This is a genomic window from Pseudarthrobacter sp. W1I19 (assembly GCF_030817835.1).
Classification (GTDB): Bacteria; Actinomycetota; Actinomycetes; order Actinomycetales; family Micrococcaceae; genus Arthrobacter.
Genome location: NZ_JAUSZR010000001.1, coordinates 686,758 through 915,731 on the forward strand (window position 1 = coordinate 686,758; position 228,974 = coordinate 915,731).

Genomic DNA, 228,974 nt, shown 5'->3' on the forward strand with positions numbered 1-228,974 from the left:
CCGGGTACCCGAGAACGCCGTGGAGCAGTACCTCAAGGGTGCTGTGGTGGACGGCCACACCGAAACCGCCTGAGGCGTTACGTCGCAAACCTCCGTTTCGGCCGGTCGGAGCCATTCCGGTCAGAAGCCGCTCCGGATAGGCGGTACCCTGTTAAGGAACGTTTTACGTCATTGTAAGAATCTGTCAGTTGTTCAGTTCGTAGCTCTGTCCACGAACATTCTCCATCAGACAGGTACTGCATCTAGTTTGTAAGGAACTTTCGTGGGTTCAGTTATTAAGAAGCGTCGCAAGCGTATGGCCAAGAAGAAGCACCGCAAGCTGCTTCGCAAGACTCGTCACCAGCGCCGTAACAAGAAGTAGAGATACTTCGAACTGCGTGGAAATGCCCGCCGCCTTCCGAGGTGGCGGGCATTTCTGTTTCCCCGGCCCAACCAGGTCGCACCAAGTGTCGTTATGGGGGCCGAAAACGTCACTTGTTGCTACCTAGATGCGTGGCCCGCGGATCTGGGCGAAGCCTTTCCAGAGTCCGTAGACGGCGCCGCACAACGTGGCGGCCTTGAGCCCCAGGGTTGCTGCGCGCCGGCCTGCGCGGAAATCGTAAACCGGCCAGTTGTGGTCGCGGGCGTGGCGGCGCAGGCGGGTGTCCGGGTTGATGGCCACCGGATGGCCCACGAGGGTCAGCAAGGGGATGTCATTGTAGGAGTCGCTGTAGGCCCAGCAACGCTTCAGGTCCAGTTCCTCGGCATCGGCGAGCTCCTGGACTGCCATGGCCTTGGCGGAGCCGTGCAGGATGTCTCCCACCAGCCGTCCGGTGTACATGCCTTCCGACACTTCACCCACGGTGCCCAGCGCTCCGGTGAGTCCCAGCCGGGTGGAGATCACGGTGGCCACCTCGATTGGGGTGGCCGTTACCAGCCACACACGCCGCCCCACCCGCAGGTGCTGCTCGGCGAGGGCCTTGGCGCCGGGCCAGATCCTGGAGACGATCATCTCGTCGTAGACTTCCTCGCCCAGCGCCTTGATGTCATCCACCGTGATGCCCGCGGCCAGGGTGAGGGCGGAATCGCGGACCGCGTGGACGTCGTCCATGTTTTCGCCGCGGGCCACGAACTTGAACTGTTTCCAGGCGAAGCCGGCTGCCTGGGTAAGGGTGAAGGCCCCGCGCTGGTGCATCTTCCGGGCCACGTGAAACAGGCTGGCACCGCGCATAAGGGTGTTGTCCACATCGAAGAACGCCGCCTCGCCGGGCTGCGGCGCAGCAACCGGCTTGGTGACTACGGCGACGTACTTCTCCTCGGGCATGGTGTCGAGTCTAGTCAATCGACTGGCAGGACTGCGTCGGCGTCGCCGGGCACCATGAACGGGACTACGGTTAAGCCATGGCTACACCCCGCGTCGTCCTGATCACCAAAGCTGACTGCCACCTTTGCGAGGAAGCGCGCGACGCCGTGGGGCGGGTCACTGCCTCATTGGGCCTTGCGTGGACCGAGGAGTTGGTGGACAACCAGCCGGAACTGCGGGAGCGCTACGCCGAGGAGATCCCGGTGGTGCTGGTGGACGGTGTGCAGCGCGACTTCTGGAAGATCGACGAGATCCGGCTGGAACGCGTGCTGCAGCGGGCCATGGCGCAGTAGGGGAGCCGGAACCCATGTTGGCGCTTGCAGCGTTGCCGTCTGCTTTGTTTCCCCCTGCTTTGTTGGCTCCGGCGGGAGGGCTCTAGAGTGGAGTCACAACGCGATGCGAGGGAGGGGCTGGTGGCTTCGCTGGATTCAACCCCCCAGGCTGTCCCGGATCTTCCGGACACCACGGGCACGCCGGCCAAACAGATTCCGCCCGCCGCGGTGGCCCGGCTGACGCTTTATTTGCGCGCCCTGAATACCCTGCTGGCCGAGGGAGTGGAGCGGGTCTCCTCTGAGTCCCTCGCCGAAGCCTCCGGCGTCAGCTCCGCGACGTTGCGCAAGGACCTGTCCCACGTGGGCTCCTACGGCACCCGCGGCGTGGGCTACGAAGTCCAGTACCTGAGCCGGCACATCGCGGCCGCCCTGGGGCTGACCCACGACTGGAAGGTCGCAATCGTTGGCGCCGGCAACCTCGGCAAGGCCCTGGCCCGGTACGGCGGCTTCGAATCCCGCGGTTTCGACGTCGTGGCTATTTTCGACGCCGACCAGATGGTGGTGGGCAACGAAGTGGGCTGGCTCCGGGTCAGCGACGTGGCGGACATGGAAACCGTCCTGCACCGGACGGGGGCCAACATGGTGGTGCTGGCGCTGCCGGCCGCGGTGGCGCAGGACGTCTGCGACCGGGTGGTGGCGGCCGGGGTGCACAGCATCCTGAGCTTCGCCCCCGTGATGCTCCAGGTGCCGGAAGGGGTTAATCTGCGCAAGGTGGACATGGCCACCGAACTGCAGATCCTTGCCTACCACGCACAACGGGCGCAGGCCCCGGGGCAGACTGCCTGATTTCTCCGGCAGTTCCGGGACCCACGCCCGCAGGTGTGGAAAAGGTACTTGGTTTACCGGCCGTAGGGGTTGCCCATGCCGCCGCCGTACGGGTTTGCGAACGGCTGCTGCTTGCGGAAATACGGAGCAGATGCCGGCAGGTACAGAAGGACGATGGCGGCGATCCCCAGGAGGGTTCCAAGGGTACCGATCGACGGCGGGCCGAACAGGCCGAAGATGGACAGGGCAGCGAAGACGGTGCCCAGGATGCGGGCCCAGTTCTTGCCCTTCCGGACAAAGAAGGCCACCAACAGGTAAAGCGCGAGGCCGAGGATGGCGAAAACCACCAAGGTGCCGGCGATGACGCCCTTGATGTCCTCGTAGGTGACACCGGCTCCGGTGCCCTCCACCTGCTGTTCGAAGGTCTGGCGGAACAGCGGGTCATCCAACTGGGTGAGGCCGGTGAGCATCGAGATGACGAAAATCGCGGCGGAGGCAATCAGCAGCCAGAACGAAATGTTGACCAGCTGCGGAACGCCGTTGCTGCCCGTGGGCTGCGGCTGCTCGGACGGGTACTGGGCGTATGGGGACTGGCCGTAGGGCTGCTGACCGTACGGCTGCTGCTGTCCGTAGGCCGGCGCCTGCGGCGGGTTCTGGCCGTACTGGGGGGCGTTTTGCCCATACTGCGGCGCGTTCTGCCCGTATTGCGGTGCGCCGGACTGGCCGTATTGCGGCGCGTTCTGCCCGTACTGCGGCGGGTTCTGTCCGGACTGCTGGCCGTACTGGGGAGCGTTTTCACCGTAGCGCGGCTGCTGGTTGCCCTGCTCGGGGTCGTTGGGCACGGGAGGCGGGACGGGAGGATTACTCATGAGCTGTCCTTCTGCATGTCGGGATCCAGGTGGGCTGCCGGGTTTCGGTCCTGCGCCCTACCCCCAGCATGGCTTAAGTCCACCGTACCCCCGGAGCGGCCGCTTGGGAGTCATTCGAAGGAGGTATTCCTGCCGCCGACGGAGCCAAACCAGGCCCGTGAATTCGGCAGCCACATCAGCGCTGTTGCCATGAGGCTGACCAGGAAGGCTATCCAGTTGCCGTCCTGGCCCATGCCTGTCATCGAGTTCAGTGCGGCCAGGGCCAGGGTGATCCCCGTGAGGACCGTCAGGGCCAGCCGCCCCCACTTCCGGCCCGCTTTCATCTTGATGGCGAAGGCCGCCTGCGCAACGCCCACTGCAGCGGCCAGCAGCATCAGCGTGAGGACGCCTGCGGCGGCGGCAGGGGCAGCGGCAAAGAGCACCAGGGAAGCCAGCATTCCCAGCAGTCCGCCCAGGAAGCCCAGGATGCCGCCAACGAACCAGATCCAGAAGGAGACCTTGATTTCCGTGGGGCGGCCGGCCACCGAGAACAGTGTGGACATACCACCCCGCTGTGCGCTGGAGGAGTTGCTCATGGCGTTCACTGTAGCCCCGCCCGGGGTTAAAAGACGGAACCCCGGCCCTGGCTCGAGGAGCCGGTGCCGGGGTTCCAGCGGGATCTGTGACTAGGCTGCGGGAGCGATGAAGGCGAGTTCGAGGTTGATGGCAACCTTGTCGCTGACCAGCACGCCGCCGGTCTCAAGGACCGCGTTCCAGGTCAGGCCGAAGTCCTTGCGGCTGATGGTGGTTTCAGCGGAGACGCCGGCGCGGGTGTTGCCGAACGGGTCGACGGCCACGCCGTTGAACTCGGTCTCGAGGGTGACGGGGCGGGTGACACCCTTGATAGTAAGGTCGCCGGTCAGCTCGTAGCTGTTGCCCTTGGCCACGAGGCCGTTGGAGACGAAGGAGATTTCAGGGAACTTCTCCACGTCGAAGAAGTCTTCGCCCTTGACGTGGCCGTCGCGGTTGGCATCTCCGGAATCGAAGCTGGCGGTGTTGATGGTGGCGCTGATCTTGGCGTCGGCAACGTCACCGGGGAGGTCCAGGGTGGCGGCAGCTTCCGTGAACTGGCCGCGGACCTTGCTGATGCCTGCGTGGCGGACGGTGAAGCCGATCTCGCTGTGGGAGTTGTCGAGGGTCCAGGTGCCGGTGGTGATGTCTGCGGGAAGTGCCATGATGATGCTCCTTAATGGGTGATGCCTGTTTGTCGGGTGTACGTGTTGAAGCTTCATCTGTTGAAGTCTCAACTAACTGCTGCATCTACTATAAACATGCATTTGCATCTTTTGTTCCCGCTCGCGGAACATTTCTTCATAAACTTCAGTTCTACTCTTTGTAGAAAGAACGGGTAGAAGATTTCGGATCGCACGCCATCTTTGAGAAACTGGTAAACATGCCCCAAGCCACTGTCCATCTGCTCCGCCATGGCGAGGTACACAATCCCGACGGCGTCCTGTATGGCAGGCTGCCCGAATTCCACCTCTCCGGGCTGGGGCAGGAGATGGCGCGCATGCTTGCGGAGCATTTCCGGCAGCGTGCTGCCGGCGGTGCCCGCATCACTTACCTGGCCGCCTCGCCGCTGGACCGCGCGCAGGAAACTGCCCGGCCGACGTCGGAAGCGCTGCAGCTGCAGATCCACACAGACGAGCGGATCATCGAAGCGGAGAACTACTTCGAGGGCATGAAGGTCACCAAGGCAGAACTCCGCCGGCCCAAGCACTGGCCGCGGCTGGTCAATCCCCTGCGGCCGTCCTGGGGCGAGCCGTATAAGCAGCAGGCAGCGCGGGTCATGGCCGCCGTGCAGGAGGCGCGCCTGCGCGCCATCGAACTGGCCAACGGCGACTACGGAACAGACGGGCCCGAGGCCATCATGGTCAGCCACCAGCTCCCCATCTGGGCCACCCGGCTCAGCGCCGAAGGCAAGCCCCTGTGGCATGATCCGCGCAAGCGCGAGTGCACCCTGACCTCCATCACGTCGCTGGTGTTCGACGACGACGGCGCACTTGTGCGCGTCTCGTACAGCGAACCTGCGGCATCCCTTCTTCCCGGTGCAGCCAGCACCCCTGGAGCCTAGTAGTGACTGACAGCATCAATAGGGCCGTGCCGTCGGCCTCCCGCCGCAGCGTCCTCGCCGCCGGCGGCCTTGCCCTGACCGCCCTCACCCTGGGCCTCTCGGCCTGTGCCCAGCAGGACGCCCTCGCCGAGCAGGCCCGGGCGGGGGACAACAAGAACTACGTGGCCGGCGACGGTTCCGTCACGGAGTTCGCCGCGGCGGACCGCAAATCCCCCGTGCAGGTCAACGGGACATTGTTCGACGGGACCACCGTGGTGCCGGCAGACTTCCAGGGCAAGGTAACGGTCCTGAACTTCTGGTTCGCTGCCTGTGCCCCGTGCCGGGTGGAAGCCCCCATCCTCGAAGAGCTTCACCAGGAGTTCAAGCCCCAGGGTGTGCAGTTCTTCGGCGTCAACCTGCGGGACGAAAAGCCCACCGCTGAAGCCTTCGAAAAGTCCTTCAACCTGACCTACCCCAGCTTCGATGACAAGGACGGCGGAGTCCTGCTGGCCGTCTCCGGCCTGGTTCCCCCGGGAGCAGTCCCCACCACGCTGGTCCTGGACAAACAAGGGCGTGTGGCTTCCCGCGTCCTGGGTGAAATCCAAAAGGGCACACTGAAGACCCTCATCGCTGCCGCCGTGGCCGGGTAACCATGAACAGCCCCTTTGCCGAAGCCATCCTCAGCGGCTCGCTCCTCCTTGCCATCCCGGTGGCGCTGCTGGCCGGCCTGGTCTCCTTCCTTTCCCCGTGCGTCCTGCCGCTGGTGCCCGGCTACCTGGGCTACGTCACGGGGTTGTCCGGGGTGGACCTGGAAAAGCAGAAGCGTGGCCGGATGCTGGCGGGCATCGGGCTGTTCGTGCTGGGATTCTCCGTGATCTTCGTCCTCCTGGGCGGTGCGTTCGGTCAGTTGGGCACCCTTATTACCGGCTCGCAGAACGCCTGGATCACCCAACTCCTTGGCATCCTGGTGATTGTCATGGGTGTGGTGTTTATGGGCGGCTTCAGTTGGCTGCAGCGGGACGCCAAAATCCACGCCAAGCCACCGGCCGGGCTGTGGGGCGCGCCGCTGCTGGGCCTGACGTTCGGGCTGGGCTGGGCTCCATGCATTGGACCCACCTACTCAGCCGTCCAGCTGTTGAGCCTGTCCGGCGGTTCGTCCGCCGCGAAGGGCGCCTTCCTGGCCTTCGTCTACAGCCTGGGGCTGGGCATCCCGTTCCTGCTGATCGCCCTGGCGCTGCGCCGGGGCATGGGAGTGATGGCCTTCTTCCGCAAGCACCGGCTGGCCATCCAGCGCACCGGGGGCGGCATCCTGGTGCTCCTGGGACTCCTGATGGCCAGTGGCGTCTGGGGTACCTGGGTGACCGGGCTGCAGTACTGGTTCCAAACTGATGTGAAGTTGCCGATCTGATGAGCGAGCGTGTGAACGTAAAGAAGAAGTCCTCCACTCTGGCCGGCGGCAAGGAGCGTGGCGCCAAGGTCGCTGAGGCCAAGGCTGACGCCGCGTTGCCGGCGTTGGGACCGGTGGGGATGCTTCGCTGGGCGTGGACCCAGCTGACCAGCATGCGCACAGCGCTGTTCCTGCTGCTGCTCCTCGCCGTCGCGGCGGTCCCGGGCTCCCTTTTCCCGCAGCGGCCGGCGAACCCTTCAGTTGTAACCCAGTACATCAAGGACAATCCGGACTACGGCAAGCTGCTGGACACCCTTCAGCTGTACGACGTCTACTCCTCGGCCTGGTTTTCGGCCATCTACCTGCTCCTGTTCATCTCCCTGATCGGCTGCGTAGTGCCGCGCGCCATCGCCCACTACAAGGCCATGCGCTCCCAGCCGCCGCGCACGCCCAAGCGGCTGTCGCGCCTTCCTGAGTACGGCACCCTGGTCATTCCGGCCGACGCCGGGATCCCGGCGTCGGAGGCCATCACCAGTGCCGCCGGGGTGTTGAAGAAGCGCGGCTACCGTGTGGAGGTCCGGGACGCCGGCGGTGAACGCCCCTCCCTGGGCGCCGAGCGCGGCTTCGCGAAAGAGGTGGGGAACCTGGTGTTCCACACCTCGCTGATCGGCGTGCTGGTGTCCGTGGCCATCGGCGGACTGTTCGGCTACAGCGGCCAGCGCATCCTCGTGGAGGGCGATACGTTTGTAAACACCCTGGTGGGCTACGACCAGTTCACTCCGGGCACCAATTTCCAGTCCAGCCAGCTCCAGCCCTATTCCCTGCAGCTGGACAAGTTCGACATCACTTTTGACCGCGAGTCACGGGGCAAGATCGGCCAGCCCATCGACTTCTCCGCAGCCGTGACCACCAAGGAAAACCCGGACGCCCCGGCGCAGCAGGAAATCCTGAAGGTCAACGATCCCATCACGCTGGGCGGCACCAGCATTTACCTCACCGGCAACGGCTACGCCCCCGTGGTGACCGTCAGGGACGGCCAGGGAAACGTTGCCATGCAGGGCCCGGTAGTGGGCAAGCTGCAGGGGGACAACTACTACTCCTCCGTGGTGATCAAGGTCCCGGACGCGAAGCCTGACCAGTTGGGATTCCAGGGCTTCTTCCTGCCCACGGCGTTCGTTTCGAATGAAGGCGTTTCCTACAGCGGAGACCCCGGACTGTTCAACCCCCAGTTGACGCTGAACTCCTTTTACGGTGACCTTGGCCTGGACGACGGCGCCCCGCAGAACGTCTTCGAAATCGACGTCAGGAATCTCACCCCGCTGAACGCCCGGAACCTGGACGCCGGCGGCATCACGCTGACCCCGGGGAAAAGCTTTACGCTCCCGGACGGCAAGGGCACCATCAGCTTTGACGGCGTGAAGCGCTACATCGGCGTGGACATCCACCACAACCCCGGCCAGCTTTACGCGCTGATCTTCGCGCTCCTGGCGGTGGCCGGGCTGATCCTGTCCCTGTACGTCAACCGCCGCCGCGTCTGGATCCGCACCGGCACCCACGAAGACGGCCGCACCATGGTGGAATACGGGCTCCTGGCCCGCGGCGAAGACCACCGGCTCGCGGGTGAAGCGGATGCGGTGCGGAAGCTGCTCTCCGCGGAATGGCGGATCGCCGCAGACGCTGACCCCGCCGGATCACAGCAAACTCCCAGCAGCAGCCCCCATAATGGCGCTGGCGCTGCCACAACTTCAGCTCCACGCACCCCAGCCGGCCCCTCCGGGCCCGAAAAGGACCAGTAATGCCGTTCGGAATCAACGAAACCATGGGCCAGTACAGCGAGCTTTTTATGCTGCTGGCGGCCGGCACGTACACGGTGGCCTTTATCGCTTTCGCATGGGATCTTGCCAAGAGCAGCAAGGCCCTGCGCGCGATCGACCTCAAAGCTGCGCAGGCTGAAGAGTCCGCCAAGGTGCCGGTTGCCGCAGGCGCGGGAGTCCGCAGCGAGTCCCACTTGGCCGGACCGGCGGGCAGGGCCGAACGGCCGTCGTCGGCCACTGCCCGGCCAGCCGGAACAGGAGGCGGGGGAGTTATCACTGCCGACGGCGACATGCGGTACGCCGCCGAACGCCGCGCCCCCGCGCGGGTGGCCGTAGCCCTGACCATCCTGGGCGCAGTGATCCACGGCGCCGGCGTGCTGACGCGCGCCCTTGGCGCCGGACGCGTCCCGTGGGGCAACATGTACGAATTCCTCACCACCGGCGCCTTCGTGGCCATCGCCGTATTCCTGCTCGTGCTGATCCGCCGCGACCTGCGCTTCCTCGGCACGTTCGTGGTGGGCCTGGGCATCATCATGCTGGTGGCTGCTTCTGTGGCGTACTGGACCCCGGTGGGCCACCTGGTTCCCGCCCTGCAGAGCTACTGGCTGATCATCCACGTGTCCATCGCAGTGCTTTCCTCCGCGCTGTTCACCCTGACGTTCGCCATGTCCGCCCTGCAGCTGGTCCAGTCCCACCGGCAAAAAACCGTTGCCGCCGGCGGCGCGGACAAGCTCGGCTTTATGCGCCTGGTACCGTCCGCGCTGAGCCTGGAAAACCTGTCCTACCGGATCAACGCCATTGCCTTCATCGGCTGGACGTTCACCCTGATGTTCGGTGCCATCTGGGCGGAAAAGGCGTGGGGCAGGTTCTGGGGCTGGGACACCAAGGAAGTCTGGACCTTTGTGATCTGGGTGGTCTACGCAGGCTACCTCCACGCCCGCGCAACCCGCGGCTGGACCGGAACACGTGCCGCCTGGCTTTCGATCGTTGGCTACCTGTGCGTGATTTTCAACTTCACCATCGTGAACCAGTTCTTCAACGGGCTCCACTCATACTCCGGGCTCTGAACAGGGATTTCGTCCCGATTCCGGGGGAACTGGCGGAAAATAACCAATCGGTGTAGCAATAGGGGTGTTCGCGGTCCGGCCGTGATGCTACCTTGGTGACGTTCGCCCGTGATGAAGCTTGCAGGCGAAACACCAGTTTTTCCTGAGGTACCCATGAGCTATGTTCTCGCGATTGATGTGGGGACCAGTTTCACTGCTGCCGCCGTTGCGCGCTTTGGCCAAGGTACTTCCCCTGCCGCGGAGTGCCTGCCACTGGGACTTCGCGGGGCAGCCGTGCCATCAGTGGTGTACTACCCGGAGGAAGGTCCCCTTCTGGTGGGGGAGGCCGCAGAACGCCGCGGCCTCGATTTCCCCGGGCAGGTGGTGAGGGAATTCAAGCGCCGCGTGGGCGATGCAGTCCCCATTTCCGTGGGCGGACTGTCCCTGCCGCCGGAGGACGTTTTTGCCACCATGGCACGCTGGGTGGTGGACCGGGCCGTAGAGCGCGAGGGCGCGCCGCCGTCTGAGGTTATCGTTACCCATCCTGCCGCCTGGGGCACCCACCGGACCTCCATGATCCTGGCCGCCATGGCCGCCAAAGGTCTGGACAACATCACGCTCGTCACCGAACCGGTTGCGGCGGCGCTGTATTACGCCTCCCAGGTCCGCGTGGAGGTGGGCAGCATCATCGCTGTCTACGATCTTGGCGGCGGAACCTTTGACACTGCTGTCCTGCGCAAAGCCGGCACCAACAAGTTCCGGCTGGTGGGGCGCCCGGAGGGCATCGAAAACCTGGGCGGTGCCGACTTCGATGCCGAGGTCTTCCGGTACGTCGCAAAGCACACCGGCAACGTCCTCTCCAGGCTCAACCCCGCGGACCCTGGAGTGCGTGGCGCGTTGGGCAGGTTGCGGCGCGAGTGCGTGGAAGCCAAAGAAGCGCTCTCCTCGGACAGCGAGGCCACCATTTCGGTGCTCCTTCCCGGCTTCCAGCAGCAGATCCGCCTGGTGCGATCGGAATTTGAAGCGCTGATAGAGGAACCGGTCCGCGATACTGTCGAGGCGCTGGAGCAGTCGCTGGCCCAGCTGGAGCTGGAACCGGCGGCTCTTTCTGCCGTGCTGCTGATTGGCGGTTCATCACGGATCCCGCTCGTGGCGCAGCTGATTTCGGAACAGCTGGGCCGGCCCATCGCCGTCGATGCCGATCCCAAGTCCTCCATCTGCCTCGGCGCGGCGCTGTCAGCTGTGCTGGCACGCGCGGAGACTGAGTCCCGGGCAGCCGTGGCGGCGGTGCCCGCGGGAGCTGCGGGCACCGCCGTCGGACTCACTCCTGGCAGCAGCGCGCACGTTGCCAGCCGCCATGCCAGCTGGTCCCGCAAGGGTACGACGGCGAGTGGTGCAGTTGCGGGCGTGGTGGTTGCTCCTGCCCACGCGCACGGCGGCGCCCACGCGCCGAAGCCCACAGTGCGGCTGACGGCCATCGCCGCCGCCGCGGCGCTGGTCTCGGTCCTTACTGCCACGACGGCCCAGAGCCCGGCGGGATTTACTGACCTCACCGCCATGTTTGTGCCGAAAGCAGGCGCTGCCCCTGGACCGGATCCGACTGCCGACAGTGCCGGCGGGACAGGAGGCGGAAGCGGGCCAGTTGCCGCGGCAGCCGTACTCCCGGCAGCCGGTGTTGGAGCCGGCATGAACAGTGAAGCGGTGCCTTACGGCGGGCCGGGCCTTGACGTGGAAGCTTCGCCCACCAGCCGGCCGTTGTGGGGGGCGGCAGCGGAAAACATCCCGGCCGCCGTAGCCGGGGTTGACGTTGCGACCAGCGGACCGGCAGGTCCCGCCGCAGCCGATCCTGGTGCCGGGACACCGGACGCCCCTGCCGCACCACCTGTAGCCATTGACCCCGTCACCGGCGAGCCGGTGCCTACGGATCCATTAACGGGTGAGCCGGTGGCGACGGATCCCGTAACGGGTGAGCCGGTGCCGACGCCTGAACCCACAATCATTGATCCGGATCCCAGCACTTCAGGTCCGCCGTCGCCCACTGAATCCACGGGCACTCCGCCGTTACCGACGGAAGCGGCAGGCACTCCGCCGCCTGAAACCACGGGTGCTCCGCCGCCACCGACTGGAACGACCGGCGCGCCGCCTGAAACCACGGGCGCTCCGCCGCCACCGACGACGGATGCTCCGGCGCCGCCTGCTCCCGTCATCGGGCCAGCTGAGACGGAGCCCGTTATGCCCATCAGCACAGGACCGGGGGTCTAGCATGGCCGGGAACGAGGTGCGCCTGGCAGATCATGGTTTCCTGCCGGCGGAGCTGAACCACAGCCAACCGCCGCACGTCGCGGAGCAGATGGCCGGGCAGCTCAAGGGCACGAACGCGGCGGTCCGCGAACTCCTCCTGGCACTGTCTGTTGGCTTTGCATTGCCCGGTCCGCTGCCTGCCGACCTGCAGCGGAAAATCGAGGGCGGCGATGTGGAAAGCCTGGACGCCCTGGTTGAGCGGGCAGAATCAGCCGGTCTGCTGACGCCGGACGGAACAGTAGTAGGGCCGGCACAGCATGCCCTGTTGACAGTTGCCCCCACAACCAGGGTGCATGCGCTCCAACGAGAGCTGGTGTCCGCCTACTCTGAGCACGGCCAGCCGCTGGGAGACCTGGCCCGCGAACTGGCTCGCGGCGGGCTCGCCGATCCCCGGGTTGCGGCCGAGCTGGAACACGCAGGTGACAAGGCGCTGGAACAGGATCCGGGTCTGGCCGCCCAACTGTATGACGAGGCACTGCTGGCGGGAGCGGACGAGCTGGGCACCGCCGCACGGCGTGCCCAGGCAGCCGTGGGCAACGGGGACCTGGACACCGCCACCCGGATTATCGATACGCTCCTGGTGTCCACTGATCCACCGGACGTCCGCCGTGGTGTGGATGTGGCAGCAGCAGTGTGGGCCCAGCGCGGCATGCTGGCCCGGGGCGGGGACGCGTACAGCTGGTTGGGCGCTTCGAGAGCAGGCACGTCTGCACCGCTTGCTGCCGTCACCATGATCGGCAGTGGCAACGTCCGGGGCGCCAAGTCACTCTTCCGGGCAGATGCTCCACCGGCCGCTCCCACCTTGCTGGCAGTGGCCCTCGCGGAAACGGGCAAGGGCATCATGGAGTCGCTGGCAGTCGAGCCGCACCGGGCCCTCCCCGTGCTGATCCATGCCTCGGACATGCTCAACGGTTCAGGGGCGGCGCTTCCCCTCCCGGACACTCCAGCGGCCTTGGCCGCGCTGCTCGCCCTGCACACCGGAGAACCCCATCTGGCAGAGACAGTTTGCGCGTCAGCTGTGGCGGCGGGCCAGGGCGGAAACGCGGCCAAGCCCAGGCTCTTCCTGCTTCAGGCGTGGTCGGCCATGCAGCAGGACAGGCTTGAGGACGCCCGGCTTGCCATCAATGAGGCCTCGAAAGCCAACCATTGGCCGCTGGTCCCCCGGGATGAGTTCATGTGTGCGGCCCTGGAAGTGGGGATCGCGCGGCGCAATGGTGAAATTCCGCAACTCGTCATGGCCTGGGAGCGGGCGCATGAAGCCATGCTGCATATCTCGGTGGACCTGTACAGCCTCCTGCCGTGGGGTGAACTGATGATAGCTGCCGCCCGGCTCCGCGAAACCCACCGGGTGGCACACTACCTGGACGAGGCGAACCAGTTGCTGGGGCACTTGGGCGATCCGCCCCTGTGGGCAGTGCCCTTCCACTGGGCAGCCGTCCAGGCAGCGCTGCTCAGTGACAGCCCGGCAGACCTGGCTCCCCATGCAACGGCCCTGGCGCGGGCCGCGGGCCACAGCCACCTTGCAGCGGTCTTTGCCGCGGCCGGCAAAGCTTGGGTGACAGTCCTGGCGCGAAAGATCCGTCCCGCGGACGTTGAAGCTGCGGCGAGGGCCCTGGGCAGGGTGGGAATGCCCTGGGAAGGCGCACGACTGGCCGGACATGCGGCGGCGCGTGCCGAGGAACGCAAGGACATGGTGCGGCTGCTGTCCTGTGCCCGGGACCTTCACCCGCAGCCAACTGAGGCAGGGAACGGGAAGTCCAGGGTACCGGAGTCCCGCGATGTTCCCGCCACGGGCACCAACGGGACGAATCCGGACGGCTCGGGCCTGAGTGACCGGGAAAAGGAAGTGGCCAGGCTGGTGCTTGAGGGCAAGACGTACCGGGAAATCGGGGAGGCAATCTACATCTCTCCACGGACTGCCGAACACCACATTGCCCGTATGCGGCGCCGCTTGGGCGCCGAAAACCGGTCAGACCTGATGACAAGGCTGCGCCTGGCACTGGATTCCGAAGATCGCCCAAAGGACTGAATCCCTCAGGCCCCTAAACCCCTAACCGGAGGCGCTTCAGTTTCCCAGAGGGAGGACATCGGGTAGGGGGGAAGGGCCCGATGCCCGGTCGCGGAGGGACCCGTACGTTTGATGCAAGCCCGGTTGGGACTACGGGGCGCTCCGGCAATTTTCGAGAAGATGAGGACAACCACATGACACTCGCAAACGATCTCGTCCAGTTCCTGATGCACCTCTTCGGCGACCGCCAGGCGGCCCAGGACTTCCTGGACGATCCGGAACGCGCCCTTGAAGCCCACGGACTGGGGGGTGTCTGCTCGGCGGATGTTGACGCAGCGATGCCGGTTGTCCTGGACTACGCACCCGTTACGGTCAATGCTGCCCGTTTTGACCGTGACTACAACACGGGCGGCAACAGTGCCACCACGAGCCACAACGGCGGCGGAACCAGCTACACCCCGCCTCCGGCCGGCGGCGGGCATAGTGGCGGGGACCAAGAGCACGAGGACCATGCACACGCTATCCAGCAGCTCCATCATGTAGTGAACAACTACTCCTACACCTCTACGGTGGACGACCGGGACATCATCACCGACTTGTCCGTCAACCAGAATGTCTGGGCCGACGGCGACGTGGAGCAGTGGTTCGACAATGATTCCGTGGTTGCCTCCGGTGACCGGGCCATTGCGGCCGGCGACGACGCCGATGTTGACGATTCCAACAACATCGAGGATTCCTACTCCACGGACAACTCCGAGGATCATTCGACGGACAACTCCATCCACGCCGGCCGCGATGCCAGCGTGGGCAATACGGATACGGACATCTACGAGTCCTTCAATACGGACGTTGACATTGATGCCGACCTGGACAACGTCGGGAACACCGACATCCGCGAGGACAGCTCGACGAACATCGATGTCAGGGATTCCGGCAACGACAACTCCCTGCATGACGTTGGAAACACGGACGTTGATTTCGACAACGTGGGCAACACCACCGACAACTCGGATCACCGCGTAGATGTAGACCTGGAGGACGTCGGCAACAGCGACAGCTCGTCGAATACCACTATCTCGGACAACGTGGTTGTCGCCGGGAACGAGGTCACCAAGGTGGAGGACAACGTAGTTATCGCCGACAACACCGTGGACTACACCAATACCGAGGTTGAGGTTGGCGACGTTGACGCCGACTTCACCACCATCGACGAATCGGTCATCGTGGCAGAGAATGACCTTGACGTCACTACCGCAGTGGCCGCGGATGACGTGATCATCGAGGACTGACCTGAGGCAAAGGACACGCTATGGCAGAAGCCGGACCGGCGAAACCGTCAACACCTGCGACGACTGTGCAACTCGCCGGGCTGGTTAGGCAAGGCCTCGAACTGACAGGGACCGGAGACCGGCTGGACCTGCGCAAACGCCTCGACCAGACCTTGAGGAGGCTGGAGGACCCCAGCATCCGCGTTATCGTCGTGGGCGAGTTCAAGCAAGGCAAAAGCAAACTCATCAACGCGCTGGTGAACGCTCCGGCGTGCCCGGTCGCTGATGACATCGCCACGTCCGTCCCCACCGTGGTCCAGTACGGCGACACCGCCTCCGCGGCCATCCTGGTTCCCAAGGCCGGATCCGATGCCACCGACGAAGCCAATATTGAACGGCGCCCTGTTCCCATTGCAGACCTGCCGTCCTATGTTTCCGAGCGCGGCAACCCCGGGAACAGCAAAAAACTCGTGGCGGGCGAGGTGTATTTGCCCCGCAAACTCCTCACGGGCGGGCTCACTGTCATTGACTCCCCGGGTGTGGGCGGGCTGAACTCCTCGCATACCCTGACCACCCTCACTGCGCTTCCCACGGCTGATGCCATGCTGCTTGTCTCCGATGCCTCCCAGGAGTACACAGAACCGGAACTGCGCTTCCTTCGCCAGGCCATGCGGATCACCCCCAATGTTGTGGGTGTCCTGTCCAAGACGGACCTTTACCCCGACTGGCGGCGCGTGGAGGAGATCGACCGCGGCCACCTTGCCCGGGTGGCGCCGGACATTCCCCTGTTCAGCGTCTCCTCCGACCTCCGCCTTGAAGCCTCCCGCCTGCAGGATGCCGAATTGAACGTGGAGTCCGGCTTCCCCGGGCTGATCGCGCACCTGCGCACCGAAATCGTGGGCAAGGCACAACGGCTCCAGCGCCGTTCCGTGAGCCAGGACCTGCTGTCCGTCACCGAGCACCTCCGGCTGTCCCTGCAGGCCGAGCTTGCAGCCTTCGAAAACCCGGGAAAAACACCGGAGATGATTGCCGGCCTCGAAGTGGCCAGGGCGGAAGCCGATGAGCTGCGCAAGCGGTCCGCCCGGTGGCAGATCACGCTCAGCGACGGCATCAGCGACCTGATCGCGGATATGGAATATGACCTCCGGGACCGCCTGCGCCGGATTCAGCGTGAAGCCGAGGCGGCCATCGACCTGGGTGATCCCGGACCCACCTGGAGCCAGTTCTCCCAGTGGCTCGAAGAGTGCGCCGCAGCCGCCATCTCGGACACGTTCGTATGGACCAGCGAGCGCGCCCAGTGGCTGGCCGCCCAGGTTGCGGAGCATTTCGCTGCCGACGAAGTGACCCTGCCAGTACTGCACGTCTCGGACAGCGGCGACGCCCTGGATCCGGTAGACGATATGCCGACGCTGGACAGTGGAAGGGTCAACCCCCTGCAAAAGGTGCTGATCGGCATGCGCGGGTCCTACGGCGGTGTGCTGATGTTCGGCCTGCTGACGGGCATCTTCGGCATGGCCCTCATCAACCCCCTGTCCGTGGGCGCCGGGCTGCTGCTGGGGCGCAAAGCATACCGGGAGGACAAGGAAGCCAGGCTGAAGCGGCGCCAGGCCGAGGCCAAAGCCCTGGTACGCCGCCAACTGGACGACGTCACCTTCCAGGTGGGCAAACAGCTCAAGGACCGGCTGCGGCTGGTCCAGCGCTCCATCCGGGATCATTTCACCAACATCGCAGACGAGCACCACCGCTCCCTGGGGGATTCAGTGGCCGCAGCCCAAAAGGCCGCCACCACTTATGCCCTGGAAAAGGAAGTGCGCATCCGCGAAATCAAAGCGGAGCTGAAGAAGGTCGATGCCCTGGCGCGCGCCGCCGAGGCTGTGGCCGCCGAAGTGGCTGCCGACACAGCGCGGGGCAACTCCGTTACCTTGAATCCCCGATCTCCCGCCGCAGCCGGCGCACCGGGGACGTCACCAGCTGTGGCAGGGGCGGGATGACCGCCTCCACCATCGCTGGTGCCGCGGACCTTGTCCGGGAAGCGTTGAATGCCTACCGGGAAGACCCCGCTGCTGTGGCAGTACTGCAGGGTTATGCCAGGAGACTGGAAGAACCCCTGCGCATTGCGGTTGCCGGCATGGTGAAGGCAGGGAAGTCCACCCTCCTGAACGCCATCCTCGGCGAAGAGATAGCGCCCACGGACACCGCAGAGTGCACCCGCATTGTGACCTGGTACCGCTACGGCCGCACACCCCGGATCACCCTTTACCCGGCGACGGGCGAACCGCGCAGCCTTCCCGTCAAGCGCGTTGACGGCCGGCTGGTGTTTGTCCTCGGTGACGCCACGGCGGACGACGTCGACCGGCTGGAAGTGGAGTGGCCGTCACCGGCCCTGCAGGACATGACCCTGATCGACACCCCGGGCATAGCCTCCCTCTCCACCGATGTGGCCGCACGGTCCACCAGCTTCCTTGCCCCGGAGGACACTCCATCGGAGGCGGACGCGATCATCTACCTGATGCGGCACATGCATGCATCCGACCTAAGGTTCCTTGAGTCTTTCAAGGACGCCGAGGCGGGGAGGTCCGGTACTGTCAACGCCCTCGCGGTGCTCTCCAGGGCGGATGAGGTGGGTGCGGGGAGGATCGATTCCCTCCTCTCCGCTGCGGATATCGCCGAGCGGTATCGCCGGGACCACAACCTGCAGAAACTGGTGTTGGGGGTGGTCCCGGTGGCCGGACTCCTGGCACAAGGCGCCCGCACCATGCGCCAGCCCGACTTTGAGGCGCTGCGGCTCCTGGCCGGAATGGAACGGGCACCCCGGGAAAAGCTCCTGTTGTCCGCGGACCGGTTCCTGCGCGTTGCGGGGCCCGAAGGGCTGACGACGGCGGCCCGCGCCTCGCTGCTCGAGAGGTACGGCCTGTTCGGCATCCGGCTCGCGGCAGTCCTCATCCGCAACGGGTTTACTGATCCCACGCCGCTGGCGCATGAACTGGCCCGGCGAAGCGGGCTGCATCCGCTGCTGGAGCTGCTGGGGCGCCAGTTCCAGGCCCGCGCCGAGGCCCTCAAGGCCAGAACAACCCTGGTAGGGGTGGAAGCTCTGATGCGCACCTCACCCCGTGAGGGCACAGGCCAGCTGGCAGCCGCACTTGAACGGCTGCAGGTCAATGCCCACGAGTTCCGTGAGCTCCGGCTGCTGGCAACCCTTCGAACCACGGGCACACCGCTGCCCCCTGAGCTGGCCGCCCAAGCGGAGGGCCTGATCGGGGGCCGGGGTGCAGCCTCCCACGCCAGGCTGGGACTGGGCTCCGATGCCGGCCCGGACCAGCTGGCTTCAGCGGCGCGGCGTTGCCTGGACCAGTGGCGGGCCGTGGCCGAAAACCCGTTGACCGATCGCTCGGCCCTCGACCTGTGCAGGGTGGTCATCCGCAGCTGCGAAGGCATCCTGGCTGAATGTGGCGGGATGGTGGCACAGTCCGCCTAGCGGCTCTTTACCGCCGCCCGGAATTCAGCCAGGCATTGACGGAGGGCATCAGTAAGAACACCAGCCCAACAACCGCCAGCAGGAGATCAAGGCCCCAGAGCAGCACCACATAGCTGCCCGCATCGCCGTCGGGCACCAGGAACGCAGCCGCCACGAGCAGGACAAGGACATGTCCGGCCAGCAGGAGGAGCAGCGCCCATCTGCCCCAGCCATGCCGGCCCATCACCACGCCCAGCATGGCGGCCTCAAGCAGGATCACCAGGAGGACAGCCCCGAGGCTGCCCCAGAAGACGATGCCTGTCGCCGTGGTGACAGCTTCCGGGTCCCCGCCCGGCGCCATCCCCTCCACCACGGGTTTCAGCCGTTGCAGATTGGATTCGCGGGTCATAAAGGATCCGATGAGGACGGCTAACCCCGCAGCGAAGCTGAACAGCCACAGTGTGCGGGCGGTCCGGACGTTCCGCGGCGCCACCGGGATGGCCGCAATGGGGGCGGGAGCGGTCCAGGACAACCCGGGCCTGGGTGGAGGGGCAGGGGGACCTGGGGGCGAAGGCGGAACTGCCGCCCCTTCGGGCAGGGTCCGGGGCCTGTCTTCCCCCACAGGATCCTGAGCCATCGGCCCCTACTTCAGCCCGTCCGCGTCGTGTTCGTCGGTTTCGTGCTTGTCCTTGCCGCCGGTAGTGCCGTTGCCTTGGTTTTTCGCCTTGGCATCCAGTTCCTCCTTGAGCTTCTTCAGGCGCTCCGCTTCCGCCTGGTTGCGCCGGCGGGATTCGAGGTTGCGGAGGAAGTCCGGATCATCGTCCGGAGCGGTGGGATGGCGCTGGCTCTGCTGGGGGGAGGTGCCGCGTGGCCGGCCGATCAGGAGCCAGAGAATGGCGCCGATGACGGGCAGGACGATCATGACCACAATCCAGGCCGGTTTGGAGATCCCCCGGGTGAGGCGTCCATCAGTGCGGATCACGTCCACGAGGCCATACACAAAGATGACGAGGACTGCCACGGCCAAAGCCACACGGAGGAGCATGCCATTAAGTCTATCGTCAGGAGGCGCGGGGGCCTTCGGCGGGAGGCGGCTAAACTTGAATAGTGGCCTTTTTGAAATATTCCCTGATCCGCCTGGCTCTCTTCGCGCCCCTGTTCGTGGTGTTTATGCTCCTGCAGCTCGGCGTGCTGATGTCCGTCATCTGCGCGGCACTGATCGCCTTCGCCGTGAGCTACCTGTTCTTCCAGAAGCAGCGTGATGCTGCAGCAGCGGCACTCCACCAGCGTTTCTCAGGCAAGGCCAAGCCGCTCCGCTCAGCGAATGAAGTGCAGGACGCCAACGCCGAGGACGCCCTCCTCGACGCCAACCCGGAGATCGCCATCAGCAACGACGCCAAGGATCGCAAAAAGTCCTAGGGCTTTCGGCAACCAGCCCGTCCGGCAGCCAGCCCCGCCGGCCAACTGTATGGCCGCGGCCTAGAACCCGTGGCTGAGCACCAGGCCCAGTGCGAACAGCACGCTGTAGCCGAGGTTGATCAGCCCGGTCTGCTTCAGCACGGGGATCAGGCTTTTGCGCTTGCGGCCGTTGATCATCAGCCATGCCGGCATCAGGCAAGCCGGAATCAGCAGCAGCACGATCAGCATCCACGGCCGCCCGGGCGCCAGGATCACTACCAGCATGATGGCCACGGCGAGCATCAGGACGTAGCTCTCCCGGGCATGTTTGTCACCCAACCGCACGGCGAGGGTCTTCTTGCCCGCCTGCATATCGGTGGGGATGTCCCGGACGTTGTTGGCCATCAGCAGCGCCGTGGCGATCAGCCCGGTGCCGATCGCACCGATGATGGCCGGGAGGTTGATCTGCCCGGCCTGGGTGTAGGTGGTGCCCAGGGTGGCCACCAGCCCGAAGAACACAAACACGAACACGTCGCCCAGGCCCATGTAGCCGTACGGGTTTTTGCCGCCGGTGTAGCCCCAGGCTGCCATAACGCAGCCCAGCCCCACCAGGATCAGCCACCAGCTCTGGGTGATCACCACCAGGACCAGCCCGAAGACCATGGCGGCAGCAAACGTACCGAATGCGGCATATTTGACGTGCTCGGGTTTGGCGGCGCCCGAACCAACAAGGCGGAGCGGGCCCACCCGGTCGTCGTCGGTGCCGCGGATCCCGTCCGAGTAGTCGTTGGCAAAGTTCACGCCCACCTGGAGCAGGAGTGCCACGAGGGCGGCAAGGATCGCGTTGAACAGGAGGAATGAATCCATCTCGTAGGCGGCGGCGGAGCCGATCAGCACCGGCGCAATCGCAGCGGGCAGCGTCCGGAGTCGGGCGCCTTGGATCCATTGTGCGGCTGTGGCCACGGTCAGTACCTCGCGTTGGTTTGGGGAAGGCGGCAGGGTGGGGCCCCTGCCCGGTGGTGCAGGTCTACTTTACTTTCCCTGGTGCAGGGCGTTCAGTTCGGCGGCCATGGCCAGCCGGTCGGGCTTGCCGTTCGGCAGCATCAACAGCGAGGAGGCAGCGAGCACGGTTTTGGGCGCAAGGATGCCCAGCGTCCGGTGCCACTCCTGTTCGAGGGCGGCGGCGTGGTCCCGGCTTGGCGCGTACCCGTCGCCTTTAGCCGGCCCGGCATCCAGCCCGGGACCTTCGCCGGCCAGTGCCACATATGCTGCCACCGCCTGGCCCCATTCAGCGGACGGGACGCCGGCCACAAAAGCCGCGGCGACGCCGTCGGACTTTTCCAGCTCTTCCTGCACGTGCGCGGCGGAAACCTTGATGCCGCCGGTGATGATGACGTCGTCGGCCCGGCCCAGGACGGTGAGCCGGCCGTCGTCGTCGATGCTGCCGAGGTCGCTGGTGCGGTACCAGCGCACGCCGTCCTCCTCGAAGAACGTGGCGCTGGCCTCGTCCGGCGCCTCGAGGTAGCCCGCCGCGATGGTGTCGCCGCCCAGCAGGATGCGGCCGTCGGCCTCAACGCGGACGGATACCCCCTCCAGCGGGAAGCCGTTGTAGACGCAGCCGCCCGAGGACTCGGCGGAGCCGTAGGTGGTGACCACACGGACGCCGGCGTTCTTGGCGGCCGCCAGCAGCGAAGCGGGTGCGGGGGCACCGCCCAGCAGGATGGCGTTAAAGCGCCGGAGCACCGCCAGGGTGTCCGGGGACGGCGCGTCGAGGAGCCGCTGCAGCTGGGTGGGGACCAGCGAGGTGAACCGGATTTTGTCCGTCAGCTCCAGGGCGGCAGCCGTGAAGGCTTCAGGCGTAAAGCCGCCGGACACGTCCATCACCCACGGACGGGTGCCGGCGAAAAGCGATCGGACCAGGACCTGGATGCCCGCAACGTACTGGACGGGAAGCGCCAGGAGCCACTGGCCCTCACCCTTGAGCGCCAGGGCGGTGGCCATGGAGGACGCGGCCAGGGATTCCACCGTCAGGACGGTGGCTTTCGGTGTGCCAGTGGATCCGGAGGTGCGGACCACGGCCACGGCGTCGTCGCAGCCGGGAGTTTCCACATGGCCCACTACCAGCCGCCCGTCCTGGTCGACGGAAAGTTCGACGGCGGGGCCCTCGCCGTGGAGGGCAGCGGCCAGGGCCTTCAATGCCGGTTCGATGTTGGGGGCGCCGCTTGGTGCGGTGTTCCCTTGGGCGCCTGTGGGTTCGGTGCTCATTGCCGGTCCTGCCTTAGAAGTAGTGCGGGAAGCCGGACCAGTCGGGGTCGCGTTTTTGCAGGAACGCCTCCTTGCCCTCCACCGCCTCGTCCGTCATGTAGGCCAGCCGGGTGGCTTCGCCGGCGAACACCTGCTGGCCGGCCAGGCCGTCATCGGCAAGATTGAAGGCGAACTTAAGCATCCGGATGGCCTGCGGTGACTGCCGGGCGATATCGGCCGCGTACTCCAGGGCAACCTCTTCGAGGCGCCCGTGGTCCACGGCCTCGTTCACGGCGCCCATCCGAACCATGTCTTCTGCGGAATGTTCACGGGCAAGGAAAAAGATTTCGCGGGCGGCCTTCTGTCCGATCTGGCGCGCCAGCAGGGCTGAGCCGTAGCCGGCGTCGAAGCTGCCTACGGTGGCATCCGTCTGCTTGAACTTTCCGTGCTGGCGGGAGGCGATAGTGAGGTCCGCCACCACGTGCAGCGAGTGCCCGCCGCCGGCTGCCCAGCCGTTGACGACGGCGATGACCACCTTGGGCATGGTCCGCATCAGCCGCTGGACTTCCAGGATGTGCAGCCGGCCGGCGCGGGCGGGGTCGATGCTCTCCTGTGTCTCGCCGTCGGCATACTTATAGCCATCCCGGCCCCGGATCCGCTGGTCGCCTCCGGAGCAGAAGGAGTGGCCGCCGTCCTTGGGGGAGGGGCCGTTGCCGGTGAGCAGGACGGCGGCGACGTCGGGGGACATCCTCGCATGGTCCATAGCCCGGTACAGCTCATCAACGGTGCCGGGCCGGAAGGCGTTGCGGACCTCGGGCCGGTTGAAGGCGATCCGGACCGTGGGCAGGTCACGCACCCAGCCGCCGTCGGAATCCCTTTCCACCTGCCGGTGGTAGGTCATGTCCTGGAAGTCGTCAAAGCCGGACACCACGCGCCAGCGGGTTGGATCGAAGACGTCGGACACCGAGGCGGGGATTTGGTTGCTCACCGTCCAAGTCTAGTAATCGGGGTCAGCTGATGCAGAACTCGTTCCCCTCGGGATCCGCCATGGTGTGCCAGAAATGCGGGCCCTCATTGGCTGTCCAGAGGAATGTTGCGCCGCGGGACTCGAGCTCCCGGCGCACTTCGTCCTTGTCCCGGCCGGCGAGGTTGAGGTCCCAGTGCACACGGTTTTTGACGGTCTTGCCCTCCGGCGCCGTCTGGAAGAGAATCCGCCGCTGCGGTGTTTTCGCTTCCAGCTCCTCGGGCGGCCGGATGGCGCAGCCGGTGGCCCATACGAGCTTGCCGTTGCGGGTTGTTGTCTGGTCCTCGGTGGCGTAGCCCTGCTCAATCATGGACCGGATAAAGCCCTCGTCCTGGGGCTCCACCGCCCACTCGAGGGATTCCGCCCACCATTGGGCCAACTGGTGGGGATCGCGGCAGTCAACAACAATCTGGATATTCAGTCCCATGCCACCAAAGCTACGTGGACCGGGGCTGTTGCGACAGATTCGGACAGCAGGTGGGGTTACTTTCTGGCCAAAAAAGGGGCTTATGGGGCCGTGTCTGACCCCGCGTTGCTGTCAGGCCTGGACCTGCTGGAGCTGTTCGTAGACTTCGGGCGGGATGGCGTAGATGAACACCACGGCCAGCAGGTTCTTGGCGGCGTGGACGAAGTAGGAGAACATCAGGTTCTTCCCCGTCCAGACGTACACGAATACCAGCGTGGCGCCCATGGCCAAATACGGCAGCAGTACAGTCAGTGTCAGTGCTTCCCGGCCCACAACATGAAGGGCAGCAAACAGGAACACGGACAGGACGCAACACATCCAGATGTTGATCCGCCGGCTCAGCTTGCCGATCAGCAGGTGGCGGAAAATGTATTCCTCCACGAACGGACCCACCACCACCAGCAGCGGAACCATCAGCCACGCCGGGACCTGCTGCATCAGTGCCTGCAGGCCTGCCTGGTTCTCGGACGTCGCCACACTGCCGCTGGCCGCCACGGCAATGGCCGAGAGGATCATCATGGCGATCACAGCGGCAGGCACCATCAGGAGTGTGAACCACGGCCGGGTTGCCAGGACACGGAGGTCCCGGGCCACCACGCGGCGTGCGGCCAGGAGCGCGAGAATTCCCACCGAGGCATAAAACAGCAGGTTCATGGCGTAGGACGCGGCGGCGGGCGTGGGCGCCAGCTGCCGGAGGACGGGCCCCACCAGTTCACCGGCCACTGCGAAGAACCCGGCAATAGCCACGTACAGGCCCACCGCGGTGAAGTCGAGGGGCGAAAACCGGTACAGCTGTGGCTGCGGAGCGGGTGGTCGGCTGTGAATGGTGGCCATGGTTTCAGCCTATCCCCACCCAACTGACTGGCAGGTAACGCAGTCAAAACCGCGAATGGGGACGCTAAATGCGAGCTACTTGGGTGCGGACGGGAAAGCAGGGGTGGTGTGCGCATTGCCGCGGGAATCATGCGTCCCCTAGAATGTTCGGTATGCCTAAACTTTTGTTTCGGTGCGCCAAAGTAGCCGCCCGAACCTCCGCCCTCCGGCAGGTGCGTTTCCGGGCCGCCGCGGCAGCCGCCGTCGTGCTTTCCCTCCTGCTGGCAGCCTGCTCGGGAGGGGCATCCGGAACAGACGGCGGCAGCAGGAAAGTGGTGCTGACCACCTTCACGGTGCTGGCCGACGTCGCCAAGAACGTTGCCGGGGACAAGCTCACCGTCGAATCGATCACCAAAGCCGGCGCCGAGATCCACGGTTACGAACCCACCCCCGGCGACATCCGAAAAGCCTCCAAGGCGGACCTCATCCTGGACAACGGACTGAACCTGGAGGCCTGGTTCGCCCAGTTCGTGGAAGGCCTGGACGTGCCGCATGCGGTGGTCAGTGACGGTGTGGAGGTGGTGTCCATCAGCGAGGACTCCTACCAGGGCAAGCCGAACCCGCACGCCTGGATGTCGCCCATGAACGTGCAGATCTATGTGGACAACATGGTGAAGTCCTTCAGCGGCCTGGACCCTGAGAATGCCGAAGTCTTCAAGGCCAACGGGGACGCCTACAAGGCCAAGCTGCAGGCCGTGCAGGACCAGATGGTCACGAGCCTGTCCGGTCTCCCGGAGAACCAGCGCGCCCTCGTCACCTGCGAAGGCGCGTTCTCCTACCTGGCCCGCGACGCCGGGCTCAAAGAGGTGTACATCTGGGCCGTCAACGCCGAACAGCAGGCCACGCCGCAGCAGATCACCCGCGCCATCGAATACGTCAAGGCCAACAAAGTCCCAGCGGTTTTCTGCGAGTCCACCGTCTCCGATGCACCGATGCAGCAGGTGGTGGGAGCCACAGGCGCCAAGTTCGGCGGCACCCTCTACGTGGACTCCCTCTCAGAGGCGGACGGGCCGGTGCCCACCTACCTTGACCTCATCCGGCACGACGCCGGCCTCATCACCAAAGCCCTCGCCGGAGCCACTGGAGGAGCTGCATCATGACCGCGCAGGCCATCCTGGTTGAAAACGTCACCGTCCACTACGGCGAGGTCCTGGCGCTGGACTCGGCGTCCGTGGCCCTGGAGCCCGCCCGGATCTGCGGACTGGTGGGCATGAACGGCTCGGGCAAATCGACGCTGTTCAAGGTGATTATGGGAATGATCAAGCCCGACGCCGGCACTGTACGGATCAACGGAGAGCCACCTTCCAAGGCGCGCAGGCAGGGCGGCATCGGTTATGTGCCGCAGAGCGAGGACGTCGACTGGCAGTTCCCGCTGTCCGTCCGGGACGTGGTGATGATGGGCCGCTACGGCCACCAGGGCTTCACCCGCCGTGCCTCCAAAGCGGACCGCGCCGCCGTCGACGAAGCCCTGGACCGGGTGGAACTGGGGCAGTACGCCGGGCGCCAGATCGGCCAGCTCTCCGGCGGCCAGAAGAAGCGCGCCTTCGTGGCCCGCGGGATCGCCCAGGGCGCCACCACCATGCTGCTGGATGAGCCCTTCGCCGGTGTGGACAAGCGGTCCGAGGCCACCATCACCCGGCTCCTGCGCGAGCTCGCCTCCGACGGCTGCACCATCCTGGTGTCCACCCACGATCTGCATGCCCTGCCGCAGTTGTGCGACGAGGCCATCCTCCTGATGCACAAAGTCCTGATGCACGGCCCGCCTGAAGTGGTGCTGCAGCCTGAGAACCTGGCCATGGCGTTCGGCCTGGACGTGCTGGACCGGGAACTGCCGGCCCACAAGAGGGGGAACCAATGATGGAGTTGTTCCTCGAACCGCTGGGCTACGACTTTATGGTCCGGGCGCTGCTCACCACCGCACTGGCCGCAGTGGTCTGCGCCGTGCTGAGCTGCTGGCTGGTGCTGATCGGCTGGTCCCTGATGGGGGACGCCGTCTCCCACGCAGTTCTGCCCGGAGTGGTGCTGGCCTACATCGTCGGCGCCCCGTTTGCGCTGGGGGCACTCGTGTTTGCCCTCGTCGCCGTCACCCTGATCGGGGTGGTCCGGAACACCAGCCGGGTGAAGGAGGACGCGGCGATCGGGATCGTGTTCTCGTCGCTGTTCGCGCTGGGCTTGGTGCTGATTTCGGTGACACCCAGCCAGACCGACCTCAACCACATCATCTTCGGCAACCTCCTCGGCGTCAGCGTCCCGGACCTCATCCAGGTTCTTGTGCTGGGCGTGGTGGCCTTTGCAATCCTGATCCTCAAACGGCGGGACCTCACCCTGTACGCGTTCGACCCCATCCACGCGCACGCCATCGGGCTGTCGCCCAAACGGCTGGGCGCACTGCTGCTCGGCCTGCTTGCGCTGACCTCCGTGGTGGCACTGCAGACGGTGGGCGTGGTGCTGGTGGTGGCCATGCTCATCATCCCCGGTGCCACGGCTTACCTGTTGACGGACCGCTTTTCGCGCATGCTGGTCATCGCGCCCGTGATCTCCGCCGTCTGCTCCCTGGCCGGCATCTACATCAGCTACTACCTGGACACCGCGTCCGGCGCCATGGTGGTGCTGACGCAGGGAGTGGTTTTCGCCGTCGTCTACCTCTTCAGCCCGCGGCAGGGCCTGATTGGTACGCGGTTGGCCAAGGCCCGCCGCAGGAAAGCGGCGGCGCTCGCCGTCTAAGCCAGCCACCTATCGGCGGACGACGGCGGCACCTGGCCAGGTGCCGCCGTCGTCCGCTGGGTGCGGGGGGCAGCAGCTTGACTCCCGCTTGACTCAGTAAGCGCAGGCAGGCAGGCTGGAGCGATGAAGTCCTGACAACAGCCCGGCCGTGCCGGACTGTTCCCCCAAAATCCAAGGCCGTTGGCCGAGCGCCCGATGTTCCGGGCCCGCTCCCGCGGCCGCACTTCGGAACTTTGCGAGGACTTCCCTTGACTGAACACCTGAACCTTTCCGGCGTTTCCCACGGCTACGGCGACCGCCTGCTGCTGGACGACATCAACCTGGCCATCACCGCGCGCGAGCACGTGGCGGTGGTGGGCGAAAACGGCGCCGGCAAATCCACCCTCCTGAGGATCCTGGCCGGGCATGAGCAGCCGCAGGAGGGCACCCTCACCACCAGCGGCCGGGTCGGTTACCTCGCCCAGACCCATGGGCTGCCGGAGTCATTCACCGTGGGCGGAGCCATCGACGCGTCGCTCGCTTCCCTCCGCGCTCTGGAAGCGGAGCTGGACCGGCTCGAGGCCGGGCTGGCCGACGCCGCAGACCACGACCTGGAAACCTACGGGAGGCTGCAGACCGAATACCAGCTCCGGGAAGGCTACGCCGCCGAATCACGGGTGGAAGCTGCGCTGGACCGGCTGGGCCTGGGCGGCTTGGACCGGAACCGGACACTCGGATCGTTGTCCGGCGGCGAGCAGGAACGCGTGGCGCTGGCCTGCGTCCTGGCCGACCCCGCGGACGTCCTGCTCCTGGACGAACCCACCAACCATCTCGATGCCCGGGGCGTGGCATGGCTCGAGGAACGGCTGGCAGCGCACCGCGGCATCGTGGTGGTTGTTTCGCACGACAGGATGCTGCTCCGCAAGGTGGCCACCACGATCATCGAAGTCGACGCCGAGCGCCGTACCGTGACCCGCTACGGCAACGGTTATGACGGTTACCTCCGGGAGAAGGCCGCCGAACGCCAACGCTGGGTTCAGCAGTACCACGGCTGGCTGGACGCGATGGCAGCCGAGAAGCTCCAGGCGGAAACGCGGGCGGGGAACATGGGATACGGCCGCAAGCGCGACGGCGACAAAATGGCCTTCGGCTTCAAAACGGGCACCTGGGAACGGGCCGCGAGCAGCCAGGTCCGCAATGCCCGGGAGCGGTTGCGGCGGCTCGAAGCCAGCCCGGTGGAGCAGCCGCCGGTGCCGTTGCGGCTCGCGCCGCCGGAATCCCTGGGTGCCGGGGTCCTTACTCCGGACAGTACCGATGGCCCCGTTTTGTCTGTCCGCGGCGTCAGCGTCCCGGGAAGACTCCATGCCACCGATTTCGCCGCCGGTGCCGGCGAGAAGGTCCTGATCGTCGGGCCGAACGGTGCCGGCAAGTCCACGCTGCTGTCCGTGCTCGCCGGAACCTTGGCGCCCGCGGGTGGGAGTGTCAGCCGGCCCGAGCGGGTGGGCTACCTGCAGCAGGAACTCGAACTTCCGCCGCGTCCGTCGCTCCGGCTGCTGCCCGCGTTCGCGGCGGGCCTGGGCGGCAACATCGACGAACATGCCGAAGCCCTGCTCGGACTGGGACTGTTCCGCACCAGTGAGTTCCACGTTCCTGTCGGCAGCCTCTCGGCCGGCCAGCAGCGCAGGCTTGCCCTCGCCCGGCTGCTGCTTGGCGGCTACGGCACCCTGATTGTGGACGAACCCACCAACCACCTGGCGCCGGTCCTGGTGGAACAGCTGGAGGAGGCGCTTGCAGGGTTCACTGGAACCGTGGTGATGGTCAGCCACGACCGCGCCCTCCGCAAATGGTTCGCAGCATGCCAGCAAGCGGCCGGGGAAGGCAACGGCGGGAGCATCACCGGGCGCTGGATCCGCTACTCGATGGACCGGGGCGTGCTCGCGCGCGCGTGAACCTCGCAGGCCCCGAAAAACGGTGAGTTTTGCGTTAAAGGATCGTTACCGGGGAACCGGCAGGGGGAAACATGGGCGGCGCAGGATGGGCTGTAACAGTTGTTGCCGGCCGAAAGGGAATGCCCATGCTGACCAAGAACCTTTTCCTCCAAGGCATCTTTCCCTTCCAGGGCGCCGGCATGGAAAAGCCGGTGCCCATCCACAGCGAGCTCTTGCACTACGTCCCGGACGGGGTCATTAACCAGACGTTGTACTTCCGCGGAGGTAACTCAAGCTCCGAACTGATCACCGTTGTCCTGCTGCGCAACGGCGTGCCCATGCGGTACTTTCCCATTGGCGCCAAGAGCGACGTCCATGTGCCGCTGCGGGTGGTGGAGGACATCGAGGGCGGGTCCGCCGTCGAGCTTTACATTGCGGCCCCGGACGGCGTCAGCGGGTCCGTGGTGATCGACCTGGGGATGGTGGAGCACTGATGACCAGCCTGCTGGAGACTCCACGCACCCGGTCATCCGGGCAGGTTCCCGCAAGCCAGGGCACACGCCGGCGGCTGGTGGTGATCGGCAACGGCATGGCCGGAGCCCGGGCTGTGGAGGAAATCCTGGCCCGCGGCGGTGCCGCCCAGTTCAGCATCACGATGTTCGGCGATGAGCCCTACGGAAACTACAACCGGATCATGCTCAGCCACGTCCTCTCCGGCGAGGAAAGTGACGCCGACATCTTCCTCAATTCCCTGTCCTGGTACCAGGACAACGGCATCACGCTGCACGCCGGCGTGAGGGTGGACAGGATCGACCGGTTCACGAAACACGCCTTCTCCAGCGACGGCAGGGTGACACCCTACGACACGCTGATCATCGCCACCGGGAGCCACTCGCACATGCCGCCGATGGACGGGCTTTACACCCCGGGCGGGTCGGTCAAGCAGGGCGTGTTCGGGTTCCGCACCATCGATGACACCCGCAAGATGGTGGCGTATGCCCAGCATGATCACCACCGGCGGGCGGTGGTGATAGGCGGTGGACTTCTGGGGCTTGAAGCAGCCTACGGGTTGCGGAGTCACGGCATTGAGGTTGACGTGGTCCATTCCGCCGGTCACCTCATGAGCGCGCAGATGGGGCCCGACGGCGGTGCAGTGCTCCGCCGCAGCGTCGAGGCCCTGGGCATTGGGGTACTCACCGGCAGCCGCACCACGGCGGTGCTGGGCAGCGACAGTGTCACCGCTGTCAGTCTCCGCGACGGCACCGTGATTGCGTGCGACATGGTGGTGGTGGCCACAGGAATCCGCCCGAACGTGGACTTCGCTGTCCTGAGCGGCCTGCCCGTGGAACGGGCGATTGTGGTGGATGACCGTCTGCGGGTGCAGGACGAGGATGACATTTACGCGGTGGGGGAGTGCGTCCAGCACCGGGGAGAGGTGTACGGGCTCGTGGCGCCGCTCTGGGAGCAGGCAGTTGTGCTGGCCAACCAGGTAACAGGGACGGACACCTCAGCCCTTTACCTGGGTTCGCGCACCGCCACCAAACTGAAGGTGGCCGGCGTCGAGGTTGCCTCCATGGGCCTGCACGGGCCGGAACTCGACACCGACGAGCACATTGTCTTCTCCGAACCGAGCCGGGGCGTCTTCAAATCCATTGTGGTGCGGGACAACAAGATGGTGGGCGCCACCCTCCTTGGCGACAGCCGGAAGGTGGCCTACCTCACCCAAGCGTACGACCGCGGGCTGCCCCTGCCCGAGGAACGGATCGGGCTGATGTTCGACCTTGGGACACCTGAGGGGGACACCGGAGTTGCCGATCTCAGCGACGACGCGCAGGTGTGCAACTGCAACGGCGTCAGCAAAAAGACACTGGTGGACGCCGTGCAGGGCGGCTGCTCAAGCGTTGCCGGAGCCATGGAAGCAACCCGCGCCGGCAAGGGCTGCGGCTCGTGCAAGCTGCTGGTGCGGCAGGTGGTGGAATGGGCTGCGGACGGAGCCGTGGTCGAGGACCCGGCGGCCACCTACTACGTCCCCGCCATTCCGCTGGACAAGGCGGCGCTGATGGCGGAAATCCGGAAGCGCGGGCTGCGGTCGGTCTCCGCCGTGTTCCAGGCCCTCGCGCCCGGCGGCGAGGATGCGAAGTCCAAGATGGGGCTGGCCTCGCTGCTAAAGATGATGCTGGCTGACCGGTACATTGACGAACGCGACGCCCGGTTCATCAACGACCGCGTGCACGCCAATATCCAGCGCGACGGCACCTTCTCGGTGGTGCCGCAGATGAAAGGCGGCGTGACGACCGTCCAGCAGTTGCGCCGCATCGCCGACGTCGCCGAAAAACACAACGTCCCGCTGATTAAGCTCACCGGCGGGCAGCGGATCGACCTGCTGGGGATCCGCAAGGAGGACCTGCCCCAGGTGTGGGCGGACCTGGACATGCCTTCGGGTTACGCATACGGCAAGAGCTTCCGCACCGTGAAGACCTGTGTGGGCAAGGACTTCTGCCGCTACGGAACAGGGGATTCCACCAGGCTTGGCGTCGAGATCGAATCGCGTTTCCAGGGGATCGAGGCGCCGGCCAAGCTGAAACTTGCAGTGTCCGGGTGCCCCCGGAACTGTGCGGAGTCACTGGTGAAGGACGTAGGCGTGGTGGCCGTGGAAGGCGGCCGGTGGGAGATCTATGTGGGTGGCGCTGCCGGTGCCCACATCCGCAAGGGCGATCTCCTTGCCACAGTTGATGATCCCGAAGAGGTCAAGATTCTCGCCGGCAGGTTCATGCAGTACTACCGGGAACGCGCCAACTGGCTGGAACGGACGTACTCGTTCGTCCCGCGGGTGGGCATTGAACACCTGCGGAACGTGATTGTGGCCGACTCGGAGGGCATCGCGGCGCAGTTGGACGCCGCGATGCAGGACTCGGTGGACAGCTACGAGGACCCCTGGACGGAACGCACGGACCCGATGACGCCGGGGCAGTTCCGCACCTCGCTGCCGCTGACTGTGCTCCCACAGGTACCCGTCCGATGAGCGCCGGGGCTATGGCTGACGGAAAGGCGTATGTGCTGGGCCCGGTGGAGCAGATTCCGCCGGGCGAGGGCAGGGCCTTTGCAGTGGACGGCGGGCAGGTGGCCGTATTCCGGCTCCGTGACGGCTCGCTCCGGGCGCTCCCTGCCGTCTGCCCGCACAAGGGCGGCCCGCTGGCCGACGGCACCATTGACCTCAACGTGGTGGTGTGTCCGCTGCACCAGCACGCATTCGACCTGGCCACAGGCTGTTCCCTGACCGGCGCGGACAACCTTCGCCCTTACGTGGTCTCCACCGACGGGCAGCAGAATCTGGTCCTGCAGATGCCGGTGTAGCGCGCGTCACGTAGCACCCCTGAGCGTCTTGTAAGATAGACGAGCCGCTCGAAGCTTCGGCGCCACGAGAGATTCCGATCACATTCGGTTGCCCAACGGGCATTTCCCCGAATTTTGTGAGGGGAATCATTTGTGTCCCGGATGCGGCCAACCCCCAACCCACAAGGAACCGTTGTGCCTCAAAGTACCCCCACCGATCTCCAGAACCCCACGGCACCATCCACCGCCGTCGACCCCACCCTCAGCGCCGAGGGCTACAGCAAAACGCTGGGCAGGCGCCACGTCACCATGATCGCCATGGGCGGCGCCATCGGCGTCGGCCTGTTCATGGGTGCCGGCGGGCGCCTCGCCTCCACCGGCCCGGCCCTGATTTTCTCCTACGCCATCGCCGGCGTCATCGCCTACCTGCTCATGCGGGCACTCGGCGAACTCATCATGTACCGCCAGACCTCCGGCTCCTTCGTCAGCTACGCCGGCGAGATGTTCGGCAAAAAGGGCGCCTACCTCTCCGGTTGGATGTACTTCATCAACTGGGGAATGACCGGCATCGCAGAACTGATCGCCATCGGCCTGTACTTCCAGTTCTTCTTCCCCAACGTTCCGGTGGAAGCCTCCGCCATCGCCGCGCTGGCGCTCCTGGTGGCAGTGAACCTGCTCAGCGTCAAGGCGTTTGGTGAGTTCGAATTCTGGGCCTCCTGCCTCAAGGTGGGCGCCATCCTGATCTTCCTGGCCGTGGGCACGTACATGGTGGTCACCAACGCCCAGGTGGGTGACGGCCACGCCTCGGTGGCGAACCTCTTCGCCGCTGAGGGCGGCATGTTCCCCAAGGGCGCGCTGGTGATGGTCCTGGTCCTCAACGCCGTGATCTTCGCCTACAACGGCATCGAACTGGTGGGCATCACCGCCGGCGAGATGCAGAACCCGGAACGCGAAGTGCCCAAGGCGATCCGCGCCGTCGTACTCCGCATTGTGGTGTTCTACGTCGGCTCCGTCACCCTGCTTGCCATGCTGCTGCCCTCGGACCAGTACGTGGCCGGGACCTCGCCGTTCGTCACAGTCTTCGGCCAGATGGGCCTGGGTTGGGTGGGCGACGTAATGAACATGATCGTGATCACCGCGGCCCTGTCCTCCTGCAACTCGGGCCTGTACTCGATCGGCCGCGTGTTCCGCACCATGGCCAACAACGGCCACGCTCCGCAGTGGCTCACCAAGATGTCCAAGCGCCACGTCCCGTACGCGGCCATCCTTGCCATCGCAGCCTTCTACCTGGTGGGCATCCTGCTGAACATCTGGCTGGGCGGCTCCTACGCGTTCGACCTGGCGCTCAACTCGGCCTCCATCGGCGTGATCTTCTGCTGGGGCTCCATCTTCGCCAGCCAGATTGTGCTGCGCCACCGCAAGGGTGTTACGTCCAGCCTGCCGATGCCCGGTTCGCCGTGGACCAGCTGGGCCGGCCTGGTTGGCCTGCTCGCCATCACGGTGCTGATCGGCTTCGACACCATGACCAGCAAGAGCGGCGAGGTCTTCTACCTGGGCCTCTGGACACTGGCCACCATCCCGTTCTTTGCGGTGGTCCTGTGGCTGGGCTGGCAGAAGGTCAAGAACAACCAGCCCAAGAGCGAGCTGTACAGCTAGGGCTTTATTCGGCAGGCCGGTGAGCCTGTCAAAACCGCGACGGCGGGTCACCCTCCCGGGGGTGGCCCGCCGTCGTCGTTTCTCGGCCCATTCCGCGGCCCGAGGATCTGAATCGCCGGAATGGTGCCGGGTAGCCGGAATGCTTCAGCGTCCAGGCATTGTACCGGCGATCCGGACGCTGTCGCGGTGGGAGAGGGCTGTGAGGATCCGGTTCTTGAACTCGTGCTCCCGGAAGAGATCCTTCCATTCCACCCGAACGAACAGCCACCCGTCTTCAGTGAGTGCCTTCTCCCGGCGCCGCTCCTGGAACAGGACCTCGGCGGTGGGTGCGTAGTCGAAGTACTTGACCTTTCCGTCGAACTCGAGAGCCACTTTTTTGTCCCTCCATGCGAAATCAAGACGGTGCCAGCCCAGACGGCTCCTGACCTCGACCTGTGCCTCGGGCATGGGCAGCTTCAGGCGTGCAAGGAGTTCCCGGGTCAGCGTTTCTCCGGCCGATTCGGCGCTGGCTTCCGCGTGGGCAAGTACGAGCCGGAGGTTTCTTACTCCGCTGTGGCCTGACAGATTATCGGCCATGGCATTCATAAGATCGAAGTTGGCACCAAGCCGGAGTGCCTGGTCGGCGAGTACCAGCGCTTGGCGGTAATCAAGCATCATGCAGCAGTCCACGACAGTTCGCTCAAGGGCCGTCACCCTAAGTCTTCCGATCGTTGTTACTTCCGAGTCGGTGTAGGGCCGGCTGTGGCCCCGGACATCTTTCCCGAGCCGCTCGCCGGACGGCCGCACCCGAAGCAGGATGTGGATCAGGTCATCCACGTTCCATAGGAAGAGCTTGTGCAAGCGTGCCGCGGAGGTGTGGCTGTAGACGAAGTTTCCCGTTGAGGTGGTCAGTGTCCCGTGGGCGTGGGCATGGATCAACTGCACGCTGCGAACTGCAGCGGACTGCTTCTCCCACAAGGAGGCGCGGATGTAGCAGCCGTACCTCAGTCGGACAAGGCTTCCGCAACCGACCAGACGCCGGATGGCCCTCGAATTGAGCCCGCTGGCATGCAGTTGGCCAGTCCGCCACAGGTTTCCTGCGGTGGGCAGCTGTGGCAAAGATGCGGGGAGCTGTGTCATTCACCCAGCTTCAGGTGCCTGCGCCGTCCGGGGCCAGGGCCGGCGTCGTTATGTGGAAAAGTCCCACAATCGCTGGAATGGTGCCGGGTAGCCGGAACCTTGCAGCGTCCCGGCACCGTTTCAGCGATTACGACGGCGGGCGGTGGAGACAGTGGTGCCGTACGCGCTGCCGGGGCAGACTGGGCTTGTGAGTGAACCGTGGGTGCTGCATGTGGACCTTGACCAGTTCATCGCGGCCGTCGAGGTGCTGCGCCGGCCCGAGCTTGCGGGCAAACCGTTGATTGTTGGCGGCCGCGGCGATCCCACCGAGCGCGCGGTAGTATCCACGGCCTCGTACGAGGCCAGGGTGTATGGGGTGGGCTCGGGGATGCCGCTGCGCGTTGCCGCCCGGAAAGTGCCCGACGCCGTTATCCTGCCGGTGGACCATGAGGCCTACCTGGAAGCATCGGACAACGTTATGGCGGTGCTGCGCTCACAACCCGGCGCCACGGTCCAGGTGCTTGGCTGGGATGAAGCGTTTGTGGGGGTGCAGGCGGAGGATCCCGAGGCCTTTGCCCGGGAGATGCAGCGTGCCGTCCTTGAAAGGACCCGGCTGCACTGCAGCGTGGGCATCGGCGACACCCTGGTCCGGGCCAAAGTGGCGACGACGTTCGGCAAGCCTGCAGGCGTCTTCCGGCTTACCGGCGAGAACTGGCTTGAGGTTATGGGGAGCCGGCCCACCATCGAGCTGTGGGGCGTGGGAACGAAGGTGTCGCGCCGCCTTGCCACGCTCGGCATCAAGACCGTCGCCCAGCTTGCGGGGTCCAACCCCGATGACCTGGTCCCCGAGTTCGGGCCGAAGATGGGCCCTTGGTATGCGCAGCTTGGGCGGGGCGATGGTTCGCGGACGGTGGATGACACCCCCTGGGTGGCGCGCGGGCACAGCCGGGAAACCACGTTCCAGCGGGACCTCACGGAAGCCGGGCAGATAGATGAGGCCGTCAGGGAGCTGGCGGCGCATGTGCTGGAAGACGTCGCAGCCGAGGGGCGCCCTGTGGTGGGTCTGACGCTCAAGGTTCGGTACGCCCCGTTCATCACGAAGACGTATGCCCGGAAGATTCCCGAGACATCAGATCCTGCAGAAGTACTCGCCCGGGCCCTCGACCTTATGGCCAAGATCGAGCCGGAACGTCCCATCCGGCTGCTCGGGTTGCGGGCCGAAATGACCATGCCCGAAGACTCCCGGCAAGGGCATACCCCTACCCGCAGCGGATGGTGATGGTTCCGCCGGATGGCTCCGCCGGGGATCAACACCCGGACAAACAGAACGGCGGCGGATCCCTAGGGATCCGCCGCCGTTTCGCTCTGTTACAGCCGGCCCGGTAGAGCCGGACTGCCGCAGGAAGAGGCTAGTCGCGCTTGAACTCGTCCTTGACGCTTTCGCCGACCTTCTTGGCGTCAGCCTTGACCTGATCGGTCTGGCCTTCAGCCTTCAGACGGTCATTGTCGGTGGCATTGCCCGTTGCTTCCTTGGCCTTGCCGCCGAGGTCTTCTGCTGCGTTACTGATCTTGTCTCCGAGGCCCATGGTGGTGGCCTCCTTTCGTTTCCATTGATCAAACAGTGCCTTTTCACCCTAACACGAAGCTTGCTTACTATTTCAAGCCTTCCGTTTTCCGGGCGGTGGGGGCGCCTGTTGATTGTCTGAGCCCGCGGCTAGGCTCGGAACATGGACCACAGCATGAGCCTCACCCAGCACATTCAGGCGCCACCGGAAAGAGTTTGGTCCGTTATTACGGACATCCCCGGCTCGGCGGCCACCCTTTCCGGGGTTGATTCCGTCCAGCTCCTCACCGACGGTCCATACGGCGAGGGGACGCGCTGGAAGGAGACCCGGAAGATGTTCGGCAAGGCTGAAACGGTGGAGATGTGGGTGGCCGAAGCCGAGCCGGGCCGAAGCACCACCGTCAAAGCCGAGCAGGGCGGTGCAGACTACACCACCCGGTTCAGCCTGTCCCCGCGTGACGGCGGTACGGACCTCACCCTCACGTTCGGCGCCGAGGTCATCAAGCCCACCGCTGCCAGCAAAATCATGATGCTGCTGTTCGGCAGGATGGGCATGGCCGCCACCCGGAAAGCCCTCACCAAGGACCTGACGGAGATCGCGGCCAAAGCGGAATCGCTTTCCTAGTGGCGGCCCCATCCGGTAGGAGCGGGGCCGCTAAAGCGGGCGCTTCAAAAGTTACCGCCCCCAGGCTCTCGCCTGTTGTGTTGGCGGACCTCACCGAGGATCCCGCGCAGGGATTCCGGCGCGGTGCGAGGCACGACGGCGGCCGGTACAGTCGTGTGGAGGCCGACGGCCTGGAGCTGGGCGGGACGGATTTTGCGGAGTGCGAGTTCCAGGGCGTCTCCTTCAACGACACCCAACTCCGCGGTTCCTCCTTTCGCGACTGCATCCTCGGCGAGTTGTACGCGCCCGTCTTTAGGGCAGCCCGGACCACCTGGCGGGACGTTGAACTGCGGAACCCGCGGCTGGGATCGGCGGAACTGTACGAGAGCGGCTGGCAGTCAGTCCGGATCGACGGCGGCAAACTGGACTTCCTCAACCTGCGGGGCGCCAAGCTTACGGACGTGCTGATCACCGACTGCATCATCAATGAACTGGACCTCGGGTCGGCAGCGGGTACCCGGGTGGCGTTGAAGAACTGCACCATCGGTTCCCTGGACCTCAGCGGGGCAAGGCTCAAGGACTTCGATCTCCGCGGCACCGAATTCCGGAGCATCAGCGGGCTCGGCAGCCTGGCCGGCGTGGTGATAGATGACTACCAGCTGGGCCTGTTGGCGCCCCTGCTCGCGGCGCATCTGGGCGTCACGGTCATCTAATCCTGGAGTTTTTGTCCAGGTATGCAGACTTCAGGGCGGGCAGGCCTGCATATGTGGACAGAACTCGGAAGGTACGCAACGGATGCACGCCCGTGTACTATTTACAGAACGAACGGTCGGTAAGTGGGGGTGCTGCCGGTCGCAGATGACAGTGCTGTTTATCGCGTGAAGGGTGTTTCCATGGCTGCAACCGCAGGTCCGCAGGCTTTCCTTGTTGGCGGGGTCCGAACGCCGGTGGGCAAATACGGCGGCGCGCTGTCGTCCGTCCGCCCCGATGACCTTGCGGCCCTGGTAGTCCGGGAAGCCGTGAACCGGGCGGGGCTGGATCCTGACACTATCGACGAAGTGATCCTGGGCAACGCCAACGGGGCCGGGGAGGAAAACCGGAACGTTGCGCGGATGGCCACCTTGCTCGCAGGGCTGCCCCTCCACATCGCCGGCATTACCGTGAACAGGCTCTGCTCCTCGGGCCTGAGCGCCATCATCCAGGCAAGCCACATGATCAAGGCCGGCGCCGCGGACATTGTGATCGCCGGCGGTGTTGAGTCCATGAGCCGGGCTCCATGGGTCCAGGAGAAGCCCACCGCAGCCTTCGCCAAGCCAGGCCAGATCTTCGACACCTCCATCGGCTGGCGTTTCACCAATCCCCGGTTCCACAAGGGTGAGCTGTCCCGTGACGGCAAAATGACCTATTCCATGCCGGAAACCGCAGAGGAAGTGGCCCGCGTGGACAGCATTTCGCGCGAGGACGCCGACGCCTTCGCCGTCCGCTCGCACCAGCGTGCCCTGGACGCCATCGCTGCCGGCCGCTTCAAGGACGAGATCGTCCCGGTCACCGTGAAGACCCGTAAGTCCGAGCATGTCGTGGACACGGATGAAGGTCCCCGTGCGGATACCACCATGGAAGTCCTTGCAGGGCTGAAACCGGTGACTCACGGCGGCACCGTGGTCACGGCCGGCAACTCCTCGTCGCTGAACGACGGCGCCTCCGCGATCATCGTCGCCTCGGAGGCAGCCATCGAGCGGCTGGGACTGACGCCACGGGCGCGGATCATCGACGGCGCCTCGGCCGGCTGCGAGCCGGAAATCATGGGCATTGGCCCCGTGCCCGCCACGCAGAAGATCCTGAAGCGGACCGGCCTCAGCGTAGGTGACCTTGACGCCGTCGAACTTAACGAAGCCTTTGCCACGCAGTCCCTGGCGTGCATTCGCCGCCTGGGCCTGGACCCGGACATTGTGAACCTCGACGGCGGTGCCATCGCTTTGGGACACCCGCTGGGTTCCAGCGGGGCCAGGATCGCCATCACGCTGCTGGGGCGGATGGAGCGGGAGGATGCCAGGGTGGGACTGGCCACGATGTGCATTGGTGTGGGCCAGGGTACGGCGATGCTGCTGGAGAAGGTCTGATGGCGGCCGCTGTGGACCTGGCGGCGGAGAAGTTCCATGCGCTGCTGGTGGAGGAGCGCACCGACCGTGTGGTGGTGCTCCTCAACCGGCCCGAGGTGCGGAACGCCATTGACCAGCAGATGGTGGATGAACTCCATGTGGTCTGCACGGCCCTGGAGCAGAACCCGAAGGTGCTGATCATCGCGGGGGTGGACGGTGTGTTTGCCTCCGGGGCGGACATTGCCCAGCTGCGGGAGCGGCGCCGGGATGATGCTCTGCAGGGGATCAACTCGACCATATTCGTCCGGATCGCCAAGCTGCCCATGCCTGTTATTGCAGCACTCGACGGGTACTGCCTGGGCGGCGGGGCGGAGCTCGCCTACGCCGCTGACTTCCGGATCGGAACGGCCAACGTCCGGATCGGTAATCCCGAAACGGGGCTGGGTATTCTTGCCGCCGCCGGTGCGAGCTGGCGGCTCAAGGAATTGGTGGGGGAGCCCGTTGCCAAGCAGATCCTCCTTGCCGGGCGGGTGCTTGGCGCTGACGAAGCCCTGGCAGTGAACCTCATTACCGGGATCCACGAGCCCGAAGTACTGCTGGACGCAGCCCATGACCTGGCGGACCGGATTGGCCGGCAGGACCCCTTGGCCGTGCGGATCACCAAGTCCGTTTTCCATGCCCCCGCAGAGGCGCACCCGCTCATTGACCAGCTGGCCCAGGGAATCCTTTTTGAGTCCGAGGCCAAGTTCGACCGGATGCAGAAGTTCCTCGACAGGAACGCTGAAAAGAAGGCCGCCAAGACAACCGATACCGGGACCCGGGAGAAGAATTCATGAGCACACCACAGCTTTCCCCTGGCCTGCCGTCGCGGGTGGGTGTCCTGGGCGGGGGCCGCATGGGTGCCGGCATCGCCCACGCTTTCCTGGTCAAGGGCGCCGACGTGCTGGTCGTTGAGCGCGATGAGCCATCGGCAGAGGCCGCGCGGGAACGGGTTGAGTCTGCCGCGGCCAAGAGCATCGAGCGTGGGGCCGTGGACGTGAACTTGGACGAACTGGTGTCCCGGCTGACTGTGGGTGTGGATTACGACGCCTTCAAGGACCAGCAACTGGTGGTCGAGGCGGTGCCGGAGGACTGGGACCTGAAAGTCACGGCGCTGCGCGGCATCGAGGAGCGGCTGGCCGCCGACGCGTACCTGGCGTCCAACACCTCGTCCTTGTCCGTGGACGGCCTGGCCGGGGAACTTAAGCGGCCCGAAAACTTTCTGGGCCTGCACTTCTTCAACCCCGTTCCGGCGTCCACACTCATCGAGGTGGTGCTCGGCAAGCGCACGTCTGCCGGACTCGCTGCCGCGGCGAAAGGGTGGGTGGAGGCACTCGGCAAGACCGCCGTCGTCGTTAATGACGCGCCCGGCTTCGCCTCCTCAAGGCTGGGCGTGGCCATCGCTCTTGAGGCGATGCGAATGGTGGAGGAGGGCGTGGCGTCGGCGGAGGACATTGACGCAGCCATGGTCCTTGGCTACAAGCACCCCACCGGGCCGTTGAAAACAACGGACATCGTGGGGCTGGACGTCCGGCTGGGCATTGCGGAATACCTCCACTCCACACTGGGGGAGCGCTTCGCGCCGCCGCAGATCCTCAAGGACAAAGTGGCACGGGGCGAACTGGGGCGCAAAACCGGGAAGGGCTTTTTCGACTGGCCCAGCTAGGGCCGTGGGCTAGTCAAAAAACCCGACGATGTAGCCCACGAAGTAGAGCAGTGCCAGCAGGACCACCACCGCGATCGCAGCGATCACGACGACCTGTGTGCCCTTCTTCGTGCCGTGCTCGTCATGGCCCTGCGTGGTGCTTGTGGAGGCTTCTCCGGGCGGCGTCTCGCCCGGAGGTACGCCGCCTCCCGGCTCCAGGCCAGTCAGCTTGTCCTCTTCCGGGTCCGGATTCTGTCCTGACACGTCTTCTCCCTCGTTCGCTGGCCGGGGTCCGTTCCCCCGCGTAATGGGCTGTGGAGGTTGGACCTTAGGCTGGTGCAGTGACTTTCCTAGAACCCCTTACCCTGACCGGACGGTTTGTAACCCTGGAGCCTCTCGCCGAGGAGCATCACGACGGACTGGTCGAGGCGGCCAGGGACGGTGAGCTGTGGCGGCTCTGGTACACCTCGGTTCCGGCTCCTGAGGAGATGGCGGCGGAAATTGACCGGCGGCTCGCCCTCCAGGAGCAGGGCTCCATGGTGCCGTTCACCACCAGGCTGATCGATCAGGCCGCTGGAGGCCCGGGCAGGATCATCGGCATGACCACGTACATGAATCTCGACGCCGGGACTCCCCGCGTGGAGATCGGCTCCACGTGGAATGCCGCTTCCCTGCAGGGGACCGGGACGAATCCGGACTCGAAGCTGCTGCTCCTGCGCCACGCGTTTGAGGTGCTGGGCTGCCCCGCCGTGGAGTTCCGGACGCACTGGCTCAACCACCAGTCGCGGGAGGCCATCGCGCGGCTCGGCGCGAAACAGGACGGCGTGCTCCGCAACCACTCAAGGACCCGCGACGGGATCCTCCGCGACACCGTGGTGTTCTCCATCCTCGAACACGAATGGCCGATGGTCCGCGCCGGGCTCGAATACCGGCTGGCCCGGCGCGGGTAGGGGCTTACCGGACAAGTTGTCCCGGTTTAATGGCTGCCAGAAGGGCCGACGCATAAGCGCGGTGCCCCGCAGGGTTTGGGTGGAAGTTTCGGGGGTCGAAAACCAAACTTCCATCCGGGGCCAGTGACGGTGCGATGAAGAATATCCAAGGGTTGTCGGAATTGACTGCATGACCTTTGAAGCGATTGGTGACATCCACAAATACCGCTCCCGTTCCGGAGTCCTTTACCGCAGTCTCAACGGAGTCGTTCAAGGCATCCACAGCGGTGTTGATGGCGTTGAGAACTACAGGGTCAACTTGTGCGAACGGAATCGTCGGATCGAACAGCCTGGGATATCCGAGGACAACGATTTCAGCGTTCGGGGCGGCAGTACGAATGCGTTGCAGCGCGGCGTTCAGCTCCGTTTGCATGTCCGCGAAAAAAGTTGCCGAGGCTTGTACGGCCGCAAGACATGCCTGGGGTGCCTGCGTCAGACATGTCACCAGGACGCCAGTGACTCCCACATCATTGGCCCCCGCTGTGATGCTGACCAGTTCGGTGTCTTCGGTTAAGACATGGGAAACCAGCAGATAATCAATTTGCTGCTCAATGCTGGGGATGCGGGTGTCGTGGGGGATGTCGCTGTTCTGCGTCAGTAGTGCGCCATGACAGGCGGCGTTGAAGGCGAGGTTCACCCGCCTTGTTTCACCGACCGCATCAACATAACCCGCGGGGGTCTGGATACAAGGAGCCAACGTCGGAAACGTGCCCGCACCAGTTCCAGCAGTGTAGGAATCGCCAAGTGCCACATAATCGATCTCGGGCGGCGGGGCGGCGTCAGCGGGGACGGCTGTCAAGCCCACCGCCATTGCCACGGTGGCGAGGAAAGCTGCGAAAGCCGAGTGCCGCCGTCGTACAGCTCTGTTTTCCATGGGGTTCTCCTTTGAACGGCGGGAGGTGGGCAGCTACCACCGTACGCCTGCCCGTGCCGCCCGTCACCGGCCACGAGTACTCATATTTGTTCCACAATCCCCGCAACGTGACGTGCACCCTACCTAACCCCTGTGGTTAGCTGTCCGGATGAAGAGAGCGGACGGGTCCATGGGCTGGGATGGTGCTGTCAATGCGTGGCATGTCGCGGGCGGTGTTTACCGTATGGGGCGGCGCGAATGGCTGACGGCGGCGGGCTGGCGGCAGGCGTACGACGGCGGCATCCGCACTGTGATCGACCTCCGTAACGCTGCGGAGGCGCGGCGCAGGGAAACCGATCCCCCGATGCCCGAGTCCGCCTGGTCCGGTATCACAGTGGTTTCGGCACCCACGGAAGAACCTGGCGATCCCCGCTTCACGCAACTCGCCGGCCCGTACCTCAACGACCCCGCCTACTACGCGGACAACGCCCGGATCTTCCCCGAAAAGCTGGCGGGCGTCTTCAAGGCCCTCGCTGCTGCATCCGCCCGTGGCGACGTGGTGCTGCACTGCGCCGCCGGGCGGGACCGCAGCGGTATGGTGGCGGCCATGGTGCAGGATCTGGCGGGGGACTCCGACCAGGACATCGCCGAAGGCTACCGGCGGGCAGCCCGCGGCATCAATGAGCGCTACCGCACGCACGGCCCGCCCCACGACCGCGAGCGCTATGTTGAGGAACACGAGCTGGCTCCCTTGCTGGAGCAGCGCGGCGACGCCGTGGTTGAGTTCGTGCGGGGCCTCGACACCCGCAACTTCCTGCTGCGCAATGGACTCACCTCCGCCGATCTTGACGCCGTTCTGTCCCTCTGCGGAGCGGGGGTATCGCGATGAACAGGGACCACCTGAACGTGAACAAACTGCGCCGTGCCCTCTCCCTAAGTGCCGTTACTGGCCTGCTCGCTGCCTCCGCCTACGCGGCTGTTCCCGCCTGGGCGGCGGGCGACGACAAGGCAAGTGGGGCCACCAGTCCGGCCGCAAGCTCCGCAGCAGGCCCGGCCACGGAGACCCCGACGCCCGCCGCTTCCGGCGGCATTTCCGCAGCCGGCCTCGCGGATGCGGTCCAGCGCGACCTCGGCGTCACCCCGGAACAGTTCGACGCGGCGGGGGAGCTGGGTGTTCAGGCAGAGGCCGCCGCCGTGAAGCTCCGCGCCGTCCCTGGCTACACGGGGATCCGGGTGAAAGACTCCAGGATCATCGTGACGGGCTCCGGAGACGAACTGCAGGCAGCCGTACACGGGCTCGCCGCCGCCGCTCCGGGCCTTCCTCTGGAATTGGAACTGGAAGCGGCAGTTACGCCTGAACCAGCAGCGTCCGCATCCCCGGCGCCCGGGTACGAACTTGCCGCCAACACCGAGCAGCTTTTCCAGGCCTACGTGCGCGACGTCGGTATCACGGGCCTGCAGGCGGTAGCCAGCACCGGCTCCAAGTTTGTCATCAGGACCGGGGGCGTGAATGCGCCGGAATCGGCAGGCACCGCGGCGCCGGCCGCTACGGGTTCAGCGGCGACGGAAACGGGCACCGGGAAGATGTCGCCGTCGGAATTCGTGTCCAGGTACGCAAATGTGGAACTGGCGCCGGGAGCCCCCTTGAAGCCGGAGGCCGACGTCCTGGGTGGGGTGGGCTATGCAGCGGACAGCGGATGGATTTGTTCGACAGGTTTCTCCGCATTCAACCCGGCTGGCCTGCCTGCCGTCCTGACCGCTGGGCACTGTGGCGAGGACGGCGCGTCCAAAACCGCTGACTTGTTGTTCCAGGGAGCGCGGGCAGGGTTCCTGGGCAACTTCGAGTTCAGCCAATTCGGCGGACCGGGCAACACCCCCGTGCTGCAGCCCAATAACGCCACAGACCCAGGGAACGTGGGAACGGACCTCTCGGTTATAGGTGCCCTACGCGCAGACCTGGACCCGCTGCCCGCAGTTACCACGTGGGGCGACCAGACTGCCCCTGGACCGGACGTCAAAATCATCGGCGCGGCTGCCCCGGTGATCGGCATGGACGTGTGCCGTTCCGGCTGGCGGACCGGATGGTCGTGCGGCACCATCAGCGAGGTTGGGATTTACCTCATTGAGGGGAACAACTATGCAGACGACCAAAAGGACCTCAGGGCTATCAGGGGCTTCCTGTCCTTGGATGTGCAGTCGGCTGGCGGCGACTCGGGCGGCCCGTGGATCAGTGGAAACTTCGCAGTGGGCATCCATTCCGCCGGGGAAAGCGGAGGCGCGCAGAACTTCGCCCTGGCAGCCACCCTGCAGGATGCACTCGAGGTGCTGCCCGGGTACCAGCTGGAAGTCTTCCTGAACAAGCCGTTGCTGACCTCGCCTGCCCCTGGGGAAACCGTGCAGGCGGGGCAGGCAATTTCTGGGCGGATTCCCGCGGAGCCGGCCTCTGCGGCAGGTACCGCCGTCCGCATTACCCTGCCCGGCCACGCCCCTTTCGACGTGCCGGTGGACAATGCCGGTAACTGGAGCTTCAACGTTCCATGGCCTGCTGGTTCGTTGACCTTCCAAGCTGAAACGATTAATGGCCACAGCCGTTCCAAGGCCGCATCGCTGACGGCAGAGGTTGCGCCGGCTCCCCTGGCCGCCCCCACCATCGCGGTTCCCGCCGGCCAGCCCCTGACGGAGTTGACCACGCTTTCCGGAACGGGCGCTCCGGGTGCAACCGTCATCGTGTCAGGCGACGTGGCGGGCTCCGGAACAGTAGGCCTGGACGGGCAATGGACGGCCAGCGTGGCAGGCACGGCAGCTTTCGGCAATGTGACGGCCAACGCCGTGCTGTCCTCGCCGGGAACGGCCGATAGCCCTGCCGCCACAGCAACAGTCCAGGTATCGCCGCCGCGTCCTGTCATCGCAAGCATCCATGACGGGCAGCATTTCCGCCAGGACAACCTGCCGCGAACCATTTCCGGCAGCGGCGCCGAGGGGGCAGAGGTGACGGTGTCAATCGATGGCAAGCCCCTTTACAGCCCCACATCGGGCGGCCCGGCCGGATCCCGGTCGCCGGCACCTGCCCTGGTTCCGCTGGAGCTGGTTGGGGGCGGAACTTGGCAGGTTCCCTTTCCTGACGGACTGGCTCCCGGAACCCACACGGTTTCCGTAACACAGGCCTTCGATGGGCTCTCCTCCCCACCGGCTACCGCATCGTTCGTCCTGGACCCGGCCCCGGCTGCCCCGGCCCCGGCTGCCCCGGCCCCGGCGGTACCGCCGGCTCCGGCGCAAGACCCGCCCGCCGTCGTCGTTCTCCCGCCTGTCCGTGACCCGGCGGGCTTAGCTAATACGTCCGGCGGAGTGGGAAACAACGGCGCTCTGGCCGTCACCGGAAGCAACGCCCTGGTTCCGGCGGCAGGAGCTGCCGCTGCGGCGATCGCGGTTGGCGCCGTTCTGATGCTGCTGGTCCGCCGCCGGAAGCAACGCACCCGGGGATGAGTCATCAGATATCGTCGCCAAAGCGGCCGAATGGCGACGATATCTGATAGGTCAATGGGTTTTGTGGCGCCGCATCAGCAGGTTTGTGATGCGGAGGGTGCAGAGCCGCTGGCCGGCCTCGTTGGTGATGACCACCTCGTGCGTGGTGAGCGTGCCGCCCAAGTGGATGGGGGTGGCGGTGATTGTCACCTGTCCCTCGCGCGCGGAACGGTGGTGGGTGGCGGAAACGTCCACGCCCACCGCCGTCTTGCCCATGGTGCTTGCGTGGATCACGGCCGCCCACGATCCCACGGCCTCACCCACGGCAAGGGACGCGCCGCCATGCAGAAGCCCAAAGGACTGCCTGTTTCCCTCCACCGGCATGGTGGCCACCACCCGCTCCACCGATTCCTCGAGGATCTTCACGCCCATCTTCTCGTCGAGTTCGCCGAGGGTAATCTTCCACAGCTCGTGCGCGTCCGGCTGGGTCTCTGCGGCATCCTTCGGTGATAGGGCGCTCATTCGTTCTCCTTAAGGGTGGCCATTTCAGTCCCGGCCTTCTAGTCTGCAGCACGGGACGTCATGTATGGTGAATATATTACCGAACGGACGGTCAGTAATCATTGCCCGCCGCAGTAAGCCCCCTTGTTGGAAGGACCCGTCAACGATGACCAGCACCGCCACAGCTCCCCAGGCCACGGTCGACACCGTGGAGACAGTGCCCAGCTTCATCATGGACGGGTGGTGGACGCCCGACGACGCCTCCGCAGGCTCGGCTGTCCCCGTCCGTGACGCGAGCACCGGGGAAATCCTGGCGAAGGTGAGCACCGAAGGGCTGGACCTGGGCGCCGTCGTTGAGTACGGACGTACTACCGGCCAGGCAGAACTGGGCAAGCTGACGTTCCACCAGCGGGCCCTCAAGCTCAAGGAACTGGCGCAGTACCTGAACGCCCGGCGCGACCACTTCTACACCTTCTCGGCCCAGACCGGCGCCACCAAGATCGACTCCATGATCGACATCGACGGCGGCATCGGCGTGCTCTTCACCTTCGGCTCCAAGGGCCGGCGCGAGCTGCCCAACTCGCAGGTGGTGGTGGACGGGCCCATGGAGGTGCTGTCCAAGGACGGCTCCTTCGCCGGCGAACACATTTACACCCGCATTCCGGGCGTGGCCGTCCAGATCAACGCCTTCAACTTCCCCGTCTGGGGCATGCTGGAGAAGTTCGCGCCCGCCTTCATTGCCGGTGTTCCCACCATCGTCAAGCCGGCAACGCCCACGGGATACGTGGCAGCTGCCGTGGTGAAGGCCATCGTGGAATCCAACATCCTGCCCAAGGGTTCGCTGCAGCTGATTTCCGGCTCCGTCCGGGGGTTGCTGGACGTCCTGGACTACCGCGACCTCGTCGCCTTCACCGGTTCCGCCTCCACCGCGCTGTCCCTGAAGTCCCACCCCAACGTGGTTCAGGGCGGCGTCCGCTTCACCTCCGAAACCGACTCGCTGAACGCGGCCATCCTCGGCCCCGACGCGGTGGAGGGCACCCCCGAGTTCGACGCCTTCGTGAAGTCCGTGGTCACCGAAATGACGGCCAAGGCCGGGCAGAAGTGCACCGCCATCCGCCGGGCTATCGTGCCCCAGGAGCTGGTCCCCGCTGTGTCCGCGGCGATCGGCAAGCGCATCACCGAACGGGTTGTCCTCGGCGACCCCCGCGCCGACGGCGTCACCATGGGTGCGCTCGCCTCCGTGGAGCAGCTCAAGGACGTGCGTGCGGCCGTGCAGTCCATGCTCGACGCCGGTGGTGAGCTTGCGTACGGAACCCTCGATTCGCCGTCGGTCACCGCTGCCGACGGCTCCACAGTGCTGGTTGACGGCGGGGCATTTATGGCGCCCGTCCTGCTGAACTGGAACAACCCCGAGGCGGAGGAAGTGCACTCGCTGGAGGCATTCGGGCCCGTTTCGTCAGTGATCGGCTACAAGGACATTCCCGACGCCGTCCGCCTCGCCGCCCGCGGCAGCGGCTCCTTGGTCGCCTCGGTCTGCACCAACGATCCCGCCGTTGCCCGCGAACTTGTCACCGGGATCGCCGCCCACCACGGCCGCGTCCTGATGCTCAACCGCGAGGACGCCCGTTCGTCAACCGGCCACGGTTCGCCGGTACCGCACCTGGTCCACGGCGGCCCGGGCCGTGCCGGCGGCGGTGAGGAACTGGGCGGCATCCGCTCGGTGATGCATCACATGCAGCGCACCGCCATCCAGGGCTCACCCAACATGCTCACCGCCGTCACCGGTGTGTGGCACACAGGGGCGGACCGCAACTTCACGGTTGAAACCGAAGGAACGCACCCGTTCCGGAAGTCGCTTGAGACGCTGCGGATTGGCGACGCCGTCCGCTCCGACCTGCGCCAGGTCACCTTGGAGGACATCACGGCCTTCGCCAACTCCACCGGTGACACGTTCTACGCCCACACCAACCATGAAGCCGCGGAAGCCAACCCGTTCTTCCCGGGCATTGTGGCCCACGGCTACCTCCTGCTGGCCTGGGGCGCCGGACTGTTCGTCGAGCCCGCGCCCGGCCCGGTCCTGGCCAACTACGGGCTGGAAAACCTGCGCTTCATCACCCCCGTCGCGGCAGGGGACTCCATCCGCGTGACGCTCACCGCCAAGAAGATCACCCCGCGCGAAACGGACGAGTACGGCGAGGTGGCCTGGGACGCAGTCCTCACCAACCAGAACGACGAAATCGTAGCAACGTACGACGTCCTCACCCTCGTGGAGAAGTAGCCCTGGATCTCGACAGGCTCGATCACCGGGCCGGTGGTTGAGCTCGATCACCGGGACCGTGGTTGAGCCTGTCGAAACGGGGAAGGGGGCGGGCTTTTCAGGCAGCCCGGGCGTAAAATTCTCCCCGTAGGAGGTGGCTAGATGAGCCTTAGATTGAACACAGTCACAACCGTCCTGCCAGTCGATGATCCACAGCGCGCCCGCCGGTTTTACACGGAAAAACTCGGACTACCGCACCGTGGCATGACAGACGACGGAAGCGAACTCCTCGGCACCAACGGCGGCCCGATGCTGCAGTTGATGCCCGTCTCGGATGGCAAACATTCCGATCACACTGCGCTGAGCTTCGAGGTGACGGACATCGAACGCACGGTCCGTGACATGGAAGCCAGGGGAGTGCAGTTCCAGGATTACGACCTGCCGGACCTTCGAACGGAAAACCACATCTGCACCACGAACTCGGAGAAGTGCGCCTGGTTCATGGACACAGAGCGCAACATCCTCTGTGTCCACGAGTCGCTTGGCGTTCAGGCGGAGTACGAGCTCTAAGGGCCGAAAGACCCAGAAAAAGCGGCAGGCGCCGCCCGATTAACCGGCCGGCGCCTGCTTTGTTCTTTAGCCGGAAGGTCTCAGGACTCGGCGCCGCCGTGCAGGCCGTCGTCGCTGCTGTCGTCCGACGGCGCTGCACCGGTCTGGTCCGACAGGTCCATGTTGCCGCGGGCCTCGTCCATGGTGGGGCCGCCGGAGGGAACGCTGTAGGTGTCCGGGCGGATGCCCTTGGCCTGTTCCTCGATCAGCGCCTGCTCTTCGCTGAAGCGGATCGCGTTGGCCTCGTCCGCGGCGTCGCCGGGGACGTCCTCGCGGACCTTGGACGGGTCCGGGACGATGAATCCTGCATCCGGTTCTTCCTTGGGGTGGCTCATGGTTCTACCTTCCTCTCGGTTGTACTACTGGGTTGGCCGGTCAATCAGGTCTGCTTTGAGGTCCAGGCTCTGGTCGCCACGCTTGACCTTGAAACTTACGGTGTCGCCGGGGTTACGGTTGCGCAGTTCCGCGAGGAGCTTCTCAGGGGAGTTAAGCTCCACTCCTTCCATGGACTCCAGAACATCACCCGGTCGGATCCCGGCACGTCCTGCCGGGCCTTCCTCGTCCAGAGCCAGAACCACGACGCCGGTGCTCGCCTCGATGCCCAGCTGGTCCGCGATCTGCGGCGTCAGTTCGCCCGGGGTCAGGCCCAGATATGCGTGTTCGGCGGTGCCGTCGGCCAGCAGTTCTTCCGCAACCTGCACGGCGGTGGCCGCCGGGATGGCAAAGCCCAGGGAGACGGCGCCGGCGGACGGCGGGATGTATGCCTCACTGATGCCGATAATTTCGCCGCGCATGTTGATTACGGCGCCGCCCGAGTTACCGGGGCTGATGGGGGCGTCCGTCTGGATCAGGTCCACCAGGGACAGGCTGTTGGAGGCTGAACCCGGAATGGACCTGTGCAGGCCGGAGATGATCCCTGCCGTCGCCGTGTTCTCGAAGCCCAGCGGGGAACCGAGTACCAGGGCGCCTTCGCCTACCTTGGGCAGCGTGCTCTGGTAGGTGGGCTTGGGCAAGCCCTTGCGGTCCGCCTGCACCAGCGCAAGGTCGGTGACGGCGTCGGTGGCCCTTACTGTTCCCTCTACCCGCTGGCCATCCGCGAACCCAACCTCCACCCTGGTGTTGCCGCTGACCACGTGCTCATTGGTAATGATGAGCCCGTCCTCCGAGTACACCACACCGCTGCCGAGGCCACCTTCGGTGAAGATAGTCACCACCGAGGGAGCCAAATTCTCAACCAGCTCGGGGAGGCCGCCGGCAGCATCAGGAGCGGGCGACGGGGCACCGGGGGAGGTGCTGGCTGAACCGCCGGTACCAGGGGAGGTCGCGGCCGACGGCGACGTGCTGGCACCCGCCGTACTGGCTCCGGACGTTTCGGTGGGCGCAGGGGGAGCCTGGGATGTGCAGGCGGTCAGGGCCAGGGAGGCTGCCAGCACCACGCCTCCGGCAACCGTGCCAAAGCGCGCGGAACGGCATAATCCCTGGCTGGTGCTGATGCTCATGGACTGACCTCCTGCGGATGCTGGCTGTCCTACCACCGTAGCCGGGCAACAGCAGAAATACCAAGCACACTTAGTATTTGCCGGAAGGAAGTCTCGGGGGAGGCTAGGGCTGGGAGTGGAGCCCGTCGAACGCCATGGTGATGACGTCGTCCGCAAGCCGTTTGGGGGAGAGGGAGCCGCCCGGTTTGTACCATTCCACGATTGAGTTGATCATGCCGAAGAGGAGCCGGGTCACGGTCCGGGGGTCAATGTCCTGGCGCAGCGACCCTTCATCCCGGGCGGCAGAGATCAGTCCGGCCACCTTGTGGTCGAAGGTACGGCGCCGTTCCAGGGCGTCGCGTTCAATCTCGGTGTTTCCACGCAGGCGCAGGAGCAGGGTGACGAACGGCAGCCGCTCCACCAGCACGGCCACGGTCTGCCTCAGCACAAACTCGAGCCGGGCATCTGCGGCGCCGGACGTGGCCTGCGGCTCCTCCAGGATCGCTTCGAGTCCGCCCAGTGCGTGGTCCAGGGCGAGTTTGAGCAGGTCGCCCTTGGACGGCACGTGGTGGTAGATCGCCGACTTCGAGATGCCCAGGTTGTCGGCCAGGATGCCCATGGATGTCGCATCATAACCGTGGCGGTTGAAGACGTCGACGGCGATGCGCAGCACCGATTGCTGGTCGTATCCAGGGCGGCCGCGCTTGGTGCCGGCGGTGCTGGTTGCGTCAGTGGTGCTGGGCATAGTGGCTAGTTTCTCACGAACGGTCGGTCAGTCAGTGCAGGTGGGTAGATGCGGAGCCCGCTGCTTACCCCTTCGGCCGCAGGTCGTAGATCCGGCGTAGCTTGCCGTTGGACCGCTCGAGCGAGCCCGGCTCCACCACGTCCACGGTGCACGAAGAACCCACGTGGATCTTGATCTGCTCCTTCAAGGTGCGTGCCGCCGTCGTACTCTGCTCGGGGCTGACGGCGTCCCGCCGTTCAATCCGGACGGTCAACTGGTCCATCCGCTGGCCTTCGGGCCGGGAGAGTTCGAGCTGGAAGTGCGGGCTGAGCTCGGGGATCCGGAGGGCGATTTCCTCGATCTGGGACGGGAAGAGGTTCACGCCGCGCAGGATGATCATGTCGTCGCTGCGGCCGGTGATCCGGCCCATCCGCCGGTGCGCGGGGCGGGCCGTCCCGGGCAGGAGCCGGGTGAGGTCCTTGGTGCGGTAGCGGATGATCGGGAGGGCTTCCTTGGTGAGCGAGGTGAAGACCAGTTCGCCATGTTCGCCGTCGCGCAGCACGTTTTCCTTGCCCACCAGGGGGTTGAAGGGGTCGATAATTTCGGGGCGGAAGTGGTCCTCCCAGATGTGGCTGCCGTCCTGGGTTTCCACGGCTTCGCCGGCGACGCCGGGGCCCATCACCTCGGAAAGGCCGTAGATGTCGCAGGCCTTAATGTTCATGGTGACTTCGAGCTCGTGCCGCATCTCCTGCGTCCACGGCTCGGCGCCCAGTACCGCGAACTTCAGCGAGGTGGAGGTGGGGTCGATTCCCATGTGGGCCATGGCATCGGCGATGGTCAGCAGGTAGGTGGGGGTGGCCAGGATGGCGTCCGGCTTGAAGTCCTGGATCAGCTGGATCTGGCGTTCGGTCTGGCCGCCGGACATCGGGATGACGGTGCAGCCCAGCGCTTCGGCACCGGCGTGGGCGCCAAGGCCCCCGGTGAACAGGCCATAGCCGTAGGCGTTGTGGACCTTCATGCCGGGGCGGATGCCGGAGGCGCGGAAGCTGCGGGCCACGAGCTTGGCCCAGTCCGCCAGGTCCTGTTTGGTGTAGCCGACGACGGTGGGCCGGCCTGTGGTGCCCGAGCTGGCGTGGATGCGGGCTACTTCGGCCTGCGGAACCGCGAACATGCCGAAGGGGTATTCGGCGCGCAGGTCGTCCTTGGTGGTGAACGGAAAGTTGCCTAGGTCGCCGAGTTCGCGCAGGTCGCTGGGGTGGACGCCGGCGTCGTCGAACTTGCGCTTGTACAGGGGAACGCGGTCGTAGGCGTAGGCCACTGTGTGCTGCAGGCGGCTGAGCTGGAGGGCCTCAAGCTCGTCGCGGGACATGGTTTCCTCGCGGTCCAGCGCGGCGTCTGTCGCGGTGACGGCGGGGGTTTCGGGGGCGTGGAGGGTCATTGGGTTTCCTACTTCTTGGGGATGGTCCGGCTGCGGCCGCGGAACTCTGCGATGAGCTCACCCGGCTTTTCGGAATCGGGTTTGGCACCGGGGTCGGCAGCAAAGATCTGGATGTCGTACAGTCCGCTGCGGCCGGCGCTGGACCGGCGATCGGCGACGGCGGTGACCACCTGGCCGCGGTAGGCGGACTTGAGGAAGTTGATGTCCACGCCGGAGGCCACTGTGATGTTGTTTTCCTCCCCAGGCGCCGGGACGGCCGGGTTGCACGCGAGCGCAAATGCCGTATCCCCGAAGGCGAAGATCATTCCGCCGTGGGCCATGCCGAAGCCGTTGAGCATTTCCTGCCGGAGGGTCATCCGGATGGTGGCGTGGCCGTCGCTCAGCGAGAGGACCTCGATGCCCATCCACTCGGAGGCGTAATCGTTCTCCAGGATCTGGTGATGGGGACCGGAAAGGGTTGTTTCAGCCATGCGTCATTGCCTCCAGCTTTATTTACCGAATGTTCATTAGGTAATCCCATGAGGGGGTCCGGTGTCAAGGGCAGTGGTATTGGCGGACGCGTCCCATCCAGCCCAGTTTTAGCCCTTCACAGCGCAACTTCCGCGGCGCCGGCCAGCGGATCACCCAAAAGCTGGGCTGGAGTGGATGGGCAGGCGGCCCGGGGCGGTAGATGCAAGGATGGAGTACCGGCAGCACCACACCAGCAAAGGGCGGACCATGGCCACAAGCATCTACGTCAGCGCAACCACCCCCGGATCGGGCAAGTCTCTCGTGGCACTGGGCCTGGCGGACACCCTGCACCGCCACGCGGACAGGATCGGCTTCTTCAAACCGGTGGTCCACGGCCCCGATCCGGCACAGGATCCCATGGTGGCCCTGATGAAGTCGCGGTTTGAGCTCGAGGATGAGCGGTGCCGCGGCGGCCTCACGCACGAGGAGGTCCGGTCCTTGCTGGCCGAAGGAAAGCGCGAGGAGATCGACTCCCGGTGCGTGGAAATCTTCGCCGAGATGTCCCGCCATTGCGATGTGGTGATCATCGAGGGGACGGATCTCACGGGCCAGGATGCCGCCGTCGAATTCGACCTGAACGCCCGCCTGGCCAACAACCTGGCTGCCCCCGTGGTAGCGGTGGTGGGCGCGAAGGGGCGCACCGTGGCGGAGGCTGCGGCCGCCGTCGAGGTTGCCCGCAAGGAGCTCGCTGCGGAGAAGTGTGCCCTGCTGGCCATCATGGTGAACCGCGCCGACCCGGACGACGTCGAGGCGATCGCCGCCGCCGTGAAACCCGGCGCGTCCAAGCGGCCCGTTTATGTCCTGCCGGAGCTGGAGGAGATCGCCCGGCCCACCACCGGCGAGGTGGCCGCCGCGCTTGGGGTGCGGCAGATCGCCGGCCGCGCGGACATGGAACGCGACGTCCGGGACATCAAGGTGGCCGCCATGAACGTGGGCAATTTCCTGAATGTGCTGGACGAGGGCGCCCTGGTGATCGTGCCGGGGGACCGGGCTGACGTGATGGTGGCGTGCCTGGCGTCGTCCTTCTCGCCGGAGTTTCCTGTGGCGTCGGCACTGATCCTCACTGGCGGCCTGGCACCGGACGCCAACATCTACCCGTTGCTGGCGCAGGCCCCGTTCCCGGTGTTCGCCGCGACGGAGGATACGTACACCACCGCCCGCCGCGTTTCCGAAGTCCGAAGCGAGATCTGGTCCGGGCACCGGCGCAAGGTGGCCTCGGCCCTGGGGCTCTGGTCCCGGACAGTGGATGAGGCGGAGCTGGTGGAGCGGCTGCACCTGCCGCGGGCCGAACGCATGACCCCGCTGCGCTTCCTGCACGACCTCATCGAGCGGGCCCGGGCCCAGCGCCGGCACGTGGTCCTGCCCGAGGGGACGGACGTCCGGATCCTGCGCGCGGCGGAAATCCTGCACCGGCGCGACGTCTGCGACCTCACCGTGCTCGGCCCGGAACCGGACGTCCGGGAGCTGGCGGCTGCGCGCGGCATCGACCTGGCCGGGATCAACATCGTGGACCCGGCCACCTCGGACCACCGGCAGAAGTTCGCCGAAAAGTACTCGGAGCTGCGGGCGCACAAGGGCGTGGACCTGGCCAAAGCCCTGGAAATCATGCAGGACGTCAGCTACTTCGGCACCATGATGGTCCAGCTCGGCGTGGTGGACGGCATGGTGTCCGGGGCAGCGCACACCACCGCGCACACCATCCGGCCGGCGCTGGAGTTCGTGAAAACCCGCGAGGGCGTGAAGATCGTGTCCTCGGTGTTCCTGATGCTGATGCCGGACCGCGTGCTGGTATACGGCGACTGCGCGGTGAACCCGGACCCCAACGTGGAGCAGCTGGCGGACATCGCCCTGGCCTCCGCGGAGACCGCCGCCCAGTTCGGGGTGGAGCCGCGGGTGGCCATGCTGTCCTACTCCACGGGCGGTTCGGGTTCCGGCGAGGCCGTGGACGAGGTGCGGCAGGCAACCGAACTCGTGCGTACGCGCCGCCCGGACCTCGCCGTCGAAGGCCCCATTCAGTACGACGCCGCCGTGGACGCCTCCATCGCCGAGTCCAAAATGCCGGGGTCCACGGTTGCCGGGCAGGCCAGCGTGTTCATCTTCCCGGACCTGAACACCGGCAACAACACGTACAAGGCGGTGCAGCAGAGCTCGGGGGCGGTGGCCGTGGGACCCGTCCTGCAGGGGCTGCGGAAGCCGGTCAACGACCTCTCGCGCGGCTGCACTGTGGAGGACATCGTCAACACGGTGGCCATCACGGCCATCCAGGCGCAGGCACCCGCTTCCTAGCAACGTGGGCCCACGCCCACGGGGTTCCCTGGCCGACCTTGCGAGGTTAGGGCGCGGGTGGGGAGGGTGCGTTTAGGCCCTCTCCAGAGCGCGGGACTTGGGCGTTAGGTGACCCAGCGTAGGAACCCAATTTCCGCACACAGGGGCTAATTCCGGACCGGCAGGCGGACAATAAGAGGACGGCAGGGGCTCCCTGCAGTGGTTTCCGGCAGCGAGGACGGTGCGGGATGAAAAGGCTTGGACGCAGGGCCGCGGTACTACTGATGGCCGCGCTCCTGGTGGGCGGCTGCGCCCCAGGCGGCGGAAGCGGAAACAGTACGGCGCCGCCGGAAGGAACCAGCACCGCTGCCGCCTCGGCAGCGGCCACGATCACCATCAAGGACTTCAACTATGGCGGGCCGATCACGGTGGCGCCCGGCGCCGTCGTCGCGGTCATCAACATGGACTCCGCCCCGCATACCGTCACCGCTGAAAAGGACAAGGCCTTCGACGTCGACGTCCGCGGAAGCGGCGCGACAGGCACCTTCACGGCCCCCTCGACGCCCGGCACTTATACATACTTTTGCGTCTACCACCCCAACATGAAAGGAACGCTGACGGTCAAATGAACATGGCCATGAGGGTGCTGACAGCCCTGGCGCTGTTCGTCGACGCCGGGGTGCATATCCTGCTGGCCCCCGGTTACCAGGCTGCCAACCCCGGCGGCATCGGGCAGGGCAACCTGTTCCTGCTCGAATCAGCCGCGGCGGTGCTGGTGGCTGTCTACGTCTTGATCCGGGGCAGCAAGGTTGCCTACGCCATGGCGCTGGCTGTTTTGCTGAGCGCCTTCGCGGCCGTGATGCTGTACCGGTACTTCAACATCCCGGCCTTTGGTCCGCTCCCTGCCATGTATGAACCCGTATGGTTCTTCGAAAAGACGCTCAGCGCGGTGGCCGAAGGATTGGGAGCCGTGCTGGCCGCCATTGGCCTTGTCCGCGCGCCCGCCAAACGGCGGGTGCATGGAGCGCCGGGGCCTGCGCGCGGACGTCCCGCCTGAGGTCCGGCAAGCGCTTGAGGTCCGCTTAAGGCAAGCAACGGGCGACGCCGGCACCCGGGCAGGTGCCGGCGTCGCCCTTTGTTTGCCTAGCTGTTGTCCGGCTTGGCCAGGCTCTCGCTGTCCTCTTCCTTCGCTGGCTCGTCGGAGAGACCCTGCGGCGTGAGGTCGAGGCCCTCGGTGTTCTCCGGCGCTTCCGGAGCCTCGCCCGTCTCAGCTGCTTTGGGAGCGCCCGTATCGTCCAGGGCAGGGTTGGCACCTTCCACTCCGGTGGGGTCCTTGGTTCCGGAGCCCTCTTGTGCATTCAGCGGCGCGGTGCTGCTGGATCCCGTGTTGGTGGGGTCGTTCTCGTCGATCTGGGTGGGCTCGTTCGTCATGGAAATGTCCTCTCGCCGTGGTCCAGCCTGTCCGCCGACTCTAGGCACAGGCCGCGCCCATCCGCAAGGAAACCGCGAGATGGCACTTGGCGGCAGTCCGGGTGGGCAACACTGCCGCGAAGTGCCATTTCGCGGCGGGGGACGGGGGAAGGTGGGACCCACATATAGTGGGATTGAACTGCAGAAGCCAGGCTCAGGAGGCCCCGCATGCTCGTGCTCGTCATCAATTCCGGCTCATCCTCCCTCAAGTACCAGGTGCGTGACGTCGCCGCAGGGAGCGTCCTCACCGAGGGGCTGATCGAAAAGATCGGCATGGGCAACGGTGGCGACGGTGACGGCGAAATCGAGGGCCCGCGGGATCACGCCGAGGCGCTGGAACAGGTGGACGCCGCCATCCACCAGGAGCTGGGCGACCTGGAGCTGGCCGCCGTCGGGCACCGGGTGGTGCACGGCGGCGAGCGGTTCGCCGAGCCGGTGCTGATCGACAACGAGATCACCCGCGCCATCGAGCGGCTCAACCCGCTGGCGCCGCTGCACAACCCTGCCAACGTGCTGGGCATCCGTGCCATCACCAAGAAGTGGCCAAAAATGCCGCAGGTGGCCGTGTTTGATACCGCCTTCCACCGCACCCTCCCCGAGCACGCATGGCGCTATGCCGTCCCGGACGAGCTGTACACCAACCACGGCATCCGCCGCTACGGCTTCCACGGGACATCACATGAGTACGTCACCCGCCGCGCTGCCGCGTTGCTGGACCTCCCGGTCAACGAGTTCGACGGCGTCATCGCCCACCTGGGCAACGGCGCCTCCGTCACGGCCATCCGGGGCGGCCACTCCGTGGACACCTCCATGGGCTTCACCCCGCTGGAGGGCCTGGTGATGGGTACCCGCTCGGGCGACCTGGACCCGTCCATCCTGGTGTTCCTCGGCCGGGCAGGATGGAGCCCCGAGGACATCGACACCATGCTGAACCGGGAATCGGGGCTGAAGGGCCTGGCCGGCAACAACGACATGCGCTCGGTGGTGGAGGCGGCCGAGGCCGGCGACGGAAAGGCGGCAACCGCGCTCGCCGTCACGTCCTACCGGCTCGCCAAATACATCGGCGGCTACCACGTGGCTGTGGGCGGGGCCAAGGCATTGGTGTTCACCGCGGGAATCGGCGAGAACTCGCACCAGTTCCGCGCCCTGGTCGCCGAGAAGCTGGGGGCCTTGGGTGTGCAGCTCGACGCCGGACTGAACGCTGAGCGGTCCAAGGAACCGCGCGTGATTTCCACGCCGCAGTCCGGCCTCCCCGTCCTGGTGGTGCCCACGGACGAGGAACGGGCCATCGCGGAGGCGACGGCCGCCGTCGTGGGATCTGGGTCCACCCAGTAGCCCATGCCGCACATCACCCTGCCGATCCGTACGGAGCGGCTCATCCTGCGCCGCTTTGAGGGCCGGGACCTTGACGACTTCCACGCCTACCATTCGCTGCCCGAAACCGCCCGGTTCCTGCCCGGCCCGGCCAAGACGTACACGGAGTCCATGGAGCGGGTGGGCCGGTATGCCAACTTCGTCTTCGAAAAGGAGGGGGACTGGGTGGCGCTGGCCATCGAGGCCTGCGGTGAGCCCGGGCTTCAGGGCGAGGTGGTGCTGAAGTGGCTGCCCGGGAATGGCCAGGGTGAAGTGGGCTGGAGCCTGGCGCCGGGTGCCAGGGGCAAAGGCTACGCCACGGAAGCTGCTGAGGCGATGCTTCGGCTGGGTTTCGAGGAGCTGGGCATGCACCGGATCGAGGCGCGGCTGGATGAGCTCAACACAGCCTCCGCAGAACTCTGCCGGCGGTTGGGCATGCGGCAGGAAGCGCGGCACGTGGACAAGTGGCACTACAAAGGCCAGTGGGCCACCGAGCTGGTCTACGCGGTCCTCGCTGACGAGTGGCGTGTGACCCGGTCCCTCAAGCGGCTGCAGCAAAAGACTGGTGGTTGAGCCTGTCGAAACCCCGCTTGGTTTCGACAGGCTCAACCACTGGGTCCGGGCTCAACCACCGGCTTTCGTGGGAGCGCCTAGGCCCGCCCTTTGAGGATCATGTTCCAGTACACCTGCGGGAAGATGTCCCGGTCCACCACCCAGGACAGCCTGCTCTCGTTCCAGGTGGGGATCCGGGGGACGGTGGGCATGGGCCGGTAGCGGTCGTCGAACTCGGCGAACACCACCGTGTTCCGGGAGACCGTGAAGGGGCACACCGAGTAGCCGTTGTATTTGGCCGGCAGCGGCTTGCCTTTCCGGGCAGCCACCAGGTTCTTGGCCAGCACCTTGGTTTGTTTGCGCAGTGCCCCGCCGGACTTGGAGTTGGTGGTCCCGGCAGCGTCGCCCAGGGACCAGACGTTCGCAAACCGGATGTGCCGCAGGGTCTGCCGGTCCACCTCTACAAAACCGCCGGCGTCACCGGGAGAGGGCAGTGCTGTTGCCTTGAGCCAGTCCGGCGCTGACTGCGGCGGGACACCGTTGAGGACGTCGTAGTGCAGGTTCTCCTCACCCCCGGACTCGATGTTGCGGATGGTAGCCAGCTGCCCCGTCGGGTCCACTGACACCAGTTCGCTGTTGGTCCGCAGTTCGATGCCGTACTCGGCGATCTTGCGGTCCAGCTCCCGGTCCACCTCCGGCACCCCGAATACCGTGGGATAGGGCTGGACCATCACCACCCGGATCCGGTCCAGCACGCCCTGCGCCTTCCAGTAGTCGCAGGCCAGGTACATGGGCTTCTGCGCCGCGCCGCCGCACTTGATGGGGCCGGCAGGCATGGTAAAGAGGGCGGTGCCGGATTCCAGCCCGCTCAGCAGGGTCCACGCCTTGGGTGCCAGCTCGAACTCGTAGTGCGAGGCGCCGTGTGGTGAATGGACGGCTTCGGCAAGGCCGGGCACTGCTTCCCAGTCATACTGCAGGCCCGGGCACACCACCAGCTGCCCGTACGCCACGGTGGCACCAGACTGAAGGGTCACGGTGTTCGAGTCCGTGTCCACGCCGGCAGCGGCGTCCCGGATCCAGGTGACGCCCTCCGGAATCAGCTGTTCCTGGGGCCGGATTGCCTCCTTGGCCGAGGCCCTGCCCCCGGCGATGTGCGAGAACAGGGGCTGGTAGAGATGGTGGTCCCGGGGTTCGACGATGGCCACGTCTTTGACGCCGTACCGCTCCAGCCGGGCGGCGAGGGAGATGCCCGCGTTGCCGCCGCCGATGATGACAACCTCGTGCTGGGCCGCCACCGGACTACTTCTTCTCGGTCAGGGCCGAGGCTTTGTGGGCCGCGCGTGCTCCGGTCTTCGCGGACTCCACCACATACTGGGGCTCGTCCTCACTGGCACGGTGGGTATGGCCGTCCAGCTCGAAGTCGCTGGTTTTCTTCTCGACGATCCTGCCGTGCGTCTTGCCCTGCGGCGTATTCCATTCCACGGAGGTTCCCTTGCTCAAAGACATCTGCTCTCCTAGCTGGGGTTTGCGGTCGGCTGGGGTTCCACGGCGGGGGCCGTGCCCCCAGTATCCGCCGTTGGGACCGGCGTCTCAACGGGGATGTACGACGGCGGTGCGTCACCAGGGGCGGGCTGAATCGCAGGGACGGTGGGAACGGCAGTCCCTGCCGGCGCGGGTGCTTCGGCCCCCGTGCCTGAGCCGGGAGCGGACGGCCCCGGTGCGGGAAGTCCGGGTTCGCCCGGCGTGGTTGCCGCTGGCGTTCCGCCCGGCGTGCCCGTGGACGCGGATGTTCCGGACGATGGATTGTTCGCGGCGCCTGCGTCGGCCCTGATAATGGCCGTGATCTGCTCCTTGTAGGCTGCGAGCCGGCCCTGGATGTCCGAGAGCGGCACGTTCCGGATGTTCCGGCCGTACTCTGCGATCTCGGCCCAGAGCGCCTGGAGCGATGCCATGCTGTCGTCCGTCAGCGGCCCGTCCAGGGTGAGGACCAGTTGGCTGGCGAGGGCGTAGGTGAGGCATTCAAAGCAGTTGTAGTTTGCAACCGCGGACAGGTTCTCGGGCACGATGACGTCCGCCTGCCCAACAATGAGGACCACCTGGAATCCCACTGCCACGGCCGCGCAGCCTGCGCAGCTGGCAAAGGCGTAGGCCTCATTCCGGGTATCCACGGGTTCGCCGTCCTCGGCCCATACCAGCGCAAAGGCCACACTGTAGGTCACGGAACCATCGGTGGTGTTCACCGCCAGCGCCTGGTTGCCGCCCTCGCGGGGAGCCGCGGGCCGGTCGAACGGGAACACCCACGACGGCGCGGCCAAGTTGCCGGATCCAGCCGCGGAACCAGCCGGCGAACCAGCTGACGAACCAGCAGTGGAACCCTGAACGGGAACCAGCACCATGGCCAGTTGCGGGTTCTCCCGGGTTGGCGTCGCGGCTCCTGCCGGCCAGAGCGCAACCGTCCTGCCGCTGCCGCCCTCACGAAGGGCCGTGCCCGCCATGGGCAGGATGGACGCGGAGGCATCAGCCAGCGTGCCGCGTTCATAGGGCTGGACCGGACGGTACGTCCCGCCGTCGGGCCACCAAGCCCAGGCCAGCCCGGCCAGCAATGCTGCCACGGCACCCATGGCAGCGGTGCGCTGCACAAACCTGCCGCGTGTCTTCTGCCAGAGCCCGGTGACCAGCTGCCGCAGGAGACGGAACAGAATGTAGAGCATGCCCACCGTGGGCAGGGCAACGGCGGCGATGGCCAGGGCGCGCACGGCAGCGCCGGCAAGGTCGCCGTCGGAAAGGCTCTGGTTGAGCATCGCCTGCTGTTTGGCGCCGCTGCCCCAGGCGGTGGCGAGCAGCCGCGGGAGCGAGACCACCATCATGGCCAGGCTGAAGATCAGCAGTGGCACGGTGACCAGCACCCACAGCGTCACCACGGCACGCGCCCAGGGCTTGAGGACTTTGTTTTCCGGCCGGCCCCACCGCCACGGGAGCAGGCCGAGCAGGACCGGCTTGATGCGCTGGAAGAGGTCCGGGACTCCGGTGGCATCTGCCAGGATGTGGTAGCCGTCGAACCGGACCAGCGGCAGCAGCTGCCGGACCATCTGCAGGATTTGCGTGACCACCACCAGCAGCAGCGCGTCGAAGCCGGTGGCCCACCACAGCGCCATGATGGCCACCGCAACGATGGCGTTGAAATACAGTCCGCCCAGGTCCGTGCGGAGCCTGCCGCCGCGGCCCAGCCGGTATGAATCGGTGACGTCCGTGAAGAACGCCGGCCAGATCAGGTAAAGACCGGTCCCCATGGCGCCGGGGGTGGCGCCGCCTTTGCGCGCGGCGGCTGCGTGCCCGAATTCGTGGAAGCCGGCGGACAGGATGGTGACGGCAAGGATCAGCAGGAGCAGGACAGGGTTGTCGAACGCCTGGTGGGTCGCCGAGCCCAGCCCCTTCACCATCAGCACCCACCAGCACGAGGCGAGGAACGCCGCCGTCACTCCCACCACAATCAGCGGGTGGAAGAGGACGGCGAAGGGCGCGGTGATCCTGCGGGTGCGTTCCGGGTCTGTCACTGTGTAACGGAAACGCATGCCGAGCAGGGGGTCGGCCTTGCGCACCTCGGGTTGTGTCCCGTCTGCCAGCCGGAGCAGGCCAAGCGGCAGCAGTTGGGAATCCATCAGCGTGCGCACGTTATTGGCGCTGATCAGTCTTCCTGACGCCGCACTGGCATGCTCCGCGATGTCCTCCACGGTCCGGCTGCCGTCCACCGCCTCCAGCACCGCGAACAGCAGCGGCGTCAGCTGGAGGGTCTGGCCATCCCCGCGGCGGACCAGCGAAGGGGGTTCCCGGTAGCCGGATCCCTGGGACCGTCCGATGAGCTGGACGCCATCGGCCCGGGCAGGGACCGGCAGTTGGTGCCCGGCCAGGGGCGCAGCAGACGACGGCGGGCCGGCCTGGGGGCGCGGCCCACCGGTGGTGTGGGTCATCTGTGTTTACTGTTCGAGGTCGGACTGCTGGTCTGCAGTGGCGTTGGCTGCGCCCTCGATGTGCTGCGTGATCAGTGCGTCCTGGTCCGCCACGGCATAGGCCTGGCTGCCGATCGATCCGATGTTGGCCGCGACGGCTGCGTCGATCGGTGCGGCCACATTGGCGTTGGCTGCCACGGCTCCGTTGATCGGCGCGGCGATGTCCGCGTCGGCCGCCAGGTCCACATTGACGTTGAGCAGGTCCCCGTCGAGCGCTGCGGCGGGATCCACCGGCACAGCGCCAACATCGGGCAGGGCTTCGCCCAGGCCGCCGTCGGCTGCTGTACCGGTGCCATCCGTGCCGGTGGTGGTGCCCGCGGTACCTGTCGTGCCGTCGTCGATGGTGTCGTTGCCCTGGTCAATGACGCTGTCCTGCGTGGACTCGGCGTTGGCGTCGGCCACGATGCCCTGATCAATCATGACCCCCTGGTCCGCCAGCGCCTGCGCCTCGGAGCCGAAGGAGAGGATATTGGCCGAGGCGGCCGCGTCGATGGGGGCCGCCACGTTGGCGTTGGCCGCAACGGCAAGGTCGATGGGCGCTGCCGCGTCGATACCCAGATCCAGGTCCGCATTCAGGTCAAGGACAGAGGCCACTTCCTTGTCCGGCAAAGCCGTGGCCTGCTCTGCGATCAGTTCGTCGTTGGTCAAGGGACGCATTTCCTGTTCCATGCTCACTCAAAACCTCCACATGCGGCGCCGGTTAACCTGCCCCCAGCGGGCAGCCGGCGCCAGACAATAGTAAGCATGATTACCTTCTTTGGGTACCGGGCAGCGGCGGCCAGCGTCATATTGCTGCTGTTCAAGCCGTCTGCAGGCATCAGGGCAGGCCTCCGGGGTAGGGCGGCCTGCCCCTCCCGAAGGCATTGACAGTGGCGGACGGCGGGTCCACTCTGGCGCTGTGCCTGCCATTGTGCCGGCAAAGCCGTGCCGGCATCAGGTGCCTTTCAAAGGAGACTGCAGTGCCTGTTGTAGAAGAAAGTGTTGTCATCGCCCGGCCGCCGCAGGAGGTTTTCGAGTTTCTGTCCAGATTCGAAAACATCGCCGTCTACGATTCCTCCGTCACCTCGTCCGGACAGGTCGGGGACGGTCCTGTCGGGATGGGTTCCCGGGGGCGCGGAACCAGCAAAATCATGGGGCAGCAGTTCGACTGGGTTGTGGAAGTTACCGAGTTCGATCCGCCCCGGCGCATGGTGTCCCGTTCGGTCGAGGGCAAGCTGGACTTCACCGTGACGTTCACGCTCGAACCGGCCGACGGCGGTACGCGCGTCACCCAGAGAATCGACGCCGCGTCCGGCCTGGGCGGGGTCTTTGGCAAGCTGGCGGACGCGCTGGTGGCACGGGCGCAGGGGAGGACGGTCCGGGCCAATCTCGAGACCCTGGCCGAGTGGCTGGCGGAGCACCCGCAGGGCTGAAGCGACTGCCGTGCGTGGGGCAAAAGGCAGGCGTCGACGGCGGGGCGCGCCCGCCGTCGTACGCCTACTTCAGCCCGGCGCCGAGGAGCAATTCGGTGGCCCCGAGGGAATCGGCGATGAAGGCGTAGTCCCAGGCCCGTTCGCGCCACTGGACATAGCGGCCGGACGCGCCGCCATGGCCGCCGTCCATCTCGATCTTCATCACGATCGGCTGGCCCGCGGTGGTCTTGTTCCGCAACTCCTGCACCCACTTGGCGGGCTCCACATAGAGGACCCGGGTGTCATTGAAAGACGTTACGGCAGCGATCTTCGGGTATGCCGTCCGGTGCACGTTCTCGTAAGGGGTGTAGGACTTCATGTAGGCGTAGACCTCGGGGTCCGTGATGGGGTTGCCCCATTCCTCCCATTCGAGAGCGGACAGCGGCAGGTCCGGGTCCAGGATGCTGGTCAGCGGGTCCACGAACGGCACCTGCGCCACAATGGCCGCGTACTTTTCCGGGGCCATATTGGCCACCGCACCCATGAGCAGGCCGCCGGCAGAGCCGCCCAGGGCCGCGATGCGGGACGGGTCCACCCAGCCGGAGCCGGCCAGCCAGTCGGTGGCGTCAATGAAGTCGGTGAAGGTGTTCTTTTTGGTGAGCTTCTTGCCATCCTCGTACCAGTGCCGGCCCAGTTCGCCGCCGCCGCGGATATGGGCGATGACGAACACCACGCCGCGGTCCAGCAGGGACAGGCGCGCAATGCCGAAGCCTGGATCCATGCTCAGCTCATAGGAGCCGTAGCCGTACACCAGCCCGGCCGCCGTCGAATCCTGCTTGATGGCCTTGTGCCGCAGCACCGAGAGCGGGATGCGGGTCCCGTCCGCCGCCGTCGCCCATTCGCGCGTGGCCACGTAGTCGCTGCCGTCATAACCGCCCAGCACCGGGCTTTCCTTCCGCAGCAGCAACTCGCCGGCGGGCTGTTCAGGGGTGGGCAGCACGAAGTCGTAAACCCGCGACGGCGTGAAGTAGGACGTGTAGCCCAGCCGGATCACGGGGGCTTCGTAGTCCGAACCTCCCACTCCTGCCGTGTACAGCTCTTCATCGAAGGCCGGCTCCACCGGCGGCTCCTGCGCGGCGGTGCCCAGCCCGGCCAGGCCGATCACCTGGACGCGCTCGATGGTGTCCTTGCGGATGGACACCATCAGGTGGGTGGAGGTGACGCCCGCGCCGTTGACGCGCACGTCGTCGGAATGTTCGACGACGGTGGCCCACTGCTGCTCGGCCAGCGGCTTCTCCAGCTCGGCCGGGTCCGCCAGGGAGACCATCGAGTTGACGGCGCTGCGGTTGTGGGTCAGCAGGATCTTTTCCGTCTTTTCACCGTCCGGCCCGGGCAGCAGGAACGGTTCGGCTTCATACAGCACCCGCTCGTTGCGGGAAATCACGGTGGTGAGTTCCTGGGCCGGGTCGTCGAAGCGGAGCAGGCGGGTTTCGCTGTACTCGGAGCAGCCGATGCCCAGCACCAGGTAACGCCGGTCCGCGGAGAGCTCGAAGCCCAGCCACATGGCGGCGTCGTCCTCCTGGTAGATCACCACGTCTTCCTCAACCGGGGTGCCCAGCGTGTGGGCCTTGACCTGGTAGGGGCGCCAGGACGCGTCCACCACCGTGTAGAAGATGCGGGTGCCGTCAGGGGAGAAGGAAACGCCGTAGAAGATGTTCTCGATGACGTCCGGCAGGAGCTCGCCGGTGCGGAGGTCCTTGATGCGCAGGGTGAAGCGTTCGTCGCCGCTGTTGTCCACGGCATAGGCGTACAGGGTCCCGTCCACCGTCACAGCGGTGCCGCCTATTGAGAAGAAGGCTTTGCCCTCCGCTTCGACGTTGCCGTCAAGCAGGACTTCCTCGCCAGGGATCTCGACGCCGGGCTCCACCCGGGGCGGCGTCCAGTCCCGGACGGGATTGCCGGTGTCTTCCGCCTTGACCCGGCATTGGATGCCGTACTCCTTGCCCTCCACCGATCGGCTGAAGTACCACCAGCCATCCTTGCGGTGCGGGACCGACAAGTCCGTCTCCTGCGTGCGGCCCTTGATCTCCTGGAAGATGGCCTCGCGCAGCGGCTCCTGGTGCGCGGTGACCGCTTCCTGGTAGGCATTCTCCGCCTTCAGGTGCTCCACGACCTCGGCGGATTCCTTGTCCCGCAGCCACTCGTAGTTGTCCACAAAGGTGTCCCCGTGGTGCTTGCGTTCGATGGGAACCTTCTTGGCAACCGGGGGAGCTGGCGTGGCGGTGGTGCTGGCGGAATCCTGCAGCGGAGTCTGGGTCATGGTTTCAATATATAGACCCGCCCCGACAATGAACCGGCCGTTCGCTACCGGACGATAACGCCCCATCACCTCCCGCAGAAATCCAGGTGATGCCCTATCACTTTTGGTCCCCAACCGGCCGCCTTGGGGACCAAAAGTGATAGGGCATCGGGGTGATGGTGGCCTAGTGGGGTTCCGGCCGCAGGCGTATCCTGTTCACGCTAAGGCACATCCGCCCAGCGTGAGAGGGGAAGCATATGACCATCCCGCCAGTGCACGAGCCCGAACCGTTCCCGCCGGAACCAGGCCCGGACCAGCCTGATCCCACCCAGCCCGGCTATCCCGGTCCGCAGCCGCCCAATCCCTTCCCGACGCCGGAACCTCCCGGGCCGCTGCCAGTGCCGGATCCGGGGCCCGCACCGCTGCGCCCGGACCCCACCCGGAGCTGACCAGCCAAAACACCCACAAGAAGGGGCCCTCTGCACAGCGCGGGAGGCCCCTTCGCCGCGCCTGGGCGGCCCCGCAAAAACAAGAAAAATTCGTCCCCGAACCGCTTGCAGACCTACCGTCCGAGTGGTAAAAAATCTATATCAGCCAATACAGATTGGCTGGTACCAAAACCAATGTTGGACCGTCTCTTACGAGGAGGGAAGCCATGTTGATGCGAACCGATCCGTTCCGCGAGCTGGACAGGCTGGCCCAGCAGGTCCTCGGCACGGCAGCGCGTCCGGCAGCGATGCCCATGGACGCTTGGCGCGAGGACCAGGAATTCGTCGTCGCCTTTGATCTGCCCGGCGTCGCACTGGATTCGGTGGATCTGGATGTGGAACGGAATGTCCTGACGGTGCGGGCCGAGCGTCCGGACCCCGCGGGCAAGGACACCGAGTTGATCGCCTCCGAGCGGCCGCGCGGCGTGTTCAGCCGCCAGCTGATCCTCGGGGACACCCTGGATACCGATAACGTCAAGGCAAGCTACGACGCCGGTGTCCTGACGCTGCGGATTCCTGTCGCCGAAAAGGCCAAGCCGCGCAAGATCGAAATTGAAACGAAGGGGGCGAAGCAGGAAATTTCCGCCTAGTCTCAACAGGATCGGGACGTCGGGTATTCATTTATTGCTGACTGCCTCTTGGGCGGATCGCTAGTATGCACGCCACAGCGCTTAAAGCGCATCGGCAGCCTACGCCTGAACCTCCCGATACGGTGGCCCCCGGTTTCGGCCGGGGGTCATCCCATGCCCGGGCTTCACTTTCCTCCAACGCTGGGTCAGGTCCGGCCCAATAACGCGGCAACGGCCCAATAACGCGGCAACATTGGGCGCAAAGTGACCCGTGTTGCTTCAGGGCGCTTAGGTGTTCAGCTCCAGCATCAGGGCGGGCAGTTCGTCGGCCAGTTCACGGGCGAGGAATCCGAGGGGGCCCATCCTGCTGGCGAGCCGGTCCGCTGCGGCAGCATGGAGATGCGTCCCCCAGCAGGCAGCCTGTGCGCTGGTTGTTCCGCGTGCGCGCAGTCCCGCAATCGCTCCGGCCAGCACATCGCCGCTTCCGGACGTTCCCAGCCCGCCGTAGCCCGTGGTCATCAGCCACAGCTCGGCTTCCTCCCCGGCGCCACCGCCCGACGGCCGGGCTATGAAGCCCTGGCAGCTCACCACCGCCTGGAATTTGTCCGCAATCGCCGCCACGTCCGCCGCGAGGTCATCCACCTCGCGCTCCAGCAGGATGGCCGCCTCCTTGGGATTCGGCGTGAGGATCAGCCGCCCCTTCCACGGTTCCAGCTGGTCGCCCAGCTTCAGCAGGCCGCCCAGGGCGTAAGCGTCGAGTACGACGGCGGGACCCCCGCCCGCGGTCCCCTCACCGGAGTCTGTCTCAGCTGAGCCCGCCTCCTCTGTGCCTGAGCTGCCGGTCCGGGTCTCCCTCTCCAGCAGGCCCCGCAAAAGCTCCTCGGCAAGATCCGGATCGTCGAGGCCCGGGCCCACCAGGATGGCATCGGCACGGTCGAGGTAGGTCGAGATCTGGTCCAGCCCTTCGCCTGTCAGCGACCCCTCATCAGTTTCGGGAAGGCCTATCGCTCCACATTCGGGCAGCGCCACAGCAACCTGCACGGCCACCGACTCTGCAACGGCGAGGCTCAGCTTCCCCGCGCCGGCCCGCAGCGCAGCAGTACCGGCCAGCAGCGCCGCACCCGGCGTGGCCCGCGCTCCGCCGATCACCAGGACGGAACCGCGTGAATACTTGTCCTCGCCCGGCGCCGGCAGCGGCCACTCACGCAGCAGTGAGGGCGTCACCAGGGTAGGGGAGTTGGCCTCACTTCGGGTGGACACTGGCATCTCCGGCATGCTCGGTGACGGTGACACCCTGCTCCGTCAGGTGGTCCGCCACGTTGAAGCTCTCCAACGTCCAGGGTCCTTCGCCGGACGGCCGCACATACCGGGTGAGGGAGGCATTGAGGACGGAGGTGCTGGCCGCCAGATCCAGGATTTCCTCCTCGTTCATTCCCTCCAGGACATACCGGAAAAGCAGGATCACGGCGTCGTGGCAGACCAGCATTACCCGGTGCCCGGTGCTGAGGTTGTTCAGCTCGTCAAGAACGGACCGCAGCCGCAGGGCAACGTCGGCCCAGGACTCCCCGCCCGGCGGCCGGTAGTACAGCTTGCCCAGCCACTCCCGGCGTTCGGCCTCCTCAGGGAAACGCTTCTCCACCCCCAGCCGCGTCAGCCGGTCCAGGATGCCCAGTTCGCGGTCCCGCAACCGCTCATCGGTGCGGACCTTCACCGGCCATCCGGCGGTTTCCACCGCGATCTCGGCGGTCTGCCTCGCCCGGGCGTAGGGGGATGAGACCACGGCATCGGGCCGGAGGTCCTCGGCGATGCGGGCCAGCGCCGCGCCCAAGGCTTTGGCCTGCTCCTGGCCGGTCCCGGACAGGTTCACGTCCGCGTCCCGGGCGGGCACCTCGATGACCTCGGCCCCGGCCAGCCGCGCGTCAGTGGCTGCCACGTTTCCTTCGCTCTCACCGTGGCGGACCAGGAGCAGTTCCACGGCTCCGGCCTCCTGGACAGCCTCCGTCAGTCCGTCCTCTTTCACAAGAAATCACTCCGTCCGCCTGGCTTGCCGAATGCAGGAACACTACCAGCGGCGTACCCACGGGCAGCGAACCTAAACCAGGCGGCGGAAGGGGAGGAGTGTTTGCCACCAAAATGCGCGGTCAGATACCGCCCGATATTCACGGAATGTTGGGCTGGAAGTGATCCCGCGTTGCTTGTCACCAAGGGGACAGTCCCTGACCCAGTGAGCCCGGCGATCAGCTCGCCGGCCGGAAGCCGGCCAGCTCCTATTCCACGGCGAACTCGGCGATCCTGCCCTCCCACAGCGCCGCGCCCACCGCGTTGATGCCGCCGTAATCGGGAAACAGCACTGACTGGGCCCCCACGAAGCCGGCCCCGGCCGTGGGCAGAGTCATGGTGCGGATCGCATTCGCGTCCAGGTTGCGCAGGCTGTAGGCGAGGATGGCAGCCTGCACCGGGTCAAAGCCTTTGTTCACCGTCAGGCAGCAGGACGCGAAGTCCACCAGCCCCCGTACTGCCGTTACATCGTTCAGGGCGCCATTGGCAGTGAGGCGGGCGAGGATGGCCCGGAGCAGGGTCCGCTGGTTGCGCACCCGCTGGAAATCGCCGTCGGAAAACGCGTAGCGCTCGCGGGAAAACTCAAGCGCCGCCTGCCCGTCCAGGTGGTTCACGCCGGGGGTGAAGACGTGCCCGGTGTCATGGGTGGACTGGAACGGGACGGGTACGTCCACGTCGATTCCGCCCAACCCGTCAACGAGGATCTTGAAACCGCCGAAGTCCACCATCAGGGTCTGGTCGATGGTGATACCCAGCAACGACTGGACCGCGGCGGTCTGCATGTCGATGCCGCCATACTGCAGGCCGGCGTTGACTTTGGAACCGCCCAGGCCCGGGATGTCCACCCACAAGTCGCGGTTGATGGAGATCATGTACAGGTTTCGCCGGTCGGCCGGGACGTGGACCACCATCAGGACGTCGGCGCGCTGGTCCATGGGTTCACCGGTGGCCGCCGTGTGAGCCGCGGCGTCGTGGGCGTTGCCGCGCATGTCACTGCCAATCACCAGCACGTTCATGGCCGCAGCAGGAAGCTCCGGAATAGGGGGTGGCGGCGGGGCGGCCGGGGCAGGCGGGGGTGTTTCGGAGGGAGTCTCAGCGGGAGTATCGATGGGACTGGCGGATGGGGAAGCGGTTTGTGCTGCTGCGGGCTGCGCCGCCGTCCCTCCGCGGCTGAGGTTGACGATCGCGACGACGGCAACCGCCACCAGTGCCAGGGCCAGCAGGGCGGCGATCCAGCGCCGCCGGCCATGCGCAACCCAGCCCAGGCCGTGCGGATGGGACCCGGAAGGGGTGGCGCCGGAGGGCTCAGAACCGCCTGGCATGCTCATTGTGCCTCACCTCATTGTGCGTTTGGTGGGATCAGTGTCCGCCCGCGAGGGCTCCGCTGGCTACATACGTGTCCAAACTGTCACCTGCCAGGGCCTGCAGATGCTCTTCACCGTCCAGGGGTCCGGCAGCAGTTGTACGGATGGCGCCCGCCGGGTTCGCCGGAACGGTGCGGGTTCGCCGGAACGGTGCGGGTTCGCCGGAACGCTACAGCGTCGGCGCACCGTTCCAGCGAACGGGGGCATTAAGGCGTGCGTGGCGCAGGATGGACACGATCGCAGGCGCGAGCTCGTCCTCCATCTGCCGGTACACCTCCGGAGCCCGGCGGTACGGGTCGATGATGTCGTTCTCGGCCGAGTCCGCGGGCAGTGACAAGTGGCGCACAGCTGCCGCCCGCGCAGGCAAGCCGCGCCAGAAGGCGACGTTGGCAGCGAGGGGATCGCCGTCGTCGTACGTTCCCTCAAGTGCGTTGCCGGCGGCCTCGGCGCGCTGGTCCAGGACGTCAAGCATGCGGGCGAACTCGCGGATGGTGAAGGTGCGCTTCAGGAGGGAAGCGTCCAGCTGCAGGACTTCACCGCGGTGCCCTGAGGTCATGGTCAGCACCAGGTCCACCCCGCGAAGGATCTTGGGCGTCAGCTGGCGGGCCGCGAACTGCTCCGGGTCCCCGCCGAAGGTGCGGATGATGTCGGCCGAGATGGGCTGGATGGGGTCGCCCACCATGGCCCGGGTCCCGGCACTGCGCACCTCGAAACCGCCCGGCAGCACCTGGTTCAGCCCCGCCTGCAGCAACCGCTCGGCCACCGGAGAGCGGCAGATGTTGCCCGTGCAGACAGTCAGGATTCTTACTGGTGCGGGTGAGTCCAAGGGAGATTCTCTTTCCAGCCGGTGCCTCCGTGCTTTTCAACTTAACATGCATCAGCCCGACGCCGGCCGCCCCACCCCGCACGCCCGCTCACTTTTGGCCGCTTCCCAACCGACGCCCCATCACCTTTCGCAGGTTTCCCGGCAACGCTCTATCACCCGAGGGCAAGGAAGCACGATGATATGACTGTGGACAGCCAGATCAAACGGGATTGCGTTATTGCCGGCGGCGGCCCAGGGGGCATGGTGCTGGGGTACCTGCTTGCCCGGCAAGGGCTGCGGGTGACGGTCCTGGAAAAACACGGCGACTTCCTGCGCGACTTCCGCGGCGACACCGTGCATCCCTCCACCGTGACCCTGCTGGGCGAACTCGGGCTCCGCGGCAAATTCCTGGAACTGCCACTGAGCAAATTGTCCACCCTGGACATCGTGATTGATGGCCAGCGGATCACCACGGCCGATTTCAGTACCCTCCCGGCGCCGGACAACTTCCTGGTCCTCGCGCCCCAGTGGGACTTCCTGAACTTCCTTGCCCGCGAGGCGCACGCGTTCCCCAACTTCGAGCTGCGGATGCTCACCGAGGCCACCGGACTCATCATCGAAGAGGGCCAGGTGCGCGGGGTCCGGGCTCTCGCGTCCGACGGCGGCCTGGAGATCCGTGCCACCCTCACCGTCGCTGCCGACGGACGGGAATCGGCCTTGCGTCACGCTGCCGGATTGATTCCCGACGACTTCGGCGTGCCCATCGATGTGCTCTGGTTCAACCTGCCCAAGCCGCCGGATCCTCCGTCCCCGACGCTCGGATACATCTCCGCGCAAGGGCTGGTCCTCACGATTGACCGGGGCGACCGGTACCAGTCCGGGATGGTGATCCGCAAAGGAGGTTTTGACGAGCTCCGCGGAGCAAAGATCGACGTACTCCAGGCGCGGATCACCGGCGCGGCGCCGATCCTGCGCCCCGTCGTCGGCAACCTCACGGACTGGGACCAGGTGAAACTTCTGTCCGTCCAGATCAACCGGCTGCGGCGCTGGTACCGTCCCGGATTCATGGCCATCGGCGACGCGGCCCACGCGATGTCGCCGATGTTTGGCGTCGGCGTGAACTTCGCCATCCAGGACGCCGTGGCACTGGCCAACGCCATCGGGGAGGATCTTGCCGGTGGAACTGCTCCAGTCGGGAAACTCGCGGCCGTGCAGCGGCGGCGGGAGATGCCGGTGAAGATCATGCAGCAGCTCCAGCGCAACGGACACCGGGTGCTCCTCAGGGCTACCAATGGGAACCGCATCGCACCCCGATGGTTCGTGATGTTCCTGCGGGCCGCCTCGCCGCTGTTGCGCCGGATCACCGCCAGGTTTGTTGGGATAGGAATCCGCCCCGAGCATGTCAAACACCGCGGCGCCTGACCCCGTCCTTGCGGTGCCCCCATTGGGAGCGCTCGCTCACTTAACGCGGTTTGGCGGCCAACGCTCTCTCACTTTCCTAAAGAAAGTGAGAGCGTTGGCCGATTGGTTGCCGTAAGTGAGAGAGCGTCAGAGCGCGGCCAGGAGCTTCTTCATCTCGGCGATCTCCGCTTCCTGAGCAGTGATAATCTCGCGGGCCAGCTGGATGGCAGCGGGGTACTTGCCCCCGGCGATTTCGTCCTTGGCCATCTCGATGGCTCCTTCATGGTGACCGGTCATCTGCTCCATAAAGAGCCTGGCGGCCTCGGTTCCCTGGGCGGCCTTGAGTTTACTGAGGCCCTCCGCGTCCACCATTCCTGACATGCCGTGCCCGGAATGGTCAGAGGCCATCGTGGGGACATTCCAGCCCTTGAGCCACCCGGTCATGGTCTCGATTTCCGGTGCCTGGGCGTCCTTGATCCTGGTGGCCAGCGCGGTGACGTCGGCGGGCACGTCCGGCTTGGCCAGGACCATCCCGCTCATCTCCACCGCCTGGGCATGATGCGGAATCATCATCTGGGCGAATGTGGTGTCGGCCTGGTTATGGTCGGCGTTGGCGTCCGGCATCATGCTGGACGTCGGACTCGAACTCGAACCGGCGTGGGTGGAGTGCATGCCGCCGGAGGTTCCGGAATCGGCCGCGCACCCGGCAAGGCCCAGCGAGGCTGCCAGGGCGGCCGCAGCGGAGAGTGTTTTGATCGTGGTTTTCATGGAAGGTGTCCTTCAGGAAAGTAGTTGAACGGGGGCCAGGGGTGGCGTGCGGAAGTGCACTGCACCGTCCTGTTTTACGTTCGGCTGATGGACAGTTCGCATGGTGTGGGACTTGCCGGAATGTAGGAGTAGCCTGCTGCCGGACTGACACCTGCGGCGTGGCCGGGTTCCACGGCAGCAGGCCCATCGGCCGGAAAGACAGTCAGTGATGCGGTGTTGGCCAGGAGGACACACATCGGTCCCGCATCCTGCATCTCGGGGCAGGAACCAAAGCAGGTTTCCGTCGCCAGGCTTGGCGGCGTGGCGTGCCCCCTGTGGGCGGACCCGTGCATATCGGCGGCGGGGGAGGAATCCGTGGCCTGGAGCACCACGTGGGATGTGTGCGCCGAGTGGTCGGCCGTCATCACGTGCATCCCGAGTATCCCGGCCATGACGCCCAGCACAATGGCCATCAGCGCCGCGACGCCGAGGAGGGACGCCAGGCGACGAATGGCTGCAGTCATGGACAATTCCTCCTTTCCGCGATGGTCGGGTCGGCCAAAAGTGGACGGGCGTCGTTCTAACGTACCTCCGCAGGGTTCAGTTTCAGGCGCCGCAGCAGCTGGGCGTTCAACGCCACCACAATAGTGGAAACGGACATCAGCACGGCCCCCGCGGCAGGGGAGAGAACCACCCCGGCGAAGGCCAGGACGCCAGCGGCCAGCGGCACGGACAGGATGTTGTAGCCCGTGGCCCACACCAGGTTCTGCCACATCTTGCGGTAGCTCGCCCGGGACAGGTCCACCATGGACAGCACGGCGCGCGGATCGTTCCCGGCCAGCACCACCCCGGCCGATTCCATGGCCACGTCCGTCCCCGCTCCGATCGCGATGCCCACCTCGGCGCGGGCCAGCGCGGGTGAATCGTTGACGCCGTCGCCCACCATGGCCACCTTGAGGCCCCGCGACTGCAGCTCGGCCACCTTCTTGTCCTTGTCCGCGGGCAGGACCTCGGCAAACACCTCGTCGATGTCCAGGTCTGCCGCAACAGCCCGCGCCACCTGCTGCGCGTCGCCGGTGATCATGGCCACCTTGACGCCGCGCTGCTGCAGTGCGCGCACGGCCTGCCGCGACTCTGCCCGCACCGCATCCTCGAGGCTGACCGCCCCAAGGACGCTCCCGCCGTCGTCAATCACGTGCAGGACGGCCGCGCCGCGGTCCATCCAGCCGCGCGTCGTGGCCGCCAGGGAAGGAGGTACGACGGCGCCCAGCTCGCGCAGGAGCGCGGGCCCCCCTACGTGCACCGTGCGGCCGTCCACGGAGGCCCGGACGCCGCGGCCGGTAAGCGATACGAAGCCGGCGACGGCAGGCAGTGCCAGGTTCCGCTCCCGGGCTGCACGGACGATGGCCCGCGCTACGGGATGCTCGCTGTCTGACTCGACGGCGGCGGCCAATGCCAGCAGCTCATCGGCCTCCACGCCCTGGGCGGCGGCCACTTCTTTCAGCTCCGGCTCGCCGGTGGTGAGGGTGCCGGTCTTGTCGAAGAGGACAACATCGATGGTGCGCATCCGCTCCAGTGCCATCCGGTTCTTGATCAGGACGCCGGCGCGGGCAGCCTGCTCGGTGGAGATGGCGATGACCAGCGGAATGGCCAGGCCCAGGGCGTGCGGGCAGGCGATCACCAGCACGGTCATGGTCCGGGTGACGGCCTCCGGGATGCTGCCCAGCAGCGTCCACACGATGAACGTGATGACGCCGGCGCCCGCAGCGAAGTAGAACAGGAAGGCCGCGGCGCGGTCGGCCAGGGCCTGGGCCCGCGACGAGGAAGCCTGTGCTTCGGCCACCAGCCGCTGGATGCCGGCCAGTGCGGTGTCCTCGCCCACGGCGTCCACGCGGACGCGGACACTCGAGTCCGTGGCAACGGTCCCGGCCACCACGGCGTCCCCGGGGCCGCGGGGCACGGTCTTGGATTCACCGGTGATCATGGATTCGTCGAATTCAGCCTGGCCTTGGACCACCGTGCCGTCGGCCGGCATCCGGGCGCCGGAGCGGACCAGCACAAGGTCTGCGGGGCGGAGTTCGGAGACGGGCACGGTTTCGGTGCCGCTGTCCGTGATGCGTTCGGCTTCATCGGGCAGCAGGGCAGCCAGCGCATCCAGGGCGCCCTGCGCCGAACCGAGGGCCCGCATCTCGATCCAGTGGCCCAGCAGCATGATAGCCACCAGCAGCGCGAGTTCCCACCAGAAGTCCAGGTCGAAGCCGCCCAGACCAAGGCTGGTGACCCAGGACGCGGCGAATGCCACGGTGATGGCCATGCCGATCAGCAGCATCATGCCGGGCCGGCGGTCCTTCAGCTCCTGCAGCCCGCCCTTGAGGAACGGCTGGCCGCCGTAGAGGAAAATCACTGTTCCCAGGACCGGCGGGATCCAGGCGGAGCCGGGGAACATCGGGGCCATGTAGCCCAGGATGTGGCCCACCATGGGGCTGAAATAGACCACGGGGATGGAGAGTGCCAGGGTCAGCCAGAACCTGTTCTTGAACATGGCTGTGCTGTGTCCGGCATGCTGTCCGTGGGTGTGGACCGTGTGGTCGTCGTCGTGGCCGGCGTGGGGTTGGTGGTGCTCGTGCCCGTGCCCGTGCCCGTCCCCGTGCTCGTGCCCGTGCCCGGCAGCAGCCGCGGCAGGGGCTGACGCACGCTCCGCCTCGGTGAGGGTGGGGCTGGCCGGGGTGGCGTCGTCGTGATGGTGCCTGTGGTCCTGCATCTGTTCCTCCTTGGAGGACGTTTCAGCCGCTGCTCCGGGAGGCAGATGATGGAGCGTTGCGGCAATTCGTGCGGAAGGTGGTGGGGCGTCGCCGGGATCAGCGCGAAAGGTGATGGGGCGTCGCTGGGTTGAACGGCTGTGAAAGCGGGTGCGGTGCACCGGCCGGGACATACCACTTCACTGACAACACTGGAAAATATACCCCCTGGGGGTATCAGCGTCAAGGGCTGAGACTGAACCTGCGCCTCGTCCCCTCGAAATCGAAAACGCGTCCCGGCCTACCCCAGGTGGGCGTTCACGGCCATACTTGTGTCAATGGCAATGGTGCCTGCCCATGCTGGGCGGCTGGGTGAAGGACCGGAGGTGGCTCCATGGGCGAGCTGAGCGGCCCCTACACGTACTCGAGCGCTTTGGGTGACAACCCGTGCGTGGCGGGGACATTTCACGTGGACATGGATACCTGGAAGCTCCGGTGGTCGGACGGCATGTTCCTGCTGCACGGATACGAACGCGGCGAAGTGGTGCCCACCGTGGACCTGCTGTTCTCGCACAAGCACCCGGAGGACAGATCCCGCTGCGAAGAGATTGTGGCCCAGGTTGCCGGCACTGGAGGGTACTTCTGCATGTACCACCGGATCATCGACTCCCGCGGCCGGACACGTCGGGTGCTTACGTCCGGTGAGGCCATAGTGGACGACGCCGGTACGGTCACCGCCCTGGAAGGCGTCATGATCGACCTCACCTCCACACTCCAGCGCGAGACCGAGGAGACTGCCCGGGAAGCGGTGGCCGGGGCCACATCCACCCGGAGCGTGATCGACCAGGCCCGGGGCATCCTGATGGGCCAGCTTAAAATGGGTTCGGAGGACGCCTTCAAGGTGCTCGTCAGCACCAGCAGCCATCGCAACGTCAAGCTGGTGGTGGTGGCCGCCGAACTGGTGCGGCTGGCGAATTCCCAGGCGGCGGGCGGGTACCTCGACGCCGCAGTCAGAGCGATCGCCTATGACAGCAAGGCGGGTTCCCGCCGCAAGGCAGGGTAGGACCCGCGTCCTAGTGGTGCTCCACCCAGCACGCAAGGATGGTGGTGGAGAGCTGGTAGGCCAGGGCGTTGCGGGTGATGGCGTCCGGGCCGAGCGTGGCCGGAAGGCCTGACGCGTCCACCTGCAGCACAAAGTTGTCCTTTTGGAACACTGCCGTTCCGTCCGCTGTTTCGAACGCCGGAAAGCCCAGGTTGGCGAGTCCTTCGATGGGCCGTGCGTCTTTGGCGAGCGCCTGCATGGCGTCAAAGTACTTCATCGCCGTGGCCTGCCCCGCCGCTTCCTTCACGGAGATGTCCAGTGCACCCTCCGCAAGGTGGTAGGTGCAGGTGAAGGTGCTGTCCGCCCAGCTGTTCATAGTGTGCGGGTCTTCTTCCAGGTGCAGGATGGCGGTGAGCCGGTCCATGGGCTGGTCTCCGCACACCATTCTCGCGGCGTCGCTGGGGCCGTCGGCGGAGGCGCGGGGGGAGGAGGTGCCGCCGTCGTGATGGCTACCGTGCGCGGCTGGCGACGTGGCGTCCGACGCCGGTGCGGGAACCACTCCAACGGACGCTGCGGTCCCAGCGCAGCCAGTAAGCAGCAGGGACCACAGTGCCAGGGCTGCCAGTATTGGTGTGCGGTTGTGCATGACTCGTCCGTCCTGGCCGCTCCTCAGGGGTGCGGCCGCTTGTTCGGCTTTTCGCGGATCATCGGTTCGCGGTCCAGTGTCAGGTTTTGAGCTTTGCGTAGATGACGTAGTTGTCGTTGAAGCGTCCGGTGGAGGGGTCGTACCCGTCGCACGTGACGAGCCGGAGTTCTGAACCGGGGGTGTTTCCATAGACCTCCAGCGTGGGGAACCCGTCCTTGCTGTACTGGGCTGCGCGATCCACGCCGAACACGGCGGAGCTGCCGTCGGCCCGCAGGACAATGATGTCGCTCCCAGGCCTGAGCTGCCGAAGATCGGCGAAGACACCTTTATGGCCGCCCAGGGCATTGACGTGGCCGAGCATCACGGACGGGCCGCGTTCGCCGGGTGTGGGGGAACCGTTGTACCAGCTGGCGGGCGCGCCGTTGCCTTTGTCTTCAGGGACTTCGAGCGAGCCGTTGTCCCGCAGTCCCAGCTTGATAAGGCCCGTGGTGAGGCCGATGGAGGGAATTTCCAGGGTCACCGGCTCGGAGCGGGGTAGGACGACCGGTTCCGTTGCTGCGGGTGCGGCGGCAGCCGGGCTTGGGGCTGGAGCCGCGGGTGGGGCGGAACTTGCGGTGGAACCAGGCGTGGCAGTGGCGGCCGGCGCAGAAGGTGCGGCGGACGCGGAAGGTGCAGGGCCGGCGTCGGGCGTTCCCGTGCTGCCCGCAGCGCAGCCGCCCACGGCCAGCAGGAGCAGAAGCCCGGCCGCCGTTGAGGCCCCAAGCCCCCAACGGTGGCCGGAATTCATGATCGTCACAGCGGTGATCCAGTCAGCCTGTTGCTACACGGCTGACTGGGCGCTGCGGCGGCGGACCACGTAGACGCCGCCGGCTGCCGCGGCGAGCACCAGGCCCCCTCCGAGGGCGAGGGCACCGGCGTCGGGTCCGGCCGTCCCTGCGGTGATGCCGGTTTCAGCACCGCCAACGGGCATGGTCATCTGGCCGGCCTTCAACGTTCCGCACAGCGCGGGGGAGGTCGCTGCCAGCGGGAGGCTGGGAACGAGGTCGCTCTTGGCGGCCTGTCCCGCCGCGCTGAGGGTGGCGGGATCAAGGCCGTGGACAACCACCACGGCGGTGCCGGCTTCGAGTGCGGCCTTGGTTTCGGCGTTCAGTTCGAACGTGCGGTCAACCGTGTAGCTTGCACCCTGGCCGGCCACCTTGAGGTCCAGTCCGGCGGCGGGACTGGTGTCGCCGCTGGTGGACAGGGTGGTGACGATGCCGCCGTACCCCGGTGCGCCCTCGGTGGTGGAAATGACGCCGTCGCCGTCCTTGTCTGCGGAGGGTGCGGGGCAGGCGCCCTGCGCGCCGCCGTGGATGTGCTGGACGTGCGGGTAGGGGGCGTCCATAAACGTGGCGGCCAGGCCGGACACCTTCAGGACTGCGTGGGCCTGGTTGCCGGTAACGTCCACCGTGATGGTGCCCGAGGCGGAACTGCCGTTAATCTGTCCCAGCGTGGACTGGTAGGAGTGATCGGCGGCCAGGGCGGGAGAGCCGGAGAGGGCAACAGCGCCCAGTGCGAGTGTGGGAACAGCCAAAAAGCGGAGTGTCTTGTTCATCGGAAAGCAGTCTCCTCATACAAGTGACATTGTTGTCCCAGGTGAGGGACAACAGTGGTTCGCTGCTGCTTCTGCTCCGGATGGGCCGGAATGTGAATCGGACCACAATGCGCCCGCTGCGCCGGAGGCATGGAAGGGTGCGGGCGCGGCCCATTCTGGCCCTGTAGGATTGATCGAAGGTGCGCCGGGAAGTCTGGTCGGCATGATTCTGTCGAGCCCAGTTTGAGGACGCTTTATGAGCCAAACGCCCCCTTCCGGCCCCACCCGCTCTACCATCTTCGGGCGCGGCAGCTATGCCGAGGCCCTGCGGATCGGGGAAATCCTTCGCAAGGAAACCGTGGGCGGAGCCCTGCTTGTCGCCGCCGCGGTGATCGCCCTGGTGTGGGCCAACTCGCCGGCATCGGACAGCTACTTCGCCCTCCGGGGTTTCAAGATTGGTTATGAGCCCTGGCATCTTGAGCTCAGCCTGGGTGCGTGGGCGGCGGACGGGCTGCTCGCCATCTTCTTTTTCCTGGTGGGCCTCGAGCTCAAACGGGAGTTCGTGGCGGGGGACCTGCGCCAGCTCAACAAGTCCATTGTTCCCGTAGCTGCCGCTTTCGGAGGTGTGGTGGCACCGGCAGCCATGTACGCCCTTATCAACCTGGCAAGCCCGGAAACATTGCGCGGCTGGGCCATCCCCACCGCCACGGACATCGCCTTCGCGGTGGCAGTCCTGGCCATCATCGGCTCGCACCTGCCGAGTGCCCTGCGGATTTTCCTTTTGACCCTGGCCGTGGTGGATGACCTGATCGCCATCTCCATCATCGCGTTCTTCTACTCCAGCGACCTGCATATGATGCCGCTGCTCCTGGCCCTCATTCCGCTGGCCATCTATGCGTTCCTGGCACAGAAGTACCGCAACTTCTTCGGCCGTCACACCGCGGCGGCATGGCTGATCCTGCTGCCGTTCGGCCTGGTGACGTGGGCGCTCGTCCACGCCTCGGGCATCCACGCCACGGTGGCCGGCGTCCTGCTGGGCTTCGCCGTTCCGGTGATCCGTTCACAGGCTGCCGGCGGGCCGGAAGCCGGGCCGGGACTGGCGGAGATCTTCGAGCACCGGTTCCGGCCCATCTCGGCGGGCATCGCGGTTCCCATCTTCGCGTTCTTCTCCGCTGGGGTGGCCGTGGGCGGCTGGCAAGGGCTTGGCTCTGCCCTGGCCGATCCGGTGGCCCTGGGCATCATCGTGGCCCTGGTGCTGGGCAAGCCGATCGGCATCATGGGCACCACCTGGCTCCTGACCAAAACCAGCAGGGCCCGGCTGGACGATTCCTTCACATGGATCGACGTCTTCGGAGTGGCTCTCCTCGCCGGCATCGGGTTTACCGTGTCCCTGCTGGTGGCCGAGCTCAGCTTCGGGCAGGGGAGCCTGCACGATGACCACGCCAAGGTTGGGATCCTCACCGCGTCCCTGCTGGCGGCGCTGCTGGCCACCGCCGTGCTGCGGACCCGGAACCGCCAATACCGCGCAGCCGAAGAAGCCGAAAAGCTGGACGCGGACCATGACGGCATCCCGGACGTGTACCAGGAGCGCCCCTGACCGCAACGCGGGGTCACTAACGGCCCGTCGCAGAGGCCCGGAAGGGCGCTAAGTGACCCCGCGTTGCCTCTGCCGTGAAGCGTCAGCGGCGCACTGAGCGGCGCCCGGCGATAGCCTCAGCCGTGCCCACCAGGAGCACCGAGGCGATGACGGCCACGATGAAGCCCAGGAAGTTCAGCTCAAAAATGTCCCCAGTGCCCAGCAGGGAGGCCACCACTCCGCCGATGACCGAGCCTACGAGGCCAAGCAGCAAGGTGGCGAGCAGGCCCAGGTTCTGCTTGCCCGGCTTGATGAGGCGGGCCAGCGCGCCGATAATCAGGCCGGCAACAATAAATCCAATCACGGTGTTCTCCTTCGGTTCTGCGGGCATGTGACGCCCGTACTGCCGCGGTGGTTCCGCATTGGCATCATTCTATGCACCGCCAGCACGGCGTTCCCTACTCCTCCAGCAAAGACCGGATGCTGTCCCGGGCCGCGTCCGAACCCCTGCCGCTGACTGCGCCCACCACCACTGCCGCCGCCTCCCGGAGCTTCGTCTTCCTCGCTCCGGAGGCGCGCGTGAGCTCATAGATCGCATCGTCGTGGCTGCAGCTGTTCTGTGCCATGATGACGCCCACTGCCATGTCAATGGTCGCCCGGGATTTCATGGCAGCGGCAAGATCATTGCTGGTGTCCCGCAGGCTGCCGAGCTTCAGCGCCAGCCGCAGTGACTTTGCCGCGTTGGCCACGAAGTTCCGGGCGGTGTCGATGTCAAGAGGCGAGAGGCCGGCCGGCTTTTCGGCGTAAAGGTTCACCACGGCCTCGGCCTCGCCGGCAAGTTCCAGCGGGATGGCCAGGATAAAGCGGATGCCCCGCTCCCGTGCCGTGCCAAGGTAGTCGGGCCACCGGCTCTCCCGGCTGATGTCCTGGACCAGCACAATCTCGTGGCGCCGTAATGCAGTAAGGCAAGGCCCGTCGTCGAACGCGTTTTGAAGTTCATCCAACGCCCGGGCATGATCATCGCTGCTCGCCACGACGGCCGGTTTCCGGTGCCGTACCACCGTCACCCCGCAGTGGAGCCGAACCGATGGCGTGGACAGGGTGGACGCAGTGAGGACTGCGAGTTCTTCAAGGAACGCGCTGACGTCCACACTGTTGAGGACCAGCTCCTGCAGCTGGCGGTCCTCCCTGCTGATCCACGGCTCTCCGCTGTCCCCCCAATTGCCCTGGGACTCTCCCTCGCTCAACCCCGGCCTCCTTCACCAAAAGTTCTTCTGGTTCCAGAGGTTACTGTCCCGGGGCCGCCGGGGGAAAGTAGCTCAGGCAGTGGCCAGCGGCTTAGCCGGTGCCTCCACATGCCGGATCTCCAGAGCCTCGGGATCCAGCAACTTGCGTGTGCCCGTCCGGGCGTCGAGGATCCAGAACAGTTCCAGCGCAGGGACGACGTCGGTGACGCGCCCCCGGTGGAACAGCTTGCCGTTGTGCCACGCCTCGATCTGGTCTCCGATGCGAAGCTGGGCCGTGCTTACTCCTTGTGCCTCCATGATGCGGTGCCTCCTGCTGTTGTATCCCCGTAGTCACAGCTTGCCCGGCCGAGATTGCTGAAATGTTTCAACACGGTGTTTTTTCTGTGACCAGTGAGAGGAGTACGACGGCGGGCTGCCGCGGCAGGGTCAGGACGCCGCCTCACGCCGGGCTGCAGCAACCGCCTCCTCGATCCCGCCGGTCCAGGGCTCACCGTGGCCGGGCAGGACCAGGGAAGCGCCCGTCTCCGCCAGCTGGCTGAGGGTGGCCAGGTTCTGGCGGCTGTCCATGGTGGCGGCGCCGGCCACAATGCGCGGACCGGTCCGGCCGGAATAGGGGTCCAGCGTCACGAGGGCATCCCCGCTGAACAGCACGTCCCGGTCCCGCAGGTAGAGCCCGCAGTGCCCCGCAGTGTGGCCGGGGGAGAACACCACCTCGGGCCGGCATGGCACCGGCAGGGTACCGGACTGGGCGGGGAAGAGGGTCAAATCATCCACGCCCTTCACCCGCAGCGCGCCCGCCTTGGTCATGCTGGCAAGAACCGGAAGGCCTCCCGGATGGGCCAGTGCAAACACAAAACGGGACTTCTCATGCTGGTACCGGTACGGGTGGCGGGCGATGAACGAGTCGCCGCCATGGACCCAGACCGGCACCTTGAACTCCGAATGCAGCCGGTGCGCCAGGCCCAGGTGGTCGAAGTGCGCGTGCGTGAGGACCACGGCCCTGATGTCGCGGATGCCGTGCCCTAGCCCCCGAACCGCCTCCGCCAGGGATTTCCACACGGCTGGCAGCCCGGAGTCCACCAGGGTCAAGCCTTCCGGGCTTTCCACCAGGTAGAAGTTCACGAAAGCCTCGGAGACGCGGTGCACGCCCTCCGCCACGGTGGCGAACGCCGCCCGGCCGGCAGCGGCCTGCGTCATCGCCGCGCTCCCGCAGCCCGCCGCAGCCCCCTGACAGCAGCAACGGCGCCCAGCCCGGCCAGCACCCACGGCCCGCCCACGATCAGGGGATCCATCCACTGGTGGTTGACGTCGGCGCGCTTTTGCCCGAACCGGGAGCGGACGCCGTGGCCGGAAAACTCGCTGAGCACGCCGGTTTCGGTGACGGGATTGTCCGGCCGCAGCGTGGCGAACGAACCCAGGTGGTGTTCCCACGCGTCCACCCGGTCCGCCGCGATGAGCAGCAGCCAGTGCGCGGCGCGGCCCTCGCTGAACCTGGCGTAGGCGTACTTCCGGATGGCCCCCGACAGCCCGGCAGGAGGAGTGCTGGTCCCAAAAACCGGAGTCAGGAACGCGTGCTCGATTGACCGCTCCCGGGGCCATTCCTCGGGCTGGCGCTCGGGGAAGTCCCAGTGTGCGCCGGTCTGGATGCCGGGCTGTTCCCGGGGGAACGAGGGGCGGTCTGCCGGGTCGAGGTCCACCCCCCATCCCGGAATCCGGTCCCGTAACTGCTCCGCGGACTCCTTCAGGGCAGGCTTGCCGGCGGTGTAAGGCGTAGGTATTTCAGCCATGATGCTTTTCCCTTCAGGCAGCCGTCGAAACGATGAGCGGTTTGATGCAGTCGTCAAGCTTCGCGGAGAAGATGTGGTATCCCTCGGAGATGTGTTCCAGCGGGATGCGATGGGTGACGATGTCGCTGGGCTTCAGGTACCCGTTCCGGACGTGTTCGAACAACCTTGGCCACTGCCGCTTCACCGGGCACTGGTTCATCCGCAACGTCAGGCCCTTGTTCACTGCGTCGCCGAACTTCACCGCGCTAAAGATTGGGCCGTAGGCTCCCACCACGGACACGGTGCCGCCCTTGCGCACGGAGTCGATGGCCCAGTTCAGGGCGATGGGGGAGCCGCCCTGCAGCTTGAGCTTGGTGCCTGTCACGTGCTGGAGGAAGTTGCCGTCCGCCTCGGCCCCCACCGCGTCAATGACGACGTCGGCGCCCAGGTAGTCGGTGGCCTTCTTCAGGTGCACCACAATGTCGTCGTATTCCACGAAGTTGTACGTCTCGGCGTGCGCGAAGGAGCGCGCCTTCTCGAGCCGGTACTCCAGGTGGTCGATCACGATCACCCGGCCGGCGCCCATCAGCCAGGCAGACTTCGCCGCGAACAGGCCCACCGGCCCGGCGCCGAAGACCACCACGGTGTCGCCCTCAACAATGTCTCCCAGCTGGGCCCCGAAGTAGCCGGTGGGCAGGGCGTCGGTGAGCAGGACTGCGTCCTCTTCGTCCATCCAGTCCGGAATTTTGGCGGGCCCCACATCGGCGAACGGCACGCGCACAAACTCAGCCTGGCCGCCGTCGTACCCTCCGCAGGTGTGGGAGTAGCCGTAGATGCCGCCCACCGCCGTCGCGTTCGGGTTCACGTTGTGGCAGTTCGAGTACAGACCGCGGGAGCAGAAGTAGCAGGAGCCGCAATACACGTTGAAGGGGACCATCACCCTGTCCCCGACGGCCAGGTTCTGGACCGAGGGGCCAACCTCGTGCACCACGCCCACGAACTCGTGCCCGAACGTCATCCCCACGCGGGTGTCCGGCATCATGCCGTGGTAGAGGTGCAGGTCGGAGCCGCAGATGGCCCCGGTAGTGACGCGGACGACCGCATCATTGGGGTGTTCGATCCTGGGAATGTCTTTTTCTTCGACCCGGACTTTGTACGGGCCGCGGTAAACCATTGCTCGCATGAGCGCCACCTTAGATGTCGTGGCTCGCAGTGCGGTTCCCTCGCCTGCAGGAACCACCCCGCTGCTGGAGGCGCACCGCTTGCCCTACGTTTCCACCTGCTGCCGGAGTTGGTCAAGAGTTCTGCGAACTCCCGGCTTCAGTGTGCTTAGGGCGGCCGACGGCGGGTAGGGGACAAGGTGAAAGGCACGCCGGTAGAGGGGGTGGAGGAGTGTCAGCCAAGCCGTCCGCGAAAACGCCCGCCTTCCTCTTCGGCATGGGGATGGGCGGGTTTGTGGACGGCATCATCCTGCACCAGCTGCTGCAGTGGCACCACATGCTCAGCCACACTGGAGGAGGCAACCCCAACACCGTGGCAGGCCTGGAACTGAACACCCTGGCCGACGGCCTGTTCCACGGCGCCATGTGGGTCCTGGTGGCGGCCGCCGCCGTCCTCGCAGTCCGGGCCCGCCGGCAGCAACGGCTGTCCGCGAGCTGGCGGTTCCACGGCGGACTGGTGCTGTACGGCTGGGGTGTTTTCAACATCGTCGAGGGACTGGTCAACCACCAGCTGTTGCAGATCCACCATGTGCGCGATGACCTGGGCGGCCCGCTGGCCTGGGATCTGGGTTTCCTGGGGTTCAGTGTGGTTCTGGCCGTGGCCGGGTGGCTGCTGTTTCGGGGTGGTCCGCGTCTGGCCATATCGCCGCCGCTGGGTCAAGATAGTAAGCATGCTGATTAAATCGGCAGCAGGAGGCAGGAGTTTCGGCCTGCACGGAACTGCAAACAGTCACGGCGTCCACCGACAAGAAGGGCATCCCCATGTATCTGCATACTGAACTTCTCATCAACGAAATTGCTGCCGATGAACCTGATCCGGCAGCGGCAAATGCCTTGCAGGAAGGTTTGGGCGGCCAGTTTGGTGAGATGCGCACCATGATGCAGTACCTGTTCCAGAGCATAAACTTCCGCGGCGACCCGTCCTCAAAGCCCTACAAGGACCTTCTTCAAGGTGTGGGGACGGAGGAGATCAGCCATGTTGAACTTATCGGTACCACCATTGCCCAGCTTTTGGACGGATCACCGCGGTATCAGGGGAAGAAGACGGATCCTGTGGACGAGCCCGGGGCCAAAGGTGCCACCCCGCTCAAGATCGCGCTGGACACCAGCAACATCCACCACTATCTGGTGGGTGCCCAAGGCGCTCTGCCCGTGGATGCCGCGGGCAACCCGTGGCTTGGTTCTTACGTCTACAACAGCGGGAACCTGGTCCTTGACCTGCTCTATAACCTGATGCTGGAATCCACGGGCCGGCTGCAGAAATGCCGCATCTACGAGATGACGGAAAACAAGACGGCCCGCTCCACGATTGCCTACCTGATTGTCCGGGACCAGGCGCATGAGAATGCCTTTGCCAAGGCGCTCGAAAGCCTCGGAGTCAACTGGGGCAAGGTTCTGCCCATCCCCAAAACCAACGCCGAGCAGTTCCCTGAGGTCAAGAAGCTGCTCGACCTGGGGCTGCAAAGTGTCCAGTACACGTTCAGCGCCGACAACCTCAGCCAGGCAGGAAAACTGTATAGGGGAGCATCGCCGTCGAATGATGGCACCGAGCTCAGCACTGAGGTCATGCCCAAGGGCGTCCCCGCAACAATGTCCCCCGAGCGCAAAGAGGAGTTCGCCCCGGGACTTGATCCGGAGTTGCTCGCACTCATCCAGGCCACGGCAGAGATAGAGCTCAAGGAAGCAGACAACCCTAAAGAGGCAAAGGCTTAGAAACAGACCGGCGGCTGTTCAGCAGCGGGCAGCCGTCCCCCGAGCGCTCGCCGACGCGCTGAAACGCGGGCGCACCCGAAATTCCGGGAGCGCCGGCGTTTCGCGGGCAACGGTAGGCGGGCCCCTCAGAGGCTGGTGTAGCCGCCGTCCACGAGGTAGTAGCCACCGGTGGAGAACGATGCCTCGTCCGAGAGCAGGAAGGCCACCATGTGGGCCACCTCCTCGGCCGTGCCCAACCGGCCCAGCGGGTGCTTGGCGGCCAGGCCGTTGCGGGCCTCTTCGTCGAGGTTGTTCTCGAGAAGCGGCGTGGCAATGTAGCCGGGACCTACGCTGTTGATGCGCAGGCCCTGGGCACCGTACTCGGCCGCCGCGTTTTTGGTCAGTCCTACAACCCCGTGCTTGGCGGCTGTGTAGGCGCCACTGAACGGTGCTGCCACCGCGCCGTGGATGGACGCCATGTTGACGATTGCGCTTTGCCGGGCGCCGGCCTCGAGCATGGCGGGAATCTGGTAGCGCATGCCGTAGAGGACACCGCTGAGGTTGATGCTGATGACTTTGTCCCACTCGTCCAGGTCGAAGTCTCCGGCGGGGGCGGGCTTGCCGCCGATGCCGGCGTTATTCACGGCGTAGTTGAGCTTGCCGTAGGTGTCCACCGCGAACCGGACGGCCTTTTCGTTGTCTTCCTTGCTGCCGGTGTTGGCCTGGAACGCGACCGCGGAGCCGCCGGCGTTGCCGATCTCGCCGGCAACACGCTGCGCCGCCTCCAGGTTCAGGTCCACCACAACCACTTTGGCGCCCTTGGCAGCCAACTCCTTGGAGGTGGCCTCACCGATCCCCGAGCCGCCGCCTGTGACCAGGGCTACCTTATCCGTGAACTGTGCCATACTCATCCCTCAATCCAGAGCCAGGCGGTACCGTCCGGCTCGCTGGTAGTTGCTGTGTGTTTGGTTTCTAAGCGCCGGGGTATTGGGGCACGCAGGCCCCGCCGGCTGTCTCGGGGAGAGCGGCCGGCAGGGGGGTGGTTGCTTCTTACTGGTTGGGGTCCGGGCTGCGGACGTCGCGTTCGCCGATGTCCGCTGCGCCGAGTACGTCCGCCACGGGGCTGTGGGCGGGCGCGTGCTCGCGGACGCTCAGCTCGGGGTGGTGCAGATCCAGCGCAGGACGTTCAGAGCGGATCCGGGGCAGGGAGGTGAAGTTGTGCCGCGGCGGCGGGCAGGATGTGGCCCACTCGAGCGAGGCGCCGAAGCCCCAGGGATCGTCCACCGTGACCTTCTTGCCCCTGCGCCAGGTGATGTAGACGTTCCAGAAGAACGGGATCAGCGAGGCTCCCAGCAGGTAGGAACTGATGGTGGAGAACTGGTTCATGAAGGTGAACTGGTCCTCGGGCATGTAGTCCGCGTAGCGCCGGGGCATGCCTTCGACGCCCAGCCAGTGCTGGATCAGGAAGGTGCCGTGGAAGCCAAGGAACAGCATCCAGAAGTGGATCTTGCCCAGGCGTTCATTGAGCATGGTCCCGGTGAACTTGGGCCACCAGAAGTAGAAGCCGGCAAACATGGCGAACACCACGGTGCCGAACACCACGTAGTGGAAGTGCGCCACCACGAAGTAGGTGTCCGAAACGTGGAAGTCCAGCGGCGGGGAGGCCAGGATGATGCCGGTGAGGCCGCCAAAGAGGAACGTAATGAGGAATCCGAGACTCCACAGCATGGGCGTTTCGAACGTCAGCGAACCGCCCCACAAAGTGCCGATCCAGTTGAAGAACTTCACGCCGGTGGGAACCGCGATGAGCATGGTCATGAACGCGAAGAACGGCAGCAGCACGGCGCCGGTGACGTACATGTGGTGGGCCCATACGGTCACGGACAGGGCGGCGATGGCAATCGTGGCGTAGACCAGGCCCTTGTAGCCGAAGATGGGCTTGCGGCTGAAGACCGGGAAGATCTCGGAAACGATACCGAAGAACGGCAGCGCGATGATGTACACCTCGGGGTGGCCGAAGAACCAGAACAGGTGCTGCCACAGGATGGCGCCGCCGTTGGCCGGGTCATAGATATGCGCGCCGAACTTCCGGTCGGCTCCCAAGGCGAACAGGGCCGCTGCCAGCGGCGGGAACGCCATCAGCACCAGGATGGACGTGACCAGGGCGTTCCAGGTGAAGATTGGCATCCGCCACATGGTCAGCCCCGGGGCGCGCATGCAGATGATGGTGGTGATGAAGTTGACGGCGCCCAGGATGGTGCCGAAGCCGGACAGTGCCAGGCCGAACACCCAGAGGTCGCCGCCGAGCCCGGGAGTGAAGGTGGTGTTGGACAGCGGCGCGTAGGCGAACCAGCCGAAGGAAGCGGCACCCTGCGGGGTGATAAAGCCGGAGGTTGCAATGATGGAGCCGAAGAGGAAGAACCAGAAAGCCAGCGCGTTCAGCCGCGGGAAGGCGACGTCCGGAGCGCCAATCTGCAGCGGCATGATCACATTTGTGAAGCCAGCGAACAGCGGGGTGGCGAACATCAGCAGCATCGCGGTGCCGTGCATGGTGAAGAGCTGGTTGTACTGTTCCTTGGTCTGCAGGATCTGCAGGCCGGGCTCGAACAGTTCGGCACGGATCAGCAGTGCCATCACGCCCGCCAGGCAGAAGAACACAAACGAGGCAATCAGGTACAGATAGCCGATGGTTTTATGGTCGGTGGTGGTGAGCCAGCTGACAACAATGCTGCCTTTGCGGCGCTTAACCACCGAAGGTGCGGCGGTGGCCGACGTTGCGCCCATGTTCTGGCCGGTGGTGGTCATTACGGTTCCGTCCTTTGTTGTGCCTGTTCCAGGGCTGGCCTTGCCGGGTTCCGGTCGTATTCGTCGCCGCGGATTCCGGTGTTGCCCTTGGCCCGCAGTTCGGAAATGCGGTTGTTGTATTCCTGCTCTGTCACTACCCGTACTTTGAAAAGCATTTCGGAGTGGTATTCGCCGCAGAGTTCGGCGCATTTGCCGGTGTACTCACCGGTGCGGGTGGGAACGATGTCGATGTACCTGTTGTACTGGTTTTCGCCGGGGTACAAGTCCCGTTTCTGCATGAACTCGACCACCCAGAACGAATGCTGGACATCGCGGGAGTTCAGCTGCAGTTCCACCTTTTTGTTGACCGGCAGGTAGAGGGTGGGAAGCCGGTCCGGCGTGCCCCAGTTGCCGTCCAGGTGCGCCTGAACGCCCGGGTCCTCATGGACGTCTTCCTTGACGTAGTTGAAGTCCCAGGCCCACTGTTTGCCGCGGACGTCGATCACTACGTCCGGGTCCTCGAAGCGGTCGTCCATGGCCCGCTGGTCCCGGTCGGTAAAGACGAACAGAACCATGATGATCATCAGCGGCACGGAGAGGTAGAAGACTTCCAGCGGGAGGTTGTAGCTCATCTGCCGCGGGAAGCCCACCGTATTTTTCCGCCGGCGGTAGGCGATGATGCACCAGAGGATGAGTCCCCAGGTGATGGCGCCGATAATGATGGCGGCGATCCACGAGTTGACCCAGAGATCCGTTACCAAGGGGGTGTGGTCGGTGGTGTCCCGTTCGCCCGGAAGCCAGCCCCTCTGAACCTCGGCGGAGCAGGAAGTCAACGCCAGCAGCGCCGGGACAGAGGACAGGGCGGCCCAGCGCCGCCACCTGGAAGTGTTTCGCCTAGGGGTGTTCACCGCGTGGTTCTCCTCCGGATTTGCTCCAGAGGCCCAACTGCATGAGCCCAATGACCCATGGCTCATGGCCAGTGGGTTGTGTGCCCACACTAGCGCGGAAAGGAGCCGCAAGGAAAGGGGTCCGGATCAGTACCGGAGTTGCCTTCACACCTGGCCTCAGGCCGACTCGCTTCGAAGTTCCTCCGCAGCCATGGCCAGCAGGTTGCGCTGGAGGGAAGGGAGGGAAATCAGTCCCTCCACATAGGCCTGCACCTCGTACTCTCCGGCCATGCCGCTCAGGCTGAAGTACCGCAACCAGAGTTCAGTAACGGTGATGTCGGCTGTCACCAGCATGTGGTTAAGCTGGCGTCGTTCCTCTTGCTCGTGCGGATCGTATCCCATGGCTGTCCCCTTGCCGTGGGCGGCCACCATCAGGCCACCGCGGGGTAGCTGTAAAGGATGTAGTCGGCGGCCGCGGGCCCGGTCATATGCAGGCGGCAATCGTTCGGATTCACCCCGCACCGGAGCATGCCGGCGCGGAAGGCCTGGTCCGATTTCGCCCGGAAGCCGTGCAGCGAGGCCCAGCTGACGTACAGGCCGTAGAGGCAATCGGGTCCCAGCGGGTGATCGGCCGATGGGTCGGAAGTGGTGGCTTCATCAAGGAACTGTTGGAAATGGGAGGACGGCATGTCACGCTCTCTCACGGTTCTGCACCATGTGCCACCGGCCTGCTCCAGCGGCTACTCCCGCAGCCTATGCAGGAGGGCGGCGGGGGGACGGGATCGAGCCCGTCACACTTCCGAATCTACTCGCGGCAGGCGGGTATGTACATGGATGCCTGCAGGTGCCCGCTATGACCGGGGACCGCCAAGGAAAAACTGCTTCACGTTCGCCGGCAAAAGGTGCGTATACACAAACAAACGCGTTGAAAGCAAGTCTTCCCAAGGTTTCATAAGCATGCTTATGATGTTCTTCTTTCGGCGGCATGCAGAGCCCGTCAGCACAAACCCCCACCCCCGGTGATGCCTTGGTGGGGAACTGCTGAAAGGCTCCCATGCGCGTGATCCGGTCCGAGTACTCAACCCCCAACCACGTGCTGGTCCACGTCAGTGACCCGCACTTTGTGGAAGACGGGCTGCTGTACGGCGAGCTGGATCCCCAGGCCGGACTGGTGGAAGTCCTCAGTTCCATCGAGGCAAGCGGCCTGGACCCGGAAGCCATCATTTTCTCGGGCGACCTTACGGACAAGGGAAGCGAAGAGGCCTACCGCCGGCTGCGGAACACCTGCGAAGCGTACGCCCGGCGGATGGGCGCGCAACTCATCTGGGCCATGGGCAACCATGACCAGCGCGCCAACTTCCGGAAGTCGCTCCTGGACGAGGAGCCGCAGATGCTCCCGGTGGACCGCTGCTACCTCCTGGGCGGCCTGCGCGTGCTGGTCCTGGATTCCTCCGTTCCGGGCCACCACCACGGCGAGATCACCGACGGGCAGCTGCGCTGGCTGGCGGCAGAGCTTGAAACGAGGGCCGACGACGGCACCCTCCTGGTGATCCACCACCCGCCTGTGCCACCGGTACAGGAAATCGCGGTGCTGGCCGAGCTGCGGAACCAGGAGCACCTGGCGCAGGTGCTCGAGGGCAGCGACGTCATCGGCATCCTGTCCGGGCACACGCACCACACCGTCTTTTCAACGTTCGCCAGCATCCCGGTGGCGGTGGCCGCCTCCACCAGCTACAACCAGGACCTGGCCCTTCCTTCAGGTGCGGTTCAGGGCCTTGCCGGCGCACGCTCCTTCAACCTGATCCGCATCCATAACCGGACTTTCGTTTCTGCTGTGGTCCCGGTGGGCGAGTATCCCCGCATGAATTCCTACATCACCGCGGAGGAGACCCGGCAGCGGATCAAGGCCGCCTCCATCAACATTCCATCTGCCACGCTGCCCGTTCCACCCGCTGTGGGGAACGCTGGAGGCACTCCCACCGGCCTCCGCTAATCACCGTTTTGAAGAAAGGACCAGCAGACATGGAACAGAAACCACCTTCTTCCTCCTCCGGGACCCGGCGCCGCAACGTCGCCGTCATCCTGGCAGGAGGAGTCGGCGCCCGGATGGGCCTGGACATCCCTAAGCAATTTGTTCCCATCGCCGGCCGCACCAGCCTGGAGCACACGGTGGAGCTGTTCCAGCACTCCGAGCTGGTGGACGAAATCATCGTGATGATGACACGCGGGTACATTCCCAAGGCCCGGGAGCTGTTGCTGGGCAGCAGCGCGGCATCGACGCCCGACGGCAAAGCGGCCGGCAACCTGGGCAAAGTCACGGCCATCCTGACCGGCGGCGCGGACCGCAGCGAGACCTCCTGCCGGGCCCTGGACGCCATCGCGGACAAGGACTCCAACGTCATTTTCCATGACGCCGTCCGGCCCCTGCTCGACGCCGACATCATCACAGCCTGCATCCGCGCACTCGACGTCTACGCCGCCGTCGACACGGCCATTCCATCAGCGGACACCATCATCGAAGTGGATGATGAGAACTTCATCCGCGCGGTGCCGCCGCGGGCCAAGCTGCGGCGGGGCCAGACGCCGCAGGGGTTCCGGATGCCCGTGATCACCCGGGCCTACGAACGGGCGAACCAGGACCCGGATTTCTCCGCCACCGATGACTGCTCGGTGGTCCTCAAATATTGCCCGGACGTCCCCATCTTCGTGGTGGACGGCGACGAGGCAAACATCAAGATCACCCAGCCCATCGACATCCACCTCGCGGACAAGCTGTTCCAGCTCAAGCACAAGACCGTGCTGCCCGGCGGGAGCACCGGCGGGCTCCGCGGCGCCGCGGTGATGGTCTTCGGTGCCAGCTCAGGGATCGGCCTGGAACTGCTCCGCCAGCTCGAGGCTGAGGGCGCCCTGGTGATCGGCCAAAGCCGTACGGCCAACGGAACGTACGTGGAGGACCGCCGGTGCGTGGCACAGGCACTCGCTGCCGCCGCCACATACGGCCGCATCGACCACGTGATCCTCACCGCCGGCGTGCTCAGCGTGGGACCGCTCGCACTGCTGACGGATGAGCAGCTGCACCACGATGTGGACGTCAACCTCACCGCGGCCTTCATCGTGGCGCAGGAATCGCAGAAGTATCTTGCCGCAAGCAGGGGATCTCTTACCCTCTTCGCCTCCAGCTCGTACACCCGTGGCCGGGCCAACTACACGGTCTACTCCGCCACCAAGGCCGCGATCGTGAACCTCACGCAGGCGCTCGCGGACGAGTGGAGCACTGACGGTATCCGGGTGAACTGCATCAGCCCCAGCCGGACCGCCACCCCCATGCGGACCAGGGCGTTCGGGGAAGAAGCGGAAGGCTCGCTGCTGCCCGCGGCGGCCGTTGCGGGGGCGAGCATCCAGGTGCTTGCCTCAGCCATGACCGGCCAGGTGGTGGACGTCCGGCTGCCCTACACGGACACGTCCCACGATCCCGAACTCGTGGCGCAGCCATGAGGGAGGACGCGGGCACACAAGTAGTCGAGGCCCATGCCCCCGCGGCGGAGGAAAGTCTCCACAGCCACCGGCTTCACGCGGACAGGACATCGCTCCGGCTGGAGGGGCCGCCTCTTCCGGCGGACGCCACATTGTCCATCCTGCTGGACGGCAGGCCCATCTGGAACGTCCGCGCCGGCGAAACCGTCAGGTCCGGCCCGGACATGTCCGTCATCGACTGGCCCGCGGCCCTCGCCGGAAGGCTCACGGGGTGGGCGCGGCTCAGCGTGCTTCAAAACGGAACTCCGTTATGTACGACGGCGGCCGTCGCCTTTGACGATGCACCGCACCAGTTCTCGCTCGAGGAAGCCGGCACGGGGATCCCGCAGATCGTCAACAAGTGGGGGCGCATCGGGCGGAACTTTACGGGGGAGCGCGCCTACCTCATCGACGAGGCGCTGGATGAGGCATGCCGGCTGGTGGAGTGGATGCGCGGCCGCGGCCAGGAGCTGTTTGTTACGGGCGGCACGCTCCTGGGTCCCGTACGGGACGGCCGCGTGATGCCGGGCGATGACGACGTGGACCTGGCCTACCTGAGCCGGCACCAGAACCCGTCGGACATCGCGCTGGAGGGCTTTGAGCTGGAGCGCGCCCTGCACGGGCAAGGATACGAAACCGTGCGGCACTCCGCCGGACACCTGCAGCTGCTGTTTCCCGGGGCGGACGGCACGGACCGGTTCTACCTGGATATCTTCACGTACTTCGAGGTGAACGGCTGGTTCCATGGCACGTTCCACGCCCGCGAGCGCAGCGGGAAGGTGCGGATTTTTCCGTTGCGCAGCCTCACGATCAATGGCCGCGAGTTGCCGGCCCCCGCGGAGCCGCAGCAGATGCTGGCGGCAATCTACGGTCCCGGCTGGCGCACTCCTGACCCCGCGTTCCGGTTCATCACGCCGCCGCCCGCCCGTCGTCGTTATGACGCCTGGCTGGGCAGCCTGGACGGGGACAGGGAGAACTGGGAGGACCATCACCGCGCGCTCCTCCGGGGAGAGGCAGGGAACGGGGCCGGCCGTGCGCCGTCGGACTGGTCCTTGCCCTCGGCTCTTGCGCAGGAGTGGGCCGCGGAGCTCCCCACCGGATCCCGGATCCTGGAGCTGGGCTGCGGCCTCGGCGCCGATGCCCGGTACTTTGCGGAGGAAGGGCACCACGTGCTGGCGGTGGACTACAGCCGGCCGGCCATCCTGAACCTGCACACTCCTTCCGGCGCCGGCACCGGCACCTTGCGAGGCCGAAGGGTCAACCTCAATTCCGTGCGCGAGACCGCCCCGCTGGCAAAGCTCGCCAGCCCGGCCGGCGCCCCCTTGCACGTGTACGCGCGGCTGCTGCTGAATTCCCTCAATGAGCAGGGCCGGGAGAACACGCTGACGCTGATCGGGCACCTGCTGAGGAACCAGGACCTGCCGGCTGAAGCAATCCTGGAATTCCAGCCGGGAGAGTCTGAGCCGCCGTTTCCGGGCTGCCGGTTCCACGCTCCCGTGGACGTGGCGGCGCTGATGACCAGCCTCGCCAGGCTTGGGCTTGAAGCAGAAGACGTGACACCCCATAACGGGCGCCCGGAAAAGGGCGCCCAATCCGCCAACCGATTGAAAGTGAGGGCCCTGCCATGAATGATCCACTGCTTGACGCCATCCACGAGCACGAGCCCCTGGAGGACCCGCTGGAAGAGATCAACCTGCGGCTTGCCATCGCCGCAGCGGACATTGCGGAGCTCCGCGCCGAGGTTGCCCGGCTGGACCGCGACCTGGACGAGTCCCGGCGGCTGAACCTGCGCGCGGCTGAACTGCTGGACTTGGTGTACGAACACCTGGCCGGCAGCCCGGCCCGCCCCGGCAGCATGGATGGTGCCGGCACCCCCGGCAGCCCGGCCAGCACGGACGGCGCCAGGATATGAGCGGAATCGAGATCATCGGCGCGTTCGAGAGCACCTACCTTCCCAGGCATGACAGGGATATCTTCGAATCCACCGCGCATGACGTGCAATGGAAGCAGGACCTGGACCTCCTGGCCGGCTGCGGAGTCACCAGGCTGCGGTACCCCGTCCGGTGGCACCGGGTGGAGGCCGACGAGGGGGACTTCAACTGGCAGGACACGGACAAGGTGCTGCTTTATCTCCGCGACCACGGCTTCCGGCCCATCGTGGACCTGGTCCACCACACCAGTTATCCCCGCTGGCTGGAGGGCGGCTTCGCGGATCCGCGGTTCCGGGCCGCCTACCTCCGGTACACGGAGGAGTTCGCCAAACGCTATCCGTGGGTGGAGGAGTACACGCTCTTCAATGAGCCGTTCTCCACCCTGTTCCTCACCGGGCACGAGGCCATCTGGCCGCCCTACCACCAGGGCCTGGACAACTTCGTGGCCCAGATCCTTAACGTAATTCCGGCGGTGGCGGAGGCCAGCCGCGCTTACGCGGATCTGCTGCCGGGGGCCAAGCATGTATGGGTGGACACCTGCGAGCACCACACGGGGGAGGGCGCCGGTGGAAGCGCCTACGCCGCCATGGCCAACGAGCGCCGGTTCCTGGTGCTGGACAGCTTCCTGGGCAAGCACGGCGGCAGGGGATATGACCCGGACGGACCCATGGCCGGGCCGCTGCGTGAGGCCGGCGGCGAGAAGCTGCAGGAGCTGGAACCCGGCCGGATCGACGTGCTGGGCCTGGACTACTACGCCCACTGCCAGTGGCACTTCGATGACAAAGGCGGCTCGCCCAACACCCCGTACCCCCTGCCCCTGGCGCAGCAGGTCTACCTGTACTGGGACCGGTACCGGCTGCCGTGCCTGCTCACCGAAACCAACATCCGCGGCCGCACCTCAGACCGGGCCAGCTGGTTCAAGTACGTCCTGGAACAGTGCGAACGGGCGCAGGCAATGGGGGTCCCGCTGGACGGCCTGTGCTGGTTCCCGGTGATCGACTCCACGGACTGGGCTTCGCTGCTGTTCCGCAACGACGGCCACATTGACCCGGTGGGCGTCTTCTGGCTGGACCAGGAGCTCGCCAGGCAGCCGTCGGTGATGTCCGAAACCTACGCGAAAGCCGCCGCCGGAACTCCCGCCGGGGAGCTGCCGGCCTACACACTGGGCGAACCCGTGGCCACGTGGCTGCGCGGATACCAAAAACAGATGTCCCACTGGGAGTGGATACCGGCCCCTGAAGCGGACCAGGGAAACAGCCTTCCCCGCACGGAGACACGAATGGAACTGAGGATCGTCAATGCAGAATGAACTGATCGTACTGTCGCACCTCCGCTGGGACTGGGTATGGCAGCGCCCCCAGCACCTCGTTTCCCGCCTGGGCTCGCGTTGTTCCACCTGGTACGTGGAGGAACCGCTCACACCGTCACCGGGATTCGCCGGGCCCAACCGGATGAACCACCGCCGGGTGGACGGGCTGAACCGCGCCTGGCTGGAGATCCCGGAGCAGGGCCGGCACGTGGGCTTTTTTGATGATGTCCTGCCGGATTACATCGAGCAGCTCCCCGAACTGGTGGGGCCACGGACCGGGGACCGCGTGGTGTGGCTGTACACGCCCCTGGCCCTGGAACTGGCCCTCGCCCTGAACCCCACCACGCTGGTCTATGACGTGATGGACGATCTCGCCGCCTTCAAGGACGCCCCGCCCGAGCTGGTAGTGAGGCAGCGGCAGGCGCTCCGCCGGGCCGACGTCGTTTTTGCCGGCGGGCGTTCGCTCCACCGTTCCATGGTGCGGCAGGGCCGCGCCGACACCGTTCTCTTTCCCAGCGGCGTAGAGCCGGAACACTACAGGGTCCCGACGGCGGAGCCCCGCCTTCCGGGGCAGCGTCCCGTGGCGGGATACGTGGGCGTCCTGGACGAACGGCTTGATCTGGGTCTGATCGCGGGGCTGGCGAAGGCCCTGCCGGAATGGGACATCAAGATGTACGGGCCGGTGGCCAAGATTGACCCGGCCGGCCTGCCCCAGGCGCCCAACATCAGCTACGAAGGGTACACCTGCTACACGGATCTGCCGGCGGCGATGGCGGGGCTGGACGTCGCCCTGATGCCCTTCGCGCTGAATGAGGCCACCCGTTCCATCAGCCCCACCAAAACGCTTGAGTACCTGGCCGCGGGCCTGCCGGTGGTTTCCCACCCGGGTGCCGGACGTCGTCGCCGATTTCCCGGGGGTGGTGCACCTGCGCGACGACGCCGCGGGCTTCGCGGCGCTCTGCCGGACGCTGGGCCAGCGGGATCCGCTGCGCGGGCCGAAGCCGAAGATCCGCGAGTTGCTGAGGCAATACCACTGGGATGCGATCGCAGCACAGATGGCCGAATCCGTTTTTGCCGCCGGCTTCAAGGAGCCGGAACCGGTGGGCGCGGAGGCCAGTGCCTGACGGGTGTTGCCGTGAGGGGTGTTGCGGTGCTCCAGTCCGCCGACGGGAAAGGGGCCCCGGGCCCTGTACCAGCGGCGGCCATCCCGGTACGGTAAAACAAGTAAGTGTGCTTATCAATAAGGTTGGCGGCTCGGAGAACCCAGGGAACAGGAGGACAGCATGACCCACATACGGTCCATGATCGACGCATATCCCAAGGACCTGGGCGATATCGATGTCACCAAACTGTCCGAGTGCATCAGCGCCTGCTACGAATGTGCCCAGACGTGCACCGGCTGCGCCGACGCCTGCCTGGGTGAGGACATGGTGGCGGACCTGGCAAAGTGCATCCGGACCGACCTGGACTGCGCGGACATCTGCGCCACTACCGGAAAGGTTCTGTCACGGCTCACCGCTTACGACAGCAACGTCACCCGGGCGCTCGTGGAAGCCTGCCGGACCGCCTGTAAGGCCTGTGCGGAGGAATGCGAAAAGCACGCGGACATGCATGACCACTGCCAGATCTGCGCGGAAGCGTGCCGGAGCTGCGAACAGGCATGCGCCGCGCTGTTAGCTTCACTCAAATGACGCCGTTGACCCGAATAAGGAGTTGAAAACCCATGAACGACGTACCCCAGAGCAATGTTCCACAGCACAGCGAACTGCCGCTGCCGGACTACGACCACCTGCCGGCGGGGACACTGCCGTCGCGCATCTCCGGCTTGGAGGAGGCGGACGTGGCGCAACTGATCACGTACGAGAAGGCCCACGGAAACAGGCTGCCCATCATGCAGATCCTCGAGAAGAGGCTCCACGACCTGCAGGGCGGCGCCGTGCCCCGCGGCCCGCAGGCGCCCAGCACCCCTGAAGTGAACACCGGCCAGCCTGACACCCCGCAGACGGCCAGCGTGCCGGGACCTCCCATCAATCCGCCGTCCCAGGGCGATCCCACCAACCCGGCCCAGCCACGGTAAGCCGTGGAGCAGCACCACGGCTTGCGTGACCAGGACGGCGGCCCTGAGCATCCCGCCGCGGATCACGACGGCGGCCCGGACCTTCACGCCTTCGTCCGCTCACGGCAGGGCGAGTTGGAAGGGCAGCTGGCGGAGTGGGTGCGCGTGCCCGGCGTGTTGGGAGTGCCGGAGCACGCACAGGACCTGATCCGCTCAGCCAACTGGCTGGCGGCGGCGTTCCGCGACGTGGGCTTCCCCACGGTGGAAGTGCTGCCCACCGGGGAGTCGCACGCTGTTTATGCGGAATGGTGCGAGGCGCCGGACGCACCCACCGTCCTGGTCTACAGCCATCACGACGTCCGGGCCGCCAAGCCGCAGGAGTGGGACCAGACGGCCCCGTTCGAACCCGTAGTGCGCGATGGCAGGCTGTATGGCCGCGGGAGTTCGGACGCCAAGGGGCAAGTCCTGGCCCACTTGTGGTCGGTGCGCGCCCACCTGCACCAACGTTCTCTCACTAATGACCCCCAAAACCCGGACGCTCGCTCACTTAATGCGGCCAAAACCCAAAACCTCTCTCACTCCAGCGGGGTTTCGACAGGCTCAACCACCGGGGCAGGCTCAACCACCGCGCCCGCCGTCAACCTGAAGTACCTCGTCGAGGGCGAGGAGGAAGGCGGGTCGCCGCATCTGGCCAAGTTGCTGGAGGAGCAGGGGGACCGGTTGCAGGCCGACGTGGTCCTCTTCTCCGACACCCTTCTGTGGCACGCCGACCATCCCGCCGTCTGTGTGAGCCTCCGCGGCATGCTCTCCGCCAGCCTCCAGGTGTTTGGGCCGGAGCGCGACGTCCACAGCGGCGCCGTGTCCGGCAATGCACCCAATCCCGCCTTCGAGCTGGGCCGGCTGCTGGCGCTCCTGCACGATGGGGAAGGCTGGATCACTGTTCCGGGTTTTTACGACGACGTCGAGCCGCCCCCGGAGGACCTGCGGCAGGCGCTGGCGCAGCTTCCCTTCAGCGAGGAGGACTGGCTGAAGCGGTCCGAAACCGGCGCCATCACCGGCGAGCAGGGGTATACGGTGCTGGAGCGGCTGTGGCTGCGTCCCGCCGTCGAGGTCACGTCCCTCATCGCCGGGGATCCCATCGGGGTTTCACGCGCCGCCGTGCCCGCCGTGGCCTCGGCGGACCTGAGCTTCCGGACCGTGCCCGGGCAGCGGGTGGAAAAGGTGGCGGAGCAGCTGCGGCAGTGGGTGGAGGCCAGTATCGGGGACAGCTTCGGCCACACCTTCAGCGTGGACCTGGAGACAGCGCAGGAAGCGTACCGCACCCCGGAGCACCCGGCGGTTTCAGCGTTGGAACGGGCCATGGGCCGGGGCTTCCAGTCCGCCGGCGTGGGCAGGATGGGCAACGCCGGTGGTGGCCCTGCCGAGCTGCTCGCCAGGGCCCTGGATGCTCCTGTCCTGTTTTTCGGCACCGGCCTGGTGGAGGACCATTGGCACGACAGCGACGAGAGCGCCAACCTTGCGGTCCTGGTGAACGGCGCAGTCACGCTGGCAGCTTTCTGGGACGAACTGGCCCGGATGGAATGACAGAAGGACGACGGCGATGGACGGCTCAGGAGCGGAAAGCACCCCGGCGGCAACTGACGGCACCCGCGGAGGCGAGCGCCGTCGTCGTACGTTTGGCATGGAGGAGGAGCTGCTGCTGGTAAGTCCGGAGACGGGGGAGCCCGTGCCTTTGGCCGCCGGGCTGCTGGAAGGCTACAAACGCCCGGCCGGCCCGGGCGGCGGGCCGGTCCTCACTGCCGAATTCCAGCAGGAAATGATCGAAGTCGTCACCCCTCCCCATGCCAGCATGGCGACGCTGGAGGCGGACATCATCCTGGGGCGGGCCATGGCGGATGCAGAAGCGCGCAGGGTTGGGGTGCGGGCCGCGGCCCTGGGAACATCGCCCCTGCCAACCGATCCACATCCGGTGCAGCTTCGCCGTTTTATTGCCATGACCGAGGAGTACGGGCTGACCGCCAGGGAACAGCTCACCTGCGGCTGCCACATCCACGTTGCCGTGGACTCGGACGACGAGGGCGTGGCAGTGCTGGACCGCATCCGCACCTGGCTTCCGGTGCTTGGCGCGCTCAGCGCGAATTCGCCGTTCTGGCACGGGCAGGACACCGGGTATGCCAGTTACCGCGCGCAGGTGTGGAGCCGGTGGCCGTCCGCCGGGCCGCTGGATATCCTCGGCTCGCCGGAGGCGTACCACCAGCTGGTGCATGACATGGTGAGCACCGGCGTCCTGCTGGACGAAGGCATGGTGTACTTCGACGCGCGGCTGTCGCGGCATTACCCGACCGTTGAGATCCGGATTGCCGATGTGTGCCTGCGCCCGCAGAACGCTGTGCTGCTGGCTGGGGTTGCGCGGGGGCTGGTGGAAACGGCCGCCCGGGAATGGCGGGAAGGCGTCCCGCCCGTGGCCGTACCCACAGAGCTCGTGCGGCTGGCTACCTGGAAAGCGAGCCGGTGGGGGCTGCGCGGGGAACTGCTGGACCCGCTGACGTTACAACCCGCGCCCGCACTCGCCGTGGTGAATGTGCTGCTGGACCACATCCGCGAGGCTTTGGAGGACACGGGGGACCTGGGCCGGGTGGAGGAACTGGTCGACGACGTGCTTGCCGTGGGCACCGGTGCTTCACGGCAGCTGGAGGTGCTGCACCGCGCCGGGGAGCTTGAGGCCGTGGTGGCCGATGCTGCGGACTGCACGGTGTGGGTGCCGGCAGAGTAGGCGGTGATTGAGCCTGTCACCCTGTGGTTGAGCCGTCACCCCGGTGGTTGAGCCTGTCGAAACCTTCGACTGGCTCAACCACCGGGGTCCGGAACGTTAGCTGTGTGAGTAGGTGAGGCAGTCCGCGTTGTCCGCGCCGGGGCCCACACGGACTTCCGGTGCGTTGCACATCAGGTGGTCGTTGTGGACGCATTCGCTGCGCTGGCAGGCTCCGACGTCGGCGAGCACCTTGGGGAGGCCGCCGTGCATGCCGGTGTCAATGAATGTTGCGCACTGGGCGTGGTTTTCGGCGCCGCTGACGGTGATGGCGGCGGCGTTGCAGTTGGTGTGGTCGTTGAAGGAACAGTTGGTTACGCTGCAGTCTGCGACGTGCGTCGTCATCTTTAAGACCCTCCGTACTTCGGCAGCCCGGGTTGGCCGTCCTGTGTTTTCCCACGGTAGGCCTGCAGGCCCTGATCAAAAAGACCCAATTGTTTGACGTAATTCACGCATTGGTGCTGTGCGCGGCCTGTGATCATCAGGAGGTGCAGAGTTCCGGCGCCGGGACAGGTGTTCCGTTCACTCCCGAGCCGGCCTTGCCCAGGCTCCAGTAGCCCCGGAATTCCGACACTTTGGGGTCTAGGCCAATCTCATTGACCAGATGCCTCCGAAGCATTTTGGCGGTGCCGGCTTCGGCTCCCACCCAGGCGTATAAAGGGACCACGTCCGGGCCAGTCTGTCCGGGGGCGCTGACGGTGTGCCGGACGGCGTCGAGAAGAAGTTCATCGCGTCGGGCTTTGGCGGGGTTCCGGGGCAGCCACGTCACGCGGACTCCGGACGCGGTGCTGACCTCCTGGATGTCCGAGGAGTCCGGCACTTCGAGGAAAGCGTGCCCGGTGAAATCGGCGGGGAGTGCTTCGATGATGGAGCCGATGGCCGGCACTGCCGTTTCGTCGCCGGCCAGCAGTACCTCACGCGCATTCCTTGGCGACCACCTGATGCCGGCCTCGGACGGCAAAGCTGTCTGCGCCGCCACCTCCGGGCCAATGATCAGTGCGCTTACGCCTGGCACCGCGGCGCGGGCCCAGTCAGAGGCAGGTGAGCTCTTGCCCTCGACGTGGGGGTGGAGGGCAAAATCAACATCGATTTCACGTGCACCGGCCATCGTCCGGCCTGCGCGCACAGTGTAGCTGCGGATGAAACCGCGCCCCGGCTGCTCGAGGCGCAGCCAGTCGTGGTACCAGCCCTCATACAGGGTCCCGTCCGGAGCTCCGGGCCTGGACAACGTGTGGCCGGGTACCGGCAGGAGCAGCTTGATCCGCAGGTCCAGTGTGGGTCCCTCGACGCCGAACCGGTCCAGGGCGGGCCCCGTGAAGGTGATCCGGCGGAACGTGGCCGAAAGGTCCTGTACGCGGCTGACGGCCACCTCGAAAACCCGCACCGGGTAGCGGTCCGCTTCTGGCCTGGTGTTCATTGGCAAAGATCTCCTTCCCTGCCTGGCAGGGGCGGGGGCGGGGTACAAGGGACGGGGACAGGAGGCGGCAGGCGGTGTTTTTCCCGCCTGCCCGCCGCCTCCTGTCGGGTTACGGCAGGTGCGGGTCCACGCCGTAGTGGTTTGCCAGTTCCGTGATCACTGCGTGGGCACCCTGGACACTGACGGATGCCAGGAACGTTGCATCATCAACCGGCTTGACCTCGCCCTGGAGCCGCTGCCACAGGGGGTTGGACTGGAACTTCTCCTGCTGGGCGCGCGTTTTGTCCCCCTCGGCACCGGCGGGGGTGAACGCACTGACCATCACCAGGCCGGCGTCGCCCTGCAGGATCTGCTCGGAGGAGAGAGGGACAAAAATCTCGGACTGGCTGTCCGGGGCATCCTTGGGGCGGGGGATGCGCATGTCCGTCATGATCTCGCCAATGAAGGATTTGGAGGAGTACAGGCGCGCAGTGTCTCCGCCGGTGAACCGGATCAGGGAGTACGTGGCGTCCGGCTTCTTTGCGAGGATGTCGGCGCCCACTTTTTCAGCCCGCTCTTCGTAGGCTTTCACCAGTTGTTCGGCCCTGGCCCTTTTCCCGAGGGCTTCGCCGAGGAAAACGACGTTCTGCTTCCACGTGGGGCCGGTGCTGGCAGAGAAGATGGTGGGTGCGATCTTGGACAACTGCGGGTAGAGGGCCTCGTGGCGCACCTTGGCAGAGACAATCAGGTCCGGCTGCAGTTCCAGGATCTTTTCCAGGTTTGGTTCAGCGAGGGTGCCCACGTTGACGGCATCCTTGGTGGCTTCGGCGACGTCTCCCAGGTACGGCGCGAAGGGTGCCTTCGGGTCCTGGCGGTACTGTACGTACCCCACCAGGTCTGCCTCCAGGAGCAGCGCGGCGTCGATATAGCTCGGGTCAAGGGCGACGACGCGTTTGGGCTTCGTCTCGATGGTGGTCGAACCCATGGTGTGCTCCATGGTCAGCGGGTAGCCGGCGGCTTCTGCAGCTTCAGTAGCAGGCTGGGTGGAGGCTGCCTGGGTGCTGCAGCCGGCGGTGGCCATCAGGGCGAGGGCAGCGGTGGCAGCACTGAGCTGCTTGAGGATGCGTGTTTTCACGTGGTCGCTTTCAAACGATGTGACGGGGATGAGACCTGTTAGGCGAGGCTTACCTATGTCTGCCGTAGACTGTAGCAGGCTTTGAGGATTTAGCTCACAGAATAGTGACGTAATAGAAGGATCTCGTGGAAACAACGGAGACCGCCGGGACGGTGACTGCCGCCGGGCAGCTGACAACTGTGCCCCGGACCAGCCCACGCACCAGAGGGCGCGGCCTCCGCTGGCTGGCCGCAGCCGCGGCATTTGCGGCAGCGGTGCTGGTGAGCCTCTGTATCGGCGGCCAGCCCTCATCGCTGCAGGATGCCTGGCATGCGCTGTTCACACCGGACGGCAGCATCATGGACGTCACCATCAGGGAATTGCGGTGGCCTCGGACCGTGCTTGCCGTCGTTGCCGGCATCTGCCTGGGCCTGGCCGGAACCCTGGTCCAGGGGCACACCCGGAACCCCGTGGCGGACCCCGGACTGCTGGGTATCAACCAGGGAGCAGCGCTGGCTATTGTGGCCGCCACTGCCTTCACTGGTGAACTGCCGGCGCTGACGCAGGCCGGGCTGGCCTTCGCCGGGGCCCTGGGAGCCAGCGTCCTTGTGTTTGCCATCGGTTCCGCCGCCCGCCACGGCTCCACGCCGGTGACGCTGGTGCTGGCAGGGGCGGCGGTGACAGCCCTCTGCTCGGGACTCGTGGCAGGAATCGTCCTGCTCAACGATCAAGCACTGGATACGCTGCGGTTCTGGCAAGTGGGGTCCCTGGTCGGGCAGAGCGGCGTGGTGTCAGTGGTCTGGCCCTTTGTGCTGGCAGGGGTGGTGCTGGCCCTCCTGAATATCCGTCCGCTGAACGCCCTGGCGCTGGGAGCCGATACCGCCGTCTCGCTGGGAATCTCAGTCCTGAGGGCCCGCTCGGCAGGCATCGCCGCGATCACACTCCTGGCCGGTTCCGCCGTCACCATGGCCGGCCCCGTCGCCTTCGCAGGCCTGCTGGTCCCGCACCTGACCCGCGCCATAACCGGACCCGACTACCGCGTCCTGGTTCCCGTTTCCGCGATGACCGGAGCCACCCTCCTGCTGCTGGCCGACACCGCAGGACGGGTGGTCGCCCGGCCGGGCGAGCTCTCGGTAGGAGTGGTCCTGGCCGTCATCGGGGCACCGTTCTTCGTTCATCTGGCCCGCCGGCGCAGGCTGGCAACGCTGTGACCGCCACGGCCACCCGGCCCGCCGCGGCGAAGATCCGGATCAGGGCACTGCGGATCGGGCCGGCGTCCGTCCGGCTGAACCTTCGCCTCGTCGCCGTTGCCGCCGTGCTCGCGGCCGTCCTCCTGGGCGCCATGGCCTTGCACGTTGCCTTCGGCGGAACTCCGCTGCCGTATCCCGACGTCCTGGCAGCCCTGCTCGGGGACGCCAGCAAAGCCCGCATCCACCTCGCGGTCACCGAATTCCGTGCCCCGCGCATGGTGGCGGCAGTGGTGGTGGGCGCGTCCCTGGCCGCCGCGGGGGCCATCACACAGACGGTGGCCCGCAACCCTTTGGCGAGCCCTGACCTTCTGGGCGTGACCGCGGGGGCGTCGTTGGGTGCGGTGGCGGTCCTGGTAATAGCAGGTGGCGGCCATGCCGGACTCAGCGGGATTGCAGCCACGGTGGGAATGCCCGCGGCAGCCTTCGCCGCCGGCATCCTCAGCGGCATCGCCGTGTACCTTCTCGCGTACCGGCGGGGCCTGGACAGCTATCGTCTTGTCCTGGCAGGCCTCGGCATTTCCGGGCTCGCCGCCAGCCTCACCACCTGGATCCTGACCCTGGGCGACGTCACCAGCGCTGCGCAGGCGCTGACATGGATGACCGGCTCACTGAACGGCAAGGACTGGGCCACTGTCCAGCCCATGGCGACGGCCGCCGTCGTACTTATCCTTGCTGCCGTTGCCAGCGGCCGCTGGCTGCTGCTGACCAGCCTCGGCGAGGACACGGCCATCGGACTTGGAGTCCGGATCGGTGCCGTGCGAATAGTTGTGCTGACCATCGCGGTGCTGCTGGCGTCCGTTGCCACCGTCACCGCCGGACCCGTCGCATTTGTGGCACTTGCCAGCCCCCAGATCGCCCGGTCCCTGACGGCCGGCGTTATTCCACCCGTGGGTGTTTCGGCCCTGGTGGGTGCGGTCTTCGTCCTGCTCGCGGACACCGTCTCCGCCAACGCCCTGAGCGCGCCATTGCCGGTGGGCGTCGCCACCGCCGTCCTCGGTGCCCCGTTCCTGATCCACCTGCTCCTGAAGTACCAGCGGAGGCTGAATTGACCACCCCCACCTCGGGCCGCACGGGCCTGAAAGCCGAAAACCTCAGCCTTGGATACGACGGCCCGGCCATCATCGAGGACCTGACGCTGAGCATCCCGGAGGCCCGGATCACCTCCATCATCGGGCCCAACGGCTGCGGCAAGTCCACACTGCTGCGGGGTCTCGGCCGGTTGCTTCCGCCGCGGGCGGGGCAGGTCTTCCTTGACGGCAAACCCCTCGCCATCCAGCCCACCAGGCATATCGCCACCCGAATCAGTGTCCTGCCGCAAACGCCCACGGCGCCGTCGGGGCTGACGGTGGCCGATCTGGTCTCCAGGGGCAGGCACCCGAGGCAGAAGTGGTACCAGCAGTTCTCCCCGGCGGACCAAAGTGTGGTGGAGGATGCCCTCGAGGCCACTGACGTCGGCGGGCTCGCGGACATGCCGCTGGAGGACCTTTCCGGCGGACAGCGCCAACGGGCATGGATTTCGATGACTCTCGCGCAGGAAACCGGCATACTGCTCCTGGATGAGCCCACCACCTATCTTGACCTCGCACACCAGGTGGATGTCCTGGAACTTGTCCGCCGGCTCAACCGGGAGCGCGGCAGGACAGTGGTGATGGTGCTGCACGATATCTCGCTCGCAGCCCGCTACTCAGATCACATCGTGGCCATGAAGGACGGCAGGATCGTTACGCAAGGTGCCCCGGCGGACGTCGTCACTCCGGAACTCCTCCGGGAAGTCTTTGACCTGGACGCGCAGGTGGTCAGTGAACCCACAGACGGACGCCCCCACGTGATCCCCCTCGGACACTCTGCCTCGGGGCGGCCCGCCGCAAGGTGAGCCCGGCGCTGGCCCGGGAGAGTCAAACGCCTGTTCTTCCGCGCCCTGCCCGCGTATTGACACGATCCGCTCCCGGGCGCACTCTGATACCGCTGGGTGCCAGCGTTGGCACGGCTCTGGTCCCCACCTGGGCCGGCCAACGAAGCCCGGGAGCGGTCTGGGCGCTCCGGATGAATAGTTCCAATAACTCCCTATCAGGAGAAGGAAATGGCCGGAGAAACAGTAAGATCCCTTGAAGCCAAGTCATTCGACGATCCCGATGAGCGGCGCCGTCCGCCCAAGACCGCCGTCGATGTTGTTAACGTCGGGGACACCACCTTGGGCAGGTTTACCTTTGAGCCCGGCTGGCGTTGGTCCGAGACCATCAAGACCGTGGTGCATACCGATAGTTGCCAGGTCAACCACGTAGGAATCTGTGCCTCGGGAACACTGACAGTGCGAATGGATGACGGAACACAAAGCACGGTAAGCGCCGGCCACGCGTACACCATTCCTGCCGGCCACGACGCCTGGGTGGAAGGTGACCAGCCGTTCGTGGCCTACGAAATCATGAGTGCGGCTGTGTTTGCCAAGCCTGCCTAGGCGCACCATAAAGAGTTGGTCGGATTGGAAGGCCTCGTGCCTGCATTTCATCGAGAGGTTTCCAACCATCCTGAAGCAGCCCGCGCCGGGGTTTCCAAAAAGCCCCGGCGCGGGCTGCGCCGGGCCGGGATCGCGGCCCTCGTCATCCTGGGACTGATCCTGCTCTCGACGGCGGTCAACCTGGTCCTGGAGCCCGGAAATTGCCGGCGCCGGAGCCGCAGCCCGAGTTCAACTGGCAACGGGCCCTGGCTGTTACAGGGGTGCTGCGCGCGGCGGCCGCTGTGGCGCCCGGCCTGATCGATCCGGACAGTAAGGCGTACACCGAGGATGAGCTGCGGCGCATGCGGATGATGATGAACTGGAACTTCGGCAGCCCGGCGGTGGTGGATGAAACGGCCCGGATCGGGAACAACTCCCAGGCCCTGCGCGGAGTGACGTATCCGGACGACCTGGCCGTGCTGGCCTTCGTCGCTGACGAAAAAACCGAGCACACTGCCGAAAAGACGGCCGCGGCGGAGAACCTCCTCAAGAATGTCCGGCGCCACGAGATCGTCACTCTGGAAGGCAATCATTATCTGCACTGGACACAGTCACAGAGAATGGCAGAGACTATCCGGACGTTTCTAGGGGGCGGCGATGGATGATTCGGACCTGGCCAAAGTCCGCGGGCTGTACGAGGGTTTGATTGATGCCTGGAACCGGCGGGACGCCCGGGGAATGGCGGACCTCTTCACGCAGCGCGGGCTCCAGATCGGGTTTGATGGCAGCACCGCCAGCGGACCCGATGAGATCTTCCAGCACCTCGATCCCATCTTCAAGGACCATGCAACGGCCACGTACGTCACCAAGGTGCGCTCCGTGCGGCCGCTGGGACCCGGCGCAACGCTGCTCACTGCCATCAGCGGGCTGGTTCCGCCAGGCCGGACGGACATCTCCCCGGCCACCAACGCGCATCAAACACTGGTGGCCATGCTGGAAGATGGCGTCTGGGGCATCGAACTGTTCCAGAACACGCCTGCACAGTTCCACGGCAGGCCAGAGCTGGTCAATGCGATGACCGCGGAACTGCAACAGCTGCTCCCCGGTGGGCGGGGATAGAGGGGTGGCGCGCGTCGCCGTCGCGCGGACAGTACAATGCCTGCAACGTAAACGGGAATAACCAGCCGCTCAGCCGGGTTGTGTCGTGGTTCCAACAAGAGCAAGAGTTCCATCCAGAGCAATAAAGGAGAATCAGTGGCAGTTGATTACGATGCGCCGCGGCAATCTGCCGAGGAAGAGCTCAGCGAACCGCTCGATGAGCTCAAGTCGGACAAGGCCGCGCCCAAGGCGGGTGTGATCGACCTCGACGAAACCGAGCTGGCGGAAAGTTTTGAACTCCCCGGAGCGGACCTTTCGGGCGAAGAGCTGCAGGTGCAGGTGGTCCCGGTCCAGTCCGATGAATTCACCTGTATGTCGTGCTTCCTCGTCCACCACCGCAGCCAGCTGGCCCGGGAAAAGGACGGGAAGAAATACTGCACGGAGTGCGAAGGCTGAGCAGGGGAGTCGCTAGGCGGGCCGCACCTTCACTGCGCCCAGGGTCCGGATCAGTGCGACGGCGGTGATCGCGCCGGCTGCCATGATGGACGCCAGCACCACCACCTGGAAGCGGCCGGCCTCGAACGGGGACGCGCCGCCGAAGATCGCGCCAACAAACGCACCGGGCAGGGTCACCAGGCCGGTGGTTTTGGTCTGGTCGGTTGAGGGGATCAGGGCCGCGTGCACCGAGTACCGCGCCTGAGTCAATGTGGCCCGCCGGGCCGTGGCACCCAGGGCGAGCCAGCCTTCCACTTGGTCCCACTGCTCGCGGACGGCCTCGTAGAACCGGTGCCCGGCCAGGACGGCGATGGTCATACAGTTGCCGATCACAATGCCGCCCACAGCGAGGACGTACCGCGGCTCCAAGTCCACCGCCCCGGTGCCGAAGACGACGGCGAGCGTCACCGCAATCCCGAGGGCCATGGTCCCCGCGACCACCAGGAACCGCGGCCAGGACCAGGTCAGCCTTCGGGTTGCCGTCAGGGCAGCCACGCCGAACATCACCACCAGCGCGGCCGCCACCCACAGCGGATCGGTGATGATGCCGCCCAGCACCAGGCTGATGAGGGCGAGTTGGGCGGCCCCGCGGAGGATGGCCATGGCGGGAGCCAGGTACTGGGGCGTGCGCGCGCCCCGGAGCACGGCCACGGTGAGCAGCATGAGGATGGCCACGGCCGCGATGGGGGGTGCCAGGGCAGCGAGGAGGGCCATCAGCCCAGCCTACTCATGGCGGTCCGTGGGTCAGTAGTCGAAGTGCGTCAGCACTTTCGGGTCCTGGGCCACGGAGGCGACGATCGATGCGGCCACGTCGCGGAGCTTGATGTTGCGGGTGCTGGAGGCAATCCGGAGGATCTTCAGCGCCGATTCCTGGCTGCACCGGTTTTGCGCCATGATGGCCCCGACGGCGATATCGATAGTGGTGCGTGATTCCATCGCCCCGATGAGGTGCTGGCGGTCATCGGCCAGCTGCGCCACCCGGACAGCCAGGCGGAGGGCCTTGGACGCCTGTTCGGCATAGGCCTCGGCCTTTTCGATGTCCTCGCCGCTGAACGCGTGGGTGCGGGTCGAGTACAGGTTGAGTCCCGCGGTCGCTTCGCCCTCCAGGGGGAGTGGCACGGACAGAATTGAGCCGATTCCCTCAGCCCAGGCCGCTGTGCAGTAGCGGGGCCAGCGGTGTTCTTCCCTCAGGTCTGGGACGTGGAAGGTGCTGCCCGCCCGCAGCGCCGCCAGGCAGGGCCCATCACCGTAGCCGTACTGCAACTCGTCCAGGGCGAGGACGCTGGGATCGCTGGTTGCCACCGTGGCCGGTTTCTTGCGCCGCATCAGGGTGACCCCGCACAGGAGGTCTCCATTATGGGAAAGGCTCGACGCCGAGAACGTGGCGAGTTCGGTGAGAAGCTCATCAACGTCTGCCGATTCCAGGACCAGATCCTGGAGGTAGTCGGCCACGTTGTTGTCCTGCTGGATGCTGGGTTCCTTGGCCATGCGGCCTCGATTCCTGGGATGCCTCAGCCCTGCTGCGGAGGGCCTGATGGCAAATGGGTCCGCGCTGCTTGCGGACGTTCAGTCTATGCCCGCCAGGTTCTGCCGGCACCCCTCATCCCTATCGTGGATGTTCCCGCTGGCGCGGCGTGCGCTCCCGCCCAGTTACTTACACTTCCGGATCCGGTAGGCCAGTGTTTTCGGCCTCGCTTTGTCTATCCGTGGAGGTAACCGGGAAGGAACGCACGACGGCGGCACGGCCTTGCGCTATCGGGCGGCGGTTAGGGGAGTGAGGACCATGTCGTCCGCCTTCGGCAGGGCATGCTTGAGGCGGTGCGCCGCCTCCCGGGTGACCTGTTCCGCCTCAGCCAGGCTGACGCCGTCGTCCATTACCAAGGTGGCAGCGCCCTGCAGCCGGTGGCCGGACCAGCGCAGCTGCAGGCGCGGCACGGCCAGGACGCCCGGCGTTCCTTCGAGCGCTTTCTGTGCGGTGTCCACCAGGTCCGGCTCAATACCGTCCATGAGGCGCCGGCCGATGCTGCGCACCGTTCCCCACAACAGGACCAGGATGGCGGCGGAGATCAGGAGCCCGACGATGGGGTCGGCAAGGGGGAAGCCGAGCATCACGCCCACCACGCCGAGCACCACCGCCAGGGAGGTGAAGCCGTCGGTGCGGGCGTGCACGCCGTCGGCCACGAGGGCGGCGGAGCCGATCCGGCGGCCCACCCTGATGCGGTAGATGGCCACCGCCTCGTTGCCGGCGAAACCGATCAGGCCCGCGGCGAATACCCACCACAGGTTGGTCAGCGGCTGCGGGTTCAGGAGCCGGTCCACGGACTGCCAGGCTGCGACGACGGCGGACAGGGCAACGACAGCGACGATGAACAACCCGGCCAGGTCCTCCGCCCGGCCGAAGCCGTAGGTGTAGCGGCGGGTGGCTGCGCGGCGGCCCAAGATGAACGCGATCCACAGTGGCACCGCGGTGAGTGCATCCGAGAAGTTGTGGATGGTGTCCGCGAGCAGTGCCACCGAACCGCTCACCAGCACCACCAGGAACTGCAGGATGGTGGTGGCCAGGAGCAGGAAGAGGCTGATCTTAAGCGCACGGATACCTTCAACGCTGGCTTCCATGGCGTCGTCAATGGAGTCTGCGGCGTCGTGCGTGTGGGGGACGAACAGCTCGAAGAGCCAGCCCTTGAACCCGCCGTGGTGATGGTGCCTGTGGTCATGGTCATGCTCGTGTCCGTGGTCGTGGCTGTGGCCATGGTCATGGTCAGGTCCATGGGTGTGGTCATCGTCATGGGAATGCTCATGGTTGTGCCCGTGACCATGCCCGGCCTCAGGATGCTGGTGAACGTGGTCCTGCCTGCTCATGATGCTGCCTTCCGCTCGCGGCGGTGGTGCGCCGGTTCTCCGCCCAGTGCGTGCTCGGCCTGGAAAATGGCATCCGCGACGAGCTGCCGCGCATGCTCGTTTTCCAGCCGGTACAAGACTTTGGTGCCGTCCTGACGGGTGGAAACCATCCGGGCCAGGCGCATCTTGGCCAGGTGCTGGGAGACCGCGGCCGGTGATTTCCCCACCACATCGGCCAGAGCACCTACTGCCATCTCGCCGTCGCGCAGGGCAAGGATGATGCGCACGCGCGTGGCATCGGCAAGCATCGCGAACACCTCAACGGCAAGCTCCACGTACTGGCTGTCGGCGCTCAACGAGCAAGCACTGTTATCTGCATTCATGCGCATATTCTGACATAGGCGCCCGGCCAGATGACAATCCCCTGCGGCCGCTGCCAAATTGGCCCGGTTTTTGGGGGCAGTTGACCATGAAGCGGTTGCTAAACCTGCAGGCGAGCGTCAAAAACTGGGCTGGCGTGGAACGGGTCGAACGGGTCAAGCGGCTGGAGACATTAGGAAACTCCGTCATGGAGGCGCGAGATGACATTTGACGGCAATCGCAGGGGCGGGGACCGCCGTGAACTGTCATCTCGCGGAGGCGATTGGCAGAAGGAGACCTACCCAATCGCGCATCCCGTCTTGCGCGACGGTCCGCTCGTGTGCCTACTATCTAATTAGTAACCCTACTTACTAATTGATCCGGCTGTGCTCCAAACACCCAGCAGGATCCAGTGGAAGCGAGCGATGATGTCCGAGAACCAGTGGCCTGAGCCATCTGCCGGAAGCCCTCTCGACCAGTACGGGAACACCCAGGCCAATGCGTCGGCGGAGCCGGAAACCTATGTCACGAAGAAGGATGCAGCGAAGGAGGAGACGTCGAAGGTTGCCGGTGAGGCGGCCGGCGCGGCCCGCAATGTGGCCCAGACCGCCAAACTTGAGGCTGGAAACGTCGCAACCGAAGCCAAGTCCAGCGCGCAGGGTCTGCTGCAGCAGGCGAAGACGGGCGTGAGCAGCCAGGCTGGCGAGCAGCAGCGGAAGGCTGCAAGCGGAATCCGCAACATCTCCAGCCAGCTGCACTCCATGGCGGACGCCTCGGCCGAACAAAGCGTGGCCAGTGACCTGGTTCGGCAGGCTGCAGGGAGGGCGTCCTCAATTGCTTCTTGGGTTGAAAATAAGGAACCGGCGGCGCTGCTGGCTGACGTGCAGTCCTTCGCCCGCCGGAAGCCCGGAATGTTCCTGCTCCTGGCTGCCGGCGCCGGGATCCTCGCCGGCCGCGTGGCCCGCGGCCTGCAGGCAGGAGCCCCAACGGCACAGCCCGCGGTCCAGCCCATGGCTGCTCAGGCGGCCGGAACAAAAGCTGCAGCCTGGGGCGGGGAGCCGGTTTACCAGGACCGGGCAGCCACCCCCGCAACCTACGGCGAAACCATCTATGGGGAACCTGCCCGCCCGTCCTATTCAGGGACCGAAGCGGGCGGCGTGCCGCTGAAGGATCCGGACGATCCGTTCAGCGAGGTCCGGGCTTCAGAGCGCCAGCCGTAAACAGCCAAAACAAAAACCAGCCACCGGCCCAACCAAAGGATCAGTCTTGTGAAGAAACTTCTTTTCGCTTTGCTCCCCACCATCATCAGCCGGATTCTGCAGGCGCGGAAAGCCAAGCAGATGCGCGCCGCCCAGTCCCGCCCGCCGCGTAACCGCTATTAGGGCAGCCGAACACAGGGAGCCCGTGCGTTCCTTCCCAGTTACTCCCGCAGCCAGGCCGCCAGAGCCGGGGACACGCCGTCGTACACGGCGTGGCGTCCCTAGGCGCGGAAAGTAACCGGGCGGGAATGCACAGGGGCCAAGGACTGGGAGCGCCGGCGCTTCATCCGCTTCTCCACGAAGGCCATGGCCCGCGTGGCCAGGATCCAGTAGAGGACCCCGCAGGCCAGGGACGCCAGGACGGCCAGGCCCTTGCTGTAGGGATCAACCAGCGGATACACCAGCCAGTGCGTCACGTAAATGTGCAGGGATGCGCTGGCCAGCAGGGCGGTAATCCGGTGAAGCCCGCGCGGCACATGCAGGGTGGGCAGCCAGAGCAGGATGAGGCAGCCGGCCAGGATGGTGGCGCTGCGGTAGGGGTCGTCGAAGGACTCGGGAACCACCAGGAAAGCAACCGCGGTCACGGCCGCCCGTTGCCACAGCGTGCGGGAAGCAGCAGCGGCCCAGCCCAGCCCGAACAGCCACAGCACCGGACCTTGGCCCGGGTAGTGGCTGTCCACCAGGCCAAAAAACAGCGGCATATCAACCGCCACCAGGGCCATCCCGAACGCCCACGGCCACCTGCGCACCGCCCGGTCAACGGCTGGGATAGCCAGCACCGCAGTGAGGCCGAGGAGGATGTGGACCAGGATCTCCACAAACCAGAAGCGCGAGTAGTCGCTCCACCCCGGCGGGCCCAGCAGCGGGTTCAGTAGGAACACGTTGTACCAGGCGTATTTGTCCGTAATGGCGAACGCGATGGCGATGACCGCAACACTGGGCACCACAATCCGCGCGATGCTTCGCAGGTGCCGCCGCAGCCTTGCCGTGCGCCCGCCGGATAACTGGAATCGGGCAAAGTTGTAGCCCGCCAGGGCCATGAGGACGTGCGCGGTGCCGGTCCAGTGGAAGAAACCGATGTGCGTGGAGACGATAAAGATGATGGCCACGGCGCGGAGCACGATCCCCGTCTCCATCGGCGCGAGCACCTTTCGCCGCCAGGCACCGGGCCCGCGCGGCTTCTCCGAACGAAGATTGCCCGACGGCGGCACCTGGCCAGGCGATGCGTGCGGCGCCGGGGCGAGCTCGCACACCGGCATCAGGTGCCAGCCCTGCGGAAGGTAGCCGAGCGCCTGCTCCAGCCGGAGGGACGCCGCCACGTAGGAGAGCGAGTCCCCGCCGAGGGAAACAAACGTGTCGGTATCGGCCACGTCGTCCTGCTCCAGCACCTCGGCGAAGATGCGCCGCACATCGGTGGAGCCCGCGTCCGGCGCCGCGGCAGCGCCGTCGTCGTCCTCCCTTTGGGAGGCGAGGGCGGCGACGGCGGGGTAGTCGGGCTTCCCGTTGCTGAGGCGCGGAATGGCCTCCACGGGATAAAGTTCGACGGCGGCGCGCGGCAGGCCAAGGTCCTGCGCCAGGGTTTTGGCGATGAGGGCGAGGTCGTGGTTGCCTTCGACGGCGGCCACCACAGCGTCGTCGGTGCCGGCAGCGGCAGCGGTCACGCCGAGATCGGCCAGGATCTTTTCCACCTGCCCCAGGTCCACCCGGAGCCCCACGATCTTCACGAAGCGGCTGCGCCGGCCAACGATCTCGTAGAGTCCGCTGGCGCCGCGGCGGGCGAGGTCGCCGGTATGAAGCTCGGTGATCACCCGGCCCAGGGCAAGGTCCTCGGGCCGCTCGGCGTACCCCAGCATCACGTTGGGCCCGGAGTACACCAGTTCAGAGGCGTCCAGTCCGGGGACGGGCTCGAGCCGGAAGGACCCGCCGGGGACGGGCACGCCGATGGCCTGCGGATGCTCGGCGGCCTGGTCCGGCGGGAGGTAGGCCATGCGCGCCGTCGCCTCGGTCTGGCCGTACATCACAAACAGGTCCCACCCCTGCTGGCGGCCCAGCGCGGCGTAGGAGCGCACTCGCTCGGGAGCCAGCCGTCCGCCGGCTTGGGTGATGTAGCGCAGGCTGGGCACGTCCATGTCCGCAAAGCCCGCGCGGTCCAGGAGGTCGAACGTGTAGGGCACCGCGGCGAAGGACGTCACCTTTTCGGTGCGGACGAGGTCCCAGAAGCAGGGATCCACCACCGAAAGATCCGTCAGCGCAAGGGTGGCACCCACCAGGAGGTGGCTGTTGACCACGCTCATCCCGTAGCAGTAGGAGAGGGGGAGTGTGGTGGCGGCGGTGTCGCTTGGGCGCAGCTGCAGGTACTGGGCGATGGCGGCGGCGTTGGCCTGGATACTGTCGGCAGAGAGGCGCACCAGTTTGGGCGAGCCGGTGGATCCGGATGTGCTGAGCAGCAGCGCCAGGTTCGGATGCAAATCGTGCGCGGTGTCCTCGCGGCGCACGTCCAGGACTGCTTCGCCAGAGGACGCCCGCACCGCGATGTCCGGGTTGTAGGCCGCGATCAGCGCATCGGCCGCCGCGCCGCCGGAGGGCAGGATCAGCAGCGGGTTCCCGGACGCGAGGGCTGCGAGGTAGGCCACGAGCGACGGCAGGCTGTTCTCGGCCTCCAGTGCAACCAGGCGCCGGCCTTCGCCGAATGAGTGGACCATGTCCTCCACACGGCGGGCGAGCTCGCGGTAGGTCAGCGGCCCGGTGTTGGTGCTGACGGCGGTGCGGTCTCCAAAGCGGGCCAGGGTGGCGGCAAAGGAGACGCCGGCTAGCTCTGTCTGTAACGTCACCGGTGCAACTTATAAGGGGAACCTTACCTAACTCAAATGGACTTTGCCGCCGGACGTAACGTAAAGCCCGGTGGAGTTACCGTTTCCTGGTGCACGCCATGTCAGCTCAGTTGGCCACGGTGAAGGGAATCACGGTGACGCCTGAGTTTGTCGAACCCAGCTTGTTGTCCCGGCAGGACGTCCGCAGGTGCAGCTTATGGACGCCGTTGGCCAGGGTCCTGGTGTCGATCGCTATGGGGGCGGCCCCGAAGGGCTCGGCTCCGTAGGGCCCGGCGGAGTCCCACAGCACGGTCCCGGGATTCGACGGAATGGCGTGGAAGTCCGGGTCGATCGAGATGAATGAGTGGGAGGCCGGGCGGGAGCCGCCTGGGTGGGTGGTCAGGCCCACTTCGGGAGCCCAGATCCCTGACACCGGGCCATCCGGAAGGGGAACGCTGCGGAGCGAGGACTCGCAGTACAGGGCGTGGGTGTACCACCCTTTGCTCCGCAGGAACGCATTCCGTTCTGTGTCTGACACGGACTTGCCGTTTTGGATGTTGACCTGGAAGTTGAGGTTGGTTTGCATGGTGTTTCCGTCCGGTTCCGGGACGAATCCGCGGAAACGGACCTCCTGCAGCCCTGAATGCTTGAAGGCGGAAATCGGCCGCGAGAATGTCAGCCAGCGCTCGCAGGTTCCGGTGCACACGAAGTCGCCCTCGCCTGACTTGCCCGGGCCGGGGCAGCTGAAGTCCGGTGCTGTGGCCCGGAGGTAACACTTCTGGACGGTTGTTTCGCTCTCCGAGTTTTTGAACACCATTGCGACGTAGTTGGCCGTGCCCGGGTTGTCGTGGAGGATCACCCGCACGTTCACGGTGATGTTGCCCGAATTGAGCGTTTCGCGTTCGGGGATGCACGCTCCCATGTGGACATGGCCGGTATTGGTGGTGGAGTTGTTGGCTTGGTCAACGTCCGGCATCCACCAGGCCTGGGTATCGATGAACTGCCGGGTTTCTGCGTATGCCGTGCCGTCGGCGGGAGGTGCGCCGATGCAGGGACCGGCCGCAGCCCGGGCACTCCCAGAGCCAAGTGCAGGCACCAGAGTGCAAGCCAGCGTAACCGCAATGACCAGTGCCAGGAACCGTCTCATGGCCATCCATCCTCCAGGTCGCCATCCCATGCCGGGCATGATGATTGGCCGGTGTTTCATTGAGGCGTCGGTGCCTTCCGGATTCCGCGGCCGGAGGGCGCGGTGCATTCGAAAGGGGGCCGGGTGTATGTCGATACGGAAAAACTGCGCGTAGGTTCGCTCTGCCGCCGGTGATCCGGCGCCGAACCGTGTCCCGATGTTATTAAGCCGCTGGGGGCTTGGCAAGCATATTCCGGAGATGAGGGGGAAACAGGGGGGCCCCCGGGCAGCCGAAGCCGCGGCGCGGGAATGGACGACGGCGGCACGCGCCTCTGTCCGCGGGTGCCGTTCAGCCTTCTACCGCAGCTGCAATGATGTCCTGCATTTTGTCCCGCAGGAGCTTCTGCCCGGACGCGCTGGGATGTTCACCGTCAGGTCCCAACAGGACGTCGGCGCGGCCGCCGAGCCATTGCTCCGCGATGGGATCAATGAAGGGTACCCCGCGGTTCTGTGCCGCGGAGGCGGCAGAGTCACGCACGCCGGCCAGCACCGGATCCGGCTCCTCGCTGCCGGACAGTGGACCCACCGCCACGAGGACTGCCTGCGGGGCCCGTGATGAAGCCGCGGCAAACGTTGAGGCCGCAGCCTCCCGCAGCTCCTCAGGGTCTGCTCCCACATCGTTGTCCGACCCGAAGAAGACCACAATGTCCGCATCCGGCCCCACGGCTGACTCCACCTCCGTGCCGAAGGTGTTCCCGCCCTCCCCGGCCACCAGGTAACCGCTGCCGTTCTCTGACGCGTTGGTGACCTGCACGGGACGCTTCCTGGTCAGGTGGGCGTGCTGCAGTAGCTTCGGCCAGGCTTGGTCCGCCGAAGTCCCATAGCCGGTGCTTAAGGAGTCGCCGATCACCACAACCCGCACCGGAGGGTTCCCGGACGCCTGATTCTTGACGCCGGCCGGAGTGCACCCCGTGGCCGCAACGGTCAGGAGGGCAGCAAGGGAGGCCAACTTGGCAACTGGGCGAAGCGACCTTCCGTCCACGATTTCCTCCAACTTCCCGGAAGCCAGGAACTGCCGTAGAAACACACATGGTATCCGGCCCTCCTGAAGCAGGTGGTCCTCTCCGGGAGATTTGTGGAAAACCTGAGTGAGCGTGTGGATTCTCCGGGCCGGTGACGGAGAGCAAGAGGCAGCTTATGCTACGGGGCGGGGCGCGTACCCGAATCCGTGCTTGAACCGGACGTTGGCACGAAGTTCCAGTCGAAGGACCCGTCCTCCCGCAGTGTCAGCCGGAGGAACCCGTGGGTGTCGCTGAACCGCTTCTCGATGTACGGCGGGCTGCTGGTGAAGGGGCGGAGGCCGATTCCTCCTGTGGAGACCTGGAACGCCGTCATCCCGTCACTCACGCACTGGTCGGCGTTGTTCACGGGACAGGACCGTTCGTAGTTGTGTTGCGACCCGGACAGCGTCAGCCGGACGCGGTACTTCCACATCACGTCGATCCACGGCTTGTGCTCAACGGCCCGGCCATGTTCAGCGGTGTTCGATGTGAAATACGGTTCGTGGTACACCACTGCCAGGTGCTTGCCGGCCGCCCTGGCAGTCTCAAGGTCCTTGTCCAGCCAGGTTGTCAGCAACTGGCCCTGCCTGGGGTTGTAGCGCCAGTACGCGGAGGGCAGGAACGTGAAGTGCCAGTTCCCGAAATCCTTCGAGTACGGTTGCCCGTTGCCGATGAACCCGCGCTGCTGGTTGATCGCTGCCTTCTCCGAAACCCCCGGGCATTGGCCATTCATGAAGTCTTCGAGGTCTTCGTTGCGGCCGGGTTGCCAGTCGTGGTTGGGGCCGGTCACCCAGTACAGCTTGGGCATGGTGCCGCCCCACAGTGGGGCCCAGTACTTCACGTAGTCCTCGCAGTGCGGGACTGAATACTGGAAATCTCCCAGCCCCAGGAAGGCGTCAATGTCGTTGTCCTGCACCAGCCGGGTGATTGCCGCAGCATTCCGGCCGGACGGACTGTCCGGATCCCGGTTCTTGACGCCGTTCATGTCACCCACAGCGGCGATCCGAACACTTGCCGGGAATTGCTGGTCAGGCGGTTCCGGCGGAGTGGTGCAACCCGCCGCAGCTGCCACCAGAAGGGCGGCGGCAGCCATCGCCATCTGGCGGAGGAACCGGAAACGAGGTGGCGCTGGCTGCATCCGATAACCCTTCGAGGGCCGGACCACGGCCTCCACTAGACATCCGGGCCCCAGCGGCTTCTCCGATGGTCCGCACGGCGGCGAACCCTGTCAAGACACTCCGGCAGCATCATGCCGAAACGTAACCTTTGAGAATTAGCACACAGGAACTTTGCTTAATTTCGGTTCTGGGTAATCTTCTTTTTAGGTCAGCCTAAGTCGCCCTCTGCGAGCCGAGGTGCAATGCCGCGCGCTTCGAATAGTGGGCGGTTGTGACTTGGTGCCGTAGCAAGCGGCACCATCTTGTGGGCTGCCTGCAACACTCCTTGAACCACCCCGGTTCTCTTTCCCCAGCACCCTCTTTTAAGGATTTTCGATGCTTCGTGCCGCCACGGCCCTACTGGCCGCCCCTCTTCTCCTCGCTGCGCTCACCGGCTGCGGTGCCCAGGCCGCCGCAAAGGAGGAAGGCTTCACCGTTCCGGCCGGCGTCCAGAAGCAGTACGAGGTGCTCGCCGAGGAGCTTGCCGAAAAGGGCAAGACGGTGGAGTCCGGGGAATGGGCAGTCAACCTGATCACCGAAGCTGCCGAACCGTGGTTCGACGAGCACGCAACCCATTTCCGCGCACCCGAGGCCGGCGAAACCCACCACATCGAAATCATCCCCACCGAGACCTCCACAGGCAGGATCGTTCCCGAGGTGCCGATCTCCGTGGAGGTGGTGGATGCCCAGGGCAAGGTGGTTCAGGAATTGGAGCTGAACTTCTACTACTCCACCTTCTACCACTACGCCAATAACTTCACCGTGCCTGAAGCAGGAACCTACACGGTGCGCGCCACCCTTGGGGTCCCCACTTTCAACCGCCATGGCGAGGAGTCCGAAACGCCGGCCCTGGCCAAGGGTGCAACCGTGGAGTTCACGGACGTGGAGCTTACCCAAGAGTAGCCACTGGCGGGCGGGACCGATTTCGCGCCGCCCCATGATTCGGCCGGGGCGCAGGGCGCCTCGGCCGAAGTTTTCCCGGCTGTCATATGCCGAAAAATTGCCAATTCCTTCCTAGGATCCTCATGACCTTTTTCATGCCATTTTTGGGCTTCCCGGCAGGGCAGCGTCCCGCCGGCAGGTCTGCCGAATGACGTCCGTGGCGCCGGTCCGGCCCGACCCGTCGCAGCCCGACACATCACAGGTTGAACCGGCGGTCCACCCGGCACCGCTGACGCGTCGACAGATCCAGCGGCTGCTCCTGCTCGGTCTGCTGTGCACGGCCGGATGGCTGGCTTCGGTGCTCGTCGGGCACTTTGTGGACTGCGGACCTGTACTCCACCGGCTGGGGCTTGCGGGCCATATCCTGGCGCTTGTCCTGTCCTTTGGCACCATCCTCGTGGTGGACTGGCTGGGATTGCTGTGGCTGCTCGGCAAGGTGGAAATGCACGCGTCCGGGAAGCTCGAGGCCGCGGCCAAACCGCTGATCTGGGGCGGACTGGCACTGTTGCTGGCGTCCGGCGCACTGATCGACCCGGATCTGACCAACCCGGTCACCGTGGTCAAACTCGTCTCCGTGCTCATCCTGATGCTCAATGGCCTCAGCATCGCTCCCGCCATGCACCAGTTGCTGGCGCTCCCGCCCCGTACACGCTTCAGCGAGCTGACCCGCAGCCTACGCCTTCGGCTCATGATCGCGCTCTCTGTCTCCCAGGCCTGCTGGTGGACCGCCGTCCTGATCGGCCTCATCAACAGTACGCTGCGCCGCTGGACCGGTGCCTGAGCAGCGCGCCAGGAGCATAGGGAACCGGCAGGAGGTGAGCGAGCGTTCCCGGAAAAGCCGCATCTAGTGAGCGCGCGTTTCCGAAAAACGCGCATTAAGTGAGAGAGCGTACCCGGGGAGGGGCGTCGGTGTGACGCTTGACGGGCTTCTGCGCTTCCGCATATCCTGAACGAACGGTCGGTAAATAATTCGGCACGTCCCAGAAGGTCTTTGCATAGGAGCAACCATGGCAGCGCAGAACTTGCAGTCAGTGCCAGCTGAGCTATCCCCGGAAGATGAGGCGGCAGGCCAGGCCAACTTTGACCGCGTCATGGCCGAGGATTCACGCATCGAGCCCAAGGACTGGATGCCGGCGGCCTACCGCAAGACGCTGCTGCGGCAGATCTCCCAGCACGCGCACTCCGAAATCATCGGCATGCAGCCGGAAGCGAACTGGATCTCCCGCGCCCCCAGCCTGAAGCGCAAGGCCATCCTCATGGCCAAGGTCCAGGACGAGGCCGGCCACGGGCTCTACCTCTACAGCGCCGCCGAGACCCTGGGCCAGACCCGGGACAAGATGATGGAAGACCTCATCGCCGGCAAGGCCCGCTACTCGTCCATCTTCAACTACCCCGCGCTGACGTGGGCGGACATGGGTGCCATCGGCTGGCTGGTGGACGGCGCCGCCATCTGCAACCAGGTCCCGTTGTGCCGCGCGTCCTACGGCCCGTACGGCCGCGCCATGGTGCGCATCTGCAAGGAAGAATCCTTCCACCAGCGCCAGGGCTTCGAGATCCTCCTTGAACTTTCCAACGGCACCCCCGAGCAGAAGCAGATGGCCCAGGACGCCGTGAACCGCTGGTATGCCCCGGCCCTGATGATGTTCGGCCCGCCGGACGACGATTCGCCCAACTCCAAGCAGTCCATGGCCTGGAACATCAAGCGGTTCAGCAACGATGAACTCCGCAGCCGCTTCGTGGGCATGATGGTGGAGCAGGTCCGGGTCTTGGGCCTCACCCTCCCGGACGATCAGGTCCGCTTCAACGAGGACACCCGGAAGTGGGAGCACGGCCCGCTGGACTGGCACGAGTTCCAGGAAGTACTCGCGGGCCGCGGCCCCTGCAACGCCCAGCGCCTTGAGCGCCGGAGGGAAGCGCACGACGACGGCGCTTGGGTCCGCGAGGCAGCGGCCGCGTATGCGGACAAGCAGCGAGCAAAACAGCAGGCAAAGCAGTCAATGAAGACGAAGGAATACGCAGCATGAGCCCCCACGGCAACCCGGAAATGCCCGCCTCGGCCAGTCCAGAGGTTAAGTCTGTCGAAAGCCAGAACCCGAGTCCGGTGGTTTCGACAAGCTCAACCAACGATCGCCCGGTGGTTGAGCCTGTCGAAACCCAGGCCCGGCCGGTGGTTGAGCCTGCCGAGTCCCAGGGCCGGAACGCCTGGGGCCTGTGGGAGGTCTTCGTCCGGTCCAGCCGCGGCCTGAGTCACGTCCACGCCGGGTCCCTGCACGCACCGGATGCCGCCATGGCCCTGCGCAACGCCCGCGACCTTTACACCCGCCGCAACGAGGGCGTCTCCATCTGGGTTGTCCCGGCCGACGCCATCGCCGCAAGTGATCCGGACGCCAAGGGCTCGTTCTTCGAGTCGCCCCAGGGCAAGGACTACCGGCATGCCACGTACTACACCAAGAGCGAAGGGGTAAAGCACCTGTGATCCCCACCGGCTCCCACAGCTCGCAAGCTCGCAGCGGGTCCCTCGCCGGCGTGGCCCCTGCTAACGAGACAACAGGCCACGGCGACATCTCCACCGGAGTAGCAGGCGGCGACTCGAACGCCTCCGCCACCCGCATCACCCCCGGTAACGCCCTGCGCCCGGAGGACATCGCGCTCGAGGTCCGCACCGGCCTGGCGAAGCCAGGTGAAGACATCGCGGAATACGCTCTAAGACTCGGCGACGACGCCCTGATCCTCGCGCAGCGCCTGGGCCACTGGATCTCCCGCGCCCCGGAGCTGGAGGAGGACGTGGCGCTGGGCAACATCGCCCTGGACCAGCTGGGCCACGCCCGGAGCTTCCTCAGCTACGCCGGCGGTGCCTGGGACAAGTCCGAGGACGACCTCGCCTACTTCCGCCGCGAACACCAGTTCCGCTCAGTCCAGCTGTTCGAGCAGCCCAACGGCGACTTCGCGGTGACCATCGCCCGCCAGTTCATCGTGAGCTACTACCAGTTCGAGCTGTACCGCCGGCTCACCGACTCCACGGACGCCACGCTGGCCGCCATCGCCGCCAAGGCCGTGAAGGAAGTGGACTACCACCGGGACCACAGCGCACAGTGGATCCTCCGCCTGGCTGGCGGCACCGAAGAATCGCGAACCAGGATGATCCACGGCCTGCGCCTGATGTGGCCGCACGTCAACGAACTGTTCCAGGACGATGACCTGACGCAGCGGCTCGCCGAGGCTGGTGCCGCCGTCGCGCCTTCCAGCCTGCGCGAGGACTTTGACCGGCTCGCCGGAGAAGTCCTCACCGAAGCCGAACTCGAGGTGCCGGACGTCCCGGCAGCACCCGGCGGAGGCAGGCACGGTAAGCACTCGGAACACCTCGGCTACCTCCTGGCCGAGATGCAGGTGCTGGCCCGCGAGCATCCCGGAGCAAGCTGGTGACTGCAGCCATGTACATCTCGGACTTCGAGTCCCGCACCCGCACCCCGCAGCAAGACGCCTGGGACATCGCCGCCACCGTCTGCGATCCTGAGATCCCCGTGCTCACCATCGAGGACCTGGGCATCCTGCGGAATGTGCAGGTGACGGAAACGGGAACAGTCGTTGTCACCATCACCCCCACCTACTCGGGCTGCCCGGCCATGGACGCCATCCGCGATGACCTCAAAGCAGCCTTCACAAAAGAAGGCTACGAGGACGTCCACGTGGACCTGGTCCTCGCCCCGGCCTGGACCACGGACTGGATGACCGAGGCAGGCAAGGCGAAGCTGCAGGAGTACGGCATCGCCCCGCCGTCGGGCATGTCGGATGCAGCACGCCATGCCGGCCCCATCCGCCTGAAGATGGCAGTCAAGTGCCCGCAGTGCGCCAGCCTGAACACCAAAGAGCTCACCCGCTTCGGCTCCACCTCCTGCAAGGCGCTGTATGTGTGCCAGGACTGCAAGGAACCGTTCGACTACTTCAAAGTGCTGTAAGGAAGTCCCATGCCTGTTGTCCGCCAGACTGCCGCCGAATCGGCGCAGGCCACCGGCCGCCGTCGTCCGTCCTTCCACACGCTCGCCGTGAAGGAGGTGCGCCGGCTCACCGAGGACGCCATCGAGGTGGCCTTCCATGTCCCCCAGGAGCTCGCCGGCCAGTTCGACTACCTGCCCGGCCAGTACGTGGCCCTGCGCACCAAGCTCCCGGATGAGACCGGCGAGCTGCACGAGGTGCGCCGCAGCTACTCCATCTGCGCCGAACCGCGCAGCTTCGCGGACGGCAGCAGTGAAATCCGGGTAGCCGTGAAAAAGGACCTGGGCGGGCTGTTCTCCACTTGGGCCAACGCCGAGCTGAAAGCCGGGGACACGCTGGACGTGATGAGCCCCATGGGCGCGTTTGTGTCCAGGCACGGCAAGGACGGCCAGGCCGTGGAGCAGAACCGGATGAACTCCATGAACAACCCGGAGGAGCTCGCCGGGGACGTCGCCGGGCAGGGGGAGGCCAACTTTGTGGCCATCGCCGCCGGCAGTGGTATCACCCCGGTGATCGCCATCGCCCGGACGCTGCTGGCCGCCAACCCGCAGTGCCGGTTCGATCTCATCTACGCCAACAAGGCCGCCATGGACGTGATGTTCCTGGAGGAGCTGGCGGACCTGAAGGACAAGTACCCGCAGCGGCTGGCCATCCACCACGTGCTGTCGCGCGAGCAGCGGATCGCGCCGCTGCTCAGCGGCAGGATCGACGCAGAGAAGCTCCAGCAGCTGCTGGGCACCGCCATCCACGCGGACGACGTGGACGAGTGGTTCCTGTGCGGGCCGTTCGAGCTGGTGCAGCTGTGCCGGGACACCCTGGCCGAGCGCGGCGTGAAGCCGGAGAACATCCGGTTCGAGCTGTTTACCTCCGGCAAGCCGGACAAGCCGGAGGGGCACGCGGGCCGGCCCGTGGTGGTGGACGAGTCCAAGGAGACGTACAAGATCACGTTCAAGCTGGACGGCCTGCAGGGCGAGGTGGCCAGCCCCACCCATGCCCGCGAGCCCATCCTGAACGCCGCGCTGCGGGTCCGCCCGGATGTGCCGTTCGCGTGCGCCGGGGGAGTGTGCGGGACGTGCCGGGCCAAGGTTGTCACCGGCAGCGTGACCATGGACGAGAACTATGCGCTGGAGCAGGATGAGCTGGACAAGGGGTACGTCCTGACCTGCCAGAGCCACCCCACCAGCAAGGAAGTCACCGTCGACTTCGACGTGTAACGGTGGTTGAGCCTGTCGAAACCGTCGAAACCCCCGGTGATTGAGCTTGTCGAAATCAAACAAAGGAGCACCATGATTTCCCTCTCCATCAGCAACAACGTCGCCGAGATCGTCCTGAACGCACCGCACAAGCTGAACTCGCTGGATGAGCAGGCGCTGGCGGAGTTGTCCCAGGCGTACGACGACGCTGCTGCCGCCGCCTCCCGCGGTGAGGTGCGGGCGCTGCTGCTCAGGGGAGAGGGCCGCGCCTTCTGCGCGGGCCGGGACATTTCAGGCGTCAATCCGGAGAATGACGACGCCGCGACGTACCTAAGCGGGCTGGTGGAGCCGCTGCTGAAGAAGATGAGCGCGTTCCCGGCTCCCACGTTCGCGGCGGCCCACGGGGCCTGCCTGGGCGTGGGGCTGGGACTGCTGCTGGCCACGGATGTGGTGTACGTGGCGGAGAACGCGAAGTTCGGGTCGCCGTTCGCCAAGCTGGGCGCGACGCTGGATTCGGGCGGGCACTGGTACTTCACGGAGCGGCTGGGCATGCACCGGACGCTGGACCTGATCTACACGGCCGAGCTTATCAGCGGTACCGAGGCCGTGGCGCAGGGGCTGTTCAGCCGCGCCATGCCGGCGGACGAACTGCTGGAAAACACCCGGGCCATCGTGGCCAAGGTGGCGCGCGGTGCCACCGGTGCCTTCACCGCCAGCAAGGAGCTGGTGGCCCACATCCGGGACCAGCGCCTGGGCCTGTGGGAGGCCATGGCCCAGGAGAACACCGAGCAGGCACGGCTCTGCAAAACCGACGACTACGCCGAGGGATTCAGGGCTTTCCAGGAGAAGCGCGAGCCGCAGTTCACGGGCGCGAGATTGCAGTGATCGGCCCCCGCTCAGCAACCTGAAGCGGGAGTGGGAAACCCCTCAACTCGAGGGCAGGATTCGTAGAAGTGACGTTGAGAGGGTTGACACTGCCAGCGTGGGGCTAGCAGTTAATGCACACGGGAGTTGCACTGCGTGCGTGGTCCTTGCTGACGTGTTGGTTACCGATCCATCGGTCCTTGACTTTTTCGATAGGTACTTCAGCAAAAAGACGGCGCGAGTCAAAGCGAAGGAGTCATAGATATGCCGGAGGCTTTTCTTATCTGTCTGGGTTGATGCGGAAACAAGTGACGGAGACAGACAGGAAAGATAGTGCCCCATGAGCTGAAGCCGTTGTTGCCAGCCTGTCGTGTCCAGAGGAAGATGGGAAAATCTTCTAGACGTTGGACGGCCTCCAATAGGCATGGCAACCATAATTCGGTCTGGATGTCGCGGCCAGCGCAGAACGCGTTTTCCTCTCCCCGCAGCAGCACCTCGTTGCGGGAAGCGGCGGCAGCAGCGTCGTCGTACGCTGGGGAAACGCTTCTTGTAGCCGGGAAAACCTTGATAGCGCCTCTGAAGAGTAGTGGCTGGGGATGCACCGGACGCTGGCCTGGTCTACACGGCCGAGCTGATCAGCGGCACTTAGGCCGTGGCGCAGGGGCTGTTCGGCCGTGCTATGCGGGCGGACGAGCTGCTGGAGAACACGCGGGCGATTGTCGGCCTCGTGGCCCGCTGGGCCACCGGCGCCTTCACAGCCAGCAAGGAGATGGTGGCCCAGATCCGGGACCAGCGCCTGTGCCTGAGGGAGGCCACGCCGGAGTCGAACACCGAGCAGGCACGGCCCTGCAAAACGGACGACTACGCCGGGGGATTCAGGGCTTTCCAGGAGAAGCGCGAACCCCGGTTCCGTGGTTGAACCTATGGGCCCTGCAGGGGCTTAGGTAGCTGCGGCTTCCCTTGACATGAGTGCGTACAGTCGGCCTAAAGGAAGGGGAATTAATAAGTCGTATTCCCCATTTCAATTGATTATTAACTACGAAGTTCTTCGAATGGCAGCGGGCGCAATCGCAAGCAACCGACTTCATTTATGGCGTAAAATGGGTTCTCGTGTGGCCGCTGGGGCCGGCACCGGGGGAAGGAACCAATACGTGAATACTGTGGATGCTGCCGATGTGGCGCCGATTTCGGCCGGTTTGGGGTTGGCGGACTATTTGCGTATTTTTCGAGTCCACTGGAAAGGCATCCTGGCTTTCACCTTGGCTGCCACGCTGGCCGCTTTTGGATGGGTCATGCTCCAGCCAAAGCTTTATGCGTCATCTTCGAGCGGAATCGTGGTTGCCGGCGGGTCCGACAACCTGAGCCTTTCGATGCTTAGCGACACGCTAACTAAGTCGAAGGCGGCCAACTACAAGTCTGTCGCCATGTCTAGGCCCGTTGCTGAGCGAGTGATCGAGTCACTCGATGTCACTGCTTCTCCCGATGCCCTCCTGGGGTCGGTCACGGCAGAGGTAGTGACCGGAACGACTGAAGTTATGGTGACTGTTACATCGGTTGATCCGGTCATGGCTCAGCGTCTGGCAGATGCCTGGATTGCAGGGCTGGTAGATCAGGCTGAGGACATGGAGAGAAGTAACCTCCCTGAAGGAGCTGATCCTGAAGCGGTTCCCGTAGTAAAAATCGTCCCACTGGCCCAGGCACCTCTGCCGTCAGCGCCGTACTCGCCGAACACAAATCTTGCCTACGCAATCGGCTCGCTGTCGGGGCTACTGCTGGGACTTGGTTTTGCGCTGCTGCGCAACCACCTTGACCGCCGCCTTCGCGACGCCGGTGCCATCGAACGCGAATTCGGTGTACCGGTCATTGGCACCCTTCCGATTGACCGTCGGCTCGACGGTAAGAGCTTCATCCTTGATGCCCAGCCTGAGCGAAACGGAGGCAAGGGCTCGCACGCGATCACCGAGGCGCTTCGTGAACTCCGCACGAACCTCCAGTTCATCGACGTCGATAACCCGCCGCGCGTGATCGTCGTGACAAGTTCTGTGCAGTCCGAAGGAAAATCCACGGTTACGGCCAATCTCGCTGTAACCATGGCAGCTGCGGGAGAGAATGTAGTTGTGGTTGACGGAGACCTCCGGCGGCCTACCGTCGTGGATGTTTTTGATCTCATTCCCGGCGCAGGCGTAACAGATGTCCTCAGCGGACGCGCCGAACTTGACGACGTGCTGCAGCAGTGGAGCTCGATGCCCAACCTGCACGTACTGGGATCAGGCCGTATCCCGCCGAACCCAAGCGAACTTCTGGGCTCCCGTGCCATGAAGACCATGCTTCATACTTTGGCCAAGGACGCGATCGTGCTCGTCGATGCACCCCCGCTGCTTCCGGTGACCGATGCAGCCGTGCTAACCCGGGCCGCCGACGGCGCCATCGTCGTAATCCGGTCGGGCAAGACGCGCGAGGACGAGCTCGGCAAGTCCCTCGGTAACCTGGAACGCGTGAAGGGAAGAGTTCTGGGAACGATCCTCAACTACGTTCCCACAACCGGCGCGGGATCCTACGGATACTACTCCTCTTACACCGCAGCTGAAGTTGCACCCGGTGGCGACGGGTCGTCGCAGGTCCCGAATGATGTTGCGGCCCTTACGGCGGAGCAGGATGACACTGCTGGCGGGGACAGCGCCCTCGACCGCGTTAGAAGCCGGCGGGCCTCCAAGTAGTCCCGTCGCGCATGTCGGGAAGTGCACCGCGGCCGGGTCTATTCGACGCCTCCCATGTGCTTCACCACCAACAGCTCCTCGTTGGCCCCAATCCGAAAGCGGCGCCCCTACTTCGTTTGAGTGCGCGCCGTGCGGAGCTGCCGCCTCTTTAGCACTGCAACGGCGATTATGGCGCCGACCACGGTGCCCGCTGTATTGGTGGCGAGGTCCGTGGGACTTGCAAAGCGGCCGTAGAGAAACAGCAGCTGGCCCAATTCCATGCACCCAGAAATCAACAGACCGGAAGCGCCGACGCCCCACCACGGCCATTTGGGAAAAGCGAAGGTGCATATCAAGCCGAATGGAACAAACAAGGCCACGTTCGCTGAGGCTTCCATGAACCTGTAGGTGAAGTCGGCAGGTATCCCGTGGCGGTGGAGGAAGTTCAGGATGCTTGTGATTTGGCTATGGACGGGTTGGTCCACCGGAGTCGGCCAATAGGCAATGAGCGCAAGTGAACCCAGCATCGCAATGAGGACCACACGCCACAGCCGGTAATTCTGGAGAAACCTCAAAACGAGATGAGGAATATCCGGGAAAGGAAACCCTTGAGTCGTACATGGGCGCTAGTCGTCAATGTATCCCCCTGGGGTTATATGCCTGCTGAAGCCCACCCAACTGGCACTATGTTCGTGGCAAAGATTGAGGGTGGGATTCTCCATTCTCCAGGAGAATCCCACCCTCAACCAGTGTTCAGCAGTGCCGTAGCTGGGCGGCTACGCTGTTTTGGCCCGGCGACGAGCAATGGCCACTGAAGTTGCTCCCGTGGCCAGCGCGCCGGCACCAACCAGGGTCCACAGAAGCAAGCCAGAATCGATGCCGGTGTTGGCAAGGCGGGAACCTGTGCCGGCAACCACAGCGTCGGTCTTGCTACTTGCTGCCCCTATGGCCGGCACCACTCGGACAGGATCGCTGTCCTGCTTTGCCGACACATTGCCGGTCGCCGTAATGGTGTGCCGGCCGAGCTCCATTATGCGCATCTCCACGCGGAATGAACCATTGACGTTTTCCTCAGGTTTGATCTGTAGCGGTGGCAGCGGCATGGTGATCTGGGTCGGCACCGTGAGGCTTCCAGCCGAGACGCTGGCGGCCTGGTTTTCGAGCGTGACCGTGATAGTCAAGCCTTCGCCAGGATTGAAGCCACTTCCGCGAAAGATGAAGGCGTCGCCGGACAACACGTTGTCATTCGGGATCACTTCCACTTCAACAGGAGTATCTGGGACGTAGGTGCTTGCCGCCACCGGTGTAGTTCCAACGAGAGCAACTGAACTCGCAAGTATGAGTGCAGCAAAGATTTTTTTCATGAGTGTCCCCCAAGGCGCTGATGTTTTTAGCGAGCAGAATCGCAACGGATTCTTTTCCGCAAGATTAAGCGAAAGTTTTTGATGTTGCCCCTGCACGAAAGCTACCACCCTTCCACGCGGCGGGGCAACGTCAGTCCAATCGGTTTATTTACCATACTTCCGGCATTTCCTTATGAACTGCAAGTGACCGCTTGGGCAGGCTGAATGACGTCACTGACGTCCTGGACGCCGGGTGTTACCGCAAGAGAGGCCGCTATATCCTGATTGATGTTTTCAAAAGTGAAGTCGACGGTACCGCTTTGCCCGGGGACCAGCGTCATTCCTACCGTCTGCACGGGCCGGCGGCCGTGAATGTAGGCCGCAGCGGTCGTTTCTGCACCATTCACTGTGACGTTTCCGGTCTGCGAATGAGGGGGTCCATACGCCACAATGTTGGTCTGGACGGAGCCAGGGGAGACACCATAAACGCCGGCTCCTGTCACGTAGGAGGGCAATGATGTGGCGGCGTCCGCTGGAGCGGTGTTGGTGCTGGTTACTCGAAGCGTCATCTGGCCGGATTCCGCAGGACATGCCGGGATGAGCTGCACCGTCCGTTTGACGTAATAGTCCATCTTGGCGCCGGTTGCGTCATTGAAATAGGCGCCGAACTGCCCTGGACCAATGCCGGGTCCCGTTGCGGATCCACTCAACCGGTACTTCAGCAGTGTTTGCTGTTCCTGCATAAAATTAGACTGCACCAGTAGCCTGCCCTCGTTAGTCCCCCTGGCGAGCGCGTCCAGTAGCTTTTTCGAGTCCGTACCGGTGCTGGAGAGCGCCAGAAAGGTCTCGCGAGCAACTCCTGCGAAGTACGCGTCCTGAAGTTCCGGATTTCCGATTTTTGTATAGGTGTCGGACAGCAGTGTTTGCACCACGTTGCCTGCGTTGAGTTCTGTCGGTAGACCGGAACCCGAAAGAACTTGGAGATCGGGATCAGAAATCCTGACCGGCCCCGTAGCGCCAAGAATGTAGCTGAGGGCGACAGGGTCTAGCGATATCACGCCCTCGACGTGCTGTCCGGACTCCCTCTCCCACATGGCCTGTGCCGTGGCGGCCGCAGTGGGAAAGTCCGGGGTGAGATTCACGCTTTGGATGAATTTCCCAAGTCGGCCGGAGTAGATTTCCTGCTGCTCGGGATCGACGGGAATTACCGGGGACATCACGCCGACAGCACTGGTACTGCGTTGGGCCCCTAGCGTCAGCTTTCCCTTGTAGACGTCCAGGATGGCCAAGAACCCTGGAATTCCCCCGGTGGCCCGGGCTTCCGCGTTATTTTGGACCAGCAGCAGGTAGCTTCTGGGGTTTTGGCCGCCCGCCATGGCCGGAGCAACCAGGGCGACATCAGCAGCGGTACGGAGGCTTTCCTTGAGCACCCTGACTTCATCGCGTGCGGCGACGACGGGCCCGGAGAGCTGGGGAATCAGTGCCGCGGCGTCGATCTGGTCGAGACGGTCAGAAGCCGCGCCAATTGCTTGTGAGGCTTCGGCGAGGATCGGTTGGGCAACCACAAGCGGTGCGAGGTCGATTCCTTCGGGCCCTGGCGCCAGGCTCTGCCAATCGAGTGTCTGGTAGATGCCCAGCAGCGGCCCGGCCGCTGACTGTGCCACCTCGTCAGCCGATTCCGCCACGTCTTGGAGGGCCCGGAAATTAGGGCCGATCCAGGGAACGGCGCCGGCCGCGGACCACAGAGGGTCGTCCGTGGCCGACCTTGCCAGTGCGGAATGAGTCTTAAACATTTCGAGCGTGGCAGCAGCTGCGGAAGCATCTGCCCGCTCAATTTCGGCTTTGAGGCGAGGAACAAGTTCCGACGCCGCGGTAAGTTCTGCTCGTACCTCAAGGGCCCGGGTTCCTAACCATGTCGCCGCGAGGACGACGGCGGCCAGGGCCACGGCCGTCCACATCACCACGGCGCGTCGCCGGGTATGGGGACGAGGTTTGTGTGACTGCCTTCGGTCTTGCACAGGTGTGGGATCACTGCCCGTGTTTGTGCTGGGTTCCGTCATAGCGTAGAAAGCCTTCCAGTTGCAGAATGTCCGTCGGTGACTGCTGGCCAGCTGTCAGTACGCGCCGGTGCTGCGGAACACCGCACGGACGGTTCGCAGGATTATGACGAGGTCAGCCATCAAGGACCAGTTCTCCACGTAGTACAGATCGAGTCGCACGGAATCCTGCCAGGACAGGTTGGACCGCCCCGAGACTTGCCAGAGCCCGGTCAGACCGGGCTTTACGAGGAGCCGCCGCCGGACATGCTGCTCGTAAGAGTCCACTTCCTGCGCCAATGGAGGTCTCGGGCCTACCAGGCTCATGGTGCCGGCAAAGATGTTGAACAGCTGCGGCAGTTCGTCCAGGCTGTACTTTCTCAAGAATCGGCCGGAGCGCGTCACTCTTGGGTCGTTCTTTATCTTGAAGAGGACTCCGTTTCCCTCAGAACGGTCGGCAAGTGCAGCGAGTCGTTCCTCGGCGTCGGTGACCATGGAGCGGAACTTCAGCATGCGGAATGGGTTTCCCTCCATTCCGACGCGTTCCTGCTTGAAGAGGACGGGGCCGCGGCTGTCGGCTTTGACAATGAGGCAGACCAGGGCCATCAGCGGGGCAGTCAGGGCTATGAGCAGCACCGAGATCACCAGGTCGAAGAGCCTCTTAGCGACACGTTGACCGCCTTCAAGGGTGGGCGTCGTGACATGAATCAGCGGAAGGCCGGCCAGCTGCTGAGTGTGGATGCGGGGCCCGGCGATGTCCGTCAGTGCGGGAGCCATGATCAGCCCGACGTTTCGCGCAGCCAGTTCCCAACCAAGGTGCCGGAGCGTCTGCGGGTGGAGCCGGACTCCGGCGGAGACTGCCACCACGTCAGCGCCGCAGTCTTCGATGGCAGCGAGGATGGAAGGAGTGTCCGGAGCGCTGCCCGTAATGGGAAGATTGGACTCCGGCTCAACGTCCCCGTTGCCGTGGTCGCCAGGGGTGTAGGCAGCCACGGGAAGATAACCCCCTTCACTTGCGCTGCGAAGAGATGCCGCAAGGTGCGCCACGGCGCTGGGTCCTCCCAGTATGAGGAGGCGCGACATGCTCTTCCCTCTCCGGCGATCCAAGCTCAGGTGTTGGCGGAGGAACCACCGGGCGATCAACAGGCCAAGGAGCCCGATGGGCAGGGCCACCCCAACGTACCCCCGCGCGGTATCAATCCTCAGGACGTAAGAAAAGATCGCGACCAATCCGAAAAGCCAAAGGGAAGCCGCAGCCACGCGCCTGTACTCGTCCGTTCCGGCACCCAGGATGCGGCTCTGGCGGCTGTTCCAGGCGCCGAGCATCAGCCACCAAGCGATGATGAGTCCGATGCTGAACAAGCCATAGGCTGTTTCGTCATTCATGGACGCCAGATCGGGTTCAAAGCCGAATCGGGCTATGTAAGCTCCCGCGACCGCCCAGGTGATAACGAATGCGTCGACAGCCCGCAGCAATCGGGACGTGCGGGCACGCCAATCGTATGTGTTGTCCAATTTTTTCCCCCAATTCCTGACGTGAGGCACTTCTTCGCCAGGTACTCCCCCATAACCTTAACCGAAAACTGCCTCGGTAATGAAGCGGACATCGATTCAGGCGGCGTTAATTTTGGTGCAATATTAATGCGGTAGTACTCACGGCCCGCCGCTTACGCGGGGTATTCCCACGAGAACGGCGTATTTCGCAGAATCCGTTGCGATGAAACGTGCCACTATTGCCAAAGGAGGTTAGTTACGTCCTTGTCAAACAATGTTGACCGCTTGTGGTGCTAATTACATCCGGAGTCGCGAGGGTTGTATCTTGCGGTCGTCCTGCTAGCATTCGATTGCTGCGCATCGCGCTGGCAAGGGGGGCTCCCACAGTGGGAGCATAAATTTGGGGGAATGGATGATCGCCGATCTCAGGCGCGTCCGCAGCTTATTGCGGGGACCGATTAAAGGCTGGATCATGACGGCCATTGTCGGATCGGCATTCGTTGCCGGTCTAGACACATTGGGAGTGGCAGCCATGCTGCCCCTCATGCAACTGCTGTCGGGATCAGAGCCCAGTGAAGGCATCGCCGGTTCCATCGCCGGCGTCATCGGCACGTCGGATATGCAGGCCCTCATCCTCGCCATGGCAGCCTTAGTGGGCGCTGCCTTCGTTCTAAAGACCGCCTTGACTGTGGTTTTCCGGTGGTGGCTGTTAGGCCACACCACGAAGCTCGAGGCGGAGGCCTCGACGGAACTCATGCGCCGCTACGTGCTGTCCCCTTACGCGATCCACAGAACGCGGAACATCTCGGAGATCTATCGGAACATAGCTTCCGCTGTTCCCCAGACTTTCGGTCAAGTTGTTCTGGGCCTACTTGGTATGCTCGCTGACCTACTGACCTTGGCGGCACTCGCAGTCGTGCTGTTTGTCGTCTCACCCTTGGCCACTCTGTTCTGCGTGGTCTTCTTTTTCGCTATCGGATGGGGCTCCCAACGGGCGCTCAGGGCCAGGCACCGCCTGATCGGCCAAGAGATAGCGCAAACGGACCTGGACGCATGGACCGCTTTGATGCCGGGGCTTGACGGCTTCCGGGAAGCACGGATAACGGCGAGCACTGAGCATTTTGTCAGTAGATTCCAAACCGCGAAATTCCGCCGTGCCCGAGCCAACAGGTCCCTGTCCCTGGTGTCGGAGCTTCCCAAACATGTTCTTGAAATTGCGTTCATTGTGGGAATATGCGCCATCGCGGGGTTCTTGTTTGCTACCAACCCAGCAGAGGCTGTTGCGGTCCTCGGCGTCTTTGCAGCCGCGTCGCTGCGCATGTTGCCCACTCTGAACCGTGCTGTAGCCACTGTTGGCGTTATCCGTGCAGGCCGGGTCGGGCTGGAAATCCTCGCAAACGAGGTTCGCAAGCTCGATGGGGAAGAAATCCACAAAGAAACGCGTAACGCACCCAGCGTCTCCGCAGGTGATGTGGTCCTGAAGGACGTCCACTATCAGTTCGAGGACGCAGAGGATCCCATCCTTCGCGGGGTCTCGACGGTCATTGAACAAGGCAAAACGACAGCGTTCGTAGGATCTTCCGGCGCCGGCAAGAGCACTCTTTTGGACGTCATCCTTGGCCTCTTGGCCCCCAAGTCAGGAACTGTCACCATCAACGGGCGGGACATCATGGATGATCTTCCCGCCTGGTTCGGTTCACTCGGCGTCGTGCCGCAGGACATCTATGTACTGGATGACACGCTTCGGACAAATATCGCATTCGGTAGCAGCCCGGACGAGATTGACCACGATCGATTGACTGAAGCAATCGAGCTGGCGCAACTTGCCCCCCTGCTTTCAAGCCTTCCTGATGGATTGGAGACAAGACTGGGGGAACGCGGGGTCCGCCTGTCCGGTGGCCAGCGCCAGCGCGTAGGAATAGCGAGGGCACTCTACCGGCGGCCAAAGGTCCTGGTCCTGGACGAAGCGACATCCGCGCTCGACAACGCGACGGAAAGTAAAATTACCGAAACCATCGAGGCCCTCAGCGGCCGCATGACCATTATTCTTGTCGCCCACAGACTGTCCACAGTTAGCCGGGCAGACAAAGTAATTTTTATGTCCCGCGGCCTGATCGAGGCCGAAGGGACCTTCGAGGAAGTCCGCGAAGCCAGCCCGGACTTTGCTCACCTCGTAGCCCTCGGAAAGCTGGGTTAAGCCGATGGGCGCGCAATTGGGCGGCAACGGAACCGCCGTCATGATAACCCCTACCCTCCCGGCCTTTCCTGCCGACAATGCAGGGGCGGTTTACGTTTTTCGCGTGGCTAAGTACCTGGCCACGAACAACGACTTTACGGCGCTGGTGGTGGACGGACCGGGAGCCCGGAGGGCGTCAACCCTCGGCCAAGTGGTGAACCACCATTTCTTTGGGGGCACCCGGGCGGCCCGGCGGCATCAAATATTCGAAACAGTCAGGCGCATTATCTTTCCGGCTACCATGGCACGCCGCATGCAGCATTCCCTCTTCCGGAATCCTGATCTCGAGGCGATCATCCGCGGCGCCGATGTCATCGATCTGCAATGGGCAGAAACAGGATCACTTGTCCGTCGCATACGGAGAATCAACCCTGACGCGAAGGTTATCTGTACGTGGCACGACGTTCTTTCCCAGCGGTTCATGAGGGCCCGCCAGGCCTCCAACGGGACCATCAAAAAACTGCGGTGGTCTTGGGCTATAGGGGTGGCGCGCGTTTTCGAGCGGCGAATCCTGCAGGAAGCCGACGCTCTCGTTGTCCTCAGTGAAAAAGATGCTGCGCTAGTTAATTCTGGCGCTGCAGAGGTGATGGTGGTCGAACCGCCACTGGCCACCGAAGCACTGGCAAAAACCGACCGTCACCCGGGCCCTGCCAATATTCTTTTCGTGGCCAACCTGGCCCGCTGGGAAAACGAACAGGGACTTTCTTGGTTCTTGGACGAGGTGTTGCCGAAAATCCGGCAACAGCATCCTTCAGTGACTGTCAAGGTCGCAGGCACTGGAATCCTGCCCCACGTTCAGGCTGCGGCTGATAGGGCGGATATCCACCTTCTTGGATTTGTTGCTGATCTGGCGCCCTTGTATGCCGAAGCGACCTTGGTGGTTGTTCCATTGCATCTGGGTGCTGGTGTCAAGTTCAAGGTAGTTGAGGCATTACTTGCCGGCGTTCCCGTAGTTACAACCCCAGTGGGGGCTGAGGGAATCGGCCACGCCGATTGGTATGCAGCGGTGGACCACGAGCCAGGCGGCTTCGCTGCAGGAGTTAACCGTGTTCTGGCCGACCCCCGTTCCGCAGAAGCAAAGGCCGGCCGGGTTCGCGTGGAGGCAGCCGGGATATACGGCGCGCAGAAATTCAAGGCGCGGATGGACAACGTGTATGGGACTTCCAAAGCCTGGGCAAGTGAAGTTGTTTGCTCCACGACCCGCGGGAACGCCCCGCTGGCCGCCACTGTGGTGATCCCGGTTTTCAACGGGGCTCAAACGATTGATAAGCAACTGGCCGCCCTGGCTGCGCAGACCGGAAACTGTTCGTTCGAAGTAGTGGTATCGGACAACGGATCCACGGACCGTACCCGTGCCGTCGTGCAGGAATGGAAGGACAAATTTGCCTCCTTCAAAATCGTCGATGCCAGCCGGGTCCGGGGGGCGGCATTCGCCAGGAACGAAGGTGCCCGGCATGCGACGTCCGGGAAGATACTCTTCTGCGACGCCGACGACCTTGTCAGGGCAGGTTGGGTGAACGAGCTGGTGGATGCCCTGGATGATCACCACTTTGTGGGCGGCGCCGTGCAGAAAGTATCGGTTGTCGGTGGTGCGTTCGAAAAGGAGAGCTCCGATGCCGACGCGAGTCCAAGGTCAGTGCACGGATTCCTTCCCTATGCGCTGACCTGCAACTGCGCGGTCCGGCGCGAAGCCTTAGTGAATGTAGGCGGCTTCGACTCGTCGTATAAGGCTGGACATGAGGAGGCGGACTTCGGCTGGCGCCTTCAGCTCGCCGGCTATCGGATGAAGTGGCTCTCGGGAACAGTCATAGATTACGTTCAGCGAACAACAGCACTGGGTTTACTGAAGCAGAATTTCTACTACGCAAAGTCAGCCATACTCCTGTGGACTCGCTTCAGCGATGAACATCGTCTCGCTCCGGTTTCATTCAAAGGCGGCGTGCAAAACTTTGCCGCGCAGCTTATGCGGATCGGCCTGATGTCCAGTTCTGCCACCAGGAAGCCGTACGCAAAGGCCCTCGGATGGGCCGCCGGAACTGTGGCGGGCCACCTCGAATACAGGATCCTTCGCCGTGCGCCCAGACGCCAGCTCATGGTGGGCAGCGCATGAAACCGCTTGAAGTCAGTGCTGTGATTCCGCACTTCGGCCCGCCCGCCCCCACGCTGGCTTTGATCGAGTCGTTGCGAAGCCAAGCTTCTGTCAGCGTGCAGATCATCGTCAGTGATGACGCCTCGCCTGAACCCTTTCCGGACGTTGACGGGGTGTGTGTCGTCCGCCGGCCCGTCAACGGTGGATTCGGGTCGGCCGTCAACTCCGGGATGGCACAAGCTGATAAAGAGTACGCGCTTGTCCTCAACAGCGACTTGGAGTTGGGCCCCGGGTTCATCCGGGATCTCCTTGCTGCAGCAAAACCGTGGCAGCCCGCAGTCGTTAGCCCACAGGTCGTGGGCCGGGATGGCAGCACCCAGTGGGTGGGACGCCATTTCCCCACGGCACTGCATCAAACTGTTGAGTGGTTGTCCCCGTTGGCAAGGTACAGGCATCTGAAGTTACTCCACGAGGCCGTCGGTCACGACACCCGGTGCGTGGACGGGGCGGTAGTGCCCGTGGACTGGGTTTTCGGCGCAGCAATGCTGATCCCGGTCGCAGCGTTCAGGCAGGTGGGAGGCTTCGACGAGGGCTTCTTCATGAACAGCGAGGAAGTGGATCTACAACGGCGCCTGAAGGACATCGGTATCCCCTCTGTCTTCCTGGGGACCAGCTGCGTCATGCACGAGGGGGGCGGTTCGTCCGACCCAACGCGACGGCGGCAATGGTTGGTCGATTCCCGCCTGCGGTACGCCCGGAAATGGGGCGGTGAGCGCGCACTTAAGCTCGCGCTTTCCAGTGCTTCAGCAGCCAACTACGTGGTGAATCGAACCCGGCAGTTCCTGGGCCGGGACATCGATGCCAGGGCAACTTTGCGCGTGGAACTTTCCTACCTGACGGGCGGGAACTCATGAGCCAGCGGTTGCTGTTGATCACGCCCACCTTTCACGGCTATTACAAGTCCATCGCCCGCGCCTTGGAGGGCGTCGGCTACGAGGTCACCTCGCACTGCTATGACGGATTCAGTAAGGTCCGGGACAAGATACGAAACAAAGCCCTGTTCGAGCTTCCCGGCAGAATAGGGCTGGATGGAACCGGGCGGGCTGAGCAGTGGGCAACCGCCCGCGCTTTGCAGGCGCTCGAAGAAACCCGGCCGCACAAGCTGGTTGTCATCAAGGGTGATTCCTTGGGCGTGGATTTCTGGGCCGAAGTGGAGAGACGACGGCTTCCCCGGATTCTTTGGCTCTACGACGACCTCGCCCGTCACCGGTACGATGACGATTTTCTTCGCAGCATTGGACCCGTGGCCACCTATAGTCGTGACGAAGCCGCTGTGCTCACGTCGAAGGGTGTCACAGCGGCCTTTCTTCCGAATGCGTTCGATCCATCGCTTGCTTCACCACCGGCGAAGAGGACACCGGAAATCGTCTTTGTGGGGTCGCGCTACCCCAACAGGGTGGCGCTCCTTGAGGGACTGAAGCGCGACGGACTTCCGGTACGTGCCTATGGACGCCAATGGTCGCGCCACGCTTTTGATCGGCTGCGGACCTGGGAAATCAGCCGCCCGGATCTGCCCTCGGAGCGGGACATTCCCTTGTCGCAGGCCTACGTGGTGCAGGCTGAAGCCGCTGCGGCCATCAACATCCACGGACTCCAGGCCGGACTGGCAATGCGCACCTTCGAGGTTCCAGGAATGGGTGGTCTCCAACTAATCGATCGGCCGGATGTCGCTGAGTTCTATGAACCTGGCGTTGAGGCTCTTGTCTTCGGGAACCCCAATGAACTGGGCGAGTTGGCTGCACGCGCGATTAAGGACACGTTATGGGCTGAACGGCTCCGGACAGCGGGCAGGAAACGCACGCTGGCTGAGCACACGTTCGCCCACCGAATGCCAATTCTGGAGGCACTGTGGCACTGATATACCCCATGGACCTGCAGGCCTGGCGGGCCTGGCAGGGGCGCCAAAACCGGCTGCGAAAGCTGCGGGCCGGGATGCGCCCGGCGGCCACCCCCACCGCCTTGCTGGCCGTGCGCGGAGCGTCGCCACGCGTCCTGGTCGCGCTGGACGCGCCGACACCCACGCAGCTGGCATCTTTGCTGAAGCCGCTGGAGCTGTTGGGCAATGTAGATGCCGCGGTACTCCTGCCCGGCCGGATGAGCCACCTCCTCCAAGGGGACTGGACCTGGTCGCGGGTTTCGGCAGAGCTTGTTCCCGAGGAGCTTTCCACCGTCCGTGTCGTGTTGGGCGTCGGCCACTACTTACCGATAGGCGGGCTGGCCGAGCTCTATGGCCAACAGGTACAGGCGCAGTTCTTGGTGGTCCAGCATGGCCTGCTAACGCCGCACGCACCGCCGCTTCCCGGAAACTCGCTGCTGTTGGCCTTTTCGGAACAGGACGCCCAGTATGCGATCTCGAAGAGATCAGATGTAGCCCACACGGTGGTTGGTTCACAACTGCTCTGGGATGCGGCAGGGGACGCCAAGATCGGCGTGGTGTCGGACCAGCCGGTTTTCCTGGGCCAGCTGCATGGGGCGGAGCTTCCGCGGCCGGGCAAGGCCCGGACAACGTCGATGTTTTGCAGGTCCACTGGAGCCCTTTACCGGCCCCATCCTGCTGAAACAGACATCCTTTCAAGGGCGCAGCACGCCTATTGGGAGCGGCGGGGGTTGTCCATTGATCGTGCCGGTGGGCCCTTGCGTGAGCTGACCCAGCCGGTGGTTTCCATCTTCAGCACTGGTGTTCTGGAGGCTGCCGTGAGGGGTCTTCCGGCGTGGGTGACCTACCACAATCCGCCGCCCTGGCTGGAGGAGTTCTGGGAGCGATACTCGCTGTCGCAGTGGGGCAGGGACGCAACCCTTCCTCCCGTCCAACCCGCTGTTGAACCGGCAGTCGCGATAGCCCGCATCGTAAAAAATCTTATCGGAGAGTCCCCATGACTATTCTTTGCATCATTCCCGTCAGAGGCGGTTCCAAGGGGGTGCCCCGCAAGAACCTGCGGGACGTCGGTGGCAAACCCTTGGTCGTTTGGACCATCGAACAAGCGCTGGCAGCCAGCGGCCTGGACGTCCTGGTGTCCACCGACGACCCGGAGATCGCCGACGTCGCCCGTGCCGCAGGAGCCGACGTGCCCTTCCTGCGGCCAGCCGAGCTTGCCCAAGACCAGACGGCCACTGAGCCCGTGGTGGAGCACGCCATCGGGTTCAGATCTGACCAGGGACAACGGCCGGACGCCGTGATGCTTCTGCAGGCCACCTCGCCGATCCGCTTCAAAGGAACACTGGACCGCGCGGTAGCCCAGTTCAAGGAGACGGGGGTGGATTCCCTAGTGGGAGTAGTTCCGCAGACACCCTTCCTGTGGACCATGGGAGAGCGGCCCAGAGCCGACTACGAGGTCGGAAGCCGGCCCCGCCGTCAGGACCTCGCGGCAGAGGATTTCCGTTACCGCGAGACCGGGTCACTCTACCTAACCCGAACCGAAATCTACGAGCAGCACCATAACCGCCTGGGCGGGCGCATCGGATTGTTTGTTATGGCCGAGGGGGAGGGCGCCGATGTTGACACAGAAGTGGACCTCTCCATTGCGCAGCAGCAAATGATTCGCTTCCGTCGGGAAATGGGCACTGAAGGGGAAGCCTCGCAATGATCGTCGAACGCAACATCAAGCCCTACATCGTATTCTCGGAGGATCCCATCCTCACCGGGCTACAGAAAATCACGGCCAATCAGGAACGGATCGTATTCTGCGTTGACGAACACGGGGTCCTGCAGGGATCCCTGTCTGATGGCGACTTCCGCAGGTGGATCGTCGAGAACTCCGCCGCGGACCTGACCACTTCCTGTCTTACAGTGGCCAACAGAAACGTCCGCACGGCCCGCCATACAACGCCTCCTGCTGAACTCGGCACGTACATGCACCGCGGCGTGAGCCATCTTCCCCTGGTGGACCAGCGCGGACACCTGATGGCCATTGCCATCGACCGGGCGGACGTCCTGCGGATTGGCAGGCATGAAATAGGTGCCGGCAATCCGGCGTTCATCATCGCCGAGATCGGCAACAACCATAACGGCTCGGTGGACCTCGCCAAGAAGCTGGTCGATTTGGCTGCTGAAGCCGGAGCCGACGCCGTCAAGTTCCAGCTTCGCGACATGGAAGCCCTTTACCGCCAATCCGGTGGCTCCAGTGCCGGGGAGGACCTGGGCGCGCAGTACACGCTGGACCTGCTCTCCCGTGTCTCCCTCGGAGCTGACAGCCTGGTGGAGGTGTTCGACCACTGCAAACAGCACAACATTGACGTCATGTGCACCCCCTGGGATTCGCCCAGCGTCGACGTGCTCGTGGACTACGGGATCCCGGGGCTGAAAATAGCCTCCGCGGACCTCACTAACCATGAACTCCTCAACGACGCCGGCAGCCGCGGACTGCCTTTGATCCTGAGCACGGGCATGTCACGCGAGGACGAGATTCGGCAGACTGCCGCACTGATGCAGGGCCTGGGTTCCAGCTACGCCATGCTGCACTGCCAGTCCACGTATCCCGCCCCGTTCAAGGATGTCAACCTGGCCTACATGGACCGCCTTGCCGAGATCGGCCAGTGCATCGTGGGGTACTCAGGACACGAGCGCGGGTTCCACGTTCCCGTGGCTGCGGTGGCACGCGGAGCCCGAATCATCGAAAAACACTTCACCATCGACACTTCCATGGAAGGCAACGACCATAAGGTTTCCCTCCTCCCGGACGAGTTCGCCCAGATGGTTCAACAAATTCGCGAGGTGGAGGAATCTACGGGAGAAAGCACTCCGCGCCAGGTATCCACCGGGGAAATGATGAACCGGGTCACGCTCGCCAAATCCTTGGTTGCTGCCCGGCCTGTGGCCAAGGGACAAGTCCTGACGGCGGAAGATGTGGCGGTGAAAAGCCCGGGGCGTGGCCTGCAGCCGAACGCCCTGCCCCTGTTGCTCGGCCGCACCATGCGCCGCAGCTTCTCGGAGGGCGACTTCTTCTTCGCCGGGGACCTCACCGACGAAGTGCCCACCGGCCGGGACTTTGACTTCTCGCGCCCGTGGGGGCTACCCGTCCGCTACCACGATCACGCCGCACTGATCGCGGACTGCACCCCCGATTTCCTTGAGTTCCACTTCTCTTACAAAGACCTGGAAATCGACGTTGATTCGGTATTCGAGCAGCCCCTGGACATGGGGTTCACAACCCACCTGCCGGACCTGTTCGCGGGCGACTTCCTGGTGGACCTCGCATCCAGGGACGATGCGATTTGGGAGCGTTCCATCTCTGAGGTGCAGCGCACCATCGATATCACCCGATCGTTGACCAAATGGTTCACCAAGGAAGAAGAGCCCATCATGGTGGTCACCATGGGCGGCTTCACGGCTGACAAGCACGTGGCTCCCTCGGAACGGCCCGCAATGTACTCAAGGATCCACGACGCCCTCAAACGCCTGGACACAAACGGCGTTCGGATTGCAGCGCAAACCCTTCCCCCGTACCCCTGGCTGATGGGGGGACAGCAATTCCACAACCTGTTCCTCGATCCCAAGGACACGGCGGACTTCGCGGCTGCCACAGGAACCAAACTGTGCCTGGACGTCTCGCACTCGAAGCTGGCAGCGAACTTCCTGGGGATGTCGTTCACCGAAGCCGTAGAGCTGATGGCACCCCACACTATCCACCTTCACCTCGTTGATGCCACCGGTGTTGATGGCGAAGGGGTGCAGGTTGCCGAGGGGGAAGTCGATTGGGCAGCCTTGGCGGAGCAGCTGGACCGGATGACTCCGGACGCACCGTTCATTCCCGAAATCTGGCAGGGCCACGTCAACAGCGGCGAGGGCTTCTGGACGGCGCTGGACCGGCTGGAAAAATGGTTCTGAGCAGGGTGACGCAGGTTGGATCACGGCGGCGGACTGCACTGTGGGTTGTGCCGGTGCCGGAGCTGGGGGGCGTAGCGCGCCATGTCCTGGACACCGCGGGGGCAGGCCTGCCCGGCTGGAACCTTGTGGTCCTGTGCCCGGAGGGAATGCTGGCTCAACGGCTCCGGGACATGGGCGTGGCGGTCCTCACCGGCCACCTCGGCCCCGCGGCAGGATTCCACCGGTCTTTAAGGACCCTGACCCAACACCTCCGCCACCTCCGGCCCGACATTGTGCATTCCCACCTGGCCTATGCCGACGTCGTGGCTGCAGCGGCTGCCTTGAGAACAGGAGTCCGTCTGGTCACCACAGAGCACGGGATTGCGGGTGATGACGGGATCTATCACGGCGCACCCTGGAAGTCACAGGTCAAGGCACTCATGCACAGGATTCGGCTTCTGCGGGCAGACGCCGTCATCGCGGTCTCCGAAGCCACCAGAAGGACTATGGCAGCAAAATGGAAGCCGCGGCGGCCCGTCGTCGTCATTCCCAACGGCGTGGACGGGCACGAGATCAGCCGACGCGTGGAGGAACTCCGGAAGGCGTCCGGGACTGCGGCGGGAGCGAAAATCCTCTCCCTGTCCCGGCTGGCGCCGGAAAAGGGACTCGAAACCTTACTCAGCGCATTTGCGCTGGTAGCCACGGAAAACCAGGAAGCCCGCTTGGTGATAGCGGGGGAGGGGCCGCTGCGGGCCTCGCTTGAGAAACGTGCGATGGAGCTGGGGGTCGGCCACGCCGTCGAGTTTCCAGGATTCGTAGATCCCGTGGCAGCGATGGCCGATGCAGACGTTCTGGTACAGCTTTCCGTGTGGGAAAACTGCTCCTACACGCTGCTGGATGCCGTCAGCGCGGGCATCCGTGTGGTCGCCACTGATGTGGGCGGTAACCCCGAAATTGTCCACAAGGACTGCCTCGTGCAGCAAAATTCGCCGCACAGCGTTGCCCAAAGAATTCTTGGCGGTGTAGCCACGGGCACGGCGCCCCTGCCCGGAGGACCCGCCACCATCACCGTATCCGACATGGCGGCGCGCATCGCCGCCGTATACGAGCAGGCAGCAGCATGACCACCAAGGGAACACTGCACGGGCGAATTGCCCTCGCTACCAACAACGGTGACATCGGCGGCGGCGAGGTAATGCTCCTGAATGTCGCAGAGGCCATGGTGGGGCTGGGTTTCGACGTCGTTGTAGTGGGACCGTCTGCACCGTCAGGTTTGGTGGATCTCGCCCGGGACCGGGGTTTTAGCACGGTTGTGTTGCCTGCCCGCACGCGGCTCCAGTACGTTCTGTCGCTTCGCCGCTGGGACCGGCGTGAACGCCTCGGCCTTCTATGGTGCAACGGCCTCTTGCCGTCGGTATCCACAGCCGCACGGAAGAGGCGCGTAGTGCATCTGCACCAGCGCCCGGTCGGAAAACTCCGGCTTCTCGCTGCGATGTCCAGGTGGGGAGCTATAGCAACCGTCGTTCCGTCCGCTGACATGGCTTCAGCAGTTCGCGGATCGCGGGTATTGCATAACTGGGTACATCCGGTAGTGCACGCCCGGCGCAGGACGCTTTCGGACGTTGGGACCGGCACAGTCCGGGTCGGATTTTTGGGCAGGACCTCGACGGAAAAGGGAGTCGTGGTCCTGTGCGGGGCCATACGCGAGCTGCAACGCCGTTCCGGCCGTAAGTTTCGTCTTGTCCTGGCCGGTGAACCGCGCTTCGTAGACGCAAAGTCGTCCTCGGTCGTGGACGATTCCGTGGCGGCGCTGGGTGACTCGGTGGAGAGGACCGGTTGGATTACGCCAGCCGAATTCTTTGGCCGCGTTGATGTTTTGGTGTGTCCCTCGCTTTGGCCGGAGCCTTTTGGACTCGTGGCGGCGGAGGCGCTCTCGGCCAAGGTCCCGCTTGTTGTCTCGGATGCCGGAGCCCTTCCTGAGGTAGTGGGCAGGGACTATCCATGGATTGCGAAACGGGGGGACGCCGTCGGCCTTGCCAACATGATCACGCTGGCCGTCGACTCTGAAGAGTCCGACCTGCAAGGTTGTTTCGACCGCTGGGAGCGCATGTTCTCACCGCAGGCCGGCCGCCAACGGCTCAAATTCCTGTTGTCAGAGATTGGTTACTCTTCGCCGGAGGACGTTCGCCATGCATAACCCTGTCGCCGCCAGTGTCATCGTTCCAAGCCGTGGGGGAGCTCGGCGTCTGCCGGTCCTCTTAGCGGCACTTTCGCGTCAGAGTACCGACGACTTTGAAGTCATTGTGGTGGTGGATGGCGACACGGACGATTCAGCGGGCTATTTGAAGAGCGTTTCCGCCGATGTCCCGTTCCGGTTGCAGGCCATAGTTTTCGGCGAAAATAAAGGCCGGACTGCGGCTCTCAACGCTGGCTTCGAAAAGGCATCCGGACGGGTGCTTGTCCGGTGCGACGATGACCTCGAGCCGCGAACAGACTTTCTGGAGAGGCATATCGCCGGACACCAGGGCGAACCGGCCGGCGTGATAGGACTCTACGAAAACATCCTGCCGCACACCCCGTACGCCAGAGTGTATGGGCGGAATGCAGACCGGAAATTTCGGCGCGATGCGATGGCGGCGGAACCAGAGAACCAGTGGCGGTATTGGGCCGGAAACGTGTCCGTCCTCCGGGACGTCCATTTCCGAATAAAGGGCTACGACCCGCGATACAGGACATACGGCTGGGAAGACGTCGACTACGGTTACCGGCTCCACAAGGCGGGCGTCAAGGTACGAATAGATCCCCAGCTCAGCACGCCCCATCACGTGGCGGCAACAACCACACCGATCCGGGCGCTGAGGGCCCTCCATTCCGGCGCAGCGAGGGAATTGTTTATCGAGTTGCACGGGTCGGACGCACTGGGAAAGGGCCCGCAGCGGACGGGAATTTGGGGCAATGTGGTGTGGGCTGCCAGTGCGGTTGCCACGGAAAAGAGCGTCGGGCCCTGGGCAGCCTTTATTGATCGTACGGCGGGTCTGCTTCCCGGTGCGGTAGCCGAGAAATTGGTAGCACTGACCGTTGAATCCGCCGGACTTGCCGGAATTCGTTATCCGACGAGAGCCTTAAGCCGGTTCTAATTCTTCTCTAGACCGGTAATTTTATTGGGGGGAAATTTACTGTGGCCAAACGCAAGCCTATTGTGGCGATTACGCATGACTATTTGACGCAAAAAGGCGGGGCCGAGAGGGTTGTCCTGGCGATGCACAGGGCCTTTCCTGACGCCAAGATCTACACCACGCTTTACCATCCTGAAGGGACCTACCCGGAATTCGCCAACGCCGACATTGTGACCTCGCCGTTGAACAAGTTTTCTTTTTTCCGCAAGAACCACCGGGCCGCCCTGCCGTTGCTGGCCTACACTTCCACTTCCCTGAAAATTCCCGCCGACATTGTCCTGGCCTCTTCGAGCGGATGGGCACACGGGTTCAGCACCACAGGCAGGACGTTCGTCTACTGCCATTCACCTGCACGCTGGCTTTACCTCACGGATCAGTACGTCGGCAGTTCGCGGCGAAATTTCCCGGCAGGAGTGGCCCTTCGGATTCTGGGACCAGCGTTGCGGCGTTGGGACCGCCGCGCTGCATCCCGGGCCGACGTCTATGTGGCCAACTCCACCGTAGTCCAGGAGCGGATCAATGACGTCTACGGAATGGATGTAGATATATTGCATCCACCCCACAGCGTGGACATCGAAGGCAACCGGGAGCCAATTCCCGGCCTTGAAGATTTCGTCGGACAGGGCGGACACTACCTGGTGGTCTCACGTCTTTTGCCCTACAAAAACGTGGACCAGGCCATTGAGGCGTTTCGGGATCTGGATAAGCGCCTTCTTGTCATTGGTGCTGGGCCTTTGCTCGAGGAACTCAAGGCAGCAGCTTCCCCGAACGTGCGCTTCGCGTCCAACATCACCGATGCTCAGATGCGGTGGGCGTACGCCTCGGCGACTGCTGTGGTTGCGCCGTCCCACGAAGACTTTGGCATCACTCCCTTGGAAGGCGCGGCATGGGGCAAGCCCACCATCGCCCTTCGTGCTGGAGGATACCTGGATACCATCCTGGAGGGCACCACCGGAACGTTCTTTGATGAGCCCTTGGCTGCCTGCATTAGAGACGCTGTCCTCGGCTTTGAAGCTGAGCAGTGGGATCCTGCGGAAATTAAGGACCATGTTAGCGTTTTCTCGGAAGACCGTTTTCGGATGAAGCTTCATGCAGGGATTGAGGCATTAATACTTGAAGAATCGCCCGTATGAGCCATAGTGTCACGCATTCCTACAGACAAGCCGGGATGCGGAGCCGTCATCAGAACCCGCCCAGGCCGCCCGTCCTGAGGGGCCGCGGCAGATTCACCGACGGTCTCCTTTTTGCCCTTTTTGTTTTCGACGGTTTTCATGTTCCCGGGATGCCCGGGGCCATTCCCGTCAGCGAGCTGGCGGCCGTAGCACTGGTACTGCTGGCGCTCCTGCGCCCTCCCAGCCACCGTCCGCCGTCGGCTCAATGGCTGCTTCCCATCCTCGGACTGCTGCTGATTTTCCTGGCATTCAGCTCGACGATCAACGATATTGACTGGCTCAGACGGGCAGCCCGGATTGCGTCCATGGTATCGCTGCTGGGTGTGATTTGTTCAGGCCGCGTTAATCTTCGGGCCGGGCTTCACGGCGCTTGCCTCGCCCTGATCGGAAATGCCGTCTTGTTTTATGCCGGGGTGGCTCCTGACACGTATGGGGGGGTACTGACCGGCTTTCTGGGTGACAAGAATGTCGCCGGTTTGTATTACACCATCTTCCCGCTTCTGATTGCTGCTGCCACCTCCAGCCGGCGTCTGCGGGCGATAGCTGTTGCCGCAGGCATTTTTGGGGTGTTCCTTACGGGCTCGCGGACCAGCCTCGCGGCGTTAGCCGCCGCCATTATCTGGGTGACAGTCAGTTCCAAGCTGTCTCGCGTTGGGCGTGCAGGACTCGGGATACTGCTGATTGTGGGCCTTCAGTACGTCGAGGCGAACCTGGCCAGGACGTGGATTTTCAGGGACCGGGAGGGGTCGGATGACCTGCGGGAGCGTATCGGCGAAGCTGCAATTGACAAGACGCAAAGCGCACCTTGGTACGGTCTGGGACTGGGGGAGTCATACGTGGACATGGCCGGGCGCCAATGGTTTTTCCACGATTCCTACCTAGCTCTTATTGTGGAGGGCGGTTTCCTCTTCTTCGTCGTCATAATTGGGACCTACCTCCTCTGTGGGCTGCGCCCATTCGAAAGGATGGCCCGGACGGCCGAGGTTTTGTATGTCGAAGCCGCGACGATTGCCTTGCTTGTCTGCGCATGGAAGCTGGGTGAGGTTTTTCTTTCGATCCCCGGATTTATCGTCCTCGGTTACGCCGTGAAGTTACACACCGGGCGTAGCGAGACCCTTGGACGCACGGCCTAAGCGATGACCACCGGCAGATTCAGCGAACTCGATGGGCTTCGGGGACTGGCTGCCGTCGCTGTCCTTGTCTCGCACTTCACGGGTGCATACGACACCATAAATGTGGATGCCCCTAAAGCCTTCTTCGATTTCCCCTATGGCGCATTTGGCGTCCAGCTGTTTTTCCTTATCAGCGGTTTCGTTATCCTGATGTCCGCCCGCAGGGCAACGGAGCCCAGTGATTTCGTCATATCCCGGGCGTCGCGCATATATCCCGCGTACTGGTTGTCCCTGATTATTGCGCTCGCGGTGGCACCGGTCCTTCACGAGCCGCATCTCCGGCTCTCCGCTTGGGAAGCACTCCTGAATTTCACCATGGGTCAAAGATGGCTGCAGGTTCCCAACGCAGTCGACGTCTACTGGACCCTGGCGGTGGAGCTTCAGTTTTATGTCCTGATAGCTGTCCTACTGATCGTCACCCGGTGCCGTTTGTCTGACAGAGTCGTTTCCCGGGTGTCCTTCTTTTGGCTGTTGATGGCTGTCCTTGTGGCCATCTGGGCGGGACCGTACAGCCAGGGCATTGATCCGCAATCCGTGATAACGCCGGTGAAGATTGTTTTGAATCTCACGCTCGCGGAATACGCTCCTCTGTTCTGTGCAGGAATGTTGGCTTTTACTGCCAGGGCTCAGAGGAGGATGTCGCCCCTCCTGCTGCTCTCGTCCGGCAGTGCCGTCTTCGTAACAGGCGTTCTGCACAGTTGGGTGGACGCTGCGGTCGTAGCAGGTATTTGCGCATTCTTCGTAACGGTAACCATGCGGACAACAACCTCCTGGCTCACCATTGCCGCCCTTCAATGGCTGGGGAAGATCAGCTACTCCCTGTACATCATCCACGCCGTCATCGGCTATGTCACCATCACTGCTGTGCTGCCGTTCGTGGGCCGGGATTGGGCTATGTTGTTGGCCGCCGCAGTGTCAATCGGCGCTTCCTGGCTACTATACGAGACCGGGGAGAAACGCTGCAGTGCGGTACTAAGGCGGCTGCTGGAGAAATGGCGGGACCGGCGGAAAAGCCGCACAGCGGAAGGGGCCTCCGGGGAAGGCTAATTACGTGGTTATTGAACGCATCGGACTCTACGTCCTTGGAAATCACGGTGATGCAGATTACATTTCTGACACCACAAGTAGGAAGCATGCTGGGTTAATTTTGCCGTATTATTTTCATATGACTATTGGGGTGGGATGTTTATGTTGAAACTTGGGCAAAAGGCGATTGGGGACGCTTTGGACTCAAGGGACAATTCGCTCAATTTCATCCGGCTGCTGCTCGCCACTAGCGTCATTTTTTGGCACACCTATCCGCTCACGGGAGTTCAACCTGAATGGCCCGCATTCCTGCTCGGAACGTGGGCGGTTAATGGCTTTTTTGCGATTAGTGGCTATCTGATTGCGGGGTCAAGGCTGCGGCTGGAGTTTGGAACGTTTATGTGGCGGCGCGCCGTACGCATTTATCCGGCTTTCTGGATGGTGCTGATCATCACAGCTTTTGTGTTCGCACCCCTCTCAGTGCTGGTATCCCACCGCAGCTACAACGTGTGGGACGCGGTCAATTACATCCTGCAGAATATGACGTTGTGGCTCGGGGAACTGGCCGTGGGTGACACCCTCAGCGGCGTCCCCCATCACGATTCCTGGAACGGTTCCTTGTGGACACTTTTCTTCGAGTTTGGCGCTTATGTGACCGCTGGTGTTTTGCTGAGCTTTCCCTTCGTCAGAAAACATCAGGTAGCAGTGCTCACCACCGTACTGCTGGTTCTTTCTGCGGCGGTTGCAACGCGATTCGGTGACGGCAGCCTTGGGGTAGTTGACCGGGCTGTCCCGGCCCTGAGGCTCTGGGCGTTCTTCGTTTCCGGCATGCTTGTCTTTGCGCTCAGAGGGCGGCTTCGTACCAATGCAGCCGTTGGCATAGTCGCGACTCTGCTCTTTTCCCTGACCTGGGCTCTGGGTGTGCAGAACTGGGCGGGACCTCTTCCCTTTGCCGTCTTGTTGCTGTGGCTCGGTGCGGTGATGACCACCCGGGTGGGCGTGAAGAATGATATTTCCTACGGGATGTACATCTATGCTTTTCCGGTGCAGCAGCTCGTAGTTGTTTTCGGGTTCTCTGCGGTCGCAGGAGCCGAGTGGAGTGCTCTTTTGGCGGTGGCGCTCACGGTCCCCTTGGCTTATGCCTCGTGGCGGTTCCTGGAACTGCCTCTGCAGAGGGCCTCCAGAAACTGGAAACCCTCATTTGGTCCTGCTTTCGGAGCCGGCCCCCAACGCCAGTAAGTCCCTGGCGCTAATTCTGGGTACATTCTGTCCGGGATTTGATGTCCCGCCTTAGTCGCTAATCCTGCTGGCCCTCGTGTACAGCAACCTGTGGTGCGAATCCCGTCGGGTTTTCGCTCAAAGCGATGCTCCATCGGGGGTCGGCAGCGCTCAGATCCGACAATATGTCCTCAATCTGTTCCTTGGTGCGACCGTACGGGTTGGTTGCGCCGAGTGGGGAGGACTCTTTCAGGGGAACCTCCTCCGAAGCCCCGTACACGGTCGCTGAGGAGCTGAATACCAGCTTGCGAACGCCGGCAGCGGCCATGCTTTGCAACAGGTTGAGAGTGCCCACCACGTTGGTCCTGTAGTACTGCAAGGGATCCGCAACGGAGGATCCATTCAACGCTCGAATTAGCCAGGTTATCGAAAATTACTACCTCGTGGCCTTGTTCGAGGAGAAAAAGAGCAGATGCGAGCCGATATAGCCGGTCCCGCCGGTAACCAATACCTTCATGAGCCGAGCCTAGAACCTCCGATGCTGCAGTACTAAAACGGCGGATGAAAGGGTGCAAAAAAGCTAAACGAAGTCGATTTCGCCAGGGCGGATTTCAGTAGATGGGCGTAAGTTTGGCTACGATTTCAGGGTTCTATCCCCATATGCATAGGATCGAACTGCCCGTGCAGGCTGCCGGGTAAATGTTGCTTTGGGGAGCTGCTAATGGGTCGCAGGTTAGAAGGCTTGGATGGCCTGCGAGGAATCGCAGCCTTGATAGTGGTGTTCAGTCATACGGCGCTGATCTTTCCCACCTGGGCGGATGGGCTGGAACGGTCTTCCAGGCATGAGCCGGATGCCTGGGTAAGCGCCGTACAGAGATCACCCTTTAACGCGTTGTTCGCAGGTGGAGAAGCGGTCTTTGTGTTCTTCATCCTTTCCGGTTTCGTTCTGGTTCTTCCCTTCTTTGGGGCCCGGAGTCCTTCCTGGGTCAGTTATTATCCCAAACGGCTTCTGCGCTTGTACGTGCCAATCGTGGCGGCGGTTGTTCTGACAGCAGTATTGGTCGCTGCGGTACCAAGAGTCACATCGCCGGAACAGACCTGGTGGGTTGATGTCCACAGTGGCGCCATAACGCTCAAAGGCCTAGTTCGTGAAGCGTTCGCTTTGCTGGGCACGGGCCGATACAACTCGGTGTTGTGGAGTCTGAAGTGGGAGTTGATCTTCTCTCTGTTGTTGCCGGTTTTTGTCCTGTTGGCGGTGTTGCTTCGGCGCTGGTGGCTGGCCGGTGCCAGTGGCATGATCCTGCTCGCATCTGCTGGACTGTCAATTGGTAGTGACTGTCTCCAATACCTGCCTATGTTTGGCATAGGTGCCTTTCTGGCTGCGGGCTACAAACACATAGGCGCACTGGCTGACAGAAAGGCTGTCGGGATTGCATCCATGGCGGCCGCAGCTGTTCTCTTTTCGGCCGTATGGTCCACGCCAGGGGTTCCTGCCCGGAGGCTGCTCCTGTTGATAGCCTGCACGGCCCTCGTTATCGCGTTCCTGGTGTGGAGCCCTGCCATAAGATTTTCGAGCCGACGCACTGTCGTCTGGCTCGCTACCAGATCGTTCAGTCTGTACTTGGTGCATGAACCGATCATTGTGTCGGCCACCTTGGTTTTCCCCGGCGCACCTTGGCTTGCCGTGGCGGTTGCCTGGCCAGTTGTTGTGCTGACCACTGAATTGTTCTTCCGACTTATTGAGGATCCCAGCCGCCGTTTGGCGAACTGGGTCGGCTCCAGCGCGGCTGCCCGCGCTGCGAGGCGCTGGGGTACGGACGCGCCAATGCCCGGGCTATCCCGCCTAGAGAGGACGGACCGATCTGCAGAAGCGGTAACGACGGCGGAGGAAGCAACATGAGCTTCCTCGCCAGCTGCAAAGCCAGCGACCGAAAAATCAGGTAGCTACAACAAGATCCTCGCGGGGTTCGTCCCAGCCAGAGGGAAGAGCCCGGATGATGTCCCAATTGGGGTCAAGCTGGTAGGCGGAGGGATCATGCTGCCAGCGGGCGTGGAACTCGGGCATGACGATCTGGGCGTCGGAATGCACCACGTCGGCTATGTAGCCGCCCCAGTATGAGAAGGTGCTGTTAGTACCGATCAGCCGTCGTGTTGTTGACACTGCGCGAAAGTTCTCCAGCGGCCCCGCCGTTTTGGGAACGTACTCGACGGTACCGGCATGCTCGGTGAGGATGGCGTCCAGGTTGGACCTGCACCACGCCGGATCGTCGGATACTACAGTGGCTTTGGGAATGTCCTCTGCCTCCTTTGCCACTTCAAGTGCAGCCTCCAGGTAGCCGGCGATATTGAAGCCGTAAGCTTTCCGGAAATGAGGGACCGAATAGTAGTCGCCGCGCCTTATGTTAACCACTACAGTTCCCGGCGCCTGCACTTCCGGCTCGAGGTGCGGGACAAGGAACGTGGTGATGAATTCCCGCAGTTCGGTTCTTGTGTACTCGGTGCCAAAGGCCTGAAACAACGTGTCGTGGCGCCACTCACGCCGGTCCCGAAAACGGATGCTGTCCGAGCTGATTGCAAGCCGCTCGCGCAGCAGAGGAAACGCTGTCAGCCATGGACTCATCGCGGGCGTCTCAAACACACGATAGTCACGGCCTGCCGCCTGTTCCAGATGAGCGTGCAGCCAGAGGTACAGGAAATTGCCGAAGCCCAGACCCTGATTTGGCGTCCACAATATGCGGCGACTGCCAATGCGCAGAGGGCGCAAGGCCGCACCCTTGATGTTGTATAGCGTTGTTGCGAAGTTCCCCATGGGGAAAGCATAGTATTTGGAATCGTCAACTAATAACCCGGTGTCTTCCCCAAGGCGAAATTCGGTGTCGCCACTGCACCTCTTTCTTACTGCTGGATTTCCCGGTCCGACAACCCGATCAACTTACTGTTGTGCCGGTAATTCCCTGCGCGAAATACTCCTGGATATTTAGTTGATACGTGAGGCTCCCTGAGGTGCGTGGCGTGGAAATCTCATTCGGCTATGCAGGCCGCAGATAAGGACATGCGTGGTCCTTTTGGCAAAGTTGTTTGTGGAGCGGATCGCGCCGCTGATCAGTTTGAGCTGGTGCAGCTGTGCCGGGACACCTTGGCCGAGCGCGCGGGGTGAAGCCGGAGAACATCCGGTTCGAGCTGTTTACGTCGGGCAAGCCGGCCAAGCCGGAGGGGCATGCGGGCCGGCCCGTGGTGGTGGACGAGTCCAAGGAGACGTACAAGAACCGCCCGGATGTGCCGTTCGCGTGTGCCGGGGGAGTGTGCGGCACGTGCCGGGCCAAGGTGGTCACCGGCTGCGTGACCATGGACGAGAAGTATGTGCTGGAGCAGGATGAGTTGGATAAGGGGTACGTCCTGACCTGCCAGAGCCACCCCACCAGCAAGGAAGTCACCGTCGACTTCGACGTGTAACGGTGGTTTCCGTGGTCGAGCCGAGGCCGGTGGTTGAGCCCGTCGAACCCCCGGTGGTTGAGCCTGTCGAAACCAAGCCCGTCGGTGGTTGAGCTTGTCGAAACCCAGAAAGAAGGAACAAATGATTTCCCTCTCCATCAGCAACAACGTCGCCGAGATCGTCCTGAACGCACCGCACAAGCTGAACTCGCTGGATGAGCAGGCGCTGGCGGAGTTGTCCCAGGCGTACGACGACGCTGCTGCCGCCGCCTCCCGCGGTGAGGTGCGGGCGCTGCTGCTCAGGGGAGAGGGCCGCGCCTTCTGCGCGGGCCGGGACATTTCAGGCGTCAATCCGGAGAATGACGACGCCGCGACGTACCTAAGCGGGCTGGTGGAGCCGCTGCTGAAGAAGATGAGCGCGTTCCCGGCTCCCACGTTCGCGGCGGCCCACGGGGCCTGCCTGGGCGTGGGGCTGGGACTGCTGCTGGCCACGGATGTGGTGTACGTGGCGGAGAACGCGAAGTTCGGGTCGCCGTTCGCCAAGCTGGGCGCGACGCTGGATTCGGGCGGGCACTGGTACTTCACGGAGCGGCTGGGCATGCACCGGACGCTGGACCTGATCTACACGGCCGAGCTTATCAGCGGTACCGAGGCCGTGGCGCAGGGGCTGTTCAGCCGCGCCATGCCGGCGGACGAACTGCTGGAAAACACCCGGGCCATCGTGGCCAAGGTGGCGCGCGGTGCCACCGGTGCCTTCACCGCCAGCAAGGAGCTGGTGGCCCACATCCGGGACCAGCGCCTGGGCCTGTGGGAGGCCATGGCCCAGGAGAACACCGAGCAGGCAAGGCTCTGCAAAACCGACGACTACGCCGAGGGATTCAGGGCTTTCCAGGAGAAGCGCGAGCCGCAGTTCCGCGGTTGAGTACCAAAACCCAGCCCGGTGGTTGAGTCGGGCCCACGCACGCAGGGTTCCCCTGCCGAGCTTGCGAGGCGAGGGCGCGGGTGGGGAGCGAAACCAAGCTTGGCGAAAGCACCCCGCCCACCTCATCCCGAGACCCAATGCAGGCAGCCTTGCTTCAGGACGTGGCTGCCGCAGGGGCGCGGAGCTGCGAGACGATCACTTCGGCAGTCGCCTCGATTCCTTCCTGCGTGGACACTGTTAGTCCTGCCTCGTCCGGTTCAAGGGGCTCCAGTGTCTCCAGCTGGGACGTCAGCAGTGAAGCGGGCATGAAGTGTCCGGGCCGCCGGGCAACCCGGTCTTGCAGGAGCGGAAGCTCCACCTGCAGTTGAACGAACACTGCCGAGGGTGCTTTGGCCCTGATGGCGTCCCTGTAAGCGCGCTTCAGGGCGGAGCAGGCAACCACAATCCCATCAGCGTGATCTGAAACCAGCTCAGCCCCCACCAGATCGAGCCAGGGCCACCGGTCCTCGTCCGTGAGCGGCGTCCCCGCGGCCATCTTCTCGACGTTCGCCTGCGGGTGCAGCGAGTCGGAGTCGACGAATGCAGCGCCCAGGCGTTCCGCAAGCGCGGCCCCGACTGTCGATTTCCCTGCTCCGGACACACCCATAACAACAATGACGGGCTTCATCAGAGGGTGCCCTGGTGAGGTGTTCCTGCGGGGATCTGCGCGAGCCGGGTGACCTCAACGGGCCCCTGCAGGAGGCCTTCAAGGGAGGCATTCAGGCGCTTGACGGGTTCTCCTGCGCCGTGGGCGTCCAGCAGCTCCGCGGATTCCCACTTTTCGATCATGACGATCTGGCCGTTGGGTGCCTCATGGATGGCATAGAGCTCGCATCCGGGCTCGTCGTGTACTTCGGCAATGGCGGGGGAGAGGGCGGCCACCACGTCGTCGAACGCCCCGTCCTTGGGGGTGAAGATGGCGGTAACAATAACAGTCATGGTGTTTCCTTATCGGCTGGGTGTCAGGAGGAGCGGGGAGCAGCTGCTGCGCGGGACAAAGTCTGCGTTGACTTCGATGACGCGCGGGGCGGAAGGGAGCTTGCCCTGCATGCGTCCCAGTACCAGTTCGAGGGAATGGACTGCGAGCATGTCGATGGGCTGGCGGATCACGCTGAGCGGAGGCGTTGTCAGCTCGGTCCATGGATTGTCGTCAAAGACTATGACCGAGAGCTCCTCAGGTATTTGCACGCCCGTCTGGATGAGGCGCCGGACGGAGCTTTGCACCTGGGCGGTGTTGGCCACGATGAGGCCGGTGGGACGGTCAGGGAGGGCCAGGAGGGACCCCACGGCGTCGCCTCCACCGTCTCCCCTGAACGGCACATCGCGTATCAGCTGGGGATCCATGCTGACCGAGTAGGCCTCGTGGGCGCCCTGGTAGCCCTGGATCCTTGCCCGCCCCGTTGATGTGGTGACAGGCCCGGAAATGAGGCCGATGCGCTTGTGCCCCAGGCTAAGCATGTATTCAGTAGCGCGCCGGGCAGAGTCTGTGTTCGCAATGCTTACGACGTCGACGTTCCCCAGTTCGGGGATGGTGCGGTCCACGAAGACCACGTCCACGCCCATGGATTGGAGGCGTGCCCACTTTTCAATGTTCGCTCCTGTTGGCGTGGCGATGACTCCCGCCACCGAACGGTCAAGGAGGGTGTCTAGGGAATCGGCCTCGAGGTGGGGGTCCTCCTGTGTGGTCATGACCATTACCTGGACACCGTGGCTGCGGGCCTCCCACACAATGCGGTCCGCAAGCTGGGCAAAGAACGGGTTGGCGAGGTCCGCCACCACCAGCCCCACGGTGGGCGTGCTCCCCACGCTTAGCTCACGCGCGGCGGCACGCGGCCGGTACGCCAGTTCCTCGATGACTCTCAGCACCGTTTCGCGCTTTGCCGGAGCTACCGGCCCCGACTCCGGGTTCAGGACGCGGGATACGACGGAGACTGAGACGCCCGCCGCCGCTGCGACATCGCGGATTGTTGGGGGCTTCTTCATTGCTCCTCCTCTTTCAAATCGTGTAGGCGGTCCCCGCATCTGCTCCAGTCCGCCGTATCCGGCAGACCTTTTGGCCCTGCGAAGTGATTGTTGACACAGCCTAACACCGACTGGTACAAATGTGGAACCGGTTCCACTCCGGTTCGAGAATTCCAGTTAGCGACGAAGAAGTTGCTCCGCCAAGTCCCGGTGGAGGATGCTTCCGCGCTGAACGCAAGCAGAGAGATCCCCATGAACCTTCACAAGCTTCTGAGCGACCGCGAGCAAGACGGCCGCCCCATCCGGGTCGGACTTATTGGAGCCGGACGTTACGGCACCATGTACCTGGCCCAGGCGAACAACATCCCCGGAATCCATGTGGTGGCAATCGCCGACATCAACGTCAAGCGCGCAGAAGGCGCCTTTGACCTGGTGGGATGGCCCAAGAACCAGATCGCCCCGGACATCGCCACCGCGCTGAGGGACCGCTCAACGGCCATCGTCGCAAATGCCGATGAGCTCTTTGATGTGGACATCGACATCATTGTCGAAGCAACAGGCAACCCGATCGTCGGCGTGAAGCACGCCCTGCGCGCCATCGAAACCAAAAAGCACATCATCATGGTCACCGTCGAGGCGGACGCTCTGGCCGGGCCGGCCCTGGCCCGGCGCGCTGAAGCCGCAGGCGTGGTCTACTCCATGGCCTACGGGGACCAGCCGGCACTGATCATGGAACTGGTGGACTGGGCACGCACCAGCGGCTTCGACGTCGTCTGCGCCGGCAAGGGCGCCAAATTCCTTGAGCACTACCACGAGATGAACCCGGACAACGTGTGGGAGAACTGGGAGTTCTCCAAGGAACTGACCGACTCCGGTCAGCTGAACCCCAACATGCACACCTCCTTCCGTGACGGCACCAAGGCCTCCATTGAGATGGCGGCAGTGGCCAACGGCGCGGGACTGGTGCCCTCTGACTCCGGGCTGACCTTCACGCCGGGGGACGTCGAGGAGATCGCCACCATCTGCCGTCCGGCGGACGTCGGGGGAGTCCTCGCCCATGAAGGCAGCGTGGAAGTCATGTCCAGCGTCAAGCGCGACGGCACCTGGATCCCCCACAACACGCAGGAGGGCGTGTTCGTGGTGGTCAAGGCCACGAACGATTATGTCTCCGGCTGCTTCAACGAGTACCCCTGGCACCCGGACCCCACCGGCCAGTACGCGGCGCTCTACCGCCCGTACCACTACGTGGGCCTGGAGCTGAACATGTCCATCGCCAACGCGGTCCTGCGCGGGGTTGCCACGGGTGCCCCCATCGGGTTCTTCGGCGACGTGGTAGCCACCGCCAAAAAGGACCTCAAGGCCGGCGAGTTCCTCGACGGCGAAGGCGGGTACACGGTATGGGGCCAGCTGGTTTCGGCAAAGCACTCGGTGGCAACAGGCGCGCTCCCCGTAGCCTTGGCCCACCACGTGGAACTCCGGAATGACGTCCCCAAGGGCGGAATCGTCGGCTGGGACGATGTCATCATGGATGACTCCCTGGCACAGGCCCTTGAGCTTCGCCGGGAAACCGAAGCCCTCGTCTCGGAAACCGCAGTCACCGCCTAACCATCCACGCACTGCCCCGGGCGCGGCAATGGACCCCAGACAGCGTTCACGCCTCCGGAACAAGACTCCTTCCAAAGAAGAAAGGCTTCACATGAATTCCAAGACCCGCGCCCTCACCGGGGCGCTCGCCTGCACCCTGGCAGCCTCAGTCCTCGCCGGTTGCGCCTCCCCTGCACCCGGCGGGACTGGCGCCCCGCCCGCCAAGATCCAACTCTCCATCCCGGACCCGCTCACCTCCTCTGTGGGTGTTTCCGCACAGCACTTTGCGGACCAGGTCAAGAAGTCATCCAATGGTTCCGTGACTGTCACGGTGGTTCCCAACGGAACAAGCTTCAGCGGCGACCAGAACGCCGCCGTCACGCGTTTGCAGGGAGGGTCCCTGGACGCCCTGATCCTCTCGACGTCCGTGTACGCCTCGGTGGTGCCGGAGATGAACGCCATCAGCATCCCCTACCTCTTCAAGGACACCAAGGAGGAGGCAGCCTTCCTGGACGGCGAGCCCGGCAAGGAACTGAAGGACAAACTCGCCGAAAAGGACACGGTTGCGGTCAGCTTCCTGACCCGTACCGGCCGGGAAATCACCAACTCCGTCCGGCCCATCCAGCAGCCCTCGGACCTGAAGGGCCTGAAAATCCGCGTCCCCGGCAACACCTTGTGGACCGACTACTTCACCAAGCTCGGCGCCAGCCCCACCACCATGGCGTTCTCCGAGGTCTTCACCGGCCTGCAGACCGGCACCATCGACGGGCAGGAAAACCCCATCGAAGTACCGTGGACCAACAAGTTCTCCGAGGTCCAGAAGTACGTCTCCCTGACCAACCACATCAACGACGCCTGGGTCCTGGCGCTGTCCTCCAAGAAGTGGGACAGCCTCTCCGAGGACCAGAAGAAGGCCGTCACCGAGGCCTCGGAAGAGACGGCAACCTTCAAGACCGGCTATGACGAGGAGCAGTCCAAGAAGCAGCTGGACGAGCTGAAGGCCAAGGGCATGCAGGCCAACGAGGTCAGCGCCTCGGGCCTCGAAGAATTCAAGGCCGCCTCAAAGAGCCTCTACCCGGAGTTCTCGAACCTGATCGGCAAAGAGTTCTTCGACCAGGCAGTCTCCTTCAACGCCAGCAAGTAGCACGCGCGGTCCGGGGAGCCCACCGCTCCCCGGACCCCGCCCACCGCATCCCACTCTCAACGTCGACAGTCCGGAAGAAGACACATGAAACACATCAATACCCCCGAGGAAATAGAGGAGGTCATCCCCTCAGACGCGGAAGAAATCCTCCACCACGACCACGTCCCACCGCGCTGGAGCGGCGCACTGTGGTTCGATAAAGCCCTCGAAGGTGTGGTGGGTGCGGCCATCATCGCAGAGCTCGTGGTCATCCTGCTGAACATCATGATCAGGGTCATCACCGGCGACTCAGTCCTCTGGACGCAGGAAGTCTCCGAAATCGCGCTCCTGACCATCGCATTCATCGGCGGTGCCATCGCGTACCCCAAGGGCGCGCACATGTCCGTCCAGGCCCTCATCATGCGTCTCCCCGCGGCCTGGAAGCCCTACCTGGCGGCCCTCGTGGACTGGCTCGTCCTGGTGATGAGCGCCGGCACCTTCGCCCTCTTTGTTCCCACCCTGGTCCAGCAGCTCGAAGAGAAGACCCCCATCCTGCAGCTGCCCGTCTTCTGGGTCTCACTGCCCTTCTCGCTCGGCATGGTCCTCATCGCCTGGTTCGCCCTGCTGAAACTGTGGCGCCAGGAACGCCGGCCCGTACTGGTGGCCGCGGGCATTACAGCAGTCCTCTTTGCCCTCGTGGCCATGGCCCAGCCGCTGTTCTACTACGCGTCCCCCAATGCCCTCCTCGCGGTGGTCCTGGCAGTCCTGTTCATCCTGCTGTTCCTCGGCCTGCCCATCGCGTTCGTTCTGGCCCTGGCCTCGGGAATCTACCTGTACCTGGGCGGCATCTCCGAAATCAGTGCCATCCCCATCGGTATGGCATCCGGAGCCAAAGGCTTCGTCCTGTTGGCCATCCCCTTCTTCATCCTCGCCGGAACTGTGATGAACTCGGCAGGACTGACCCTTCCGCTGGCCCGGCTCGTGGACGCCCTCATCGGACACCTCCGCGGTGGTCTGCTCCAAGTAGTGGTGGTCACCATGTACATCTTCTCCGGCATCTCCGGTTCAAAGGTGGCAGACGTCGCGGCAGTGGGCACCACCATGCGCGGCATGCTCGAAGAGCGGAAGTACCCCCGCGGTGAAGTGGTGGCCGTGCTGTCCGCCTCCGCCATCATGGGTGAAACCATTCCGCCGAGCATCGTGCTGCTCATCCTCGGCTCCATCACCACCATCTCCACCACCACGCTGTTCCTGGCCGGCTTCGTTCCGGCGGCCTTCCTTGCCCTGGTGGTCATGGCCCTGGTCTTCCTCCGCGCCAAGAAGCAGGGCGGCGTCGCCAGCCCGAAGGCCACCTGGCGGGCCCGCGGCACAGCGACGTTCTTCGCCATCCCCACCCTGCTGCTCCCGGTGGGCATGGTGGTGGGAATCCTCAGCGGCTTCGCCACCCCCACCGAAGTGTCCTCGGTGGCAGTGGCCTACGCGTTCATCCTCGCCGCAGCGTACCGGCGCGGCAGCAGGAAGCTGCTGGGTGACACACTGCGGGAAACCACCACGACGGCGGGCATGGTGCTGTTCATCATCGCCGCGGCGTCGCCCCTGGCCCAGACCCTCGCGGTTGCCGGTGTCTCCCAGCAGATCCATGACCTCATGTCGGGGCTGGGCGATTCCCCGCTGCTCTTTATGCTGTTCACCATCGTGCTGCTGGTGGTCATGGGGCAGTTGCTCGAAGGCCTCCCCGCGGTCCTGATCTTCGCGCCGCTGCTGCTGCCCATCGCCGTCGACTTCGGCGTCAACCCGGTGCAGTACGCCATGGTCCTGATCATCTCCATGGGCATCGGCTCCTTTGCCCCGCCCGCCGGCGTGGGCTTCTACGTGGCCTGCGCCACGGGGCACGAAACGGTGGAACGGAGCCTCAAACACTTCTGGCCCTACCTGATCGCCGTGTTCCTCGGACTGCTGGTGCTCGCCGCCGTCCCGTGGTTCAGCACGTTCCTGCCCGCCCTTGCCGGACTCATCCCCTTCTAGGCCCATGCAGACGCTCAGACTGGAACAGCAGCAGCTGCCCGGCACCTATCCGTCCGTTGCCCTCCTGGGCACCGGACCGATGGGCGCCCCCATCGCACGGAACATCCTCAGCCACGGAGTTCCCCTGACTCTGTGGAACCGGACACCGGAAAGGGCCCGGGCAATCGGAGGAGGCACCCTGGCGGACTCGCCGGCGGAGGCCGCACGCGACGTCGTTCTTACCGTTTTGCCCGACCTGCCCCAGGTCGAAGCGCTGCTCCACGGCGGCGACGGACTGCTGGAAGGCTGGCGCGCCGCCGGAATACAGCACCCCATCCTGGTGATCCACGGGACAGTGTCACCCGTGGCGGTGGCTGAGTTCGCCGACAGATGCCAGCGCAGCTGGGGCGTGGTGGTGGTGGACGCCCCCTTGAGCGGCGGCACAATTGGGGCTGAAGAAGCCCGGCTGAGCATCATGGCGGGCGGCCCGCGGGAGGCCGTGGACCGGGTGACACCGCTGTTCGAGCTCTACAGCTCAACAGTGGTGCGGTTCGGGGACACCGGTGCCGGGTCAACCGTGAAGGCCTGCAACCAGATCGTTGTGGCGGCCACGGTGACGGCCCTAGCCGAGGCGATGGCCCTGGCGGCAGGCAGCAACCTGGACCTGGAGAAGGTCCAGACGGTTCTTGCCGGCGGCCTGGCGAACTCCGAGGTCCTGGCGCAAAAGGGACGGCGGTGGGTGGAGCAGGACTTTGAAGGCGGCGGATCCGCAAAGAACCAGCTCAAGGACCTGGGCTTCATCATGGAAATCGCCGGACAGACGGGACTGAAACTCCCGCTCGCGGCCTGCGTGCAGAACGCCTTCGAAGATATGGTGGCGGCCGGCGACGGCGACCTGGACCACACCGGGATTTACCGCACCATCCGGGCCCGTTGAGTTTGTCCCAGAGGGGACTGCCGGTGGTTGAGCCTGTCGAAACCGACCCGCCCGTTGGTTGAGCCTGTCGAAACCAACCCGCCCGGTGGTTGAGCCCGTCGAAACCAAAGCTGGTGGGGGAGTCTGTGCGGACTGCCGGTGGTTGAGCCCGTCGAAACCATAGGGGCTTTGGGTAGTAGCGCCTCTTCCGGGTATGGGGAGGTACGGTCGGCCTAAAGGAACGGGTATGGGCTACTCGTGTTTCCCGCTTGGCTTGGTTGTTTACTGGGAGTGCCGGCGAGGAGAGGGTTTTCGCGAACCAGGACCCACTCAGCAATTCGCCGGCACCATCACCGCGGTGGTTGAAGCAATGAGTCTCCCGGCAAGCCTGGACGATTCAGGAACGGCAGGATCCCATGCGAGCCAGACTATCCACTGGGGACGGCATCAACCTCTCGGCCTGCCCCCATCAATTTGTTGGCCGCTGCGAGGACTGTTCCGCGTCGGCAGTCCTGAGCGAATCGGACCAGCTGGTGACGGATGAAGGCGGAACTACGTTCTTGGAGGAGTCCGGCACTTACCCGGGCGAGTAGGTGGTGCCTTTGCGCAGGGCAGCGAGATGGGGTCCCGGCTCTACAGAAGCGTGAGCCGCAGTTCGGTGGCGGAAAATTGCCTTTGCCTGCCCCTGATTTGTAAGGTTCAGCTATGACTACGGGGAAAGCAATAACCAAAGCCGTCATTCCTGCTGCCGGATTGGGGACTCGCTTCCTGCCCGCCACCAAGGCAATGCCGAAGGAAATGTTGCCGGTGGTAGACAGGCCGGCCATCCAGTATGTCGTCGAGGAAGCGGTTAAGTCCGGCCTGACCGACCTGCTAATGATCACGGGGCGGAACAAGCGCTCCCTGGAGGACCACTTTGACCGCGAACCAGGCTTGGAGCGTGCGTTGGAGCTGAAGGGCGACAAGGACAAACTGGAGTCCGTGCAGTACGCCTCAGAACTTGGGCCAATTCACTACGTCCGTCAGGGTGAGGCCAAGGGTTTGGGCCACGCGGTGCTCTGCGCAAGCCAGCACGTGGGCAACGAGCCCTTCGCCGTCCTGCTCGGCGATGATCTCATTGACGAGGCCGAGGACCTGCTGAGCACCATGATGGAGGTGCAGCAGAAGACTGGCGGTTCGGTGATCGCACTTATCGAAGTTGATCCGGCACAGATCAGCGCTTACGGTTGCGCGGACATCACTGCAGTGGATGGTGAGGATTACGTCCGCGTCAACAGTTTGGTGGAGAAGCCTGCGGCGGGTGAGGCGCCCTCGAACCTAGCCGTTATTGGCCGCTACGTACTTCATCCCTCCGTATTCGGCGTTCTTGAAAACACGGAGCCGGGCCGCGGCGGGGAGATCCAGCTGACGGACGCGCTGCAGACGCTTGCCGCCGGCGAGGGCGAAGGCTCCGGCGTGTACGGAGTGGTCTTTAAGGGCCGCCGCTTCGACACCGGAGACAAGCTGAGTTACCTCAAAGCCGTCATCACGCTCGCGTCCGAGCGTGTGGAGTTCGGCGAGGACCTCAAGACATGGATGAAGGGCTTTGTGAACTAGCCTGAAGCTCAAACAGCCACGGCACCACCGCTGGAAAGCGTGTGGTGCCGTGGCTGTTTAAAGAGTTCGCATTAAAGAGTCCGCATGAAACTAGGGAGCAATTAGCTCCAGGCGCTTCGCGGCGGACTCCGCGTCTTCGTTCAGAAGTTCCAAGAGGTATTTGCCGTAGCCACTCTTGGCCAGAGGCTCTGCCCGTTCACGCAGTGCATCATCTGACAGAAAGCCCTGCCGCCACGCAATTTCCTCAGGGCAGCCGATAGACAGGCCTTGACGGTGCTGGACAGTGCGCACAAACTCGGAGGCGTCACTGAGGTCGTCGAATGTTCCTGTGTCCAGCCAGGCGGTGCCACGCGGAAGAATTTCCACTTGCAGTTTGCCACGTTCCAGATAAACGCGATTTACGTCTGTAATTTCCAGCTCACCCCGGGCCGAGGGCTCCAATTCACGTGCAATTTGCACCACGTCATTGTCGTAGAAATACAGGCCGGGCACTGCATAGCGGCTCTTGGGTTCTGTCGGTTTTTCTTCAAGTGAGATGGCGCATCCGTTTTCATCAAATTCAACCACGCCGTATGCAGATGGATCTGCCACGCGATACCCGAATACGGCTCCGCCGTCGATGTTTTCGAAGCGGCGCAGCTGGGTTCCCATTCCGCGGCCATAGAAGATGTTGTCGCCCAACACCAAGGCTACGGGTCCCTCACCGATATGATCCGCGCCTAATACAAAGGCCTGGGCGAGGCCATCGGGCGATGGTTGTTGTGTGTAGGTGAGGTTGATGCCGAACCTGCTGCCATCCCCCAGCAGTCGCTGGAATTGGTCGGCATCGTGAGGTGTCGTGATGATCAAGATATCCCGGATGCCAGCCAACATAAGTGTGGAGAGTGGGTAGTAGATCATGGGCTTGTCGTAGACCGGCACCAACTGCTTACTGATGCCGAGAGTAATTGGATGAAGACGTGAACCGGTTCCCCCGGCGAGGATTATTCCGCGCATAGGGACATTTTCCCGGTCGTTACAAATTCAGCCAAATCAGATCCGTGAAACGATAGGCATATGCAGAAACTCCTTGTCACTGGCGGTGCCGGTTTTATTGGTTCCAATTTTGTTCACTACGTTCTCGACCACACGGATGACCATGTCACCGTGTTGGACAAGCTGACTTACGCGGGCAATCTGGAGTCCTTGAAGGGTCTGCCGGGGGAGCGGTTCGAGTTTGTCCAGGGGGACATCGCCGACCCTGAACTGGTCGACCGGCTGGTGGCGGGGACTGATGTTGTGGTGCACTATGCTGCTGAATCGCACAACGACAACTCGCTGCACGATCCTCGCCCGTTCCTTGACACCAACATCATCGGCACCTACACGCTGATCGAGGCGGCCCGGAAGCACAACAAGCGCTTCCACCACATCTCCACGGACGAGGTCTACGGCGACCTGGAACTCGATGACCCGGAACGGTTTACCGAGCAGACGCCGTACAACCCCTCCAGCCCGTACTCGTCCACGAAGGCCGGCTCGGACCTTCTGGTCCGGGCGTGGGTTCGTTCGTTCGGGCTGCAGGCGACCATCAGCAACTGCTCGAACAACTACGGCCCGTACCAGCACGTGGAGAAGTTCATCCCGCGCCAGATCACCAACGTCATTGATGGGATCCGGCCCAAGCTTTACGGCAAGGGCGAGAACGTCCGGGACTGGATCCACGCCAACGACCACTCTTCAGCGGTGCTGGCGATCATCGCTAAAGGCAGGATCGGTGAAACGTACCTGATCGGTGCTGACGGCGAGAAGAACAACAAGGACGTTGTGGAGCTGATCCTCAAGCACATGGGCGAGTCCCCGGACGCGTACGACCACGTGGTGGACCGGCCCGGCCACGACCTGCGCTACGCCATCGACTCCACCAAGCTGCGTGACGAACTGGGCTGGGAACCGCAGTTCTCCAACTTCGATGAAGGCATCGAGGACACCATTGCCTGGTACCGGGACAACGAAAACTGGTGGCGGCCCCAGAAAGCAGCCACCGAAGCCAAGTACAAGGAACAGGGCCAGTAGCCCCTGCTTGGTCTATTGACCACCAGACTGTGGGCCCGCCGCCGGAAGGGGGCGGGCCTTGAAAGTATTGACCGCAATGGCTGCCAGCTGTGTGCCACCGAAAGTACCCAACAGGTTTGTCACAAGGTCCAAGGGACTTGCAAAGCGGTTGTGAAGAAACAAAAGCTGCCCGAGCTCGATGCACCCCGAAATCAGCAGTCCAAATGCCCCGATTTGCCACCAACGCTTTTCAGGAAGGGCAAGGGTGGCCGATAGTCCCAAGGGGACGAAAAGAGCGACGTTGGCGGATGCCTCTACAAATCCATAGTCGATCCAATGCGGGATTCCATGCTTGTGTAGGAGTTCAAGGACATCGATTAGGAGTCCTTGAACGGGTTGGTCCACTGGGGCCGGCCAGAAGGCAAGAAGGGCCAGGGGGATCAGCATGGCGGCCAGGACGGTCTGCCAAATCCGCTGGTTATCCAGATGCTTCAAGTGATCTTCAAGATGTCCACCCCATGGCGAGTATAGCCATGCCCAGAGCAGCCACCGCTAGGAGGACTAGAAGGATGTGTGTGTGTGTGTGTGTGTGGGGGGGGGGGGGGGGGGGGGGGGGGGGGGGGGGGGGTACCTGTGGCCTAGGGAGCGGCATTGCGAACTCGAACTCTCGCGGCTTTTTGCGCCAATATCTCCCCATGACACTAATCGATACCACAATCCGGTAGTTGATCACGCTGGCCCGGTGGTTGAGCCTGTCGAAACCTTAAAAGCAGAGGGTGGGTGGTTCTCGCTATGGAGAACCACCCACCCTCTTTGGTGCTAATTCGTATTGCGAGTTATGCAGCTACCTCAGCCTTGGCGCGGCGGCGGACGACAACAACTGAAGTTGCGCCGGCTGCCAGTGCGCCTGCGCCCACCAAGGTCCAGAGAACTAAGCCGGAGTCAGCACCTGTGTTTGCAAGGCCTGCACCGCCGCCGGTGTTGGCCAGGGGAGCGCCTCCCGCGTTGCCGCCGGTGTTCGCCAGGGAAGCTGCCACGGTGACCGTAACGGGACCGACGACTACTCCGGATTCAACGCCCTCAGCCGTCAGGCTGTAGGTGCCAGCCTCGTTGATAGCGATCGGCAGGGAGAATGCTCCCTGCGCGTCGGCAGTTGCCTGCAAGGTCTGTGCCTCGGCGACAACGCTAATACGCGCTGCTACTGAACGGCCACCGGCAATGTTTGCGCCTGAGGCTGCCGGCGGCTGACCGGGCGTTACGCGGATGATGAGCGGTTCCCCGGCGCGGAAGCCCTGGCCGCGGAAAACGAAGTTTTCGCCCGGGCCGACGGTGCCATCAGAAACAGCAGCCTGCGGCGGAAGAGCCGGGTAGGTGGCTGCAACTGCCGGTGAGCCGATAAGTGCGATGGAACCTGCGAGTGCGAGTGCTGCAAGTGTTTTCTTCATTTGTGTCCCCCCGGAGACGTTTAAGTTTTTGATGTACCCGAATTTGGGGAGCATTCCCCTCCGCACGAGACCTTGTGCAGAACTACGGATAGATATCCCAAAAAAGACGGTACCACCTGCTGCTGCCCTCGGGCAATGTCAATCCAGTCGGTTTACATAGTGTTAACGCTGCGTCCACAAACGCTAGCCACAGGAAGCATTTTCTGTGGGTAATGTCACATCCTTTACCGGTTGGACGGTTGGTGTGACAACGAGATTAGGTTCAGTGTGCTGAACAATCTTGCCGAACGTAAAATCCACAGTTTTGCTCTCGCCGGGGGCCAGTCGAAGCGCCAGAACTCCCACAGGTCTGTCGCTGTGGAAATAGGGGGCGAACTCCGTCTTCTGCCCGTCTAGCGTCACCGTTTCAACGTTGGCTTGGACGGGACCATAGGCCACAATGTTGGTTTGCACTGACCCAATCGGGACTCCGATTACTCCGTCGCCAGTTACATACCGCGGCAAGACCGTAGATGCTTCAGCAGGGGCCGTGTTGGTGCTGGTGACACGAACGGTGATTTGCTCGTAGCCGTTACGTGGGCACTCCTTGATGAGTTGCACTGTTCGCTTGACGTAGAAGTCCATTTTTGCGCCAGTGCCGTCGTTGAAGTAGAGCCCGAACTCAGCCGGGGCGACGGCCGGCCCTGATATGGAACCGCTCGCCGGGTAGCGTCCGATGACTGCTTGTTCCTCAGGAGAAGAGGACCATAGCAGGACCCTTCGCTCCGCGATGCCCTTGGCCAAACCATCAAGAAGAAGTTTGTCATCACCAACACCGGAGGCGAGGGCCGAGAAAACTTCTTTTGCTACGCCCGCAAGATAAATATCTTGCAGTTCAGGTTGCGCGATTTCTTTGTAGACGTCTGAGAGGAGCGTCTGAACTACATTCTTAGACGTGAGTTCCACCGGAAGCGATTCTCCGGCCGTCGCGACTAGCTGCGGGTCAGTTAGCTTCACAGGCCCTGTGGCATCGAGAACGTAGCTTAGTGCAATCGGGTCGATGGAGATCACGCCATCCACTCGTTGGCCAAACTCACGCTCCCACATCGCCTGCGCTATCTCTGCCGTACTTGGAAAATCCGGTGTGAGGTTCGCATCCTGCATGAACTTGCCTAGACGTGTTGAATAGATGTTTTGCTGCTCCGGATACATTTCGACTGGTGGCGTGAAAGAACCGAGTCGAGTGGCGCTACTCTGTGAACCCAAGCTGAGATGGCCCTCGTCAACGGACAGGACGGCCAGAGCGCCAGGGATGCCACCTGTTGCTCGGACTTCAGCATTGTTCTCAACTAGCAGCAAGTAGTGTCTTGGACTTTCCGTTCCGAACATGGCTGGTGCCAGGGCAGCGAAATCTGCAGCTGTTCGTAGGCCCATTCTCAGTGAGCCCAATTCGCTTCTAGCCTGCCGGAGGGGTTCCGAAATCTGCGGTAATAGATTAGCGGAATCTATTGCGTCGAGACGTTCGGATGATTGTGCCACGGCGTTAGAGGCGGATTCTATGGCGGGTGAGGCCGAGGCTAATGGACGAACATCAACGCCGCCCTCGCTAGGTGCGAGTGACTTCCAGTCCAACGACTCGAGAACACCAACTAGCGGTGCTGCACCAAGTGTCGCGACATCGTCAGCTGTTGTGGCTACTTCTGAAGCGGCTCGGAGGTTGGGACCGACGCCTGGCAGTGCAGCCGCTAATCGCCACAGTGGATCCGCCGTAGCCTCGCGTGCATTCGTTGTGTGGCCTCGTAAAGTTTCGACGGTCCTGCCTGCAGCAGCAGCATCCCTTCTCATCACCTCGTCTTTGAGTTGCGGGAGCAATGATGCTGCCATGTTCAGTTCGTCTTTTGCCGTTGCTGCCTTGACGGCGAGCCAAGCTGTTGCGGCAACTGCAACTAGAGCTAAAAACGCCAGGCAGGCTGCTATCAGAAAAGCCTTGCGCTTCCGGCGCCTCGGTTTATGCCTGTGCGTGCGGTCTTTTGGCCCGTGAGAGCTTGGGACGGGTTGTACCCGATATCCGCCGTCCACGTTCATAGCATTCCCCATCTAGTAGCAAGTACCCGCAGCCCAGCCGCCGAATCAAAATGGACTATAGACGGTGATGAAAAGGCGCAATTTCTCAAGTCAGATTGCCCCTGTAGTTGCGAAGACTGCTTTGAATGTCTTGACGAGTATCAGAACGTCACCCATAAGGGACCAATTTTCGACGTAATACAGGTCTAATCTGATGCTCTCCTCCCAACTGAGGTTCGACCTTCCACTCACCTGCCACAGGCCGCTCATGCCAGGACTGACATAAAGCCTACGATGGGCCGCGTCGTCATATAGTGCAACCTCGCTTTCACGCTGAGGACGCGGACCGACCAGGCTCATGCTCCCGCCGACTACGTTTAGGAGTTGGGGAAGCTCATCGAGTGAGTACTTGCGGAGGATGCGCCCAACTGGAGTGATCCTAGGGTCGTTGTCAACTTTGAACAGAGGCTTATCTGCAGAACCTTGTGCGGTTAGTAGTTGGTGAAGTTCTTCGTCAGCGTTGACTCTCATGGAGCGAAACTTGAGCATCCTAAATGAAGTGCCCCTCAGCCCTATCCGCTCCTGTACATAAAAAACAGGGCCCGGGCTTGTTAACTTAACCAACGCAGCGATTAGGACGAAAACCGGAAGCAGCACAACAGTCAGCGCGCCGGCAAGGGTAATGTCGAATGTACGTTTGGCAACTTTCTTTCCGCCCGTCAGCTTCGGCGTTGAGACGTGAATTAGGGGTAGCCCGGCTACAGGTTGAGTATGGATTCGTGGCCCGGCAATATCTGTGAGTGCTGGGGCCAAGATCATTCCTACGTCCCGCGCTGCCAATTCCCAACCGAGCTGGCGTAGATCAATGGGGCTGAGTGGTGCGCCAGACGAAATGGCGACCGTGTCAACTCCTGCTGTTTCGATCGCCCTTAGCACGGAGTCCACCCCGGGCTCTGAGGCCGTGATCGGTATGCCCAGGTCTATTCCGTGATTTGCTGCGGCTTCGGCGGAGGGAACGTGTACGGCTACCGGTAGATATCCCGCCGCTGGTTGGGTACGAAGCGATCGGACTAGATGTACCGCAGCGGGAAGGGTTCCGACAATAAGCACTTTCGATGAGCTCAGGCCATTCTTGCGATCCACTGTTAGGTGCTGCCGCATGAGCCAACGTGCAGCCAAGAGACCCATTACTCCGGCTGGGAATGCTAGGCCCACATAACCGCGAGCAGTGTCAATTCTGAGCGCATAGGAAATTACCGCCACGAATCCGAACAGCCAGGCCGACGCAGCAATGACGCGCTTGTACTCTTCCGAACCAGCGCCCAGGATTCTGGCTTCGCGCGACCCCCAGAAACCGAGCATCAAGCACCAAGTAACGATCAGTGCAAGCGAGAGGAGAACATATTCACCATCTTTGTTCTCCGGGCTTTCCGCGAAACCGAAACGAACGACAAACGCTCCAGCGACTGCCCACACAATGACTGCAGTGTCTATTGCGAGGAGTCGACGGGAGTATTTTCGTCGCCACAGTTCCAATCCTGATGCCCCCGCTAATTGATCCCCCTGATTACCCGCCAGCGACGTTTGCATCTTCATAATTCATCCATTTGGCTTTTGGTTCTTGGTCCATGTAACCCAAGTAACGCTTTTTTGCTAACTGCCGATAGTTCAGCACCAACGCTGCTAAGTTGATAAATTCCGACTGCCACTACTCTATTTGCAACAATGGGCAGTGCTTTTGTCCCGGTCTCTTGCTCAGTTGCGCTCAAGACCGTGCCCGTCGGCTCGGCTCTTCATCAAGTCAAGGAAGCCGCCCGTAGATCCGCAAAGAGCAGACTTCTTCCTTAGGACGACAGTCGTGCGCGAGTGAAACCGGGCTGGTCCTTGGATAGGACTTCCAATGCCGCGAAGGCTGAGTTCGCATTCACCTGCTTCGGCAGTCCAAGAGTCGTGTGAGGTACACGCGACCTTCCTGGCTTGGCGCAAAGCTGCAGTCAAATGCGCAAGGCGGGAGGTCGGCTTATTTTCTCGGGGGTGCACCCTCGAGAGCTTCATTGGTTGGCAATATCGGGAAGTTCGTCGCTGGCCGGCTTGGTCCCTGTTCCATCTCAGCGCTCAAAGTGGCTTCAGGAGAATAGTCAGAGTCGGGGAGCAATGCATGTTGACTTCCGGAAGTTCGGTAGCGCGTTTCAGGAATGGCAGCATCTGGCTGCGTGTCCTGGCTGTAATAGCCGTACGTATAGGAGTCAGGGCCTTTAGCCGGAAGGCCGTTCAAAACGACGCCCAGCAGATTGGCTTCAACCATTTGAAGGGCACTTAGAGCTTTTTCCAAGTCGTGTTGCTTGAGCTTCTGGGAACGAACAACCATCACTATTCCACCAACGTGCTGAGCTAGGACCGCAGAGTCTGTCACGGGAAGGAGCGGTGGAGCATCGATAATGACGGCATCAAACACCTGCTCAAGGCGATTGATAAGTTCGCTCATTTCGGCCGAGCCAAGTAGCTCACTCGGATTTGGTGGGATTCTCCCTGAGGTGAGCACATACAAGTTACCGTCACCCCACTGCTGAAGAAGATCATCAACGTCTGCTGAGCCTACGAGCGCTGTCGTCAGGCCCGCGCTCCGTTCAAGCCCCAAATACTCACCAACCATCGGTCGCCTCAGGTCAGCATCGATAAGACAGACCGTCTGCCCTGCTTGAGCAAGTGAAATGGCGAGATTCGTCGCTGTAGTACTTTTTCCCTCACCTGGAAGTGAAGAGGTAATAACCATGGTTTTGGCTCGCCCGGAAATATTGGCAAACTGCAGGTTGGTCCTCAACTGTCTGAAGGACTCAGCTCGCGGACTTTGGGGCGAAGTCTGCGTGAGCAGAGGATTCTTCATAGCCTCCTGATCGAAGGATATTCTGCCTAGAACCGGCGCTTCCGTGACCCTGCGAAGGTCGGTCTCCCCGTTGACTCTATTGTCCAAAAGCGAACGAAGAATGGCGCCGCCAGCACCCACGGCAAACCCAATGACCGTCCCTAGCAGTAGGTAGAGAGGGGTGTTTGGAGCCGACGGTGCCGAGGGAGTGGTTGCTGGCTTGATTATCGACAATGCCACGGGTGATGAGCCCCCGGACTTCGGCTTCTCTAACAACTCCACCGCCCTGATGAGGCTGTTTCCTACGGCCTGAGTTATGGCCTGTGCCTGCACTGGGGAACTGTCAGACACGGAAATGTTGATCAGAACAGTGTTCAAATCGGTAGTCGCGCGAACCTTTGCCGCCAACTGGTCGGGCGTTACGTTTAGGCCAAGGGTTTCAATGGCGGGCTGCAGGACAATAGGAGAGCCGACAGTCTTGACATACGATTGCACTCGCGCCTGAGTGAAGGTATTTCCTTGCTGAAGTTCCTGAACCGTGCCGGAACTTTGAATAGCGACAAAGAGCTGGAGTTCAGATGTGTAGGTGGGCTTGATCGCCACGGCGGCGCCGGCACCGAGCAGGAGGCCAGTCAATGTCAGTGCGGCAATGAATATCCAATGACCGCGAGCTATGCGCACGTAGTCTCTTATGTCCAAACCAAAGTCCCCCTTAATTGTGAAGCTGAAACCCAGTCCGCAGCGTTACAACTTCAGCGATCACGGTCATGACGCCTACAAGAGTGTACCTTCCTGACCTGTGCGCCTTGGAATTCACTCCCAAGGGACTTGACACGCCCGTTGATTACCAGTCGTGTTGGCGCCAGCTGTCAGTTGTACGCCGTTATGTTAGTGCTCCGGCGCTTTGTCCATGGATACCACTGGCGAAAGTGTCGGAGCCGCATCCGGCAGGAAGAGTAAACCTTCTCGGCTGCTTCTCATCACTAGCCGCACCCCCGGCCTGTCATCGCACGTAGTGGAATCCCTCTTCTCCCTGCACACTCAGGCGGTCCTGCATATACCGGGGAAGGAGGCGATATTGGAACCGACGTCGGCGCATTCAGCGCACACCCCCGGAGAACTCTGCACCCGGCTGTGACTTTGTGGGCCGAGGGGCTCGGCCCACAAACTCAAACACCGTCGCCGCCTCTCGTTTAGCGCTGCCGTCTTACCTTACTGGCCCGGAATCGCCTTTCCGGCTAAATTAAAGGCGTTCGAAGCCCGTCACGGATTCCACGAACGAACCCTTTCAGTTTCGAGAAGCGTTCATGCTCGAACAGGACTGTAAGTGCGATTTGCTGCGGGATCTGCCAAATGCCCTCATGAGTGATGCCGAGTTTGCGTCCGTGCTTGCGGGTAAAGAGGACCCGATTCCGTGCTTTGTAATAGCACCGGGTAGGGCTGTGTCCAAAGGCAAAGAATTGCTCTATACGCCAGCGGCCCGAGAGGTCTTTGCGGGGCACGCGTAGCCAAGTACGAGTTGCACGACCTACTTCGTGGAGTAAAGGCGCTGTGTTAACTCGAAGGATTGCGTAGCCTGCTTCCATCAGGCGCTGGTTGAAGTCGTAGTCAACGTAGTCGATGAAGAACAACTCATCGAACCCACCAACTTTTCTCCAGGCATTCAAATCGAGAACTGCCCCGGACGTAATGGCTCCCCTTCGGGCCGGTTGCCGGTAGTGTTCAACGCTCGGCAGTTTGAGGCGGCTGTACTCCTCGAGGGTTTGCTTGTTGCGATCGACTATGTGCGGGGTCACCATGCCTATACCTTCGGCGAGCTCCGCAGCGAGTTTGGAGACCATCCGCTCGGAACAGACGCTGTCTTGGTCGAGTGTCAGGAGGAACGATGCGCTCTGACTTAGTGCAGATTCCGCAAGTCGGTTAAGCGCAGCAGCGATTCCATCGTTTGTTCCACTGCGGATGACCGAGACATTAGGCGAAGCGGCAGAGAGTTCTGAGATCGCCTCGCCGTTTGTCGAGCCGTTGTCATAGATGAGGACGAGAGGTACTTGCGGGGAAATTGCTTCGATGTTCTCTCGAAGTCGGTCGATGTCTGGCTCGAAAGTGACGATGCCGGCGATAATCATGCGTTGGCTCTCAATATGTGGTGGTTGGATTGCGAGTCGTGCACAGGTGTGCGCTCTAAACCGTGGCGGTTCAGATATGACCAATATTCACGGCGGTACCCCTGAAGTGCCTCCGTGCCGCGGGTGTAGTCATGTTCTAGAGCCTTATCGATGCTTAGACCAGTCATATAGCGGTTGGCCAGGTGAAGGCGCTCGGTGAGAGTTCGAGTCCTGGTGTTCATCGCTCCGGCGAATCCGTGACGCTCAAGTAGGATGAGAGGTTTGTTGAAAAGGAACGCGAAGATTGCGCCGTGGTACGAGTCGGTAACTATGCAGGAAGCTTCCTGTACCATCCCAAGAAAATCGGACGCGTTCGTCTCCCAAGGGGCGCCGCCAACGGTATCTGACAGGTGAAGGACATCAAGTGAGTGGTGTTCCGTGAGGTCTTTTACGTATTGGGTATGCTGCGGCAGAAGTTCACCGAGATGATATAGCAGCACCTTTCCCTTAGCGTCGACGGAGGGCGTCGCAATTCTTGCCCAGAATTCGAGGTCGTACATGAGCGTGGGGTCGACAAGGAGGGTGAAGTTCGGTGCACCAGGCAGAGCGGCCAGGGAGTGCGTCCACTCAATCTCGCGTGTCCCCACCTCGGTAAATCCGCTGAGCCACTGTTCGTATGACCTTAGCCATTCCGAGGGGATTCGCTCATGCCCAACGCTCGGAGACAGCGTGACAACATCGCTCGGGGACGCAAAGTCGGCGAAGAGACTCCCGTTAATGCCGTAGTCATAGTTCCAAATCTGGTCGCTCCCAATGCACATGCGGGAATATGCGTCCGCTGCGCCTGCCGTAGATTCGACATACTGAGGCTTCAGATAGGTGCGGGAGAACGCGCCGAACTCTTCCTGGCGCTTCGCTGCGGATGCCTCGATCGAAGGCACTTGTGGTTTCGCCTCTGTCAATCTTTGGAAGCGGCCCAACAAGCGGTCTGCCGCTCCGCGAACGCCGAGTCGCCGAAGCTTACGGGGCAGCCTTTTTAGAGCGGCTAACTTGGACTGCCCATGTCCCTGCACAACAAGCAGGTCGACCTCGTAGCCGCACTCTTCGAGGAGGCTACGCGTCGCGTAATTAACTAAATGGTTACCATAATTGGTCGTGCTGTAGTGGATGATTATTCCAATTCGATGACCGGACTTCATGGGTGCCTCTCCTGGTCTACTGGGTGATTGCTATTTGGAGGGAGATTACTGCTTAGTGCGGTCAGTCCTCTTCATATTCCACCTGTCGAGAATTCTTCGGCCTGCACCCTTGATGTTTTGGAAAACTCGCCGTGGGAGTGGAATGTCGAGGCGCCTGTAGCGCGCCGCTTCACGCCTATATTCACGCAAGTAGATGCTCAAGTCGTCCTGCTCTACGGCCGCTAGGAAGGATTCATGGCTGCGAGCTGCCATGCGCCGTCGTTGGCGGATAAGGTTGGCGCGTTTTGGCGAGACCTCGACGGCTTTGTCGGGGGAGACACGCTTTGACGGGACGGAAAGCCCGGCTGAAATATCGTCCGCGAGCCGGACGGCAAGGCCCTCCCGGCGATGACGGAACCCGCCTGCCTGCGAGGCGGCAACGTTATCCGCGGAGGCGTCCAATAATGTGATCGCTCGCTCTGTAGCGCCGGCGTCGAAGATCCCGTCGATAATACGGTTGCGGCTTACGACCACGTTTGTCCCGTAGGGGTACGAAATGAATTCGGGAAGCCATGCGTCGCCGAAGCTGACATCCGCGGTCTCCCCAACGACATCGTCGCAGAAATTACATGCTTCTGGCTGGAAAGCGCTGTGGCCCCAGTTGCCGCCCACGAGAGTGCGTACCGGGGCACTAACCGTATTTTCGGTGAGAGTTGAACGCGCCGAAAAGTCGTAGTCGTTCGCGGTCCGATCGCGGTGCTTAACGCGGAAATCTACAGCAGCAAGGTCTCGAGGGTGAACATTAAGCTGCCAGGCGAGGGAATCCGCAAAGGCATGAGTTTTGTAGTGACCGCAGACGAGGGCAACGAAGAAAGTTAAACGTTCTTGAAAGATGGGGTTCTCTCGACAAAGCGCACGTGCGGCACGAATGAAGCAAGGCACACCGACGACTATGTAGCGCTGAGGAGTGTCAGAAACCACAGCGAGGGCATCGGCCATGGTGGTGGCATAGTACTGGGACTTGCGTTGGTCGGCCGCGTTCTCGCTGGTCGAGATCCGGTGGCGGAAGAGTTCGGTGTCAACGTCTCCAGTGGATGCTCCGACGTGGATGACTGCGTCCGCGTGCCCCTCGCTCAATAACCTGTCTACAAGCCAGGATGCTAGGCCTCCTGAACTGGAGTCGACAAGATAGGCCTCGTCGGCAACGCGCCCGGCAAACGTGCGGGAGTGCACACCGAGGCGCGCATCAGGGGTCATGGCCGTGTCAGTATGAGGCGCAAGGAGTTCGTCTTCATTCGGAGACTCGTCCGAGAATGGGCAGACGCGGCTCGCGGAGCGTATCTCCGGTTCTGATGCCTCATCCAGGACCGCTTCGTAAAGGCGAGTCCGGCCCAGTTGCACGCGCACGGCGCCACCCGTCGCTGCAGAGCAGGCTCCGCATCCGATGCAGATGCCGCGAGCGACAGTTTCTTCAATCCTATGCATTAGGTAAACCAACCTTGATTCGGGGGAGGAGTGAGGACCGTACGAGGCGGATCCAGTCGGCGAAAAGGGCCCGGCTCGCTGGTAGGGCGAGAAGTACTGCCGCCATTGCTGCAGTTCCCGTCAAAACGCCCGCAGCAACCGTAACGAGCGGCGGTCCTTGCACGAGCAAAGAATAGGTGACAGCAGAGGTTGCGGCAGCAAACGCTCCTGCTAGCAGCACCCGGAAGCCATTAGCCAGGAAACGCCGCGCGGGCAGGCCTGCTGTCCGGGCAAGCCAGAGTAGGTTCAGCGGCCACGACAGAGCCATGGCGGCTGAATAACCCCAAGCAACTCCGATAAGACCAAAGTGCGAACCAATGTAGATGCTCGCAATCGCTAGGGGCTTCGAGACAAAGTTGTATGTGAGCAGCGCAGCAGGCTTCTCCTTAACAATGAAGGCCCAGTAGCTAACATGGTTGAAGACCCACACTGCCCCCCCGGCTGCTAGGACTTGGAAGATGGGGACAGCCGGGATCCATTGATCGCCGAGCGTGAGCGGGATGAGGGCCGGTGCCGTTCCTGCAGTCACGGCGAACATCCATACTATGAAAGTCCCGACGCCGAATTGAATCTTGAAGAGGAGCTCGTCGGGGTCTCGCTGTGCTGCCTTTGCGCGATTCAGCGTGGTGACCACAACCTGTGTTAGCGGATCGAGTAAGCGTCCTGCAGGCGCGGTCAGCAGCTGGTAAGCACGGTTGTAGTAGCCCAGTTGTGTTGCCCCAAGCTGGGCACCGATCAGCAAGGTGCCAACGTTGCTCTGGGCGAATGTCAGCATCTGGGCAAAACCGTAGGTTGCCCCGGTCTTAAGGAGCCGAAATGCCCCGTGTCCTCTCCGAGGTGCCGTGGGCATCCACCGGCACGCGACCCACCGAAAGAGAAGGGTAAGAAATGCGGCGGTTAGACTTTGCGCTACCAGCGCCCAATATCCTGCGCCACCGATGGCCAGTGCAACAGCGGCAGCGAGGGCGACCAATTGGCCGATTACGTCGCTTGCGACGAGGACAGTGAACTGCATGCGGCGCGCTAGATGCACCTGCAGTTGAGAAGTCAGTCCCCCTAAGAACACTGCAACAGCAAGTGCAGGGACGATAAGGGTCAGGCGCGGCTCGTGAAACAAAGTGACGAGCGCCGGCGTAGATACGACGAGCACGATAGAGCAGACAGCGGCTATGACTGCGCTCATCCAAAACAGATTCGACGCCTGCTGGTGCGAGAGGGACCGCTCTTGCAATCCGGCCAAGGGCAGCCCGAAATCGCGGAGTAGATTACCAAGTGCGACGAAGATTGTAACCATCGCCACTACCCCGAAGTCTGACGGCGAGAGTAGCCGGGAAAGGATCAGCAAAGACGCGATTTGTATCGCAAAACTTGCCCCGCTCCCCAAAAGGACTAGGCCGCCTCCCCGGGCTCCCCGAACAGAAAGATCAGCCTCTGCGTCTGCCGGCTCCTCAACCATTCTTAGGCTTCCTTCCACTAACGCGGCGGGGCTGTTCGACCGACATTTCTAAGCGGCCCATGCGCACCCATAGCCAGCCGAGGAGTAGTAGTACATTGCCTTGGCGACGACGTACCGCTGCGCCGAAAATCAAATTCTGTAAACCCGGCTGATTTGTCCGTGCGGCTGCTGCGAGCACGGAGGGCTCGGACAGCAGCTGACACAGCAGAACCTGGTTTGTTGCCCGCCGGCCTACGACCGCCATAACGCCGCTAAGCAACTTGAGGTAGTTCAGGACACCGTCCGCAGCAGCCTGCACTATTTGCTTCTGGGCGTCGTCGGGAAGCTGGCGACTGCCGGCAAGTCCTCTGACCTCTGCAAATTCGCGGACGGTGCGCGAGAGGGCCGTGATGGTCTGGGTCGTCGCGGAACGAGTTGCGCCTTGCTCGTGAGATGCGTCATAGACGTACCAGACATCGGAGCAGAATGCCACCGTCTCGGCAGCTAGTAGAAAGTGGACGTTGTGCAGCCGGTCCTCAGCATGCGAGACGCCCTCGGGAAAACGGTGACGACGGGCAGCCTCTGCCCTATATATACAGGACACCACGTTAGTTACGGATAGAAGTTGCGTCGGCTGCTTGGGGGACGGGGAATCCGACAGCGCCCTGACACAGGCGGCGACAATTGTCTTTTGCCCGGCCAACAACGGGTCCTCGGCGGACGGGCCGCCCGTTCGCCACTCAACGCTGCTGCTGCCGTGGAGCACGCGCATACCACCGAAAACGGCATCGGCCTTGGTAGAGAGTGCCACAGCAAGTGCGGCAGAGAGAAACTCGGGCTCCAGGTAGTCGTCGGCGTCAAGGTACGCAACGAAGGAGCCAGTTGCCCGCTCCAATCCTTTATTCCTTGCCGCCGACACGCCTCCATTTCGTTGATGAATGACAACTATTCGCGAATCTCGTTCGGCTACCTGGTCGAGGAAACCTGCTACTTCCGGAGTGGACCCGTCATTCACAACGATCAGCTCCAGATACGAATGTGTTTGGTTTAAAGCGCTGACAACTGCGCGATCGATCAATTCTGTACGAGTGTTGAATACGGGAACGATGACGGTAAGGAGGATGTCAGCGTCGGACTCAGCGGGAGAAGATTGATTCATAAGGGAGGACACCATGAGCATTCCAAACTAAGAATTGAAGGACGAAACTTGTCATGTAGGCGGACATGAAGGCGAACGTAAGGAGTTGCCGCGCGAGTCGGTTCTGTACAAGAGAAAGAGCCAGGGGAACAGCGACCAGTTGAGCAGGGGCAAAGTAGTAGTTCAGCCGTGAGAAGAGGTATGCGATTGTCGTCGTGGCCACCAGAACTGCGGCGCTTACGGCGAGTACATTAACTACGGCATCAGCGTAGCGATCCGTACGTTTGGTTTTACGCGCGGTCTGGGAGTTAATTTCGGGTCGTACGAATTTGGGTCGCTCCGACTTCGTCCCAAAGTTTTGGCTGCCCATGGGCCGGACGTTACTTACGGTTATCAGATTGTCGGCAATGCGGTCGACGCGTTCCGCTTTGCCTACTTTGACCAATGTGAACACGAAGGCGGCAACGGCGACCATGACGACGGCGGGTTGGATACTCCGCGTTGATCCATAATTGGAGTCAAAGTACCACCCATAATTCGGGGCGAATTGCTCCACGAGCATCGATACTATCTGCGGCACCGCTAAGATCACTGCGATCATAGTCAGAGCTATTGCAATACGAGCGGCGCGGCTGACGCGAATCCACATGAGCGGCCAGACCGCGAACCACACGAAAGCGCTGGAATGGAAGGATGCGGCGAGGAGAGTAGCGAGCACAAAGGCGAAGTGCTTGTTGCGGAGCGCAAACTCGAAGGTGTTCACAAGGATCGCGATCGCCAGCGCCTGCTTGACGAGGTTGAAGTCCTCTAAGTAAAAACCTCCGAAGACGTATATGAACACCGAAAGAGCCGGATTGATTGACATCCGGAGGAAGAAGCGGTAAAAGAGCGCGATCGTGACGAACGATGTGACGACGAAAATTCCCTGATAGTCGTCCGTTGCCAACCCTACGGCTTTGTTCAGCAGAACGTAGCCGATCTCTTGTCCCTCTACTCTGCCCTGCTGAATCAGCTCGAAGAGTGGCGCATAGCGAAGCCAGTAGTCGGTTCCGACACCATATCGCAGCGCGGCGATAAGAAATAGGAGCGTGAAACTGAAGATCAGTGCAAAGGAACTGACCGTCCTGTCGCCGTTCCCCTTCAACCGCGAGGTTAGCGAAGTCGATCCGAGGGTAACGCTCCAGAGTGGACTCGTGCGCGATGGTGGTCTGCGATATAGGAGCATTGCGGCGCTGGCGAGCAGTCCCCCAATCAGGTAAATCATTGAGGATCACGCTCGCAGTAACTGGTAGACGCGCCGACTGAGACTTTGCTTCAGACTTCCGTGTCTGAGGAGCAGTATGACTCTCATGAGCTTTCGCCGGTGGTTAAGGGAGGCAAATACTCGTATCTCTTCACGCAAAGCGGGTTCCAGCAGGTCGCCATAGGTGTCAAGAAAAGCCCCAGCCTGGGTGTACGTATGGAGCGCTTCAGAGCGATCTCCCTGAAACAGCTTTGAAAGGACGAACCGAAGTCCCGATCTATTCACGCTGCCTAAAGTGTTTGTTGCGTGCTGTCGGTATTTCACGAGGGGATCGGGGACATGCGAGATGCGCCCTACGGCCGAGGCGAGGAGCGCTAGCCACCAGTCATGCATGATCGCTTTTGTCGCATCAAACGCATTAGCCCGGAACAGGTCGGCGAGCGCGGCGTTAAACAGCATTGCGCAGCCGGGAATTGCGTTCTCAGCGAGAAGCGTCTTGTGGGTGATTTCGCAAGGACGGGCGCGTATCTGATTGATGAAAGAGGGGTTCACGAGGCCTAGTTGGGCGTCTACAACACTGAGGTCGGAGTAAACCAGACACGGCCGATCGGGGTGCAGAGTCTGGATCTGCCGGCACTCTCGTGTCAGACGTTCGAGTTTGTCGGCGCTCCATACGTCGTCTTGGTCGCAGAACGCGAAATAGGGTGCCGGGCCGGCAGCCCGAAGGAGACGAAAGAAGTTATCACGAGCAGATCCCGTTGGGTCGCCTGGCACGATGCAGACGCGTCCGGGGTGGTACTCAGCAAAGTTCCGAACAATCGCCAACGTGTGGTCGCGGGAGCCGTCGTCTGCAACCAAAAGCTTCCAATTACTGTGGCTCTGTTCGGCGATGGACTCTAACTGCTGCTGGAGATAGCGGGAACCGTTGAAGGTGGCTAGGAGCACGACAACGAGATCCGAAGCATTGTGGGCTTTTGCCGGCACATTGTCTTTCATTGGCGTTCCATTCCTATGTGGCACGTCCTGAGACGTCGCAAACTTCAGATTGCGCAGCAAGCAGTGGTCGCATGTCATTCACGGCAGCGTCTCCAAGAACCCGTTGACGGTTGCGCTTGCGGTTTCGCTTAGCTCGGGCTCCGGCAGAATCTTCGTTGATTGCCCTAATTTCAAGCATCAAAGCTTGTGACACGAAATTTGCCGAGACTCTTGCAGAGAGACGTAACGAAGAAATGGGCGTCCACAACTGTCGCCCTTGTTGTCATGCCTCCCCCAATCTGGCTGACCTCCACGCAAGAGCATGCGCGCTTCGGCAGGCTACTACGGAGGTCTAGCTCAAAAGCCTACAGGTTGTTAGTAGCCTCGAAAAACTTCCCGCAGGGTGTCCGTATCATTGGCAGCAAATGTGAGATTCGGCCACCACAGCGAAATCTACCTCTATCAACGTCCTGACAAGGTGAGAACCGAGCATAATACCCCGCCCACGCCCACTTTAACTACTTGCTCGGTAACGCCGTGTTTGCCGAGGAAGCGTCGCCGAATTCGGGGTCGGCGGAACCTGCGCCGTGGAATCTAGGAGTGCGGGGACTTGCAGCACCGAAGCGGATTGACTAACTTACGGGCCAGGGTAGTCGGCATTGAGGGCTGAAGTTGAGCAAACGTCAACGTTGTCTTTATGTAGGATCGCGGAATGGGCAGATTTGAGGGGACAAACTACGGTCAACAGCCGCAATGAGACCGGAACAGGCCCGGATGCGGTTCCTATCCCACTTCGTAGTCAGAGAGTTAGCTGTGGGCGACATTGGGGTGGTACTGCTGGCGGCAACCCTTGAGGTCGCAAAACAGTCCTGTGACTTGAAAAGTGCTGGCCGAGTGTGCCAGATCCGCGTTCGCCACCTCTGTTACTTGTGGTTTCGGGGAAACCCGCTAAATAATGTGCGGCTGAAGTTGACGTGACTTGTCAAACCCTTTCCACGACGGGTAGCGTCCCAAGGGATCTGACATGGGGGATCACTGCTCACCAACGGAGGTCTGTTGTGGCTCTATCCGACTTTGTCCTAGCGCTTTGCATGCTGCTGGGCACCTTGCTGATTCCCTTCTTTGTCCTGTACCAGATGCTGCGGCTCAAGCGCCGTGCCATCCGGGTCCCCGCCCCCGCCGCATCAAGAGGTATCCGCCGCTAGCCATGCCGTACGTTGACATCAATCCCCATAAAGGCCGTCCCAAATGGCAGGGTTACGCCGTCCTCGCGATTCTTCTGGTCGTCACAGCAGTCGTGGTAGCGGCTGCGCTCACCCGCATCTGACCCGGCGTTTTCAGCAAAGCCCCTAGACTTACTGTTTAGACCAGTGCTGCAGAACATTTTGCCGAACGTCCTGGGGGGACACCTATGCCCGATCCGGCGGATCAGAACGCACGCGCCCATGCAACGGATGCAGGGCAACCGCAGCTGCGCCGACGCCGCGACCTTCGTCGCGTCGACGGCTCATCGCCGGATGCCTGGACAGGAACCATGCCAGCTGTAACCCCCAACACGTCCAACCAGAACGACGCCGACAAGCCGGCTACCCGCCGCAGCTCTTGGGCGGATGCAGCTGCCGCGGCTGACGCAGCAAAGCCTGCCGCTCAGGTCCCCGCGCCTACCCGGCCGCCGGCCTCCGCTCAGCCAGCCACAGACACCCCCATCACCTCGGTACCAGGCCAAGCTGTTTCAGAAGCCGCGCCGGCGCCGTCGGACGTCTCTTCCGAAACACCAGCGTTCCGTCGGACCCGACCCACCGTCGCTGACACCATTGCCGAAAGCCCCTTGCCTGACTTCATCAGCTCTCCCGGGTTATTTGTCAAGGAGCAGAAACCGCGTCCCGCGGGCGGCATCCGCGGAGCAATCTACAAACTGACCGGTGGAGCCTGGAATCTGGGGCCGGGTCCGAAGCAGCGCCAGGAAGACGAACTGGCCCGCCGCATCTCGCGCCAGCTTCAGGGCAGCTACAACACCGCGGTACTCAGCCTGAAGGGCGGCATCGGCAAGACCTCCACTACGGTGGGTGTGGGTCTGACCCTCGCTGAATACCGTGGCGACGCCCCATGCGCCATCGATGCCAACCCGGACTCCGGGGACCTGGTGGAACGGGCCCTAGGCGAGGGGATTTACCAGCAGTCCAGCCCGCGCACCATTACCGATCTGCTGAAGAACATCGAGTCCGTCGACTCTCTCACCGCCTTGGCCCGGTATATGCACCACGCGGGCCGGCTGCACCTGATCGCGGGGGAGCAGGACCCGGAGGTCTCCGACTCACTGACCGCCGAAGAATACCTCCGAATCCGCAAACTCATCTCCAGCTACTACTCAGTGGTGATGACGGACTGCGGCACTGGCGTGACGCACAACGCGATGAGCGGGATCCTGCAGTCCGCCGACAACCTGGTCATTGCTGCCGGTTACGCGGTTAGCGGCGCAAAGCGGGCCCGCAGCACCCTTCATTGGCTGGCTAGCCATGGGTATGAGGACCTAGCCCGCAACGCCATAGTGGTGATCACCGACAAGGACGAAGTCTCCTCCCGCGTGGACAAAGATGCTATCGAAGAACACCTTTCCGGCATTTGCCGTGAGCTAATCGCTGTTCCGCATGATCGCGGAGTTGCGGATGGAGACTTAGTCACTTTGGACGTCCTTAAGCCTGAAACGCGGCGGGCATACAAGGAGATCGCCGCGGCAATAGTCGATGGATACCGATAAGCCCTTGGGATTGAATTGCTCCAATCCGAGAAGCTTCGCAGGCGAAGGCGCCTGGTTTTTGTTTCTGCGATTAATTTAACTAAGAACTAAGGTGGCTTGCCTAGGCCCTCGACGGCAGCCTATTTGGGGGTGGCCGCGGAATGGTTGGTGGCCCCGTATCATTAGGGTAGCTGTCTAATTCTGGGGGAATCATATCGCAATCGACTCTGGCCATTGGTCGTGCCACAAAAGCCAAGCGGGGAAAGCCTGGACTTCGGCCGGATATTCAAGGGCTGCGCGCCTTCGCTGTAATTGTCGTCATCCTTGACCACATGATTCATTGGCCCAACGGCGGGTTTATAGGGGTTGACATTTTCTTCGTAATCTCCGGCTTCCTGATCACCGGGCACCTGCTTCGAGAGTATGAAAAGAGCGGGCACATCTCTTTCGTACAGTTCTACAAGAAGCGCGCGAAGCGCATCCTGCCCGCCGCCGTGCTAGTCCTGATCGTGACTGTAGTGGCGTCGTATGCCGTCCTCAATGCTGCCAAATTCCGAGAGGCCATTTGGGATGCAGCCTGGGCGCTCTTCTTCGGAGCCAACTGGCGCTTCGCTGCCATCGGCACCGACTACTTTCAGGTCGACGGGCCTGTGTCGCCGCTACAGCACTTTTGGTCGCTGGCCGTCGAAGAACAGTTCTACTTTGTCTGGCCGTGGCTACTGCTCGGTGCCTTCTTCCTGTTCACGCGGAGGCCGCAGACACGCCCCAACGCTATCGCCGGTATCGCGATTGCGGTTGTCAGCGTCTTGTCCCTCACCTGGGCCGTCGTCGAGACTTCCGCAAACCCAGGGCTTGCCTACTTCTCAACTTTTTCCCGAGCTTGGGAATTGGGCGTCGGAGCGGGGCTGGCTTGCGCCGTGCCGCTTTTAGAGCGGGTATCTGATAGCAGTCGCCCGATCATCGCCTGGTTTGGAGCCGCGGGCCTCGTGGCTTCGCTGTTCGTCGTAAGTGAATCGGCGGGCTTCCCGGCACCTGCTGCAATGCTGCCGGTGATTTCAGCTGCCCTTCTCATCGCGGCCGGTACGGGCGCCCCAGCACATGGAACGTTGGTCGTGTTGACTAACCCGGTGAGCAGGTATGTAGGTGACATTTCATACTCTCTCTACCTGTGGCACTTCCCCGTGATTGTGTTCGGTGCCGCGCTCGTACCGAATCCGGATATCCTCTATTACGCCGTTCTCGCGGCAATCCTCGTCCTGCTCGCCGTCTTCGCTTACCACCTTGTGGAGGACCCGATTCGGAAGTCGGGGTGGCTAAGCGGAAAGAAGGGAAAGCAGGGGATCCAGCGGCACCCGCTTTCCGGCCGCTACAAGCTGACAAGCCTCGCTTTCCTCGCAACGGTCACTGCAGCGGTAGTGGGGATGGCGCTGGCGGTGGCACCACCTCAGCCTGCGGCGCCGACTGCCATGCCGCTTATCGGCTCCGTTACACCTACCGCATCAACTCCAGCATCAACTCCAGCATTCAGCCCCGAGCTTGCCGAGGTGCAAAAAGGGATTCAGGCAGCGACCCGTGCGACGGAATGGCCTGTGCTGTCGCCTGCTGTCGAGGATTTAGGGACGGAATCATGGGGCAAACAGATGGAAACAGTGTCCTGCGTGAATGTCCAAGTCGACACCGTGGAGAAGTGCTTCTTCGAAAATTCCGGCGCAACAAAGACTGCTGTTCTCTACGGCGACTCATTTGCGATGGCTTGGAGTCCCGGCATCAAGGCAGCATTGGCCGGCAGTGGTTATAACCTTCAGATGCTTACCCGCGCCCAGTGCCCCGCCGCGCTCGTGTCTGTTACTGGCGATGGGAGGAAGGCATTCCCCGAATGCGACGCACACCACGATTGGGCCAGCAGCGTTATAGGCACGATGAGGCCAGACTTGCTTATCATGGCGTCCGCAGAGATCACCCTTGGGCGACTGGCATCCGGAGCTACAGGTGGCGACGCCATAACCGAGTATGCGAACGGCATGAAAGCTGCACTCCAGACCCTGGTCCCAAGCGCCGGTGCGGTCGTGGTGCTTTCGTCGCCTCCTGGCGGTCAGAATCTCCAAACATGCGTGACAAAAGTATCGAAGCCTGCCGACTTGTTCGACAACTATCACTAGTGAATAGGGCAATTTTGTAGACAAGGAGCGGGCCGCGTCTGAAGCTTCATCTGCTAACTATGTAGATACACGAGAGTGGTTCTGTGTTGAATTCGGGGCTTGCCCGGCCTTTGTCGGGAATACGCCGATCCGCGTGGACTCCGCGCACCTATCGATTCAATATTCAACTAGCCTAGCGCCTGTTATACGAGCGGCGATACTACCCTGATGGTAGCCAGAACTGGCGACCCCAATCTGGCAACCGAAAGGAACATCGATACTCCTATCGATGTTACGTCCGGACAGGCTGACGACGCAGTGCGCTGGACGAGGCTACATGCTACCGTCGCTCTGGAAAAGGCGGACGAAAGACCTTCTATCCGCATGTCGCGTGGATATGGTAGGAACTGGACACGACCGAGCCGGGGCCGCTTATTCCAACGGAGCTTCAAGCTGCCCAATGAGGCCTCCACACGTAAGACATGCAGAAGCCGAGGGATGTTCCAATGCCCTCGTCTTGGCCAAGAACGCCACTGGGGGATCGCGCCAGCCCGAGGCCACTTCGCCAAGACAAAAGGCACGAACCGGAAGCACCGGCTAACAATACGAATTAAAAGCAACTAACAGCGAGTTTCTTGCTCATAATTGGGCGACGTCGTGCGGAATGATCCTGGTCGAGGCCTGCGCAAAGAAAATTACAGGCATCCTGGTCTTTTCAGAGGATGTCGATTGCTGGACAAGGGTTTGGCAATTGGCGCCCACATGAATATGTCGTAGCGGACGAATACGGGGGCGTTGATTCTAGGCGCGTAAACGTCAGTCTTTTTTGGAGCGTTTTTATAGTTTTCCTAATAAGGCTGGGATTCGGTTGGGCCCTGCATAGTAAAGGATGACCACTACGCCTTGAAGTGAGTGACGGTCACGGAAATCATCAGGTCCACCACCTTGCCCCGCAACGCTTGGCCGGGTATGTCAACTTCTGCGGTGCCAGTGGCGGTCACAGGGGAAAGTAGCGTGATAGCGGGTGCCGTGCCACTATAAACCACTGCCGTAGATGCCTGAACGTTGCTACATTTCCCCACTATCCCGGCACCGTCCCTTACGTTGGTGGAACCACTGGGCAAGGGAATGCCTCCGATGCGAAGCGAACCTGCGAACGCAGTGGTGGAGTCGAGAGTCGCTTGGATTCGGATGAAGTAGGTTGCCGTGTCGCCATTTACCACCATGCGACCGGTTCTGGTGCCGTAGCTATGAACCCCCGCGCCCATTGAGCCGTATATGGTGGGAGTGAAGTTGCTACCCCCCTGTTGAATGCCTCCCCGGTATTCAAGGGAGTCTGCCGTCGTCCCCTGCTCGCCGACAACATAGCCTTGGTTCTTATTGTTCCGGGAATCCACATTTGTGGCAGGTCCGTTTAAAAATTTTTGAGGAGCGGCGGTAAGACCCGAAACGCGGGTCCGGTCGATAACCGCGCCCACGCCCGCAGTGTTGTCGAAAACTGCGCCAGGGTAGGCGGTTGCAAGGTCGATGGGCAAGAGGCTGCTTGCCCATGTTGCCCGACAGTCCAGGAAATTGGGCCGCTCCGTATAGGCCGTTCCGTTGCTGCGGATCATGTAGTGCGTCCGGAATGTGTCAGCAATGCACCCGCGCAGAGTTGACGGCCCAGTCAGGTCGAAGCCGATGGAACTGGGGTATCGCGATGTCATCTGCTGTCCGCCCGACCAATTGGGCCCGATCCAGGGGTGGCAAGCCTCCCAGAGATTCGCCTTGAAGTCCTTGGCGAAGACGGTGATGTCACGCGCAAACACATCCCGGAAGTGGCAGTCCCCCATATTGGCCTCAATGCCGACGTTATCCTCCACATTAGTGTCCGTCGTGTTCAGCAGGGTGAGGTTATGAGTAAGCATTTGTGCGCCAATGGGGCCGGTGTAGAGGAATCGCTTGATAGCATTCTTTATCGTCAGTCCGTCCCCGAGTTCAAACCCTATTACCTGATTGACGACAATGGCGCGGTCCACTTTCAAATTCGCATCGATAGTTCCTTTGCCGGTGATGAATTTACCTTCGGCATACAAGTAAGGAACGAGGTCAGGGTCAAACGTGATGAAGTCCGCCATGGAGGTCCAGGCGATCAGGGTCCCGTCGATGATCAGACTGTTCTGCTTGTCAATAAGGAGTGGCGTGTCGAACCGGTAGTCGCCGGGCGGAAAATAAAACGTCTTTCCGGGGTTCGCATCCAGAGCCGCTTTGATCGCGACGGTTTGTGATGCGGCTGTTCCCCGGCTGACACCGAAGTCAATTATGTTAAGAATATCGCGCTTTGCTAGTGCGATCTGTGCAGGGCTGCCGGTCCTTTCGATCTCACTGCCATAAGTTGCTGAAAGATCAGGAAGTTGGGTGGGAATTAGCTTCGCAGTTGCGTCGAGAGTTGCGACGCCTGAAGGCGAGCCTTTCTCGGCCACGGGGACATAAGTGTTTGGCAGTGTCTTATCTCCGGGTGCAGCTTGGGCACTTTTGGCAGCCATAGCTGATACTGCGGACGCACCAGTGAACGCCGTGACCAGGGTCCCGAAGCGGAGAAGGCCACGCCGTTTGACCCCGCGATCGTTTCGCTCTGCCGAATCACTCTGTTCAGTCTCTTTGACCATATCCAGAAGCTATGTGCTCGGAATATGTGCGAACCAGAGTGGAACTTACCCGTCTTGTTGGGGACAGAGTACTCAGGTGGGACAGGAGTTACTCGGGCTGCGCGCGGTGGAATCGCGATTAGGACCTCTCACCATTGATGTGAAGCGCTGATTCTACTTGGTCGGTACTCAGTCGGGCTCTTTGGCCTCCTGCTGCACAGATCTTGACCAAATCCTCCGCCGAGCCTTCGGCCAATGCTGAGCTTCCTGTCGTAGCTTGGGGTCCAACAGGGCAGGACATCACAAGGGAGTGGCGGAATGACTATCACCGAATACGCCGTAGCACTGGGCGGCATGCTGGCATCATTGGCGGGCGCGGGACTCCTGGCTGCAGCGCTGATAAAGGCGAAGGCCCGCCATTAGGAATAGCGCGTATCGAGGTCCTCAAACACCAGGAACGTTTGGGTGTCGAGGACACCTGGCATGGCCTGCAGCTGGTCGAAGATGACCCGTCTCAGGTCGATGTTGTCCACGGCGCGTACCAGCAGGATTACGTCGAAGTCGCCGCCTACCAGGGCAACGTGGTGGACCTCCGGGATGGCGCCGAGCTGGTCGCGCAGCTCCCGCCAGGCATCCTGCTTTAGCTTCAGCGTCACATAGGCGGACGAGCGCAGCCCGGCCTTGATCGGGTCCACCAGCGCCGTGAACCTAGACAGCACGCCCTCGCTCGTGAGCCTGCCGATCCGGGTGTACGCATGCGCGCGGGAGATGTGGACGTTCTCCGCCACCTGCGTGACGGACATCCGGCCGTCCCGGGTCAGCTCCGAAATGATCCTGCGGTCGATGTCATCCAGCGGGACTGGCTCAGTCCCCGCATCCCTGCTTGCCATTGTCCACAACGCCTGTCAGTCAGCCAACTCACATCTGCAATTCGTCTTTCAGTGTAGATGAAAGCCTTCAGGCGTCTGCGGTTGCAGCCGAAGCTGAATACGAAAGCTCACGCAAATAGACGGGCAGCGTGCAGAGTGACTCCGTAAGGTGGACCGCAGGCGACCCCGGGATGCCGCGCGTCACCAAGGCAGGCGGACCAGAAACCGGGTGCAGGCTTGCCGGTCAATCAGTCAGCGCGGGGACGAGGCCTCGCTGCGGAGGGCATCATGCCGCTCCGCCTCACTGCGGATGAAGTCGCAGTCGCTGGGGGAGAGGACCGTTTCACCGTGCCGGTCCTGGTCCAACTCCGCTCCCGTGGCCTTACTGATCGCTGCCACCACGGCCCGGGGAAGGATCACACACCCGGGATTATCAACAAACCATTGCCGTGTTTCTGAATCCAGCCGGTCCCACAGCTTTTCGATCCCCATGACGGTTGCTCCCACCCATTTGTGATTCCCGTGTATGAAATGCCGCCCCGGCCCCCCGCAAGCCGAGGCAGTTGTTGTTCTCCAACTCCCCATCTTCCGCGACGACAGTGGACGCGGAGAGTAATGGAGAGGCGGAGAGAACCACGCTGTCCCCTCCGCGTCCATCCCGCACCAAGAACCCCCAATAAAGGAAACCCTGCCACTTGGTGCGAAGCCTTCTCCTGGTCTAAAGGAGAAGAAACTCAACAAAACGGACGAATTGACGTTTTGGTCAACTCATTCAAGAAGTCTCGTCCTGCGGCAGGCGAAGGTCAACACAATTTTTTATCAAGGCCCATGCGTGACGCGAAGGCCGCTCGGGGCGGCCTGGTGGGACAGGCAGGGCCTGTCCGGGGACCTGCACGGCTCAGTCCTCGCTGCCGTCCTCGCCGATGCGCAGTTCCTCCAGTGCGGCTTCCAGGAGCGTCATTTTGCAGGTGCGGGCCACCGTGATGAGCCGTCCGGCTGCCGCCTCGGGGCTGCAGCCCGTCCGCGCAGCCATCGCCTGGCACGCGTCCGCGATCACCGAACGCGAAACCAGTGCAGCTTCCGGCGCCGAAAACCGCTCGCCCCACAGGGACGTGAACGGCTGCACTTCCGGCGTGGGGCGCAGGGAACTGACCGCCTCCCCCGTCCGGGCCTGAAGCACCGACCTGGCAGCGGCCAGCAGTCCGGCTGCTTCCGGGTACGCCAGCCGGTAGACCAGCCGGCCACTGGACCGGAGACACTTGATCAGGTGCTGCCCGCGCATCTGGGTCAGATGCCGGGACAAGTGCGAGGGCTTCAGCCCAGTGCCGTCGCACAGCTCCGGGATGGTGCACTCACCCTCGGTGAGCAGCTCCAAGATCTGCGCCCGGGCCGGGTGTGCCACGGCCTTGAACAGCTCCGCCGCAGCATCCATAGACCCGCCGGCGTGCCCGTCGGGAACAGGTTCCACCGCAAGGGCCTGCTGGCTCTCCGTCCCCACGTCATAGCTGCTCATGCGCGTCGCTCCTTTGGGCCCCTATATGCCATTATCCTCCGCCCCCGGTCCGCCGACCTGAAAAACAGCCCCCTGCATCTCAGTATTTGCCCCCTCATTTCCAATTTGTCCATGGCCAGCTTCAGTAAGCTGGCTCACAAAGACAATTCGTCTCCGTGCGCAGCCAGAATCAAGCAGCTTCTCCACGATTCCTCCAGATGCTGGATACGAAACCTGCTGCGGGCAGATACTGGGAAGGAATAGTGGCAACAGAAGGACGGAACAATGACGATCTCCGCAGACCACACCGCACGCGAGCATGCCAGCCCGGTGCCGGCAGAGGATGCCCTCGCCGAGGCTGCCAAGAAGTTCGGCATCACGGCCGAGGACTACATGCTCCCGGCCCGGCACCAGATCGAAATGGTGGACCCCGAGGGCCGGCTCAAGCCCGAAGGCGAGCAGGGCACCGAACCCGGCCACGAGTACCCCTTGCCCGGCGATGAGGAACTGCTGGCCGCATACGAACAGCTCGTCGTCGGCCGCCGCGTCAATGACCAGAACTCGGCACTGGTCCGGCAGGGCCGCATGGCCGTGTACCCGTCCAGCCACGGCCAGGAAGCCTGCCAGGTGGCGGCCGCCCTGTGCCTGTCCGACGGCGACTGGATGTTCCCCACGTACCGCGACGCCGTGGCCGTGATGACCCGCGGCGTGGACCCCGTGCAGGTGATGACCATCTTCCGCGGCGACTGGCACGGCGGGTTCGATCCCCTCAAGCACAAGGTGGGCATCCAGTGCACGCCGCTGACCACCCAGCTGCTGCACGCCGTGGGTGTGGCCCACGCCGCCAAGCTCCGCGGCGAGGACACCGTGGTGCTGGCAATGTGCGGCGACGGCGCCACCAGCGAAGGCGACTTCCACGAGGCCCTGAACTTCGCCGCCGTCTTCCACCTGCCCGTCATCTTCTTCGTCCAGAACAACAAGTACGCCATCTCGGTGCCGCTGGCACACCAGTCCGTGGCGCCGTCGCTCGCGCACAAGGCCGTGGGCTACGGCATGGCCGGCGAACGCGTGGACGGCAACGACGTGGTGGCGCTCCTCGCGGTCCTGGACCGGGCCGTGAAACTGGCCCGGGAAGGCTCCGGCCCCCTGCTGGTTGAGGCCAACACGTACCGCATGCAGGCCCACACCAATGCCGACGACGACACCCGCTACCGCGAGAGCGCTGAAGTTGCCGAGTGGCGGGCGAAGGACCCGGTGAACCGGATGCGCGCCTACCTGACGGACCGCGGCCTGCTGGACGACTCCGTTGAGGCGCGGATTGCTTCGCACGCCGAAGCGGTGGCCACCCAGCTGCGTGAAGGACTCAGCGAGGACGTGCCGGTGGACCCGCAGGAGCTCTTCCGCCACGTCTTCGCCAAGCAAACGCCGCAGTTGAAGGAACAGTCCGCCCTGCTCGCCGACGAACTCGCCCGCGACGCAGCAGCCGCATCATCTACTGAGGAGGCCGGCAAGTGAGCCCCACCATCACCACCTCGTCCGAGGCCAACGGCAACGTTTCTGCCGCTACCGCCCGGGCAGCAGCCTCCGCCGCTGCGTCTGCCGAAGCGGCCGGCCCGCAGCCGGTCACTCTTGCCAAGGCATTGAACACGGCTTTGGTTGATGCCATGCAGGCGGACCCGTCAGTCCTGGTGTTCGGCGAGGACGTGGGGACGCTGGGCGGGGTGTTCCGGATTACCGACGGGCTCACCGCTACGTTCGGGGAGCAGCGCTGCTTCGACACCCCGCTGGCCGAGTCCGGCATTGTGGGCATGGCCGTGGGCATGGCCATCAACGGGATGCGACCGGTGATCGAGATGCAGTTCGATGCGTTTGCCTACCCGGCATTTGAGCAGATCGTCAGCCACGTGGCCAAGATGCACAACCGTACCCGCGGCGCGGTGAAGCTGCCTCTTGTTATTCGTGTGCCCTACGGCGGCGGCATCGGGGGAGTGGAGCACCACTGCGATTCCTCCGAGGCCTACTACGCCCACACCGCCGGCCTGAAGGTGTTCACCCCCGCCACCGTGGCGGACGGGTACCGGATGCTCCGCGAAGCCATCGACTCGGACGATCCCGTGGTGTTTATGGAGCCCAAGAAGCTCTACTGGTCCAAGGACCTGGTGGATTTGCCTGCGCTGCGGTCCTCTTACGTGGAAGGCACGACGGCGGGCCTTGCCACTGAAGGGCGCGCCGCCGTCGCGCGTCCCGGCACTGATGCGACGCTGATCGCCTATGGCCCGTCCGTCCCCACCGCGCTCGCCGCGGCCGAGGCGGCTGCATTGGAGGGGCGCTCGCTGGAGGTCATCGACGTGCGGACGATTGTGCCGTTCGACGACGCCACTGTCTGTGAGTCGGTGCGGAAGACCGGCCGGGCCGTGGTGATCGCCGAGGCGCACGGGTTCGCATCCGTGTCCTCCGAGATCGTGGCCCGGGTGCAGGAGCGATGCTTCCACTACCTGGCCGCCCCCATCCGCCGCGTCGCCGGGTTCGACATCCCGTACCCGGCGCCCAAGCTTGAGAAGTACTACCTGCCCGGCGTGGACCGCATCCTCGACGCCGTCGACGACCTTCAGTGGGAGAACTGATTTTTATGAGCCAGACGCGTGTGTTTTTGTTGCCGGACCTGGGCGAGGGACTGACCGAAGCCGAGCTGGTGTCGTGGCACGTTTCGGTGGGGGACACGATTTCCGTGGACCAGCCGATCGCCGAGGTGGAGACCGCGAAGTCCACTGTTGAGGTGCCTTCGCCGTATGCCGGGATTGTGGCGGAGCTGCACGGACAGCCGGGGGAGACCCTGGACGTGGGGCGACCCCTCATTTCGGTGGTTGAGCCTGTCGAAACCTCCGAACCGGTGGTTGAGCCTGTCGAAACCGAGCTGGGGGACCCGTTGGTTGAGCCTGCCGAAACCGAGCTGGGGGACCCGTTGGTTGAGCCTGCCTCTTCGGTGGTTGAGCCTGTCGAAACCAAAGAGGCCGAGGCGTACCGCGAGGAGGAGAAAGCCGGGTCCGGCAACGTTCTTATTGGCTACGGAACTCCGGGCGGCCATGGCGTTGCTCGACGTACCCGCGCTCCGAAGGGATCAGTATCGGTGGTTGAGCCTGTCGAAACCAAGCCTGCCCGTCCGGTGGTTGAGCCTGTCGAAACCCAGGACGACCTCTCCCTCTTGCGCACCCGCGTCCCGGGCAAACTTGGGGCAGTCATCTCCCCGCTGGTCCGTCGTATGGCACGGGAGCACGGCGTCGACCTCGGCGAGCTCCCCGGCTCGGGCGAGGGTGGCCTCATCATGCGCAAGGACGTGGAGGCGGCGATTAGTGCCCCGTCGGTTGAGCCTGGGGCCACGACCGCAGGATTCCCTGGCCGAGCTAGCGAGGTTAGGGAGCGGGTGGGGAGCGAAACCCCCGAGGCTCCTGGATCTCGACAGGCTCCATCACCGGAGGGCAAAGACGCCCGCACGGGCCTCGCAATTTCCTCCCGCACGCCGGTCAGGGGAGTGCGCAAGGCTGTTGCCGCAACCATGACGCGCAGCCGGTCGGAGATTCCCGAAGCAACCGTCTGGGTAGACGTTGACGCCACTGCCCTGGTTGAGCTCCGCAAGGAACTCAAGACAGGTCGCTCAGAAGTGCCCGGCCTGCTTGCGTTCATAGCCCGCTTCGTCACTGCCGGACTCAAGAAGTACCCGGAGCTGAACACCCGGATCGAAACCGCGGCCGACGGGTCACAGGAGATTGTCTCGTTCGACGGGATCAACCTCGGCATCGCAGCCCAGACCGACCGCGGCCTCGTGGTCCCGTCAGTCCACGCCGCGGAGAAGCTGACCGCCAGGGAGCTGGACGCGGAGATCCGCCGGCTGACCGACGTCGCGCGCCAAGGCAAGGCGACCCCCACGGAGCTGGGCAGCGGGACTTTCACGCTCAATAACTATGGGGTGTTCGGCGTGGACGGCTCCGCGGCGATCATTAACCACCCGGAGGTGGCCATCCTCGGCGTCGGCCGGATCATCGACAAGCCGTGGGTGGTGAACGGCGAGCTGGCTGTCCGCAAGGTCACCGAGCTGACCCTCACCTTCGACCACCGCGTCTGCGACGGCGGCACGGCCGCAGGCTTCCTCCGCTTCGTAGCCGACGCGATCGAAAACCCGAACGGCCTCCTGGCGGACATCTAGTAGCAAAACTGGTGGTTGAGCCTGTCGAAACCCCGAGGGCTTCGACAGGTTCAACCACGTCCTGTCATTGGAGTGAGCGGAGGTCCCGGGAGTCCCGGCTCAGGCGGGCAGAGGCCAGAGCCATACCTTTTGAGAGCCGCTTCGGGACGAAGGACCTCGGAGAAATTGCACCTGGCTCGGCAGCTGCACACATCATCCGAAACGGAGCAAAAGCAAACTCCACAGGGTTCCATCCGCGTAACCGCATTCGGAGCAGGATCATCTGGGTCGGAGGTCAGGAACTACGCTGCCTACAACCCCGGCACCGGAGAGCTTGAATGACGTCGCCGGCAATGGTTCGGCCTGGCGGTGCCTGCTGCTGCAGAACACCGCCAAGCGCTGAAACCGTCGGAGGGTTTACCCCGACCGAGCCCTGATCAGCTGGACCCAGCTCCCAGTTGCACATCCGTGCGAGTCAGGCCTACACCCGCTACTCTGCACGGCTCGACTCAAGGGCAGCGACACCTTTCGGCAGGAACAGCTCAACGATCAGTCAAGCTTCCCAAAAGACATGCGTTGGTTTCCCTCTTGAGGTGTGTGCCAATTGACAGTCCCGAACAGTTCCACAACAAACTGGTCGATGCGGAGCCGTTCCGTAAGAACTCTCAGAAAGCGGTCTTGTTGCCAGAGGTGTACCTACTGGTACTGAGGGGGTTGCCTGCCAAGTCGGTGAGGCCGGACGCGGGATCGTACGACGGGAACCCGGGGGCCGGGCTGGCAATAGACCCCGAGGCGAGAGCTCCGAATTTGATGGTCAGTACCTTGGTTGCGGAGTCCCACGTGAGGGTGGAGGCATTGTTGCCATTGCCGGAGAATGTCGCTGCCGTTGCTCCCACGTAGTCGGCTCCCAGCGAGATTGTCCCCAGGCTAAGCCCGGTGCAGCCGCTGGTTGAGAAGCTGATGGTGTCGAACGTGGGGGCGGGCGCGTTGGACAGAGTCACCGTTCCCGCCAGGCTGGCACCTGTCCAGCCGGGGCAGAACTTCGACGGGTCCATGGAGTCAGTGAACGTAATGGTTAGGAGGTCGCCCCTGTCCAGGCCCCCCTTGTTTCCGTCGGTGCCGGTGATGCTGAAGACGGCGGGGACCGCGACGTCCTTGGTGTTCGGGCCAGGGGCAGTGACGGCGGCACTGTTGCCGGCCGCGTCTGAAGTTGCCGCGGAGAACGTCAGTGATCCGTCACTGAACCCGGTAACGTCCAGCCCGGTTACGCTCCACGTGCCGAGCGTAGCCGTTGCCTGGCCAATCACCGGGGGTCGGCCGGTGCCGCTGACGGTCAGGGTCACCACAACTCCGGCTTCGGCGGTGCCGCTGACCTGCAGGTTGGGCGCAGTTAGGCTGTTGACGTAGCGGGGGGCGGCCAGCACGAGCGCGGGGGCTTGGGTATCCTTGGTGTCCGTGGCGGTCGTCGCAGAACCGGTGTTGCCGGCCGCGTCCTGCACTGTGACCGTGTACGTGACCGCTCCGTCTTTGAGTGAGCCGAGATTGAGGACCATCGACCAGGTGCCGTCGCTGGCTGTTGCCGTTCCTGTTACCGGCTGGACTGATCCCGGGCTTGTGGCTGAAACTGCTACGGTTGCCCCGACTTCAGCGCTCCCGGAAATGTTGACGGAGGGAGCCGTGGCGGCGTTTACATAGATCGGGACCTTTACGGCCTGCGCCGCAGCCGGGGCCACAGTGTCCTTCGTGCTTGTGGATGTCTTGGCAGCGCCTGTGTTGCCCGCAGCGTCCGTTGCCATGGCCGAGAACGTCACAGTTCCCTGGTCCAGGCTCCGCAGGTCCAGGGCGACGGACCAGTTCCCGCTGCCATCCGCAGTTGCTGTTACCGGGGGCGTGGAATGGGCGGCGCCCGCGTCAGCCGCGGTGAGAGTAACTTCCGCGTTGGCCTCCGCTGTGCCTTTGAGGGGCACCCCGGCGACGTTACCGGAATACACGTAGGAGGGGACGGTAGTGAACACCGGCGGGGCCGGTGCCTGAGTGTCTATGCGCACGGTCTGGTTCTGCGCAGTCCCGGCATTGCCCGCATTGTCGGTGGCGAAGTAGGACACCGTGTGTGTTCCGTCGCCGCTGGCAGGGACTAGGGCGGACGCGCCACTCACTGTCTGCTTCGCGCCGCCGTCGACCGCGTACGTGATGGAGGCGACGCCGGAGCCGGCTGCGCCGTCGTCGGCCGTGATGGTCAAGGTGACGGGGCTGGTGTTTATCCACCCGGCGGCGTTAGGCGTTGGCGAGACCGACTGCACGGTGGCTACCGGGGCGGTTGCATCGGTGCTGATGCCGGTGCTTCGAGGGCTTTCGGAGCCCGTCCACAGGGCGATAGCCGGGGTGACGGTGTAGTACCAGATGCCGCCGGGCACATTCTGTTCCGTGCAGGTCAGCGTGATGACGGTCCCGGCGCAGCCGCCGGTGGCCGCTGTTCCCGTGCCGCCGGTGGCGGCCAAATACCTGGTGACTGTGTACCCGGTGGCAGGGCGCCCGTTCACTGTGGTCCCGCCGGCCCAGGTCACAGACACTGCAGAGCCGTTTGCGGCAACCGCGGGCTGGGATCCCGGTGACAGGGCGTCGGCGGCGGCAGCGGCATTGCTGCTGCTCGTGAGGGAGGCCCAAAAGCCATAGGCCGCGGTGGCCGTGCCCAGCAGGAGCAGGAGTGCGGGGACGATCCACGCCAACCGCGACAATGGGAGACGGAGGCCCAGCGGCATCTTCCGGATGGCGAGGCTCATTTGCGCACCTCCACCGTGACGGGAAGGTGGAAGGTAGCGCCCTGGCAGGCTGCGAGTGAGGTGGTATCCATGGCGGCCGATCCGGGAAGGGTGAGCAGGGTGGACGAGTTTGCCCCGACGAACGTTGCCGGGGCCAGCGGTGCTGCGGCTCCCGTGAAGGTAACCCCGGTGGTTGTGCAACCGCTGTGCGCCGGGTCTGCTGTAGCCGGACCGCTGGGGGAGACCCGGTACACCTGCACGGCGTAGGGGTTGGGGTTGGTGAGGCGGAGGACGACGTCGGCAGTACCGCCCGGGACAAGAGTCGCCCCGGGGCCGTCCCCGGCCACGAGCGCGTCTACGGAGATGGCCTGCATGGTGCCGGCAGCGGCGGATCCGCTGCCGGTTCCTGCGCTGCTCCAATACGCGTAAGCCGTTCCGGCGCCTGCGGCAATCAGGCCTGCGGCGAGGGCCGCTGCCTTGAGGCCGTGGCCGGCCTGGGCCGTCCTGGTGCTGGTCATCTCAGTTCCCCTGTCCTGATCCTGAGTACGTAAGTTGGAGGTTTGCGCCTTTGCAGCCGTCCTGGTTGGCGGAGGTGTCCAGCATCGCTACCTGGGGCCAGGCGGAAGGAGGGATGCGGAGGCCGGAAAGGGAACTGCTGCCGGTGGGGGCGGTGACCGGATAGGGGCCGCTGTACTGGGTGACCCTGAAATCAGCAGGGGTGCAGGGGAGGTTCCTGGACAGGGCGTTCGCGCTCCTGGTGACCCCGGCAACGGCGACGGAGATATTGGCCAGGGACAGCGCCTTGTTGTTGGGGTTGTTGATCTGCAGGTCCAGACCTGCCGAGGTGCCGGGGGAGAGGGTATCGGGGACGTTTCCTGAGAGGACGAACTGCTTGACGGTGGAGTCCAGCACGAGCTGGACGTTGGCGTAGGAATACTGTGGCTTTCCGGTGGAGTCCTTCCCGCTGCCCACCAAATACAGGTTGTAGCTTCCGTTGGGGGAAGTGGCGGTGGTGGTCACCTGCAGGGTGGTGGAGTTGCCGGTGGCGGGGTTCGGCGAGAATGACGCAGTGGCGCCGGAGGGCAGGCCGCCCAGGACGCTGAAGCTTACCGGGCTGGAGAAGTTGTTGCGGGTCAGCTGCAGCGAATAGACGGCGGTGGCACCCGGCGGGACGGTGAGCGAATCGGGAGTGGCGGCCACGGAGAAGGCAGTGGACATTTTGTAGTTGACGGTGAGGCCCGCGGCCACGCTGCCGGAAGTCTTGCCGCTGGTGCCCGTGATGGTCAGGGTATTCGTGCCCGCCGGAGTATTCGCGGCGGTGGCGACGTTCAGGGTGGCTGTTGCCGTGGACCCGGAGCCCAGGGCCACTGAAGACTGCGAGAAGGTTCCGGTTGCGGCGGAGGGTAGCCCGGCGAGGGCGAGGTTCACCGCGCCACTAAAGCCGCCAGTGGAAGTAAGGGACACCGTGTAGGTGGCGCCCTGTCCCTGCTGGACCGACTGGCTGGCCGGGGAGACCTGGACGGTGACGCCCGGTTTGGGGTTTTGTGCTGCGCCCAACAATGTCCCTGCGCTGGTCAGGAGCACGGCGAGGCTAATCAGCGCCACCTTTATTGCTTTCCGCAGGCGATGCTGCGGGTGTCCGTCCTTGTTGCGCACCGAATGCCCTCTCCAGTTGTTGCAAATGACTGCAAGCCGGGAACGGGTTTTCACCCGTCCCCGGCCCGTAGGTCTGGCTATTTGCTGGTGACGCTCACGGTGATGGTGGCACCCTTGCAGGCATCCTGGTTGGCCGTTGCGCTGTCTGTGAAGCTAAGTGTGCCGGTGCCGAGCGGTGCGGTGGAATTTGCCGCTACCGAGGTAGTGCCTGTGGGTGCGGTTGCGGTAATCCAGGAGACATCACAGGCCGGCTTGTCTGTGGTCACTGTGGTGGTCAGGCTGCCCACCGTGGTGCTCGAGGAGTTGGGGTTTGTTGCGGAGTAGCGGATGTCCTCAGATCCACCGGGAGCAAGGCCCTGCTCAAACTCAACGCTGATTGTTACCGGTGACGTTCCGGACGATGCTGCCGCCTGTCCCGAACCCGAGCCCGTAGTGCTCCAGTAGGCGTAGGCGGCACCGCCGCCGGCTGCCAACAGCGCGGCGGAAACTGCAACAGCGGCGACTTTGCTCTTCTTGGTCATAGTGCGCATGGAAAGACTCCTTGAGTGTGTGATTGAGAACCCGTTCCCCCATAAGCGGCCCCGTCCAGGCACCATTCGGTGGATCGATGACCCCATATTTTCGGTTGAAGACCGCCGCAACAACACGTACCGGTACCCGAAAACCCGGGCAACCAGGCAGGGCACTACTTGGGTTCGGACGCTACTACTCGCAACCGGTGCCAGTATTCGGATTTGTGGCGGGTGCGTCTTGGCCCTCGAATAAAGGCCGCGCCACCCTAAACGGGTAGTGCAGCGAAGGCAGGTTGCCGCGTAAGAGTGGGATGTGGGCTGCCCGCCAAAACTTCTGGTCCACTTGCGCAAACCTGGTCAGGAACCCCGTGCTGCACAAATCTTGACTCAATCTGCGGGCGATTCTTACAGGACCCAGAGCCTTCGGGTCGTAGCTTGGGGTCCATCAGGGCAGGACATCACGAAGGAGTGGCGGAATGACTATCACCGAATACGCCGTAGCACTGGGCGGCATGCTGGCATCACTTGCGGGCGTGGGACTCCTGGCTGCAGGACTGATCAAGGCGAAAGGGCCGCCACTGATCTAGCGCGTATCCCCAGATCGTCGAACACCAGGAATGTCGGATGTCGAGGACGCCCGGCATGGACTGCAGTTGGTCGAAGATGACCCGGCGCAGGTCGATGTTGTCCACTGCGCGACAAGCAGGATCACGTCGAAGTCACGGCCTACCAGGGCCACGTGGTGCACCTCCGGGATGGCGCCGAGCTGGTGTCGTGGCACGTTTCGGCCACTGTTGAGGTGCCTTCGCCGTATGCCGGGATTGTGGCGGAGCTGCACGGGCAGCGGGGGGAGACGCTGGATGTAGGGAAGCCGCTGATCTCGGTGACGCCTGTTTCTACGGGTATCGCCGCAAATGATGCCGCCCGGCCCCTTCGCCGGGCCCCTATCTGGACAGGATGTCCTCCGGCTGGGGCAAGGATGTCGGCCGTGATCGCAGTCGAGAGTTGGCTCTCCGCAATATGAACATGGGGAGGTCGACTTATTGACTCCTATCGTTCCTGTCGGCATTCTCATATCTATCTCTCCGCTGCGCTCCGATGCGTGGGGAAAAGTCCAGGCCGAATATCGATAGGGCCTGATTCACTGCGGCCATTTGCCGTCCTCAGGGTTCGCCCGTTTCTTATGTCGACGTATGGTCTCCGCCGCGCTGGTTGTACGTTTCCCTGCCGCAATTTAGGAGATCTTGATGTTTGGAAAATCTATCCGTTGGCTTGCGCCACTAGCCGGTATGGCTGCGGTGCTTTTTGTAGCCCCCTCTGCTGGAGCAGCGGTCAGCAGGCCTCCCCAGCTGCAGGATTTCTCTTTCAGTCTGGACGCGCATAAAAAACAAGGCTGTTCTTTCGATGTAACAGTCACGGGCACCGGCGGGAAAATCACGCAGATAGTACTTCGCGACGGCCGTATTTTCACCGCGGGGAAGGGAGTGCTGTTGACATATACCAATGACACAAACGGCAACACTTACTCGGTCAAAACTTCCGGATCAGTAGCTAAGTATGAGGCGAACGCGGACGGGACGGCAACGGCAACTTACACAGGCCATAACGGATTTGTCTATTTCGGGAATGATGCCCCTGGCGCTGGGATCACCCAATACGTCGGAACGCTCGTCCTTACTTTGGAGTCCCTGGAGACATTCAAGGTGCTTTCTGTCGACGCCACATCAGGCAGCTCCGTTGATGTTTGCGCAGCTATTGCCTAGAAGAGTGTAGAGGTGCCTTAGGTGAGGCGTACGACGGCGGCGCGTGCCGCCGTCGTACGCCTTCCATCCGGGCAGTAACGCCGCAGTAACGGCCTGTGTGAGCAAATGCGAAATGCCTACCAGGCATGAGGAGCAAGAGTGAACTCGGGCAGGGTTCCGGGACGCCGGCCGGACGCGCAGCGCAGCCGTGGATCGCCCCTGCCTGCAGCCGCCCGGCCCAGCACCTTCCGGCGGAAGCCGCCTTCAGCTCCCACGACGGGGGTGGATCTCAGCCATTCAATAATTCAGTGGTTTGCCATTATTGCGCCCTTGACCACTATCGCCACCGCGCTGGCATTTTGGTTTGGCTGGACTATGACGGCTACCCGCACCGCATATTTCGGCATAGATCAAAGCATTCTCGAATACTCGACCGTAGACTATCTGTTGCGAAGCGCCGACGCGATTATCGTGCCTGCGATATCCATTCTTCTCATCAGTGTTGTCTGTATTGGAATTCACGCCCTTACACTCAATATCATTGGCCGGACCGGCGTACACAGGTACATTCTCTTCGGGGCGTGGGTAGTCCTCTCTGCCGGCGTTCTTGTCACCACGCTTGGCGTGTGGGTGATGTTTGAGGAACCTCCTTTCGTTACCCCTTTCCTCTTTGAACCGGTTGCCCTGGGCAGTGGCGTTGCGGTCAGCGCCTACGCTTTTTGGGTCCTTCGGAGGCTGGCCACACCAACCGGCCAAGGGCGCAGATATCTGCCCATGTGGGAGAAACTCGGCTACGTGTGCACCGTGCTGCTGGTGGTACTGGCCCTGTTCTGGGCCTGCTCGCTCTACGCCGCGGCCCTGGGTACAGGCAGGTCCCGGGAATATGAACGCGAGCTGGCTAAACGCCCCTCCGTGGTTGTTTACAGCGTCCAATCACTGGCTCTGGCGAGCCCGGTCCGGGAGGACAGGATTCCGGACCCGGACGCAAAGTATCACTTTAAATACACGGGACTGAAGTTTGTCACCAGGAGCGCCGATAAGTTCTTTCTTCTTCCCGAAGGCTGGCGGCGCGAGAACGGCGTTGCAATCATTCTGGAAGAAAATCCGGAATATCGAGTCGAATTCGTTCCAGGAGGCTGAGAGTTGAGACATTCAGCAATGGAAATGTGCATTGCTTGCCTTCTTGGCGTGGCCGTCCTATCTTCCTGCACAGGCCCGTCCGGAGGCGCCCGGGATACCAGGACCGAGGACTCGCAGCCGGTAGTTGAGAACCGGGTGCGGATTGGCGAGGACACCTGGATAGTCCAGGCCGCGCAGACCAACCCCGTGGCTGTTGCCGGCACGGTTGAATCGATAGAAGTCACCAACGGCACTGATTCTGACGTGAGCGTGCCCGACGTCGGCCTAAACAACACGGCGTTCCGCGTCATTTTCAACGGCTGCACGGGAATCTTGAAGCCAGGTAAAGCGTGCGTGGTGCGCGGGGAATGGACCACTACCAAAGTGCGGGAGGCGAACCTGGAAGTATCCGTGGCCGAACCGGACGCCCAGGAAGGATCAGTGAGGAAGGGAATTTCTGTCCCGCTCCCAGTGGCTGGGGCCGCCACCGGCAATGCAACCTTGCCACCCACCACAGGGTCCATGTCCGGGCCCGCGCCGTCGCCGTCGACCACCTCTCCGTCGCCGTCACCGTCGCCGACGCCGTCGGCAAGTTCCGGGTCCGCTACGCCGGCGCCTGTAACGACCACCGTCAGGCCCACGACGGGAAGGCCTGCCCTCGGGGCACCCTCCAGGTAACTTGCTCCAACCCTGAGGTAAAGCTGCTTTCCCCCTATGACACCTTTTTTGACCGATAGGAGAGAGTGCACTCTCCCTATCGAAGAAGGGGGTAGCAGCTTATTGACACCACTGTTCGTACTGAGGATGCTCATTCATACCTGCCTCATCCTTTTGACAAATCGGAAATCAGGTTTCCATGGGCACCGTGGGCTGTGGGGAACTAAAACTGGACTTACTTCGGTCCTGGCGGCTTCGCCGGGACGATGAAATTCTCCATGTTGCAACACGCCAGCAACGGCTGATCGCTGCCTTGGCCGTGCATGGACCAGGCATGCGGGGGTATCTGAGCGGCCTGTTGTGGCCGGAGTACCCTGACGCCAGGGCACTGGAAAGCCTGCGCGTTACGGTGCACCTGATTTCCCGCCAGGTGCCCGGGCTGCTGGTTAACGGCGGAGCCATGCTGTCACTGGACGAGCGGGTGGACGTTGATGTGCAGCGCATCAGGTCCCAGATCCAGGCTCTGCAGGAAGACCGGCACAGGGGGAACGGCGCCTCCTTCTTGCATGAGCTGCGCGACGCCGAACTCCTCCCCGGCTGGTACGAGGACTGGGTGGTCTTCGCACAGAACCGCCTGACGGAGGAGCGTTTCCAGGCCCTCGCCCTGTTGGCGCGGAAATCCCTCGCAGCGGGTGACTGTGAAACGGCAGCGGAAGCTGCACACGCCACACTGGAAATTGAGCCCCTCTATGAGCGTGCTGTTTCCTGGCTCGTTGCGGCCGAACTGCAGCGTGAAAATCCCGGCGCAGCGCTGCGGGCCTACGAGCGGTACCGCGAGCAGCTGGAGCAGGACATGGGTCTCCTGCCATCCGGATCCCTCACCGCCCTCGTGGCCGACCTCCTTGACCGCCAGGCCCATCCGGTGGCAGGCCGCCTGATTGCAGCCGCCGGTTCCCTGTTGGGCGGGCGGGCGGCGCTCAACCCCACCTAGGCGGTAACGCAGCCGTAACGGCTCCCGTGCTGCACTCTCTCCATGGGAAACACCCTTCACGACGGCCGGCTCCCGGTGATCTACGTCCGCGGGTTTGCGGGCACCGGCTCCGCGGTCAACAGTGCTGTTGACGACCCCTTTTACGGATTCAGCCAAGGCTCGGTCCATGTCCGTGCCGATGGCGGCGGACGGGCAAAATTCCACCAGTTCGAGTCGCCCATGCTGCGCCTGGTGGCAGACCACCACTACGAGGTGCCGGTCCACGGGGACCAGTGGGCATTCCTTAACAGCGCGGACGCCAAGTCCGTGAATCCGGCCTCGATCTGGATCCACCGCTTCTACGACGACTCGGCGGATACGTTCGATGAGGACCCTGAAGGCTTTAGCTTCGAGGACGCGGCAAAGGACCTGTTCAGCATGATCAAGCTTGTGCTGGAGAAAACCGGTGCCCCCAAGGTCTTCCTGGTGGCGCACTCCATGGGAGGACTCATCTGCCGCTCACTCCTGCAGCGTGTCATCCCCGAAAGCCTGGTCGGCGACGACGGGGGGATCGACCCTGCGGCCGGTGCCAGGTACGTCGCCAGGGTGTTCACGTATGCAACCCCACACGGCGGAATCCGGTTCGCCGTCGGCCTGGGCCTGTTCGAGAAACTCCGGGACGCCACACGCTTCCAAGGGGCAGACATCTTCGGACCCGACCGCATGTATGAATACCTCACACCACCCGCGCTCCGGCGGATCCGGACCCGCGAGAGCTTCCGGGCCACCGAGATGCCCGATGATGGGTTCCCCGTGGATGAACTCTTCTGCCTGGTGGGCTCCAACCCGGAGGACTACGACGTGGCCCTGGGCCTGTCCTCCAAAGCGGTGGGTGCCCGCAGCGACGGACTGGTCCAGATCGACAACGCCGCCGTCAAAGGCGCGGTGGTGGCGGTGGTGCACCGCAGCCACAGCGGACGCTACGGCATCGTCAACTCGGAAGAGGGCTACCAGAACCTCCAGCGCTTCCTTTTCGGCGACCTCAAAGTTGAGGTGGAACTGGTTGGCTTCACCGTGGGCAGGGCCGACCCGCCGGAAGTCGAGTACCAACTCGACGTGGGCCTGGCCATCCGGGGGCTGCCCGTCCTGGTCCATGAACAAAGTGCTGCCCACTTCTGCCCGATCCAGATCGAGCACTGGAAAGAAGGGGACCCCATCGACTCACCGGTCCCGCTTTTGACTACGTTCCTTTCGTCCACGGCCCCGCGGCCCCGCGTGGACGGAAGGGAAGTGCCCCGCCTGCGGCAGGCACTCAAGCTGACGCTGATGTCCATCATCGAAAAGGACGGGCATTTCTTCTTTGCCGACCACCTGGAGCAGACCGAGGACTGGCAGGACACACTGCTGGTGGAAATCGAACCGCCTTCTGAGGGCCGGCCCTTGCCCAAGGCCTGGGCAGCGTGGAACAGCACCATTCCTGGCGCCCTGCGCAACTGGGACGCGGGCGATGAGGACCAGCTGAAGGACACCGACCCCACTCTGAACCGCTGGCAGGGATTCATTCCCGTTCCCGCCATGTCCAGGAGCCTCCTCGGACAAAAAGCCGGCCTCCGCCTGACGGTGACCCCCAGGACACTGGCCCTCTAAAACCATTCACCATCCCCCCGCTCAAAGGAGACCTGAAATGATTGACCCCAATTCCTTCCCAGCGTCCGAGAACGCGTCCGGGTCCGTCCCGGAGGCGGACTATTCCGGGGCCGAGACCACCGGCCGGTTCATCGTGGTGTTTGCCCGGGAAGAGGGCAGCCCGTCCTCGGTGCTGGAATCGGCAGGACTATCCAACGTGGCGGACTCGCGTGACTTCAAGGACCGCGAAGTGGACGTCTCCGAAACCAGCGGCGCAGACGCCACGTTCTTCAGTTCCCTGGGCATCGCGGTGGTTTCGGCGGCGCCGGAGCAGATCGGCGCGCTGCAGACCACCGAAGCGGTCCAGGGTCCGGTGTTGTCCGTATCGCCGGAACTGATCCACCACGTCCTCCCGGCAGCCCCCACTGAATATGTGAGGGGTTACCGCGACGCTGTCCTGGACCTGGATACCCGCCTTAATGGCGGAAACGGTCAGGGCGCGGCGGTGGCGGCACCCCCAACGGTGCCCATCTTCCAGGACACCGCCCAGTTCACGTGGGGACTGCAGGCGGTCCAGGCCCACTCATCCCAGTATTCGGGGCGCGGGGTCAAGGTGGGCGTCCTGGACACCGGCTTCGACTCAACCCACCCGGACTTCGCCGGACGGAACATCACCGTGCGCTCCTTCATCCAAGGGGAATCCGCCACGGACGGCCACGGGCACGGCACGCACTGCATCGGCACATCCTGCGGCTCCAAGTCCCCGTCCACGGGGCCACGCTACGGCGTGGCCTACGAGGCGGAAATCTTCGCCGGCAAGGTGCTCAGCAACGCCGGTTCAGGCAGCGACGCCGGGATCCTCGCCGGCATCGACTGGGCGGTGACCAGCGGCTGCGCCATTATCTCCATGTCCCTGGGAGCCGACGTGCCGCAGGTCCACCCGCCCTATGTGGCTGCGGGCGAGCGCGCCCTGGACGCCGGGACGCTGATCATCGCCGCCGCCGGAAACAACGCCAAGCGGCTCCAGGGCAACACCGGGTTCGTGGGCACCCCGGCCAACAGCCCCTTCATCATGGCTGTGGGCGCTTTGGACCATCAGCTAGACGTTGCCTTCTTCTCCGCACGCAGCCTGCCGGTGCGGGGCGGGCAGGTTGACATTGCCGGCCCCGGCTGGCAGGTCTACTCGTCCTGGCCCATGCCCGCCCGGTACCGGAGCATCAGCGGCACCAGCATGGCAACCCCCCACGCCGCGGGAGTTGCCGCCCTCTGGGCACAGGCCACCGGCTTCCGCGGACGGGAACTCTGGTCCTCGCTGGTCCAGGAAAGCGACCGGCTGATTGCACCGTCCGTGGACGTTGGCTCCGGCATTGTCATCGCCCCGCTGTGAGGACCGCGATGGGGATAATCTGAAGCATGGTCAACATCAACATCACGGTGGACCCGGAGCATGTGTCCGCCATCGCCGATGTCGCGGACGCCCTGCGCGCCCGCGGAATGCAGGTGGAGCAGGTGCTGCAGATGGGCTTCATCACCGGGTCCGCCTCGGATGACCGCCTGCCGGCCCTGAAGTCCGTGCACGGCGTGCAGTCCGTGGACGAGGACCTGGGATACCGGCTCCCGCCCCCGGAGGCAGACATCCAGTAGGCGAAGGGCCTAGCCCCGGATGCTCACCACTGGATGTCCGACGGATCCTCCAGCGGCCGCCGGTCACCCACCGACTCCGGGACCATGAGCGTGTCAGCCTGCCGCAGTGTGTCCGCGAACTGCAGGCTGGTGCGTTCCTCGATTTCGGTCACGGCAACCTGGAAAACCCGGAATTCGTCGAGTTCGAGCGCTTCCACCTGGTTGAGGTTCTGGGTCAGGAGGAAGGCCCTGCTCTTGAGCTGTCCCTGCTCCATAAACGCGATGATCTTCCAGTACTCGCGCGGCAGGCGGGTGCCCCGGTAAGCGCGATCATCATCCTGGAATACCGGGCCGCCGAACACACTGACTTTGAGGTCGTCGACGTCGACGTCCGCGAACACCGCGTCCTCGATCTTTCCCCAGACCCCGTTCTTGCTGCTTTGGTTGAAATCGTCCGTCTGCGGGGTGATGTTGGTGAAGTAGAACGAGTCCTTGTTGGCCCGGCCGGCCTCGTCGATCTCTCCCCAGACCAGATCGGCGCGGCGGGCCAGGTGGCCACGGTCCAGCCGGTTGCCGCGGTACAGCTCGTCACCGGTCTGGACGTCCGCCGGGATGCGGGGGTCCTTGATGAAATCGATGCCGGTCCGGCTGAGCTTTATCAAGCCCGCGCCGTCGATGTTCCACGCCACCCAGCGGGCAAACCGCCGGGACTTACTCATCGAGAGTGAAAAGTGGGTGTAAGGGATGACGTCCGAGCCCGCGAGGCGGACAGCATCACTGTCCAGGTGGGCGGCAAGGGTGGGCAGGCCGATGTGGGGGCCGAGGAAATCGCTGCCGAACCCTTCGGGAATATCCTCGCCGGCTTCAGGAGCTGCCGGCGGACGGAGGGTGATCTCCAGCTTTTCGAACACGGATTGGGGCAGGCAGGCCAGGGCGTGCTCGTCAGGGCTGTCGCCCGATTCCCCGCCGAAATGCAGGCCGGCAAGAACGGTGGTGAGCTCGCCGGCGGGGGTCTTGAAAATCCAGACGGACCCGGAGTCTCCGCCGCGGCTGATTTCCCCGTCCACCGGGGGATTGTCCGGGTCCGGGCCGATTTCGAAGCCGCCGATGGCGTGGGTCCCCGCGGACCCGTAACTAAGTTTTGCGATCACATCCACCCGGCGCACCTTCCCATGGGTCACGCCCGTGGTGCGGCCGCTTTTGACCACCTTGTCCCCGATCTCGGGTTCGCCGAGCTGGTCCGGGGTCACGTCCAAAGACTGGATCGCCGTAGTGAATCCGCGGTCCTCGATGGTTGCCACAGCGCAGTCTCCCGCGACGCCCAGGTGGGAGCGCACCAGCTTGCCCAGCCCGTTCGCGTCCACCCGGTTGTCGTCGTGCGGGCCCGGCTGGACCACCGCGTCACCCAGGGCGCCGGAATCGCCGTGCAGCACATGCCAGTTGCTGAGGATCATCGGGGTCCCCTCGTGCCTGTCGTACACGATGCAGCCGATGGTGCCGGCGCTGGACCGGATGTGGCCCACACTGACCCCCGGCCTGATGGGATCGAGCCGGACTTTGGTGGCCGGTGGCTCCACCTCGGCTACTGCCCGGAACGAGGGACGGTAGGTCCGCTCAATAACATCGGTGGGCACGGCAACCCCGTCCACCACGATCGCTTCCGGTATGGGGGTGGTGTTGAGGCCGTCCAGTGCTTCCGGCGCCGCCTTCTCACCCACCGTGAACTGGAGGGCAATCTCGCCTGTGGGCTTGCCATCAACCACTTTGTGGCCCACACCGATCGAAGTGATGTTGGGGTCCTCGAGGTAGGCGGCGCCTCTGGTCCTGATGAACTGCCGCAGCGAGGCCAGCAACTCCTCGTGATCGGACGTTGCTTCCGGGACGGGGTGGTCGGTGGTGTTCATGCCGTGTCCATTTCCTGGTGGTGCTTTTACTGCCAGCCGCGGCGGGCTGTCCCGGGGTGCGTCGGAGGTGACGTACGACGGCGGCCGCGCGCCGCCGTCGTACCTTACGGTTCCTGCCACCCGCCTGCTCAGGCGCTGACGGACATGCCCAGGGCCGGCATGGTTCCTGATGCGCGTTCCTTGTCAGGCGTGCCGGGCTTGCCCGCAGACTCCTTGGCAGGAGCGTCCATTGCCCCGGCGGGCATGGCCGGTGCTGCCGGCTGCTGGTGCCCGTTGGTTGTGACGCTCCCGGCCATGGTGCCGGTTGGCATTTCCACCGTTTCGGGGACCACGCCGGCGGCGGCCGCGGCCGCGCCGGCCCCCTCCGCCATGGTGGCAGCACCGGAAGCGCCGGTGGATTCTTCGGTCAGGAAAGGACTGTTCTGCCACATGTGCCACAGCGCGTTGTCCGTGCCCCGGACGAAGACCTCCAGCCGGCCGTCAGCGTTGTTCCCCACAGTGATGTTGGAGGTGAGGATGCCGCCCAGGGAGGCCCAGCCGGACCAGCCGCTGTTGGGTGCTGTCTGCCACATGTGCCACAGGGCGTTGTCCGTGCCGCGGACGAAGACCTCGAGGCGGCCGCTCGCGTTCCTGCCTACAGCGATATCGGAGGTGAGGATGCCGCCCAGGGAGGCCCAGCCGGACCAGCCGCTGTTGGGGGCGGTCTGCCACTTGTGCCAGAGGGCGTTGTCGGTGCCGCGGACGAAGACTTCCAGACGGCCGTCCGCATTCCTGCCGGTGGCGATGTTGGAGGTGAGCACACCGCCCAGGGACTGCCAGCCGGCCCAGTTGCCGTTGGGTGCTGTCTGCCACCTGTGCCAGAGGGCGTTGTCCGTGCCGCGGGCGAAGATTTCGAGCCGGCCGTCCGCGTTCCTTCCGGTGCTGATTTCGGAGGTGATCACGCCGCCCAGGGAGTTCCAGCCGGCCCAGTTGCCGTTGGGCGCAGTCTGCCACCGGTGCCACACGGCGCCATCGGTACCGCGGGCGAAGACCTCGAGGCGGCCGTCCGCGTTGCGTCCGGTGGCCGGTGGGCCCGTGATCACGCCTCCAAGGGAGTTCCAGCCGGACCAGTTGCCGTTGGGGGTGGTTTGCCACATGTGCCAGAGCGCGTTGTCGGTTCCCCGGGCAAAGATTTCCAGCCGGCCGTCCTGGTTGTTGGCCACGGCGATCTCGGTGGTGATCACGCCGCCCAGGGAGGCCCAGCCGGACCAGTTGCCGTTGGGCGCGGTTTGCCATCGATGCCACACAGCCCCGTCGGTGCCCCGGACGAAGGCTTCCAGCCGGCCGTCCTTGTTGTTGCCCACCGAGATGTCCGAGGTGAGGGTGCCGCCAAGGGAGTTCCAGCCGGACCATGCCTGCGGTGCTGCCGGGTACAGCGCCCGGAATCCGTCGATGTCGTCCTGGGTGAGGGCCCGTTTGGTGAAGTTGGATGCGACGGTGGGTGCCATCACGGAATTCGCAACGCTCGAGTGCGCGAGGCCTACAATGTGGCCGAATTCGTGGAGTGCCACCGTTTCGATGTCGAAGGCGCTTGCCACTGCGCCCACGCTCCACACGTGCTCACTGTCGTCGAAGTGCACCGGCTTGGGCAGCGTGTTGGTGACGACACTGCAGCCGGGAGGAAAGTCGGCGTGGGCCAGGATGCCGCCCACCATCGAGTGGTCCGGGTCCGCCGCGGGCCGCCATCCGATCCGGATGTCCGGGCTGGAACCGACGGCCACTTCGGTGAACGTCAGTCCGCCCAGGTTCCGCCAGGTCTGGATGGCGCGCCTGATGGCGTCAAACTCGGCGGTGCCGGCGACGTCGTCCGTTCCGGTGTCGAACGCAAACGTCAGGGTCCGGTCGGCCCAGGCACACGCGGTGGAGAAGGCCAGGCCGTCTCCGCGCATGTCCGGAAGCCCGCAGCGGGGCTGCATCATCGCGTCCCGGGTCGCGTCGTCGAACACGCCGGTGACCGGCAGGTGGAAGAACTCCTGGAAGTTCCTCAGGGCTCCTTCGGTGGGGTCGTCCAGGACGCCGATGTCCCGTGAGGTGGATTCGGCCAGGTAGCCGAACCGCTCAAGGTAGGCCTGGACCTTGCTGAAGCCGGGGTTGCCTTCACCCGCGGCCGTGTTTGAGACCGCCGCGAGGTACGGGGCGGCGCGGTATTGCTCTTCAGACATTGGACTCTCCTTCATCAGTTCGGATGCTTCGCAGGATCTGCAGGGCGACGTCCCGTTCGGCGTCTGCCGGTTGGTGGACGACGGCGGTGGCGCGGCCGGGGATGGTGACCGCAACGGTGCGGGTGCCCTCCTCTTCAAACACAACAAAGTCAGCGGATTGGCTGGCCACAGCCTCCTGCCAATGCTCGTAGCCGGGCTTGTCCGCGTAGCGGGTGAGGGGGTCGGCGAAGGGGCTGGCATCCACGGTCAGGCGCATGCCGGCGCCCTCAAGGATGGCAGCGCCGGCCTCGATGCCGTGCTCCTCCGACGGGGCAAGCTGGGCAGGGACGTCCAGGGCCAGGCCCGCCATCCGGACCGAACTCCAGGGCTGTCTCATCACACCGGCCTCACACGCGGGGGAACCACAGGTATGAGTCCATCAGGTCCGCGTTACTGCGCCGTTACTGGTCCTGCCGGCGTGGAGTATGGCGCGGATGATGCCGCTCCGCCCCTTCGCCGGATTGTTGGCGGAATCTAACCCTTCCTACCAGGAGTTATTGGGCAGATAACGGGAGTACAACGGCCCGGAAGTCCTAGTGTCTGCCCAAAAACTCCCACCTCGTGAAGGGGCTTGTAGAACGACGCCCGCGTGCCGCCGTCGTATCTTCTTATAACTGCGCTCCCTGTGAGAACGAAGACCACCTAGTTTTCCGGAACCACATCCAACTTGCGACGGTTAGATTTCTGCTGCATCAGCCGCATGCCCGAGAAGAGGAAAAATACGCCGGGTATCGTCAGCGAAGCAGTGATTGACGTGATTGATACTGCAATGGGTACCTGAGTGAACTGCACAAGCCAGGCCACGGCCTGCAGGACATACAGCGAAGCCGGCAGCCAAAGTGCCATTCCTCTGGATGGGCGAGAGATCAGTGACAGGAGCGACGCAGAGATCCCACAGCCCAGATGAACTACCGTGAGGACAACCACCAGCGGTCCGGTTGACGGGACTGCTACCTCGAGGACCCATACAACCAGATCGGTCGCAATCGCCGCCCATAAAAGCTGGCGTGTTGCTCTGGACCCTCCCGCCAGGCCTGAAACTATCAGTAATACCTGGGCCGTGACCAAGAACAGAAATAGCCAGCTAAGGGCTGTGGATGGGCTCGTCGACCAGGGCCCGACGGCGCGGACGAATCCCGCGGCTATCAGCGAAGTTCCGCTGGCCAAAAGGTATGGCGGCTTGGCAACAATCAGTCCCGTGCGGCGATTCGTGCTTTGCGGAAACAGCCTCTGGGCCGGCTCCGAGGTAGATTGACTTGACCCGATTGCTCCGGCGGGGCCTGGCTCCAAGTCCTCGGCACTGGCTCCCGGGGCGGTCTCACGTTTACTTCGGTCATCTACAGAGTGACGAGCGTTGCCCCGAGCAGAATCGAGTGCTGCCCGCGCCAGTTCCGCGACGCTTGGGACCTCTTCCTCCGCCATCTTCCGGAGAGCGTTCTCTGCAGCCAATGCCAGTTCCGGCGGTCCGCTGTCCCGCAGGTCCGCAAGTTCTGCCACGCCGGAAGCCCGAACACGCGGACGTGGGCTTTCAATCGCAGCAACGATGTCGGCTGGCAGCGGGGCTGGGCGTATTTCCCGTTTACGGACGCTTCGGGCTACTAAGAGGTCTCCCTCTGAACCGTAGGTCCACATGGTAGGTGTTTGCCGGGGCTCTTCCTGGCGGACCTTGTTGAACACGTATTGGTAGAGGTCGGCAACTGTCACATCCCCGTCGCCGTTGACGTCAGCAGCACCTGTCTTCAGTCCGTCCACGATCGCTTTGGTGAACACTGATCTCACCCCCTTTCCGACAACCTCCGTTCCTTCGAAGGAATATTCAGTCGCGCGGGACGCCGTCAGCACAACCTTGCCGCGGCCGGGAAACTTATCCTGCAGGGCGAGGGCCTCGTCCCCCTTTGCACTCTTTGCGAAGGCACCGCTGTGGCAACAGTCGAGCACCAGAATTTGGCTGCGCGCCCGGCAGTCTTCCAGTTGATCATTCAGCCAAGCGGCCGCAACCGAGGTGGCAGCCAAGAATTTGCGTTCCGTATTGGTGGTTGCGTAGTAAAGCCTCCCTCTCTCGTCCAGCAGTCCGTGGCAGGAGAGGTAGACAAGGATAAGATCGCCCGGGCCTACGCTGGAACAGACTTCCATCACGCCCCGCATCAACCTGTCGTGAGGGGCATCGAGGAAGGTGTGGACGTCAAATTTTCCGATTTGGGAGTCCGAAAGGACCTCTGCTAAATCCTGAGTGTCTGTCCCGGGAGCCCGGAGATGAGCAAGGGTGCTTTCCTGATAGGTGGATGTACCGATGATGAGGGCAATACGGCGCTGGGCATCAGTCTGGCTTTGCATGGCGGGAAACCCACAATTCGACCAGACGATCTTGCTCCTCAGAAGTGATATTGGTCAGTTTCAATGTGTCGCCATCGACCGTGACTTCAATGGAATGCAAGTGCTGTCGGAGCAACCAGTCCTTCAACGCGGACACCACTTTTGCCACATCGACTTTGGATATGAGCTTTACCAAAAGTGAACCGATAACGGTGAATTCAATTCCTTTGGCTCCATCTGGGATGTCGCCCTCACCGTGAAATGGCACCACATCCTCGACGTCGAGATCGAGAAGTTCGGCACGGAGGCGTTTCGCAAGGGTATCGAGTTCTTCATCGTCGAGCCCAGGATCGTTTAGCCGTACTCCCAATGCGTCCATTACCGTGCTCCTTCGCCGGAATGATGTGAGGCTCTCGGCGTTGATGGTACTCCTAGGTGTAACGCCGGGACCAGAGCACGCCGGGCCTGGCGTTAATGGAATTTATGCGAATAAGTTGAGCGGGCGGTTGATGCATCGGTTGCTCAACCTCTGGCACCCATCCTGGCAAGGATTTCTTTGGACGGTTTGGCGGTGTTGTCGTCCTGGTACTCATATACGGCGATATGGGCCTCTGTGGGGTCGCCGGCGTCAGAAAAAGCTACCGGCCCCGACTGGCCATCGTAATCGATGTCCTTGTTTTCCCGGAGCAGCGTGACACAAGATGCGTAGGTGTTGCACTTAGCGCCGCCTTCCGACACAGCCTTGAGTTGGCTGGCAACGTCGGCACTCTTGGTGCTTTTGGCGGACTCAGCCGCAAGGGCGATGAGGTTGACGGCGTCGTAGGACTCGCCCGCATAACCAAAAAACGTCAGCGCTGGGTCAATTGTCAGCAGTCGGTTCCTGAAATCATCATCCGCAATCGATTCCGGGAGAACGCCCTGGGCGCCCTTCAGAGTTCCGGGTTGGAAATCTCTGCTGTAGTCTGATGTGTTGCCATCGACCATGAATAATTGGCTTCCACTTATGCCCTTGTCTGCCATCAACGGAATGATGCTCTTCGCCTGGTCAAAGGAGATCAGGGCGACGGCGTCAGGCCTGGCTGCGGAAATCTTTTCAACCTGGCTGCTGAACTCCGAATCGCCGGTATTGAATTGCTCTTCTGAAATCACTTTTCCGCCGGCCTCTTCGAAAGCAGCCTTTATATTTTCCGCGAGGACGCTGCCGTACGGGTCATTCAGGACGATCATTCCGAGTGTCTTCGCACCACAGGCAGCGATGTAGTCGCCCCAGGCACTGCCCGTTAGCACGTCCGAGGGGGCCGTGCGCCAGTAGAGGCCTTTATCGTCCCATGTGCTGAAGTCCGCGGAGGAGTTTGCGGGCGAAAGCTGGATGACGCCGGCGCCGGTTATCTGGTTGATGACGGACTTGGACACGGACGACGAAACAGCGCCGATGACCGCGCTGACCCCGCTCTTCAGCAGTTCCCGCGTTGACTGCGCTCCGATGTCAGATTTCGAATCCCCGGAATCGCGGTGGATCACCTCAATTGGTTTGCCCAGTACACCGCCCGCGTCTTTGATCTCTTTGATGCTGAGGTTGACGCCAGCTGTCGACGGCGGCCCGTAGTGCGCCAGCGACCCTGTTAAGGGCAGGAGAGTGCCGATTTTTAAGGGCTCCGGTGTAGTGGTAGCGGCAGCAGGAATCGCCGCCGCGCCAGAAGGGGCTGAATCTGGCAGGGACGTTACGGAGGTGCAATCCGGGACTGCGCCGTTCCCCGTAGGCGCCGCCTTCACATCTGTCTCTGCGGGATCGTTTGGCTCTGCCGAGACGCCTGGGCCCTTGGGACCGGCAACTGAATGAGGTGAACCCCCACATGAGACCAGGGCAAGTACCATGCTGATACAAAGCGCCAGTTGTATAAGAAGAGACCGCGTTGCCTGCGGGGAAACAACCATTTCAGTCTCCTACTAGTCGTGCAACAGCCTTGTCGCGTCTTTCTCAGCGTTGCTGGTTAGTGCTCAAACTAGTGCAATTTGGCCTTGATTATGAAGGGGCCGAGGCCTCTAACTGACCTACCCATTTAGGAAGGTGGGCCGTACGACGGCGGCCGCGTGCCGCCGTCGTACTCGCTCTGCCTCCCGGGAACTCCAAGGCCCGGTGGGTACAATCGACGCCTAGACGAACGAACACTGCTTTGCCGGAGGTACGGAGAAACAATGTCGGAATGGCTCGAAGTCGGCGCGAACAACTATGTGCTGGTCACCGAAGGATCGCTGCTGAACACCGGACTGATCGTAGGATCCGAGCGGGCCATGGTGATCGATACCGGCTGCGGCCCCCGGCAGGGGCGGGAGATCCTGGATGCGGTGCGGGAGAAGACCCAGCGGCCGCTCGTCGTCGTCAACACCCACGCGCATTACGACCACTTCTTCGGCAATGCCGTGTTTGCTGAAGCCGGCGTCACCGAGTTCTGGGCGCACCAGAACTGCGCCACCGAGATCGACGAACGCGGGGACCTCCAGCGCCGCTTCGTGGGGACGCTGGAGCCGGAGATGTCCACGGGCGAAGGGGAGAACGTGGAGCTCGTGGTCCCCAACGCCCTGGTGAAGGACCAGCCGGTGCTGGTTGACCTCGGCGGGCTCACCGCCACCCTGTTCTACCTGGGCCGCGGCCATACCGACGGCGACCTGCTGGTGGGCACCCCCAGCACCCTGTATGTGGGCGACCTGGTGGAGCAGGGCGCCCACCCGTCCTTCGAAGACTCGTACCCGGAGGAGTGGGCGGATGCGCTCCGGCACATCTCGGCGCTCCGCCACCGGTACGAGTTCCTGATCCCCGGGCACGGGAAGCCGTGCAGCGACCAGTTCGTCAAGACCATGGCCAACACCATGACCACTGCGGTCCGCCAGGCCCGCGGGTCCATCCGGGACACCCCGGACGATGCCACCAAGGCCATCCCGGTGCTGCCCTACGGGCCGGAACAGTCGCGCTGGTTCATCAAGCGGCTGCAGGAGACCCGCCGGGAGAACTAGGCCGCCGTACGGCTCTCAGCACGCTTGATTGAGCGCGTTCACAGCAATCTCTGACATCTCCAGCGCTTGCGGATCGCCAAAGCCCACCGGGTCCGGCCTGGAGCACGGGAAACGGCCATGGCAATCTGCCTGGAACCGTCCGCACTGATCAATGCCAGAGTTGCGTAGCCGCGCACCACCCCAACCTGGCCGAGGCTCAGAGCGTCCTGGCTTAGTCCACTGCATCCGCCGGGCGGGGAGAAGACGCGGCGTCCATCCGCAGCCCGCTATACGCTGTCCCGGCCCCGGCCAGGAAAATCAGGACGGCCAGGTAGACCGGGCCGAGGTGCCCAAGCGTGGCCAGGCCCCACGGGTAGTGCGCGGGGACAGAGACGGCCAGTCCCACGACGGTGACGACGACGGCTGTGGTGAAGGCCCACCGTTCTCCGCGCCGCACCCCGAACCAGGCGAGGCCGGCAAGCGCCAGCCCGGTGGCGGCGATAAAGCCGCTGAGGGCGATGTGCAGGTGGCTGATGTAGTGATACAGCTGTGGACTGAACGCCTCGACGTCTGCCTTGGTCTTGTCCACTTCATCGGGCCCGATGCCCAACTCCAGAAACGTGCCGGCGAAGTTGAGCACCAGGAAGACGGCGGCGTATGCCACGAACGCCAGGCCGGCCAGTGCCATGAGGGCGGCTCCGGTCCGGAGGCGTGACTGCTTTACTGGCGGAGATGCTTGGATGGCAGGCATAGCCACCACGGCCTTTCCTGTTCGCGCTGGTATGTGAATCAGAAGGCCAGACCTGGGGCTTGTCAAGAGGGCTCCGGGAGCTCCTTCTGCCTCATTTTTCCGGGCTTTGGACCCTGATCTTTTCGGGCAGAGATAGTTGGGTTGCCTGGACCCTGTTCGCCATACCGTAGAAGGGAAGGGGAGGATGCCGTGCAGGAATGGAACCGGGCCGTTGAGCTCATTGAGGCGGACCTGACCGCGCCGGTCGACGTCGGCAGGCTTGCCCGCGTCGCGCTCACCTCGGAGTACCACTTCCGGCGGATGTTCGCCTCGCTGGCCGGCATGCCCGTCTCCGAGTACATCCGGCGCCGGAAGCTCACAGCGGCGACGGCCGAAATCCTTGCCGGCCAGGGGGTGCTGGACGTCGCAACACGCTACGGGTACGGGTCCGCCGAGGCCTTCACCCGCGCCTTTAAAGCCATGCATGGACTCAGCCCCTCACAGGCACGTCGCCCCGGCGCCGTGCTCCACTCACAAACGCAATTGAGATTCCATCTTCGAATCGAAGGGAGCGCAGGCATGAAACACCAGATCGTCAAGAAGGAAGCCTTCCGCCTGATTGGCCTCAAGACACGGATCCGGCTCGTCTATGAAGGACCAAACCCAGGCATAGAGGCGTTCGAACGGGGACTGGACCCCTCGGTGCGGCCACGCCTGGCCAAGCTGTCCGACACCGAGCCGCTCGGCCTCGTGGCGGTCACCGAGAACATCGAGGAGCCGGGAACCGAGGGAAGCGAACTGGATTACTGGCGTGCCGCGGCATCGATCCAGCCGGTGCCGGAAGGATTTGACTCCAAGGAAGTCCCGGCCGGCCTCTGGGTGGTCTTCGAGACCGAGGGAAAATTCCCCGAGGCCCTGCAAAAGCTGTGGGCCGACGCCGCCGCCGAGTGGTTCCCCGCCAACCCCTACTTATGGGCGCCGGGGCCACAACTGCTGAGCGTCCAGCCGGAACCGGACGGTTCGAGGGGACGCGGACAGCTGTGGATTCCGATCGAAGCGAAAACCACTCCGCCTACCGCCTAGCAGCGCCAGCGTACGGGCTGGTGCTGCCAGGTGGCCGGCAGATTCCCTGAATCCCAGGGACGGGCCGGAACCGCTGCCGCTTCAGTGGCCTGACACGGCTGGCTGTGCTTTTGCATGGTCATCCTGCGGGGTTTCCACGGAGCCGACCACCGCCAGGCTCAGCTGCTGCGGACCGGTCACGGTAAGGGTTACCGCCGAGGCCGTGATGGGCAGCGGAACCGCCATGATGCCCTGTTGGCCGGAGATCTCCAGCACTCCGGCGTCGATGATGAGGCGGACGTCTGTCCCCTCAGCAACCGGGAGGAATACTCCGGTGAAGTCGGCGTTGCCGGGCGCCGTCACCTCCAGGCCGTTCCCGTTGTGGCGGAGCGCGGCCAGCTGGCCGTCCGGGGTACCCAGGCAGATGACCGTCCCAGCGGCGACCGTACAGCGAAGGTCCGCGCCGCCGTCGAGCACACTTTCATAGGCACCGCCGCCCAACTGCTCCACGCGTGCGGCTTCCGTGTAGTTGGCGAGGTCGGCGTGGGGTGTGGCCACCAGGGTGCCGCCGTCCAAGGTGAGTGTGTGGGGGACGCTGAGGGCGCTGGCCCACCGCCCTTCGGGGCTGATGACGCCGCGGACCCAGAAGATCAGTGCCGGCACACCGTCCTTGTCCCGGAAGAAGGAGGGCGCGTAGTAGCTCTTGCCGTAGCTGAGCTGGCCCCACGAACGTGCGGTGAACGTGCCATCGGCGTAGCTGCCCACCCCGTAGGCCACGTAGTGCAGGACATCGTCCTCCCAAATGGACGTGACCAGCACGTGCGAGCCGTCAATCTCGAACAGCTGCGGGCACTCCCACATGGTGCCGGTCCACACCGGTTCCATTTCGGCGCCGGAACGCTGTGCGGCGATGCCGTCCAGGGTCCACTGCTGCAAATCCGGGGAACTGTAGGAGACTGCGGCTGCCGTGCCGCCCTCAAGCCCGGCGCCCACGAACATGCGCCACTGCCCGGCGTCGCGGAACACGAACGGGTCCCGGTAGGCCACCACGCCCAGGTCCGGCGCGGTCATCAGCTTTCCACCCTTGGTCCAGCTGTTCCAGGAAGCGTCGTCCGGGGTGGCGGTCCGCACGGTGCCGATGCCCAAGTCCGGCTCGGTGACGGAGGTGTAGAACATGGTGGCGGCGCCACCGGTGTCCGTCGCGATGGAACCCGACCAGGCGCCGTCGTCCCCGTCACCAGGCGCGACCGCGACGCCCTGCTCCGTCCAGGCAACCATGTCCGGGGAAGTGGCATGGCCCCAGTGGCAGTTGGACGCCCAGGTGATGCGGCCGGGAACGTACTGGTAAAAGAGGTGGTACTGGCCGTCCTTCCACGTGACGCCCAGGGGATCGTTGATCCATCCCTCGGCGGCGGTGAAGTGGAAAGCGGGCCGCGGTAGTTGCGCGTTCATGCTAGTCCTCGTCTTGGTGGGTGGGAGCGGTCAGGCGACCGGGACGCTGTCGGCGGCAAGGAACCGCTGCCGGATGTCCCGGGCCTGCTCGGCATTGGCCTTTTCCCATTCGTCTATTTCGGACCGGCGCTCGTTCCGGACGGCGTCACGGGCCTCCGTGAATTTCTGCATCCGCTCGGCGGCGGCATCGCGGGCAGCCTGCTGCGCGGGCGTCAGCTCCGGCAAAGGGAGTTCTTCCACCTGGTCCCGGGGGCGCAGCGGCAGCCGGTCCTCCACGGCGTCGATGTCCAGGACCGGGGAGGGGAGCGTCTGGTACCAGTAGGCGGTGGAAGACCAGTCATCGGAGAGGTGGTTGGCGTGGCCGTGCTCGAACGTGACCTTGATGCGCTTCTGGAACCGGATGGGATCGGTCATGTGGAAGCGGTAGCTGTGGTGGAAGCCGGGCACGTTTTCCTCATGGACCATGGTGCCGTTCATGAGGAAGGCGTTGTGCTGCATGCCCCAGGCGTGGCCGAAGTAGTCCTCCATGCCGGTGCCGTGCAGGCTGGGCGGCCAGGTGTCGTCATCGATGAAGATCATGTCATCGCCCTCGCCCCACCAGGAGCCCTGGAAATGGCGCACGGCCAGGTTGCAGCCCACGTAGTGGCCCTGGCCCTCGGTCTCCAGCACAACGTAGTTATCCTCGCCGGTGAGGTTGGGGATGGCCACTTCGATGCTGTTGGTCTGCAGGTCCGGGCCCCAGCCGGCGTTGGGCTTCTGACGGCGCCAGTGGGCGTGGAAGTACGCGGTGTCTTCCGGGAGGGGCTCGGTGTAGAGCTCGTAGTCGATGTAGAAGTACTGCAGGTAGGGGATATCGTTCTGGTTTTCGACGACGATCCGGGCCCGTGAGTTGAACGGCATCTCGAAGTAGCTGTTAAAGGCCGCGCTGCCGCCGAAGGTGTTCAGCTCAGGTTCTTTGGCGGAGACGGAGAGCGGCAGGGAGTCGTAGGAGCCGGAGAGGGAGTTGAGCAGGCCGAAGAAGTCGCCCAGGGGTGCGATGACGCTCGGGGTTTCCTGGTCATCCCAGTACATTTTGAGGACGATCTTGCGGTAGTAGTCCGGGTCCACCACTTCCCAGCTGACGCCCAGGGCGTTGTGGATTTCCAGCATGGGGACCCCCACCAGTTCGGGGGAGATCTGCCCCGGGCCGGGCTGGATGCGGCAGGACTGGGTCATCCAGATGTGGGTGATGGCGCCGGGGCCTTCGAGGTCTGCCAGGACGCGTTCCTCTCCGGGCATGATGATCCAGTTGTCCCGGTTGCGGCCGGTCTGGTCCCAGCTGGAGGCGCGGGCGGTGCGGGCGGAGGAGAGCTTGGTGAGGCTGGAAAGCAGGCCGGAGCGCGGCGATGTTGCCATGGTGGTTCTTACCTTTCGGGAAAGTTGTTTGGTTTAGCCCTTGACGGCTGACTGGGTGAGGCTGGCGATGATCCAACGCTGGGCCACAAGGAAGACAATCAATGCCGGGGCGATGGCGATGGTGGTCGCGGCCATCACCTGGGCCACGTTGCCGGCGCCGTAGGGACCGAGCATCAGGACCAGGCCCAGCGGGAGGGTGGCGGTATCGGTGCTGTTGAGGAAGATGGACGGCGCGAAGTAGGCGTTCCAGCTGCCCAGGAAGGTGATGACGCCGAGGGTGCTGACGGCGTTCTTGGCCAGGGGAAGGGCGATCAGCCGGTAGGTCTGCCAGGCGGTTGCCCCGTCCATGCGGGCGGCATCGATGATTTCCTGGGGCAAACCCAGGAAGAACTGCCGGAGCAGGAATACTCCCAAGGCTCCGGTGATGCCGGGCAGGATCAGGCTGAGCGGGTTGTCCAGCAGACCGAAGGTCCGCATGAGCAGGAACAGCGGGATGATGGTCACCTGCGCCGGCACCATCAGCGAGGACAGCAGGCCCACGAAGATGGAATTGCGGCCCGGAAATTCCAGTTTGGCGAAGGCGTACCCGGCCATGGGAGCGGTGATGATCATGCCGACGCTGACGGCAATCGCTATGACCGCGCTGTTGAACATGTTCCGCAGGATAGGCACTGGTCCGCTTACCGCTGCCGCATAGTTTCCCCAGTCCCATTCGGTGGGCAGCCACTGCGGCGGCAGGTCGTAGGCGTGACTGGCGTCCCGGAGGGACGTGGTGAACATCCACAGGAAGGGGGCGATCATTCCGACGGCGCCCAGGACAAGCAGCCCGACGGAAAGGGACTTCCCGACGCCGGCACGCCGCCGCCGTCGTACGTCCTGTCCTGCAACGGTGCGGGAGGGGAGGACGGCGTTACTCATTGTTCACCCATGACTTCCTTAGGCGGAACTGCACCATGGTCACCAGCATGATGATCAGGAACAGGGTCACCGCGATGGCTGAGGCGTAGCCCATGTCGAACTTGTTGAAGGCCACTTCGGCGATGTACATCACCACGCTGCGGCTGGCATCGCCGGGACCGCCGCGGGTGAGCACAATGATCGATTCGTAGATTTGGAACGCGCCGATGATGGTGATGGTGATGTTGAAGAACGTGGCCTGGCTGATCATCGGCAGCACAATCCGGCGGAAGATCTGCCACTCGTTGGCGCCGTCCATCCGGGCAGCCTCCACCATGTCCTTGGGGACTTCCTGCAGGGCGGCCACAAAGATCAGCATCGCGAAGCCGACGTTCCGCCACGTGTCCACGATGACCACAGACACTTTGGAGAACTCCGGGCTGTTGAGCCAGTCGATCCGTTCCCCGCCCAGGGCCGTGAGGTAGTAGTTCAGGATGCCCGTGTCCTTCTGGAAGAGCGCCTGCCAGATGATGGACACGTACACCAGCGCCACCAGGTACGGGAAAAAGTAGGCGGAGCGGAACACGTAGGTCAGTGCCCGGGGGAGCCGCTGGTTGATCAGCACGGCGAACAGGAGCGCAAAACCATTTATAAGGACGACGGCGGCGCCCACGTAGAGAACAGTGTTGCCGTATGTGGTGGCCAGGCGTTCGTCCCGGAACATCCGGACGTAGTTGTCGAAGCCGATGAACTTGGGTGCCGTGAGGATGTTGTACTTGGTGAGGCTGAGGTACAGGGCCGCGACGAGCGGACCGAGGACGAAGACCAGGAAGCCGATCACCGTGGGTGCCGTAAACAGGTAGCCGGTGAGGGCTTCCCGACGGCGGGCGGCGCTGCGGTGCCCGGGGCGGCCCCCGCGCCCGGACGGGGGCGCGGGCGGCAGCTCGGTTTGGGGGACGATCAGGGTCACTGCTGCAACGCCTCCTCAACATCCTTTTGGGCCTTCTGGAGGGAGGCGCCGATGTCCTGGCCGGACATGATCTCGTCCATGGCCCGCATAAACGCCGGATCCAGCACGTT

Annotated in this window: 213 protein-coding genes and 6 pseudogenes (2 of these 219 only partly in view); 116 read left to right on the forward strand and 103 right to left on the reverse strand. The window is 63.8% G+C overall.

Going from position 1 to position 228,974, the window contains the following annotated elements; genetic code table 11:
- Both QF038_RS03170 and QF038_RS03175 read left to right on the forward strand, forming a co-directional pair.
- Positions 1–73 carry the 3' portion of a helix-turn-helix domain-containing protein gene (locus QF038_RS03170; RefSeq protein ID WP_050053879.1) on the forward strand. The gene continues 140 nt to the left of window position 1, outside the view, so only the last 73 of its 213 coding nucleotides appear in the window; its start codon lies off the left edge, out of view; its stop codon occupies positions 71–73.
- 189 nt (positions 74–262) lie between these two features.
- Complete coding sequence (locus QF038_RS03175; protein ID WP_003792170.1) at positions 263–361, forward strand: 30S ribosomal protein bS22; 99 nt, start codon at positions 263–265, stop codon at positions 359–361.
- A 123-nt stretch (positions 362–484) separates the two neighbouring features.
- Here the strand turns inward: QF038_RS03175 and QF038_RS03180 are convergent, their stop codons facing one another.
- Positions 485–1,303: an HAD family phosphatase gene (locus QF038_RS03180; protein ID WP_307608671.1), complete on the reverse strand. Its 819-nt coding sequence runs from the start codon at positions 1,301–1,303 to the stop codon at positions 485–487.
- 77 nt (positions 1,304–1,380) lie between these two features.
- Here QF038_RS03180 and QF038_RS03185 point away from each other — a divergent pair, with 77 nt between their 5' ends.
- Together QF038_RS03185 and QF038_RS03190 are read left to right on the forward strand one after the other, a co-directional pair.
- Positions 1,381–1,635, forward strand: a complete 255-nt coding sequence (locus QF038_RS03185; protein ID WP_307608674.1) for a glutaredoxin family protein — start codon at positions 1,381–1,383, stop codon at positions 1,633–1,635.
- A gap of 120 nt (positions 1,636–1,755) precedes the next feature.
- Positions 1,756–2,460, forward strand: a complete 705-nt coding sequence (locus QF038_RS03190) for a redox-sensing transcriptional repressor Rex (protein ID WP_142057210.1) — start codon at positions 1,756–1,758, stop codon at positions 2,458–2,460.
- A 53-nt stretch (positions 2,461–2,513) separates the two neighbouring features.
- On the opposite strand, the gene QF038_RS03195 is transcribed toward QF038_RS03190, so the two are convergent.
- From QF038_RS03195 to QF038_RS03205, 3 genes are all read right to left on the reverse strand, one after another.
- Positions 2,514–3,308, reverse strand: a complete 795-nt coding sequence (locus QF038_RS03195; protein WP_307608677.1) for a hypothetical protein — start codon at positions 3,306–3,308, stop codon at positions 2,514–2,516.
- 110 nt (positions 3,309–3,418) lie between these two features.
- Positions 3,419–3,883, reverse strand: coding sequence for a hypothetical protein (locus QF038_RS03200; protein ID WP_307608679.1), 465 nt, complete (start codon positions 3,881–3,883; stop codon positions 3,419–3,421).
- 90 nt (positions 3,884–3,973) lie between these two features.
- The gene (locus QF038_RS03205) at positions 3,974–4,522 is read right to left on the reverse strand and encodes a YceI family protein (protein WP_307608681.1); all 549 of its coding nucleotides are present in this window, start codon (positions 4,520–4,522) and stop codon (positions 3,974–3,976) included.
- A 218-nt stretch (positions 4,523–4,740) separates the two neighbouring features.
- On the opposite strand from QF038_RS03205, the gene QF038_RS03210 reads away from it, so the two are divergent.
- The 10 genes from QF038_RS03210 to QF038_RS03255 all read left to right on the forward strand — a co-directional run bounded on the left by QF038_RS03210 (position 4,741) and on the right by QF038_RS03255 (position 18,699).
- Entirely contained in the window at positions 4,741–5,421 is a 681-nt protein-coding gene (locus tag QF038_RS03210) for a histidine phosphatase family protein (protein WP_307608683.1), read from the forward strand.
- Positions 5,422–5,423: 2 nt separating this feature from the next.
- Positions 5,424–6,050, forward strand: a complete 627-nt coding sequence (locus QF038_RS03215) for a TlpA disulfide reductase family protein (RefSeq protein ID WP_307608685.1) — start codon at positions 5,424–5,426, stop codon at positions 6,048–6,050.
- A gap of 2 nt (positions 6,051–6,052) precedes the next feature.
- On the forward strand, positions 6,053–6,808 hold the full coding sequence (locus QF038_RS03220; RefSeq protein WP_307608687.1) for a cytochrome c biogenesis CcdA family protein: 756 nt from the start codon (positions 6,053–6,055) through the stop codon (positions 6,806–6,808).
- Positions 6,808–8,583 carry a cytochrome c biogenesis protein ResB gene (locus tag QF038_RS03225; protein ID WP_307608689.1) on the forward strand — a complete coding sequence of 592 codons (1,776 nt, stop codon included), beginning with the start codon at positions 6,808–6,810 and terminating at the stop codon, positions 8,581–8,583. The genes QF038_RS03220 and QF038_RS03225 overlap by 1 nt, the downstream gene beginning before the upstream one ends.
- Positions 8,583–9,668 (forward strand): c-type cytochrome biogenesis protein CcsB, encoded by a 1,086-nt coding sequence (gene ccsB / locus QF038_RS03230; RefSeq protein WP_307608691.1) that lies wholly within the window; start codon positions 8,583–8,585, stop codon positions 9,666–9,668. Before QF038_RS03225 ends, ccsB begins: the two co-directional genes overlap by 1 nt.
- 153 nt (positions 9,669–9,821) lie before the next feature.
- Complete coding sequence (locus QF038_RS03235) at positions 9,822–11,909, forward strand: Hsp70 family protein (RefSeq protein WP_307608693.1); 2,088 nt, start codon at positions 9,822–9,824, stop codon at positions 11,907–11,909.
- Position 11,910: 1 nt separating this feature from the next.
- The gene (locus QF038_RS03240) at positions 11,911–13,977 is read left to right on the forward strand and encodes a LuxR C-terminal-related transcriptional regulator (RefSeq protein WP_307608695.1); all 2,067 of its coding nucleotides are present in this window, start codon (positions 11,911–11,913) and stop codon (positions 13,975–13,977) included.
- 173 nt (positions 13,978–14,150) lie between these two features.
- The gene (locus QF038_RS03245; protein ID WP_307608698.1) at positions 14,151–15,245 is read left to right on the forward strand and encodes an IniB N-terminal domain-containing protein; all 1,095 of its coding nucleotides are present in this window, start codon (positions 14,151–14,153) and stop codon (positions 15,243–15,245) included.
- A gap of 20 nt (positions 15,246–15,265) precedes the next feature.
- Entirely contained in the window at positions 15,266–17,215 is a 1,950-nt protein-coding gene (locus tag QF038_RS03250) for a dynamin family protein (protein ID WP_307608700.1), read from the forward strand.
- Complete coding sequence (locus QF038_RS03255; protein WP_307608702.1) at positions 17,212–18,699, forward strand: dynamin family protein; 1,488 nt, start codon at positions 17,212–17,214, stop codon at positions 18,697–18,699. The genes QF038_RS03250 and QF038_RS03255 overlap by 4 nt, the downstream gene beginning before the upstream one ends.
- 7 nt (positions 18,700–18,706) lie before the next feature.
- Here QF038_RS03255 and QF038_RS03260 read toward each other — a convergent pair whose 3' ends face one another.
- Positions 18,707–19,315 carry a hypothetical protein gene (locus QF038_RS03260; protein WP_307608704.1) on the reverse strand — a complete coding sequence of 203 codons (609 nt, stop codon included), beginning with the start codon at positions 19,313–19,315 and terminating at the stop codon, positions 18,707–18,709.
- 6 nt (positions 19,316–19,321) lie between these two features.
- The gene (locus tag QF038_RS03265) at positions 19,322–19,723 is read right to left on the reverse strand and encodes a PLD nuclease N-terminal domain-containing protein (RefSeq protein ID WP_307608706.1); all 402 of its coding nucleotides are present in this window, start codon (positions 19,721–19,723) and stop codon (positions 19,322–19,324) included.
- Positions 19,724–19,785: 62 nt separating this feature from the next.
- Between QF038_RS03265 and QF038_RS03270 the strand changes: the two genes are divergently transcribed.
- Complete coding sequence (locus QF038_RS03270) at positions 19,786–20,097, forward strand: DUF4229 domain-containing protein (RefSeq protein ID WP_307608708.1); 312 nt, start codon at positions 19,786–19,788, stop codon at positions 20,095–20,097.
- Between the two features lie 60 nt (positions 20,098–20,157).
- Here QF038_RS03270 and QF038_RS03275 read toward each other — a convergent pair whose 3' ends face one another.
- The 5 genes from QF038_RS03275 to QF038_RS03295 all read right to left on the reverse strand — a co-directional run bounded on the left by QF038_RS03275 (position 20,158) and on the right by QF038_RS03295 (position 24,644).
- A complete protein-coding gene (locus QF038_RS03275; RefSeq protein WP_307608711.1) occupies positions 20,158–21,039 on the reverse strand; it encodes a 1,4-dihydroxy-2-naphthoate polyprenyltransferase in 882 nt (293 codons plus the stop codon).
- Between the two features lie 69 nt (positions 21,040–21,108).
- Entirely contained in the window at positions 21,109–22,341 is a 1,233-nt protein-coding gene (locus QF038_RS03280; RefSeq protein ID WP_307608713.1) for an AMP-binding protein, read from the reverse strand.
- A gap of 13 nt (positions 22,342–22,354) precedes the next feature.
- A complete protein-coding gene (locus QF038_RS03285; protein ID WP_307608714.1) occupies positions 22,355–23,308 on the reverse strand; it encodes a 1,4-dihydroxy-2-naphthoyl-CoA synthase in 954 nt (317 codons plus the stop codon).
- 22 nt (positions 23,309–23,330) lie between these two features.
- Entirely contained in the window at positions 23,331–23,771 is a 441-nt protein-coding gene (locus QF038_RS03290) for a VOC family protein (RefSeq protein ID WP_307608716.1), read from the reverse strand.
- A 111-nt stretch (positions 23,772–23,882) separates the two neighbouring features.
- The gene (locus QF038_RS03295) at positions 23,883–24,644 is read right to left on the reverse strand and encodes a CPBP family intramembrane glutamic endopeptidase (protein ID WP_307608718.1); all 762 of its coding nucleotides are present in this window, start codon (positions 24,642–24,644) and stop codon (positions 23,883–23,885) included.
- A 152-nt stretch (positions 24,645–24,796) separates the two neighbouring features.
- Between QF038_RS03295 and QF038_RS03300 the strand changes: the two genes are divergently transcribed.
- The 8 genes from QF038_RS03300 to QF038_RS03335 all read left to right on the forward strand — a co-directional run bounded on the left by QF038_RS03300 (position 24,797) and on the right by QF038_RS03335 (position 34,303).
- Positions 24,797–25,783, forward strand: a complete 987-nt coding sequence (locus QF038_RS03300; RefSeq protein ID WP_307608720.1) for a metal ABC transporter substrate-binding protein — start codon at positions 24,797–24,799, stop codon at positions 25,781–25,783.
- The gene (locus QF038_RS03305) at positions 25,780–26,541 is read left to right on the forward strand and encodes a metal ABC transporter ATP-binding protein (protein WP_307608722.1); all 762 of its coding nucleotides are present in this window, start codon (positions 25,780–25,782) and stop codon (positions 26,539–26,541) included. Before QF038_RS03300 ends, QF038_RS03305 begins: the two co-directional genes overlap by 4 nt.
- Positions 26,541–27,407 (forward strand): metal ABC transporter permease, encoded by an 867-nt coding sequence (locus QF038_RS03310; RefSeq protein ID WP_307613388.1) that lies wholly within the window; start codon positions 26,541–26,543, stop codon positions 27,405–27,407. The genes QF038_RS03305 and QF038_RS03310 overlap by 1 nt, the downstream gene beginning before the upstream one ends.
- Positions 27,408–27,655: 248 nt before the next feature.
- Positions 27,656–29,335 carry an ABC-F family ATP-binding cassette domain-containing protein gene (locus tag QF038_RS03315; RefSeq protein ID WP_307608725.1) on the forward strand — a complete coding sequence of 560 codons (1,680 nt, stop codon included), beginning with the start codon at positions 27,656–27,658 and terminating at the stop codon, positions 29,333–29,335.
- 125 nt (positions 29,336–29,460) lie between these two features.
- Positions 29,461–29,808, forward strand: coding sequence for a molybdopterin oxidoreductase (locus QF038_RS03320; protein WP_307608727.1), 348 nt, complete (start codon positions 29,461–29,463; stop codon positions 29,806–29,808).
- On the forward strand, positions 29,808–32,336 hold the full coding sequence (nirB, locus tag QF038_RS03325; protein WP_307608729.1) for a nitrite reductase large subunit NirB: 2,529 nt from the start codon (positions 29,808–29,810) through the stop codon (positions 32,334–32,336). The genes QF038_RS03320 and nirB overlap by 1 nt, the downstream gene beginning before the upstream one ends.
- Positions 32,333–32,668 carry a Rieske 2Fe-2S domain-containing protein gene (locus QF038_RS03330; RefSeq protein WP_307608731.1) on the forward strand — a complete coding sequence of 112 codons (336 nt, stop codon included), beginning with the start codon at positions 32,333–32,335 and terminating at the stop codon, positions 32,666–32,668. Before nirB ends, QF038_RS03330 begins: the two co-directional genes overlap by 4 nt.
- Before the next feature lie 174 nt (positions 32,669–32,842).
- Positions 32,843–34,303, forward strand: a complete 1,461-nt coding sequence (locus tag QF038_RS03335) for an amino acid permease (RefSeq protein WP_307608733.1) — start codon at positions 32,843–32,845, stop codon at positions 34,301–34,303.
- A 144-nt stretch (positions 34,304–34,447) separates the two neighbouring features.
- Here the strand turns inward: QF038_RS03335 and QF038_RS03340 are convergent, their stop codons facing one another.
- The gene (locus tag QF038_RS03340; RefSeq protein WP_307608735.1) at positions 34,448–35,422 is read right to left on the reverse strand and encodes a hypothetical protein; all 975 of its coding nucleotides are present in this window, start codon (positions 35,420–35,422) and stop codon (positions 34,448–34,450) included.
- Positions 35,423–35,624: 202 nt separating this feature from the next.
- Here QF038_RS03340 and QF038_RS03345 point away from each other — a divergent pair, with 202 nt between their 5' ends.
- Positions 35,625–36,680 carry a DNA polymerase IV gene (locus QF038_RS03345; RefSeq protein ID WP_307613389.1) on the forward strand — a complete coding sequence of 352 codons (1,056 nt, stop codon included), beginning with the start codon at positions 35,625–35,627 and terminating at the stop codon, positions 36,678–36,680.
- A gap of 130 nt (positions 36,681–36,810) precedes the next feature.
- Here the strand turns inward: QF038_RS03345 and QF038_RS03350 are convergent, their stop codons facing one another.
- Positions 36,811–36,987 carry a CsbD family protein gene (locus QF038_RS03350; RefSeq protein WP_050053911.1) on the reverse strand — a complete coding sequence of 59 codons (177 nt, stop codon included), beginning with the start codon at positions 36,985–36,987 and terminating at the stop codon, positions 36,811–36,813.
- A gap of 141 nt (positions 36,988–37,128) precedes the next feature.
- Here QF038_RS03350 and QF038_RS03355 point away from each other — a divergent pair, with 141 nt between their 5' ends.
- The 5 genes from QF038_RS03355 to QF038_RS03375 all read left to right on the forward strand — a co-directional run bounded on the left by QF038_RS03355 (position 37,129) and on the right by QF038_RS03375 (position 41,373).
- On the forward strand, positions 37,129–37,590 hold the full coding sequence (locus tag QF038_RS03355) for an SRPBCC family protein (protein ID WP_307608738.1): 462 nt from the start codon (positions 37,129–37,131) through the stop codon (positions 37,588–37,590).
- Positions 37,591–37,670: 80 nt separating this feature from the next.
- Entirely contained in the window at positions 37,671–38,282 is a 612-nt protein-coding gene (locus QF038_RS03360; protein WP_307608740.1) for a pentapeptide repeat-containing protein, read from the forward strand.
- 180 nt (positions 38,283–38,462) lie between these two features.
- Positions 38,463–39,689 (forward strand): thiolase family protein, encoded by a 1,227-nt coding sequence (locus QF038_RS03365; protein WP_307608742.1) that lies wholly within the window; start codon positions 38,463–38,465, stop codon positions 39,687–39,689.
- Entirely contained in the window at positions 39,689–40,504 is an 816-nt protein-coding gene (locus QF038_RS03370) for an enoyl-CoA hydratase/isomerase family protein (protein ID WP_307608744.1), read from the forward strand. Before QF038_RS03365 ends, QF038_RS03370 begins: the two co-directional genes overlap by 1 nt.
- Positions 40,501–41,373: a 3-hydroxyacyl-CoA dehydrogenase family protein gene (locus tag QF038_RS03375; RefSeq protein ID WP_307608746.1), complete on the forward strand. Its 873-nt coding sequence runs from the start codon at positions 40,501–40,503 to the stop codon at positions 41,371–41,373. Before QF038_RS03370 ends, QF038_RS03375 begins: the two co-directional genes overlap by 4 nt.
- A gap of 9 nt (positions 41,374–41,382) precedes the next feature.
- On the opposite strand, the gene QF038_RS03380 is transcribed toward QF038_RS03375, so the two are convergent.
- Positions 41,383–41,616 carry a DUF6480 family protein gene (locus QF038_RS03380; protein ID WP_307608748.1) on the reverse strand — a complete coding sequence of 78 codons (234 nt, stop codon included), beginning with the start codon at positions 41,614–41,616 and terminating at the stop codon, positions 41,383–41,385.
- A gap of 77 nt (positions 41,617–41,693) precedes the next feature.
- Between QF038_RS03380 and QF038_RS03385 the strand changes: the two genes are divergently transcribed.
- Positions 41,694–42,302 carry a GNAT family N-acetyltransferase gene (locus tag QF038_RS03385; protein ID WP_307608750.1) on the forward strand — a complete coding sequence of 203 codons (609 nt, stop codon included), beginning with the start codon at positions 41,694–41,696 and terminating at the stop codon, positions 42,300–42,302.
- 4 nt (positions 42,303–42,306) lie between these two features.
- Here QF038_RS03385 and QF038_RS03390 read toward each other — a convergent pair whose 3' ends face one another.
- Positions 42,307–43,215 (reverse strand): SGNH/GDSL hydrolase family protein, encoded by a 909-nt coding sequence (locus QF038_RS03390; protein WP_307608752.1) that lies wholly within the window; start codon positions 43,213–43,215, stop codon positions 42,307–42,309.
- A 148-nt stretch (positions 43,216–43,363) separates the two neighbouring features.
- Between QF038_RS03390 and QF038_RS03395 the strand changes: the two genes are divergently transcribed.
- Together QF038_RS03395 and QF038_RS03400 are read left to right on the forward strand one after the other, a co-directional pair.
- Positions 43,364–44,083: a tyrosine-protein phosphatase gene (locus QF038_RS03395; RefSeq protein WP_373461504.1), complete on the forward strand. Its 720-nt coding sequence runs from the start codon at positions 43,364–43,366 to the stop codon at positions 44,081–44,083.
- Positions 44,080–46,677: a trypsin-like serine protease gene (locus QF038_RS03400; RefSeq protein ID WP_307608754.1), complete on the forward strand. Its 2,598-nt coding sequence runs from the start codon at positions 44,080–44,082 to the stop codon at positions 46,675–46,677. The genes QF038_RS03395 and QF038_RS03400 overlap by 4 nt, the downstream gene beginning before the upstream one ends.
- Positions 46,678–46,728: 51 nt before the next feature.
- Here QF038_RS03400 and QF038_RS03405 read toward each other — a convergent pair whose 3' ends face one another.
- Positions 46,729–47,178 (reverse strand): PaaI family thioesterase, encoded by a 450-nt coding sequence (locus QF038_RS03405; RefSeq protein WP_307608756.1) that lies wholly within the window; start codon positions 47,176–47,178, stop codon positions 46,729–46,731.
- A 145-nt stretch (positions 47,179–47,323) separates the two neighbouring features.
- On the opposite strand from QF038_RS03405, the gene paaZ reads away from it, so the two are divergent.
- Positions 47,324–49,435 carry a phenylacetic acid degradation bifunctional protein PaaZ gene (paaZ, locus tag QF038_RS03410; RefSeq protein ID WP_307608758.1) on the forward strand — a complete coding sequence of 704 codons (2,112 nt, stop codon included), beginning with the start codon at positions 47,324–47,326 and terminating at the stop codon, positions 49,433–49,435.
- Positions 49,436–49,576: 141 nt separating this feature from the next.
- The gene (locus QF038_RS03415) at positions 49,577–49,984 is read left to right on the forward strand and encodes a VOC family protein (protein WP_091416870.1); all 408 of its coding nucleotides are present in this window, start codon (positions 49,577–49,579) and stop codon (positions 49,982–49,984) included.
- Between the two features lie 80 nt (positions 49,985–50,064).
- Here the strand turns inward: QF038_RS03415 and QF038_RS03420 are convergent, their stop codons facing one another.
- From QF038_RS03420 to QF038_RS03440, 5 genes are all read right to left on the reverse strand, one after another.
- Positions 50,065–50,358 (reverse strand): hypothetical protein, encoded by a 294-nt coding sequence (locus tag QF038_RS03420; RefSeq protein ID WP_307608761.1) that lies wholly within the window; start codon positions 50,356–50,358, stop codon positions 50,065–50,067.
- A 24-nt stretch (positions 50,359–50,382) separates the two neighbouring features.
- Entirely contained in the window at positions 50,383–51,522 is a 1,140-nt protein-coding gene (locus tag QF038_RS03425) for a S1C family serine protease (protein ID WP_307608763.1), read from the reverse strand.
- Positions 51,523–51,625: 103 nt separating this feature from the next.
- On the reverse strand, positions 51,626–52,246 hold the full coding sequence (locus tag QF038_RS03430; RefSeq protein WP_307608765.1) for a TetR/AcrR family transcriptional regulator: 621 nt from the start codon (positions 52,244–52,246) through the stop codon (positions 51,626–51,628).
- A 64-nt stretch (positions 52,247–52,310) separates the two neighbouring features.
- Positions 52,311–53,663, reverse strand: coding sequence for a phenylacetate--CoA ligase PaaK (gene paaK, locus QF038_RS03435; protein ID WP_307608766.1), 1,353 nt, complete (start codon positions 53,661–53,663; stop codon positions 52,311–52,313).
- Positions 53,664–53,671: 8 nt separating this feature from the next.
- Complete coding sequence (locus QF038_RS03440) at positions 53,672–54,133, reverse strand: hotdog fold thioesterase (RefSeq protein WP_307608768.1); 462 nt, start codon at positions 54,131–54,133, stop codon at positions 53,672–53,674.
- Positions 54,134–54,380: 247 nt separating this feature from the next.
- Here QF038_RS03440 and pta point away from each other — a divergent pair, with 247 nt between their 5' ends.
- From pta to QF038_RS03455, 3 genes are all read left to right on the forward strand, one after another.
- Positions 54,381–56,459 carry a phosphate acetyltransferase gene (gene pta, locus QF038_RS03445; RefSeq protein ID WP_307608770.1) on the forward strand — a complete coding sequence of 693 codons (2,079 nt, stop codon included), beginning with the start codon at positions 54,381–54,383 and terminating at the stop codon, positions 56,457–56,459.
- 227 nt (positions 56,460–56,686) lie between these two features.
- Positions 56,687–57,067: a cupredoxin domain-containing protein gene (locus QF038_RS03450; RefSeq protein WP_307608772.1), complete on the forward strand. Its 381-nt coding sequence runs from the start codon at positions 56,687–56,689 to the stop codon at positions 57,065–57,067.
- Positions 57,064–57,495 (forward strand): hypothetical protein, encoded by a 432-nt coding sequence (locus QF038_RS03455; protein WP_307608774.1) that lies wholly within the window; start codon positions 57,064–57,066, stop codon positions 57,493–57,495. Before QF038_RS03450 ends, QF038_RS03455 begins: the two co-directional genes overlap by 4 nt.
- A gap of 86 nt (positions 57,496–57,581) precedes the next feature.
- Here QF038_RS03455 and QF038_RS03460 read toward each other — a convergent pair whose 3' ends face one another.
- Positions 57,582–57,869 (reverse strand): hypothetical protein, encoded by a 288-nt coding sequence (locus QF038_RS03460; protein WP_307608776.1) that lies wholly within the window; start codon positions 57,867–57,869, stop codon positions 57,582–57,584.
- Positions 57,870–58,076: 207 nt separating this feature from the next.
- On the opposite strand from QF038_RS03460, the gene QF038_RS03465 reads away from it, so the two are divergent.
- Both QF038_RS03465 and QF038_RS03470 read left to right on the forward strand, forming a co-directional pair.
- Positions 58,077–59,243, forward strand: coding sequence for an acetate kinase (locus QF038_RS03465; RefSeq protein WP_307608778.1), 1,167 nt, complete (start codon positions 58,077–58,079; stop codon positions 59,241–59,243).
- A gap of 3 nt (positions 59,244–59,246) precedes the next feature.
- On the forward strand, positions 59,247–59,834 hold the full coding sequence (locus QF038_RS03470; protein ID WP_307608781.1) for a GNAT family N-acetyltransferase: 588 nt from the start codon (positions 59,247–59,249) through the stop codon (positions 59,832–59,834).
- A gap of 77 nt (positions 59,835–59,911) precedes the next feature.
- On the opposite strand, the gene QF038_RS03475 is transcribed toward QF038_RS03470, so the two are convergent.
- Genes QF038_RS03475 through QF038_RS03490 form a run of 4 tightly spaced genes read right to left on the reverse strand, consistent with a single transcriptional unit; the run spans position 59,912 to position 64,489 of the window.
- Positions 59,912–61,108, reverse strand: a complete 1,197-nt coding sequence (locus QF038_RS03475) for an NAD(P)/FAD-dependent oxidoreductase (RefSeq protein ID WP_307608783.1) — start codon at positions 61,106–61,108, stop codon at positions 59,912–59,914.
- A gap of 4 nt (positions 61,109–61,112) precedes the next feature.
- Positions 61,113–61,319 (reverse strand): DUF2945 domain-containing protein, encoded by a 207-nt coding sequence (locus QF038_RS03480; RefSeq protein ID WP_307608785.1) that lies wholly within the window; start codon positions 61,317–61,319, stop codon positions 61,113–61,115.
- 8 nt (positions 61,320–61,327) lie between these two features.
- Positions 61,328–63,781: a M50 family metallopeptidase gene (locus QF038_RS03485; protein ID WP_307608787.1), complete on the reverse strand. Its 2,454-nt coding sequence runs from the start codon at positions 63,779–63,781 to the stop codon at positions 61,328–61,330.
- 6 nt (positions 63,782–63,787) lie between these two features.
- Positions 63,788–64,489, reverse strand: coding sequence for a peptidoglycan-binding protein (locus tag QF038_RS03490; RefSeq protein ID WP_307613391.1), 702 nt, complete (start codon positions 64,487–64,489; stop codon positions 63,788–63,790).
- A gap of 290 nt (positions 64,490–64,779) precedes the next feature.
- Between QF038_RS03490 and QF038_RS03495 the strand changes: the two genes are divergently transcribed.
- The gene (locus QF038_RS03495; RefSeq protein ID WP_307608789.1) at positions 64,780–65,232 is read left to right on the forward strand and encodes an SRPBCC family protein; all 453 of its coding nucleotides are present in this window, start codon (positions 64,780–64,782) and stop codon (positions 65,230–65,232) included.
- Between the two features lie 64 nt (positions 65,233–65,296).
- Here QF038_RS03495 and QF038_RS03500 read toward each other — a convergent pair whose 3' ends face one another.
- Positions 65,297–67,531, reverse strand: coding sequence for a S9 family peptidase (locus QF038_RS03500; protein WP_307608791.1), 2,235 nt, complete (start codon positions 67,529–67,531; stop codon positions 65,297–65,299).
- 236 nt (positions 67,532–67,767) lie between these two features.
- Here QF038_RS03500 and QF038_RS03505 point away from each other — a divergent pair, with 236 nt between their 5' ends.
- The gene (locus QF038_RS03505) at positions 67,768–67,959 is read left to right on the forward strand and encodes a hypothetical protein (RefSeq protein WP_307608793.1); all 192 of its coding nucleotides are present in this window, start codon (positions 67,768–67,770) and stop codon (positions 67,957–67,959) included.
- 206 nt (positions 67,960–68,165) lie between these two features.
- On the forward strand, positions 68,166–68,588 hold the full coding sequence (locus QF038_RS03510; RefSeq protein WP_307608795.1) for an Hsp20/alpha crystallin family protein: 423 nt from the start codon (positions 68,166–68,168) through the stop codon (positions 68,586–68,588).
- Between the two features lie 267 nt (positions 68,589–68,855).
- On the opposite strand, the gene QF038_RS03515 is transcribed toward QF038_RS03510, so the two are convergent.
- The 4 genes from QF038_RS03515 to QF038_RS03530 form a co-directional block, all read right to left on the reverse strand.
- The gene (locus QF038_RS03515) at positions 68,856–69,833 is read right to left on the reverse strand and encodes an NAD(P)H-hydrate dehydratase (protein ID WP_373461505.1); all 978 of its coding nucleotides are present in this window, start codon (positions 69,831–69,833) and stop codon (positions 68,856–68,858) included.
- Complete coding sequence (locus QF038_RS03520; protein WP_307608800.1) at positions 69,811–70,587, reverse strand: histidine phosphatase family protein; 777 nt, start codon at positions 70,585–70,587, stop codon at positions 69,811–69,813. Before QF038_RS03520 ends, QF038_RS03515 begins: the two co-directional genes overlap by 23 nt.
- A 247-nt stretch (positions 70,588–70,834) precedes the next feature.
- Positions 70,835–71,953 (reverse strand): LCP family protein, encoded by a 1,119-nt coding sequence (locus tag QF038_RS03525; RefSeq protein WP_307608802.1) that lies wholly within the window; start codon positions 71,951–71,953, stop codon positions 70,835–70,837.
- Positions 71,954–72,158: 205 nt separating this feature from the next.
- The gene (locus tag QF038_RS03530) at positions 72,159–72,815 is read right to left on the reverse strand and encodes a low molecular weight phosphatase family protein (protein ID WP_307608804.1); all 657 of its coding nucleotides are present in this window, start codon (positions 72,813–72,815) and stop codon (positions 72,159–72,161) included.
- A gap of 180 nt (positions 72,816–72,995) precedes the next feature.
- On the opposite strand from QF038_RS03530, the gene QF038_RS03535 reads away from it, so the two are divergent.
- Complete coding sequence (locus QF038_RS03535) at positions 72,996–74,216, forward strand: FAD-dependent oxidoreductase (protein ID WP_307608806.1); 1,221 nt, start codon at positions 72,996–72,998, stop codon at positions 74,214–74,216.
- Between the two features lie 126 nt (positions 74,217–74,342).
- Here QF038_RS03535 and QF038_RS03540 read toward each other — a convergent pair whose 3' ends face one another.
- From QF038_RS03540 to QF038_RS03550, 3 genes are all read right to left on the reverse strand, one after another.
- Positions 74,343–74,963 carry a DUF305 domain-containing protein gene (locus QF038_RS03540; protein WP_307608808.1) on the reverse strand — a complete coding sequence of 207 codons (621 nt, stop codon included), beginning with the start codon at positions 74,961–74,963 and terminating at the stop codon, positions 74,343–74,345.
- A gap of 74 nt (positions 74,964–75,037) precedes the next feature.
- Positions 75,038–75,466, reverse strand: coding sequence for a DUF6153 family protein (locus QF038_RS03545; RefSeq protein WP_307608811.1), 429 nt, complete (start codon positions 75,464–75,466; stop codon positions 75,038–75,040).
- A 56-nt stretch (positions 75,467–75,522) separates the two neighbouring features.
- Positions 75,523–77,703, reverse strand: coding sequence for a heavy metal translocating P-type ATPase (locus QF038_RS03550; RefSeq protein ID WP_307608813.1), 2,181 nt, complete (start codon positions 77,701–77,703; stop codon positions 75,523–75,525).
- Between the two features lie 371 nt (positions 77,704–78,074).
- Here QF038_RS03550 and QF038_RS03555 point away from each other — a divergent pair, with 371 nt between their 5' ends.
- Positions 78,075–78,743, forward strand: coding sequence for a PAS and ANTAR domain-containing protein (locus tag QF038_RS03555; RefSeq protein WP_307608815.1), 669 nt, complete (start codon positions 78,075–78,077; stop codon positions 78,741–78,743).
- 10 nt (positions 78,744–78,753) lie between these two features.
- Here QF038_RS03555 and QF038_RS03560 read toward each other — a convergent pair whose 3' ends face one another.
- From QF038_RS03560 to QF038_RS03570, 3 genes are all read right to left on the reverse strand, one after another.
- Positions 78,754–79,368: a hypothetical protein gene (locus tag QF038_RS03560; RefSeq protein ID WP_307608816.1), complete on the reverse strand. Its 615-nt coding sequence runs from the start codon at positions 79,366–79,368 to the stop codon at positions 78,754–78,756.
- Positions 79,369–79,447: 79 nt separating this feature from the next.
- A complete protein-coding gene (locus QF038_RS03565) occupies positions 79,448–80,155 on the reverse strand; it encodes a sortase domain-bontaining protein (protein WP_307613392.1) in 708 nt (235 codons plus the stop codon).
- A 33-nt stretch (positions 80,156–80,188) separates the two neighbouring features.
- Positions 80,189–80,962, reverse strand: coding sequence for a CHRD domain-containing protein (locus QF038_RS03570; protein ID WP_307608818.1), 774 nt, complete (start codon positions 80,960–80,962; stop codon positions 80,189–80,191).
- A gap of 235 nt (positions 80,963–81,197) precedes the next feature.
- Here QF038_RS03570 and nhaA point away from each other — a divergent pair, with 235 nt between their 5' ends.
- On the forward strand, positions 81,198–82,538 hold the full coding sequence (gene nhaA / locus QF038_RS03575) for a Na+/H+ antiporter NhaA (RefSeq protein WP_307608820.1): 1,341 nt from the start codon (positions 81,198–81,200) through the stop codon (positions 82,536–82,538).
- Positions 82,539–82,620: 82 nt separating this feature from the next.
- Here nhaA and QF038_RS03580 read toward each other — a convergent pair whose 3' ends face one another.
- The 6 genes from QF038_RS03580 to QF038_RS03605 form a co-directional block, all read right to left on the reverse strand.
- Positions 82,621–82,881, reverse strand: a complete 261-nt coding sequence (locus QF038_RS03580; RefSeq protein WP_307608822.1) for a GlsB/YeaQ/YmgE family stress response membrane protein — start codon at positions 82,879–82,881, stop codon at positions 82,621–82,623.
- 94 nt (positions 82,882–82,975) lie between these two features.
- Positions 82,976–83,764 (reverse strand): GAF and ANTAR domain-containing protein, encoded by a 789-nt coding sequence (locus QF038_RS03585; RefSeq protein ID WP_307608824.1) that lies wholly within the window; start codon positions 83,762–83,764, stop codon positions 82,976–82,978.
- Positions 83,765–83,836: 72 nt separating this feature from the next.
- The gene (locus tag QF038_RS03590; RefSeq protein WP_307608826.1) at positions 83,837–84,061 is read right to left on the reverse strand and encodes a hypothetical protein; all 225 of its coding nucleotides are present in this window, start codon (positions 84,059–84,061) and stop codon (positions 83,837–83,839) included.
- A 129-nt stretch (positions 84,062–84,190) separates the two neighbouring features.
- A complete protein-coding gene (locus tag QF038_RS03595) occupies positions 84,191–84,961 on the reverse strand; it encodes an MBL fold metallo-hydrolase (protein WP_307608828.1) in 771 nt (256 codons plus the stop codon).
- Positions 84,958–85,551 (reverse strand): hypothetical protein, encoded by a 594-nt coding sequence (locus QF038_RS03600; protein ID WP_307608830.1) that lies wholly within the window; start codon positions 85,549–85,551, stop codon positions 84,958–84,960. The genes QF038_RS03595 and QF038_RS03600 overlap by 4 nt, the downstream gene beginning before the upstream one ends.
- 13 nt (positions 85,552–85,564) lie before the next feature.
- Positions 85,565–86,713 (reverse strand): zinc-dependent alcohol dehydrogenase, encoded by a 1,149-nt coding sequence (locus tag QF038_RS03605; protein WP_307608832.1) that lies wholly within the window; start codon positions 86,711–86,713, stop codon positions 85,565–85,567.
- 209 nt (positions 86,714–86,922) lie between these two features.
- On the opposite strand from QF038_RS03605, the gene QF038_RS03610 reads away from it, so the two are divergent.
- A complete protein-coding gene (locus tag QF038_RS03610; protein ID WP_307608834.1) occupies positions 86,923–87,432 on the forward strand; it encodes a DUF2243 domain-containing protein in 510 nt (169 codons plus the stop codon).
- Positions 87,433–87,512: 80 nt separating this feature from the next.
- On the forward strand, positions 87,513–88,463 hold the full coding sequence (locus QF038_RS03615) for a manganese catalase family protein (protein ID WP_307608837.1): 951 nt from the start codon (positions 87,513–87,515) through the stop codon (positions 88,461–88,463).
- A 125-nt stretch (positions 88,464–88,588) separates the two neighbouring features.
- Here the strand turns inward: QF038_RS03615 and QF038_RS03620 are convergent, their stop codons facing one another.
- From QF038_RS03620 to QF038_RS03640, 5 genes are all read right to left on the reverse strand, one after another.
- A complete protein-coding gene (locus tag QF038_RS03620) occupies positions 88,589–89,347 on the reverse strand; it encodes an SDR family NAD(P)-dependent oxidoreductase (RefSeq protein WP_307613393.1) in 759 nt (252 codons plus the stop codon).
- 145 nt (positions 89,348–89,492) lie between these two features.
- Positions 89,493–91,247, reverse strand: a complete 1,755-nt coding sequence (gene ctaD, locus QF038_RS03625; RefSeq protein WP_307608840.1) for a cytochrome c oxidase subunit I — start codon at positions 91,245–91,247, stop codon at positions 89,493–89,495.
- A complete protein-coding gene (locus QF038_RS03630; RefSeq protein WP_307608842.1) occupies positions 91,247–92,134 on the reverse strand; it encodes a cytochrome c oxidase subunit II in 888 nt (295 codons plus the stop codon). The genes ctaD and QF038_RS03630 overlap by 1 nt, the downstream gene beginning before the upstream one ends.
- Before the next feature lie 156 nt (positions 92,135–92,290).
- Positions 92,291–92,515: a hypothetical protein gene (locus QF038_RS03635; RefSeq protein WP_307608844.1), complete on the reverse strand. Its 225-nt coding sequence runs from the start codon at positions 92,513–92,515 to the stop codon at positions 92,291–92,293.
- A gap of 29 nt (positions 92,516–92,544) precedes the next feature.
- Positions 92,545–92,802 (reverse strand): hypothetical protein, encoded by a 258-nt coding sequence (locus QF038_RS03640; RefSeq protein WP_307608846.1) that lies wholly within the window; start codon positions 92,800–92,802, stop codon positions 92,545–92,547.
- Between the two features lie 365 nt (positions 92,803–93,167).
- Between QF038_RS03640 and QF038_RS03645 the strand changes: the two genes are divergently transcribed.
- The 10 genes from QF038_RS03645 to QF038_RS03690 all read left to right on the forward strand — a co-directional run bounded on the left by QF038_RS03645 (position 93,168) and on the right by QF038_RS03690 (position 103,695).
- Positions 93,168–94,106: a metallophosphoesterase gene (locus QF038_RS03645; protein ID WP_307608848.1), complete on the forward strand. Its 939-nt coding sequence runs from the start codon at positions 93,168–93,170 to the stop codon at positions 94,104–94,106.
- 29 nt (positions 94,107–94,135) lie between these two features.
- On the forward strand, positions 94,136–95,608 hold the full coding sequence (locus QF038_RS03650; RefSeq protein WP_307608850.1) for a bifunctional cytidylyltransferase/SDR family oxidoreductase: 1,473 nt from the start codon (positions 94,136–94,138) through the stop codon (positions 95,606–95,608).
- Entirely contained in the window at positions 95,605–97,254 is a 1,650-nt protein-coding gene (locus QF038_RS03655; RefSeq protein ID WP_307608853.1) for a bifunctional 2-polyprenyl-6-hydroxyphenol methylase/3-demethylubiquinol 3-O-methyltransferase UbiG, read from the forward strand. The genes QF038_RS03650 and QF038_RS03655 overlap by 4 nt, the downstream gene beginning before the upstream one ends.
- Positions 97,251–97,538 (forward strand): DUF6752 domain-containing protein, encoded by a 288-nt coding sequence (locus tag QF038_RS03660; protein WP_307608855.1) that lies wholly within the window; start codon positions 97,251–97,253, stop codon positions 97,536–97,538. Before QF038_RS03655 ends, QF038_RS03660 begins: the two co-directional genes overlap by 4 nt.
- Positions 97,535–98,866: a family 1 glycosylhydrolase gene (locus tag QF038_RS03665; protein WP_307608857.1), complete on the forward strand. Its 1,332-nt coding sequence runs from the start codon at positions 97,535–97,537 to the stop codon at positions 98,864–98,866. Before QF038_RS03660 ends, QF038_RS03665 begins: the two co-directional genes overlap by 4 nt.
- Positions 98,856–100,085 (forward strand): glycosyltransferase, encoded by a 1,230-nt coding sequence (locus tag QF038_RS03670; protein WP_307608859.1) that lies wholly within the window; start codon positions 98,856–98,858, stop codon positions 100,083–100,085. Before QF038_RS03665 ends, QF038_RS03670 begins: the two co-directional genes overlap by 11 nt.
- 64 nt (positions 100,086–100,149) lie before the next feature.
- Positions 100,150–100,557 carry a four-helix bundle copper-binding protein gene (locus QF038_RS03675; protein ID WP_307608861.1) on the forward strand — a complete coding sequence of 136 codons (408 nt, stop codon included), beginning with the start codon at positions 100,150–100,152 and terminating at the stop codon, positions 100,555–100,557.
- Between the two features lie 32 nt (positions 100,558–100,589).
- Complete coding sequence (locus QF038_RS03680) at positions 100,590–100,943, forward strand: hypothetical protein (protein WP_307608864.1); 354 nt, start codon at positions 100,590–100,592, stop codon at positions 100,941–100,943.
- Between the two features lie 3 nt (positions 100,944–100,946).
- Entirely contained in the window at positions 100,947–102,506 is a 1,560-nt protein-coding gene (locus QF038_RS03685) for a M20/M25/M40 family metallo-hydrolase (protein WP_307608866.1), read from the forward strand.
- Positions 102,507–102,522: 16 nt separating this feature from the next.
- Entirely contained in the window at positions 102,523–103,695 is a 1,173-nt protein-coding gene (locus tag QF038_RS03690) for a glutamate--cysteine ligase (RefSeq protein WP_307608868.1), read from the forward strand.
- Between the two features lie 96 nt (positions 103,696–103,791).
- Here the strand turns inward: QF038_RS03690 and QF038_RS03695 are convergent, their stop codons facing one another.
- From QF038_RS03695 to QF038_RS03705, 3 genes are all read right to left on the reverse strand, one after another.
- Entirely contained in the window at positions 103,792–104,076 is a 285-nt protein-coding gene (locus QF038_RS03695) for a DUF1540 domain-containing protein (RefSeq protein ID WP_091416783.1), read from the reverse strand.
- A 136-nt stretch (positions 104,077–104,212) separates the two neighbouring features.
- On the reverse strand, positions 104,213–105,148 hold the full coding sequence (locus QF038_RS03700) for a siderophore-interacting protein (RefSeq protein WP_307608870.1): 936 nt from the start codon (positions 105,146–105,148) through the stop codon (positions 104,213–104,215).
- 109 nt (positions 105,149–105,257) lie between these two features.
- Positions 105,258–106,262, reverse strand: coding sequence for an ABC transporter substrate-binding protein (locus QF038_RS03705; RefSeq protein WP_307608872.1), 1,005 nt, complete (start codon positions 106,260–106,262; stop codon positions 105,258–105,260).
- Positions 106,263–106,387: 125 nt separating this feature from the next.
- Between QF038_RS03705 and QF038_RS03710 the strand changes: the two genes are divergently transcribed.
- The 7 genes from QF038_RS03710 to QF038_RS03740 all read left to right on the forward strand — a co-directional run bounded on the left by QF038_RS03710 (position 106,388) and on the right by QF038_RS03740 (position 111,479).
- On the forward strand, positions 106,388–107,452 hold the full coding sequence (locus QF038_RS03710) for an iron ABC transporter permease (RefSeq protein ID WP_307608874.1): 1,065 nt from the start codon (positions 106,388–106,390) through the stop codon (positions 107,450–107,452).
- Positions 107,449–108,540 (forward strand): iron chelate uptake ABC transporter family permease subunit, encoded by a 1,092-nt coding sequence (locus QF038_RS03715; RefSeq protein ID WP_307608876.1) that lies wholly within the window; start codon positions 107,449–107,451, stop codon positions 108,538–108,540. The genes QF038_RS03710 and QF038_RS03715 overlap by 4 nt, the downstream gene beginning before the upstream one ends.
- Entirely contained in the window at positions 108,537–109,364 is an 828-nt protein-coding gene (locus tag QF038_RS03720) for an ABC transporter ATP-binding protein (protein ID WP_307608878.1), read from the forward strand. Before QF038_RS03715 ends, QF038_RS03720 begins: the two co-directional genes overlap by 4 nt.
- Before the next feature lie 207 nt (positions 109,365–109,571).
- Positions 109,572–109,946, forward strand: a complete 375-nt coding sequence (locus tag QF038_RS03725) for a cupin domain-containing protein (protein WP_307608880.1) — start codon at positions 109,572–109,574, stop codon at positions 109,944–109,946.
- A 200-nt stretch (positions 109,947–110,146) separates the two neighbouring features.
- Positions 110,147–110,590 (forward strand): hypothetical protein, encoded by a 444-nt coding sequence (locus QF038_RS03730; RefSeq protein WP_307608882.1) that lies wholly within the window; start codon positions 110,147–110,149, stop codon positions 110,588–110,590.
- A complete protein-coding gene (locus QF038_RS03735) occupies positions 110,583–111,044 on the forward strand; it encodes an SgcJ/EcaC family oxidoreductase (RefSeq protein ID WP_307608884.1) in 462 nt (153 codons plus the stop codon). Before QF038_RS03730 ends, QF038_RS03735 begins: the two co-directional genes overlap by 8 nt.
- A 135-nt stretch (positions 111,045–111,179) precedes the next feature.
- Complete coding sequence (locus QF038_RS03740) at positions 111,180–111,479, forward strand: DUF4193 domain-containing protein (protein ID WP_307608886.1); 300 nt, start codon at positions 111,180–111,182, stop codon at positions 111,477–111,479.
- 12 nt (positions 111,480–111,491) lie between these two features.
- Here the strand turns inward: QF038_RS03740 and QF038_RS03745 are convergent, their stop codons facing one another.
- The 4 genes from QF038_RS03745 to QF038_RS03760 form a co-directional block, all read right to left on the reverse strand.
- Positions 111,492–112,232 carry an ABC transporter permease gene (locus tag QF038_RS03745; protein ID WP_307608888.1) on the reverse strand — a complete coding sequence of 247 codons (741 nt, stop codon included), beginning with the start codon at positions 112,230–112,232 and terminating at the stop codon, positions 111,492–111,494.
- A gap of 30 nt (positions 112,233–112,262) precedes the next feature.
- Positions 112,263–113,006, reverse strand: a complete 744-nt coding sequence (locus QF038_RS03750; RefSeq protein ID WP_307608890.1) for a GAF and ANTAR domain-containing protein — start codon at positions 113,004–113,006, stop codon at positions 112,263–112,265.
- A gap of 264 nt (positions 113,007–113,270) precedes the next feature.
- Positions 113,271–114,377, reverse strand: coding sequence for a cation diffusion facilitator family transporter (locus QF038_RS03755; RefSeq protein WP_307608892.1), 1,107 nt, complete (start codon positions 114,375–114,377; stop codon positions 113,271–113,273).
- A complete protein-coding gene (locus tag QF038_RS03760) occupies positions 114,374–114,739 on the reverse strand; it encodes a metalloregulator ArsR/SmtB family transcription factor (RefSeq protein ID WP_091416751.1) in 366 nt (121 codons plus the stop codon). The genes QF038_RS03755 and QF038_RS03760 overlap by 4 nt, the downstream gene beginning before the upstream one ends.
- A 402-nt stretch (positions 114,740–115,141) precedes the next feature.
- Here QF038_RS03760 and QF038_RS03765 point away from each other — a divergent pair, with 402 nt between their 5' ends.
- Positions 115,142–115,936: a hypothetical protein gene (locus QF038_RS03765; protein WP_307608895.1), complete on the forward strand. Its 795-nt coding sequence runs from the start codon at positions 115,142–115,144 to the stop codon at positions 115,934–115,936.
- Between the two features lie 260 nt (positions 115,937–116,196).
- Here the strand turns inward: QF038_RS03765 and QF038_RS03770 are convergent, their stop codons facing one another.
- From QF038_RS03770 to QF038_RS03785, 4 genes are all read right to left on the reverse strand, one after another.
- The gene (locus QF038_RS03770; protein WP_307608897.1) at positions 116,197–118,806 is read right to left on the reverse strand and encodes an AMP-binding protein; all 2,610 of its coding nucleotides are present in this window, start codon (positions 118,804–118,806) and stop codon (positions 116,197–116,199) included.
- A 106-nt stretch (positions 118,807–118,912) separates the two neighbouring features.
- On the reverse strand, positions 118,913–119,932 hold the full coding sequence (locus QF038_RS03775) for a hypothetical protein (protein ID WP_307608899.1): 1,020 nt from the start codon (positions 119,930–119,932) through the stop codon (positions 118,913–118,915).
- 328 nt (positions 119,933–120,260) lie between these two features.
- Entirely contained in the window at positions 120,261–120,953 is a 693-nt protein-coding gene (locus QF038_RS03780; RefSeq protein WP_307608901.1) for an SGNH/GDSL hydrolase family protein, read from the reverse strand.
- Between the two features lie 158 nt (positions 120,954–121,111).
- A complete protein-coding gene (locus tag QF038_RS03785) occupies positions 121,112–122,110 on the reverse strand; it encodes a hypothetical protein (protein ID WP_307608903.1) in 999 nt (332 codons plus the stop codon).
- Positions 122,111–122,465: 355 nt separating this feature from the next.
- Between QF038_RS03785 and QF038_RS03790 the strand changes: the two genes are divergently transcribed.
- The 8 genes from QF038_RS03790 (at position 122,466) to QF038_RS03825 (ending at position 129,142) form a co-directional block, all read left to right on the forward strand.
- Complete coding sequence (locus QF038_RS03790) at positions 122,466–123,032, forward strand: iron transporter (protein WP_307608905.1); 567 nt, start codon at positions 122,466–122,468, stop codon at positions 123,030–123,032.
- 187 nt (positions 123,033–123,219) lie between these two features.
- A complete protein-coding gene (locus QF038_RS03795; RefSeq protein ID WP_307608907.1) occupies positions 123,220–123,852 on the forward strand; it encodes a hypothetical protein in 633 nt (210 codons plus the stop codon).
- 226 nt (positions 123,853–124,078) lie between these two features.
- Complete coding sequence (paaA, locus tag QF038_RS03800) at positions 124,079–125,095, forward strand: 1,2-phenylacetyl-CoA epoxidase subunit PaaA (protein WP_307608909.1); 1,017 nt, start codon at positions 124,079–124,081, stop codon at positions 125,093–125,095.
- Complete coding sequence (gene paaB / locus QF038_RS03805; protein ID WP_307608911.1) at positions 125,092–125,547, forward strand: 1,2-phenylacetyl-CoA epoxidase subunit PaaB; 456 nt, start codon at positions 125,092–125,094, stop codon at positions 125,545–125,547. The genes paaA and paaB overlap by 4 nt, the downstream gene beginning before the upstream one ends.
- Positions 125,548–125,597: 50 nt before the next feature.
- Positions 125,598–126,494, forward strand: coding sequence for a 1,2-phenylacetyl-CoA epoxidase subunit PaaC (paaC, locus tag QF038_RS03810; RefSeq protein ID WP_307613394.1), 897 nt, complete (start codon positions 125,598–125,600; stop codon positions 126,492–126,494).
- A gap of 8 nt (positions 126,495–126,502) precedes the next feature.
- Complete coding sequence (gene paaD / locus QF038_RS03815) at positions 126,503–127,027, forward strand: 1,2-phenylacetyl-CoA epoxidase subunit PaaD (protein ID WP_307613395.1); 525 nt, start codon at positions 126,503–126,505, stop codon at positions 127,025–127,027.
- Positions 127,028–127,036: 9 nt separating this feature from the next.
- Positions 127,037–128,278, forward strand: a complete 1,242-nt coding sequence (gene paaE / locus QF038_RS03820) for a 1,2-phenylacetyl-CoA epoxidase subunit PaaE (RefSeq protein ID WP_307608913.1) — start codon at positions 127,037–127,039, stop codon at positions 128,276–128,278.
- Between the two features lie 72 nt (positions 128,279–128,350).
- Positions 128,351–129,142, forward strand: a complete 792-nt coding sequence (locus QF038_RS03825; protein WP_307608915.1) for an enoyl-CoA hydratase/isomerase family protein — start codon at positions 128,351–128,353, stop codon at positions 129,140–129,142.
- Positions 129,143–129,567: 425 nt separating this feature from the next.
- On the opposite strand, the pseudogene QF038_RS03830 reads toward QF038_RS03825, so the two are convergent.
- Positions 129,568–129,657: pseudogene (locus QF038_RS03830) on the reverse strand (enoyl-CoA hydratase/isomerase family protein); the annotation flags it as partial.
- 54 nt (positions 129,658–129,711) lie between these two features.
- Here QF038_RS03830 and QF038_RS03835 point away from each other — a divergent pair.
- Both QF038_RS03835 and QF038_RS03840 read left to right on the forward strand, forming a co-directional pair.
- Positions 129,712–130,040 (forward strand): annotated as a pseudogene (locus tag QF038_RS03835) (enoyl-CoA hydratase/isomerase family protein); the annotation flags it as partial.
- 232 nt (positions 130,041–130,272) lie between these two features.
- Positions 130,273–131,838 carry a polysaccharide biosynthesis tyrosine autokinase gene (locus QF038_RS03840; RefSeq protein ID WP_307608917.1) on the forward strand — a complete coding sequence of 522 codons (1,566 nt, stop codon included), beginning with the start codon at positions 130,273–130,275 and terminating at the stop codon, positions 131,836–131,838.
- 107 nt (positions 131,839–131,945) lie between these two features.
- Here the strand turns inward: QF038_RS03840 and QF038_RS03845 are convergent, their stop codons facing one another.
- The 4 genes from QF038_RS03845 to QF038_RS03860 all read right to left on the reverse strand — a co-directional run bounded on the left by QF038_RS03845 (position 131,946) and on the right by QF038_RS03860 (position 136,672).
- Entirely contained in the window at positions 131,946–132,359 is a 414-nt protein-coding gene (locus tag QF038_RS03845) for a VanZ family protein (RefSeq protein WP_307608919.1), read from the reverse strand.
- Between the two features lie 234 nt (positions 132,360–132,593).
- Positions 132,594–133,277: an LPXTG cell wall anchor domain-containing protein gene (locus QF038_RS03850; RefSeq protein ID WP_307608922.1), complete on the reverse strand. Its 684-nt coding sequence runs from the start codon at positions 133,275–133,277 to the stop codon at positions 132,594–132,596.
- A 74-nt stretch (positions 133,278–133,351) separates the two neighbouring features.
- Positions 133,352–134,824, reverse strand: coding sequence for a DUF4012 domain-containing protein (locus tag QF038_RS03855; RefSeq protein ID WP_307608924.1), 1,473 nt, complete (start codon positions 134,822–134,824; stop codon positions 133,352–133,354).
- Between the two features lie 450 nt (positions 134,825–135,274).
- The gene (locus QF038_RS03860; protein ID WP_373461614.1) at positions 135,275–136,672 is read right to left on the reverse strand and encodes a sugar transferase; all 1,398 of its coding nucleotides are present in this window, start codon (positions 136,670–136,672) and stop codon (positions 135,275–135,277) included.
- 430 nt (positions 136,673–137,102) lie between these two features.
- Here QF038_RS03860 and QF038_RS03865 point away from each other — a divergent pair, with 430 nt between their 5' ends.
- The 14 genes from QF038_RS03865 to QF038_RS03930 all read left to right on the forward strand — a co-directional run bounded on the left by QF038_RS03865 (position 137,103) and on the right by QF038_RS03930 (position 154,663).
- On the forward strand, positions 137,103–138,887 hold the full coding sequence (locus QF038_RS03865) for an ABC transporter ATP-binding protein (RefSeq protein WP_307608929.1): 1,785 nt from the start codon (positions 137,103–137,105) through the stop codon (positions 138,885–138,887).
- A gap of 103 nt (positions 138,888–138,990) precedes the next feature.
- On the forward strand, positions 138,991–141,036 hold the full coding sequence (locus tag QF038_RS03870) for a glycosyltransferase (protein WP_373461507.1): 2,046 nt from the start codon (positions 138,991–138,993) through the stop codon (positions 141,034–141,036).
- On the forward strand, positions 141,033–141,929 hold the full coding sequence (locus QF038_RS03875; protein WP_307608930.1) for a glycosyltransferase family 2 protein: 897 nt from the start codon (positions 141,033–141,035) through the stop codon (positions 141,927–141,929). Before QF038_RS03870 ends, QF038_RS03875 begins: the two co-directional genes overlap by 4 nt.
- Entirely contained in the window at positions 141,926–142,933 is a 1,008-nt protein-coding gene (locus tag QF038_RS03880) for a glycosyltransferase (protein WP_307608932.1), read from the forward strand. The genes QF038_RS03875 and QF038_RS03880 overlap by 4 nt, the downstream gene beginning before the upstream one ends.
- On the forward strand, positions 142,924–143,952 hold the full coding sequence (locus QF038_RS03885) for an RNA-binding protein (RefSeq protein WP_307608934.1): 1,029 nt from the start codon (positions 142,924–142,926) through the stop codon (positions 143,950–143,952). Before QF038_RS03880 ends, QF038_RS03885 begins: the two co-directional genes overlap by 10 nt.
- Positions 143,949–144,659 (forward strand): cytidylyltransferase domain-containing protein, encoded by a 711-nt coding sequence (locus QF038_RS03890; RefSeq protein WP_307608936.1) that lies wholly within the window; start codon positions 143,949–143,951, stop codon positions 144,657–144,659. Before QF038_RS03885 ends, QF038_RS03890 begins: the two co-directional genes overlap by 4 nt.
- Entirely contained in the window at positions 144,656–146,899 is a 2,244-nt protein-coding gene (locus QF038_RS03895; RefSeq protein ID WP_307608938.1) for an N-acetylneuraminate synthase family protein, read from the forward strand. The genes QF038_RS03890 and QF038_RS03895 overlap by 4 nt, the downstream gene beginning before the upstream one ends.
- A complete protein-coding gene (locus QF038_RS03900) occupies positions 146,890–148,002 on the forward strand; it encodes a glycosyltransferase family 4 protein (RefSeq protein ID WP_307608940.1) in 1,113 nt (370 codons plus the stop codon). Before QF038_RS03895 ends, QF038_RS03900 begins: the two co-directional genes overlap by 10 nt.
- Positions 147,999–149,075, forward strand: a complete 1,077-nt coding sequence (locus tag QF038_RS03905; protein ID WP_307608942.1) for a glycosyltransferase — start codon at positions 147,999–148,001, stop codon at positions 149,073–149,075. The genes QF038_RS03900 and QF038_RS03905 overlap by 4 nt, the downstream gene beginning before the upstream one ends.
- Positions 149,068–150,015: a glycosyltransferase family 2 protein gene (locus tag QF038_RS03910; protein WP_307608944.1), complete on the forward strand. Its 948-nt coding sequence runs from the start codon at positions 149,068–149,070 to the stop codon at positions 150,013–150,015. Before QF038_RS03905 ends, QF038_RS03910 begins: the two co-directional genes overlap by 8 nt.
- 62 nt (positions 150,016–150,077) lie before the next feature.
- On the forward strand, positions 150,078–151,187 hold the full coding sequence (locus QF038_RS03915; protein ID WP_307613397.1) for a glycosyltransferase: 1,110 nt from the start codon (positions 150,078–150,080) through the stop codon (positions 151,185–151,187).
- On the forward strand, positions 151,184–152,359 hold the full coding sequence (locus QF038_RS03920) for an O-antigen ligase (RefSeq protein ID WP_307608946.1): 1,176 nt from the start codon (positions 151,184–151,186) through the stop codon (positions 152,357–152,359). The genes QF038_RS03915 and QF038_RS03920 overlap by 4 nt, the downstream gene beginning before the upstream one ends.
- 3 nt (positions 152,360–152,362) lie before the next feature.
- Positions 152,363–153,445 carry an acyltransferase gene (locus QF038_RS03925; RefSeq protein ID WP_307608949.1) on the forward strand — a complete coding sequence of 361 codons (1,083 nt, stop codon included), beginning with the start codon at positions 152,363–152,365 and terminating at the stop codon, positions 153,443–153,445.
- Positions 153,446–153,586: 141 nt separating this feature from the next.
- Entirely contained in the window at positions 153,587–154,663 is a 1,077-nt protein-coding gene (locus QF038_RS03930; RefSeq protein WP_307608951.1) for an acyltransferase, read from the forward strand.
- A 100-nt stretch (positions 154,664–154,763) separates the two neighbouring features.
- On the opposite strand, the pseudogene QF038_RS03935 reads toward QF038_RS03930, so the two are convergent.
- A pseudogene (locus QF038_RS03935) lies at positions 154,764–155,159 on the reverse strand (NAD-dependent epimerase/dehydratase family protein); the annotation flags it as partial.
- A 204-nt stretch (positions 155,160–155,363) separates the two neighbouring features.
- On the opposite strand from QF038_RS03935, the gene QF038_RS03940 reads away from it, so the two are divergent.
- Positions 155,364–156,542, forward strand: coding sequence for an acyltransferase (locus QF038_RS03940; protein ID WP_307608952.1), 1,179 nt, complete (start codon positions 155,364–155,366; stop codon positions 156,540–156,542).
- Between the two features lie 36 nt (positions 156,543–156,578).
- Here QF038_RS03940 and QF038_RS03945 read toward each other — a convergent pair whose 3' ends face one another.
- Positions 156,579–157,451 (reverse strand): alpha-1,2-fucosyltransferase, encoded by an 873-nt coding sequence (locus QF038_RS03945; protein WP_307608954.1) that lies wholly within the window; start codon positions 157,449–157,451, stop codon positions 156,579–156,581.
- A 297-nt stretch (positions 157,452–157,748) separates the two neighbouring features.
- Between QF038_RS03945 and QF038_RS03950 the strand changes: the two are divergent.
- Together QF038_RS03950 and QF038_RS03955 are read left to right on the forward strand one after the other, a co-directional pair.
- Positions 157,749–158,095: pseudogene (locus QF038_RS03950) on the forward strand (2Fe-2S iron-sulfur cluster-binding protein); the annotation flags it as partial.
- Between the two features lie 121 nt (positions 158,096–158,216).
- A complete protein-coding gene (locus QF038_RS03955) occupies positions 158,217–158,996 on the forward strand; it encodes an enoyl-CoA hydratase/isomerase family protein (protein WP_307608956.1) in 780 nt (259 codons plus the stop codon).
- A gap of 154 nt (positions 158,997–159,150) precedes the next feature.
- On the opposite strand, the gene QF038_RS03960 is transcribed toward QF038_RS03955, so the two are convergent.
- Genes QF038_RS03960 through QF038_RS03970 form a run of 3 tightly spaced genes read right to left on the reverse strand, consistent with a single transcriptional unit; the run spans position 159,151 to position 161,018 of the window.
- Positions 159,151–159,663, reverse strand: a complete 513-nt coding sequence (locus QF038_RS03960) for a gluconokinase (RefSeq protein ID WP_307608958.1) — start codon at positions 159,661–159,663, stop codon at positions 159,151–159,153.
- Positions 159,663–159,974, reverse strand: coding sequence for a putative quinol monooxygenase (locus QF038_RS03965; protein ID WP_142056995.1), 312 nt, complete (start codon positions 159,972–159,974; stop codon positions 159,663–159,665). Before QF038_RS03965 ends, QF038_RS03960 begins: the two co-directional genes overlap by 1 nt.
- Positions 159,975–159,983: 9 nt before the next feature.
- Complete coding sequence (locus QF038_RS03970) at positions 159,984–161,018, reverse strand: LacI family DNA-binding transcriptional regulator (protein ID WP_307608960.1); 1,035 nt, start codon at positions 161,016–161,018, stop codon at positions 159,984–159,986.
- A 231-nt stretch (positions 161,019–161,249) separates the two neighbouring features.
- Here QF038_RS03970 and QF038_RS03975 point away from each other — a divergent pair, with 231 nt between their 5' ends.
- From QF038_RS03975 to galU, 6 genes are all read left to right on the forward strand, one after another.
- Positions 161,250–162,602, forward strand: a complete 1,353-nt coding sequence (locus QF038_RS03975) for an NAD(P)H-dependent oxidoreductase (protein ID WP_307608963.1) — start codon at positions 161,250–161,252, stop codon at positions 162,600–162,602.
- Positions 162,603–162,693: 91 nt separating this feature from the next.
- Entirely contained in the window at positions 162,694–163,725 is a 1,032-nt protein-coding gene (locus QF038_RS03980; protein ID WP_307608964.1) for a DctP family TRAP transporter solute-binding subunit, read from the forward strand.
- Between the two features lie 84 nt (positions 163,726–163,809).
- Complete coding sequence (locus QF038_RS03985; protein WP_307608967.1) at positions 163,810–165,729, forward strand: TRAP transporter large permease subunit; 1,920 nt, start codon at positions 163,810–163,812, stop codon at positions 165,727–165,729.
- 4 nt (positions 165,730–165,733) lie between these two features.
- Positions 165,734–166,645, forward strand: a complete 912-nt coding sequence (locus QF038_RS03990) for an NAD(P)-dependent oxidoreductase (RefSeq protein ID WP_307608969.1) — start codon at positions 165,734–165,736, stop codon at positions 166,643–166,645.
- A 395-nt stretch (positions 166,646–167,040) separates the two neighbouring features.
- On the forward strand, positions 167,041–167,217 hold the full coding sequence (locus QF038_RS03995; RefSeq protein ID WP_307608971.1) for a hypothetical protein: 177 nt from the start codon (positions 167,041–167,043) through the stop codon (positions 167,215–167,217).
- Between the two features lie 112 nt (positions 167,218–167,329).
- The gene (gene galU / locus QF038_RS04000; protein WP_307608973.1) at positions 167,330–168,220 is read left to right on the forward strand and encodes a UTP--glucose-1-phosphate uridylyltransferase GalU; all 891 of its coding nucleotides are present in this window, start codon (positions 167,330–167,332) and stop codon (positions 168,218–168,220) included.
- A 90-nt stretch (positions 168,221–168,310) separates the two neighbouring features.
- On the opposite strand, the gene rfbA is transcribed toward galU, so the two are convergent.
- On the reverse strand, positions 168,311–169,216 hold the full coding sequence (rfbA, locus tag QF038_RS04005; RefSeq protein ID WP_307608974.1) for a glucose-1-phosphate thymidylyltransferase RfbA: 906 nt from the start codon (positions 169,214–169,216) through the stop codon (positions 168,311–168,313).
- Positions 169,217–169,276: 60 nt separating this feature from the next.
- Between rfbA and rfbB the strand changes: the two genes are divergently transcribed.
- Positions 169,277–170,275 (forward strand): dTDP-glucose 4,6-dehydratase, encoded by a 999-nt coding sequence (gene rfbB / locus QF038_RS04010; protein ID WP_307608976.1) that lies wholly within the window; start codon positions 169,277–169,279, stop codon positions 170,273–170,275.
- A gap of 12 nt (positions 170,276–170,287) precedes the next feature.
- On the opposite strand, the gene QF038_RS04015 is transcribed toward rfbB, so the two are convergent.
- From QF038_RS04015 to QF038_RS04070, 12 genes are all read right to left on the reverse strand, one after another.
- Positions 170,288–170,749 carry a VanZ family protein gene (locus tag QF038_RS04015; RefSeq protein ID WP_307608978.1) on the reverse strand — a complete coding sequence of 154 codons (462 nt, stop codon included), beginning with the start codon at positions 170,747–170,749 and terminating at the stop codon, positions 170,288–170,290.
- 341 nt (positions 170,750–171,090) lie between these two features.
- Positions 171,091–171,699: an LPXTG cell wall anchor domain-containing protein gene (locus tag QF038_RS04020; protein WP_307608980.1), complete on the reverse strand. Its 609-nt coding sequence runs from the start codon at positions 171,697–171,699 to the stop codon at positions 171,091–171,093.
- Positions 171,700–171,882: 183 nt separating this feature from the next.
- Positions 171,883–173,763, reverse strand: a complete 1,881-nt coding sequence (locus QF038_RS04025; RefSeq protein ID WP_307608982.1) for a DUF4012 domain-containing protein — start codon at positions 173,761–173,763, stop codon at positions 171,883–171,885.
- Positions 173,764–173,853: 90 nt separating this feature from the next.
- Positions 173,854–175,332, reverse strand: a complete 1,479-nt coding sequence (locus QF038_RS04030; protein ID WP_373461615.1) for a sugar transferase — start codon at positions 175,330–175,332, stop codon at positions 173,854–173,856.
- Between the two features lie 430 nt (positions 175,333–175,762).
- Positions 175,763–177,304, reverse strand: coding sequence for a polysaccharide biosynthesis tyrosine autokinase (locus tag QF038_RS04035; RefSeq protein WP_307608986.1), 1,542 nt, complete (start codon positions 177,302–177,304; stop codon positions 175,763–175,765).
- Positions 177,305–177,843: 539 nt separating this feature from the next.
- Positions 177,844–178,731, reverse strand: coding sequence for a glycosyltransferase (locus QF038_RS04040; protein ID WP_307608988.1), 888 nt, complete (start codon positions 178,729–178,731; stop codon positions 177,844–177,846).
- Positions 178,728–179,909 carry a polysaccharide pyruvyl transferase family protein gene (locus QF038_RS04045; protein WP_307608990.1) on the reverse strand — a complete coding sequence of 394 codons (1,182 nt, stop codon included), beginning with the start codon at positions 179,907–179,909 and terminating at the stop codon, positions 178,728–178,730. The genes QF038_RS04040 and QF038_RS04045 overlap by 4 nt, the downstream gene beginning before the upstream one ends.
- A gap of 45 nt (positions 179,910–179,954) precedes the next feature.
- Positions 179,955–181,145 (reverse strand): Coenzyme F420 hydrogenase/dehydrogenase, beta subunit C-terminal domain, encoded by a 1,191-nt coding sequence (locus tag QF038_RS04050; RefSeq protein WP_307608992.1) that lies wholly within the window; start codon positions 181,143–181,145, stop codon positions 179,955–179,957.
- Between the two features lie 220 nt (positions 181,146–181,365).
- A complete protein-coding gene (locus QF038_RS04055) occupies positions 181,366–182,868 on the reverse strand; it encodes a lipopolysaccharide biosynthesis protein (protein ID WP_307608994.1) in 1,503 nt (500 codons plus the stop codon).
- Positions 182,861–184,021: a glycosyltransferase family 2 protein gene (locus QF038_RS04060; RefSeq protein ID WP_307608996.1), complete on the reverse strand. Its 1,161-nt coding sequence runs from the start codon at positions 184,019–184,021 to the stop codon at positions 182,861–182,863. Before QF038_RS04060 ends, QF038_RS04055 begins: the two co-directional genes overlap by 8 nt.
- Positions 183,984–185,249, reverse strand: coding sequence for an EpsG family protein (locus QF038_RS04065; RefSeq protein ID WP_307608998.1), 1,266 nt, complete (start codon positions 185,247–185,249; stop codon positions 183,984–183,986). Before QF038_RS04065 ends, QF038_RS04060 begins: the two co-directional genes overlap by 38 nt.
- A gap of 6 nt (positions 185,250–185,255) precedes the next feature.
- The gene (locus tag QF038_RS04070) at positions 185,256–186,224 is read right to left on the reverse strand and encodes a glycosyltransferase family 2 protein (protein ID WP_307609000.1); all 969 of its coding nucleotides are present in this window, start codon (positions 186,222–186,224) and stop codon (positions 185,256–185,258) included.
- 1,037 nt (positions 186,225–187,261) lie between these two features.
- Between QF038_RS04070 and QF038_RS04075 the strand changes: the two genes are divergently transcribed.
- The 4 genes and pseudogenes from QF038_RS04075 to QF038_RS22270 all read left to right on the forward strand — a co-directional run.
- Entirely contained in the window at positions 187,262–187,408 is a 147-nt protein-coding gene (locus QF038_RS04075) for a hypothetical protein (RefSeq protein WP_307609002.1), read from the forward strand.
- A gap of 329 nt (positions 187,409–187,737) precedes the next feature.
- Entirely contained in the window at positions 187,738–188,961 is a 1,224-nt protein-coding gene (locus tag QF038_RS04080; protein ID WP_307609004.1) for a MinD/ParA family protein, read from the forward strand.
- 272 nt (positions 188,962–189,233) lie between these two features.
- Positions 189,234–191,099, forward strand: coding sequence for an acyltransferase family protein (locus tag QF038_RS04085; protein ID WP_373461617.1), 1,866 nt, complete (start codon positions 189,234–189,236; stop codon positions 191,097–191,099).
- 43 nt (positions 191,100–191,142) lie between these two features.
- A pseudogene (locus tag QF038_RS22270) lies at positions 191,143–191,307 on the forward strand (hypothetical protein); the annotation flags it as partial.
- A gap of 667 nt (positions 191,308–191,974) precedes the next feature.
- Here the strand turns inward: QF038_RS22270 and QF038_RS04090 are convergent.
- The 4 genes from QF038_RS04090 to QF038_RS04105 all read right to left on the reverse strand — a co-directional run bounded on the left by QF038_RS04090 (position 191,975) and on the right by QF038_RS04105 (position 196,087).
- On the reverse strand, positions 191,975–193,726 hold the full coding sequence (locus QF038_RS04090; protein ID WP_307609006.1) for a hypothetical protein: 1,752 nt from the start codon (positions 193,724–193,726) through the stop codon (positions 191,975–191,977).
- A 398-nt stretch (positions 193,727–194,124) separates the two neighbouring features.
- Positions 194,125–194,595: an Lrp/AsnC family transcriptional regulator gene (locus QF038_RS04095; protein WP_307609008.1), complete on the reverse strand. Its 471-nt coding sequence runs from the start codon at positions 194,593–194,595 to the stop codon at positions 194,125–194,127.
- Between the two features lie 231 nt (positions 194,596–194,826).
- Complete coding sequence (locus QF038_RS04100; RefSeq protein WP_307609010.1) at positions 194,827–195,066, reverse strand: hypothetical protein; 240 nt, start codon at positions 195,064–195,066, stop codon at positions 194,827–194,829.
- A gap of 406 nt (positions 195,067–195,472) precedes the next feature.
- Entirely contained in the window at positions 195,473–196,087 is a 615-nt protein-coding gene (locus QF038_RS04105) for a helix-turn-helix transcriptional regulator (RefSeq protein WP_307609012.1), read from the reverse strand.
- A gap of 264 nt (positions 196,088–196,351) precedes the next feature.
- Between QF038_RS04105 and pdhA the strand changes: the two genes are divergently transcribed.
- The 3 genes from pdhA to QF038_RS04120 are packed head-to-tail and all read left to right on the forward strand — an operon-like array spanning position 196,352 to position 200,267.
- Positions 196,352–197,581, forward strand: coding sequence for a pyruvate dehydrogenase (acetyl-transferring) E1 component subunit alpha (pdhA, locus tag QF038_RS04110; protein ID WP_307609014.1), 1,230 nt, complete (start codon positions 196,352–196,354; stop codon positions 197,579–197,581).
- A complete protein-coding gene (locus tag QF038_RS04115) occupies positions 197,578–198,690 on the forward strand; it encodes an alpha-ketoacid dehydrogenase subunit beta (RefSeq protein WP_307609016.1) in 1,113 nt (370 codons plus the stop codon). Before pdhA ends, QF038_RS04115 begins: the two co-directional genes overlap by 4 nt.
- 5 nt (positions 198,691–198,695) lie before the next feature.
- Positions 198,696–200,267, forward strand: a complete 1,572-nt coding sequence (locus QF038_RS04120) for a dihydrolipoamide acetyltransferase family protein (protein ID WP_307609019.1) — start codon at positions 198,696–198,698, stop codon at positions 200,265–200,267.
- 644 nt (positions 200,268–200,911) lie between these two features.
- Here QF038_RS04120 and QF038_RS04125 read toward each other — a convergent pair.
- The 5 genes and pseudogenes from QF038_RS04125 to QF038_RS04145 all read right to left on the reverse strand — a co-directional run.
- Positions 200,912–203,026, reverse strand: coding sequence for an OmpL47-type beta-barrel domain-containing protein (locus QF038_RS04125; RefSeq protein ID WP_307609020.1), 2,115 nt, complete (start codon positions 203,024–203,026; stop codon positions 200,912–200,914).
- Positions 203,023–203,523, reverse strand: coding sequence for a hypothetical protein (locus QF038_RS04130; protein ID WP_307609022.1), 501 nt, complete (start codon positions 203,521–203,523; stop codon positions 203,023–203,025). Before QF038_RS04130 ends, QF038_RS04125 begins: the two co-directional genes overlap by 4 nt.
- Before the next feature lies 1 nt (position 203,524).
- Positions 203,525–204,610 carry a hypothetical protein gene (locus tag QF038_RS04135; RefSeq protein WP_307609024.1) on the reverse strand — a complete coding sequence of 362 codons (1,086 nt, stop codon included), beginning with the start codon at positions 204,608–204,610 and terminating at the stop codon, positions 203,525–203,527.
- 128 nt (positions 204,611–204,738) lie between these two features.
- Positions 204,739–205,191, reverse strand: a complete 453-nt coding sequence (locus QF038_RS04140; protein ID WP_307609025.1) for a hypothetical protein — start codon at positions 205,189–205,191, stop codon at positions 204,739–204,741.
- A gap of 540 nt (positions 205,192–205,731) precedes the next feature.
- Positions 205,732–205,948: pseudogene (locus tag QF038_RS04145) on the reverse strand (Lrp/AsnC ligand binding domain-containing protein); the annotation flags it as partial.
- 48 nt (positions 205,949–205,996) lie between these two features.
- Between QF038_RS04145 and QF038_RS22275 the strand changes: the two are divergent.
- The 8 genes from QF038_RS22275 to QF038_RS04185 all read left to right on the forward strand — a co-directional run bounded on the left by QF038_RS22275 (position 205,997) and on the right by QF038_RS04185 (position 212,931).
- Positions 205,997–206,197 carry a hypothetical protein gene (locus QF038_RS22275; RefSeq protein WP_373461618.1) on the forward strand — a complete coding sequence of 67 codons (201 nt, stop codon included), beginning with the start codon at positions 205,997–205,999 and terminating at the stop codon, positions 206,195–206,197.
- 223 nt (positions 206,198–206,420) lie between these two features.
- Positions 206,421–206,936 carry a hypothetical protein gene (locus QF038_RS04155; RefSeq protein ID WP_307609026.1) on the forward strand — a complete coding sequence of 172 codons (516 nt, stop codon included), beginning with the start codon at positions 206,421–206,423 and terminating at the stop codon, positions 206,934–206,936.
- 309 nt (positions 206,937–207,245) lie between these two features.
- Positions 207,246–208,055 carry a hypothetical protein gene (locus QF038_RS04160; protein WP_307609027.1) on the forward strand — a complete coding sequence of 270 codons (810 nt, stop codon included), beginning with the start codon at positions 207,246–207,248 and terminating at the stop codon, positions 208,053–208,055.
- Positions 208,056–208,103: 48 nt separating this feature from the next.
- Positions 208,104–208,712: a hypothetical protein gene (locus tag QF038_RS04165; protein ID WP_307609028.1), complete on the forward strand. Its 609-nt coding sequence runs from the start codon at positions 208,104–208,106 to the stop codon at positions 208,710–208,712.
- Positions 208,713–209,025: 313 nt separating this feature from the next.
- Positions 209,026–209,682: a BTAD domain-containing putative transcriptional regulator gene (locus QF038_RS04170; protein ID WP_307609029.1), complete on the forward strand. Its 657-nt coding sequence runs from the start codon at positions 209,026–209,028 to the stop codon at positions 209,680–209,682.
- Between the two features lie 42 nt (positions 209,683–209,724).
- The gene (locus QF038_RS04175; protein ID WP_307609030.1) at positions 209,725–211,308 is read left to right on the forward strand and encodes a triacylglycerol lipase; all 1,584 of its coding nucleotides are present in this window, start codon (positions 209,725–209,727) and stop codon (positions 211,306–211,308) included.
- Between the two features lie 37 nt (positions 211,309–211,345).
- Positions 211,346–212,674 carry a S8 family serine peptidase gene (locus QF038_RS04180; RefSeq protein ID WP_307609031.1) on the forward strand — a complete coding sequence of 443 codons (1,329 nt, stop codon included), beginning with the start codon at positions 211,346–211,348 and terminating at the stop codon, positions 212,672–212,674.
- A gap of 26 nt (positions 212,675–212,700) precedes the next feature.
- Positions 212,701–212,931, forward strand: a complete 231-nt coding sequence (locus tag QF038_RS04185) for a hypothetical protein (RefSeq protein ID WP_307609032.1) — start codon at positions 212,701–212,703, stop codon at positions 212,929–212,931.
- 23 nt (positions 212,932–212,954) lie between these two features.
- Here QF038_RS04185 and QF038_RS04190 read toward each other — a convergent pair whose 3' ends face one another.
- The 6 genes from QF038_RS04190 to QF038_RS04215 form a co-directional block, all read right to left on the reverse strand.
- On the reverse strand, positions 212,955–214,934 hold the full coding sequence (locus QF038_RS04190) for a DNA/RNA non-specific endonuclease (RefSeq protein WP_307609033.1): 1,980 nt from the start codon (positions 214,932–214,934) through the stop codon (positions 212,955–212,957).
- A gap of 8 nt (positions 214,935–214,942) precedes the next feature.
- Complete coding sequence (locus QF038_RS04195; RefSeq protein ID WP_307609034.1) at positions 214,943–217,015, reverse strand: matrixin family metalloprotease; 2,073 nt, start codon at positions 217,013–217,015, stop codon at positions 214,943–214,945.
- Complete coding sequence (locus QF038_RS04200; protein WP_307609035.1) at positions 217,008–217,391, reverse strand: hypothetical protein; 384 nt, start codon at positions 217,389–217,391, stop codon at positions 217,008–217,010. Before QF038_RS04200 ends, QF038_RS04195 begins: the two co-directional genes overlap by 8 nt.
- Before the next feature lie 305 nt (positions 217,392–217,696).
- Positions 217,697–219,388, reverse strand: a complete 1,692-nt coding sequence (locus QF038_RS04205; RefSeq protein ID WP_307609036.1) for a caspase family protein — start codon at positions 219,386–219,388, stop codon at positions 217,697–217,699.
- The gene (locus QF038_RS04210; RefSeq protein WP_307609037.1) at positions 219,372–219,746 is read right to left on the reverse strand and encodes a hypothetical protein; all 375 of its coding nucleotides are present in this window, start codon (positions 219,744–219,746) and stop codon (positions 219,372–219,374) included. Before QF038_RS04210 ends, QF038_RS04205 begins: the two co-directional genes overlap by 17 nt.
- Before the next feature lie 143 nt (positions 219,747–219,889).
- Positions 219,890–221,302, reverse strand: a complete 1,413-nt coding sequence (locus tag QF038_RS04215; RefSeq protein ID WP_307609038.1) for an ABC transporter substrate-binding protein — start codon at positions 221,300–221,302, stop codon at positions 219,890–219,892.
- A gap of 261 nt (positions 221,303–221,563) precedes the next feature.
- On the opposite strand from QF038_RS04215, the gene QF038_RS04220 reads away from it, so the two are divergent.
- Positions 221,564–222,379 carry an MBL fold metallo-hydrolase gene (locus QF038_RS04220; protein ID WP_307609039.1) on the forward strand — a complete coding sequence of 272 codons (816 nt, stop codon included), beginning with the start codon at positions 221,564–221,566 and terminating at the stop codon, positions 222,377–222,379.
- 211 nt (positions 222,380–222,590) lie between these two features.
- On the opposite strand, the gene QF038_RS04225 is transcribed toward QF038_RS04220, so the two are convergent.
- Entirely contained in the window at positions 222,591–223,109 is a 519-nt protein-coding gene (locus QF038_RS04225; protein WP_307609040.1) for a hypothetical protein, read from the reverse strand.
- A gap of 189 nt (positions 223,110–223,298) precedes the next feature.
- Here QF038_RS04225 and QF038_RS04230 point away from each other — a divergent pair, with 189 nt between their 5' ends.
- A complete protein-coding gene (locus QF038_RS04230; protein ID WP_307609041.1) occupies positions 223,299–224,171 on the forward strand; it encodes an AraC family transcriptional regulator in 873 nt (290 codons plus the stop codon).
- An 81-nt stretch (positions 224,172–224,252) separates the two neighbouring features.
- Here the strand turns inward: QF038_RS04230 and QF038_RS04235 are convergent, their stop codons facing one another.
- The 5 genes in view from QF038_RS04235 to QF038_RS04255 are tightly spaced (at most 33 nt apart) and all read right to left on the reverse strand, a layout consistent with a single transcriptional unit that may run on beyond the window.
- The gene (locus QF038_RS04235) at positions 224,253–225,602 is read right to left on the reverse strand and encodes a glycoside hydrolase family 32 protein (RefSeq protein WP_307609042.1); all 1,350 of its coding nucleotides are present in this window, start codon (positions 225,600–225,602) and stop codon (positions 224,253–224,255) included.
- A gap of 30 nt (positions 225,603–225,632) precedes the next feature.
- Positions 225,633–226,997: a glycoside hydrolase family 172 protein gene (locus QF038_RS04240; RefSeq protein WP_307609043.1), complete on the reverse strand. Its 1,365-nt coding sequence runs from the start codon at positions 226,995–226,997 to the stop codon at positions 225,633–225,635.
- A gap of 33 nt (positions 226,998–227,030) precedes the next feature.
- Positions 227,031–227,915, reverse strand: coding sequence for a carbohydrate ABC transporter permease (locus QF038_RS04245; RefSeq protein ID WP_307609044.1), 885 nt, complete (start codon positions 227,913–227,915; stop codon positions 227,031–227,033).
- Positions 227,908–228,864 carry a carbohydrate ABC transporter permease gene (locus QF038_RS04250; protein WP_307609045.1) on the reverse strand — a complete coding sequence of 319 codons (957 nt, stop codon included), beginning with the start codon at positions 228,862–228,864 and terminating at the stop codon, positions 227,908–227,910. The genes QF038_RS04245 and QF038_RS04250 overlap by 8 nt, the downstream gene beginning before the upstream one ends.
- Positions 228,861–228,974, reverse strand: partial view of a sugar ABC transporter substrate-binding protein gene (locus tag QF038_RS04255; protein ID WP_307609046.1) — the 3' portion only. It continues 1,191 nt past the right edge of the window; the window shows 114 of its 1,305 coding nt (coding positions 1,192–1,305); the start codon falls outside the window, past its right edge; it ends in the stop codon at positions 228,861–228,863. Before QF038_RS04255 ends, QF038_RS04250 begins: the two co-directional genes overlap by 4 nt.

Coding starts and splice junctions, on each gene's coding strand:
- QF038_RS03415 (WP_091416870.1), top strand. CDS start 49,577: ATGAGCCTTAGATTGAACACAGTCACAACCGTCCTGCCAGTCGATGAT.
- QF038_RS03775 (WP_307608899.1), bottom strand. CDS start 119,932: ATGAGACGGTTCCTGGCACTGGTCATTGCGGTTACGCTGGCTTGCACT.
- QF038_RS03330 (WP_307608731.1), top strand. CDS start 32,333: ATGAGCGCCGGGGCTATGGCTGACGGAAAGGCGTATGTGCTGGGCCCG.
- QF038_RS03280 (WP_307608713.1), bottom strand. CDS start 22,341: ATGAGCACCGAACCCACAGGCGCCCAAGGGAACACCGCACCAAGCGGC.
- QF038_RS03400 (WP_307608754.1), top strand. CDS start 44,080: ATGAACAGGGACCACCTGAACGTGAACAAACTGCGCCGTGCCCTCTCC.
- QF038_RS04215 (WP_307609038.1), bottom strand. CDS start 221,302: ATGGTTGTTTCCCCGCAGGCAACGCGGTCTCTTCTTATACAACTGGCG.
- QF038_RS03365 (WP_307608742.1), top strand. CDS start 38,463: ATGGCTGCAACCGCAGGTCCGCAGGCTTTCCTTGTTGGCGGGGTCCGA.
- QF038_RS03920 (WP_307608946.1), top strand. CDS start 151,184: ATGAGCCATAGTGTCACGCATTCCTACAGACAAGCCGGGATGCGGAGC.
- QF038_RS04105 (WP_307609012.1), bottom strand. CDS start 196,087: ATGAGCAGCTATGACGTGGGGACGGAGAGCCAGCAGGCCCTTGCGGTG.
- QF038_RS04025 (WP_307608982.1), bottom strand. CDS start 173,763: ATGAACGTGGACGGCGGATATCGGGTACAACCCGTCCCAAGCTCTCAC.
- QF038_RS03960 (WP_307608958.1), bottom strand. CDS start 159,663: ATGAAGCCCGTCATTGTTGTTATGGGTGTGTCCGGAGCAGGGAAATCG.
- QF038_RS03795 (WP_307608907.1), top strand. CDS start 123,220: ATGACGTCCGTGGCGCCGGTCCGGCCCGACCCGTCGCAGCCCGACACA.
- QF038_RS03765 (WP_307608895.1), top strand. CDS start 115,142: ATGATGTCCGAGAACCAGTGGCCTGAGCCATCTGCCGGAAGCCCTCTC.
- QF038_RS04040 (WP_307608988.1), bottom strand. CDS start 178,731: ATGATTATCGCCGGCATCGTCACTTTCGAGCCAGACATCGACCGACTT.
- QF038_RS04205 (WP_307609036.1), bottom strand. CDS start 219,388: ATGCAAAGCCAGACTGATGCCCAGCGCCGTATTGCCCTCATCATCGGT.
- QF038_RS04125 (WP_307609020.1), bottom strand. CDS start 203,026: ATGAGCCTCGCCATCCGGAAGATGCCGCTGGGCCTCCGTCTCCCATTG.
- QF038_RS03560 (WP_307608816.1), bottom strand. CDS start 79,368: ATGCACAACCGCACACCAATACTGGCAGCCCTGGCACTGTGGTCCCTG.
- QF038_RS04220 (WP_307609039.1), top strand. CDS start 221,564: ATGTCGGAATGGCTCGAAGTCGGCGCGAACAACTATGTGCTGGTCACC.
- QF038_RS03620 (WP_307613393.1), bottom strand. CDS start 89,347: ATGGCACAGTTCACGGATAAGGTAGCCCTGGTCACAGGCGGCGGCTCG.
- QF038_RS03880 (WP_307608932.1), top strand. CDS start 141,926: ATGAGCCAGCGGTTGCTGTTGATCACGCCCACCTTTCACGGCTATTAC.
- QF038_RS03220 (WP_307608687.1), top strand. CDS start 6,053: ATGAACAGCCCCTTTGCCGAAGCCATCCTCAGCGGCTCGCTCCTCCTT.
- QF038_RS03910 (WP_307608944.1), top strand. CDS start 149,068: ATGCATAACCCTGTCGCCGCCAGTGTCATCGTTCCAAGCCGTGGGGGA.
- QF038_RS03205 (WP_307608681.1), bottom strand. CDS start 4,522: ATGGCACTTCCCGCAGACATCACCACCGGCACCTGGACCCTCGACAAC.
- QF038_RS03600 (WP_307608830.1), bottom strand. CDS start 85,551: ATGGCTGAAATACCTACGCCTTACACCGCCGGCAAGCCTGCCCTGAAG.
- QF038_RS03650 (WP_307608850.1), top strand. CDS start 94,136: ATGGAACAGAAACCACCTTCTTCCTCCTCCGGGACCCGGCGCCGCAAC.
- ctaD (WP_307608840.1), bottom strand. CDS start 91,247: ATGACCACCACCGGCCAGAACATGGGCGCAACGTCGGCCACCGCCGCA.
- QF038_RS04065 (WP_307608998.1), bottom strand. CDS start 185,249: ATGATTTACCTGATTGGGGGACTGCTCGCCAGCGCCGCAATGCTCCTA.
- QF038_RS03750 (WP_307608890.1), bottom strand. CDS start 113,006: ATGGCCAAGGAACCCAGCATCCAGCAGGACAACAACGTGGCCGACTAC.
- QF038_RS03640 (WP_307608846.1), bottom strand. CDS start 92,802: ATGCCGTCCTCCCATTTCCAACAGTTCCTTGATGAAGCCACCACTTCC.
- QF038_RS03420 (WP_307608761.1), bottom strand. CDS start 50,358: ATGAGCCACCCCAAGGAAGAACCGGATGCAGGATTCATCGTCCCGGAC.
- QF038_RS03565 (WP_307613392.1), bottom strand. CDS start 80,155: ATGAATTCCGGCCACCGTTGGGGGCTTGGGGCCTCAACGGCGGCCGGG.
- QF038_RS04225 (WP_307609040.1), bottom strand. CDS start 223,109: ATGCCTGCCATCCAAGCATCTCCGCCAGTAAAGCAGTCACGCCTCCGG.
- QF038_RS03340 (WP_307608735.1), bottom strand. CDS start 35,422: ATGACACAGCTCCCCGCATCTTTGCCACAGCTGCCCACCGCAGGAAAC.
- QF038_RS03980 (WP_307608964.1), top strand. CDS start 162,694: ATGAATTCCAAGACCCGCGCCCTCACCGGGGCGCTCGCCTGCACCCTG.
- QF038_RS04120 (WP_307609019.1), top strand. CDS start 198,696: ATGAGCCAGACGCGTGTGTTTTTGTTGCCGGACCTGGGCGAGGGACTG.
- pta (WP_307608770.1), top strand. CDS start 54,381: ATGGCCACAAGCATCTACGTCAGCGCAACCACCCCCGGATCGGGCAAG.
- QF038_RS03690 (WP_307608868.1), top strand. CDS start 102,523: ATGGACGGCTCAGGAGCGGAAAGCACCCCGGCGGCAACTGACGGCACC.
- QF038_RS03425 (WP_307608763.1), bottom strand. CDS start 51,522: ATGAGCATCAGCACCAGCCAGGGATTATGCCGTTCCGCGCGCTTTGGC.
- QF038_RS04185 (WP_307609032.1), top strand. CDS start 212,701: ATGGTCAACATCAACATCACGGTGGACCCGGAGCATGTGTCCGCCATC.
- QF038_RS03660 (WP_307608855.1), top strand. CDS start 97,251: ATGAATGATCCACTGCTTGACGCCATCCACGAGCACGAGCCCCTGGAG.
- QF038_RS04020 (WP_307608980.1), bottom strand. CDS start 171,699: ATGAAGAAAACACTTGCAGCACTCGCACTCGCAGGTTCCATCGCACTT.
- QF038_RS04140 (WP_307609025.1), bottom strand. CDS start 205,191: ATGCGCACTATGACCAAGAAGAGCAAAGTCGCCGCTGTTGCAGTTTCC.
- QF038_RS04195 (WP_307609034.1), bottom strand. CDS start 217,015: ATGTCTGAAGAGCAATACCGCGCCGCCCCGTACCTCGCGGCGGTCTCA.
- QF038_RS03195 (WP_307608677.1), bottom strand. CDS start 3,308: ATGAGTAATCCTCCCGTCCCGCCTCCCGTGCCCAACGACCCCGAGCAG.
- QF038_RS03605 (WP_307608832.1), bottom strand. CDS start 86,713: ATGCGAGCAATGGTTTACCGCGGCCCGTACAAAGTCCGGGTCGAAGAA.
- QF038_RS04245 (WP_307609044.1), bottom strand. CDS start 227,915: ATGAGTAACGCCGTCCTCCCCTCCCGCACCGTTGCAGGACAGGACGTA.
- ccsB (WP_307608691.1), top strand. CDS start 8,583: ATGCCGTTCGGAATCAACGAAACCATGGGCCAGTACAGCGAGCTTTTT.
- QF038_RS03665 (WP_307608857.1), top strand. CDS start 97,535: ATGAGCGGAATCGAGATCATCGGCGCGTTCGAGAGCACCTACCTTCCC.
- QF038_RS03295 (WP_307608718.1), bottom strand. CDS start 24,644: ATGGCCACCATTCACAGCCGACCACCCGCTCCGCAGCCACAGCTGTAC.
- QF038_RS03500 (WP_307608791.1), bottom strand. CDS start 67,531: ATGACCCAGACTCCGCTGCAGGATTCCGCCAGCACCACCGCCACGCCA.
- QF038_RS03695 (WP_091416783.1), bottom strand. CDS start 104,076: ATGACGACGCACGTCGCAGACTGCAGCGTAACCAACTGTTCCTTCAAC.
- QF038_RS03925 (WP_307608949.1), top strand. CDS start 152,363: ATGACCACCGGCAGATTCAGCGAACTCGATGGGCTTCGGGGACTGGCT.
- QF038_RS03675 (WP_307608861.1), top strand. CDS start 100,150: ATGACCCACATACGGTCCATGATCGACGCATATCCCAAGGACCTGGGC.
- QF038_RS03550 (WP_307608813.1), bottom strand. CDS start 77,703: ATGCAGGACCACAGGCACCATCACGACGACGCCACCCCGGCCAGCCCC.
- QF038_RS03785 (WP_307608903.1), bottom strand. CDS start 122,110: ATGCAGCCAGCGCCACCTCGTTTCCGGTTCCTCCGCCAGATGGCGATG.
- QF038_RS03645 (WP_307608848.1), top strand. CDS start 93,168: ATGCGCGTGATCCGGTCCGAGTACTCAACCCCCAACCACGTGCTGGTC.
- QF038_RS03515 (WP_373461505.1), bottom strand. CDS start 69,833: ATGCCAGTGTCCACCCGAAGTGAGGCCAACTCCCCTACCCTGGTGACG.
- paaK (WP_307608766.1), bottom strand. CDS start 53,663: ATGACCCTCCACGCCCCCGAAACCCCCGCCGTCACCGCGACAGACGCC.
- QF038_RS03955 (WP_307608956.1), top strand. CDS start 158,217: ATGATTTCCCTCTCCATCAGCAACAACGTCGCCGAGATCGTCCTGAAC.
- QF038_RS03760 (WP_091416751.1), bottom strand. CDS start 114,739: ATGAATGCAGATAACAGTGCTTGCTCGTTGAGCGCCGACAGCCAGTAC.
- QF038_RS03905 (WP_307608942.1), top strand. CDS start 147,999: ATGACCACCAAGGGAACACTGCACGGGCGAATTGCCCTCGCTACCAAC.
- QF038_RS04235 (WP_307609042.1), bottom strand. CDS start 225,602: ATGAACGCGCAACTACCGCGGCCCGCTTTCCACTTCACCGCCGCCGAG.
- QF038_RS03210 (WP_307608683.1), top strand. CDS start 4,741: ATGCCCCAAGCCACTGTCCATCTGCTCCGCCATGGCGAGGTACACAAT.
- QF038_RS03875 (WP_307608930.1), top strand. CDS start 141,033: ATGAAACCGCTTGAAGTCAGTGCTGTGATTCCGCACTTCGGCCCGCCC.
- QF038_RS03635 (WP_307608844.1), bottom strand. CDS start 92,515: ATGGGATACGATCCGCACGAGCAAGAGGAACGACGCCAGCTTAACCAC.
- nhaA (WP_307608820.1), top strand. CDS start 81,198: ATGAGCCAAACGCCCCCTTCCGGCCCCACCCGCTCTACCATCTTCGGG.
- QF038_RS03755 (WP_307608892.1), bottom strand. CDS start 114,377: ATGAGCAGGCAGGACCACGTTCACCAGCATCCTGAGGCCGGGCATGGT.
- QF038_RS03200 (WP_307608679.1), bottom strand. CDS start 3,883: ATGAGCAACTCCTCCAGCGCACAGCGGGGTGGTATGTCCACACTGTTC.
- QF038_RS03455 (WP_307608774.1), top strand. CDS start 57,064: ATGAACATGGCCATGAGGGTGCTGACAGCCCTGGCGCTGTTCGTCGAC.
- QF038_RS04095 (WP_307609008.1), bottom strand. CDS start 194,595: ATGGCAAGCAGGGATGCGGGGACTGAGCCAGTCCCGCTGGATGACATC.
- QF038_RS03890 (WP_307608936.1), top strand. CDS start 143,949: ATGACTATTCTTTGCATCATTCCCGTCAGAGGCGGTTCCAAGGGGGTG.
- QF038_RS04090 (WP_307609006.1), bottom strand. CDS start 193,726: ATGGTCAAAGAGACTGAACAGAGTGATTCGGCAGAGCGAAACGATCGC.
- QF038_RS03450 (WP_307608772.1), top strand. CDS start 56,687: ATGAAAAGGCTTGGACGCAGGGCCGCGGTACTACTGATGGCCGCGCTC.
- QF038_RS04080 (WP_307609004.1), top strand. CDS start 187,738: ATGCCAGCTGTAACCCCCAACACGTCCAACCAGAACGACGCCGACAAG.
- QF038_RS03990 (WP_307608969.1), top strand. CDS start 165,734: ATGCAGACGCTCAGACTGGAACAGCAGCAGCTGCCCGGCACCTATCCG.
- QF038_RS03745 (WP_307608888.1), bottom strand. CDS start 112,232: ATGGCCCTCCTCGCTGCCCTGGCACCCCCCATCGCGGCCGTGGCCATC.
- QF038_RS03940 (WP_307608952.1), top strand. CDS start 155,364: ATGGGTCGCAGGTTAGAAGGCTTGGATGGCCTGCGAGGAATCGCAGCC.
- paaA (WP_307608909.1), top strand. CDS start 124,079: ATGGCAGCGCAGAACTTGCAGTCAGTGCCAGCTGAGCTATCCCCGGAA.
- QF038_RS04240 (WP_307609043.1), bottom strand. CDS start 226,997: ATGGCAACATCGCCGCGCTCCGGCCTGCTTTCCAGCCTCACCAAGCTC.
- QF038_RS03790 (WP_307608905.1), top strand. CDS start 122,466: ATGCTTCGTGCCGCCACGGCCCTACTGGCCGCCCCTCTTCTCCTCGCT.
- QF038_RS03535 (WP_307608806.1), top strand. CDS start 72,996: ATGACTGTGGACAGCCAGATCAAACGGGATTGCGTTATTGCCGGCGGC.
- QF038_RS03555 (WP_307608815.1), top strand. CDS start 78,075: ATGGGCGAGCTGAGCGGCCCCTACACGTACTCGAGCGCTTTGGGTGAC.
- QF038_RS03945 (WP_307608954.1), bottom strand. CDS start 157,451: ATGGGGAACTTCGCAACAACGCTATACAACATCAAGGGTGCGGCCTTG.
- QF038_RS03465 (WP_307608778.1), top strand. CDS start 58,077: ATGCTCGTGCTCGTCATCAATTCCGGCTCATCCTCCCTCAAGTACCAG.
- QF038_RS03485 (WP_307608787.1), bottom strand. CDS start 63,781: ATGACCCACACCACCGGTGGGCCGCGCCCCCAGGCCGGCCCGCCGTCG.
- QF038_RS03570 (WP_307608818.1), bottom strand. CDS start 80,962: ATGAACAAGACACTCCGCTTTTTGGCTGTTCCCACACTCGCACTGGGC.
- QF038_RS03995 (WP_307608971.1), top strand. CDS start 167,041: ATGCGAGCCAGACTATCCACTGGGGACGGCATCAACCTCTCGGCCTGC.
- QF038_RS03680 (WP_307608864.1), top strand. CDS start 100,590: ATGAACGACGTACCCCAGAGCAATGTTCCACAGCACAGCGAACTGCCG.
- QF038_RS03310 (WP_307613388.1), top strand. CDS start 26,541: ATGGAGTTGTTCCTCGAACCGCTGGGCTACGACTTTATGGTCCGGGCG.
- QF038_RS03725 (WP_307608880.1), top strand. CDS start 109,572: ATGGCCGGAGAAACAGTAAGATCCCTTGAAGCCAAGTCATTCGACGAT.
- QF038_RS03265 (WP_307608706.1), bottom strand. CDS start 19,723: ATGCTCCTCCGTGTGGCTTTGGCCGTGGCAGTCCTCGTCATCTTTGTG.
- QF038_RS03825 (WP_307608915.1), top strand. CDS start 128,351: ATGATTTCCCTCTCCATCAGCAACAACGTCGCCGAGATCGTCCTGAAC.
- QF038_RS03395 (WP_373461504.1), top strand. CDS start 43,364: ATGAAGAGAGCGGACGGGTCCATGGGCTGGGATGGTGCTGTCAATGCG.
- QF038_RS04070 (WP_307609000.1), bottom strand. CDS start 186,224: ATGAAAGACAATGTGCCGGCAAAAGCCCACAATGCTTCGGATCTCGTT.
- QF038_RS03490 (WP_307613391.1), bottom strand. CDS start 64,489: ATGGAACAGGAAATGCGTCCCTTGACCAACGACGAACTGATCGCAGAG.
- QF038_RS03865 (WP_307608929.1), top strand. CDS start 137,103: ATGATCGCCGATCTCAGGCGCGTCCGCAGCTTATTGCGGGGACCGATT.
- QF038_RS03965 (WP_142056995.1), bottom strand. CDS start 159,974: ATGACTGTTATTGTTACCGCCATCTTCACCCCCAAGGACGGGGCGTTC.
- QF038_RS03375 (WP_307608746.1), top strand. CDS start 40,501: ATGAGCACACCACAGCTTTCCCCTGGCCTGCCGTCGCGGGTGGGTGTC.
- QF038_RS03480 (WP_307608785.1), bottom strand. CDS start 61,319: ATGTCTTTGAGCAAGGGAACCTCCGTGGAATGGAATACGCCGCAGGGC.
- galU (WP_307608973.1), top strand. CDS start 167,330: ATGACTACGGGGAAAGCAATAACCAAAGCCGTCATTCCTGCTGCCGGA.
- QF038_RS04175 (WP_307609030.1), top strand. CDS start 209,725: ATGGGAAACACCCTTCACGACGGCCGGCTCCCGGTGATCTACGTCCGC.
- QF038_RS03900 (WP_307608940.1), top strand. CDS start 146,890: ATGGTTCTGAGCAGGGTGACGCAGGTTGGATCACGGCGGCGGACTGCA.
- QF038_RS03700 (WP_307608870.1), bottom strand. CDS start 105,148: ATGAACACCAGGCCAGAAGCGGACCGCTACCCGGTGCGGGTTTTCGAG.
- QF038_RS04045 (WP_307608990.1), bottom strand. CDS start 179,909: ATGAAGTCCGGTCATCGAATTGGAATAATCATCCACTACAGCACGACC.
- QF038_RS03470 (WP_307608781.1), top strand. CDS start 59,247: ATGCCGCACATCACCCTGCCGATCCGTACGGAGCGGCTCATCCTGCGC.
- QF038_RS03510 (WP_307608795.1), top strand. CDS start 68,166: ATGTTGATGCGAACCGATCCGTTCCGCGAGCTGGACAGGCTGGCCCAG.
- QF038_RS03590 (WP_307608826.1), bottom strand. CDS start 84,061: ATGGAGGCACAAGGAGTAAGCACGGCCCAGCTTCGCATCGGAGACCAG.
- QF038_RS03975 (WP_307608963.1), top strand. CDS start 161,250: ATGAACCTTCACAAGCTTCTGAGCGACCGCGAGCAAGACGGCCGCCCC.
- paaE (WP_307608913.1), top strand. CDS start 127,037: ATGCCTGTTGTCCGCCAGACTGCCGCCGAATCGGCGCAGGCCACCGGC.
- QF038_RS03350 (WP_050053911.1), bottom strand. CDS start 36,987: ATGGGCCTCGGAGACAAGATCAGTAACGCAGCAGAAGACCTCGGCGGC.
- QF038_RS03390 (WP_307608752.1), bottom strand. CDS start 43,215: ATGGAAAACAGAGCTGTACGACGGCGGCACTCGGCTTTCGCAGCTTTC.
- QF038_RS04180 (WP_307609031.1), top strand. CDS start 211,346: ATGATTGACCCCAATTCCTTCCCAGCGTCCGAGAACGCGTCCGGGTCC.
- QF038_RS03460 (WP_307608776.1), bottom strand. CDS start 57,869: ATGACGAACGAGCCCACCCAGATCGACGAGAACGACCCCACCAACACG.
- QF038_RS03255 (WP_307608702.1), top strand. CDS start 17,212: ATGACCGCCTCCACCATCGCTGGTGCCGCGGACCTTGTCCGGGAAGCG.
- QF038_RS04130 (WP_307609022.1), bottom strand. CDS start 203,523: ATGACCAGCACCAGGACGGCCCAGGCCGGCCACGGCCTCAAGGCAGCG.
- rfbA (WP_307608974.1), bottom strand. CDS start 169,216: ATGCGCGGAATAATCCTCGCCGGGGGAACCGGTTCACGTCTTCATCCA.
- QF038_RS03185 (WP_307608674.1), top strand. CDS start 1,381: ATGGCTACACCCCGCGTCGTCCTGATCACCAAAGCTGACTGCCACCTT.
- QF038_RS03370 (WP_307608744.1), top strand. CDS start 39,689: ATGGCGGCCGCTGTGGACCTGGCGGCGGAGAAGTTCCATGCGCTGCTG.
- paaB (WP_307608911.1), top strand. CDS start 125,092: ATGAGCCCCCACGGCAACCCGGAAATGCCCGCCTCGGCCAGTCCAGAG.
- QF038_RS04100 (WP_307609010.1), bottom strand. CDS start 195,066: ATGGGGATCGAAAAGCTGTGGGACCGGCTGGATTCAGAAACACGGCAA.
- QF038_RS03930 (WP_307608951.1), top strand. CDS start 153,587: ATGTTGAAACTTGGGCAAAAGGCGATTGGGGACGCTTTGGACTCAAGG.
- QF038_RS03180 (WP_307608671.1), bottom strand. CDS start 1,303: ATGCCCGAGGAGAAGTACGTCGCCGTAGTCACCAAGCCGGTTGCTGCG.
- QF038_RS04210 (WP_307609037.1), bottom strand. CDS start 219,746: ATGGACGCATTGGGAGTACGGCTAAACGATCCTGGGCTCGACGATGAA.
- QF038_RS04170 (WP_307609029.1), top strand. CDS start 209,026: ATGCGGGGGTATCTGAGCGGCCTGTTGTGGCCGGAGTACCCTGACGCC.
- QF038_RS03430 (WP_307608765.1), bottom strand. CDS start 52,246: ATGCCCAGCACCACTGACGCAACCAGCACCGCCGGCACCAAGCGCGGC.
- nirB (WP_307608729.1), top strand. CDS start 29,808: ATGACCAGCCTGCTGGAGACTCCACGCACCCGGTCATCCGGGCAGGTT.
- paaD (WP_307613395.1), top strand. CDS start 126,503: ATGTACATCTCGGACTTCGAGTCCCGCACCCGCACCCCGCAGCAAGAC.
- QF038_RS03300 (WP_307608720.1), top strand. CDS start 24,797: ATGCCTAAACTTTTGTTTCGGTGCGCCAAAGTAGCCGCCCGAACCTCC.
- QF038_RS03615 (WP_307608837.1), top strand. CDS start 87,513: ATGTATCTGCATACTGAACTTCTCATCAACGAAATTGCTGCCGATGAA.
- QF038_RS04055 (WP_307608994.1), bottom strand. CDS start 182,868: ATGGTTGAGGAGCCGGCAGACGCAGAGGCTGATCTTTCTGTTCGGGGA.
- QF038_RS03670 (WP_307608859.1), top strand. CDS start 98,856: ATGCAGAATGAACTGATCGTACTGTCGCACCTCCGCTGGGACTGGGTA.
- QF038_RS03540 (WP_307608808.1), bottom strand. CDS start 74,963: ATGAAAACCACGATCAAAACACTCTCCGCTGCGGCCGCCCTGGCAGCC.
- QF038_RS03355 (WP_307608738.1), top strand. CDS start 37,129: ATGGACCACAGCATGAGCCTCACCCAGCACATTCAGGCGCCACCGGAA.
- QF038_RS03240 (WP_307608695.1), top strand. CDS start 11,911: ATGGCCGGGAACGAGGTGCGCCTGGCAGATCATGGTTTCCTGCCGGCG.
- QF038_RS03525 (WP_307608802.1), bottom strand. CDS start 71,953: ATGAGCATGCCAGGCGGTTCTGAGCCCTCCGGCGCCACCCCTTCCGGG.
- QF038_RS03245 (WP_307608698.1), top strand. CDS start 14,151: ATGACACTCGCAAACGATCTCGTCCAGTTCCTGATGCACCTCTTCGGC.
- QF038_RS03235 (WP_307608693.1), top strand. CDS start 9,822: ATGAGCTATGTTCTCGCGATTGATGTGGGGACCAGTTTCACTGCTGCC.
- QF038_RS04050 (WP_307608992.1), bottom strand. CDS start 181,145: ATGACCCCTGATGCGCGCCTCGGTGTGCACTCCCGCACGTTTGCCGGG.
- QF038_RS04060 (WP_307608996.1), bottom strand. CDS start 184,021: ATGGTGTCCTCCCTTATGAATCAATCTTCTCCCGCTGAGTCCGACGCT.
- QF038_RS03735 (WP_307608884.1), top strand. CDS start 110,583: ATGGATGATTCGGACCTGGCCAAAGTCCGCGGGCTGTACGAGGGTTTG.
- QF038_RS03440 (WP_307608768.1), bottom strand. CDS start 54,133: ATGGCTGAAACAACCCTTTCCGGTCCCCATCACCAGATCCTGGAGAAC.
- QF038_RS03655 (WP_307608853.1), top strand. CDS start 95,605: ATGAGGGAGGACGCGGGCACACAAGTAGTCGAGGCCCATGCCCCCGCG.
- QF038_RS03250 (WP_307608700.1), top strand. CDS start 15,266: ATGGCAGAAGCCGGACCGGCGAAACCGTCAACACCTGCGACGACTGTG.
- paaZ (WP_307608758.1), top strand. CDS start 47,324: ATGACCAGCACCGCCACAGCTCCCCAGGCCACGGTCGACACCGTGGAG.
- QF038_RS03895 (WP_307608938.1), top strand. CDS start 144,656: ATGATCGTCGAACGCAACATCAAGCCCTACATCGTATTCTCGGAGGAT.
- QF038_RS04200 (WP_307609035.1), bottom strand. CDS start 217,391: ATGAGACAGCCCTGGAGTTCGGTCCGGATGGCGGGCCTGGCCCTGGAC.
- QF038_RS04030 (WP_373461615.1), bottom strand. CDS start 175,332: ATGCAAACGTCGCTGGCGGGTAATCAGGGGGATCAATTAGCGGGGGCA.
- pdhA (WP_307609014.1), top strand. CDS start 196,352: ATGACGATCTCCGCAGACCACACCGCACGCGAGCATGCCAGCCCGGTG.
- QF038_RS03970 (WP_307608960.1), bottom strand. CDS start 161,018: ATGAAGAAGCCCCCAACAATCCGCGATGTCGCAGCGGCGGCGGGCGTC.
- QF038_RS03985 (WP_307608967.1), top strand. CDS start 163,810: ATGAAACACATCAATACCCCCGAGGAAATAGAGGAGGTCATCCCCTCA.
- QF038_RS03260 (WP_307608704.1), bottom strand. CDS start 19,315: ATGGCTCAGGATCCTGTGGGGGAAGACAGGCCCCGGACCCTGCCCGAA.
- QF038_RS03595 (WP_307608828.1), bottom strand. CDS start 84,961: ATGACGCAGGCCGCTGCCGGCCGGGCGGCGTTCGCCACCGTGGCGGAG.
- QF038_RS03290 (WP_307608716.1), bottom strand. CDS start 23,771: ATGGGACTGAATATCCAGATTGTTGTTGACTGCCGCGATCCCCACCAG.
- QF038_RS03225 (WP_307608689.1), top strand. CDS start 6,808: ATGAGCGAGCGTGTGAACGTAAAGAAGAAGTCCTCCACTCTGGCCGGC.
- QF038_RS04155 (WP_307609026.1), top strand. CDS start 206,421: ATGTTTGGAAAATCTATCCGTTGGCTTGCGCCACTAGCCGGTATGGCT.
- QF038_RS03405 (WP_307608756.1), bottom strand. CDS start 47,178: ATGAGCGCCCTATCACCGAAGGATGCCGCAGAGACCCAGCCGGACGCG.
- QF038_RS03505 (WP_307608793.1), top strand. CDS start 67,768: ATGACCATCCCGCCAGTGCACGAGCCCGAACCGTTCCCGCCGGAACCA.
- QF038_RS03305 (WP_307608722.1), top strand. CDS start 25,780: ATGACCGCGCAGGCCATCCTGGTTGAAAACGTCACCGTCCACTACGGC.
- rfbB (WP_307608976.1), top strand. CDS start 169,277: ATGCAGAAACTCCTTGTCACTGGCGGTGCCGGTTTTATTGGTTCCAAT.
- QF038_RS03545 (WP_307608811.1), bottom strand. CDS start 75,466: ATGACTGCAGCCATTCGTCGCCTGGCGTCCCTCCTCGGCGTCGCGGCG.
- QF038_RS03320 (WP_307608727.1), top strand. CDS start 29,461: ATGCTGACCAAGAACCTTTTCCTCCAAGGCATCTTTCCCTTCCAGGGC.